General features: G+C 58.7%; 178 protein-coding genes, 3 tRNA genes and 1 other RNA gene (1 of these 182 only partly in view). 103 read left to right on the forward strand and 79 right to left on the reverse strand.

The features are described 5' to 3' along the window. The 8 genes from N645_RS0114825 to N645_RS0114860 all read left to right on the forward strand — a co-directional run. A protein-coding gene (locus N645_RS0114825; RefSeq protein WP_024462298.1) for a hydroxymethylglutaryl-CoA lyase crosses the window boundary here: on the forward strand, positions 1 to 422 show its 3' portion. It extends 478 nt beyond the left edge of the window; the window shows 422 of its 900 coding nt (coding positions 479–900); the start codon falls outside the window, past its left edge; the stop codon is at positions 420 to 422. 57 nt (positions 423 to 479) lie between these two features. Next, positions 480 to 2432 carry an acetoacetate--CoA ligase gene (locus N645_RS0114830; RefSeq protein WP_024462299.1) on the forward strand — a complete coding sequence of 651 codons (1953 nt, stop codon included), beginning with the start codon at positions 480 to 482 and terminating at the stop codon, positions 2430 to 2432. Beyond that, positions 2425 to 3606 carry an acetyl-CoA C-acetyltransferase gene (locus tag N645_RS0114835; RefSeq protein WP_024462300.1) on the forward strand — a complete coding sequence of 394 codons (1182 nt, stop codon included), beginning with the start codon at positions 2425 to 2427 and terminating at the stop codon, positions 3604 to 3606. The genes N645_RS0114830 and N645_RS0114835 overlap by 8 nt, the downstream gene beginning before the upstream one ends. Positions 3607 to 3668: 62 nt before the next feature. Beyond that, complete coding sequence (locus tag N645_RS0114840) at positions 3669 to 4670, forward strand: sugar phosphate isomerase/epimerase (RefSeq protein WP_152521728.1); 1002 nt, start codon at positions 3669 to 3671, stop codon at positions 4668 to 4670. Between the two features lie 36 nt (positions 4671 to 4706). Further along, on the forward strand, positions 4707 to 6392 hold the full coding sequence (locus N645_RS0114845) for a GMC oxidoreductase (RefSeq protein WP_024462302.1): 1686 nt from the start codon (positions 4707 to 4709) through the stop codon (positions 6390 to 6392). After that, positions 6392 to 6955: a gluconate 2-dehydrogenase subunit 3 family protein gene (locus N645_RS0114850; protein ID WP_024462303.1), complete on the forward strand. Its 564-nt coding sequence runs from the start codon at positions 6392 to 6394 to the stop codon at positions 6953 to 6955. Before N645_RS0114845 ends, N645_RS0114850 begins: the two co-directional genes overlap by 1 nt. Beyond that, positions 6952 to 8118, forward strand: coding sequence for a Gfo/Idh/MocA family protein (locus tag N645_RS0114855; RefSeq protein WP_024462304.1), 1167 nt, complete (start codon positions 6952 to 6954; stop codon positions 8116 to 8118). The genes N645_RS0114850 and N645_RS0114855 overlap by 4 nt, the downstream gene beginning before the upstream one ends. 64 nt (positions 8119 to 8182) lie before the next feature. Next, a complete protein-coding gene (locus N645_RS0114860) occupies positions 8183 to 9406 on the forward strand; it encodes a nucleoside permease (RefSeq protein ID WP_024462305.1) in 1224 nt (407 codons plus the stop codon). A 675-nt stretch (positions 9407 to 10081) separates the two neighbouring features. On the opposite strand, the gene N645_RS0114865 is transcribed toward N645_RS0114860, so the two are convergent. Then, positions 10082 to 11011, reverse strand: coding sequence for a LysR family transcriptional regulator (locus tag N645_RS0114865; RefSeq protein WP_024462306.1), 930 nt, complete (start codon positions 11009 to 11011; stop codon positions 10082 to 10084). Positions 11012 to 11150: 139 nt separating this feature from the next. Here N645_RS0114865 and N645_RS0114870 point away from each other — a divergent pair, with 139 nt between their 5' ends. Continuing rightward, positions 11151 to 11420, forward strand: coding sequence for a DUF2798 domain-containing protein (locus N645_RS0114870; protein WP_024462307.1), 270 nt, complete (start codon positions 11151 to 11153; stop codon positions 11418 to 11420). Positions 11421 to 11458: 38 nt separating this feature from the next. Here the strand turns inward: N645_RS0114870 and N645_RS0114875 are convergent, their stop codons facing one another. Continuing rightward, positions 11459 to 12385, reverse strand: coding sequence for a LysR family transcriptional regulator (locus N645_RS0114875; RefSeq protein WP_024462308.1), 927 nt, complete (start codon positions 12383 to 12385; stop codon positions 11459 to 11461). Positions 12386 to 12482: 97 nt separating this feature from the next. On the opposite strand from N645_RS0114875, the gene N645_RS0114880 reads away from it, so the two are divergent. From N645_RS0114880 to N645_RS0114890, 3 genes are read left to right on the forward strand one after another with little or no spacing between them, the layout of a single operon-like run. After that, positions 12483 to 12944, forward strand: a complete 462-nt coding sequence (locus N645_RS0114880) for a DoxX family protein (protein WP_152521729.1) — start codon at positions 12483 to 12485, stop codon at positions 12942 to 12944. A 34-nt stretch (positions 12945 to 12978) separates the two neighbouring features. Continuing rightward, the gene (locus tag N645_RS0114885) at positions 12979 to 13800 is read left to right on the forward strand and encodes a class III extradiol ring-cleavage dioxygenase (RefSeq protein ID WP_024462310.1); all 822 of its coding nucleotides are present in this window, start codon (positions 12979 to 12981) and stop codon (positions 13798 to 13800) included. A gap of 52 nt (positions 13801 to 13852) precedes the next feature. Beyond that, positions 13853 to 14863, forward strand: a complete 1011-nt coding sequence (locus tag N645_RS0114890) for a glutathione S-transferase family protein (RefSeq protein WP_024462311.1) — start codon at positions 13853 to 13855, stop codon at positions 14861 to 14863. Positions 14864 to 14899: 36 nt separating this feature from the next. Here the strand turns inward: N645_RS0114890 and N645_RS0114895 are convergent, their stop codons facing one another. Continuing rightward, positions 14900 to 15799 carry a LysR family transcriptional regulator gene (locus N645_RS0114895; protein ID WP_024462312.1) on the reverse strand — a complete coding sequence of 300 codons (900 nt, stop codon included), beginning with the start codon at positions 15797 to 15799 and terminating at the stop codon, positions 14900 to 14902. Positions 15800 to 15960: 161 nt separating this feature from the next. On the opposite strand from N645_RS0114895, the gene N645_RS0114900 reads away from it, so the two are divergent. Beyond that, positions 15961 to 16164 (forward strand): 4-oxalocrotonate tautomerase family protein, encoded by a 204-nt coding sequence (locus tag N645_RS0114900; protein WP_024462313.1) that lies wholly within the window; start codon positions 15961 to 15963, stop codon positions 16162 to 16164. 39 nt (positions 16165 to 16203) lie between these two features. Here N645_RS0114900 and N645_RS0114905 read toward each other — a convergent pair whose 3' ends face one another. After that, on the reverse strand, positions 16204 to 17088 hold the full coding sequence (locus N645_RS0114905) for a LysR family transcriptional regulator (RefSeq protein ID WP_024462314.1): 885 nt from the start codon (positions 17086 to 17088) through the stop codon (positions 16204 to 16206). A gap of 103 nt (positions 17089 to 17191) precedes the next feature. Here N645_RS0114905 and N645_RS0114910 point away from each other — a divergent pair, with 103 nt between their 5' ends. Together N645_RS0114910 and N645_RS0114915 are read left to right on the forward strand one after the other, a co-directional pair. Then, a complete protein-coding gene (locus N645_RS0114910; protein WP_024462315.1) occupies positions 17192 to 17668 on the forward strand; it encodes an SgcJ/EcaC family oxidoreductase in 477 nt (158 codons plus the stop codon). A gap of 107 nt (positions 17669 to 17775) precedes the next feature. After that, positions 17776 to 18501, forward strand: a complete 726-nt coding sequence (locus tag N645_RS0114915; protein WP_024462316.1) for a family 16 glycoside hydrolase — start codon at positions 17776 to 17778, stop codon at positions 18499 to 18501. A gap of 341 nt (positions 18502 to 18842) precedes the next feature. Here the strand turns inward: N645_RS0114915 and N645_RS0114920 are convergent, their stop codons facing one another. Both N645_RS0114920 and N645_RS0114925 read right to left on the reverse strand, forming a co-directional pair. Then, a complete protein-coding gene (locus N645_RS0114920; protein ID WP_152521730.1) occupies positions 18843 to 19211 on the reverse strand; it encodes a hypothetical protein in 369 nt (122 codons plus the stop codon). A 268-nt stretch (positions 19212 to 19479) separates the two neighbouring features. Continuing rightward, entirely contained in the window at positions 19480 to 19824 is a 345-nt protein-coding gene (locus N645_RS0114925) for a hypothetical protein (RefSeq protein ID WP_024462318.1), read from the reverse strand. A 75-nt stretch (positions 19825 to 19899) separates the two neighbouring features. On the opposite strand from N645_RS0114925, the gene N645_RS0114930 reads away from it, so the two are divergent. After that, the gene (locus tag N645_RS0114930) at positions 19900 to 20199 is read left to right on the forward strand and encodes a helix-turn-helix domain-containing protein (RefSeq protein ID WP_238559267.1); all 300 of its coding nucleotides are present in this window, start codon (positions 19900 to 19902) and stop codon (positions 20197 to 20199) included. Positions 20200 to 20278: 79 nt separating this feature from the next. Here N645_RS0114930 and radC read toward each other — a convergent pair whose 3' ends face one another. From radC to N645_RS17245, 5 genes are all read right to left on the reverse strand, one after another. Further along, entirely contained in the window at positions 20279 to 20788 is a 510-nt protein-coding gene (gene radC / locus N645_RS0114935) for a DNA repair protein RadC (protein WP_024462320.1), read from the reverse strand. A gap of 83 nt (positions 20789 to 20871) precedes the next feature. Next, a complete protein-coding gene (locus tag N645_RS17240; protein WP_036161477.1) occupies positions 20872 to 21750 on the reverse strand; it encodes a hypothetical protein in 879 nt (292 codons plus the stop codon). 115 nt (positions 21751 to 21865) lie between these two features. Next, positions 21866 to 22873, reverse strand: coding sequence for a YqaJ viral recombinase family protein (locus tag N645_RS0114945; RefSeq protein WP_024462321.1), 1008 nt, complete (start codon positions 22871 to 22873; stop codon positions 21866 to 21868). 104 nt (positions 22874 to 22977) lie between these two features. Next, positions 22978 to 23937: a DUF932 domain-containing protein gene (locus tag N645_RS0114950; protein WP_024462472.1), complete on the reverse strand. Its 960-nt coding sequence runs from the start codon at positions 23935 to 23937 to the stop codon at positions 22978 to 22980. Positions 23938 to 24039: 102 nt separating this feature from the next. After that, positions 24040 to 24345 (reverse strand): hypothetical protein, encoded by a 306-nt coding sequence (locus tag N645_RS17245; RefSeq protein ID WP_036161478.1) that lies wholly within the window; start codon positions 24343 to 24345, stop codon positions 24040 to 24042. A 192-nt stretch (positions 24346 to 24537) separates the two neighbouring features. Between N645_RS17245 and N645_RS0114960 the strand changes: the two genes are divergently transcribed. The 8 genes from N645_RS0114960 (at position 24538) to N645_RS0114995 (ending at position 43202) form a co-directional block, all read left to right on the forward strand. Next, positions 24538 to 24744 (forward strand): helix-turn-helix domain-containing protein, encoded by a 207-nt coding sequence (locus N645_RS0114960; RefSeq protein ID WP_024462322.1) that lies wholly within the window; start codon positions 24538 to 24540, stop codon positions 24742 to 24744. 2 nt (positions 24745 to 24746) lie between these two features. After that, the gene (gene pglW / locus N645_RS0114965) at positions 24747 to 28922 is read left to right on the forward strand and encodes a BREX system serine/threonine kinase PglW (protein ID WP_024462323.1); all 4176 of its coding nucleotides are present in this window, start codon (positions 24747 to 24749) and stop codon (positions 28920 to 28922) included. 42 nt (positions 28923 to 28964) lie between these two features. Continuing rightward, positions 28965 to 32651 (forward strand): BREX-2 system adenine-specific DNA-methyltransferase PglX, encoded by a 3687-nt coding sequence (gene pglX, locus N645_RS0114970; protein WP_024462324.1) that lies wholly within the window; start codon positions 28965 to 28967, stop codon positions 32649 to 32651. An 18-nt stretch (positions 32652 to 32669) separates the two neighbouring features. Further along, positions 32670 to 36323, forward strand: a complete 3654-nt coding sequence (locus N645_RS0114975) for a hypothetical protein (protein WP_202960803.1) — start codon at positions 32670 to 32672, stop codon at positions 36321 to 36323. A gap of 9 nt (positions 36324 to 36332) precedes the next feature. Further along, a complete protein-coding gene (pglZ, locus tag N645_RS0114980; RefSeq protein ID WP_024462326.1) occupies positions 36333 to 39110 on the forward strand; it encodes a BREX-2 system phosphatase PglZ in 2778 nt (925 codons plus the stop codon). After that, a complete protein-coding gene (brxD, locus tag N645_RS0114985) occupies positions 39107 to 40426 on the forward strand; it encodes a BREX system ATP-binding protein BrxD (RefSeq protein WP_024462327.1) in 1320 nt (439 codons plus the stop codon). The genes pglZ and brxD overlap by 4 nt, the downstream gene beginning before the upstream one ends. Further along, positions 40423 to 42531, forward strand: a complete 2109-nt coding sequence (locus tag N645_RS0114990; protein ID WP_024462328.1) for a DEAD/DEAH box helicase — start codon at positions 40423 to 40425, stop codon at positions 42529 to 42531. The genes brxD and N645_RS0114990 overlap by 4 nt, the downstream gene beginning before the upstream one ends. Before the next feature lie 401 nt (positions 42532 to 42932). Next, positions 42933 to 43202, forward strand: a complete 270-nt coding sequence (locus N645_RS0114995) for a hypothetical protein (RefSeq protein WP_024462329.1) — start codon at positions 42933 to 42935, stop codon at positions 43200 to 43202. A gap of 196 nt (positions 43203 to 43398) precedes the next feature. Here N645_RS0114995 and N645_RS0115000 read toward each other — a convergent pair whose 3' ends face one another. The 11 genes from N645_RS0115000 to atzF all read right to left on the reverse strand — a co-directional run bounded on the left by N645_RS0115000 (position 43399) and on the right by atzF (position 58973). Next, positions 43399 to 44640 carry an integrase domain-containing protein gene (locus N645_RS0115000; RefSeq protein WP_024462330.1) on the reverse strand — a complete coding sequence of 414 codons (1242 nt, stop codon included), beginning with the start codon at positions 44638 to 44640 and terminating at the stop codon, positions 43399 to 43401. Between the two features lie 185 nt (positions 44641 to 44825). Next, positions 44826 to 45183: a transfer-messenger RNA gene (gene ssrA / locus N645_RS17895) on the reverse strand. 183 nt (positions 45184 to 45366) lie between these two features. After that, a complete protein-coding gene (locus tag N645_RS0115005; protein WP_024462331.1) occupies positions 45367 to 46506 on the reverse strand; it encodes an OmpA family protein in 1140 nt (379 codons plus the stop codon). Positions 46507 to 46649: 143 nt separating this feature from the next. Continuing rightward, on the reverse strand, positions 46650 to 47345 hold the full coding sequence (gene urtE / locus N645_RS0115010) for an urea ABC transporter ATP-binding subunit UrtE (protein ID WP_024462332.1): 696 nt from the start codon (positions 47343 to 47345) through the stop codon (positions 46650 to 46652). Between the two features lie 104 nt (positions 47346 to 47449). Then, a complete protein-coding gene (gene urtD / locus N645_RS0115015) occupies positions 47450 to 48274 on the reverse strand; it encodes an urea ABC transporter ATP-binding protein UrtD (protein ID WP_024462333.1) in 825 nt (274 codons plus the stop codon). Beyond that, on the reverse strand, positions 48271 to 49416 hold the full coding sequence (urtC, locus tag N645_RS0115020; protein WP_024462334.1) for an urea ABC transporter permease subunit UrtC: 1146 nt from the start codon (positions 49414 to 49416) through the stop codon (positions 48271 to 48273). Before urtC ends, urtD begins: the two co-directional genes overlap by 4 nt. 34 nt (positions 49417 to 49450) lie before the next feature. Beyond that, complete coding sequence (urtB, locus tag N645_RS0115025; protein WP_024462335.1) at positions 49451 to 51019, reverse strand: urea ABC transporter permease subunit UrtB; 1569 nt, start codon at positions 51017 to 51019, stop codon at positions 49451 to 49453. A gap of 137 nt (positions 51020 to 51156) precedes the next feature. After that, a complete protein-coding gene (gene urtA, locus N645_RS0115030; protein ID WP_024462336.1) occupies positions 51157 to 52467 on the reverse strand; it encodes an urea ABC transporter substrate-binding protein in 1311 nt (436 codons plus the stop codon). A 98-nt stretch (positions 52468 to 52565) separates the two neighbouring features. Further along, positions 52566 to 53267, reverse strand: coding sequence for a GntR family transcriptional regulator (locus N645_RS0115035; protein ID WP_024462337.1), 702 nt, complete (start codon positions 53265 to 53267; stop codon positions 52566 to 52568). A 217-nt stretch (positions 53268 to 53484) separates the two neighbouring features. After that, entirely contained in the window at positions 53485 to 57123 is a 3639-nt protein-coding gene (gene uca / locus N645_RS0115040) for an urea carboxylase (protein ID WP_024462338.1), read from the reverse strand. Between the two features lie 74 nt (positions 57124 to 57197). Then, on the reverse strand, positions 57198 to 58973 hold the full coding sequence (atzF, locus tag N645_RS0115045) for an allophanate hydrolase (RefSeq protein ID WP_024462339.1): 1776 nt from the start codon (positions 58971 to 58973) through the stop codon (positions 57198 to 57200). A gap of 319 nt (positions 58974 to 59292) precedes the next feature. On the opposite strand from atzF, the gene N645_RS0115050 reads away from it, so the two are divergent. The 6 genes from N645_RS0115050 (at position 59293) to glpK (ending at position 67226) form a co-directional block, all read left to right on the forward strand. Further along, the gene (locus N645_RS0115050) at positions 59293 to 60657 is read left to right on the forward strand and encodes a deoxyguanosinetriphosphate triphosphohydrolase (RefSeq protein ID WP_202960804.1); all 1365 of its coding nucleotides are present in this window, start codon (positions 59293 to 59295) and stop codon (positions 60655 to 60657) included. Beyond that, positions 60658 to 61581: a hypothetical protein gene (locus N645_RS0115055; protein WP_024462341.1), complete on the forward strand. Its 924-nt coding sequence runs from the start codon at positions 60658 to 60660 to the stop codon at positions 61579 to 61581. Between the two features lie 7 nt (positions 61582 to 61588). Further along, positions 61589 to 63418, forward strand: a complete 1830-nt coding sequence (locus tag N645_RS0115060; protein WP_024462342.1) for an SLC13 family permease — start codon at positions 61589 to 61591, stop codon at positions 63416 to 63418. Positions 63419 to 63515: 97 nt separating this feature from the next. Next, the gene (locus N645_RS0115065) at positions 63516 to 64355 is read left to right on the forward strand and encodes a CLCA_X family protein (RefSeq protein ID WP_193744994.1); all 840 of its coding nucleotides are present in this window, start codon (positions 63516 to 63518) and stop codon (positions 64353 to 64355) included. A gap of 37 nt (positions 64356 to 64392) precedes the next feature. Beyond that, complete coding sequence (gene gabT / locus N645_RS0115070) at positions 64393 to 65670, forward strand: 4-aminobutyrate--2-oxoglutarate transaminase (protein ID WP_024462344.1); 1278 nt, start codon at positions 64393 to 64395, stop codon at positions 65668 to 65670. Positions 65671 to 65744: 74 nt separating this feature from the next. Further along, the gene (glpK, locus tag N645_RS0115075; protein ID WP_024462345.1) at positions 65745 to 67226 is read left to right on the forward strand and encodes a glycerol kinase GlpK; all 1482 of its coding nucleotides are present in this window, start codon (positions 65745 to 65747) and stop codon (positions 67224 to 67226) included. A gap of 6 nt (positions 67227 to 67232) precedes the next feature. On the opposite strand, the gene N645_RS0115080 is transcribed toward glpK, so the two are convergent. The 4 genes from N645_RS0115080 to N645_RS0115095 all read right to left on the reverse strand — a co-directional run bounded on the left by N645_RS0115080 (position 67233) and on the right by N645_RS0115095 (position 72560). Beyond that, positions 67233 to 67694 (reverse strand): hypothetical protein, encoded by a 462-nt coding sequence (locus N645_RS0115080; RefSeq protein ID WP_024462346.1) that lies wholly within the window; start codon positions 67692 to 67694, stop codon positions 67233 to 67235. Positions 67695 to 67890: 196 nt separating this feature from the next. Beyond that, positions 67891 to 70956, reverse strand: coding sequence for an endo-1,4-beta-xylanase (locus N645_RS17625; RefSeq protein ID WP_024462347.1), 3066 nt, complete (start codon positions 70954 to 70956; stop codon positions 67891 to 67893). Positions 70957 to 71135: 179 nt separating this feature from the next. Continuing rightward, positions 71136 to 72308, reverse strand: coding sequence for an AraC family transcriptional regulator (locus tag N645_RS0115090; protein ID WP_024462348.1), 1173 nt, complete (start codon positions 72306 to 72308; stop codon positions 71136 to 71138). A 60-nt stretch (positions 72309 to 72368) separates the two neighbouring features. After that, positions 72369 to 72560: a hypothetical protein gene (locus N645_RS0115095; RefSeq protein ID WP_024462349.1), complete on the reverse strand. Its 192-nt coding sequence runs from the start codon at positions 72558 to 72560 to the stop codon at positions 72369 to 72371. A 244-nt stretch (positions 72561 to 72804) separates the two neighbouring features. Between N645_RS0115095 and N645_RS0115100 the strand changes: the two genes are divergently transcribed. Then, the gene (locus N645_RS0115100) at positions 72805 to 73188 is read left to right on the forward strand and encodes a PKD domain-containing protein (RefSeq protein WP_081666219.1); all 384 of its coding nucleotides are present in this window, start codon (positions 72805 to 72807) and stop codon (positions 73186 to 73188) included. 35 nt (positions 73189 to 73223) lie between these two features. Here N645_RS0115100 and map read toward each other — a convergent pair whose 3' ends face one another. Both map and N645_RS0115110 read right to left on the reverse strand, forming a co-directional pair. Continuing rightward, positions 73224 to 74015, reverse strand: coding sequence for a type I methionyl aminopeptidase (gene map / locus N645_RS0115105; RefSeq protein WP_024462351.1), 792 nt, complete (start codon positions 74013 to 74015; stop codon positions 73224 to 73226). Further along, entirely contained in the window at positions 74012 to 75196 is a 1185-nt protein-coding gene (locus N645_RS0115110; protein ID WP_024462352.1) for a glycoside hydrolase family 88 protein, read from the reverse strand. Before N645_RS0115110 ends, map begins: the two co-directional genes overlap by 4 nt. A gap of 32 nt (positions 75197 to 75228) precedes the next feature. Here N645_RS0115110 and N645_RS18125 point away from each other — a divergent pair, with 32 nt between their 5' ends. Beyond that, the gene (locus N645_RS18125; RefSeq protein ID WP_152521732.1) at positions 75229 to 75459 is read left to right on the forward strand and encodes a hypothetical protein; all 231 of its coding nucleotides are present in this window, start codon (positions 75229 to 75231) and stop codon (positions 75457 to 75459) included. A 78-nt stretch (positions 75460 to 75537) separates the two neighbouring features. On the opposite strand, the gene N645_RS0115120 is transcribed toward N645_RS18125, so the two are convergent. The 9 genes from N645_RS0115120 to N645_RS0115160 all read right to left on the reverse strand — a co-directional run bounded on the left by N645_RS0115120 (position 75538) and on the right by N645_RS0115160 (position 82993). Then, positions 75538 to 75927: a Dabb family protein gene (locus tag N645_RS0115120; RefSeq protein WP_024462353.1), complete on the reverse strand. Its 390-nt coding sequence runs from the start codon at positions 75925 to 75927 to the stop codon at positions 75538 to 75540. Between the two features lie 109 nt (positions 75928 to 76036). After that, positions 76037 to 77518, reverse strand: a complete 1482-nt coding sequence (locus tag N645_RS0115125; RefSeq protein WP_024462354.1) for an amidohydrolase family protein — start codon at positions 77516 to 77518, stop codon at positions 76037 to 76039. 286 nt (positions 77519 to 77804) lie between these two features. Continuing rightward, a complete protein-coding gene (locus N645_RS17630; RefSeq protein ID WP_024462355.1) occupies positions 77805 to 78971 on the reverse strand; it encodes a lipase family protein in 1167 nt (388 codons plus the stop codon). A 25-nt stretch (positions 78972 to 78996) separates the two neighbouring features. After that, positions 78997 to 79503, reverse strand: a complete 507-nt coding sequence (locus tag N645_RS0115135; RefSeq protein WP_024462356.1) for a DUF6795 domain-containing protein — start codon at positions 79501 to 79503, stop codon at positions 78997 to 78999. 317 nt (positions 79504 to 79820) lie between these two features. Next, positions 79821 to 80138 carry a GGDEF domain-containing protein gene (locus N645_RS18260; RefSeq protein ID WP_024462357.1) on the reverse strand — a complete coding sequence of 106 codons (318 nt, stop codon included), beginning with the start codon at positions 80136 to 80138 and terminating at the stop codon, positions 79821 to 79823. Positions 80139 to 80166: 28 nt separating this feature from the next. Next, positions 80167 to 80385 (reverse strand): hypothetical protein, encoded by a 219-nt coding sequence (locus tag N645_RS18265; RefSeq protein WP_024462358.1) that lies wholly within the window; start codon positions 80383 to 80385, stop codon positions 80167 to 80169. Positions 80386 to 80456: 71 nt separating this feature from the next. Further along, complete coding sequence (locus N645_RS0115150; protein WP_024462359.1) at positions 80457 to 81311, reverse strand: diguanylate cyclase domain-containing protein; 855 nt, start codon at positions 81309 to 81311, stop codon at positions 80457 to 80459. 111 nt (positions 81312 to 81422) lie between these two features. Further along, positions 81423 to 81647 carry a DUF3820 family protein gene (locus N645_RS0115155; RefSeq protein ID WP_238559268.1) on the reverse strand — a complete coding sequence of 75 codons (225 nt, stop codon included), beginning with the start codon at positions 81645 to 81647 and terminating at the stop codon, positions 81423 to 81425. Then, positions 81644 to 82993 (reverse strand): sodium-dependent transporter, encoded by a 1350-nt coding sequence (locus N645_RS0115160; protein WP_024462361.1) that lies wholly within the window; start codon positions 82991 to 82993, stop codon positions 81644 to 81646. The genes N645_RS0115155 and N645_RS0115160 overlap by 4 nt, the downstream gene beginning before the upstream one ends. A 126-nt stretch (positions 82994 to 83119) precedes the next feature. Between N645_RS0115160 and lpdA the strand changes: the two genes are divergently transcribed. Next, complete coding sequence (gene lpdA / locus N645_RS0115165; RefSeq protein ID WP_024462362.1) at positions 83120 to 84541, forward strand: dihydrolipoyl dehydrogenase; 1422 nt, start codon at positions 83120 to 83122, stop codon at positions 84539 to 84541. Positions 84542 to 84623: 82 nt separating this feature from the next. On the opposite strand, the gene N645_RS0115170 is transcribed toward lpdA, so the two are convergent. The 4 genes from N645_RS0115170 to N645_RS0115185 form a co-directional block, all read right to left on the reverse strand. Next, a complete protein-coding gene (locus tag N645_RS0115170; protein ID WP_051174500.1) occupies positions 84624 to 85562 on the reverse strand; it encodes a glycoside hydrolase family 43 protein in 939 nt (312 codons plus the stop codon). 127 nt (positions 85563 to 85689) lie between these two features. Then, positions 85690 to 86898 carry a D-mannonate dehydratase ManD gene (gene manD, locus N645_RS0115175; RefSeq protein WP_024462364.1) on the reverse strand — a complete coding sequence of 403 codons (1209 nt, stop codon included), beginning with the start codon at positions 86896 to 86898 and terminating at the stop codon, positions 85690 to 85692. A gap of 35 nt (positions 86899 to 86933) precedes the next feature. Continuing rightward, positions 86934 to 89807 (reverse strand): glycosyl hydrolase 115 family protein, encoded by a 2874-nt coding sequence (locus tag N645_RS0115180; protein ID WP_036161969.1) that lies wholly within the window; start codon positions 89805 to 89807, stop codon positions 86934 to 86936. 290 nt (positions 89808 to 90097) lie between these two features. Continuing rightward, positions 90098 to 90835: an NUDIX domain-containing protein gene (locus N645_RS0115185; RefSeq protein ID WP_024462366.1), complete on the reverse strand. Its 738-nt coding sequence runs from the start codon at positions 90833 to 90835 to the stop codon at positions 90098 to 90100. Between the two features lie 405 nt (positions 90836 to 91240). Between N645_RS0115185 and N645_RS0115190 the strand changes: the two genes are divergently transcribed. From N645_RS0115190 to N645_RS0115215, 6 genes are all read left to right on the forward strand, one after another. Next, positions 91241 to 94627, forward strand: a complete 3387-nt coding sequence (locus N645_RS0115190; protein ID WP_036161482.1) for a TonB-dependent receptor — start codon at positions 91241 to 91243, stop codon at positions 94625 to 94627. A gap of 90 nt (positions 94628 to 94717) precedes the next feature. After that, on the forward strand, positions 94718 to 96289 hold the full coding sequence (locus tag N645_RS0115195; protein WP_238559270.1) for a tryptophan halogenase family protein: 1572 nt from the start codon (positions 94718 to 94720) through the stop codon (positions 96287 to 96289). Next, entirely contained in the window at positions 96282 to 97724 is a 1443-nt protein-coding gene (locus N645_RS0115200) for a tryptophan 7-halogenase (protein ID WP_024462369.1), read from the forward strand. Before N645_RS0115195 ends, N645_RS0115200 begins: the two co-directional genes overlap by 8 nt. Before the next feature lie 18 nt (positions 97725 to 97742). After that, the gene (locus N645_RS0115205) at positions 97743 to 99257 is read left to right on the forward strand and encodes a tryptophan halogenase family protein (protein WP_202960806.1); all 1515 of its coding nucleotides are present in this window, start codon (positions 97743 to 97745) and stop codon (positions 99255 to 99257) included. 68 nt (positions 99258 to 99325) lie between these two features. Further along, on the forward strand, positions 99326 to 100522 hold the full coding sequence (locus tag N645_RS0115210) for a hypothetical protein (protein WP_024462371.1): 1197 nt from the start codon (positions 99326 to 99328) through the stop codon (positions 100520 to 100522). A 254-nt stretch (positions 100523 to 100776) separates the two neighbouring features. After that, positions 100777 to 102414, forward strand: a complete 1638-nt coding sequence (locus N645_RS0115215) for a glycoside hydrolase (RefSeq protein ID WP_024462372.1) — start codon at positions 100777 to 100779, stop codon at positions 102412 to 102414. 10 nt (positions 102415 to 102424) lie between these two features. Here N645_RS0115215 and N645_RS0115220 read toward each other — a convergent pair whose 3' ends face one another. Next, positions 102425 to 103426, reverse strand: a complete 1002-nt coding sequence (locus tag N645_RS0115220) for a glycoside hydrolase family 43 protein (RefSeq protein ID WP_024462373.1) — start codon at positions 103424 to 103426, stop codon at positions 102425 to 102427. Between the two features lie 99 nt (positions 103427 to 103525). Next, complete coding sequence (locus N645_RS0115225; protein WP_081666223.1) at positions 103526 to 106135, reverse strand: LamG-like jellyroll fold domain-containing protein; 2610 nt, start codon at positions 106133 to 106135, stop codon at positions 103526 to 103528. Between the two features lie 611 nt (positions 106136 to 106746). On the opposite strand from N645_RS0115225, the gene N645_RS0115230 reads away from it, so the two are divergent. After that, on the forward strand, positions 106747 to 109536 hold the full coding sequence (locus tag N645_RS0115230) for a TonB-dependent receptor (protein ID WP_051174479.1): 2790 nt from the start codon (positions 106747 to 106749) through the stop codon (positions 109534 to 109536). A gap of 141 nt (positions 109537 to 109677) precedes the next feature. Here N645_RS0115230 and N645_RS0115235 read toward each other — a convergent pair. Beyond that, positions 109678 to 109764: transfer RNA gene (locus N645_RS0115235), tRNA-Leu, on the reverse strand. Between the two features lie 300 nt (positions 109765 to 110064). On the opposite strand from N645_RS0115235, the gene rnr reads away from it, so the two are divergent. The 9 genes from rnr to N645_RS0115280 all read left to right on the forward strand — a co-directional run bounded on the left by rnr (position 110065) and on the right by N645_RS0115280 (position 123909). Beyond that, complete coding sequence (gene rnr, locus N645_RS0115240; protein ID WP_024462376.1) at positions 110065 to 112623, forward strand: ribonuclease R; 2559 nt, start codon at positions 110065 to 110067, stop codon at positions 112621 to 112623. A 108-nt stretch (positions 112624 to 112731) separates the two neighbouring features. Next, complete coding sequence (gene rlmB / locus N645_RS0115245; protein WP_024462377.1) at positions 112732 to 113475, forward strand: 23S rRNA (guanosine(2251)-2'-O)-methyltransferase RlmB; 744 nt, start codon at positions 112732 to 112734, stop codon at positions 113473 to 113475. 375 nt (positions 113476 to 113850) lie between these two features. Then, a complete protein-coding gene (locus N645_RS0115250) occupies positions 113851 to 115518 on the forward strand; it encodes a ribulokinase (RefSeq protein ID WP_024462378.1) in 1668 nt (555 codons plus the stop codon). Next, the gene (araD, locus tag N645_RS0115255; RefSeq protein ID WP_024462379.1) at positions 115515 to 116207 is read left to right on the forward strand and encodes an L-ribulose-5-phosphate 4-epimerase AraD; all 693 of its coding nucleotides are present in this window, start codon (positions 115515 to 115517) and stop codon (positions 116205 to 116207) included. Before N645_RS0115250 ends, araD begins: the two co-directional genes overlap by 4 nt. Before the next feature lie 40 nt (positions 116208 to 116247). After that, positions 116248 to 117750, forward strand: a complete 1503-nt coding sequence (araA, locus tag N645_RS0115260; RefSeq protein ID WP_024462380.1) for an L-arabinose isomerase — start codon at positions 116248 to 116250, stop codon at positions 117748 to 117750. A gap of 79 nt (positions 117751 to 117829) precedes the next feature. After that, positions 117830 to 119200 (forward strand): MFS transporter, encoded by a 1371-nt coding sequence (locus N645_RS0115265; protein ID WP_024462381.1) that lies wholly within the window; start codon positions 117830 to 117832, stop codon positions 119198 to 119200. Between the two features lie 133 nt (positions 119201 to 119333). Continuing rightward, positions 119334 to 120284, forward strand: a complete 951-nt coding sequence (locus tag N645_RS0115270; RefSeq protein WP_024462382.1) for a family 43 glycosylhydrolase — start codon at positions 119334 to 119336, stop codon at positions 120282 to 120284. 34 nt (positions 120285 to 120318) lie between these two features. Continuing rightward, on the forward strand, positions 120319 to 121353 hold the full coding sequence (locus N645_RS0115275) for an arabinan endo-1,5-alpha-L-arabinosidase (RefSeq protein ID WP_024462383.1): 1035 nt from the start codon (positions 120319 to 120321) through the stop codon (positions 121351 to 121353). A gap of 168 nt (positions 121354 to 121521) precedes the next feature. Continuing rightward, the gene (locus tag N645_RS0115280) at positions 121522 to 123909 is read left to right on the forward strand and encodes a glycoside hydrolase family 127 protein (protein WP_024462384.1); all 2388 of its coding nucleotides are present in this window, start codon (positions 121522 to 121524) and stop codon (positions 123907 to 123909) included. A 190-nt stretch (positions 123910 to 124099) separates the two neighbouring features. Here N645_RS0115280 and N645_RS0115285 read toward each other — a convergent pair whose 3' ends face one another. Beyond that, positions 124100 to 124765, reverse strand: a complete 666-nt coding sequence (locus N645_RS0115285) for an SDR family oxidoreductase (RefSeq protein ID WP_024462385.1) — start codon at positions 124763 to 124765, stop codon at positions 124100 to 124102. A gap of 428 nt (positions 124766 to 125193) precedes the next feature. Here N645_RS0115285 and N645_RS0115290 point away from each other — a divergent pair, with 428 nt between their 5' ends. The 19 genes from N645_RS0115290 (at position 125194) to N645_RS0115380 (ending at position 147494) form a co-directional block, all read left to right on the forward strand. Beyond that, on the forward strand, positions 125194 to 128064 hold the full coding sequence (locus tag N645_RS0115290; RefSeq protein ID WP_024462386.1) for a TonB-dependent receptor: 2871 nt from the start codon (positions 125194 to 125196) through the stop codon (positions 128062 to 128064). A gap of 153 nt (positions 128065 to 128217) precedes the next feature. Further along, positions 128218 to 129270 carry an aldose epimerase family protein gene (locus tag N645_RS17265; protein ID WP_036161484.1) on the forward strand — a complete coding sequence of 351 codons (1053 nt, stop codon included), beginning with the start codon at positions 128218 to 128220 and terminating at the stop codon, positions 129268 to 129270. A 350-nt stretch (positions 129271 to 129620) separates the two neighbouring features. Then, positions 129621 to 132404, forward strand: coding sequence for a TonB-dependent receptor (locus tag N645_RS0115300; protein ID WP_024462387.1), 2784 nt, complete (start codon positions 129621 to 129623; stop codon positions 132402 to 132404). 51 nt (positions 132405 to 132455) lie between these two features. Then, a complete protein-coding gene (locus N645_RS0115305) occupies positions 132456 to 134396 on the forward strand; it encodes a glycoside hydrolase family 97 protein (RefSeq protein WP_024462388.1) in 1941 nt (646 codons plus the stop codon). A 179-nt stretch (positions 134397 to 134575) separates the two neighbouring features. Next, positions 134576 to 136441 carry an RICIN domain-containing protein gene (locus tag N645_RS0115310; protein WP_024462389.1) on the forward strand — a complete coding sequence of 622 codons (1866 nt, stop codon included), beginning with the start codon at positions 134576 to 134578 and terminating at the stop codon, positions 136439 to 136441. 424 nt (positions 136442 to 136865) lie between these two features. Continuing rightward, positions 136866 to 137600, forward strand: a complete 735-nt coding sequence (locus N645_RS0115315) for a FadR/GntR family transcriptional regulator (RefSeq protein ID WP_024462390.1) — start codon at positions 136866 to 136868, stop codon at positions 137598 to 137600. A gap of 91 nt (positions 137601 to 137691) precedes the next feature. Then, on the forward strand, positions 137692 to 138192 hold the full coding sequence (gene nrdR, locus N645_RS0115320) for a transcriptional regulator NrdR (RefSeq protein WP_024462391.1): 501 nt from the start codon (positions 137692 to 137694) through the stop codon (positions 138190 to 138192). Between the two features lie 4 nt (positions 138193 to 138196). Further along, positions 138197 to 139312: a bifunctional diaminohydroxyphosphoribosylaminopyrimidine deaminase/5-amino-6-(5-phosphoribosylamino)uracil reductase RibD gene (gene ribD / locus N645_RS0115325; RefSeq protein WP_024462392.1), complete on the forward strand. Its 1116-nt coding sequence runs from the start codon at positions 138197 to 138199 to the stop codon at positions 139310 to 139312. 138 nt (positions 139313 to 139450) lie between these two features. Beyond that, positions 139451 to 140110 carry a riboflavin synthase gene (locus N645_RS0115330; RefSeq protein ID WP_024462393.1) on the forward strand — a complete coding sequence of 220 codons (660 nt, stop codon included), beginning with the start codon at positions 139451 to 139453 and terminating at the stop codon, positions 140108 to 140110. A 64-nt stretch (positions 140111 to 140174) separates the two neighbouring features. Continuing rightward, on the forward strand, positions 140175 to 141293 hold the full coding sequence (ribBA, locus tag N645_RS0115335) for a bifunctional 3,4-dihydroxy-2-butanone-4-phosphate synthase/GTP cyclohydrolase II (RefSeq protein ID WP_024462394.1): 1119 nt from the start codon (positions 140175 to 140177) through the stop codon (positions 141291 to 141293). 49 nt (positions 141294 to 141342) lie between these two features. Beyond that, positions 141343 to 141813 carry a 6,7-dimethyl-8-ribityllumazine synthase gene (gene ribE, locus N645_RS0115340; RefSeq protein ID WP_024462395.1) on the forward strand — a complete coding sequence of 157 codons (471 nt, stop codon included), beginning with the start codon at positions 141343 to 141345 and terminating at the stop codon, positions 141811 to 141813. Between the two features lie 2 nt (positions 141814 to 141815). Beyond that, entirely contained in the window at positions 141816 to 142262 is a 447-nt protein-coding gene (gene nusB, locus N645_RS0115345; protein ID WP_024462396.1) for a transcription antitermination factor NusB, read from the forward strand. A 107-nt stretch (positions 142263 to 142369) separates the two neighbouring features. Then, complete coding sequence (gene thiL / locus N645_RS0115350; RefSeq protein WP_024462397.1) at positions 142370 to 143338, forward strand: thiamine-phosphate kinase; 969 nt, start codon at positions 142370 to 142372, stop codon at positions 143336 to 143338. Then, positions 143338 to 143823: a phosphatidylglycerophosphatase A gene (locus tag N645_RS0115355; RefSeq protein WP_024462398.1), complete on the forward strand. Its 486-nt coding sequence runs from the start codon at positions 143338 to 143340 to the stop codon at positions 143821 to 143823. Before thiL ends, N645_RS0115355 begins: the two co-directional genes overlap by 1 nt. Before the next feature lie 39 nt (positions 143824 to 143862). Beyond that, a complete protein-coding gene (ribA, locus tag N645_RS0115360; RefSeq protein ID WP_024462399.1) occupies positions 143863 to 144501 on the forward strand; it encodes a GTP cyclohydrolase II in 639 nt (212 codons plus the stop codon). Then, the gene (gene dapB, locus N645_RS0115365) at positions 144498 to 145304 is read left to right on the forward strand and encodes a 4-hydroxy-tetrahydrodipicolinate reductase (protein WP_024462400.1); all 807 of its coding nucleotides are present in this window, start codon (positions 144498 to 144500) and stop codon (positions 145302 to 145304) included. The genes ribA and dapB overlap by 4 nt, the downstream gene beginning before the upstream one ends. A gap of 36 nt (positions 145305 to 145340) precedes the next feature. After that, entirely contained in the window at positions 145341 to 146123 is a 783-nt protein-coding gene (locus N645_RS0115370; RefSeq protein ID WP_024462401.1) for an endonuclease/exonuclease/phosphatase family protein, read from the forward strand. 52 nt (positions 146124 to 146175) lie between these two features. Further along, positions 146176 to 146973 carry a transglutaminase family protein gene (locus N645_RS0115375; RefSeq protein ID WP_024462402.1) on the forward strand — a complete coding sequence of 266 codons (798 nt, stop codon included), beginning with the start codon at positions 146176 to 146178 and terminating at the stop codon, positions 146971 to 146973. A 95-nt stretch (positions 146974 to 147068) separates the two neighbouring features. Further along, entirely contained in the window at positions 147069 to 147494 is a 426-nt protein-coding gene (locus tag N645_RS0115380; protein ID WP_024462403.1) for an MAPEG family protein, read from the forward strand. Here the strand turns inward: N645_RS0115380 and N645_RS0115385 are convergent. The 3 genes from N645_RS0115385 to N645_RS18495 form a co-directional block, all read right to left on the reverse strand. Beyond that, complete coding sequence (locus N645_RS0115385; protein ID WP_024462404.1) at positions 147473 to 148444, reverse strand: calcium/sodium antiporter; 972 nt, start codon at positions 148442 to 148444, stop codon at positions 147473 to 147475. The genes N645_RS0115380 and N645_RS0115385 overlap by 22 nt on opposite strands. Positions 148445 to 148507: 63 nt before the next feature. After that, entirely contained in the window at positions 148508 to 149527 is a 1020-nt protein-coding gene (locus N645_RS0115390) for a GGDEF domain-containing protein (RefSeq protein ID WP_024462405.1), read from the reverse strand. Positions 149528 to 149724: 197 nt separating this feature from the next. Next, positions 149725 to 152100, reverse strand: coding sequence for a family 43 glycosylhydrolase (locus N645_RS18495; protein ID WP_024462406.1), 2376 nt, complete (start codon positions 152098 to 152100; stop codon positions 149725 to 149727). 518 nt (positions 152101 to 152618) lie between these two features. Between N645_RS18495 and carA the strand changes: the two genes are divergently transcribed. The 3 genes from carA (at position 152619) to greA (ending at position 157543) form a co-directional block, all read left to right on the forward strand. Then, a complete protein-coding gene (gene carA / locus N645_RS0115400; protein WP_051174480.1) occupies positions 152619 to 153779 on the forward strand; it encodes a glutamine-hydrolyzing carbamoyl-phosphate synthase small subunit in 1161 nt (386 codons plus the stop codon). Between the two features lie 69 nt (positions 153780 to 153848). Continuing rightward, entirely contained in the window at positions 153849 to 157070 is a 3222-nt protein-coding gene (gene carB / locus N645_RS0115405; protein ID WP_024462408.1) for a carbamoyl-phosphate synthase large subunit, read from the forward strand. Next, positions 157067 to 157543, forward strand: coding sequence for a transcription elongation factor GreA (greA, locus tag N645_RS0115410; RefSeq protein WP_024462409.1), 477 nt, complete (start codon positions 157067 to 157069; stop codon positions 157541 to 157543). The genes carB and greA overlap by 4 nt, the downstream gene beginning before the upstream one ends. Before the next feature lie 93 nt (positions 157544 to 157636). On the opposite strand, the gene N645_RS0115415 is transcribed toward greA, so the two are convergent. Next, complete coding sequence (locus tag N645_RS0115415) at positions 157637 to 157939, reverse strand: YhbY family RNA-binding protein (RefSeq protein ID WP_024462410.1); 303 nt, start codon at positions 157937 to 157939, stop codon at positions 157637 to 157639. Positions 157940 to 158005: 66 nt separating this feature from the next. On the opposite strand from N645_RS0115415, the gene rlmE reads away from it, so the two are divergent. The 10 genes from rlmE to N645_RS0115465 all read left to right on the forward strand — a co-directional run bounded on the left by rlmE (position 158006) and on the right by N645_RS0115465 (position 169832). Continuing rightward, on the forward strand, positions 158006 to 158626 hold the full coding sequence (gene rlmE / locus N645_RS0115420) for a 23S rRNA (uridine(2552)-2'-O)-methyltransferase RlmE (protein WP_024462411.1): 621 nt from the start codon (positions 158006 to 158008) through the stop codon (positions 158624 to 158626). A gap of 112 nt (positions 158627 to 158738) precedes the next feature. Continuing rightward, positions 158739 to 160673: an ATP-dependent zinc metalloprotease FtsH gene (gene ftsH / locus N645_RS0115425; RefSeq protein ID WP_051174481.1), complete on the forward strand. Its 1935-nt coding sequence runs from the start codon at positions 158739 to 158741 to the stop codon at positions 160671 to 160673. 117 nt (positions 160674 to 160790) lie between these two features. Beyond that, a complete protein-coding gene (gene folP, locus N645_RS0115430) occupies positions 160791 to 161657 on the forward strand; it encodes a dihydropteroate synthase (protein WP_024462413.1) in 867 nt (288 codons plus the stop codon). A 33-nt stretch (positions 161658 to 161690) separates the two neighbouring features. Beyond that, entirely contained in the window at positions 161691 to 163028 is a 1338-nt protein-coding gene (gene glmM, locus N645_RS0115435) for a phosphoglucosamine mutase (RefSeq protein ID WP_024462414.1), read from the forward strand. A gap of 93 nt (positions 163029 to 163121) precedes the next feature. Continuing rightward, positions 163122 to 163922, forward strand: a complete 801-nt coding sequence (gene tpiA / locus N645_RS0115440) for a triose-phosphate isomerase (RefSeq protein ID WP_024462415.1) — start codon at positions 163122 to 163124, stop codon at positions 163920 to 163922. A 62-nt stretch (positions 163923 to 163984) separates the two neighbouring features. Continuing rightward, positions 163985 to 164347 carry a preprotein translocase subunit SecG gene (secG, locus tag N645_RS0115445; protein WP_024462416.1) on the forward strand — a complete coding sequence of 121 codons (363 nt, stop codon included), beginning with the start codon at positions 163985 to 163987 and terminating at the stop codon, positions 164345 to 164347. 182 nt (positions 164348 to 164529) lie between these two features. After that, positions 164530 to 164614, forward strand: a tRNA-Leu gene (locus N645_RS0115450). Between the two features lie 367 nt (positions 164615 to 164981). Then, positions 164982 to 165545 (forward strand): LemA family protein, encoded by a 564-nt coding sequence (locus tag N645_RS0115455; protein ID WP_024462417.1) that lies wholly within the window; start codon positions 164982 to 164984, stop codon positions 165543 to 165545. After that, a complete protein-coding gene (locus N645_RS0115460; protein ID WP_024462418.1) occupies positions 165542 to 167281 on the forward strand; it encodes a DUF2207 domain-containing protein in 1740 nt (579 codons plus the stop codon). The genes N645_RS0115455 and N645_RS0115460 overlap by 4 nt, the downstream gene beginning before the upstream one ends. A 52-nt stretch (positions 167282 to 167333) precedes the next feature. Continuing rightward, on the forward strand, positions 167334 to 169832 hold the full coding sequence (locus N645_RS0115465; RefSeq protein ID WP_024462419.1) for an acetate--CoA ligase family protein: 2499 nt from the start codon (positions 167334 to 167336) through the stop codon (positions 169830 to 169832). Here N645_RS0115465 and N645_RS0115470 read toward each other — a convergent pair. After that, positions 169810 to 170766, reverse strand: a complete 957-nt coding sequence (locus tag N645_RS0115470) for a histone deacetylase family protein (protein WP_024462420.1) — start codon at positions 170764 to 170766, stop codon at positions 169810 to 169812. The two genes, N645_RS0115465 and N645_RS0115470, sit on opposite strands and share 23 nt — an antisense overlap. Before the next feature lie 309 nt (positions 170767 to 171075). Here N645_RS0115470 and N645_RS0115480 point away from each other — a divergent pair, with 309 nt between their 5' ends. Next, positions 171076 to 172395, forward strand: coding sequence for a GGDEF domain-containing protein (locus tag N645_RS0115480; RefSeq protein ID WP_024462422.1), 1320 nt, complete (start codon positions 171076 to 171078; stop codon positions 172393 to 172395). A gap of 5 nt (positions 172396 to 172400) precedes the next feature. Here the strand turns inward: N645_RS0115480 and N645_RS0115485 are convergent, their stop codons facing one another. Together N645_RS0115485 and N645_RS0115490 are read right to left on the reverse strand one after the other, a co-directional pair. After that, the gene (locus N645_RS0115485; RefSeq protein WP_024462423.1) at positions 172401 to 172880 is read right to left on the reverse strand and encodes a DUF6231 family protein; all 480 of its coding nucleotides are present in this window, start codon (positions 172878 to 172880) and stop codon (positions 172401 to 172403) included. Between the two features lie 75 nt (positions 172881 to 172955). Next, complete coding sequence (locus tag N645_RS0115490) at positions 172956 to 173690, reverse strand: DUF1499 domain-containing protein (RefSeq protein ID WP_024462424.1); 735 nt, start codon at positions 173688 to 173690, stop codon at positions 172956 to 172958. 104 nt (positions 173691 to 173794) lie between these two features. Here N645_RS0115490 and N645_RS0115495 point away from each other — a divergent pair, with 104 nt between their 5' ends. Further along, positions 173795 to 174511: a DUF6445 family protein gene (locus N645_RS0115495; protein WP_024462425.1), complete on the forward strand. Its 717-nt coding sequence runs from the start codon at positions 173795 to 173797 to the stop codon at positions 174509 to 174511. A gap of 104 nt (positions 174512 to 174615) precedes the next feature. On the opposite strand, the gene N645_RS0115500 is transcribed toward N645_RS0115495, so the two are convergent. Next, the gene (locus N645_RS0115500) at positions 174616 to 176148 is read right to left on the reverse strand and encodes an alpha-N-arabinofuranosidase (RefSeq protein ID WP_024462426.1); all 1533 of its coding nucleotides are present in this window, start codon (positions 176146 to 176148) and stop codon (positions 174616 to 174618) included. Positions 176149 to 176294: 146 nt separating this feature from the next. Next, positions 176295 to 177074, reverse strand: a complete 780-nt coding sequence (locus N645_RS17635; protein ID WP_024462427.1) for a 4'-phosphopantetheinyl transferase superfamily protein — start codon at positions 177072 to 177074, stop codon at positions 176295 to 176297. 139 nt (positions 177075 to 177213) lie between these two features. On the opposite strand from N645_RS17635, the gene N645_RS0115510 reads away from it, so the two are divergent. Genes N645_RS0115510 through N645_RS0115520 form a run of 3 tightly spaced genes read left to right on the forward strand, consistent with a single transcriptional unit; the run spans position 177214 to position 179692 of the window. Continuing rightward, the gene (locus tag N645_RS0115510; RefSeq protein ID WP_036161491.1) at positions 177214 to 178326 is read left to right on the forward strand and encodes an S-(hydroxymethyl)glutathione dehydrogenase/class III alcohol dehydrogenase; all 1113 of its coding nucleotides are present in this window, start codon (positions 177214 to 177216) and stop codon (positions 178324 to 178326) included. Between the two features lie 10 nt (positions 178327 to 178336). After that, positions 178337 to 179176, forward strand: coding sequence for an S-formylglutathione hydrolase (gene fghA / locus N645_RS0115515; protein ID WP_024462429.1), 840 nt, complete (start codon positions 178337 to 178339; stop codon positions 179174 to 179176). A 21-nt stretch (positions 179177 to 179197) separates the two neighbouring features. Continuing rightward, positions 179198 to 179692 carry a YgjV family protein gene (locus N645_RS0115520; RefSeq protein ID WP_036162001.1) on the forward strand — a complete coding sequence of 165 codons (495 nt, stop codon included), beginning with the start codon at positions 179198 to 179200 and terminating at the stop codon, positions 179690 to 179692. 15 nt (positions 179693 to 179707) lie between these two features. Here the strand turns inward: N645_RS0115520 and N645_RS0115525 are convergent, their stop codons facing one another. From N645_RS0115525 to N645_RS0115545, 5 genes are all read right to left on the reverse strand, one after another. After that, positions 179708 to 181567, reverse strand: coding sequence for a DUF3413 domain-containing protein (locus tag N645_RS0115525; protein ID WP_036161493.1), 1860 nt, complete (start codon positions 181565 to 181567; stop codon positions 179708 to 179710). A gap of 200 nt (positions 181568 to 181767) precedes the next feature. Next, positions 181768 to 183183 (reverse strand): efflux transporter outer membrane subunit, encoded by a 1416-nt coding sequence (locus tag N645_RS0115530; RefSeq protein ID WP_024462432.1) that lies wholly within the window; start codon positions 183181 to 183183, stop codon positions 181768 to 181770. After that, positions 183176 to 186313, reverse strand: coding sequence for an efflux RND transporter permease subunit (locus tag N645_RS0115535; RefSeq protein ID WP_024462433.1), 3138 nt, complete (start codon positions 186311 to 186313; stop codon positions 183176 to 183178). Before N645_RS0115535 ends, N645_RS0115530 begins: the two co-directional genes overlap by 8 nt. 3 nt (positions 186314 to 186316) lie before the next feature. Beyond that, complete coding sequence (locus tag N645_RS0115540; protein WP_202960808.1) at positions 186317 to 187477, reverse strand: efflux RND transporter periplasmic adaptor subunit; 1161 nt, start codon at positions 187475 to 187477, stop codon at positions 186317 to 186319. A 70-nt stretch (positions 187478 to 187547) separates the two neighbouring features. Next, complete coding sequence (locus tag N645_RS0115545) at positions 187548 to 188162, reverse strand: TetR/AcrR family transcriptional regulator (RefSeq protein WP_024462435.1); 615 nt, start codon at positions 188160 to 188162, stop codon at positions 187548 to 187550. 383 nt (positions 188163 to 188545) lie between these two features. Here N645_RS0115545 and N645_RS0115550 point away from each other — a divergent pair, with 383 nt between their 5' ends. After that, complete coding sequence (locus N645_RS0115550; protein WP_024462436.1) at positions 188546 to 188821, forward strand: hypothetical protein; 276 nt, start codon at positions 188546 to 188548, stop codon at positions 188819 to 188821. Between the two features lie 631 nt (positions 188822 to 189452). Here N645_RS0115550 and N645_RS0115555 read toward each other — a convergent pair. After that, positions 189453 to 189529 (reverse strand) — tRNA-Ile (locus N645_RS0115555). Between the two features lie 194 nt (positions 189530 to 189723). On the opposite strand from N645_RS0115555, the gene N645_RS0115560 reads away from it, so the two are divergent. The 4 genes from N645_RS0115560 to N645_RS0115575 all read left to right on the forward strand — a co-directional run bounded on the left by N645_RS0115560 (position 189724) and on the right by N645_RS0115575 (position 194272). Continuing rightward, positions 189724 to 190602, forward strand: coding sequence for a DUF3014 domain-containing protein (locus tag N645_RS0115560; RefSeq protein WP_036162003.1), 879 nt, complete (start codon positions 189724 to 189726; stop codon positions 190600 to 190602). A 227-nt stretch (positions 190603 to 190829) separates the two neighbouring features. Further along, positions 190830 to 191729, forward strand: coding sequence for an N-acetylglucosamine kinase (gene nagK / locus N645_RS0115565; RefSeq protein WP_024462438.1), 900 nt, complete (start codon positions 190830 to 190832; stop codon positions 191727 to 191729). Positions 191730 to 191767: 38 nt separating this feature from the next. Next, positions 191768 to 193108 carry a sugar MFS transporter gene (locus tag N645_RS0115570; RefSeq protein ID WP_369755732.1) on the forward strand — a complete coding sequence of 447 codons (1341 nt, stop codon included), beginning with the start codon at positions 191768 to 191770 and terminating at the stop codon, positions 193106 to 193108. 72 nt (positions 193109 to 193180) lie between these two features. Further along, the gene (locus N645_RS0115575; RefSeq protein WP_024462440.1) at positions 193181 to 194272 is read left to right on the forward strand and encodes an acyltransferase family protein; all 1092 of its coding nucleotides are present in this window, start codon (positions 193181 to 193183) and stop codon (positions 194270 to 194272) included. 78 nt (positions 194273 to 194350) lie between these two features. Here N645_RS0115575 and N645_RS0115580 read toward each other — a convergent pair whose 3' ends face one another. Further along, positions 194351 to 195322 carry a DUF4382 domain-containing protein gene (locus N645_RS0115580; protein WP_024462441.1) on the reverse strand — a complete coding sequence of 324 codons (972 nt, stop codon included), beginning with the start codon at positions 195320 to 195322 and terminating at the stop codon, positions 194351 to 194353. A gap of 210 nt (positions 195323 to 195532) precedes the next feature. Between N645_RS0115580 and N645_RS0115585 the strand changes: the two genes are divergently transcribed. Both N645_RS0115585 and N645_RS0115590 read left to right on the forward strand, forming a co-directional pair. After that, positions 195533 to 196420, forward strand: coding sequence for a DUF6502 family protein (locus N645_RS0115585; protein WP_024462442.1), 888 nt, complete (start codon positions 195533 to 195535; stop codon positions 196418 to 196420). Further along, positions 196417 to 197910, forward strand: a complete 1494-nt coding sequence (locus N645_RS0115590) for a DUF5666 domain-containing protein (RefSeq protein ID WP_024462443.1) — start codon at positions 196417 to 196419, stop codon at positions 197908 to 197910. Before N645_RS0115585 ends, N645_RS0115590 begins: the two co-directional genes overlap by 4 nt. Here N645_RS0115590 and nagA read toward each other — a convergent pair whose 3' ends face one another. The 7 genes from nagA to N645_RS17640 all read right to left on the reverse strand — a co-directional run bounded on the left by nagA (position 197911) and on the right by N645_RS17640 (position 204922). Next, complete coding sequence (gene nagA / locus N645_RS0115595; protein WP_024462444.1) at positions 197911 to 199053, reverse strand: N-acetylglucosamine-6-phosphate deacetylase; 1143 nt, start codon at positions 199051 to 199053, stop codon at positions 197911 to 197913. Between the two features lie 54 nt (positions 199054 to 199107). Beyond that, positions 199108 to 200154 carry an SIS domain-containing protein gene (locus N645_RS0115600; protein WP_024462445.1) on the reverse strand — a complete coding sequence of 349 codons (1047 nt, stop codon included), beginning with the start codon at positions 200152 to 200154 and terminating at the stop codon, positions 199108 to 199110. 161 nt (positions 200155 to 200315) lie between these two features. Next, positions 200316 to 201356, reverse strand: coding sequence for a LacI family DNA-binding transcriptional regulator (locus N645_RS0115605; protein ID WP_024462446.1), 1041 nt, complete (start codon positions 201354 to 201356; stop codon positions 200316 to 200318). A gap of 108 nt (positions 201357 to 201464) precedes the next feature. Next, the gene (locus N645_RS0115610; protein ID WP_024462447.1) at positions 201465 to 202754 is read right to left on the reverse strand and encodes an ATP-binding protein; all 1290 of its coding nucleotides are present in this window, start codon (positions 202752 to 202754) and stop codon (positions 201465 to 201467) included. Between the two features lie 27 nt (positions 202755 to 202781). Then, complete coding sequence (locus N645_RS0115615; RefSeq protein ID WP_024462448.1) at positions 202782 to 203480, reverse strand: winged helix-turn-helix domain-containing protein; 699 nt, start codon at positions 203478 to 203480, stop codon at positions 202782 to 202784. Between the two features lie 31 nt (positions 203481 to 203511). Continuing rightward, the gene (locus N645_RS0115620; protein ID WP_024462449.1) at positions 203512 to 203889 is read right to left on the reverse strand and encodes a DUF3019 domain-containing protein; all 378 of its coding nucleotides are present in this window, start codon (positions 203887 to 203889) and stop codon (positions 203512 to 203514) included. Positions 203890 to 203929: 40 nt separating this feature from the next. After that, positions 203930 to 204922 (reverse strand): MipA/OmpV family protein, encoded by a 993-nt coding sequence (locus N645_RS17640; protein WP_024462450.1) that lies wholly within the window; start codon positions 204920 to 204922, stop codon positions 203930 to 203932. Between the two features lie 294 nt (positions 204923 to 205216). On the opposite strand from N645_RS17640, the gene N645_RS0115630 reads away from it, so the two are divergent. From N645_RS0115630 to N645_RS0115640, 3 genes are all read left to right on the forward strand, one after another. Further along, positions 205217 to 207301, forward strand: a complete 2085-nt coding sequence (locus N645_RS0115630) for a beta-propeller domain-containing protein (RefSeq protein WP_024462451.1) — start codon at positions 205217 to 205219, stop codon at positions 207299 to 207301. A 16-nt stretch (positions 207302 to 207317) separates the two neighbouring features. Beyond that, the gene (locus tag N645_RS0115635; protein ID WP_024462452.1) at positions 207318 to 207767 is read left to right on the forward strand and encodes a DUF6174 domain-containing protein; all 450 of its coding nucleotides are present in this window, start codon (positions 207318 to 207320) and stop codon (positions 207765 to 207767) included. 171 nt (positions 207768 to 207938) lie between these two features. After that, entirely contained in the window at positions 207939 to 209063 is a 1125-nt protein-coding gene (locus N645_RS0115640; protein ID WP_024462453.1) for a hypothetical protein, read from the forward strand. Positions 209064 to 209171: 108 nt separating this feature from the next. On the opposite strand, the gene N645_RS0115645 is transcribed toward N645_RS0115640, so the two are convergent. The 3 genes from N645_RS0115645 to N645_RS0115655 all read right to left on the reverse strand — a co-directional run bounded on the left by N645_RS0115645 (position 209172) and on the right by N645_RS0115655 (position 214860). After that, positions 209172 to 211511, reverse strand: coding sequence for a TonB-dependent receptor (locus N645_RS0115645; protein ID WP_238559272.1), 2340 nt, complete (start codon positions 211509 to 211511; stop codon positions 209172 to 209174). Between the two features lie 356 nt (positions 211512 to 211867). Then, entirely contained in the window at positions 211868 to 212524 is a 657-nt protein-coding gene (gene pgmB / locus N645_RS0115650; RefSeq protein ID WP_024462455.1) for a beta-phosphoglucomutase, read from the reverse strand. Then, positions 212521 to 214860 carry a glycoside hydrolase family 65 protein gene (locus tag N645_RS0115655; protein WP_024462456.1) on the reverse strand — a complete coding sequence of 780 codons (2340 nt, stop codon included), beginning with the start codon at positions 214858 to 214860 and terminating at the stop codon, positions 212521 to 212523. Before N645_RS0115655 ends, pgmB begins: the two co-directional genes overlap by 4 nt. Positions 214861 to 215129: 269 nt before the next feature. Between N645_RS0115655 and N645_RS0115660 the strand changes: the two genes are divergently transcribed. Then, on the forward strand, positions 215130 to 216368 hold the full coding sequence (locus N645_RS0115660) for a sugar MFS transporter (protein WP_024462457.1): 1239 nt from the start codon (positions 215130 to 215132) through the stop codon (positions 216366 to 216368). A 102-nt stretch (positions 216369 to 216470) separates the two neighbouring features. Further along, a complete protein-coding gene (locus N645_RS0115665; RefSeq protein ID WP_024462458.1) occupies positions 216471 to 217487 on the forward strand; it encodes a LacI family DNA-binding transcriptional regulator in 1017 nt (338 codons plus the stop codon). Between the two features lie 101 nt (positions 217488 to 217588). On the opposite strand, the gene pal is transcribed toward N645_RS0115665, so the two are convergent. The 6 genes from pal to N645_RS0115695 form a co-directional block, all read right to left on the reverse strand. Then, the gene (gene pal / locus N645_RS0115670) at positions 217589 to 218062 is read right to left on the reverse strand and encodes a peptidoglycan-associated lipoprotein Pal (protein WP_024462459.1); all 474 of its coding nucleotides are present in this window, start codon (positions 218060 to 218062) and stop codon (positions 217589 to 217591) included. Between the two features lie 255 nt (positions 218063 to 218317). Beyond that, the gene (hemL, locus tag N645_RS0115675; protein WP_024462460.1) at positions 218318 to 219598 is read right to left on the reverse strand and encodes a glutamate-1-semialdehyde 2,1-aminomutase; all 1281 of its coding nucleotides are present in this window, start codon (positions 219596 to 219598) and stop codon (positions 218318 to 218320) included. After that, a complete protein-coding gene (gene thiE, locus N645_RS0115680) occupies positions 219595 to 220230 on the reverse strand; it encodes a thiamine phosphate synthase (RefSeq protein ID WP_024462461.1) in 636 nt (211 codons plus the stop codon). Before thiE ends, hemL begins: the two co-directional genes overlap by 4 nt. A gap of 84 nt (positions 220231 to 220314) precedes the next feature. Beyond that, complete coding sequence (locus tag N645_RS0115685; protein ID WP_051174483.1) at positions 220315 to 221148, reverse strand: hydroxymethylpyrimidine/phosphomethylpyrimidine kinase; 834 nt, start codon at positions 221146 to 221148, stop codon at positions 220315 to 220317. A 34-nt stretch (positions 221149 to 221182) separates the two neighbouring features. Then, complete coding sequence (gene hemJ, locus N645_RS0115690; protein ID WP_024462463.1) at positions 221183 to 221608, reverse strand: protoporphyrinogen oxidase HemJ; 426 nt, start codon at positions 221606 to 221608, stop codon at positions 221183 to 221185. A gap of 47 nt (positions 221609 to 221655) precedes the next feature. Beyond that, entirely contained in the window at positions 221656 to 223428 is a 1773-nt protein-coding gene (locus N645_RS0115695) for a chloride channel protein (protein WP_024462464.1), read from the reverse strand. A gap of 122 nt (positions 223429 to 223550) precedes the next feature. Between N645_RS0115695 and argC the strand changes: the two genes are divergently transcribed. From argC to erpA, 4 genes are read left to right on the forward strand one after another with little or no spacing between them, the layout of a single operon-like run. Continuing rightward, the gene (gene argC / locus N645_RS0115700) at positions 223551 to 224597 is read left to right on the forward strand and encodes an N-acetyl-gamma-glutamyl-phosphate reductase (protein WP_024462465.1); all 1047 of its coding nucleotides are present in this window, start codon (positions 223551 to 223553) and stop codon (positions 224595 to 224597) included. A 46-nt stretch (positions 224598 to 224643) separates the two neighbouring features. Next, the gene (locus N645_RS0115705) at positions 224644 to 225384 is read left to right on the forward strand and encodes a DUF6776 family protein (protein ID WP_024462466.1); all 741 of its coding nucleotides are present in this window, start codon (positions 224644 to 224646) and stop codon (positions 225382 to 225384) included. Between the two features lie 39 nt (positions 225385 to 225423). After that, positions 225424 to 225840, forward strand: a complete 417-nt coding sequence (locus N645_RS0115710; RefSeq protein ID WP_024462467.1) for a polymer-forming cytoskeletal protein — start codon at positions 225424 to 225426, stop codon at positions 225838 to 225840. Positions 225841 to 225896: 56 nt separating this feature from the next. Continuing rightward, on the forward strand, positions 225897 to 226253 hold the full coding sequence (erpA, locus tag N645_RS0115715; protein WP_024462468.1) for an iron-sulfur cluster insertion protein ErpA: 357 nt from the start codon (positions 225897 to 225899) through the stop codon (positions 226251 to 226253). On the opposite strand, the gene N645_RS0115720 is transcribed toward erpA, so the two are convergent. Both N645_RS0115720 and N645_RS0115725 read right to left on the reverse strand, forming a co-directional pair. Then, positions 226246 to 227397, reverse strand: coding sequence for an anhydro-N-acetylmuramic acid kinase (locus N645_RS0115720; protein WP_024462469.1), 1152 nt, complete (start codon positions 227395 to 227397; stop codon positions 226246 to 226248). The two genes, erpA and N645_RS0115720, sit on opposite strands and share 8 nt — an antisense overlap. Continuing rightward, on the reverse strand, positions 227397 to 228770 hold the full coding sequence (locus N645_RS0115725) for a peptidoglycan DD-metalloendopeptidase family protein (protein ID WP_238559274.1): 1374 nt from the start codon (positions 228768 to 228770) through the stop codon (positions 227397 to 227399). The genes N645_RS0115720 and N645_RS0115725 overlap by 1 nt, the downstream gene beginning before the upstream one ends. A 256-nt stretch (positions 228771 to 229026) precedes the next feature. Between N645_RS0115725 and tyrS the strand changes: the two genes are divergently transcribed. Continuing rightward, positions 229027 to 230334: a tyrosine--tRNA ligase gene (tyrS, locus tag N645_RS0115730; protein WP_024462471.1), complete on the forward strand. Its 1308-nt coding sequence runs from the start codon at positions 229027 to 229029 to the stop codon at positions 230332 to 230334. The last annotated feature ends 56 nt before the right edge of the window (positions 230335 to 230390 follow it).

Genomic DNA, 230390 nt, shown 5'->3' on the forward strand with positions numbered 1-230390 from the left:
CTGAATTGAGCCGGCGACTGGTGGAGACTGGCTGTTACGAAGTCTCGCTGGGGGACACCATCGGTGTGGCGACGCCTCCCGTAGTAGCCGACGTTCTCGATCAGGTATTCAGTGTTGTGAAGGTATCCAAAGTCGCTGTTCATTTTCATGACACCTACGGATACGCCCTGGCGAACGTCTTTCAGGCGCTGCAGCATGGCGTGTCGGTAGTGGATTCCGCTATTGCCGGACTGGGCGGTTGCCCTTATGCCCGGGGTGCATCAGGCAACCTCTGCACGGAAGACCTGGTGCACTTTCTTCAAGATCTCGGCATAAATACCGGACTGGATCTCGATGGTCTCATGGCGACAGGAAATTGGGTGTCGGAACAGCTCGGGCGACGCAGCCTGGCAAAAGTTTCGGCGGCACGTGCCCGAGAGTGATTTTATTTAATCGACACGATCACGATTAAAGTGTGATGTTTTTACGGATTCGACCTTATGCAAGAGCTGCTCTACACTCCTTCCGCCGGTGCTCGTTCATCGAGTCAGCTTGCTGAGTTCTCGCAGATAATAAGCGAGCACACAGGTTTGAGATTTTCCTCGTATCAGGCGTTACAGGCCTGGTCGGTTTCAAACCTGGAAACTTTCTGGCGCTTGTTTTGGGGTTATGCCGACCTTCAGGGGGAACCCGGAAACACGGTGTTGCGAAGCGAGCAAATGCCGGGAGCCCAGTGGTTTCCCGAAGCGAGGCTGAACTTCACCGAGAGCCTTTTGGCGCGTGGGCGGGATGAAGATACCGCGTTGATCTGTTGTTCCGAGTCCAGACCTGAGCAGCGTTATTCTTACCGCGAGCTGCGACAGTCCGTGACGCGAGTGTCGGGCTACCTGTGGCACCAAGTCGGTACCCGACCCGGAGATCGGGTAGCCGGGTATATAGGCAACACCCCCGAGGCAGTGATCATGATGCTGGCGGCCGCCCGTATCGGTGCCGTTTGGTCTGCGGTTTCTTTGGATTTCGGATTGGATGGTGCATTGGACCGCTTGGGGCAGGTAGAACCCAAAGTGGTTCTGGTGGGCAATGGTTACCGCTATGCGGGCAAAAGCTTCAGTCGAGCAGAAACCGTGGCTCAGTTGAGAGCGGCCATGCCGGATGTTCAAGCCTGGGTCGCTGCTGACACCTTGGGTGAGGGAACCGAGCGTAAGGCCGAGTTGCCGAGTTGCTTCGAGTGGGAAACATTGATCAGTGAGCCCTGGCCTGAGGTGGCGGCTGAACGCTTTGGCTTTGACCATCCGCTTTACATACTCTTTTCCTCCGGCACTACCGGGCAGCCCAAGTGCATTGTCCATGGCAGCGGTGGCACCTTGATCCAGCACGCCAAAGAAATGCTGTTGCATGCCGACGTTCGCTGCGACTCCACTCTGTTCTATTTCACCACCACCAGTTGGATGATGTGGAACTGGCTGGTGTCCGGGTTGTTTACCGGTGCGGCGGTGGTGCTTTACGAGGGCAGCCCGACTTACCCGGATGAGGGTATGTTGTGGCGTATGGCCCAAAAGCTGGGAGTCACCCATTTTGGCACCAGCGCCAAGTACCTCAGCGCCTGCCGCAAAGTCAATTTGACGTTTGCGCCCAATGCTTTGCCCGAACTGAGCGTGATCCTCTCCACCGGTTCCCCGCTATCACCGGATGATTTTGATTGGGTTTACGCGCAGGTAAAAGGCGATGTGTTGTTGCAGTCCATCTCCGGGGGTACCGATATCGTTTCCTGTTTCGTCGGTGGCAACCCCTGGAGTCCGGTGAAGAGAGGCCGAATACAGGGGGCAAATCTTGGTATGGACGTCCAGGCTTGGGATGAGCAGGGGCAAAGGGTTTGGAACCAGCGTGGAGAGATGGTCTGTACTCAACCGACCCCCTCCATGCCTTTGTATTTTTTGAATGACCCGGATGGCAGCCGATACCGAAGCGCTTATTTCGAGCGTTACCCCGGCGTCTGGAGTCAGGGCGACTTTATTGAGTTTGATCAAGACGGGCAGGCGGTGATTCATGGACGGAGCGATACCACCCTCAACCCCGGAGGGGTGCGCATTGGGACCGCTGAAATCTATCGAGTGGTGGAATCTTTCCCCGAACTGCTGGACTCATTGGTGGTGGGCCGACCGGTAGAGGACGACATCTCGATTGTGCTGTTTGTAAAACTGCCTGCCGGGCAACTGCTGGACGATGCTCTCAAGCAGAGCCTGAAGCGGAAAATCCGCGAAAAAAATACCCCTCGCCATGTACCGGGGGACATCATTCAGGTACCGGACATCCCCTATACCCATTCCGGGAAAAAAGTGGAATTGGCGGTGTCGCACATTCTGCGGGGAGAGTCAGCGGGTAATTTGTCTTCATTGGCCAACCCGTCCTGTCTTGATTTTTATCGGGAGCTGAAGGAGTACAAACATGAATGAAGCGGTGATTGTGGCAGCAACCCGCACGGCCGTTGGATCCTTTCGGGGGGCGCTTTCGGAGTTGTCTGCCGTCGCCCTGGGTGCCCGCGTCATTGAAACGATCCTGACAAAGACAGGGCTGGATCCCGCTACTGTTGATGAAGTTATTCTGGGGCAGGTGTTAACCGCCGGGCAGGGGCAAAACGTGGCCAGGCAAGCCGCTATTCACGGTGGCCTGCCGGTCTCGGCGCCGGCGTTTACTGTCAACAAAGTGTGCGGCTCGGGCCTAAAGTCGGTTCAGTTGGCGGCCCAGGCTGTGCGAGCGGGGGACGCTTCGGCTGTTCTCGCCGGGGGCATGGAAAGTATGAGCAATGCGCCCCACGTCTTACTTCAGATGCGATCGGGAATCGCTCTGGGGCACGGTCAATTACTGGACAGCGTGGTTCACGACGGCCTTTGGGATGCGTTTGAAAACTACCACATGGGGGTGACTGCGGAAAACCTGGCTCAGCGTTACTCCATTACGCGGGAACAGCAGGATGAGTACGCCGTGCGTTCTCATGAGCGCGCCCGAGCCGCCCTTAACGCCGGTTACTTCGCGGATGAAATCACCCCAGTGACCGTCACCAGCAAAAAAGCGGGTGCGCGTACCATTGATACGGACGAGCAACCCAGAGAGACCTCTGTGGAAGCGCTGGCCCGTCTCCGCCCAGTATTTCGCGAAGAGGGAGGTACCGTAACGGCGGGGAACGCTTCCAGCCTCAACGACGGTGCCGCCCTGGTCATGGTGGTGAGTCGGGCGTTTGCTCAAGAACAAGGCCTGCCGGTTCTGGCTCGGGTAGTGGCTTCGGCCGCTACCGGAGTTGAGCCGGCGACTATGGGGCTCGGCCCGGTCAGTGCGACCCGGCAATGCTTGAATAAGGCCGGCTGGACGCTCTCGGACCTCGACCTGATTGAAGCCAACGAAGCTTTCGCCGCCCAGGTGCTCGCCGTGAATCATGAGTTGCAGTGGGATCAGACGCGGGTAAATGTTAACGGCGGGGCGATTGCGCTGGGTCATCCTATTGGAGCCTCGGGCTGTCGCTTACTGGTGTCCTTGCTGCATGAAATGCAGCGGCGGGAGGTGCACCGGGGGCTGGTCACGCTCTGCGTCGGAGGTGGACAGGGAGTGGCCATGGCTTTGGAGAGGCCGTGATTAAAACGAATGCGGCCATGATACTGACTGACACACAATCAACTTGTTAACACTAATATCTTTTGGAGTTCGATATGCCTGTATTAGCGAATATTGTTCGGCTCGATTTCTGTCGGGGCATTCTGAAGCCGGTTGCGATGGTGGTTACCACCGCGCTGCTCATGTCATCCAGCGTTGGAGCCCTGGCCGAAGAACCCGACTACGAAGGTGTCTCCATACAGCTGTGGTCGGTCAAAGAAGAGGTGACGGCCGATGTGCGGGGAACCCTAAAATCCTTGGCGGGTATGGGCTTTGATGGCGTCGAGCTTGCCGGTGATCTCGGCGATTTCGCCAATGACCCGGAAGGGTTCAAAGCCTATCTGGATAAATTGGGAATGACGATCAGCGCCGCGCATGTGGGAGTTGATCAGTTCAGTGAGGAGAACTTTGACAAAACTATTAAGTTCTACCAGGCGCTGGATGTTGATCAGTTGATTGTTCCCATGGACGCACGTGCTTGGGACCCGGAGCAGATTGATAGCCTGGTCGCCGACCTGAACCGCATAGCTGAGTCGCTCGAACCCTATGACATGCAGACCGGTTACCATAATCACCACCGGGAATTTGATACCTACAAAGACAGCACCTTCTTTGACTACATCGCTCGAAACACGCCTGACAATGTCCTGTTGCAAGTTGATGTTGGCTGGGCCTACTTTGCCGGCCAGGATCCTGCCGAGATACTGACCCGTTATCGGGATCGTATCAAAACAGTACACTTCAAGGCCCAGATGACCCGCTATGCGGATATCCGTCAGCAGGCCGAAGAGGCCGCCAAGGAACACCCCTTCGGCGAATTCGGCGTTATCTTCCAGCACAATCAGGCCGCCGCCGACAACCACGAAACCATTCAGCCGTTAATTGGACAAGACCGGCTGGACTGGCCTTCCATTATCAACGCGCTGGACAGTGCGGAAGAGCCGGTCTGGTTTGTTGTGGAGCAAGAGATCTATCCGAAGAACATGGACCCAATGACCGCAGTAGAAACTTCGATGAACGGCTTGAAAGCCGAGCTTTCACAGTAGCGAGTATTGCAATAATAACCAGAGTGAGAAGTACCCATGGCAGATAATCATTACGATGCAATTGTGGTCGGTTCCGGCATCAGCGGCGGCTGGGCGGCGAAAGAGCTGACCGAAAAAGGCCTGAAAGTGTTGCTCCTGGAGCGCGGACGGAATATTGAACATGTAAAGGACTACCAGAACGCCACCAAGGAGGTGTGGGATTACCCCCATCGCAACAAACCGACTCAGGAGATGATCGAGAAGCACCCGGTTCTGAGTCGGGACTATCCGTTGAATGAAGCCACCTACGGTATGTGGGCGGACGAGCAGAAAAACCCTTATGTCGAAGAAAAACGCTTCGACTGGTATCGGGGCTATCACGTCGGTGGCCGCTCTCTGCTTTGGGGGCGTCAAACCTATCGCCATGGCCCGATGGATTTTGAAGCCAATGCCCGCGAAGGTGTCGCGGTCGACTGGCCCATCCGCTATGACGACATCGCCCCCTGGTACGACTATGTTGAACGGTTCGCCGGTATTGCCGGCACTCGTGATGGGCTGGATGTCCTCCCGGACGGCCAATTCCTCCCTCCCATCCCGCTGAACTGTGTGGAGAAAGATGTCGCCAAGCGTCTCGAGAAGGCCTACGGAGGTACCCGGCACATGATTCACAGCCGGGTGGCCAATATCACCAAACCCATGCCGGAGCAGGGCCGGGTCAACTGTCAGTACCGCAACAAATGCTGGCTGGGCTGCCCCTTTGGTGCCTACTTCAGTACCCAGTCCTCTACGCTTCCAGCAGCCATGAAAACCGGCAACCTGACCCTGCGCCCCTTCTCGTTGGTGAAAGAAATCATCTACGACAAGGACAAAAAGCGGGCCAAGGGTGTGGAGGTGATCGACACCGAAAACAACCAGACCTACGAGTACACCGCTGATGTGGTGTTCCTGAACGCCTCCACCTTCAACTCCACCTGGATTCTGATGAACTCCGCGCGAGACGTCTGGGACGGCGGTCTGGGCAGCAGCTCCGGCGAGCTGGGCCACAACGTGATGGATCACCACTTTCGGGTGGGCGCTGGCGGCATGGTGGAGGGCTTCGAAGATAAATACTACTTCGGTCGCCGCCCGGCCGGGTTCTATGTCCCCCGTTTCCGCAATGTCGGCAATGATAAGCGTGATTACCTGCGCGGTTTCGGTTACCAGGGCTCCGCCAGCCGTCAAGGTTGGGACCGGAACATTGCCGAGCTTGACGTGGGCGCGGGCCTGAAAGACGCGCTTAGCGAGCCCGGTGCCTGGTCCATCGGGATGATCGGGTTTGGTGAAATCCTTCCCTATCACGACAACCGCATCTCGCTCAATCACGAGGTAACCGATGCCTGGGGCCTGCCGGTGCTGGCCATGAACGTCGAGATCAAGGACAACGAGAAAAAGATGCGCAAGGACATGATCAACGATGCCGTTGAGATGCTGGAAACCGCTGGCCTGAAGCATGTCCAGCCCTTCGACTGGGGTTATGCCCCGGGGCAGGGCATTCACGAAATGGGCACGGCACGTATGGGCCGCGATCCGAAAACCAGCGTGCTCAATGCCCACAACCAGGTGTGGGATGCGCCCAACGTCTATGTCACCGACGGCGCCTGCATGACCTCCGGCTCCTGCGTGAATCCGTCGCTGACCTATATGGCGCTGACCGCTCGGGCGGTGGACCACGCGGTGAATGAACTGAAGAAGGGGAACCTGTAATGAATCGACGCGAACTCCTCAAACTGATAACCGCCGCCACCGGTACCGCCATGATCGGCGCGACCGGCACGCTTGCCGGGTGCGTCAACGAAGCCTCCAAGGCCGCTCCACTGACGTTTACCGAGCAGGATCGAGTGCTGCTGGATGAAGTGGCCGGAACCATCATTCCGAAGACGGACACTCCGGGGGCAAAGGAGGCCGAAGTGGGCCACTTTATGACGGTGTTTGTGCGCGATTGTTACACCCCGGCGCAACAAAAAGTCTTCCACCAAGGTCTGCCCCAGCTCAAGGCCCGCGCGGAGCAGGCGTATGGCGCCGAGTTTGGGGTACTGAGCCAGGCGCAGAAGCTGGAATTAGTCCGGGCGCTGGATGGTGAGGCCAAACAGGTGGCCGCCGCCGGTGAGGAGACGCATTACTTTACCATGCTCAAGCAGTTGACCCTGTTCGGCTTCTTTACTTCAGAAGTGGGCGGAACCCAGGTACTACGCTATATGGCGATTCCGGGTCGTTACGATGGTTGCATGCCTTATGAGGAAGGTGATCGGGCCTGGGCGACCACATGAGTAAAAGCGATTTCAAAAGAGTACGAATGGGCATGGTGGGCGGCGGCGTCGGTGCTTTTATGGGCGCGGTGCACCGCAGTGCGTCGGCCCTGGATGGCCAGTTTGAAATGGTATGCGGCGCCTTTAATAGAGACGCCAGCAAGAACGTTCAAACGGGCCAGTCTTTGGGCATTCCTGAACAGCGGGTGTATGACTCCTGGCGGCAGCTGATCTATGGCGAAGCCAACCTTCCGCCCAATGAGCGTATGGAAGTTCTCGTCATCGTGACGCCCAACCACCTGCACGCGAACATCAGTGAGGCGGCTATCAATGCGGGCTTCCACGTGTTCTGCGAGAAGCCCGCGTCGATCACACTGGCTGAGGCGCAGAAGGTGGCCCAGGCGCTGGAAACGTCCGACCGCCTCTATGGTCTCGCTCACACATATCTCGGGTACCCCATGGTGTGGCAGGCTCGCGAAATGGTCCTTGCCGGGGATCTGGGGCGGCTAAGGAAGATCTACGTGGAGTATCCCCAGGGCTGGATGAGTGAACGTCAGGAAGCCGAGGGAGACCAGCAAGCCGCTTGGCGTTCGGACCCCGCCCGGGCCGGCGTCAGTGGCTGTATGGCGGACATCGGCACCCACGCTTTCGGCATGGCCGAATTCGTCAGTGGCCAGAGGATCACCGAGCTCTGTGGTGAATTGCGTGCGCACCTGCCCGGGCGGCGTCTGGACGATGACGGAGTTGCGCTGTTTCATACCAGCGAAGATGCCAGCGGGGTGCTCATGGCCAGCCAGGTCTGCGTCGGCGAAGAAAATGCACTGAAAATCCGTCTGTACGGGGACAAGGGCGGTCTGGAGTGGCACCAAATGGAGCCAAATAGCCTGCTGCACCGGCGTTTGGGAGAGCCCCCGCGAATGCTTCGTGCGGGTATCGACCAGCCAAGGCTATACCCCGCTGCCCGTGACCGTTGCCGTCTACCCGGCGGGCACCCGGAGGGGTATCTGGAAGCCATGGGGAATCTTTATCAGAGTTTCGCTTGTGCCGTGCGTCAGGGCATGTGCGGCTCCGCCCCGGGTGTGCCGGGTATCGCGGAGGGCCTGCGCGGCATGGCCTTTATCGAAACCATTGTCGAGAGTCAGAAAAGCGACCGGAAGTGGTTGCCGATTCCAGACGTAGGTTGATCCGCCTTGAGGTTTTGTCCCATTTAACAACAACCTGAAAATATTAAGGACCAAAGGTCAGACTATGGTTAAAACACGACTAAGCATCATGATGTTTCTTCAGTTCTTTATCTGGGGAGGCTGGTTCGTCACTTTAGGGACTTTTTTGGCCAACAATCTTGACGCCACTGGCGGCCAGTCTGCAATGGCCTTCGCCACCCAGTCCTGGGGCGCCATAGTCGCGCCGTTTATCATTGGGCTGGTGGCCGATCGCTACTTCAATGCCGAGCGAATCCTTGGCGTGTTGCATCTGGTTGGTGCTTTTCTTATGTACCAGTTGTACCTGGCACAGGAGTTTTCCACGTTCTATCCCTTTGTGCTGGTTTACATGATTCTTTTCATGCCGACTCTGGCACTGGTCAATTCGGTATCTTTTCGTCAAATGGATGATCCGTCACGCGAGTTCGCCAGGATCCGGGTATGGGGCACTATCGGTTGGGTCGTCGCCGGCCTGATGATCAGCTACGCTTTCTCTTGGGACTCTCAAACCGGTATTTCCGACGGAATGCTACGCAACACTTTCCTGATGTGTTCCATGGCTTCTGTGGTGCTGGGGGTTTTCAGCTTTACTCTCCCCCGGACGCCGCCGGCGATTGATCGCGGAGAGAAATTGAAGATGCGCGAAGTCCTGGGGTTGGATGCACTGGCGCTGCTAAAGGACCGGAATTTTGCTGTATTCTTCGTCTCCTCTATTCTGATCTGCATTCCTTTGGCCTTTTACTACCAGAACGCCAACCCGTTTTTGACCGAAATTGACGTGGAAAATGCCACTGCCAAAATGACCATAGGCCAGGTGTCCGAAGTGCTGTTCATGCTTCTTCTTCCGGTTTTCCTGAAGCGTTTCGGGATAAAACTGACACTGCTTATCGGTATGCTGGCCTGGGTGATCCGGTATGTTCTGTTCGCATACGGCAATGCCGACGATCTCGTTTTCATGCTGATTGTGGGTATTGCCCTGCACGGTATCTGTTACGACTTTTTCTTCGTGTCCGGACAGATCTACACAGATTCCAAAGCGGGCCACCGGTTCAAGAGCTCGGCTCAGGGGATGATTACTTTGGCCACCTATGGGGTAGGAATGCTTATTGGGTTCTGGGCATCCGGTATGATCACAGATCATTATGTTAATGCTGATGCATCGCGTGATTGGAGCAGTATTTGGCTCTTTCCATCGATTTTTGCGTTAGCGGTTATGGTGGCTTTCGTTGTGTTCTTTCGTAGTGAAAAGATAGAAGATCCAAGTAGCTAGTTTTGCTTCCGATAGGATATAAAGCTACCAGTAGCATGAATGCTCCGATTTTCGTACAGTGTACGTATTGTTTGACGGAGCCAAGGCTGTTTATAAAGTTTTGATCGGTGGCGCATGTTTTAGTACTTAGGCATAAAAAAATATAGCCTCTGACTGTGCATCTCCGGCAATCGCCGGAGATGCAGTTATTTTCAGATCAACCCCCGCTCCGAAAAACTAACCCTCATTACTCCTAATCACCGTATGATCAAACACTCGAAGATCTACCAGTGAAGGGGCTCTTTCAGTCGCTCGGTCAGTTGAGCGATTCAGAAAACGCCTGGAGGACCTTAATCCTCGGCTATTCACCTTTCCACTTAGGTTGGGCTTCTTCAACTTGAACGGGTAGCGCCTCCACCACAATGACAGCGGGAAACTGGTTTACGCTCAACGCTGGTACATTGAAAGGATCACGCCGCACTGCTCGGTTATCCGGGGAGTTTGGGCGAAGAGTCCTTGGCGGATATCATTGTTGCCACTTGGCACGCAGGAACAGACGATGCAGAGGCTAAGTATGCTCGTAAGCAGGTATGATGCCTTCATGTTCCATACACTAGAAATTCTGAGTCGCCTAAGATACCTGCTTTCTTTCTATCCTACGAGAAGTGAAATTGCTCCGGGTAGGAATAGCTCTGATTACGGGCGCCACTGTGATGGCAGTGTCGCTAACAAATAGTCCATAAACGCCCTGACCTTGGGCGTCAGTTCGTAGCGGTCGCGCACGCAAATGTAGAAATCGAGCGGATCGATAAGTGCCGACTGTGCCTCTTTCTCTCCTTCTTGCGCCACAAACAGTTCCTCTAACTCTCCGCTGACGAGGTAGGGCTCAGCAACAAACGCTGCTAGTCTTGTGATCCCACCACCGGCAACCGCCAGGCGGGCAAGCACATCAATATCATCGCTAATGAGGGTGGCGTGAACCTCAGCGTCGAACCGCTCGCCATTTCGAATGAAGCCCCAGCGCAGGAATCTGCCATCAACGGGGTACCGGAAAACCAGGCAGTCATGATCTCGCAACTGCTCCGGGTCGGTTGGTCGTCCAGCCCTCTCCAAATACGCTGGCGAGGCACAGAACTTTGACGGAACCACGGCGAGCTTCCGCGCCACCAGCCCCTCCTCGAGTTGCTGTTGTATGCGAATACTGATGTCGATGGACTCACTGACGTGATCAACACTGCGGTCGGTCGCTACCAACTCCACGGCAATTCGTGGGTAGCGCTTCGTGAACCCAGGAATGAGCGGAGCCAGCACATGCCGAGCGAAGGCCGCTGAGGAGGCTATGCACAGTCGCCCCTGGGGCTGTGCGTTTAGCGCAGAAACGGCTTGCCCCGCCAACTCAACGTCTCGCACCACCGGTCTGACTTTTTCGTAGTAAGTGGTGCCGCTGTCCGTCAGTGCCAGGCGACGAGTGGTGCGGGTCAGTAGCCTCGTATTCAACTGCGTTTCAAGTCGCGCTATGTTCTGGCTCGCAGCGGCAGGACTGATGCCCAGGGCACGGGCGGCGGCCGCAATGCTCCCGGCCTCCACCGCTTTCACGAAGGTTTCTATTCCGCGCAGAGTATCCATAAGTACATCCGATCAATAGATTTATTATTAGTAAGTTTAGCTTACGAGTCTCGAGAGCGTAAACCGTCTACCGGTCAACCTATTCGGTGCGTACAGTGCCTCAATCACGAAATATGAATACGAGCCAGCAGAGGTGAACATGAAAAACGACGATCGTGGCATCGGCCAAAGGTTAAAGCTGCATCCCCGGTTTACTGTCGTGGCATTCAGCTTCTATATGGCCAGCATCATGGCCTTCCTGATGTGTCTCATCATTACAGCGGCAAACCGGGGAGTAGGCCCGGACTTTTTCGAGCAGGCTTTTCAGGCCTACAAACTCGCTATGCCGAGCGCATTCTTATGTGTACTGCTAGTGCGACCAGTGGTGGCCTTTCTCGTGAAGCTGACGGTACAGCAGGTTCGGCTATAGCAGAGCGAAGACTTGAAGAGAGTGGGGCGCGCCACCTCCTACGGCACGTCGGATAACTCCGTCCGCACAAACTCCCTGAAGACGCGCACGCGGGCGGGCGCATCGCGTCCACCGAGACTGATCGCATAGAGCGTGCCTTTGGAGACGCTCCACTCAGGCAGTACCGGTAACAGCGAGCCCGACGCAAGGGAGGCCTTTGCGACCAGGCTTGGAATCGGTCCAATGCCCCCTCCGGCGAGCACCAGTCGGAGCACACTGGCGTAATCGCTGGTGCGGATGGCGGGATGAGCGACGACCTGGGCCGAGCGCCCCCGTTTGTCGGACAGCGGTAGGTGTGCTGCCCCTGGGAATTCCCGCGATACCACCAAAGCGTGCTCGGCAAGTGTTGAGGGCACCTCCGGGCCGCCTCCATGGGCCTCCAGGTAGTCCGGCGCAGCGTATAAACCGATGTGGAAGTCCGCTATTTTCGACGCCCGATAGCCCATATCGGGCAGGCCCTCGACGCTGGCCCTCAGCGCGAGGTCGACCCGATTGGCGGCCAGGTCGAGGGAGGAGTCGGTCAGCAAAAGCTCCACGTTAATCTGCGGGTGCAGCTGGCGAAATTTCACCACGAGCCTGGGAAGGACATCCATGCCCAGATCGATTGGGGCGGTCACGCGCAGGTGTCCGCTGAGCACCTCTTGTGACTGGCGTGCCCCCTCGGCGGCATCGTCCATCCACCGTAGCGCCTCCCGGGCCTTGGTATAGAAGGCGATCCCCTCCTCGGTCGGCGAGACGGCCCGAGGGGTGCGGGCCAGCAATGTGGCGCCCAGGCGTGCCTCCAGGCGCGAGAGTCGCCGGCTGATGCTTCCTTTGGTTTCCTCCAGTTGCCGAGCCGCCGCTGATACCGTGCCGAACTCCACCACGGCACAAAAGGCCCGCACATCGTCGATGGCGCCCCCTAAGGTTTCCGTTTTATCAACCATGAGTTCCAATCCAGCCATCTTACGTTAAAGAGGAAACTACCTCATTATGGCCCCTGTTCCAAGACAACGAATCACCACTGACCCATTCAGGAGCTTTATGATGAGCACTACCACCGATAAACACATTCCCTCAACATCGATTGTCGGCAAGGCCAGTGCGCTGGCCTACCCACTGGTACGGATAACGACCGGCCTATTTCTCATGCCGCACGGCGCGCAAAAGCTCTTTGGCTGGTTCGGTGGCCACGGGCTATCCGGCACCGGCGCGTTTTTTGGCGAGACGCTTGGCATGCAGCCGGGCATTCTGTTCGCCCTGTTGGCTGGACTGGTCGAGTTCTTCGGTGGCCTGGCGCTGGTGCTCGGCTTGCTGACCCGTCCTGCGGCGGCCGCCGTTGCCGGTCTGCTGGCGGTGGCGCTCACTGTGCACTGGTCGAACGGCTTTTTCTGGACCAATGGGGGCGTCGAATACCCGCTCATGTGGCTCCTGCTCGCGGTAGCGCTTCTGCTGCGCGGTGGTGGTGAGTACTCACTGGACCGCCATTTCGGATTTCGGTTTTAGATTGTCCATCAGATAACATCGGGGGATTCCGCCCATGACCACGCAACAATTGCCCACACTCTTTGTACCACACGGTGCCGGCCCCTGTTTCTTTATGGACTGGGAGCCTGCCGATACCTGGTCAAGAATGGCCGCTTGGCTGCGCAGTATCCCCGAGCTGATTGGCGAGAAGCCGAAGGCTCTGTTGGTGATCTCCGGGCACTGGGATGCGCCGCAGTTCACCGTGAACGCCCAGGCGGCGCCACCGCTTCTGTACGACTACTCTGGCTTTCCGCCCCACACGTTTGAGTTGGCGTATCCGGCACCGGGCTCCCCCGAGCTCGCGGCCGAGGTGCGGGCATTGCTCGACACCGCCGGTATCGCCAACGGGGCGGAACAGGCCCGAGGGTTGGATCATGGGGTCTTCATTCCCATGAAAGTGGCCTTCCCGGCGGCCGATCTGCCCGTCATCCAGCTCTCGCTCAAGCGTGGTCTGAACCCTGCGGAGCATCTGGCTCTGGGCCGGGCACTGGCACCCTTGCGTCACAGCGGGGTGCTGATCATCGGCAGTGGCATGAGCTACCACAACATGCGCCGCTTCAGCTTTGACGATGCCGCGCTGGATCCGGACTCGGTCCGTTTTGATGAGTGGTTGGCGGAGACGGTCGAATTGCCGGCGAACATACGCGAGCAGCGCCTGACGGAATGGGCCGCCGCCCCCGGTGGACGCGCCTCGCATCCGCGCGAGGAACACCTTCTGCCCTTACATGTTGTCGCCGGTGCCGCCGGCGAAGACGCAGGCCAGCGAGTGTTTCAGGATCGTGTGATCGGCAGCATGCAGTCCGGGTTCATGTTCGGCGGTTGGCCACGACGTTAGTTCTGAGAGCCACGAGATTAAAGCCACGACATTGATGATTGAGGAGAGCGTTATGCCAGGACTTTTGAACGGACAATGGATGAAAGGGGACGTCGCCGACGGGGAAATCAGAGGCGGGGCGTTTGAGCGGGAACCCACAAAATTTCGCCATTGGCTTACCGCCGATGGCGAGCCAGGCCCTGAGGGGCAACTGGCACTGCCGGCCGAGGCGGGCCGGTATCAGCTTTTCGTCTCCTATTTTTGCCCCTGGGCCTCACGGGCCCTGATGTTTCGCAAACTGAAAGGCCTGGAGGGTCTCATCTCCCTGTCCGTGGCCGAGCCCTTTATCGGCGAAGACGGCTGGATTTATGCTGATGGCGTGGACGCCGGGCCGAAGCTCGGGCGTATCCACTATCATCACCAGCTCTATACGGCCACTGATCCGCACTACACCGGCAAGGTCTCGGTGCCGGTCCTGTGGGACCGACAGGAAGGCCGGATCGTGAATAATGAGTCCGCCGATATCATCCGCATTTTCAATGAGTCGTTCGATCACCTCACCGGCAACGCCCTGGATTTTTATCCCACGGCGCTTCGCGGCGAGATCGACCGTTGGAATGCGTTCATTTATGACAAGGTCAACAACGGCGTTTACCGCGCCGGCTTCGCCAAATCCCAAGCCAATTACGAAACAGCGGTGGAGGCACTGTTCGAGACTCTGGACCGGCTGGAATCGCGGCTGGGCGAAAGCCGCTACATCGCGGGAGAGTACCTCACCGAAGCCGACTGGCGCCTGTTCGTAACCCTGGTGCGGTTCGATGCCGCCTACTATGGTGCCTTCAAGTGTAACCTGCGCCGTTTGGTGGACTATCCGCGCCTGTCTAACTATGTGCGCGAGCTCTACCAATGGCCCGGTATTCGGGAGACCGTCAACCTTGAGCACATAAAGCGGGGGTACTACGCCATTAAGGCTATCAACCCAATCCTCATTGTTCCTCGCGGGCCGATTCTGGATTTTGAGGCACCTCACGACCGGGGCCGCCTTGCCGGTAAGGGTATCTGGAGCCGACACCAAGGACGGTAACTGTTCGCGAGGGTAGTTGAAGACGGGCTATGGGGGTTAACGCCAGACCGGTTTTTGAAACGAGTCCACAAGGAAGTCGATCAAGCGCCGTAACTTCAACGGTAAGTGTTTGCGCGAGGTGTAGATGACATAGATGCCGAGCTCGACCGTCTCGTGATCCGGCAAGAGCTGTATCAATCTTCCCTGGCGCAGGGCGTCATACACCAGAAAGTCGGGCTGCATGACGATGCCCTGGTCTTGCAAAGCGGCAGCGACGCAAGTATCCCCACTGTTGGCGTGCAGCCTTGGCCTGGTTTTGACGATCTCCGTTTTCCCGTCCGGGCGGATGAACTCCCACTCGTCCCTTGAAGACCAGTAGGTATAGGAGATGACGTTATGCTCGGCCAGGTCTTGTGGGCTACTCGGCGTGCCTTGTTGCTGCAGATAGCCGGGGGAGGCGCATAACACCATTCGGCTCGATGCGAGCTTTCGTGCGATCAAGGTGGGGTGGGGCGATCGGGCAATTCGCACCGCCAGGTCAAACCCGTCTTCGACCAGATCCACCGTGCGATCCGAAAGCGTCACCTCCATGGATACCTTGGGATGCTGTTGCAAGAAGCTGCCCCACAGGGGCGCCAAATGCGTTATCCCAAAGGTGACCGGGGCGCTCACGCGCAACAGCCCGGAAGGCTGCCCGCTGCGCAGATTCAATTCCGACTCCGCCTCTTCGACCCCATGGAGCAAGTCATTACAGCGGGTGTAGAACAGCTGGCCCTCATCGGTCAGTGAAAGCCTGCGCGTTGTTCTATGAAGTAGCCGCACCGCCAGGCGCTGCTCCAAATCGGTGATCTGCCGTGAAACGGACGCTTTCGAGGTGTTTAGAGCGTTGGCGGCGCTGATGAAGCTGCCATTCTCTACCACCGCGACAAAGGTCTGCATTTCCTGAAATCTATCCATTGTTTCGCAACGTTCTCTTTTACATTGTCTCGCATTTCGGAACAAACAGTTCGTCAAAGCCATGTTTATCCCGATCGACTAAAAAAGTAAAGTGACTTTGGTGTTTCCCGCACCATCACCATTTCCCGTTCTGTATATCAACACTATTAAAGGAGAGGTTTATGCCAGTCGTTCGTGTTACGTGGTTTGAGGGTAAGGATGCAAACGCCAAAAAAGCGGTTGCAAAAGAAATCACCGAAAGCATTGTCAAGAACACCCAGACAGATCCGAATTACATCTATGTCATCTTTGAGGACGTCGCACAATCTAACTGGGCGGGTGCTGGAAACCTGTTCGGGGAAGAGGGTGAGGGTCTGAAGGAGTAGCTGATGGGGTAATACGCCAGGCGGTCTGCCTCCATCACATCAACCGCCAAACGCCTCCAGCGCAAAATCCACAAAGCTTCTAAGCTTTGGTGTCATTCGACGGTCCGGCGTATAGACAAGGTGTAACGGTCGGGTAGGCGGAGCATAGTCCGGAAGGAGCTGGACCAGCCGACCGGCGTCCAGTTCAGGTTGCACCAGCTCCATGGGTTGCAGTAACAGCCCCAGGCCGGCCCGAGCGGCGGCGAGCAGCGCTTCACCGCTGTCGACCATCAGCCGACCGGATATTGGCACCGTTATGGGGCCATTGGGCCCGTTAAAGGTCCACTTTTTGCGCAAGGCATTCAATGAGAAACCAAGGCACTCGTGATCGGTCAGATCCTGGGGGCTGTGGATGGGAGCGTGCTGCCGAAGATAATCAGGAGAGGCGCACAATACCAATCGGTAAGGGGCTAGCGGGCGAGCCACCAGCCCGCTGTCCTCCAATTCTCCCACCCGAAAAACGGCGTCAAATCCCTCGTCGATGACATCCACGAAGCGATTCGACAAGGTCAGATCCAGGGATACGTCAGGATAGGCACGCAGATAATCCGGGAGCTTGAGGGACAGGGCATGTATGCCGAAGGTGACCGGCGCATTGATGCGCAGCTTGCCCCGTGGGGTAATCTGGGTTTCGGCGGCCAGTCCCTCGGCCTGCGCCACTTCCTCCAGAATGATCTTGGCCCGCTCGTAGAACTGGGCGCCTATCTCGGTGAGATGTTGGCGCCGAGTGGTGCGGCTGAGTAGCTTGACTCCTAAATGCTCCTCCAGGGCCTGAACCTGCTTGCCCACCAACTGGGGGGACATCTCCATGGCATCGGCCGTGGCGGAAAACGAGCCGGTTTCAACGGCTTTTACAAATACCGACATGCCTTGAAGCTTGTCCATTAAAAACAATCCGTTTGGAGTGAATGAAGAAAATGCCTATTTATCGTATATCGTTTCTAATTGTACAGTGACTCTAATGATGAACAAAACCAACGGAGGTTTTATGACGATCATTCGCAATGTCTGCGTTTCAATTTCTCTTATCCTACTGGTGACTCCTTTTCTGGCCCATGCGGATGCTCGCGAAGATCATCGGTCCATCCAGGAGACCTTAAGTCGTTATGAGTCCGCGCTCAACGCGGCAAATGCCGGTGAGATCGCACAGCTGTACACCGCCGATGGCGTTATGATGGCTCCTGATGCGCCCACCGCTGTAGGCCGTGAAGCCATTCAGGCCGCGTATAGCGGGCTTGGACAAGCGTTGTCGTTCAACTTGGCATTTACGGTTGATGAAATAGAGCTCATTGACGACGAGACAGCACTTTTACGCAGCCATTCCAACGGGACGGTGATGGTCAATGGTGGTGGACAAGCTGCCAACGAGGCCGCCTTTAAGGAGTTGTTTGTTCTCGAAAAGCAAGATGACGGAAAATGGAAATTCACCCATTACAGCTTCTCTTCCTCGCCTTTGGGGGAGTGATTGGGATGTAAAAGTCAGTCGACCGGACCGCGCGGGAATCACGCCGCATGAGTCCGGCTCACGTACATTGTACTTCCATATTGTTTAGCCACAGAGTGAGTCAACTTATGAAATACCGTTTAATTGGATTGGTGTTGGGTGTCATCGCCTCCTCCGGAGTTTTTGCGGCAGGCACCATTGAATGGGAAGGCCGGGAGTTTGAGGCCAGGAATGTCAAAGCCAGCGTTGTGGAACTCAAGGGGGAGCAGGTGCTGCGGGTCGAGCGCGATCTTGAGGCGCTTCCTTTTGATGTCGAGCGCCTCGGGGAAACCGTTGACGAGCCTCACTACATGAGGTTGAAAGACGTGGCGTTTACCGATGTGACCTTTGAAGTGAAAATGCTGGCACGCGTCTTACAGCCATCGCCTTTCGCCGGCTCCCAGGGGTTTATCGGCGTCTACTTCCGTGCGGCGGAAGACGACTCGGCCTTTGACTCCATCTATCTTCGCCCCAATGCCGGGCGCTCGGACAATCAGCGCGTACGAAACCACACCGTGCAGTACTTCGCATACCCCGATTACAAGTTTGATAAACTCCGTGATATGGCTCCCGGTCTCTATGAAACCTGGGCGGATGTCGGCATGGATGAATGGATTACTATGAGGGTCCACGTCAAAGGCGATACCGCCAGGGCGTTTATCAATGATGCGAAATACCCTTCGTTTATTGTCGATGATCTGCTGGGTTCCTCAAAGTCCGGGGGCGTAGGTCTTTACGTGGACATCGGCACGGAAGGTTATTTTAAGGATTTCAAGATTATTTCATCGTCCAGCCCCGAAGCCGGAGGGGTTTAATCATGAAGCGCTTGAGCTGTTATCGGTCAACTCCGATTGATTAGGCGTTTACGGAAATTAATTTCTCAAATTCTCCTGTCACGAAAGGAAAAAAATTAAAATCCTAGTAAGTCATTGGTATACCAGCAAGTGCTGGTATACCAATACTCTAAATAGACCCTCGTTCCGAAAAACTCACCACTCCCAGTTATTCTGCGTAGATGCTCTGATACTCATGATGTCTGGGGAGAGGCATTCGCAGGCATTATTCTGGCTATTTGGAGTGCAGGAGCAGAGGCGCCCGCTTTCGGCGCCGCCTTGAGTGTCAGGGAGACTACCGAGTTTCTCACCTTATCTACACGCTACTGGTCGTAAACCTCGACGTAAATTCCACCGTCATCGGTGGGTGTGGCAACGTATTGAACGCTAACCGGGCCGTACGACTGATCATCTTTCTTAAAGTAGATGCTGTAGTTGGCCGCGCAGCCCACCGCGCCGGTGTCTTCATCCGAAGCGACTTTACGAATGGCCTCGTAGGTATAAACGCGACCCGCGTGTACTTCTTGGATGTACTCATCGGTAGCTCCCCACTTCATCCCTTTGGCGTCAGCCTCGGAAATGATACTGGAGAGCGTGGAAGTAACGCCTTCATCTGAACAACCGATCTCTGAAGAGCAGCCAACAACAAAGAACATGGCGAGCAGTACAATAAACAATGACTTAAATTTCATGAGAGTATTCTCCGGGCTGATAATTGTGTGCTTATTTGGGGTTAGTTTGTGACCCTTTTTCTGATGAAGTTCTTTTTGCATCAGCGCGAGTCAGGTAATGTGGAATTCACAGATCGGAAGCATGACGAACCCATCGTTAGGCTTTTGACTTGACGAACGCTGGCTCCCCGGGTTCTAGCGACTGTGATATCCGAGAAGATGATATTTCGAAATGAAAGTTTGTTGATGGCTTCAAATACCCTCCTTGGCTACGGGGCTTCTCCTCCGGCTAGTCTTTTTTGCAATTTACTTCAAGCGAGCTGGATACAAAGTTCTTGGCGAGTTCATAGTCTGGATTAAAGGTGGCGAGGTTATGCACCCCTATTGCAGCGGCTGAAAGTAATCCTCCAAAAACGGTGGGGGAGACTGGGATGGCAGCGGCGCCCACGCTTGCTGCTCTGCCTTTGGTATATACGCGACACCGCATTTTGCGGCGCTCTATCTCCGTTTCGACCTTTTCCGCGGCCCTGGTCATGGATTTGATCTGAATGATGGTGAACGATTTCCGGTCAGCTAAAAGCTGATCCAGCTTCTCATCAGAGAGTTCGTTTAGAGTAAAAACATCGGTATCCACAGCGTTTCCTCAAGTTGTATTCAATGCTGGTTGTCATTGCCACGGGCGAGACTGGGCACCGTGGGATCGGTGGGAATGACGCCGCTTGTCCCTAAATTGGGTACACGAGGGATTGTCCCTATTATCGGGCCAATGATCAAGTCCATTCGAAGCGATGACGGGGCGAGGCTGGTCGCGTGGCTGCAAGAGCAGCGTGAAAGCCAAAACCTGACGATGAGGCAGCTGGCCATAGAGCTGGGCGTCCCGCACTCCTTTATCGGGAAGGTAGAGCAGCGAGAGCGACGGTTGGATGTTGTCGAGTTCGTGAGCTATTGCGAAGCTTTGAATGTATCGCCCGTTGAAGGGCTGAAGGCGGTATGGCCCGAATTCAAATGATAGTCTTCACGCGCGACAGTACAGAAGCCTGTGCGGGGCAAGGCTGACGCACCCAGCACTCGCCAAGTCCGTCACTGACTCAGATCAACCCCCGCTCCGCAAAACTCACCACCTCATCACTCCCAATAACCATATGGTCAATCACCCGCACATCCACCAACTGCAGGGCTTCCTTCAGCCGCTCAGTTAGCCGCCGGTCGGCGGTGCTGGGCTCAGGGTTACCACTGGGGTGGTTATGAACCAGTAGCACGGCAGCGGCGTTGTGGCTCAGCGCCGTCTTCACCACTTCGCGGGGATGGACGGAGGCGCCGTCGATGGTGCCGTAGAACAGCTTGGCGATGTCCAGCACGCCGTGGCGGTTATCCATCAGTACCATGCCGAACACTTCGCGGTCTTCCTTGCCAAAGGCCACCCGCAGGTAGCTGCGAGCCAGGTCGGGGCTGACCAGGTAGTTACTGCGCAGAAAGCGCTCCTGCAGGATCACTTCCGCCCAGTCCAGCACCAGTGCTTCAGATAGGCCTTGGTGTTTGTCGGCTTTGTGGGCAGGCGGGTAGAACGGTAGGGTATCCGGGGTTGTTGTCTCATTCATCAGAATGTCCTCGCATAGGGGGCCCCCGGCAGCGAATGGACGCCGCCGGTGTATGAGTGGCCCGGTCAGGGGAGAGAAAGGGGTTATTGCGCTTTGGCACGCTGTTCGAGCTTGTCGGCCAGGGAGAGTGGTTGCGCGGTGTTAGCCGGTGGCTTCGTGGTGGCGTCCGGGTAGAACTCCTCCAGAATCACCGGCGTTTCATCCTCGTCGTCTTCAAAGGCCGAGTTCGCCAAGGCTGACCGCGCCGCTTCATCGAGTGCGTCCTGGTCGTAACCCGACGCCTGTCGCTGTTCAGCGATCTCTCGGGCCTGGGTGATCGCCGCCTCCAGGGTCAGGCCCTCACGGATACCGAGATCCACATAGAAGATCGGTGTCCGGTGGCTCTGGGTGGTGCTTTTACCGCGTAGCCGAAGCTCCAGCGGCAGGCAGGCCAGCAGTCCGCCCGAGACGGCCTGGAAATACCTCAGCCGAGCCATCAGGGTGCGGATGCTGTTGAACCCGGTGGTGCGGAAGATGAAGGTACCCAGAGGGTCGTGATCGCCCACCAATACATTCAGCCGCCCGTAGGGCTTGCACTGGCCAGAGGCGAACTGGCAATGCGCGGGAGATGGGCAGGGCAACTGCTCCATGCCTTCCTCGTGGCGACGCCGACACTGGTCGCCGTCCCCGGCGCAGACTGGCCGACCGGTACTTCGATCAAACAGGGTGTACTCGGCCCGGAAGTTCAGGTCGGGATCGCTAAAGGGGAGGGTGACCGGAATCGTCCGCAGCTTGCCCGTCTCGGTCTGGTCCCGCAGCTCAGCATCCAGTGGATGGAGCAACCATCCCTCTGGGCTCTGCACCTGGGTGGTTAAGGTGAATTGGTCGTCTTTCTCCGGCAGGCGCATACCGTTCTTCTCAGTCACGCGCCCGATACTGATCCGGCCAATGACCGGCGGGGTAATCGCAAGGCCTTTAATCATGGCGGTATCCTCATAACGTTAAATAAGGGCGAGCCGCCGCACGTCTCACCCAAGGGAGTGGATAAAGAAGGAGTTGATAGAAGGGAGTCGTAGATCTGAGCGCGATCACGCCCGCTCAGTCAGTTGAGCGAACCAGAAAGCGCCGACTACCGGGGCGAGTGGTGTTGTACTCGTTCATCAGCTCCGGCAGGTCCCGTATCAGGGCATCGGTATTCAAGGCTTTGCTGTCCTTGCTCCGCTTCCAGGAAATCGAACCTCGCGCAAAGGTCGCTCGGGTTGCCTCGCTCATGGCCTGTTGCAGGGTTTGCTTGAGGAGTTCCTCCTGCTGAGTCAGGGTTTTGAGCTTTTGACGGGCCGTCACCAGCTGATCGAACACGTTGCAAAGATGCGGGTCATGGGTGAAGTCCACTGTCTCGCCGTCGTCCTGGGGATACAGGTACCGCAGGGCCGCGCCGGCGGACTCGGACCCATCCGCTGGGGGTGGGGTGTCGGTTTCCACGTAGTCCCAGAATTTGCGCTCCAGCTCAATCAACCGGGCAATCAGCGCATCGTCCCGCTCAATGCGGTGCACCTGAATCTCCTGGCCACAGAGCAGCACACAGACATCGGCGGCGGCTTTGCCGGTGACCGCCAACTGGTGCTGAACCTGGCACTGCACGTACTCTGGTACACCATCGCGCCACAGCCGCGCCCCAAACTCCCCGGCAGTTTTGCATTCGAGTATCTGAACATCGGATGCGCCGACCACCGAGTAGTCCAGGTTGGCCAGCATCCAGGCTTTGTCTTTATCGGGGTGCTGCAAGACGGCGTTCACCCGACGCACCTTGTTGCCCGTGCGCTTGGTGTAGTGGGTGGCCACAATCGGTTCGAGAATATGGCCCCAGTACATGGGGGAGCCATCATCGTCAGGATCGACCGAGGGGAGCTGATCCTCCCGGCCGGTTTTGATCATCCACAGCTCAAGCTGGGATTGGTAAGGGTTCAGGCCCACGGCGGCGGCCGCATCACTGGCGCCAATGCCGGTCTGGCGAACCTTGAGCCAATCGTTCCGGCTAAGATCCTTGGTGGAAACCAGCCGCAGGGCGGGCCGTTGCTTGGGTGAGGTAATACGGGGTGCTTTCATAATCGTGTCTCCCAAACGCACAAAAGCCCCAGCCACGCGTGTCGGTGGCTGGGGCTTCTATGAGGTTTGACGGTAAGTAAAGAAGGAAGAGTGGAGCCGTGGGCTCAGGCGACCATCAGCAGGGCCTGGTTCAGAGCCCGGCCTTTGAGCGCCGCGCCCTGGCCGAACCAGGCGGAGTCCAGTCGGTTGTCCTGGCTGCGTGCCCGGCGCTCATGGTCTACGAACTGGGTGACGGCATTGAGCAGACCATAGGCGGTGCCTCTGGAGGAGGCGAGATCCGCCCCCAGACCCTGGCCGTCATACAACGCCTGTACGCGAGCCATATTGCGCTCGGTGCCCTTGCTGATGGAGGCTGTATCTGGGTCGCCCATCACCCGCAGCAGGAAGTGGCGCACCTCACTGTCCTTAACGGAGCGGTTGCTCAAGTGCTTCATCCGGTACATGAACTCATCCCACGCGGAGACGGTAATGCCCAGCGACCGCTTGACCGCCTCGGCATCAAACACCGAGCGGTGGGGCACCTTCACTGCGCCCGCGCCGCTACCCAATGCCACGGCCAGGGTGTTGTTACACACCACCCGCACACTGGTGAACTGCGCGGTGGTGGCCATGGTGCCGTCACAGGCGGTGGCCAGCAGCACATAGGCCTTGGTGGTGTCCTTGCCCTTGAGCGTGGTGGACTGTCCGGTGCGGGCCAGGGCCCAGAGCTTGCGCCCGCCTTTGAGCGCGCCCGCCGTCTCCAGCTCGAAGCCGGAGCGTTCTGTCAGATCCCGGTAGAACTCCAGGATCTCCCGAGGCTGCACCACCTTGTAGCGGCTGCCCACCACGGACAGTGGGTCGTGGGTGTCCGAGCGATACAGCACCTTGTGATCGTCGAAGGGCTTGATCTCGCCCAGGTACTCACGCTGCCCGGCGATAAAGCGCACCGGGGACTCCTGAATCTCCCAGTCCATACCGGCCTGAATGACCCAGTCATCAATGGGGAGGCCCGAATCCAATTGACGGCCGAGGCCGTGCCACGGGGTCTGGCCGACATAGGCCATGTTTTCAACGAGGTGTGCCATAGTGGTTCTCCTACGGAATAAAGGGCCCAGACCGACAAGGCCTGAGCAAATTTTGATCAGTGGGGTGGTGCCCGAACGGGCGAAGGGGTAGTTAGGAGGGAGCTAAAACCGGTGCTCGCAGCCCAGGCAGCGGTAGGCCTGGAACACCTCTTCATCAAGCTTGTCGCCGAGCTTGACGCCGACGGCGCAGCCCGAGAGCCCGCCCACAATGGCGCCGAGCACCGCGCCCGAGGCGGCACCCGCCGGGCCCGCGATCGCGCCGACGGTGTAGCCCAATCGGGCGCCACTGGTAGCACTAATGGCTCCACTGATAGCGCCAGCAGTAGTGCCAACGGTGCCACCGACTTTGCGGCCATAGCGGCTGGGAATAATGCGGTGGGAATTACAACGAGGGCATGCGGTGTGCATAGCCGTATCTCCTATATCAACCAGGGTTTACCGGCGTGCTGGGGCCGGGGTCATGGGGGTGATATAGGTTTGAAAAGTTTTTGAGTCTCCGTGACAGCGATTTGGCACTAATTGGGTGGCGGTTAATTTGACATTTAATAACGCTGCCCTATATTGTCCCCCATTGTACTCTTTTGACACGAGGCTCAGCGGGTGACAGGTGACGTAATCACGCTTAAAGAAGTGGCGGAATTCCTCAAAGTTCATGAGCGGACTGTCTATCGGCTCGCCGCTAGAGGAGAGATCCCAGCCTTTAAGGTGGCCAACAGTTGGCGTTTTCGGCGCCAGGACATTGAGCGCTGGATCGACCAGCAAACACACTCAGCGGCACCAATGGGCAATGGAGATCGGCAGGAGTGATCATGGAAAAGCTTTGGAAGCAAATAACCCCCTCGGAATACTCCTGGGAGCGCGAAGCGCTGGACTTCGTACGCCAACACTTACCGGACCATGACCCCTATCGCGCTTGGGCAAATTTCGAATTTATCGCCCAAGACGGCTCCATCAATGAAGTGGATTTGCTAGTGCTGACCTCCAAAGGGTTATTCATGGTGGAGATTAAGTCCCATCCCGGAGCCATAGGCGGAGACGCCGCCACCTGGGTGTGGGAAAAGCCTAATGGGGGTCAAAAAGTATTTGACAACCCAAGAATACTGGCGGACCGAAAAACCAAAAAGCTAGCATCACTGCTCAAGGTTCAGAACGCCACCAAGCGGAGCAAAGAGCGCTTCCCTTTTATCAGCACTTTGGTATTTCTCTCGGCGGAGAACCTGGTCAATCGACTGGATGGACCCGCCTCTATCAACGTGTGCACACGCAAAAACCTGATGCACGAGCTCAAGTACACGGACGAAACTTGGACCCACCGCCCCATCAACCGGCCCACTGCGAAAATGGTGAGTCGCGCCTTGGAAGAAGCAGGCATAAAAGAGTCGGTTCGACATAAGCGGGTAGGGCTCTACGAGCTCACAGAACTGCTGGATGAGGCCGATCATTATCAGGACTGGTTGGCACGCCATACAGACCTCGGCGTGCCCCGCAAAGTGCGCATTTATCTGGTGCGAGACAAAAGCGAGGAAGAGGCGAACCGACTACGCCAAGCTGCCCAGCGAGAATTTAGGCTGCTAGAGGGCATTGAACACCCCGGCATCCTCAAAGCGAAAGACTATCAGCAGCACGACCATGGTCCTGCGCTCGTATACGAATACGATCCAGAGGCGTACCGGCTTGATCACTTGTTGCGCCACCTCAGTGGTGCAGCCAGGTTGGATATGGGACAAGCCATTTCACTATTGCGTCAGATCGCTGAAGCGGTCCAGTACGCCCACGGCCAACGGCTATACCACCGTGCTCTAAGCCCGCAGAATATCTACGTCTCTACCAAAGTCGGCGGGGCGTATCATGTCAAGGTGGCGAACTGGTCGATGGCGGCTCGTGTCTACGAGTCCGAAACCCAGCAAGTGAGCACCCTCAGCCACTTGACGACCATGATTAAAGAAGAGGCTGGCCCTTACGTCGCGCTGGAGGCACACACTCGAAGCGACGATCCCGTGCAGGCCGATGTCTTTTCTTTGGGAACCATTGCCTACCATTTGTTCACCGGTACAAAACCAGCGGAAAACGAGATCGAACTTCAAGACAAATTGAGCCGAGGCAAAGGGCTGCAGGTTACCGATGAAATCAACGGCGCCAGCAGTGCCCTCCAGGACTTGGTTCAGTACGCCAGCCATCCTGACCCGACCAGCCGGATGGACTCAGTTGACGAGTTTCTGGGCTACCTCGAGCTTCTCGAAGATGAACTGACAACGCCCAACAATCAGCACACCGGCGACCCCACTCAGGCCCGTGAAGGTCAAGTGCTAGAGGGCGGTATCACGATTAATAAGCGTTTGGGTAAAGGCGCCTGTTCGGTCGTTTTCTTGGTCGACTATCAGGGGCAGGAGCGTGTCCTAAAGCTCGCATCCAGCCCTGACCATAACGAACGGCTATGGCAAGAAGGGGAAACACTATCCAGCCTACGCCACCAGGCTGTTATTGCCTACTACAAAACCGTCGAGATTTCCGGCCACACCGGGCTGCTGATTGACTACGCCGATCGCGGGTCGCTCACGCAACAGCTGCGCAAGCAGGGCCCCGTGCAATTGGAACTGCTGGAGCGTTTTGGCGATGACCTGCTCAGCGCCATGGTTCATTTGGAAGAAAAAGGTATCTTCCACCGCGATATCAAACCCGAGAACCTGGGCTTGATTACCCAGGGCAGCCAGCGCCATCTGGTGTTGTTCGACTTCTCGTTGTCCAACGCCGGTACCGATAATATCACCGCCGGTACTCTGGCCTATATGGACCCGTTTATTCGCGATCAAGGGCGCCGCCGCTGGGATGATTTTGCCGAGCGCTTTTCAGCGGCACTGACGCTCCATGAAATGGCAGCCGGCACGCTGCCGGGCTGGACCGAAGAGTCGGGTATGCCGACAGTGATAGAAGGCAGCCTCGCGGTCGATCGGCAGCTGTTCGATCCAGACATCCGGGACGCCATGATGTTGTTTTTCGAAAAAGCACTGGCGCGTAATGTAAAAGAACGCTTTGCCTCCGCCGAAGACATGCTGCGGGCATGGAGGCACGTGTTTGCCGATGCACGCAAAGACCTTCATCGAACAACGCGACACACAGAGCAAACCTGCCCTGTCGAAGAGGCCGGTCTAGACACTCAAATTGGCTTGTTACCGCTGACGGCTCCGGCGCTCAATACCCTAAGCCGCCGAAATATCAATACCGTGGCAGACCTGATTAAAGTCCGCCGGTACGACGTACGCGTATGGGCCGGTGTGGGCAATGAAACCCGCAAAGAGCTGTCCGATGTTATCGGTCGCCTCCAGGCCCGCCTGCATACGGCCCAGCAAACTCGTCAACTGGCGCAGCGGGGCCAGTCCAATACCAGTGTCGATCGTCTGTTCAGCCAGGTTATGCCCGTCGCCACCAAAAGCACAGACCCCGATCGTCAACGGTTTCTAAACGAATACCTGGGGCGCCTGGAAGGTGAATCAGTGGCGGGCCCCCAGGCTGTCCATTGGCCGACAACCCTGAGCATCAGTACCGAAACCGGACTACCAACCAGTGACGTTCGCGCCCTGCAGGAGCGAGTGCTGGCTCAGTGGAGTAAGAACAAAAACATCACCGAACTACGCGACGAGGTGGCCGACATCCTGGCGGACAACGGCGGTGTCATTACAGCGCTGGAGCTTGGCGAGGCGCTGCTAGTGCGCCGGGGTTCCGTGCAGGAAAGCCCTCTGCGCGAACGCTGGGCGCAGGCCGTAGCCCGCGTGGCAGTGGATACCGAGCTCAGCAAGCAGGAGTCGCGTTGGTCTTTACGTCGCATTGGCCGCCGCCTGGTGTTGGCAGATAACACCCAAGGAGCTGGAGAGGAACTGGCCGACTATGCCGAAACCCTGGGCCAATTGGCCGATGACTGCGCTCGGCAGCAGCCGCTCCTGTCGCCCATTCGTACCCTGGAGAAAATTCGCTCAGTACCGGCACCGGAGTCCTCCAAAGGCCTCAGCAATGCGCGTCTATTGCGTCTGGCAGCGGCGGCCTCTCAGTCAGCGGCGTTGTCCAGTCGAGCGGAGTTTTACCCTATCGACATGAAAGCCGAACTGGCACTGGAGCTCGCCCAAGGCGCTCTATTGGGCAGCAGAGCTCTGACCGTCAAGGAAATCCAGAACCGGGTAGCGGGCCGCTACCCCGCTGCGGAGCCACTCCCCGGCCGCCCGCGCCTGGATGATTTGGTCCAGGGCCTGGGCATGGGCTTTGAGTGGGACCCGGAATACCAGCAGCGCGATGCCCTCAATGGTGTTGCCGGTACTCGCGGCGCTTACTGCCTGCCTACCCCCGCTTATACCAGCCTCACCCGGCGCACTATGACGCAGGTGGGGCACACCCAGCTGGGAAAGGCGCCCAGTGTCAGCGCACAAGAGGTAGCGCAGCTCAGCCAGTTAATCGGCAATACCATCGACTCTGCCCGGTTTTTGGCGCTTACGGCGCGCACTCGCGACTGGAGCGCAGCTCAACAAAAACTCTGCGATGACTTCAACCTTAAACCGGTCAGTTTTGATGAATTGTTGCTTCGGCACCTGCACACGCTAATGGAAGGGATGCGCACTCCCCCAAAATGGAGCGTGGTACTGAAGGCCGATGCCGCCGAGCGCAGCTCCCAAGACTGGCGTCGCCTGCAACAGCTGGTTCAGCGAGTGCTGCCAGCCATGGCAGAAGAGATCAAGCAAGCCGATCAGCCGGTGTTGCTCACTGAGGCGGGCCTCATTGGGCGCTATGAGCTGGTTAACACCTGGTTGAATGAGCTGCGTCAGCACCTGGTCAACAGCGGCAACGCTCGGGCGTTGATCCTGCTCATTGCCGTGGATGTCCAGCAGGACGGCGCGAATATCGATGGCGTGACCGTGCCACGCGGTACTGGCAGCAGCGAGTGGGCCAGCATTCCAAGCGTGTGGCTTAAGCAAACTGAGTCGCACACTCAAGTGCTTTAAGACACCGTAACCACCCGTATTCTGAAAACAATAGGAACACCTGTGATTTACCCCAAAGAGCTACTGAGTGACCTGCAGCGTCTACTGCCCAAAATCGAAGACGATATCCTGGCCTACAGCGAGAACCACCCGGAGCTGGGCCAGCGCCTGCAAACCGAGTACGGCAACGCTCGAGAGGCGGGTCGTACCGCCGAGCACTTTGTCGCCTGGCGCGAAGCACAAATCACCCAGGCCGCCGTCGCCTGGGTACTGACCTGTGTATTCGTCCGCTTTCTGGAAGACAACCAACTGCTTGACGAGCCGATGATCGCCGGGCCGGTCGCGCGTGACGATGGTAGCCAGCCCCTGCAGCACGCCAAAGAGCGCATCACGGCTTACTTTAATGAGAACCCTACCCACGCCGAGCGGGAGTACTTATTCAGCCTGTTTGAGCAGCTGGAGCGGTACCCGGTGATTGCCGAGCTGCTGGACCACACCCACAACCCCCTCTGGCAAATACCGGTATCGGCCGACGGCGCCAAACGCTTGATCGACTTCTACCAGCGCATTGATCCGGAAACGGGCCAGCTGGTGCACGACTTTACCGACCCACATTGGGATACTCGCTTTCTGGGCGACCTCTATCAGGACCTGTCCGAATCCGTTCGCAAACGCTACGCTCTCCTACAAACCCCAGAGTTTGTTGAGAGCTTTATTCTCGACTACACCCTGGAAAAAGCCATCGATACCTTCGGCTTGCCGGAAGTCAAACTGATTGACCCCACGTGCGGTTCCGGCCACTTTTTACTGACGACTTTTGAGCGAGTGTTCACTGCCTGGGTCAAGCGCGAACCGGCGACCAATGCGCGGGCACTGGCGCAGCGAGCCCTGGATGTTGTGCACGGAGTAGATATAAACCCTTACGCCGTCGCCGTCTGCCGCTTCCGGTTATTAATTGCCGCCATGAAAGCGGCGGAATCTACAAAAATCAAAAACGCCCCGGATTTCCACTTTAACCTCGCTTGCGGGGATTCCCTGTTGCACGGCCCTCGTTTCGAATGGGAGGGGCAAGGCTTGCAGCAGGATATGATCAATGAAGATTCAATCAAACATGTGTTAGAGGTAGAAGATAAGGAAAAACTAAGCAAGATTCTGGGGAGGCAATACCATGTGGTGGTGGGGAATCCCCCATATATCACGGTCAAAGACAAGGCACTTAATGAAGCCTATCGAAGCAAGTACCCAACTTGCCATAGGCAGTATTCGCTAGCGGTTCCGTTCACAGAACGGTTTTTTGACTTGACGCTTGCTGATAAAGGAAATCGGCCTGCGGGTTACATGGGTATGATCACAGCTAACAGCTTTATGAAAAGGGAGTTCGGTAAAAAACTAATTGAGAAATTTCTCCCTAAGAAATATATATCGCACATTTTGGATACTTCCGGCGCCTACATTCCGGGACACGGAACGCCTACGGTGATAGTGTTCGCGCGCAATAGATCCTCGGCTGATGGAAAGCTGAATGCGATTCTAGGGGTGAAAGGGGAACCGGTAACTCCCTCTGTCCCATCAGAAGGAAAGGTGTGGAGCGCTATCAAGCGATACATAGATAAACCCATTGACGACAACGAATTCGTGACGTCTTTATTTCAAGACCAAAGCCGATATCACTCTCATCCTTGGGTGCTAGGAGGAGGAGGAGCTTCAGAGCTGAAGGTAGAGATTGAGCGTGTTTCACCGTACACCTTGGAGAACTTTGTGGACCTTCCTATTGGCAGGGCTGTACGGATTGCGGAGGAAGATATATATATGTTCTCAAGTTCCAGAATGCGGAATCTTGAGGCTAACAAGGATGAGTTCAGAAGATTTGTTATAGGAGATCAAGTTCGCGATTGGGGCGAATGGCTCGATACTTGGGTGTGGTACCCGTACGCTATGTCGTCTGAAGTGTCGCCAGTTTTGGACTATCTGTGGTCTTGGAGGACTACCTTAGCCAACAGGAAAACTTTTCAGGGCGTGATGAAAGACGCTGGGTTGCGGTGGTTTGATTACATGCAACACACAGCGTCAGCATATAAGACAAGATTGTCAATCACATTTGCTGAAGTCTCCACACATAACCACTTCTCCCTTGATCGCGGAGGGAAGGTTTTCAAACAGACAGCGCCGGTTATAAAGTTACCCGCTGGTAAGTCCGAAGAGGAACACCTTTTCATACTTGGAGTTTTAAATAGCTCTGTTTCATGCTTTTGGATGAAGCAAGTTTTTCACAATAAAGGGGACTCGACGGATAGTAATGGTGCGCGTGTGACAGGTGACCCGGCGTTTGATACATATCAGTTTTCCGGCACTGGGCTCCGAAGTTTGCCAATCGCAAACAGTGCCGACTCCCGTATCGTTAGGTATGCCAAAAAGTTGGATGAGCTTGCACAAAAAATTGGCGCATTGGATCCAGAAAATGCTCTGCTTGAGGTTTCCGTTACTAGCGTTGATGAAGAGGTTTCGAGGATCCGTGAAGAAAGTCGTGATGCAGTAAGAACTTCGATTGCTGTGCAAGAGGAGCTAGATTGGTATTGCTATGCGTGGTATGGGTTGACACCCCTTAGGCTGACTTATCCGGGAAACCTACCGCCAGTTAACGTGGGCGAAAGAGCTTTTGAGATTTTTCTGGCAAGGAAAATGGCCGAAGGCATTGTTGACACCACTTGGTTCGATCGGCATGGGGTTGACCCTAAAACAGAGCTACCTGAAAGCTGGCCGGCTGATTACAAAAAATTGGTTGCGAAGCGAATCGACTTCATTGCTAATTCGAGAGAGATTGCTTTAATTGAAAGGCCGGAGTGTAAGCGCCGCTGGCACCGTAAAAGCTGGATGACTAAGCAAGCGAAGGCAGTTTCTGAGCGAATATTAGCTTGCGTCGAAATGAAGTGTATGCAGTCAAGAAGTCTCGTCACTGTTGCTCAAGTGGCAGATGACGTCGCAGTCCAAAGAGAAATAGAAAAGTTCTCAAGTTTACACTTTGGGGGAAATATTGTTGATTTTCAGGCGGTTGTTTCGGAACTGGTTTCTCAGGAGGAGGTTCCCCAGGCAGCTGCACTGCGCTTGAAGCCGGCAGCCGTAAAGAAGTTTCGCGCCTGGCAGGAAACCTGGGAAATGCAGCGCAGAGAGGATGCCATTGATGCAGAGTTTGGAGTGGCAGAGCCTTTGAGTGAAGCGGATGCGGAGGATGAAGAAAAACGTTCCGCGTACGAACGCGCCAAACAACAGGCAGAAGCGAAGAAGGCCCGCGAGGTGGGCGCCATTGCGGTGCCGCCGAAATACGCGAAAGGGGACTTCCGCAAGGGTAGCTACTGGACCTTGCGCGGCAAGTTGGATGTCCCCAAAGAGCGCTTCTTCAGTCTGCCGGGTTGTGAAAAGTCCGGCGATGCGACGTTGGTGATTGGATGGGCGGGCATGGACCACCTGCAGAGGGCTCAAGCCATTGCCGCCTGGTATATGGAGCGTAAAGACAGCGATGGGTGGGAGGCAGACCAGCTGATGCCCATGCTGGTCGCTCTGGATGAGCTGATTCCCTGGCTCAAGCAGTGGCACAACGAGTTGGACCCCGAGTACGGCCAGCGCATGGGTGATTTTTACGAAGGCTTCTTATTAGAGGAGTTGCGTACGCTGGGAGTGGCGAAACAGCAGCTTGAGCAGTGGCAGCCTCCGGCCGCCACGCGTGGCCGAAGGGCCGCCGCGAGACATCAGTAAAGGATAAGCGACATGACTTTGTTAAAAGACCTGATAGATATTCCGGAAAAAGTTCAACGCGGGGACTTTGTGCTGAACCTCTCCAATGGTTTGGAAGGGGAGGCCGTTCAGCAGACCTTGAGTCAGTACGTGGTGACCCCGCAACTGGCCAAGTCGTTTGAAGATGCTCTCAGTTTTATCAAAAGCACGGTCGTGGGCGGGCAGAATCGCCAAAAAGGGGCCTACCTGCACGGTAGTTTCGGTAGCGGTAAATCCCACTTTATGGCGGTGTTGCACTTGTTGTTGCAGGGAAACACGCAGGCCCGAGCCATCAATGAACTGGCTCCGTCGGTTGCCAAGCACGATGAGTGGATGCAAAGCCACAATATCCTGCTGGTGCCGTATCACATGATCGGTGCAACCAGTATCGAGGCCGGCATTCTGGGCGGTTATGCCGCCTACATCAAAAAACGGCATCCAGAGGCGCCCACACCGGGGTTTTATCAAAGTGATCGACTGTTTGAAGATGCGGCAAGCCTGCGCCAACGCTTGGGCGACGATGCCTTTTTCAAAGCGCTGAACGAGCAAAGCTCGGGTGCCGGTGACGATGATGGTTGGGGCGATTTGGCCGCCGGCTGGGACGCCATTAGCTTTGATGCCGTTCTACTGGGCCACAGTAGTGCAGAGGACAAAGATCGTCTGGTGGGTGACCTGGTCAGCACCTTTTACAGCTCAGTACAAGAGATGGCTAACTCCCAGGCGGGCGGCTACGTCCATTTCGACGAGGGCCTGCGAGTGATGACGCAGCACGCCAAAGCCCTGGGCTACGACGGCATCGTGCTGTTTTTGGACGAACTTATTCTCTGGCTGGCCAGTCATATTGCCGACCAGCAATTTATAACCAATAACATTCAAAAGGTCGTGAAGCTGGTAGAGCCCAGCGAGCCCAGAGCCCTGCCGGTCGCCAGTTTTATTGCCCGTCAGCGGGATTTACGTGAGTTTATCAGTGACCAGCAATACACCGGCTCGGATCAGGAGGCGCTGAGCGATTCACTCAAGTACTGGGACGGCCGTTTCCACACCATTACGTTGGAGGACCGCAACCTGCCGGTCATTGCAGAGAAGCGCCTGTTAAAGCCGGTGAATGAGGCCGCGCGTGCGGAGATTCAGCAAGCCTTTGACTCGATGGATAAAGGCATGCGCGAGGAGGTGCAGGATATCCTGCTGACCAGCTCGGGCGACCGCGATATGTTCCGCAGTCTTTACCCTTTTAGTCCGGCTCTGGTACAAGCCCTGGTCGCGCTCTCGTCAGCGCTGCAGCGTGAACGCACGGCGCTTAAGGTCATGCTGATGCTACTAGTGGATCAGCGAGAGTCTCTGGAGCTGGGCGGTGTGATTCCCGTGGGGGACCTGTACGACGTAATCGCCTCAGAGGCAGAGCCCTTTTCTGAGACCATGCGCCACCACTTTGACAACGCTAAGCAGTTGTTCGAGCGCAAGCTGCTCCCCTTGGTCGAAAGTGACCACAACTTGAGCTACGAGGCCTTTGCCGCGTTGCCAGTCAGCGACCCCAAGAGGCGCGCCTTTCAGAACGACCTGCGACTATTGAAAACGTTGTTGCTGTCTGCGCTGGTGCCCGAGGTAGAGAGCCTGAAGCAATTAACGGGCAATAAGCTGGCGGCCCTGAATCACGGCACCATCAAGTCACCCATCCCAGGCCAAGAGGCTAAAGCCGTTCTTGCCAAGTGCCAAAAATGGGCGGGTCAAGTCGGGGAAATCAAGCTCAGCGAGGATCAGAACCCTATTGTGGCGCTGCAGCTCTCCGGTGTGGATACGGAGAGTATTCTGGAACAAGCAAAGATTAACGATACCGATGGCGCGCGTCGCAAACTGATCAAGGAGATGGTATTCGATGCCTTTGGCATCCGCGAAGAGAACGATCTGTTTCTCGAACATCGCGTTCGCTGGCGCGGAACCCTTCGCAGTGTGGAAGTGACCTTTCAGAATATCCGGGAGATCACCGATTTAAGCCTGTTTGAAGCGAGGGGAGAAAGCTGGAAAGTGATTATCGACTTTCCGTTTGACTCCCCCGGCCATGGACCAGCGGACGATCGGGCCAGGGTTCAGGATTTTCTGGGCCGCTACAGCGGCACCCGCACCCTTTGCTGGCTGCCGAATTTCTTTAGTCAGGCGGCTCAGAAAGACCTGGGGGTTTTGGTTCGTCTGGAATATATCTTGAAGACGGATGACCGATTTAGCTCTTACAGCAAACATCTGAGCCCAGTGGATCGAAACCAGGCCAAAACCCTGCTGGACAACCAGCGCAGCCAGTTACGACAGCGTCTCAAAGACTGCCTCTTTGGTGCCTATGGCGGCCGGGAGATTGTGGATGGCTCCTTGGATGCGACGTTGGCGATTGATGAGCAAGTGATGTCACTGCAAACGGGCTTTGAACCCCGCCTGCCTCATGGTGCTACTCTCGGCCAAGCCTTCGAGCAACTGTTGGATCAGGCCTTTCGTTTTCAGTATCCAGATCATCCAGAGTTTGATTGTGATGTGAAGTTGACCGAGCTGGGCAAGCTGTTACCGGAGTTGCGCCGAGCGGTGCATGCCAGTAATGGTCGCATCGATGTGGATAGCCCTGTAAGGCCACTGATGCGGGGTATTGCTCAGCCGTTGGGGTTGGGTGAAATGCATGAGCGTCACTTTATTTTCAAAGACGATTGGCCCAAGGCCATGGCTCGAGGTCTGGCTCAAGATGACAAGCAAGGGGAGTCGGTCACGGTAGAGCGTCTAAGGGGGACTATGGATATCCCCAATCCGAGAGGCTTGCCAGAAGAGGTCCAGAACCTGCTGATTATGGTGTTCGCCGAGCATGGGCAATACGCATTCATGTTCCACGGCAACGAGTATGACGTGACACTCAAAGACATGCCCGATAACCTCGTGCTCATTAAGCAGGCGCTCGCGGAGCCGGAGGTTTGGAAGGCCGGTTGCGATAATGCCGGGGCAATTTTCGGGTTGAGCCCCAACCCGCTGCGCACAGCTAATCATCAGAACACCCTGGTAAAAGATGTTCATGAAGAAGTTCGTAGGTCGCTCCCTGAGTGCGAGTTGCTGGTAGATACGCTTAAGGACGTGTCCAGCCGGTTGCGACTGGGTAATGATATCGATCGATTAAAAACGGCCGAGTATGCCCTCGTTTTGCTGAAGAAGCTGTATAAAACGGAAGGTGCAGACCTGCTCGAGCTATTGGCCCAAGCTCAGCCCCCAACGTCGCTTCAGGCCGTTGGTAAATCTATACGCAGCGCTCGCAGCGTCGCGCAAGCACTGCGTGACAACAACTGGGAGCTGCTGACAACCGTCTGGCAGCAGGGCGGAGATGGTGCCAAGGAGATCAAGCAAAAGGTTGCCAGCACCTTGTCAGACGATGAGCTGGTATCGGATATGGCAGCAACCCTGAGAAAAGCTCAGCAGGATGCTACTCGATTGATCAGTCAACAAGCCAGTTCCCCGACAGAGGATAGGACTAAGCCTGGGGTGCCGGGCCGCAGGGTGGTGAAATCCGACAACCGCTCAGGTCTGACCCGCTCGCAATTGCAGGTCGTCCTCCGTGAGCTTGAGGCGGAGCTGAGCGACGATGTGACCGTGGATATCAGTTATGTTATCCGCCAACCCGCTAGCGAGGAGTAATGTCGAGTGATGACTAGCGCGGAAGCAGCGTCCTACGAGCCACCGAGGCCGATACTGACCCAGCTGCAGGCAATTTTTTCTCACCACCCGGACGCGGACCGCATTGCCTTTTTTTGGTCTGAGGCGCATGAGTGGGCCCAGGTCGATACGCAGGTAAATGACTTACCGGTGCGGGTGATCCAGTGCCCGTCAGAACTAGCGCTGCGTGAGGCCTTGGTGCAGACAGACAACAGCGCTCGATTGGTGTTATTAACGCGGCTGGACCAGTCTCGGTTGGGTAAAGATGTCCTGGCTCGGCTCTGGCGCTGCGAGCCACAGCGTATTAGCCCGTGGCGCAATTTACAGCAATTGATCCGGGTCAATGAAATTGATCCTCGGCTAACCCGAAATAAGGAAGGCCGATGGATGGCAGAAGCGTTGCTGGACTGCCATGATCGATATCGCGACCAAATAAACTTTGGTGAAGTTCTAGACTTGGAAACCGCTTGGCTCGCTCTGGCTAAGGGATACCTGGATTTCGATGAGCCCTCGGTCGATATGCAGGCCCTCTTTAAATGGTCGACAGAGGCTAATGTCGAACGGCAAGTGGCCGATCTGCCGGAAGATGTAAAAGCCCATTTAGACGATTGGCTTAGGCCGGTTTTGCCTCAATTGTCTGATTTGGTAAAGACATTATTCCTGAACGGGCAGGCTCATAAGCTTCTCGCCGTAGGCGTCGCTTGCTCCGTGATGTATGGAGAACACTTGGCGTCCGGCGAGACGATGGATCTCGGGGAAGTACACTCGGGGAGAGGGCGGTTTATTGAGCGATACTTGGGCGGCGTTAACATACGGAGCAGGGCCCTCGCTGAGTTTGGCGATCTGGCTTTACAGTGCGTCAGCTCTCTCTTGCGAGACGGGGAGATACGAGCAGTCGCCCCTAGCCTGGATGCCGCTGAACAAATTCTGGCAAGCCTGGGTTTTGGTGAGGTCTTGTCTCTCTCCCCGGCATTGCCTGGCGGTTTCAATCAGCGCCTTTCGCGCTACGCGGAAGCGCTATTTGCTTCACTTGAGGGCGGCGATCTGGCATGGGCTGAGCGATGCTACCGGGATTTGCAGGCTCATTGGCTGGTGGTGCGTCCTGACCGAGAGGCCCAGCTTCGACGAGCAGAAATGGCTCTGCGTCTCAGCCGTTGGTTGAGGCAGGTAGCGCCGACGGAATCGGTCAGTGTGGGTCAACTGCTTGATGATTATCTGCGCGATGGCAGTTTTGTCGACTGGGCTCGCAGCCGTTTGTGGGAAGGTGATAGTCACGAGGCGCTCAATCGTGCCTATAAAGCGATTGTCGATAAGGTCGCAGCGCAGCGAGAACGCTTGAACAAAACCTTCGCGCGTTACTTGCCTGAACTGGCAAAGTGCAAGCAGATGCCCGACCATCAAACCCCAGTAGAGACGGCCTTGACGAATGTGTTGGTGCCGGTTGCGACCGATAAACCTGTACTACTGCTGGTGCTGGATGGAATGAGTGCCGCTGTTTACAGGGAGCTTCAAGAAGCACTTTCACACCACGGTTGGATTGAAGTTCGATCCAGTAGTGACGCTCCAGAGCCGTGTTTGGTGACGGCTTTCCCAACCGTGACCGAGGTCAGCCGCTGCTCATTGCTTTCTGGCACCTTGGCTTCAGGGGATGCCAGCTCGGAGAAAAAGGCCTTTACGAACCACCCTCTGCTTAAGAAGGTGGCATCTTCCCGCTTTCCTCCGGTATTGCTTCACAAGCAGGATATTCAAGAATCCGGGGGACGATCGTTAGCCGCAGCCAGTAGGGCACTCATTGCAAGCACGGAGCACCGCGTCGTCGGCGCGGTAATTAACGCCATCGACGATCAGTTGTCGAGCAGCGGGCAAATTTCAATCGAATGGGGTATGGACGCCATACCTATTCTGCGTCAGGTGCTTGAGGCAGCGAGAGAGGCTGGTCGTGCGGTCGTGGTAACCAGCGACCATGGCCATGTGTCAGACCATGACTCAGAGTACGTGGCCAGCGACTCAGAGGGGGGCGAGCGATATCGCTTGGGAGGCGAAGTTGGACCGTCGGAGGTCAAATTGAGTGGTCCTCGCGTCGTCACCAAAGATAATGGCGTTGTTTTACCTTGGTCAGAGCGGTCTCGGTACACCAAATCACGCAATAATGGCTATCACGGTGGTGGGAGTTTGCAAGAGGTAACGATTCCGTTAGGCGTGTACCAAAGCGCAACCGATCCCGACCGGCTAACCGGCTGGTTTGAGCAGCTTGTGTTCAGACCCGTTTGGTGGGATGCGCAGGAGAGCGCTCTTTTGCATGAGTCTGCCAGCGTGTATTCACTGAGTCGAAAATCCAGCCAATCACCCAAGCAGGCGAAACGCCAGGCGGTAGATGAACGGACGGAAGACCTTTTTGAAAAGGAGGATGCCCCTGATAGTTCCGCACAAGTACCAGCGGAAGAACCCTCCACATCGAACGCACCTGAATGGGTGAATCAGCTTATCGACTCAGCCATTTACCAAGGCGTCCGAAGCAAATCCGCGCGAATCCCTGTTACGGATGATCAAGTGAGTCGCTTTCTGACACTTCTTGACCGGAAACAAGGTTCAGTAATGGACTCTGTTGTGGCCGCCGAACTGAAAATACCTCCGATTCGGATGCGGGGCTTTTTGTCGGCCGTTCAGAAGCTTTTGAACTTGGATGGTTACCCTATTCTAAGTGTTCTCAGAGACAGCGGAACCATAAAGCTGGATATTGAAACCTTGAAAAGGCAATTTGAGCTATGAGCATTAGCCACCAGAGACGCCGTGACATCGTTGACGCCTTGCGTCGGGGGACAGTACCTCAATATGGCCTGGATGCGCTAGCCGTTGGCTTACAGCACCTGGAGAAGGCATTTGATGAAGAGCTCACCAAAGCAGCGGGCGGCGCAGGGGTGTTTAAAGCGGTACGAGGTGAGTACGGTAGCGGTAAAACCTTTGTCAGCCGCTGGCTACGGGAAAGAGCGCACAGCCAGGGTTTTGCCTGCGCAGAAGTGCAAGTGTCCGAGACAGAGACACCCTTACACCGCTTGGAGACGGTGTATCGTCGACTAATGGAACGGCTGACTACACCCGAATCGCCCAGCGGTGCATTTCGTAATGTCGTGGAGGCGTGGTTCTTTACCCTAGAAGATGATGTTCTGTCACAGCAGGATATCGATCCCAATGATGAGGCGGCGCTCGTCGCCGCGACTGATGCATTGATGGAGAAACGCCTGGGCGAAGTGGTGCGCTCAGCGCCAGCCTTCTCCCTGACCTTACGAGCTTACCGCAGGGCATTGCTTGAGGGGCGCGAAGACATCGCGGACGGGCTGCTGGCCTGGATGGGCGGTCAGCCCAACATTTCCGCCTCAGTAAAACGCTATGCGAATATTAAAGGGGATATCGATCATTTCGGCGCGCTGAGCTTTCTTCAGGGCGTTCTGACCATTCTAAAAGATTCAGGGCACCCTGGCCTGTTACTGGTTCTTGATGAGGTAGAAACCCTGCAGCGTATGCGGTCAGACGTTAGGGATAAAAGCCTTAATGCGTTGAGGCAGCTTATGGACGAAATCGACAATGGGCGCTTTCCGGGCCTTTATCTGTTGATCACAGGTACAACAGCATTTTTTGATGGTCCCATGGGCGTGCAGCGACTGCCACCGCTTGCCCAGCGGCTGGCAGTGGATTTTGCTACCGATGCCAGGTTTGATAATCCAAGGGCCGTTCAGGTGAGATTGAAGGGTTTTGACAAGGAGGCACTTAAGGAAGTTGGGATCAAAGTTCGAGATCTTTATGCGGCCGGTACTGATAACTCCGAAAGAGTTCGAGAGGTGGTGAACGCTGACTATATAGCTCTTCTCGCGGAGCAGGTGACGGGTAATCTTGGTGGAAAGGTGGGTGTTGCACCTCGCATTTTTCTAAAAAAATTAGTGGGTGAAGTGCTGGACCGGGTAGATCAGTTCGACGACTTCCGTCCGCGTGAACACTATGCATTGACGATATCGGAGACTGAGCTAACGCGCTCAGAGCGAGCGTCTCGCGGCGCGAAAAGCGTGGACGATATCGATTTAGAGCTATGAGCCACTTCGATCAGCTACATCCAGCGCTTCAACATCATATTGTCAACAGCCTGGGTTGGCCCGGCCTCAGACCGCTCCAAGAAGCGGCGATACCGCCGCTGATTCGTGGTGAACACGCGATACTGTTGGCGCCGACTGCGGGGGGCAAGACAGAGGCCGCGTGCTTCCCAGTTTTCTCACGCATGTTGAGTGAAAGATGGAACGGCCTCAGTGTGCTGTATATCTGCCCAATCAAAGCGCTCCTCAACAACTTGGAATCCCGTCTCGAGTACTATGGTAGCTTATTGGGACGGCGAGTTGCTGTATGGCACGGGGACGTCAGCCCATCAAGAAAGGCAAAAATCTTAGCCGATCCGCCGGATATTCTGCTGACCACGCCAGAGTCCCTGGAGGCAATCCTAGTATCTTCCCGAATGGATCATCGACGCTTTTTCGGACATTTAAAGAGTGTCGTAATCGACGAAATTCATGCCTTCGCCGGTGACGACAGAGGCTGGCATCTGCTTGCCGTGTTGGAGCGACTAAGTGTCATAGCGGGAAGTGAGCTGCAGAGGCTCGGTCTTTCCGCGACGGTAGGGAATACTGATGAGCTATGTGGCTGGCTGGCGGGTTCTTGCCAGAAACCGAGGTCGGTCATTAATCCTTATGCTGATGCGACTCAAGAGACGGATGTTCAGGTGGACTGGGTGGGCTCACTTCAGAACGCTGCGACTGTTGTTAGCCGATTGCACCGGGGTGAGAAGCGGTTGGTGTTCGTCGATAGCCGCTCCAGGGTAGAGCAGTTGGCTGCCGAGCTGAGAGCTCGACAGGTGACTACCTTCGTGTCTCATAGTAGCTTGAGCTTGGAGGAGAGGAGGGCCGCAGAAGCCGCCTTTGCGGAGGGCAATGACTGCGTAATCGTTGCTACCAGCACCTTGGAGCTAGGCATCGATGTAGGTGACCTGGACAGAGTGATACAGTTGGACTCACCGTCCACCGTGTCCTCCTTTCTGCAGCGAATTGGCCGCACTGGCCGAAGGTCCGGGAGTATTAGAAATTGCCTGTTTTTGGCCACAACTGAAAGTGCATTTCTACAGACTCTAGCTGTACTGAGTTTATGGCAGCGGGGTTATGTAGAGCCCGTCACGCCACCGCGCAGTCCACTTCATATTTACGCACAGCAGATAATGGCACTTATCCTTCAGGAGCAAGGAATCATCGCTGAAGACATTGATCGGTGGCTTGGTAAGATGCCAGGGTTCGCGGAGCTTGATTCTAGAGAACGCGAGGGTTTGCTAAACAGTATGCTTGAGACTGGCATTTTGCATTCAGACTGCGGGGTCCTAGGGATCGGTCAGAGAGGTGAGCGAACCTTCGGTGCAAAACACTTTATGGAGTTGGTGTCCGTCTTTACGGCTCCGCCTATGGTGAAGGTGTTCTACGGTCGGCAAGAGTTGGGCGAAGTGCATGAGATAACCTTTGCCGTTGGAGAAGAGGGACCAGCGTTACTGACTCTGGCTGGGCGAAATTGGGCGACGACTTACGTGGATTGGCCGAGACGCAAAGCGTATGTTGAACCAACGGAGATCAAAGGACGGTCACAATGGTTAAGTGCTGGTAGGCCACTCGGCTACAGTGTGGCTAGAGAGATTGCCGCTGTACTATCTGAAGAGGTGAAGCTCGAAGGCCTATCTAAGCGGTCTGACCAACTATTGTCCGATTTTCGAGATGAGTTCGATTGGTTGGAGCCAGGGAAAGTGGTAATAACCATTCAGGATGACAATTTAACGCTATGGACTTTTTCAGGGGCGTTGCTTAACGCAGCTATCGCGAACCATCTCCAGGGTGACGCCAAGAAAGTGAGGTTCGATAATATCGCTGTGACCGCCAGCGGAGTGTATGACGTTTCAGGTATGACAAGAAGCCTGCGAGATATGTTTTCAAGCGAGTCTAGTCAACTTCAAGTACCCCTAGATTCCGATTTTATTCAGGAGCTAAAGTTTTCAGAGTGTCTGCCACAAAAATATATCGATAACGAGATTGCTCGCCGTTATGACTGTTCATCTAGCCTTAGTGAGCTGATAAGGAATAAACTGGAAGTGGTTCATTTTGCTGCATTGGGTTAGCAAGTCCTCCATTCGCAAGATTGGTAGCATTTTAAATGCCTTCTAAACGGTGTGAGACAAAGCCGACTATCAATGGCTATCTATTTTGACCCATCCTCACGTGGGTCAAAATAGATAGCCATTGATAGTAACCCTTTACCCCTCGGTTTTTTGACAGCTCTCTACAGGTCCTGGTAGAGTTTCTATTAAGCGTTTCTGCGATCTGCGTTTGCGTGTACCCAGATTTCCAATACCTCTGAATCTGGATCGTTCACCTTCGGTCATCTGTGTACACCTCATCATGCGATTTCCGTTGATCGGGAGAACTCCGAACTATGTATTTGGCTTTCCTTCAAAGGACATTGCACTTATTGTCCGAAGCGTCAAGTACGTAAAATTCACCAGCAATCAGAGAAAACACGATGCCTAAAATACCTCCCCAAGAAGAGTATGAAAACAATGAACAAGCCGTCTACGATCAGTTCAACGGGTTGATTCAACAGGGTGTGGAGCCGTCATTCACGATGGAGATCACGGCTGATGACATGGGTATCAGTGATACCACAGAAGATGGCATGAGGGATATCGGTACCCGGATGCATGCTCGGCTTCAGCGTGCCGGTAAGGTACGCTCTAAGCTCATATCGTACGATGACTTCTCCTTCACTCTCAAAATCACACCAATGCCGTGACAGCATAAGCCAGCCCCACGGGGCCGGCTGCTGGTGCTGACAAACTAAACTGATCAAGAAATACGTAATCTTTTCCGGTGTGCTCTGCTCGCCTAGGGGCGACGCTGCCGAACTTGACCTGACAGATACCATCGGGAAAAGCGGCAACTGTCAGAGCAAGTTTGGACTACTACAAATCATTGCGGTTTTTGTTCGCCTATCCATTCACTACCTTTAGAGAAGGAGTTCGGCTGGCCGAGAGTGAGCCTTGCGAGGCCTTTTCAATCTGGCGGCTCCACACCGCCATGAGTTCCCTTCTAGTTTCCAGGTAATCCGCCCGGTTGTAGTCGCCCCGCACGCTGCTATCAACGTGAGCCAGGCACACCTCAATGAGCTCCGGGTCCTGCCGCATTTCATTCAGTACGGTGCTGGCCAGTGCCCTTAATCCGTGGCTGACAAGCTTACCCCCGTAGCCCATGCGCTTAAGCGCCATATTGGCGGTTTGACTATTGGTGTGGGTTCGTGGGTTGCGGTCAGATGGAAACAGGTGCTCCCGGTGCCCACTAATTGGTTTTAATGCTTCCAGCAGCGCCAGGCTTTGCTCTGTCAGTGGCACTATGTGCTCCTTCCGCTTTTTCATCCGCTCTGCAGGTATTGTCCATAACTGCTTCTCGAAATCGATTTCATCCCAGCGGGCGCCAGCCGCTTCCGACGGGCGGGTCATGGTATGCAGCTGCCATTCGATCAGCAGGCGAGTGACTCGCTTAATGCTGGCGTTGGCGATAGTTTGCACCAGCTCCGGCAACTCGTCCGGCTTGATGGTGGGCATATTCTTCTTCTTGGGTTTTAGGAAAGCCTCCCTTATGCCGCTGAGCGGGTTGGTTGGTAAGTATCCACTATTTGTGGCGTGGGTCATGATTTCGTTTAGCCGCTGGCACAGGCGCTTGACGGTTTCGAGGCTGCCTTTGGCTTCAATAGGGCGTAGGACGTCAATCACTTGGGGGGCGCTAACGTCGGTAATCGGTGTGTGGGCCAGCTTGGGGAAAATGTGGATCTCCAGTGACTTCCAGGAGTCGGCTGCATGGTCGGCGGTTACACGGGACTTCTTCAGCTCAATCCACTCTTCGGCGACCTTGCGCAAGGTGTTGCTGGTCTCCAGCTTCCTTTGCAGTGCTTCTTTGTCTCGGTGCGCTTTGGGGTCGATACCCTGGGCAACGAGCGCGCGGCTTTCTTTGGTTTTTTCGCGAGCTTGGGCAAGGCTGATCTCGGGGTAACTACCCAGCCCCATGTTGACTCGTTTCTTGGAGATGGGGTGTCGGTAGTTGAAGTTCCACAGGCGTGAGCCGTTGGTGCGCACGCGCAGTTGAAGGCCACCCCCATCGGACAGGACGTAGTCTTTGTCTCGAGGCTTGGCGGCGGCGACCTGCTTGGCCTTCAGGGTGGTGGTGTAGGTGCTCATTGGGTATTCCAGACTGCCATTTGGTATTCCAAAATATAGCATTGGGCGCCATGGAATACCACTTGGAATACCTGGGGTGTCGGTTGTTGCTGGATCTTATCGGACGTTAATGGACTGAAAAACCACGTAACTGCTTGATTTTAGGCACAAAAAAAGACGTCCTAGGACGTCTTTAGATGTGGTGATGGTGGAGCCGGGGGGAGTTGAACCCCCGTCCGCCGGTACTCCGCTCTTGGCTCTACATGCTTAGTTTCCGTTTATTGATTTAGCCTCTTACAGCCCAACGGGCAGGACGTAAGACGCGATCCTGTTTAGGTTTTAACGGATCCGCCACAGGCGAACTTCACCGCGATCCAGTTCTATTTGACAGTCAATAACGCGGTACTGGCACCTTGCTATTGACCGCTAGCAGGTTCTTAGGCTGCTAGAGCGTAGTTGTCGTCGTTGGCAACTATTAAGTTGCAGCTTTGGATTAACGTGATTGGCTGCCATCACGACATGCACCTTGAGTTTCGTCACCGGCGTCGAATCCAAATCGGCCCCTTAAAGGGGAATTTGGTCGCGTCGGGCAGAGTGCCAGTCAAGCTGGCCGAACTCGAACCCTGCGATTCATGGGACTACCGGAAAAGCCGGAAGTTCCAGAATTGGGAGCATTGTAGGGCCGTGTGAGGGGTAACGCAAGGTCGCATTACCCCCAAGACGGCCGCTGTCGCCTTCTTTCCTGAATCAGTCTCTGGTTTCGGTGCGGGTCACATCGGCGCTGATCTCCGCAACGACGCGGCGGTTCTGCTCGCGGCCGCTGGCGGTGTCGTTATCGGCGATGGGGCGCTCCTCCCCATAACCAACCGCCTCTACCCGGTCTGCGGGCAAGCCAAAGCGCTCAATCAGCACGTCACGGACCGCGTCGGCGCGGCGCTGGGACAGTTGCTGGTTGTAGGCGGCGGCGCCGCTGCTGTCGGTGTGGCCCTCGACGGTGACCCGGGTCTGGTCGAACTGGCGCATAAAGTCGGCGACCTGCTGCACTTCGGGCATGAACTGCTCCCGAACCTCGGCGCTGTTGGTCTCAAACTGCACCTGCATTTCGATGGAGACCGACTCGGTCAGCTCAACCGGACAGCCCTGATCGTCCACCCGGTATTGGCGGGCGGTATCGGGGCAGTTGTCCCGGTGGTCCGGCACGCCGTCGCGGTCACTATCCAGGGCGCAGCCGCGGGCATCGACGCGGACCCCTTCGGGCGTATCGGGGCACTGGTCCCGGTTATCGGCTACCCCGTCGTTGTCGCTATCCTGTGGCGTGGTTGGGGCGGGCTCGGTTGACCGTACGGGTCGGTCGTCGTAACCGAACAGGAAGCTCAGGCCGGTGCTGATGGCGAAGTCGGTGTGTTCGGCGTCCAGGTTGTTGAACAAGCGCATATCGGTGCGCCACAACCAGCGTTTGGACAGTTGGTATTTGACCCCGACACCGGCATTGATCAGGGTGTCGTTCTGGGCTCGGGCCAGGGTGGGGCCGGACAGCTCCTGGTCGCCAACGCCAAAGGCGAAATAGGGACGAGCGCGCTGGTTTCGATCGGCCAGGTGATAGAGCGCGTCGAGGCGGTACTGTTCGCCATCGATGTCCACACCGGTTTCACTCTGCTCGGTGTCGAATTGCGAGGCCATCAATTCCAGGCCCCAGCGTTCGCCGAGGTTCATTCCCAGGCCAAGCTGATAGTGACCGGTGTCTTCCAGCGGGGTGTCAAATACCGTGCGCCCCAGGCCACCATGGAGTTCAAAGGTGGGGTGGTGCAGGTCGTGGTCGTCGGCGTGGGAAAGGGGTGTGGCCGCGAGGGCCAGTGCTGTAAGCGGGATTCCAAATTTAAGTGCCATTAATGTCTCTCCTGAGTGATTCCGTGGCAATTGATACCTGCTAAGTGTAGCAGGCTTGAGCAACAGTCCGTGTATGGGGGTGAAACAATGTGATTCAAGTCACCCCCTTTCTCAGGGTCGGTTGATGACGGCCCGAGGCATGGTCATACGCTCAAATACTTCTGTACCAGATGGTCGTCCAGAGCGGCAATCGCGCCAGAGGCCTGAGTGTGGCCTTTTTCCATGATAAAAAAGTCATCGGCCACCTTGCGGGCGAACGGCAGTTTCTGTTCAACCAGCAATACGGTGAGCCCCATTTCCCGATTGAGTTTGCCAATCACGTTACCGATATCGCGCACGATGTTTGGCTGAATGCCCTCGGTGGGCTCGTCCAGCAGCAGAACTTTCGGGTCCAGCACCAGGGCTCGACCGATGGCCAGTTGCTGTTGCTGGCCGCCGGACAGGTCGCCCCCTCGGCGGTGGCGCATGTCGAGCAGTACCGGAAACAACTCGTAGATGTGATCGGGGACTTTGGTCTGACCGTCGCCCCGCGCGCCGAGAGAGATTTTGAGGTTTTCCTCGACGGTCAGCTGCGGAAATATTTCCCGGCCCTGAGGTACGTAGCCGATGCCGGCCCGGGCGCGGGCTTCGGTGGAAAGTTTGCTGATGTTTTTGCCATTGAGCCGGATGCTGCCTTCGGCAATGGGCAGCAGGCCGGTGATGCATTTGAGCAGTGTGGTTTTGCCCACGCCGTTGCGGCCGAGCAGGCAGCCGCAGGTGCCTTCGCGGACTTCCAGGGACAGGTCCCAGAGGATGTGGCTTTGGCCGTAGTATTGGTTGATGGTTTCGATGGTTAGCACGGGGGTCTCCAATTTCAATTGGTGGATGACGCGCACGTTGTGCGCTTATCCACCCTACTTAATAGGTAGGGTGGATAAGGGCCGTCAGGCCCGTCATCCGCCATTTATTCGCCTAGGTATACTTCGATGACTTTTGGGTTGTTCTGCACCTGGTCCATGGTGCCTTCGGCCAATACCGAGCCCTGGTGCAACACCGTGACCTGGCGGGCGATCGAGCGTACAAAGGCCATGTCGTGTTCCACCACGATCACCGAGTGATCGCCGGCGAGGGAGGTCAGCAGCTCGGCGGTGCGCTCGGTCTCCTCGCCGGTCATTCCGGCGACAGGTTCATCCACCAGCAACACCCGGGGGCTCTGCATCAGCAGCATGCCGATTTCCAGCCATTGTTTTTGACCGTGGGAGAGTAGGCCGGCGGGGCGCTGAACCTCTGACAATAAACCGATCTGGCGAACCACTGAGTCAATCCGGTCCGTCTGCTCCGCCGAGAGTGATTGGGTCAACGTGAACCAGACCCGCTTGTCGGCGGCGGTGGCGAGCTCCAGGTTTTCGTATACCGTCAACGCTTCGAAAATGGTCGGCTTTTGAAACTTCCGACCGATGCCGCCCCGGGCAATCTGATGCTCGGACAGGTTCAACAGATCAATCTGTTGTCCAAAATACACACTGCCCTCATCGGGCCGGGTTTTACCGGTAATCACATCCATCATCGTCGTTTTACCGGCGCCATTGGGGCCGATGATGCAGCGCAGCTCGCCATCGTCCACATACAGGTTCAGATTGTTCAGCGCCTTGAAGCCGTCAAAGCTGACCGTCACGCCTTCAACGTACAGAATTGGACCGTGACTGGTATCCAGGGGTTTACCAAAGTTCGGATCCCGTTTGGGCAGCGCCCGCTGGCTGAACTGATGGGCCTGTTTGATCAGGTTCATGGAGCCTCCTTGGGTTCAGTCGGTTGGTCCGCATCGGTCTGGGACTTGCCCTTGTGGCTTTTGCGCTTGAGGCGATCAAACAGACCCACCAGGCCCTTGGGCAGAATCAAGGTGACAATCACAAACAGGGCGCCGAGCACAAACAGCCAGCTCTCCGGTGACCAGGTGGTAAACAGGGTTTTGGCGTAGTTCACGGAGAAGGCACCAACAATGGCACCGTAGAGCGTCCCGCGACCGCCGGTCGCCACCCAGACCACCAGCTCGATGGAGTTCAGGGGTGAGAATTCACCGGGATTGATGATGCCCACCTGGGGCACGTACAGGGCGCCCGCGATGCCGGCGAGCATGGCGGAAAACACAAACAGCCAGAGTTTGTAGGCTTCCACTTTATACCCGCAAAAACGGGTTCGACTTTCGGCGTCGCGAATGGAAACAATTACCCGCCCCATTCGAGAGGTGACAATATAGCGGCAGGCCAGGTAGCCGAGGGTGAGCATAACGGCCGAGGCGATAAACAGGCTGTTGCGGGTGCCTTTGTCAGTGATGGAAAATCCCAGGATGTCCTTGAAGTCCGTCAGACCGTTGTTGCCCCCAAAGCCCATCTCGTTGCGGAAGAACGCCAGCATCAGCGCGTAGGTGAGCGCCTGGGTGATGATCGCAAAGTAGACCCCGGTCACCCGTGAACGAAACGCGAGCCAGCCAAACACCAGGGCCAGCAGGCCGGGCACCACCAGTACCATCAGCGCGGCGAACCAGAACATATCGAAACCGAGCCAGTACCAGGGCAGGCTGTCCCAGTTCAGAAATACCATGAAGTCCGGCAGGTCGGGATTGCCGTACTGGCCCCGATCACCAATCTGACGCATCAGGTACATGCCCATGGCGTAGCCGCCCAGGGCGAAAAAGGCACCGTGCCCGAGGGACAGGATGCCGGCGTAACCCCAGATCAGGTCCACCGACAGGGCCAGTAGTGCAAAGCACAGAAACTTGCCGATCAGGGTGACCAGGTAAGTCGAAACATGGAAGGGCGAACTCTCCGGCACCAGCATATTGCAGACCGGAACGATCACCGCCATCAGGGCTACCAGCCCCAATACCAGCATGCCGCCCCGATCACTGAGTAGTAAACGTTGTGTCAACATAAGCGTCTCTCGAAACCTTTCAGCAGGGCAGGGGTTATTCCGCTGCCCGTCCTTTTTGAGGGAACAGGCCTTTGGGGCGTTTCTGAATGAACAGAATCAGCATCACCAATACCAGCACTTTGGCCAGCACCGCGCCCGCCCAGGGCTCCATGAATTTGTTGAGTACGCCCAGCCCCATGGCGCCCACCAGGGTGCCCCAGAGGTTGCCCACACCACCGAACACCACCACCATGAATGAATCGATGATGTAGGCCTGGCCGAGGTTGGGGCCGACATTGGTCAGCTGCGACAGGGCGACACCGGCCACGCCCGCCACGCCCGAGCCGAGGCCGAAGGTCATGGCGTCGACCCAACTGGCTCGCACTCCCACCGCGCGCGCCATGGGGCGGTTCTGGGATACCGCGCGCACTTTGAGGCCCAGCGAGGTGCGTTTGAGAATGGCCATAAGCATGAAGAACACGATCAGGCCAAAGGCGAGAATGTACAGGCGGTTGTAGGTGAGCGAGAGCGCCGGGTTGATGACCATCGAGCCGCTCATCCAGTCAGGTAATGTCACGCTACGGTTCAGCGGCGAAAAAATGGTGCGAGCCGCTTGTTGAAGAATCAGGCTGATACCGAAGGTGGCCAACAGGGTTTCCAGGGGGCGGCCGTACAGAAAGCGGATCACCCCTCGTTCAATGGCAATGCCCACCAGTCCGGCGACCAGGAAGGCCGCGGGGACGGCCATGGCCAGGCTCCAGGCAATCTGTCCCGGGAACATCTGTTGAATCACCCAGGTGGTGTAGGCACCGATCATCATCAGCTCGCCATGGGCCATATTGATCACGCCCATTACCCCGAAAGTGATGGCCAGACCAATGGCGGCGAGTAACAGGACCGAGCCCAGGCTCAAGCCGAAGAAAATGCTTTCGACGAATTGGTAGAATTCGAGTTTGGTCTGGATAGAGGCCAGTGCTTCTCCGGCGGCGTCCTGCACGGCGGGCGCCGGGTCGTCATCGCGCAGACGGCGCAGTTCGTTGCGGGCTTCGCCCACCAGTGAGCCACGCAGCGATTGGATGGCGGACAGGCGAACTCGCTCGTTGTCGCTCTTGAGGTCGTAAAGAGAGAGAGCGGTTTCAATGGTTTCATTTACCAAGCGCGTCTCTTCGATGTCGCTGCGAGCTTGCAATAGTTCGATGTTGTTTTCGTCGATGCCTTCTTTGATCATCCGTTGTACCGCTTCGTAGCGGGTCTGGGTATCTTCGGAATCGAGGTTTAGGCGCGCGAGTATGTTGCGAATCTGGGTGCGCATCCGCGTTGTGACGGGAATGCGTTTAGTGTCGATCGCGGCGCCCAGGCTTGCTCCGGTAAGTGCGTTCTCCAGGCTGCCATCGGGCCGTTCAATCAGAATGCGGCTTTCGTTTTCGTCATCGCTGTACAGGTTCCCTTCCAGCAGGGCCGTCAGTACGATCGGAACTCTCGGGTGAGCGACTTGCGCCAGGGCGTCAATGGCGTCGTCCCGTTGCATCAGGCTGGCCCGGGCGACCGCTCGGGTCTGTTCGGCCAGGGCGTTCTCCTCTTGAGCGGGCGCCGGCGTTGCAATGCACAGCAACAGTGGCAGCAAAAAATGCAGTAACCGTTGCCCAACGTGGGTCCTTGGTTGACCAGTGGTAATCATAACAGCGTGCTCTTATTGCCAGAATGGGTGCACCGCCCGGGCTGCGCCGGGCGGTGGTGCTTCTTGTGGCCTGTCGTTCTGGTTTATTCCGCGGCTGGCGCGGCGCCCAGGCACTGTTTGGTTTTGGTGTTGTAGTTGCCGCAGTTGACCGGGTCGGTCCAGTCGGCAATCAGGTCCTTGCTTCCTTCGAGGTAGTCGGACCAGGCATCACCGGGCACGAGGTCTTCGGTTTGCCATACGGTCAGGAACTGTCCGTTATCCTGAATCTCACCAATGTGAACCGGCTTTTCGATGTGATGGTTGGGCAGCATTTCACTGATGCCGCCGGTCAGGTTGGGGACCTTTACACCCACCATGGCATCGATCACAGCGTCGGTGTCGGTAGTACCCGCTTTCTCGACCGCTTTCACCCACATGTTGAAGCCGATGTAATGCGCCTCCATCGGGTCATTGGTGACGCGTTCTTCACTACCGATAAAGTCGTGCCATTTTTCAATGAACGCTTCGTTCTGATCGGTATCGACGCTCATGAAATAGTTCCACGCGGCCAGGTGGCCGACCAGAGGCTTGGTGTCGATACCGGACAGCTCCTCTTCGCCCACGGAGAAAGCGACCACCGGGATGTCTTCCGCCGATACCCCTTGGTTGCCCAGTTCGCGATAGAACGGCACGTTGGCGTCCCCGTTGATGGTGGATACCACAGCCGTCGGTTTGCCCTGGCTGCCGAAGCGTTTGATGTCCGACACAATGTTCTGCCAATCGGAATGACCGAACGGGGTGTAGTTGATCATGATGTCTTCGTCGGAAACGCCATTGGCTTTCAGGTAGGCTTCCAGAATCTTGTTGGTGGTCCGGGGGTACACATAGTCGGTGCCGGCCAGTACCCAGCGTTTGATGCCCACTTCATTCATCAGGTAGTTCACGGCGGGAATCGCCTGTTGGTTGGGCGCCGCGCCAGTGTAGAACACATTGCGCGAAGACTCTTCACCCTCGTACTGCACCGGGTAGAAAAGAATACCGTTGAGCTCTTCAATCACCGGAAGAACCGATTTACGGGAAACCGATGTCCAGCAGCCGAAAATGGCATCGACTTCTTCCTGGGTGATCAGCTCGCGGGTTTTCTCCGCAAACAGTGGCCAGTCGGAGGCTGGGTCGACAACCACCGCCTCCAGCTGCTTGCCAAGCAGGCCGCCCTTCTTGTTCTGTTCTTCGATCAGCATCAGCATGGTGTCTTTCAACGTGGTTTCCGAAATGGCCATGGTGCCTGACAGGGAGTGCAGAACCCCTACCTTGATGGTGTCTTCCTCCTGGGCGTGGGTCGTGAGACCCGTCAGGGCCATACTGCAGGCGACCGCCAGGGTGCCAATGGGTTTGAGTAGTTCAGCTAGCTTCATGAGTCATTCTCCATTGATGTCGGTTTTACGGTGTATTGCTGGGTAAACATCCTGTTGTGGGTACAGTGGCGTACTTTCTCCTGAAATCGGGTTGTCGGTCAGGGGCTGGAGGTCTTCGGTAACTGATGCCCCTGACGGGCTTCGTGCAACATGTGCAGCGTGATTTTTCTGACTTCGGCCTGACTTTCCTCAATGTGCGTTTTCAGCAGGCGTTGGGCTTCGTCCGAGCGGCGCTTGATGATGGTGCGCAGAATCTTTGCGTGTTCCTGATAGGTCGCCTCAATCCGTGGCCGCTGGGTGAAATCGATGCGCCGGATAATGCGCAGCCGTTCGGTAATGTTGTGATGGACCCGGGCCATCTCTTCGTTGCCGCAAGCCTCCACCAGATGAACGTGAAAGCGTTCATCCATCAGGCTCACCGTGGGCCCGTCGTCCAGTCGGTCGCTGACCGGCACCAGCCAGAATTCCTTGAGTGCGTCCAGGTCCGGGGTTCCCTCCATTTCGCAGAGCTTTCTCACTGCGGCCTGTTCAAGCACGATCCGTAACTCGTACAGCTGATCGAACTTTTCAAAATCGAACGGCTTGACCTGCCAGCCCGCGCGAAACATCACATCGACAAAACCCTCTCTCTGCAGAAGCGTCAGGGCTTCACGCACGGGGGTTCGACTGGCGGACATGCGTTGGGCGATTTCGCTTTCGGTAAAGCGGTCTCCGGGCAGCAGCACGAAATCAAAAATTTCCTGCTTGAGGGCGCTGTAGACCCGCTCGGTCAAACTTGGGCGATCCGATTTTTGATTCACTGCTGTCCGCCTTGAATATGATCATGTATGCAAGATGGTATTCAGCAGGAACTGTGCCAAACTCGAAATCTGGTGGTGAAATCCGGTAAGTGACTGAGAAAACAACAGGTTTTATGGAGAGTAAAAAAAGGAGCGCTCTGAGGCGCTCCCGGGTGTGCACTTAAATGATGCGTGCAATACGTCATTTGCCTCATGTTCGCCCCGAGGTCGACGGTAATTATTCTTCGAGCACCATCAGGATGTCGCCGGCATTGACCGGTTTTCCGGGGGCGCAATGCACGGCACTGACGGTGGCTTTGCGGTCGGCGTAGATGGAGAATTCCATTTTCATGGCCTCCACGATCAGCAACGGCTGGTCCGGCTCCACCGATTGCCCCGGCTCCACCAGTAGCTTCCAGATATTGCCACTGATGTCGGCGGTCACGGCATGACCGTCCACATCGTTCGGGTCAATGGCGGGGCCAGCCTGCAGAGCGGCTTCCACCTGTTTTTCTTCATCGGCCTGCCAGAGTGCGACCTCTTCTGTAAACGCCGCCTGCTGTTTTTGCTGAAACGCAGCGATGCTCTCAGCGTTCTCTTCCAGAAAGCGTTCGTGCTCGGCAATATCGAACCAGGTGTCCTCTATGTCGATGCTCAGACGACCTTCGCGAAAGGCTTCGCGCTGCTCGGTGAGTTCGGCTTCGGTGACCGGGTAGTAGCGCACCTGATCAAAAAAACGCAGTAACCAGGGCTCACCATGGATAAATACCGGGCTTTTCAGAAACTTGTTCCAGATAGGTAGCGTCCGACCCACGAGCTGATAGCCGCCGGGAGAGTCCATACCGTAGATACACATGTAGACACCGCCGATACCGACCGTACCTTCGGCGGTGTAAGTGCGGGCCGGATTGTACTTGGACGTCAGCAGTCGGTGACGGGGATCAATGGGCACGGCGCAGGGGGCGCTAAGGTAAACGTCTCCCAGCCCCAGTACCAGGTAGCTGGCATTGAACAGAACCTCGCGCACCTGATCGATGGATTCCAGTCCGTTGATCCGGCGCATGAACTCGGTGTTGCTGGGCAGCCAGGGCGCGGTATCACGCACGGATTGCCGATATTTGGCTACCGCTTCGAGCGTTGCCGAATCCTCGAACGCCATCGGCAGGTTAATGATGCGACTGGGCACGCGCATCTGGTCCACGGGGGGCAGCTGTTCTTCGATCGCCAGCAGCTGTGTCACCAGCTCACGCTGATGCAGAACCCGGCTGTCGTAATTAACCTGTAAAGAGCGAACGCCGGGCGAAAGTTCAATAATGCCCTCAATGGGTTTTTCCTTGAGGGCTTCCATCATGGCGTGTACCCGCAGCCGGAAACGCAGGTCCATGACCAGCGGGCCGTATTCCATCAGAATGTATTTATCACCTGCCTGACGGTAAACCACTTCGGGGCGCCCTTGGGCGGCCGGTAGGGCGGCAAGAATGCAGGGAGAGAGCGAGTGGTCCGGTACGGGAATAGTGAAATCACCCACCGGTTCAGGCTCGGACAGTTCGGCGATTGCTTTGTCCTGTGCGTTTTCCATGGCCAGCGCTTCATCAAAGCTCAATTGTTTGAAGCGAAGCTTGTCCCCGGGCTTCACCTGGCCGACTTTCCACAGCTCCGCCTTGGCAATGGTCACCGGGCAGACAAAGCCGCCCAGGCTTGGGCCGTCTTTGGTCAGAATGACCGGCATATCGCCGGTGAAGTTGATGGAGCCGACGGCGTATTCCGTGTCGTGAATGTTGGACGGGTGCAAGCCCGCTTCTCCGCCGTCACTGCGGGTCCAGCTCGGCTTGGGGCCATTGAGCCGGATGCCCAGGCGGTTGGAGTTGTAGTGCACTTCCCAGGCGGTGTTGAAGAACATCTCAATGGACTCTTCCTTGAAAAAGTCCGGGGCACCGTGGGGTCCATAAAGCACGCCGATGTGCCATTCGCGCGGACCCTCGTCGGATTCCTGGGCGTACTCGGGAATCAGTGCGGTGGGGCAGGGTTGGGGTGAATGGGTGGGCGCTGCCGTGGTGCAAGCGGGTAGCGCCGGGTCGCTCACCCGTAACATGTCCGTCGCGCGCAGAACGCGCCCGGCGTGGCCGCCAAACTGACCCAGTGCGAAGGTCGAGCGACTGCCCAGATATTCGGGCACATCAAAGCCGTTGCGCACCGCGAGGTAAGTCCGGCAGCCGTTGACGGCTTTGCCGACTTCCAATACCTGGCCGGCTTTTACTCCGACCGGCTGCCAGAACTCTACGGCTTCGCCGTCGAGCGTCGCCGGTGTGCGGCCACCGGTCAGGGCGATGACGGTATCGGTATGAAAGCGCAGGGTGGGGCCGACAATCGTAAACTCCAATCCGGCGCTGTGCTCGTGGTTGCCCACAATGCGATTGGCCAGACGGAAGGCGTAGTCGTCCATGGGTCCGGAAGGGGGCACGCCGATGCCCCAGTAGCCGACCCGACCGGGGTAATCCTGAATGCTGGTGTAGGTGCCTGGCTGCATGACCTCCACCACCGGCGGCTGGTACTCGAAGCTGGCCAGTTTGTTGGTGGCCACATCGCCGGAGGCAAAGAAGTCCGACGCCACGATCTGGCGCAGATAATCCAGGTTGGTGGCGATGCCGGCCATGCGGGTTTCGTTCAGTGCCGCCACCATGTTGGCGATGGCTTCGGCCCGGTCGTTACCGGTGACGATGATCTTGGCGATCATCGGGTCGTAATGGGGTGACACATCGGTACCGGTGGATACCCAGGTGTCGATACGGGCGTTCTCGGGAAAGTGAACGTCGGTGAGGGTGCCGGGGGAGGGCTGAAAATCCCGTACTGCATCTTCGGCGTAGACGCGCACTTCAATGGCCGCGCCTTTGGGGTCGATTGCCTGGTTCAGGTCGGGGGCATCACCTGCGGCGGTGCGGATCATCCATTCGACCAGGTCCACGCCGGTGCAGGCTTCGGTAATCGGGTGCTCCACCTGTAGGCGGGTATTCACTTCCAGAAAATAGAAATCATCCCGCACCGGATCGTAGATGTATTCCACGGTGCCGGCCGAGCGGTAATTCACCGCTTTGCCCAGACTCACCGAAGCGGCCATCAGTTTTTCCCGGGTGGCGGCGGGCAGACTGGGCGCGGGGGTTTCTTCCACCACCTTCTGGTTGCGACGCTGCAGTGAGCAGTCCCGCTCTCCAAGTGCGAGCACACTGCCTTTTCCGTCACCAAAAATCTGTACTTCCACATGACGGGCGTTGTCGACAAAGCGTTCCAGGAAAACGCCGCTGTCACTGAAGAAGTTCTGGCCCTGGCGTTTCACACTGTCGAACGCCTCAATGAGTGTGGCCTCATTATCGCAGCGGGTCAGGCCGATACCACCGCCGCCGGCAGTGCTTTTGAGCATGACCGGATAACCAATGCGCTCGGCGGCGGTTTTTGCCTCCTCCAGCGAGTCGAGCAGCCCCGTACCCGGAGTCAGTGGCACCCCGGCTTGCTCGGCAATTTCCCGTGAGGTGTGTTTCAGCCCGAATTCGCGAATCTGCTGGGGTGTGGGACCACAGAAGGCGATACCGGCGGCTTCGCACTGTTCGCAGAAGTCCGTATTCTCTGACAGAAACCCGTAACCCGGAATGATCGCCTGGGCACCGGTTTCTTTGGCGGCCGCCAGAATTTTATCCACCTTGAGATAACTGTCGGCGGCACTTTCACCGCCCAGAGCGATGGCCACATCGGCCGCATCCACATGGGCACTGTTGCGGTCGGCATCGGAGTAAACGGCGACGGATTTGATGCCCATGGTTTTCAGGGTATGGGCGATGCGAACCGCGATTTCCCCGCGGTTGGCGATCAGGACGGTGTGAAACATGTGTGTTCTCCGTGTATCAGCGTATGGGTTCGGGGCGGATAGGGCGTTGCTCGGATGGCGCGTTCAATGTGGCTTCAACTTCGGGACTCAATGAACGCGCGCCAGCCGCCCAGTTCGGTAATGTCCTGGGCGCCTTTCACGGCGGCGCTTTCGCAGATGAATCCCTTGACCTCGCGTCCGTCGTCGAGCGTCAGGGTTCCGATGCCCAAAGGTGCGGGTACCAGCGCCACAAAACTGCCGAACTGGTCGACCGGGATATCCCACAACTCAACAATGATGCTTGCGCCCTCATCGGCCCGGATCAGACCCGGTTTGGGCGGGGTGGTGTCCGGTAGTGCGTACAGTCGATAGGTGGGTGCGGTATGGGTGCGTTCTACCAACCGGGCGTGACGCTCGGTGAGCTGATGATTCAGCGGCATACCGCTCAGGTGCGCGCCGACGACGGCCAGGCGAACGTGATCCTGCGGCGCTTTTGAAGGCGCGGTGGGAGCGGGTGATTGCAGGTCGGTTGCGCCCCGCTTCCAGGGCGCAATGGCTTCCCAGTGACGACCAAAATCCGTGAGGGCCCGGTCCTGCCAAGCGGGGGCAACAAGGGTGATTCCAAAGGGTAAACCGTCGGCGCGAATACCGGCGGGCAGGGCCAGCGCACTGCAGTCGGCCAGGTTCACAAAATTGGTCCAGGTGCCGAGCTGACTGTTCACGCCGACCGGGTCGGCCTCGACCTGAGCGATGGTGGGCAGGCGCGGTGCCGTGGGCACCAGTAGTGCATCGACCTCGGCCATGGCGGTCTGGATGGCACGCGCCAGATCGGCCCGGGCGTACTCCGCCCGATAGGCATCGGTGGCGGAAAAGTTCTGTGCCTGTTCAATGATGCCGCGCACCACCGGGTTCATCTCCTCGGCGTGCTCTGCCATGAATTCTGCGATGGCCGCATGGCGCTCGGCGACCCAGGGGCCGCCGTAGAGTAATTGCGCCAGCGTCTGCATGGGGGTGAAGTCCATGGGCACCAGCTCCACACCGTCCGCCTGTAATGTTTTCAGGCTGGCTTCCCAGGCACGTTGGGCCTCGGAATCGCCAAACCAGTCGTGTCGATCGGGTACCCCAAAGCGGGGTTTGCTTGACCAGTGGCGGGCCGGGTGCGGCGGCTGGCGGGAATAACCATCGGCGGGGTCGAAACCTTCCAGTGCCGAGGCCACCGTATCGGCATCATCCACCGTCAACGCAAACACCGACACGCAGTCGAGGCTTTTACAGGCGGGCACCACGCCCTGAATACTGAACCGGCCCTTGGTGGGTTTCAGTCCGACAATGTTGTTGAACCCGGCGGGCACGCGCCCTGAGCCGGCGGTGTCGGTGCCCAGGCTGAAAGGCACCAGTCCGCGTGCGACGGCCACGGCCGAGCCCGAGCTGGAACCGCCGGACACATAGTCGGGGTTGAAACTGTTGGGTACGACGCCGTAAGGCGACCGGGTGCCCACCAGTCCGGTGGCAAACTGGTCCAGGTTGGTTTTGGCCAGAACAATGGCGCCCGCCGCTTTGAGCCGGGCCACGGTGGTGGCGTCCTGTTTGGCGGTGTAGGAATACGAAGGGCAGGCTGCCGTGGTGGGTAATCCCGCCACATCGATGTTGTCTTTGACCACAAAGGGTATGCCGAACAGGGGCTGTTCGCTGGGGGAGGTCAGGGTCGCGATCTGAGCATCCAGCTCGGCTTGCGAGACAATATGAATCCAGACGGGGTCATCGGCCGACAGCGTATCGCGCAGCTCGCCAAGGGTGGTTTTGGGGTCCAGTTGCGCTTTGCCATAGGCGTACTGCCATTCGCTCAACGTCCAGCCGGTGGGTAACGTCATCGGGGGTCCTCATCGTTAATCGCCAATCTTGTATGCAAGATGGTATTCAGCAGAAACTGTGCCAGCGTTTGACCGGCGTTTAGCTCGGTCCCTAAATCGCTTTAGAATCAGTGGCTTAATGACGGTTGGGTGCTGCCGGAGCCGAGGGTGTTGCACCGGTAGAAGCGCGTTGGGTGCGCCCTGGTTGGGCAGCTTGGAGGATGGCTGGGCAATGCTGGTGCATCGCTCGGCCTGTCGGACGGGGCGGTTTGGTTTGTGCCGCGCCAGACACATGGGGTACATTGCGGAAGAATCGGGCCAAGGGTACAGAGGACCTGCTATGGCAATGAATTGGGAGCAACTGTTGTGTGCCGAGCGGCTCGGGCAGCGCCCGGCCAAAAGCGAAGAAGGGCGTTCACCCTTTTATTCGGATCACGACAAAATCGTTTTCTCCGGCGCGTTTCGGCGGCTCGCCCGCAAAACCCAGGTGCATCCGCTGGCGGCCAATGACCATGTGCACAATCGCCTGACGCACAGTCTGGAGGTGGCTTGTGTAGGGCGCACGTTGGGCATGCGTGTGGGCAACGCCCTGCAGGCCCGGGGTGAATTGCCGGAACCCCTGCTCCCCACCGACATTGGCGATATCGTCCAGTCGAGTTGTCTTGCCCACGATATCGGTAACCCGCCGTTCGGCCACACCGGCGAAGAGGCCATTCGCAACTGGTTTCAAAAAGAAGGGCGCGTTTACCTGGAGGGGTTGACCGAAGCAGAGCGAGATGATGTTCGACTGTTTGAGGGCAATGCTCAGAGTCTGCGAGTGCTGACCACCCTGGAGTACTACCAATACGAAGAAGGCATGCGCCTCACCTACGCGACCCTGGGCGCTTCCATCAAATACCCCTGGACGGCGACGCCCAGTGTCCAGAACCAACGCCCCAAAAATAACAAGTACGGAATCTTCCAGACTGAACTGGACTACTTTCACGAAATCGCTCAGCGCACCGGTCTGTTGCCGATCGGCGAGCACTGGTATTGCCGGCACCCCTTGGTGTACCTGATGGAGGCGGCGGACGACTTCTGTTACGGCATTCTGGACCTGGAGGACGGTCTGGAGATGGGCATTCTCAGTTGGCCGGAAATCTATGACATTCTGCGCCGTGTGATTCCTCCAGTGCAGATTCCCGAACTGGAACGCAATCTCAATAAGGTGGATGACGGACGCAAGCCGGCGATCTTGCGCGGCAAGGTGATTGAAGCCCTGATTGACTCCGGCACCGACGCCTTCATGGCGCATCGTGCAGATTTTCTGGCCGGAACCGTGAAGGGGGATCTGATTTCGCTGTGCGATGACAATGTCCGTACCGCCGTGCAGGCCGCCAAGGATCTGGCCAAACAGCGCATTTTCAACCACGCCAAACGGGTCGAGTTGGAAATCGGTGCCTACAACACCATCGGCACCCTGTTGAGCACCCTGTGCGGGGCCGTTGATGCCCTGCTGGGTGATCCGGATCAGGTCACCTACAAAGACAATCGGGTGCTGGCGCTGATGGGCGACAACAACTTTCACCCCTCGGTGTTCGCCCGGGAAGGGCGTTATAAATACCAGGCCCTGATGGCCGTGATCGACTACATCAGTGGCATGACCGACAACTATGCCACCAACCTGGCCAAGCAATTCAATGGCATGGGCGAGGTCCGCTACTGAATGCAGCGCCTGAAGGAGCATCGCGACTGGCTGTTGATTCCCGTACTGATTGCCAGCCCGCTGTTTTTTTTCGGCGGGCCGGACTGGCTCTCCGCGCCAGTCATCCGGGAAGCCTGGGAACAGGGGCACTGGGTGTTCTTCGCCTGCCTGATGTTCTGGTGGCAGGGGCGCTGGCCGCTGCGGGCGCCCCATCAATGGCTGGCATTGACCTTGGTGGTCGTGGTGCTGAGCGCCCTGATCGAGGGCCTGCAGACTCTGGTGGATCGGCAGGCGAGTTGGCTGGATATTCTCCTGAACGTGGTCGGTACCTGGATGGGGCTGTTCTGGGGCCAGCCGGCGACCCGCTGGGTCTGGTCCGGTCGGGTTATCGCCACGGTGTTGGTGCTCTGGCAATTGCAGTCGGTGCTGGTGCTTGGCCTGGCCGAGTACCGGCAGCAGCGCCAGTTTCCGGTTCTCAGTGATTTTGAATCCCGCTGGGATGTGCCTTTCTGGGAGGGCGATGTACAACGTGTCCGCCAACCCGTGGCCCAGGGGGAGTACAGCCTGGCGGTGCGACTGATCAGTACCGATAAGAATCCCTACGCGGGCACACATCTGAGCCGACTGGTGGATGATTGGCGTGGTTATCAGGCACTAAGTCTGTCCATTTTCAACCCCGGCGATGACTCACTGCGCATGACGCTGCGGATCAACGACGCCACCCACGACCGCAATGAGGGACTGTTTTCGGATCGGTACAACGGCCGGCTGGAGGTCGCTTCCGGCTGGAACCACTACCGCATTCCGCTGGAGGACATTGCCACGGCGCCAGAAACGCGCAGGATGAATCTGGCGCGGATGATCCGTCTGCTAATCTTTACCTCAGGGGTGACCGAACCCCGCTGGATCTATCTCGATAACCTGCGCCTGGAGCCCACGGAGTAGCGTCTCAATGACCCTGGATCAAACGCTGATTCTCTCAATCCTGGCCGCCAGTATTGGCCTGTTCCTGTGGGGACGCTGGCGGCACGACATGGTGGCTCTGGCGGCGTTGCTGGCCTGTGTGTTCACCGGGTTGATTCCGGGGCAGGACGCGTTTGCCGGCTTTGGCCACGGTGCGGTGATTACGGTCGCCTGTGTTCTGGTTCTGAGCCGTGGATTGCAGTCCACCGGTGCCATTGATGTGCTTGCCCAAAAGCTCCTGCCCAAAAATGCGGGCCTGGCCATTGGCGCCGCCATGCTGACAGCCCTGGGCGCGTTTCTGTCTGCCTTCATGAATAATGTCGGGGCGCTCGCGCTATTGATGCCGGTAGCAATTCAACTGGCTCGCAAGCAGGAGGTTCCCCCTGGCGTGGTACTGATGCCGCTGGCGTTCGGCACCATATTGGGGGGTATGACCACCCTGATCGGGACACCCCCCAACCTGATTGTGTCCGGCTTCCGTGCAGACCTTGCGGGGGAGCCGTTCCGCATGTTCGATTACAGCCCGGTCGGGGCCCTGGTCGCCCTGACCGGGGTGGTGTTTATTACCGTCATCGGCTGGCGGTTGGTGCCCCGGCGCGAGCCGGCCGGTGCCGAAAGTTTTGACACCGGCCATTATCTCACCGAAGTGCGGGTGACCGAAAAGAACAAGGTTGTTGGTAAACCGTTGCGCGAGGCCGAAGATCTGCTCGACAACGATGAAGCACAGATCGTCGGGCTGGTACGCAATGACCTGAGAGTCCAGGCGCCCAATCCGGCCCGCGTGCTGCGGGCCGGGGATATCCTGGTTCTCGAGGCGGAGCCGGAGGCGCTGTCGGCGGTGCTCTCCAGCCTGGGCCTGGCGCTGGAAGAGGACGTCGAGACCGAGTCAGACGATGACGCAGAGCAAGCCTCAGCGACGACGTCCGACGACGAAGAGAGTGAGAAAGAGTCGGGGGATGACAGTGGCAGTGCTCTCCAGGAATGGGCCGCACTGCCCGGTTCAACGTTGCTCGGGCGCAGTGCCAGCGACATCCGGCTGCGGACCCGCTTTGGCATCAACCTGTTGGCCGTTTCCCGTCAGGGCAAGCGCTCGGTCAAGCGCCTGCGCTCCATTCGGGTCAGGGCCGGGGACGTGTTGTTGCTGCAGGGCTCAAGCGATGCGATCAGTGCCTTTGGCAGGGAATTTGGTTGTATTCCGTTGGCCGAACGCTCCATTGGTGTTCCCGATAAAGGCAAGGCCGCCCTGGGGGTGAGCATCATGGGGCTGGCCATTCTGGCCGCGGCCATTGGCTGGGTGCCCGCGGCAGTGGCGTTTGCCGCCGGGGTGCTCGGCTTTATGGTCAGTGGGGTACTGCCGATGCGCTCGATGTACGAAGCCATCGACTGGCCGGTGATTGTGTTGCTGGCCGCCATGATTCCGGTTGCCGGGGTCATGGCCTCGACCGGCGCGGCGGATTTACTGGCACAACTGCTGCTGGAAAATGTCGCCGGCGGCAATGCCATCGTGGCGGTGGTGCTGTTGATGGTCATCACCATGACCCTGTCCGATTTCATGAACAATGCGGCCACGGCGGCAGTCATGTGCCAGATCGCGATCAGCAGTGCCGCCGTGCTCAGCGTCAACCCCGATACCCTGCTGATGGCAGTGGCAATCGGTGCCTCCTGCTCCTTTCTCACGCCCATCGGACATCAAAACAACACCCTGATTCTCGGGCCGGGTGGTTTCCGCTTCGGGGATTATTGGCGGCTGGGCCTCCCCATGGAAATCATTGTGGTACTGGTGGGCACGCCGCTGCTGCTCTGGGTATGGCCCCTGTAGGCGCTGTGTCTCCCGTGGTAGTCAATCCGCTGCCGGGGTGGCGTTCACGGTCCTAAATGTCCATACTGGCCACCTGTTTCGCAGTATCACAAGGTTTATGGCATCTCCTCACGGGCGTGACACCCAATCCCCGACCGGCTCTGGCCTCATTCATCGCCGCTTCCATCGCCGGGGTCCGTCGCAGGAGGCTGGGGGCGCACGCCCCGCCGCCCCCTCCTTTCTGGATATTCGTCGCCGGTTCGCTTTTCGTGCCATCAGTATCGGCCGTTGGGTTACCGAAGCGGAGAAACAGCGCGCTGCCGGGCTGTTTTACGACGCTCTGTGCGATTTGATGGCTATACTCAAAGGACCGGAAGCGCTGATTTCGCTGCGTGGCACCCTGGCGTTGCAGTACGGGCAGGGCGGTCAGAGGGGCGTGGCGGCTCACTATGAGCCCGCGACCCACACCTTTGCCCTGGCCAAGAACGCCGGGCCGGGTAGCATTGCCCACGAATGGTTTCACGCCTTTGATCACTATATCTGCGACAAGGCGTTTGCGCCGGTTCCGGGTGCGAGCTTCGGGTCCAAGGCCTGGCTGGGGAATGCCGCCGGGCTCAGTCATCCGTTGAACGACCGGTTGCGTAACTGTTACCACTCTGTGCTATTGAATGAAGCCGGCACCGCTCCCAGCGAGCTGTTCGAGTGCTCTGCCGAGCAGGACAAGCGACTGGGAACGGTGTATTACGCGCTGCCCGAAGAGCTTTGTGCCCGGGCGTTTGAGGCCTACGTGCAGGACGCACCGATCAAAAACAGCTTCCTGGTCATGGGCACCCGGCAGACCGATGAGGCCCGGCTGGGGCTTTACCCACAGGGCCAGCAACGCGCGCGGGTAAACGCCGCGTTTCAGGACTATTTCACCCATCTTGGGCAGGCGCTCTACCGGTCTGCCGAGGCATAACATCACGCGCTGACCCAGCGCCAAAGGAGACGGAAACGTGAACAACAAATCGCTGAATGAACTGAAAGAACGCTATGTGGCGGCCGGCGCGGCCAGCCCCAACCCGAACTTCGCCGACCATGCACTGAATGCGGAACTGTGGGATGCCGATGGCAAACGCTTTATCGACTTTGCGGGCGGTATCGGTGTACTCAACATCGGCCACCGCCACCCGGCTGTGGTGGATGCGGTCAAAGGCCAGTTGGACAAGCTGATGCACACCTGTCAGACCGTGATGCCATATGAAGGTTACGTGAACGTCGCGCAGAAGCTGAGCGAGCACACCCCGGTACGGGGCCACGCCAAAGTGATGCTGGCCAACTCCGGCGCCGAAGCGCTGGAAAACGCCGTCAAAATTGCCCGGGCCGCCACCGGCCGCACCAACGTGATCTGCTTTGACGGTGGCTACCACGGCCGCACCTTCATGACCATGGCCATGAACGGCAAGGTCAACCCCTATCAGGGCGACTTCGGCCCCATGCCGGGCATGGTATTCCGCGCACCTTTCCCGGTGCCGTACCACGGCATGAGCGAAGAACAGGCGCTGCGTGGCCTGGAAATGACCCTGAAAACCGATTCCAGCCCCCAGCATACCGCGGCCATTTTTATCGAACCGGTACTCGGCGAAGGCGGTTTCTATGCCGCGCCGCCAAGCTTCCTCAAGGCCATCCGCAAAATCTGTGATGAGCACGGCATCCTGATGGTGGTGGATGAAGTGCAGAGCGGCTTTGGTCGCACCGGCAAACTGTTTGCGATCGAACACAGCGGCGTGGAGCCGGACATGATGACCATGGCCAAGAGCATGGCCGATGGCATGCCCATTTCCGCTGTGGTCGGTACGGACACCATCATGGACAGCTCCGGCCCCAACTCCCTCGGCGGCACCTACACCGGTAACCCTCTGGCCTGCGCCGCGGTAATGGCGGTGTTCGATGTCTTTGAAAAAGAAGACATCCTGGGTAAAAGCCAGCGGTTGGGCGACACCCTCGCCGCCCGTTTCGCACAGTGGGAGCAGAAGTTCCCGAACGTGGACAACGGCCGCAACCTGGGCGCCATGGCCGCGTTCGAGCTGGTGGACAGCAAAGAGAGCCGCAAGCCCCGTCCGGACCTGGCGGCGGAGCTGCTGAAGAAGACCAAGGAGAAGGGCCTGATTCTGCTCAGCTGCGGTATGCACGGCAATGCCATCCGCTTCCTGATGCCGGTCACCATTGAAGATGAGGTGCTGGAAGAAGGTCTGGCTATTGTGGAATCGGCACTGGCGGAGCTCTCTGCCTAAAGACCGGGGTTTTCTCCAAACCCCCGCTCCCGGGGTGCTATGCTTAGTGCACTTGCATAGACCCGGGAGCGACTATGTCTGATCTGATCCTCGCCATTGACCAGGGCACCACCAGCAGCCGTGCCATTGTGTTCGCCCCGGATGGGCGCATGGTGGCCAAGGCCCAGCAGGAATTTTCCCAGCACTTCCCCGACGACGGTTGGGTGGAGCACAATCCGGAAGAAATCTGGAAGGTCACCACTCAGGTCTGCCGCGACGCGCTCGACCAACTCTCCGACGACCAGCGCGTGCTGGGCATTGGCATCACCAATCAGCGGGAAACTACCGTGGTGTGGGATAAAACCACGGGGACGCCCACTTACCCGGCCATTGTCTGGCAGGACCGGCGTACCGCTGATCACTGTCGCAGGCTCGCCCGCGATGGGCTGGAGGATGACACCCGAGCACGCACCGGGCTGCTACTTGATCCCTATTTCTCCGCCACCAAAATCGCCTGGATTCTGGACAACGTGGAAGATGCCCGCGCCAAAGCCGAGCGCGGTGACCTGTTGTTCGGCACCATGGATACCTGGCTGATCTGGAAGTTTACCGGCGGCAAAGTCCACGCTACCGATGCCACCAACGCCTCCCGTACCCTGCTCTACAACATCAACGACCAGTGTTGGGACCCGGTGCTGTTGGAGCGGTTCGGCATTCCCGAGGCCATGTTGCCCGAGGTGCTCGATTGCGCCGCCGACTTCGGAACCGCGCTGGAGGGGCTCGATGGGATCGAGCTGCCCATTGCCGGGGTGGCAGGCGACCAACAGGCGGCGGTGGTCGGCCAGGCCTGCTTCGAGCCGGGGATGATCAAGAGCACCTACGGTACCGGCTGTTTTGCCCTGATGAACATTGGCGAGACCCCGCGCCTGTCCCAACATCGGCTGCTGACCACTATCGCCTACCGGTTTGACGGCAAGCCCGTATACGCGCTGGAAGGCGCGATTTTTGTGGCGGGGGCGGCCGTGCAGTGGCTGCGGGACAAGCTGGGTATTATCAAAAGCGCCGAGGAAACTGAAGCCCTGGCGGAGAGCCTGAGCTCCAACCGGGGTGTGTATCTGGTGCCGGCCTTCACCGGACTGGGGGCGCCGCACTGGGAGCCGGACGCCCGCGCACTGATTTGTGGCCTCACCCGCGACAGTGGCCGCGCCGAGCTGGCACGCGCGGCACTGGAAGCGGTGTGTTATCAGACTCGGGATCTGTTCAAAGCCATGGAAGAGGATGCCGGTGAGCGGCCCGAAACCCTGCGGGTGGACGGCGGCATGGTGGCCAATAACTGGCTGCTACAGGCCTTGGCTGACATTGTGCACGTACCGGTGGAACGTCCGGACATCATTGAAACCACGGCGCTCGGGGCCGCTCGTCTGGCCGGGTTACAGCTCGGCCTGTTCGGGGATCTGAACGACCTGGCTCAGCACTGGAGCCTGGACCGACGCTGCGAACCCCAGTTGGGTGATCAGGAGCGCGATGCGATGCTCAAAGGCTGGGAGGTCGCCATCGAGCGCGCGCGGAACGGGTGAGTCGGCTCAGGACGTGCGAAGTGCCGCCACCTGCTTGCGGGTGTCCATCGGAAGGCGAGCGATAGTGGCCCGCAACCACAGAAAACTTGGGAACTGGAAGTAGCCCAGCAGGTATTGGCCGGATTGCTTCAGCCCCTTCTGTGCCTGGATCAGTCGCTCTTGCTGCTCTTTGGCTTCGCCTTTGTTGCGCAGCCGAATGATTTTTACCGCCTGGGTCACAAAACGGTTTTTCTGCTGACGGGCCCATTCACTGCGCACCACCAGCTCGTCCGCTTCATTGATCAAGTCCAGGTGCAGCTTGAGTTTGCCGGTCATTTTGTCCAGCGGCTTGAGGTCATCGGTTTCCAGGTAGCGTTGCACGCTGGCAATCGCATTACACACATTCCGGGAGTCCCGGCTTCGGTAGAGGCTGGCGGTTACCACCACGCCCAGAAAGGCGCCGATCAAAAACGCAAAGAGTGTTCCCATGGTCGATACCCTCGGTGGTCAAATACATCACGGTCAACGACCTCGGAGTGTGCACTGGAAGTGGCCTTGAAACTGCGTCAAAATACACACCTTGCGCATTTCCCACGGGAAAAATTCGAAAACTGTTACTCAGTTCAAAGTCCGGGTGAGAAGCTATGCGCCCTGAGAGTCCCTTCCCGGGGCGATGGTGGTGAGGTCAGCGACCCAGGTAGTCCATAAGCCAGGTCATGGCCGGGCGGGGCGTGCCGTTATCGTAAATCAGGCCGCTGCCTTCGACCCAGGTGCGATCGACCACATAGCCCCACAAAGTGATGCCGACCACCGAGGGATGGTTGTAGAACAGAGGGAACTGCTCCTGCATGATCTGCAGCTGCGCCTGATCACTGGTTTCCGCGATGTCGTATTCGGAAATGTAAATCGGCAAGCCCAGATCGGCCACGCGGTTCAGGTTGGCTTCCAAATCACTCAAGGACCAGCTTTCCAGTCCGTGCGCCTGCAATCCCAGGGCGTCCACCACACCAGCTTCCGCCGCGGGGCGGGCCATCTCGATGAACTCGGCATTGTTCCAGCTCAACACGTTGTAGTCGTTCAGGATCAGAATGGAGTCCGGGCAATACTGCCGCGCGAGTTCAAACACCCGGATGATCCAGTCACTGCCAAAGGCGCGCTCCGCGTAACCGGCCGGGGCGTGTCCGGGGGTGGACTCGTTGACCACGTCGATCATCGCGGTCTCCGGGTAGCGCTGGCAGTAGTCGCGAATCCACTCCTCGATTTCTTCCGCCTGTTCGGCCGGGCTCAGTGAGTCGATCCAACTGGGGTACTGACTACCCCACACCAGCGTGTGGGCCTTGAAGGGGATGCCGTTCTGCTGGGCGTACTGGTAAGCCTGATCCTGGCCACTCCAGTTGTACACATCGCGGGAGGTTTCTACCGAGCCCCATTTGCCCTCGTTCTCCGGAGTGATCTGGTCCCAGTACTGTACAAAGTCTGAGCGGACGTTGCCGGAGGTTGTGATATTGCCGACGAAAAAGTCGTGGTCGATCACACCCCCGTTACCACCATCCTGAGTCTCACCGATGACCGAGAAATCATCGGCGTAGTAGCTGACCGCCCCATCATCGGACTCGATAATGAAATGCTCAAAGGGCGTCCCGCTTTGAGTGTAGGTGCCGCTGAGCTCGACCCAGCCGGAGGCGGAACCGGTCGCTTCGGCGACCCGGCTATACTCCTCGTAGGTGGAAGAATCTGAATCGTCCTCCCGCTTGGCGGTGAGATAAAGTGTCGCGTCGGCGGCACCCGCAGCCAGCTTCACCCAGACAGATACGTCATACTCGGCGCCATTGCTCAGCGCCGACGGCGAGAACGTCAAGCCGTGCCAGGTGTCGCTACGGTTGCTGATCAGCGCACTGGCGGAGCCGCTGCGGGACTGGTCCGTGCTGCGGCTCAGGTCCCCGGCTGTGGTGGACCAGTTGCTCAGGCCTGATTCTACTCCGCCGTTGCTGGCGAGGTTGTCGCCATTTTGGCTCGATGTGCTGCTCGACTCGCTGGCACTGGAAGATTGGCTGCTGGAAGAGGACGATGTGGGCGGCGGATTGGTGCGGTCCGCACAGAAGCCGATGCTGGCATCGCTCTGGCCGGGCTGCAGGGTGTTGTTCCAGCCTGCGCCGGAGACATTGAGCAAGTCGCCATTTTGGCTCCAGGTACCGTTCCACAGGTTGGTGATGCTGCCCTCGGTCTCGATGCTCAGGCTCCACTCCACCGGTGCGCTGGTGTTGTTGGTGACTGTCAGCGCTGCGCAGTAGCCTCCACCCCAGTCGTTGGTGATCTCGATGCTGCCGGCCACATTGCTGTCATTGTTCCCATCGGAGGAACTGCTTTGGGAGCTGCTGGAGCTGTCGCTGCTGGACGAACCATTGCCGGAGCCGCCGGTGAATCGGTACCAGTTCAGGTTGTGGCCGGCTGTGGAGCGCAGGTACACATCGTGCACGCCGGTCACTTCCGTGAAATCAACCGACTGGGTTTGCCAGTTCTGCCAGCCGCCGGTGTTACTCACCTGCAAGGTGGCGATGGGTTGACTGTTGATATCATCAAGCAGAATTTCCAAGCTGGAGTCGATATTGGCCGCCACTCGGGCGTCCAATCCGGTGGCGCCGGGGCCAAAATCAACGCCGGTTATTTTCACCCAATCACCCGGCCCCATTTCCAGGTTGAGAGTCCCTTCGCTGGCTGGAGCGGTTTCAATGCCGTTTTCGTTGTCAAAGGTCTCCGCCTGATTGATAGCGAAAGCGTCGACGTATTTCAGTTGTGGTACACCGCCAGGCCCGGCATTGACCGGCTGCATGGAGCCGTCGCCGCCAAAGGACAGTAAGTCGACGTTGATGGAGCGTTGGTAAGTGCTGTCGCCGCGCTCATTGGAGACCGCGCGATTGTGGTAGAACATGTACCACTGCCCTTCAAACTCCACGGCTGACTGGTGGTTATTGTTGTTATTGTTTTCCCAGGGATTGGGCAGTACCGTGCCGCGATGGACAAAGCCGGTGGTGGGGTTGTCGCTGGTCATATAATCAATGGCCAGCCCGCCAGCGGTATCGGTGGAGTAGGTGAGATAATAGGTGCCGTTGCGCTTGTTCATCGACAGCGCTTCAAAGAAATTCGGGGCATCAATGCTGATCGCCGATCCACTGGTGCTGATCATGTCGTTGTTCAGCCGAATCACCCGGGCATTACCCGGACCACCGCCGCCAAAGTACAGATAGGCTTGACCGTCATCGTCGATAAATACGCCGGGGTCGAACACCCAGTCGACGTTGCCGTTGGGGGTGTTTCGGTCCACCAGTGGGCCCCCGATCGGGTCGGTGTAAGGCCCTTCGGGGTTGTCGGCCACCGCGACACCAATGGCGTTGGCGCCGTCGGGGAAATAGAGGTAATACCGGCCGTTGCGCTCAATAAAATCCGGCGCGTAGGCAAGGTTTGCCCAAGATGTATCCGTGCGCGAGTTCCAGATGATGCCGTGATCCTGCCAGTTCACCATGTCGTCGGAGGAGAACAGATAGTAATCCACCAACTGACTGTAGTCGGACTGATCGTCCTGGTCGTGGGTGACGACCACGTACACGCGCCCATCAATCACCCGCGCCGCCGGGTCGGCCGTGTAAACGTGGGAGACCAGCGGGTTATCACCGTGGCTGATCAGTGGTGTCATCAGAAGACACAGGGGAATAAACAGCCGCAGCCAATGGCCTGCGTTCGCTAAGTGGTTCATGATTAGCCTCACTATGGTTATTCTTGAAAAGGATTGTCCGGAGCAGAGCCCGGACCGAAAGCATAGGAAGGCAAACACGCGGAAACTGGCACAATCCCGCAATTTTGTGAGAGGTTGCAGTAATTAACAGAATTCCTTTCAATTTTGAAAGGAAACATCCGCCATGAAGAGAGGTGAGACTAGTCCGGCTGTTCTTCGGGATTCTTTGGGCGACACAGGCTCTGAAAGGTTTTGGGTGGGCAGCCGTACTCTTCTTTGAACAACTTGTTGAAATAGGAGACGTTGTTATAACCCACGCAGTACGCCACCTGGGAAATGTTGGCGCCAGAGTTTTCGGATAACAGGCGTGCCGCTTCGGTCAAACGCAGCCGCTTCAGGTAAGCGGTAAAGGTCAGGCCCAACTCTTCTTTCAGAATTTCGTTGACCTTGGTGCGGTTGATGCCAAGCGTCGCGGCGGTGGAGTCCAGTGTCAGCTCGGAGTTGGCGTACTCCGTGGCGATATGGCGCAGAAGGGCGCTTTTGTCTTTGTCTTTCTGGGGTTCGATGGACAACTTCTTGTAGGCAATCAGAGGTTGATCCCGCTTTATTTTTTCTTTCAGTACGGCGGTTTTTACCGAAATGTACGCGCGCGTTACCCACGCGAGGAAGAGCGCCCACAGGGTCAGGCTGACGCCCACACTGGCGTATAGATAACCGGGCCGGCTGCCAATCAGGTTCAGCTCGTCGATGCGGACCTGGGACAGGACATCGACAGGACTTTGTAGGGAGTTGATGAATGCCAGACCCATGGTTTTGTCCTGGCGGTAACCTCGCTCGCTCAGTTCAAGACCATAGCGATCCAGCCACCAGTCAGGCGTGATCAGCTCTTTCAGTTCCAGGGTAACGACTTCCCAGCGGTTATCGCAGGAAAATGCGGTGGACGAGACTCGTCGGGTATCTTGGTGAAGCGGATCGGTGACCTGGTCGTCATAGCTGAACAGCGCAAATAACAAGACGTTACGCGGTGCGCACAAGACCCGGAACGAGATGCTGTGATAACCGGTCAGATCCACCATGTGATGGGCCTGCTCCGGCTTGATGAAGTACAGGGAGAAATGGGTGTACGGAAATGACTCCTCAGGATCCAGCATAAACTCGTAGTCAAGTGTGCCAGCCTTACTCTTGATCGATAGCCAGGTGTCTCCGGTGGGGTTGCGGGGTTCTATCGCCGGTGCCCACAGGTACCCGTCGTCATCGGCTGGGAAGAGTGAGGTATTCAGTTGCGACTTGGCATAGCCGCTATAGATGATTGTCGCAGTGGCCGCCAGCAGTACCAGAAAGGCTGCCATGGATCGCCGGTAAAACGTCAGCATGGTCGAGTCATTTTATGAGTTTTTGGTCGAATCTGGTCTATTGTACTATAAGTTATCGGTCTATTGCTCGTCCTCGATCATCTCCCGCTGACGGCGGTACTCCTCATACTCTCCGGTAATCTGGGACAGGCAGCGCTCCCGTTGCCCGCTCGGCATCTGATTGCACTCGTTGATCTGCCCCTGGCGAATACCGTCATACACACCGCGCTCGGTGAAGGTGCAGCCTGCAAGGCCCAGCGCAAGCAGGGTCATCCCGGCGATCTTGAAAAGTCTGATGGATATCACAAAGCATTTCCTCTCGGTCTGTTTGTTGCTGGATAAAACTCACCGATTTTTCACCCGTATTGTGCACAATTTATTGGTAGAGCGCATAAGGTGATGGTTCCGCACAATTTCTGTGGAGCTCATCACGATATTACCCCGTGTTTTTAACTAGCATTGACGAAGCTGCCGTGCGTTTTGGCTTGCCCGTCACGTTCCTCAGGAGGAATGCACCATGCCAATAATAGTCCGCTTGTGCCTTTGCCTGTTGGCTGCCCCCGCCCTGGTCTACGCCGGATCGCCCCAAAGTGACGTAAGCCTGTCGGGCGATCAATTTGATTGCCTGATCAATCCGGCCGTCAGCGGGCTGGTGTCGTGTTTGCCGCCCGAAGATCATACCGCTCAAGGCTACCGCTGGGATATGGGCGATGGCGCTGTGTATACCAGCGATGGCACCGAGCCCTATATCTACCACACTTACAGTAAGCCCGGTGAGTATACCGTGACGCTGACGATCAACCGAGGCCAAACCAGCGCCCATTCGGAGACTGTGCTGTCCATACCGGAGCCGCTGGACGACGATATTTCACGTCAGCTGGCCAGAGGCCACCTCCGGTAAACGGGTCAGATCAGTGACACCTATATCGTGCCTGGCTAATGGGTAGCCTGGGGTTGAATTCGTTCTTCGTCCCTCAGCGTTAACACCTCATACCCATCGGCCGTCACCGCGATCGTATGCTCCCACTGGGCGGATAATTTCTTATCCGCCGTTACCACGGTCCAGCCATCGCGTTTGGTTTTCACTTTCGCCTTGCCCTGATTGATCATGGGCTCAATAGTGAATGTCATGCCTTCCTTCAAAGCCAGGCCTTTGCCGGGCACACCAAAATGCAGTACCTGTGGGCCTTCATGCATTTCCTGGCCGATACCATGGCCGCAGTAGTCTCGGACCACGGAATATCCCTTGTCCCGTGCATGCTGTTGAATGGCATGGCCAATATCACCCAGTGTCGCACCAGGCTTGACCGCCTGAATGCCTTTCCACATGGCCTGGTAGGTTTCATCCACCAGCCGTCTGGCGATGGGAGAGACGTCGCCAATCAGGTACATCTTGCTGGAATCCGCGATATAGCCGTTCTTCTCCAGCGTGATATCGACGTTGACGATATCCCCGGCTTTCAGCTTGTGTGTCTCCGAGGGCATGCCATGGCAAACGACCTGATTCACCGATGTATTGAGCACATACGGAAAGCCGTACTGGCCTTTACTGGCCGGCCGGGCATTCAGCTTATCCACAATAAACGCTTCGGCCAGGTCGTTGATCTCCATGGTGGAGAGCCCTTCTTTGATCAGCGGGTCAAGATGGGCAAACACGGACGCCAGCAGGCGCCCGGATTCGCGCATCAGGGCGAGTTCCTCTGCGGACTTGATGTGAACATCACTCACGGGCGAGCCCTTTCAGTTTCATCTTGGTTGGCATTCTGCACCAATCGATACATCTCAGAGGCGGCCAACAGAAAGGCGCCCACGCCAAAGTTGGCAGTGGATTCGGCGTCGACAACCTGGCCGGGAATGGCTCGCTCACCAATGGGTTGGATATAGCCGATCATGCCGCTCTCTTGTAGCGCGGTCTCGGTCAAGTACCGCCATGCGTTCAACGCGACAGGCAAGTAAGTATTTCGATCGAGTAGGCCATTGTTTATGCCCCACAGGTAGCCGTAGGTAAAAAAGGCCGTGCCGCTGGTTTCATACCCGGGAGCGTGCTCCGGGTCGAGCAGGCTGCGCGTCCAGTAGCCACCGGGCTGCTGCGCATCGGCCAGGGTGGCGGCCATTTTCTGATAATCCGCCAGATATTCATCCCGATGCCTATGGTCCTCGGGCAGGTCCGCCAGCACCTTGGCCAAGCCGGCAAAGACCCAGCCGTCGCCTCGTGCCCAGAAGTCCTTTTGGCCATTCAGACTTTTATGCTCAGGGTAAACGTATTTGGCATCGCGAAAGAACAGGCCGGTTTCTTCGTCGTACATGATGCGTTTGGCATAGGAGTAGTATTCGTGAAGCTTCTCCAGATAGAGTTCGTCCCCCGTTACCTGGTAGAGCTTGGTCATGACCGGCATCACCATATAAAGGCCGTCGGCCCACCACCAGTAGTCATCCGCATCGGTGGCCATCTGGTATTCCATGACCTCGATCGCGCGCGCAATCTTTTCGCGATCTCCGGTGATTTCATAAAGGTCGATGTAGGTCTGAAAGCAGATCTGCCAATCACCAAATAGCACAAACTCGTCGGTTTCCCCGTAGCTGTATTTCCACTCTGAAGGCTGGTTTGATTTCGCGCCCATCCACTCGTTCTGCTCGCCCCAGCGCAGCGAATAATCAAGGTAGTCCTGATTGCCCGTCACGAAATAGGCTTCCATGTTGCCAGTGTGGTAAGCCGCGTGTTCCCAGAAAGCCCAGCCGGGGTCCGGATGCTCTGACTGCCAGTAATCATTGGCACGGGTAAGCTGTTCCAGTACGACCTCGGTGTCCGGCAGAACATGAGTAAGACGGTCGTCGTGAGTTGTACAGGCGTTCAGGAGGAGCAGTGCAGCAAGCGCAATAAGAAAATTGCGAAGAGGATAAAAGTTCATGCGATATCCATTCTGGTTGATCAGTGGTTGTAATGTCTGATTATATTGATTACGCTCATCTTAATTGTATTACAAAAAGGACGCAAATAATGATTGGTACACCTGGTGCGCTCGCCATCGTCGCTCTGTTGATTAAGTTGGGTTTAATTGTAGGGCTTGCTGTTGCCGTAGTAATGGCAGTGCGAGCTTTACGCAAAAGCGCTCGTGAGCAGGCGAGAATTGCGGATCAGCTAGAGGAAATCCAGCGCGAACTGAAGAGATAGCTACCTCCCTTCAGGTTCGCGGCTTGAATAACGCTACGCTGGCGCTTGAAGATGTTCTTTGGCAAAGGTAATAATTATTCACTCTTTGATTGAATAATCAATCACAAATACATCCTCAAGAATGTCGAGTTCTTCCATCAGCGACACGAATTTTTTGTGTTCCGGGTGTGGCAGGTACTCGTCTCTGGCTTCTGCGTCGTCGAAGGTGACAACATAAACGTGGGTAAATCCTTTGTTCAAGCCTTCCGGGCTGTTATTGACGCCGTCTTCATAGGAGACGATTCCGGGGATTTTATTTTGTAACGCACGGAAGGCGCTGGTTACCTGATGGATATCGCTCTCGGCTGCCCCTTCTTTATATTTGAAGGCAACAATATGCCGCACTGGGTCCTCGGCGGCATGAGCTGTGCTCACTGCGGCGAGCATGGAGAAAATGGCGAAAGCGAGGAATCGGACGTTCTTTTTCATGGTGTTGACCTTTTTGTTGGGGGCATCATGTCTGGCAAGACCTAAGGTAGATCTGCCAATTTATCATATAAATTAATGATGACATCCCAGGCGAAGCCGCGCAAGCCCATCAGGTGGCCCGGCCACCACTCCACCGCATCAGGTTCAGAAATTCGCGACGCGTCTTGGGACCATTGGTGCGGTAGTGGGGATCCGGGTGCTCGCGGTAGTGGGCTCGGGCCAGAGAGATGTTGTCTTTGCCGACCAACTGGCGAATCAGCGACTCGTCAATCTCATAGGGTACCAGGGCATTGAGGCCAAAGATCTTGCGCTTGATCTCCGGTGTCAGCCCCTGGTAGCCGTGTTTTTCCCGTACTGCTTCGGCAATCTGGAAGGTACGGAACGCCTGAATCTGGTCCTGGGGCGAGCCGTACCAGATAGAGTCGGTGCCCCAGAGCACATTGTCTTCCCCCAGGTATTTGATCAACTTGCCGAGCGTATGCGCGGCGGAGTCGGGGTCGCGCATCAGAAACCGCCAGGTGGAGCCCAGTTCAGCGTAGACGTTGGAGTGTCTGCCAAGGTCGTTCTCGACCACCGTCTTGATCAAGGAGTCGACGCCTTCGTTCCGGCCGGGATCATAGGGCCCCTCGGCCTGCCCGGGCACAAACCCAGAGTGATAGACCAGAAACTTCAGATCGGGATAGCGCTTGGCGACCCGACCAATGTCGTCGCAGAGGGAGTGCTCATAGGACTGGGGTCCGAAAGGAATGCCCTTGTGAATGACGATGATTTTCACGCCCAGTTTGCGCGCTTTCTCCAGAAAGGGAATACCGGTGTCGTCATCATCCAGCCAGTAGCCCTTGCCGTCCGGTCCCCACTGGGTATAGGTCTTCCAGGCCACCACGCCGAATTCTTCCTTCAGCCGGTCCATGTCCTCCAGGTCACCGTCCTGATTCGGATTGACCCGTCCGTGCAGAAACAGGCGGTGACGGTTGTCTTTCATCTGATTGACAATCGATCGCGCGGCGGACGCTTCCTCAATGGTGAGTGGCTCCTCGTCCCGCTTTGAGGGCACAAAGGAAAGCACCATCAGGTCGGTGTCGGAATCCATGAACACATCCTGGATAAACGCATCCGGGCCCAGGCACTGCAGATAAGAGCGGTCCTCCTTGCCGGTGGCCAGGGCGCAGCCGGCCTGCTCCATGCCGGACAGCGGCCGGGCATCCTCCGGTATCTTGTCCAGCCAGGCCCCGGTGGGATTCACGAAATGGCCCTGTACGTCGAAGATGAATTCATCCCCCTCCAATGCATCGGCGGCGGCATCCTTATCTAGTCCGGCCTCAGAGGCCAGGGAATAGAAACCCGCCCCACGCCCGGCCGCCGCCTGAACCGCATTGAACGCCAACAGGGTGGTTGCCGCGCCGCAGGCGGACACCAGCAGCTCACGCCGGCTGACACCCAATCGGTGCGCGTTGGCAGAAGCCGCTTCGTGCGCCATGCGATTGGCCAGCTTGCTCGTCTTATCCAGCGGGATGGGCACATACTCTCCATTACTGGTGCTGTCCAGCTTGATGGGCAGGCGCGTGCCCTCGGGATCGTGAACAAATTTCATGGTTGGCTCCTGATTTCAGGAATTAGGAACAACTTGCCCGTGGTGGGGCCGGAAGGAACGGGGGGTAACTAGAAGGTATAGACGGGCGGAGAGCGGTTTTCAAGCGGATGGGCTGAAGAAGGAAATAGGTGCCATGCAGACGATGAAACTGTAAGCGTCGCGGCGGGAGATTGCTAAAGATTCAAAGTTCATCCAAGGGCCGGAGCCGGCCCTTGGATATGGAAGCGATTAAAGCGAATGAGTATTCTGAATTGCAACTACGGCGAGTAGTGCTGCACGGCTTCTGTTATCGCGGACCGGTGATTTGTCTAATCGCTTGCTGAGCATGGTAAGTTATTCGCTCAATTAAACGAATTAGCACTTTTCGCATGAATGCTTGGGTTAGTTCCTTGGTGGTTTCAATTACAGGCATACCCAGAACACGCATGATTTTTTTCAACAAGCGGACTACCCAGAAGCTGACATCCTTTGACGTATCTGCACCGGTTTTAAGAGCCCAGGCAATTTTGTCTGCGAGAGAATGCAAACCAATAAATGTGGCTTGCGCAACTACCAGTCCTCCCAGTAAAACTTTGCGTAATACCCAGATAGTAGCGGCGTTCAACCAATCCCATATGGTTGGATCGGCGGCGTTGGGTTGATGGTCAGAACGGAGCCATTGCTCAATGATATGATCAATCTGAAACGGCGCTAGAGGTCCCTGGAGCGACGCCCACGTGGATTCTTTTACCGCGTTCCGATAACCCTTGATATCATGGGCCTCAGCGGAAACAATGCTTTGGGATGAGTAGAGTTGGTATCCAGTATCGGAAACCGGCGTATGGGTATAGGGAAAGACCGGAATCATGGGGACCGGGTCAGTTTTGTGGTACACCCGATAGATATTTTGCTCCTTGAGCCGGATTCCCGCTTTTCTGGCGAACCAGAAACCACCGACGCGCGGAGCACCGTAGGAGTACAGTGTGACTTTTCTTCCATAGTTTTTCTTGGCCCAGTCTGCGGCTAAGTTGGCGACCGCACCGCCAAGGCTATGCCCGAGAATATGGATGGTGGTCTTAGACGTTACGTTTTGGTGTAGAAATTGTCGAATATCACCAAGAAGGCTCCGAAATATCTGATTGAAACCAATATGCACAGGTAACCCGGTTTGGGAGAATTCAAGCCCGATCCGGGAATTGCTGATCCAGTCCGCACTTTTGTTGGCGTTGGTGGAGCCTCTGAAGATCAGAAAGACGTCTTCTTTGAACCGACCGCTGCCTTTGGCGCAGACGGCGAAGGCGTCTTTGGCCGCCCTGATGAACCTACCGCCTACGTTGGCATTCATGGACGTCTTACGTTCGGCGTCGATGGAAAATAGAGGGTCATTCAGTAGTGCGCCCACAGTCAGCTCGTCCTGAACCAGATAGACCCGAGTAGCGAGATTTGAAGACTCAAACGGTGTTAGGGTAGGCATTAGTCATTCCTTTGATTTAAATGAATTAGTTCCAGTGGCACAACGTATAAAGCAATCCGTCTTCCAGCTCCATAGTGGCAGGTTCACCGGTTAATTCGCAGTGGAGGGCTTCCGGCTTCTTGCCCAGTTCACCATAGAGCTCCCGATGAGCTGTTCCCAAGGACCAAATAACGGTTTCTTCCCCTTGGAAGCGAACGGTGATCTTCTGGTGAATCACAAAACGGGAAAGTGGCGAAATTCTGACTTCATCCTCCCTGACGGGTAACAGGAAATGCCCAGACTTGTCGGTCTCGACCGTACGGGTTTCGCCGTTTTCGTCTTTCCAGCGTAGAAACTGCTCGACCTGAGCGCCTGCGGCGGGCGTCCCGTGGTGAGTAATGATGCCTTCAACTGGGGAGGCAACAACGATATTCTGTTTTTCGCCAAACAATGACATAGCAAATCCTTTTTTAGAAAGCATAAGTGGGGCTGCCGCTAGTGTCGACACTAGCGCCAAACCAATAGCAATCAATTTGATAGGGGAGGCGTGCACAGTGACACTCCGTGTTCAGTAGTTATATCCGTCGCAATAAAGAAATATCTTAACAACCCTCTAATTTGGCTTCTGTGAACCAATTAACAGTGTGCTGAGCAATGGTCATAGCAACAGTAGCAGGCATATTGCCTTGATGGTGGCGCGGTATTCAGAACTACCTGGTGTGTGCGAGATCCTTGTCGCAAGAGGATACGAAAGCGGTGTCGTATGGGGGGCACAATAGAAGCACCCGTATTCCTGCATCGGCCGGGTTCTTGCTGTCCCCAGCCCAGAAGTCGACTGGACGAACGTATTCCAGTTTTTTGTGCGCCATCTTAACTCAACATCACGACCTGATTTCTACCATCGCGCTTACCGACATAGAGCATGTTGTCCGCCCGGGTAATCAGCGCATCCAGATCATCGTCGGCGTTGGCGACCGCTATACCAATGGTGACGCTCAGTCGAAGATCGCTCATTTCTCCGTCGAGTATCAGCGCGGCGACATTCTCCTTCAACCGCTCTGCCACGGCTTGCGCATTGATTGAATCAGTGTTTGGCAGCGCCACTACAAATTCCTCGCCTCCGAAGCGGCCAATGATGTCGGTGGGGCGCAATGAGTGCCGACAAACGTCGGCGACTTTGGTCAACACCCGATCACCGCAGGTGTGCCCCCAGGTATCATTTGATCAACAGTAAATAATACTCTCGGGTCAGTCCCAGCAGGTTGTAGTCGCTGATGCCAAACATGGCAAAGATGGCGGATGCCACAATCAGCGCGAGACGTGATTCAAACCGGACTCTCTCCTCGATCGAGTCACGGTACTGTGTTTCGTTACTGGAGTCGAAAAACTGTCCCGTGAGCCAGTGTATGTCATTGTGTTTATGGTGTTGTGACAATGGTCTGATGTCCCCGGTTGTGATCCCGATTCGTGTTATGCGTTGCCTACAGTGTAGCTCGTCCGCGAGGGTTAGTTACGTCGCCGTTTCAGCCGGTACATACTGTCATCCGCATGGCTCAATAGGGTGTCGGCGTCCTCGCCGTCCCCAGGATAGCAGGCTACGCCGATACTGCAGGACGGCGTTTTGATATTGCCGAATTCGGCACCCAGGGGCGCGGTCACGGCGGCGATGATTTCCTCCACCTTGTCGTAAACGGCTTCCACCGACTGGATGTCCGTCAATAGCACCGTGAATTCGTCGCCACCCATCCGGGCCACCGTGTCCGTCTCTCGAACGCAACCTTTCAGCCGTTCGGCAACCATACAGAGCACCCGGTCACCCATGGCATGGCCATGGGTATCATTGATGTGCTTGAAGTCATTGAGGTCCAGAAACAGCAACGCCAGGCGGCTCTGGTGACGATGGGCTGAGCGCAGGGCCGACTCGAGGCGATCACGGAACAGCAGTCGGTTGGTTAGCCCGGTCAAAGGGTCGTGATGGGCGAGGAAGCGCAGTTTCTCCTCGGCCTGCCTCAGAGCCGTCACGTCCCGCGCCACACCGATCCGCACACCGTCCTCTTCGGATAAACGGGCAGACCAGAGAATGTACACAACAGTGCCATCTTTGTGAACGTAACGGTTACAGAAGTCGTTGTGGGGCTGACCGTCGATGACTCGGGCAATGGACGCTCGCGTGGCTTCCAGGTCATCCGGGTGCACATAGTCGGTGATTGGTGTACCCACCAGCTCGTCGGCACGATATCCCAGCAGTGCCTCACAGGCATCGGTTACAAAAACGATCCGGTCGTCCAGATCGACGACGAACACAGCGTCCAATAACAGATTGGTCAGCTTGGGGAAAAGTGCCTTCAGATCAACGGGCATAGTTCAGATGCATCTGGCGATTCATATAGGTCAGATATTGGCAGGCCTTGTTAATAGTTGTATGGCAAGTTGCCCACATAATGCCTGTTATACAGGATTCAACGCCAAACGTCATCGCCGCACCAACTCCTGCAACATCCCCTCTAGTCCATTCACCTTCACCTCATACATCAACGCCAGCTGCCGCCCCAACTTACTGTTGGGAAACCCCTGCCCATGAAACCACACCAGATAGGGTTCCGGCAGTTCCAGCAGCTTGCGCCCCTGGTATTTACCAAAGGGCATGGTCTGGTTGACGGCGTCGAGCAGGTCTTGTGGATTCAGGTCAGGGTTCATCGCAAGGTCTGTATAAAGGCCAGAAGTATCAGCAGTGGGCAGATGATGCGCACGTAAAAGGGCCAGATTTTCCAGAACAGGCTGTACTCGATGTCCTGGTGGCCGGCTTTGAGTTCGTTGAGCAGGTGGTTGCGGTGCATGATCCAGCCGACGAACAGGCACAGGGCGATGCCCAGCAGCGGTTGGCTGTATTCGGTGGTGAGCGAGACGGTGGCGTCGAACAGAGTGCTCATGTTGGCGATGATCAACGCGCTTATGACGAAGATGAGGGCACCGATGCTCCAGGCGGCGCCGGTGCGCTTCAGGCGGGTGCGTTCGGTGACCACCGAGACCGGTGCTTCGAGCATGGAAATGGACGACGTGAGGGCGGCGATGCTCATCAGAGCAAAGAAGGCGATGCTCAGCCAGAGGCCGGCGCCGCCCATGTTGGCGAACAGGCTGGGCAGCACCTGAAAAATCAGGCCGGGGCCGGCGAGCAGTTCGCCGTTATCGCCGTAGATGGCGATACCCTGATGTTGGGCGACGTACATGGCGGGCAGAATCAGCAGCCCGGCGGTGAAGGCGATGCTGATGTCCAGCAGGGTGACCGCGGCGCCCATGCGCGGCAGGCTGTCGTCTTTGCGCAGGTAGGAGCCGTAGATCAGCATGGTGCCGACGCCCAGCGAGAGCGAGAAGAACGCCTGGCCCATGGCGCTGAGCAGCAGGCCGGGGTCCGCCAGTTGGCGGAAGTCGGGGATCAGGTAGGTTTTCAGGCCATCGGCGGCGCCGGGTTGCACCAGAACGTAGAGGATCAACCCGAGCAGAATGATAAACAGCAGGGGCATCAGGCGGGTGGACCAGGCTTCGATGCCATCTTCCACGCCCTTGGCGATGATGGCCACGGTAAAGACCGTAAAAATGCCGCACACCAGCAGGTTGCGGACCAGGCTATCGCCGCCCAGCCACTGTTCTGCGCCGCTCCAACCGATCAGGTGCGCCACGGGTTTGCCGAACTCCGCCAGCATCCACCCGGCGACGATGGCGTAAAAGCTCAGAATCAGCCCGGCAATCAGCACGCCATAGTAGCCCACGGCGCGGCCGAGACGCTTGGTGAGGGGGCGCTCGCCGAGTTGGTCCAGGGCGGTGACGATATTGGCGCGGGCGTGTCGGCCGATCACCAATTCGGCCATCAGGGCCGGGTAGGCGAGCAGGAAGGCGAGTACGAGGTAGGCCAGCACAAAGGCGCCCCCGCCGTTGCTGGCAGCCTGGGTGGGAAAACCCCAGATGTTGCCCAGCCCCACCGCGGAGCCGGAGGCGGCCATCAGAAAGCCGATTTTGGAGGAAAATTGTCCGCGGGGTTCGCTCATGCCGTGGCCTTTGTCCTGGGCGCGTTTATGGTTGTTTCTGGCTGTCGGGGGCCAGTTTATTGGCTTTTGGGTCCAGAGTCATTAGTATCAGGGGCTGCATCGAACCGACAACAGGAGACAGTTCCCGTGGCAGACACTCTGAAGACACAGGTTTTGGTATTGGGTGGCGGCGTAGGCGGCTACTCGGCGGCCTTCCGGGCGGCGGATTTGGGGTTGGACGCGGTCCTGGTGGAACGCTACCCCAGCCTGGGCGGCGTGTGCCTGAATGTGGGCTGTATTCCCTCCAAGGCGATGTTGCACGTCGCCCAGGTGATCAATGAGGGTACCCACGGCAAGGACATCGGCGTGACCTTCTCCAAGCCCAAGATCGATCTGGATGAGATCCGCAAGTTTAAAGAAGGCGTGGTGGGTAAACTCACCCAGGGCGTGGCCGGTATGGCCAAGCAGCGCAAGGTACAGGTGGTGCAGGGCGTGGGCGAGTTTGTAAGCGACCACAAACTGAAAGTCACCCACGATGGCAAGACCACTGAGGTGGAGTTTGAGAATGCGATCATCGCCGCGGGCTCCCAGCCGGTGAAGCTGCCCTTCATTCCCCATGACGACCCGCGGGTGTGGGACTCCACCGACGCGCTGGAGCTGCCCGAGGTGCCCAAAAAGCTGCTGGTGGTCGGTGGCGGCATTATCGGTCTGGAAATGGCAACGGTGTACAAAGCCCTCGGCAGTACCGTGGATGTGGTGGAGTTCGCCGATCAGCTGATTCCGGCGGCGGACAAAGACCTGATGCAGGTGTACAGCAAGTACAACAAGGACAACTTCAATGTGATGCTGTCCACCAAGGTTGCCGATGTGAAGGCCAACAAGACGGCCCTGAAGGTGAGCTTTGAGGGCAAGAACGCGCCGGGTAAGGACCAGAACTACGATGCCATTCTGGTGGCGGTGGGCCGCGCGCCCAACGGCAAGAAAATCGGCGCCGACAAGGCGGGTGTCGAGGTGGATGAGCGCGGCTTTATCCACACCAACGAGAAGCTGCAGACCAATGTGCCGCACATTTACGCCATTGGCGACATCATTGGCCAGCCGATGCTGGCGCATAAGGCCAGCCACGAGGGCCATGCCGCCGCCGAGGTGATTGCCGGCCACCATATTGTGGAGCCGCGCTGCATTCCCTCCATTGCCTATACCGATCCGGAAGTGGCCTGGGTAGGCCTGACCGAGAAAGAGGCGAAGGAGCAGGGCGTCGAGTATCGCACGGCGGTGTTCCCCTGGGCGGCCAGTGGTCGGGCCCTGGGTGCGGGTCGCAGCGAGGGCAAAACCAAGCTGATTTACCGCAAGGAAAACGATCAGCTGTTGGGGGCCGGTATTGTCGGCTTGAATGCCGGGGAGTTGCTGGGTGAGTTGAGCCTGGCGTTGGAGTTCGGCGCCTCGGCGGAAGATCTGGCGATGACGGTGCACGCGCATCCGACCTTGCACGAGACGGTGGGCCTGGCCGGGGAGTTGGCGGCCGGGACGATTACCGATTTGCCGAATCCGTTGGCGAAGAAGAAGTAGGTCGGATTAGGCCGCAGGCCGTAATCCGACGCTGGGTGCGGGATGTCGGGTTACGCGCTGCGCGCTAACCCGACCTACGAGACTACTTCTCAAACGCACTCACGGTCTGGATGCTGCCGTCTTCGTTGTGAATCAACTCGGCCATCTTGATGTTGCGCAGGTGCGTCTCACCGCCCGAGATCTCACAGTCGTGGTAGAACAGGTAGTACTTCCCGTCCTTTTCCAGCACTGAGTGGTGGTTGGTCCAGCCCAATACCGGCTCCAGCATGATGCCCTTGTAGGTGAAGGGGCCGTAGGGGCTGTCACCCGTGGCATAGGCGATGCAGTGAGTGTCGCCGGTGCTGTAGGAGAAGTAGTAGGTGTCCTTGAATTTGTGTACCCAAGGGCCTTCAAAATAGCGCCGGGCGTTGTCGCCGGTTTTCAGCGGTTCGCCGTTCTCATCCAGCAGCAGAATATCCCGTGGCTCCTCGTCGAACTCGAGCATGTCGTCGCGCAGCTTGGCGACTTTCGGGCACAGGGCCGGCTCGTCGTCGGCGGGGTACTGGTCCTGCTGGCTGAAGGTGCCGTTGACCCAGCGCTGCAACTGGCCGCCCCAGATGCCGCCCCAGTACAGGTAGTAGTCGTCACCGTCTTTGTACACGGCGGGGTCGATACTGAAGCTGCCTTTGATGGCTTCGGGCTGCGGCTCAAAGGGGCCTTCCGGACGATCGCCCACGGCAACACCCAGGCGGAACACATCGTCCGGATCTTTGGCCGGGAAGTAGAAGTAGTACTTGCCATCCTTCTCGGTGCAGTCCGGCGCCCACATCTGACGGGCCGCCCAGGGCACATCGTCCACCGACAGGGCCAGCCCATGATCGGTTACTTCGCCGAAGGGCTTATCCATGGAGAACACATGGTAGTCCGCCATGCAGAAATGTGAGCCGTCATCATTGAACGGCACCCCGCCCTCCACATCGTGAGACGGGTAGATGTAGATTTTTCCCTCGAACACATGGGCCGACGGGTCAGCGGTGTACATGTGCGTCACCAATGGCGCCGAGGAGAACTTCTGCTGAGATTTGGGGTTGGTGTCGGTCACGTGATATCTCTCTTTTTGGTCAATCATCTATTGAGTCAAACGTTGAACGGAACGGCGCCAGGCTGAGTTACCAGTGCCACAGCGTTCCGTCTTCCAGTCGGTTAACGGGGAGGCTGGCCCGTTTGTAGGGGTACTTCGCCGCCTCGGCTTCGTCGATGTCCACACCGTGGCCGGGGACCTCTCCCGGTGTGAAAAAGCCGTCTTCGAACTGGTAGGCGCGGGTGAACACAGACTCCATCAGCTCGCTGTGGGGCATGTGCTCCTGCACGCCGAAATTGGGTACCCAGTAATCGAAGTGCAGGGCCGCGCCCATGCACACCGGGGACAGATCGGTCGCACCGTGGCTGCCGGTGCGCACGCCCCAGAGGCTGGCAAAGTCGGCAATGCGGCGCATCTGGGTAATACCGCCGGCGTGCACCACGCTGGTGCGAATGTAATCAATCAGCTGATTCTGGATCAGCTCGCGGCAATCGTGAATGCTGTTGAAGATTTCGCCCACCGCCAGAGGGGTGGTGGTGTGCTGGCGGATTAGCTTGAACACGTCCTGATTCTCTGCCGGTACCGCGTCTTCCAGCCAGAACAGGTGGTAGGGCTCCAGCTCTTTGCCCAGGCGAGCGGCTTCGATCGGCGTCAGACGGTGGTGCACGTCGTGCAACAGGTGCAGGTCCGGGCCGAATTCGCGGCGGATTTCTTCAAACACCCGGGGAATGAAGTTCAGGTACTTGTGCGTGGACCAGCTCTCTTCCGAGGGCAGGTCGGCATCGGCGGGCTCGTAGGCCTTGCCGCCCTTGGGCACACCGTAAATCTTGTCGATGCCGGGAATGCCGCACTGCACGCGAATCGCCTGATAGCCCTGCTTTCGGGCCTTTTCCACGGCGGCCAGCGTCGCTTCAAGGTCCTCGCCATTGGCGTGGGTGTAAGTCATGATGCGGTCGCGGCTGCGGCCACCCAGGAGCTGATACAGCGGCATATTGGCCGCTTTGGCTTTGATGTCCCACAGGGCGACGTCCACACCCGCCAGCGCCGTCATGCCCACGGGGCCGCGACGCCAGTAGGGGCCGCGATAGACAAACTGCCAGATGTCTTCAATGCGCTGGGCATCGCGGCCGATCAGGGCGGGTAGCACGTAGTCTTCCAGGTAGGAGACCACGGATTTCTCCCGGCCGTTCAGGGTCGCATCGCCAATGCCGTAGAGGCCGTCTTCGGTCGTGATTTTCACTGTCACGAAGTTGCGGCCCGGGCACGTCAGTATGACTTTGGCGTCGGTAATCTTCATAGTGTCATGCTCATTCGTTGTCGTCCTTTGCGCGCTTAGCGGCGCTCGCTCTGCGGTGGCCCCAGATAGCTGGGTTTCAGGCCACCGGTATCAATCATCAACTTCTGCAGCGTGACCGCCGGATCGACCCGATAGATCCGAAGGGTGTGCAGGCCCGGCTCGCGGATCGTGTGGGTGCTCACCGAGCGACGCACACCGTCACTGACGGCGGTTTCCCAGGCTTCGCTGCTCAGGTCTTCCAGGATATCCACGACCTGGGGTTCAGCGTCATCAAAGGCGATGGCATAGCGCAGGCCGCGCCCCGGTACCAGGTTCAGGCTGGGGGCAAACAGCCCGTGTACGTCAAATTCACCGGTGCTGAAGAAGTAAATGTCGTACTCAACATAAGGGCTTTCGGCCGGATCTTCAAACTCTGTGTCCGAAATCGGGAAAGTGCTGATCGACGATTGGGTGCGCCCGTGCTGCGGAATCACCTCCCAGCGGTGTCCACTCCGGTCCTGTTTACGGTGGAAATTTCCGGCTTCAATGCTGACGTAGCCATTGGCTTCCACGAAGCCTTTCACCTGTCTGGCCACGCGGGGGGCGGGTTTGAAGGTTTCCACCTGCACGCGGGCACCGCCCCAGCCGGTGCCCTTCACAAATACGTGCCCCTGGTGGGAGCCGGCCGGTGCCCGATCCCAGTCGATACTGACCTCCAGGGTGACCAACTCGTTCACTGTGCCGTCGCGCTGGCTGACCTGAATCCACTCGTCACTGGGTTCGGCGCTGAAGTCGAACGGTGCGGTGCCTTTGTTGAACACCTCAATCCGGTGGCTCTTCGCGCCATAGGGGCTGAAGGTGGGCAGCGTGTAGGCGCCGGGTACCGGCCAGGCCTTCTCCATGCCTTCCACGGCCACGCCCATGTCGGGTTTGCTGTGGGGCTGATAGTCGTAAATCAGCGGCGCGGTGTTCTCCGGCGGGTTGTTCCAGTGGGTGTAACCAATGCGCGGCTGGGACATCATATGATTCCACTTACCGTCACTGATCTCGCTGTGGAAGTGATCCTCCAGCTCGGCGTCGTGGCGGAAACGCTCCCGGGCCCGTTCCCCGTAGTCATTGGCGTTGGCCCGACCCTGCTCGGCAAACAACTGGTTGCGCGCCTGGTCGATATACATGCGGGTAACGTTGGCGCTGGCGCGCACCAGGTGGCGCACCAACTGATCAAAGGCATCGCGCCGAGCCTCTGGCAACTGCGCATAAATGGCGTTGGCCTGCTCGGTCAGCGCGGCCAGCTCCTGCTCGATACGTTCGGCTTCGCGATAGTTCAACAGGCTGTAGGTGTCGGCACTCTGTTGCTCGGGTTTGCGACGGCCATTGTGCCGGGTGTAGCCAGTCACCAGTTCGGCAATGGGCTCGGCGAACTCGGCGCCGAATTCCCGCTCGGCCCACAGGCGCCCAAATTCCGGCAGGCGCTCGCGATTCCAGTACTCCGGATCCCAGGCCATGCGCAGGAAAAATTCGATCGGGTATTCCATGGGCTTGATGTCGCCCACGTTGACGATCCAGATGCGGTCGGCCTCGTATTCCCAGGCCAGGTTCATCTGTTCCCAGACTTTGGCGATAGGAGTCACGTTGATCCAGCGATAGGAGCGGGGCCCGCCGACGTAATCGAAGTGGTAGTACACACCGGCACCGCCGCTGCGGTCGCGCTCTTCCGGGGTCGGGAGGCGGCGGATGTTGCCCCAGTTATCGTCCGCCCACAGCAGGGTGACGTCGTCGGGTACGCGCATGCCTTTTTCGTAGAAGTCCTGCACCTCTTTATAGAGTGTCCAGACCTGGGGCACGTCTTCGATGGGGCGATCGTCAAACACGTTTTGCAGAATCTCACGCTGGTCGTCGACAATACGCTCCAGCAGTTCGATATTCTGGCCTTCACTCATGGGGGTGTCGGCCTGGCCGCGCATGCCCAGGGTGTAGACGCTTTCGTAGGGTTTGTTGCGCTCGGCGCCGTCCACCCAGAACTCGTACAGGTTGTCCGGGTTGGTGGAGTATTCCCAGGGACCTTCGCCGTAACGGTTCCACTCTTTGTCGGCGCGCATCATCGGCTCGTGATGGGAGGTGCTCATCACAATGCCGTACTCGTCCGCCAGAATCATGTTCTGTTCATCGTCGTCGGCAAAGGCGTTGTTCCACATGGCGGGCCAGAGGAAGTTGCCTTTCAGGCGCAGAATCAGCTCGAACACGTGTTCGTAGAAGTCGTGGTTATAGTCGCCGTAGTTTTCCTGTACCCAACTGGTCAGGGCGGGGGCTTCATCATTGATGAAGATGCCCCGGTACTTCACCTTGGGCTGGTCCTGCAGGTTCAGATGACCATCGATGTAAAGGTGGTCGTGTTGCTGTGCGGGTACATCGGCGAACCAGTACCAGGGAGACACCCCGATTTCCTCGGACACATCGTAGGTGCCGTAGATGGCGCCACGCTTATTGGCGCCGACAATCACCAGCGCCTTGTCCAGGCCGGGCAGGGGGTTTTCCACCACTTCCATATGGTAGGCATCCCACTCGCCCTCAATAGGGGAGACATCCAGCTTACCGGCCTCAACCAGCTGTTGAATCAGGAAGCTGCCGCTGAGGGTACCGATGATCACCCCATGGCTGCCGAGCCCTTCGGTGCTGCGCACAATCTGGGGCTGCTTTCCCGTCACCCGCTGGATGTCGGCTTGAAGATCGCGCACCGCGCGGCGAACGCCGGGATCATCATTGGGATCGACGTAGAGATTGGCGATGTGTTCCTTGCCGACCAGGCTCAGGGCGCCGGCCGACGGGCTGTGGCTGACGTAGTCCGGGCCTTCCAGTGCGAGAGTCGGTGCAGCGGTCCCGGCCAGTAAACCTGAGACAAGTGCGCCTGTCAGTAGGCGGGAAAACGGCATAGTAGGAAACACCCGTTGGTCAATGCGGATGAACCGCATATTATCTTCTAGTCAAACAAACAATAAGATTAAAGGACTGAGCAATGGATTACAAGGGGGAGGAAAAAATCTTCAAGGGTGAAAACTCGGGGAAAGCTTTTGGGGCTGGAAGTGGCAGATGCCTGGCACTCCGGAACGTCGGATCGATTCACCCTACATAACGCTTGGTGCCGTATTTGACATAGGGAGGATCGGTCCGACGTCTCGGAGGCCTCGGACCGTCACCCACCGATGCCCGGGATTCGGGGTTATCAAAACTCGAACGAGAACCCTTTGTCGGTCAGGCGCTCATAGGCCGCCGAATCAAACCGGTACAGGTTTGCCGCCCGGTGCGGTACGCCCTTCTGCTTTTCGTTGCACGGCGCCAGCAGGTTCATCTTCATCATTTTGCGGCGGAAGTTGGGCTTGTCCAGCTTGACGTCCAGGATGGCCTCGTACAGCTCCTGCAGTTGCAGCAGGGTGAACTTCTCCGGCAGCAGGTTGAAGCCGATGGGCTCGTGGCAGACCTTGTGGCGCAGGAAGTTCAGGCCGTGATCGACGATCTCGGAGTGGTCGTAAATCAACTCGGGCAGGTCTTTGGCATCGAACCACATGGCGTCGGACGTGTTCCGGCCGGCCACCAGGGTGTAGTTCTCGGCGCTTACCAGGGCGTAGTAGGCAATAGTGACCACTCGCTCGTTGGGGAAGCGGTCCACCCGACCGAAGGTTTTCAACTGTTCCAGGTAGAGGTCGCGCACCCCGGTCAGCTCTTCCAGCAGGCGGGCGGCCGCGTCGCGCAGATTCTCATTCTGTTTGATAAACCCACCGGGAAGTGCCCACTTGCCTTTACCTGGGCCCACATTGTGCTTGACCAGCATGATTTTGAGCTGGCCGTGATCCAGGCCGAAAATCAGGTTGTCGATGGAAAGCCCCGGCAGAACGTTGTCCGGCTCGTTCAGGGGTTCGACTCGGCTGTGTGGTCGCGTAGTAGATGGATTGTTGTTGGCCACAGTACACATCCCGATTGGTGGTTAGTAAATAGTAGTAATTTTGCGCAAATCTTCCTGAAACCTTCTAGGAACGGTCCGCTATCCGCTCAGAACCGGAGGGGGTAGCGGGTGCCGCGATTATAGCGATGCAAGGCATAAAGGTCGAGTGTTGGTCCATATTGTATGACAAAACGGCGTATCAGGCAGTATTCAAGGCTGATAGACAGGTCTCATAAAGGGAGGTTACAGATGCCACATTTTCGTCTAATTTACTATTTGACTATTAGTTGAACATGGTGCACTATCGATATAGTGGTCTGAATGACTATTACAGAATAATCAGGTAAGTGTTTGCAGGCAGTTGAGTTCCTCTGGGCGCGCTGCCGGTCGATACTGTGTTACATAATAACAACGGGGTAAAGCGCTATGGTTTATCGCGACAACGTTAAGAAAGGCATCACCTTCAAAAAGTCGATGCTTGCCATGTGTGTTATGGCAATGGGTTCACCCTCTTTGGCGCAAAACGCGTCTGAAGAGTCTCCTCTCCTAGAAGAAATCGTCGTCAGCGGCGTTCGCCAGAACCTGGAAAACGCCCAGGACATCAAACGCAACGCAGACACTTTTGTCGATGCCATTTCCGCAGAAGACATCGGCTCACTGCCTGACCGCAGCGTGCTCGAAGCCATGCAGCGTATGCCCGGCGTATCGATCGAGCGCTTCCAGGCCCCGGATGACCCGGATCACTTCGGTGTTGAAGGCAGTGGCGCGGTAATCCGCGGTATGAGTGCCACCCGAAGCGAGTTCAACGGTCGTGACTCCTTTACCGCCAACTCCGGTCGTGGCCTGAACTTCCAGGACGTGCCGCCGGAGCTGATGGCCGGTGTCGACCTGTACAAAAACCAGTCCGCCGACATGATTGAAGGTGGTATTGGTGGTACGGTCAGTCTGAAAACCCGTAAACCCTTCGATCAGGATGGCCAGATGATCGCCTTTACCGGCGATGTCTCCTATGGCGATATGGCCGAAGAGGCTTCCCCCACGGTATCCGCGCTGTACAGCAACCGCTGGATGACTGAGGACCTGGGTGAGTTCGGCCTTCTGGTGAACGCTTCCTACTCCGAGCTGATCGGTACATCCCACGGTATCCAGAGTGATGCCTTCGTGAAATACCAGGCAGCCACCCTGGGAGCGCCCGAGAGCGTTGCCATGGACGATGGCCAGGTGTGGATGACCAACGGTTCGAACTTCTTCACCAAAGAAGATGACCGGGTCCGTCAGGGCTTTGCCGCTGCCGTTCAGTGGGCCAGCCCCGATGAAACTCTGGAGGCGACCGCCGAGTTCCTGCGCTCTGACGCCCGTCTGAGCTGGAAAGAGAATGCCGTTAAATACCAGGGTGGCTACGGTGAAGAGAATGACGATGGCACCGTGAGCGAGAGCCGTCGTGCCCGTCCGTACCCTGGCACCGAGTTTGCGTTCGACAGCGACAGCATCTTTGAGTCCGGTTATATCACCGACGGTGGTGGCTGGCGCGGCGGTGAAGGCCGTGTGCCCCGCGGCTGGGAAGGTGAAGGCGATGCGCCGGAAGGCTATGCCACCACCAACGACTACTTCGGTCAGAAGTTCCAGGCCGATACCCGCTACAAAGACACCCGCACCATCGTGGACGATCTGAGCTTCAACGTGAAGTGGACTCCGAGCGACGCGTGGGAATTTGAGGGTGATTTACAGTTTGTCGATGCCACCACCGAAGATGACGACCTGCAGGTTGCTAGCGGCCTGTACGCGCTGCAGAACTTCAGCCTGCTGGGTGATACGCCTCGCCTGGCCATTGTTGAACCCTGGGATGGTCGTCGCGACGCCAATCCTGAGTGGTACGACACCGATTTCCCGGGCTTCTCCAACGATCCGGCAGGCGACAGCAATTACTTCCAGGATCTGGATTCCTATTGGCTGCGTTCGGCCATGGACCATTACGAGCGCTCCGAGGGTGAATCTCGGGCAGCCCGCTTCGACATGACTCACTACCTCGATAACGGCGATTTCTTCCGCTCCGTCAAAGCCGGTGTGCGCTATGCCGAGCGTAACCAGATCGTTCGTAGCACCTCCTATAACTGGGGTCACATCGGTGCCGAATGGGCGCCCAACGGTGGCGAAGGTGCGCTGTGGCTGTCCGAGCTGGATCCGGAAATTCGCGATGACTTTGAATATGTCGACTGGTCCGACTTCCACCGTGGTGACGTGGTGGATATCCCCGGCGGCGGCTTCATTTTCCCCACCGAGCAGTTGTTGAAAGACGTCATTGCCGGTCGTACTCTGCCCCAGAACAACCCCGGTGCCGAGGGTGTATGGGAACCGTATGCCACTCGCGATGAAGTGATTCCGGGCACCTATTTCGCTCCGGCAGAAGTCTATGACACCACCGAAACCAACAAAGCGGCTTATGTTCGGCTGGACTTCGGTTCCGATGCGTCTGCTGTGCGCTACAGCGGTAACATCGGTCTGCGCTATGTTGAGCTGACCCGCGATGCGGCCGGTTCGGTGCAGTTCCCTGACCTGATTGGTCAGCCGTATCCGGATGGTGCGCCAACCGATCTGACCGACCGCGGCGCCATCCGCAAGTGGGCGGAAGATCAGGTGGGACCGTTCGATCCGGCGCTGTTTGAGTCGGAACAGGACTGGCTGGATGAAGTCAACACTCTGCTGTCCTACTCCCGCGATGCCAACAACTGGTTGAGCGATACCGAGAAAGCCTTCGGTAACGACTACGACGAAAACGAGCTGGGTGAAACCGCTGAATGGGACGGTGTACTGCCAAGCTTCAACTTGAAGGTTGAGCTGACCGACGATCTGATCAGCCGTTTTGCCGTGTCCAAGGCCATTGCGCTGCCGGATATGTCGGAAGTGCGTAACCAGGCTGTATTGGGCGCCCGTGGCTTGAACACCACCCGTGTGCCGATCGACGAAGACGCCCCGGTTGAACCCGGACCCGAAGACAGCGGTACCGACATCCTGTCGGTCGGCGATGTCGTCTGGACCGGTAACGGTGGTAACCCGGCGCTGCAGCCCATGGAATCCATTCAGTGGGATGCCTCTCTGGAGTGGTACTTCGCACCGGTCGGTTCGTTGACCGCCAGTATCTTCTATAAAGATCTCAAGAACTTCTTTATCGAAGGTGCGCTGCCGAGAACCTTCACCAACCCGAGTACCGGAACGACTCAGACGGTTGAGTTCACCACCACCCGCAACGGTGAGGAAGGTAAGCTGCAGGGTATCGAGCTGGCTTACCAGCAGTTCTACGACATGCTGCCAGAACCGTTTGATGGCTTTGGTATCCAGGCGAACTATACCTACATCGACTCCGAAGGTATTCCGAACTTCTCTGGCAGCGGTATCGCCACCGAAGCGGACCCGGAAGATAACCCGACGCCGCAGCCTGGTCTGGAAGCATTCGATCCGGCGGCCTTGTCTGGTCTTCCCCTGCGTGGCCAGTCTGAGCACACCGCCAACCTCGTAGCGATGTATGAGAAGGGCGATTGGTCGGCGCGCCTGGCTTACAACTGGCGCTCCAAGTATCTGGTGACCACTCGTGACGTGATCAGTGGCCAGCCGATCTGGAACAACGACGCGGGCTTCCTGGATGGGTCGGTGACTTACCAGCTGACCGATGAAATCTCCATCGGCCTGCAGGGTACCAACCTGGCCAACACCCAGACGGAAACCCTGATGACACTGGATGGTGAAGGTCGCGAGACCGGCCGCTCCTGGTTCGTCAATGACCGTCGTGTGGCTCTGACCGTGAAAGCCGTGTTCTAAACACACGGCTGGACCCGGGCCAAGAAAGGCGCAACCTTAATCGGTTGCGCCTTTTTTTATGGTTTGCTCAGGCTCTGCTGAGTCGGGATAATGCCGGTATTGAATAATAATCGCAGTGAGGCAATCAGCATGACGGTAGGGCCCCAGCGTATTGTCATCGTGGGCGGCGGGACGGCGGGCTGGATGAGCGCGGCGGCATTGGCACGGTTGCTACCCTCCCGGGTAAGCCTGCAACTGATTGAGTCCGAGCAGATCGGCACCGTCGGTGTCGGTGAGGCTACGATTCCACACATCCGCTATTTCAACGCGTTGTTGGGCATTGATGAGCGCGAGTTCATTCACGCGACTCAGGCGACCTACAAGCTGGCCATTGAATTTGTTGGCTGGGGACGCGAGACCAGCCGTTATCTGCATCCCTTCAGTGCGTTTGGCGGTGATATCGACGGCATCGACTTCCATCATTACTGGTTGCGCACCCGGGATGAGTGGCCCGAGCTTAACCTGGATGCATTTTCTCTGGCGGCACAGGCCGCCCGGCTCGGCCGTTTTGCGCCGCCGCCCGAGCACTCTGAATTCGGCTATGGTTATGCGTTCCACCTGGATGCTTCCCGCTACGCAGGGTATCTGCGTGCGTATGCGGAGCAGCGTGGTGTTACCCGCACCGAAGGTCGGATACAGTCGGTTATTCCGCGCGAGTCTGATGGTGGTGTTGCGGCGCTCACCCTGGAGTCCGGAGAGCGCATCGAGGGCGATCTGTTTATTGACTGCTCCGGCTTTCGTTCGCTGTTACTGGGGCAGACACTGGGTGTGCCATTCAACAGCTGGAAGCACTGGCTCCCCTGTGACCGGGCCGTGGCGATCGCCAGTGGTGCGCTTTCAGAGCCGCCATCGTTCACGCGCTCGACGGCTACCACCACCGGGTGGCAATGGCGTATCCCTTTGCAAGAGCGGACCGGTAATGGCCAGGTATACGACAGTCGGTCCATCAGTGACGATGAGGCTTGCGCCCAATTGATTGGCTCGCTCAATGGCGCACCTCAGAGCGACCCCAACCTGATTCGCTTTGAGGCGGGGGCGAGGGCGCGCAGTTGGGATAAAAACGTCATTGCCATTGGGCTATCCAGCGGCTTTCTGGAACCGTTGGAGTCCACCAGTATCTACCTGATTCAAATGGCCATTTTCAAACTGGTGGAATTCTTCCCCAATGGCGAAAGTGGCGCGGTGGGGCGCGAGGCGTTCAACCGCTGGATGAGTCTGGAGTATGAGCGGGTTCGGGACTTCATCATTCTGCACTATCACCTCAATCAACGCGAAGACTCGGAATTCTGGCAGGACTGTGCCCACATGTCGGTACCCGAGGGGCTGCAGCGCAAAATCGCCCTGTTCAAGGAGTCCGCGACAATCGAGTTTTACGATCAGGGATTGTTTGCGCCCCCCAGTTGGCTCGCCGTTTATCTGGGGCAGGGACTGAATCCCGAGGCGATTGACCCTCGGGTCGCCCAGCAACCGGTTGCCTCGCTCAAGGGGCCGCTGGAGCAGTTGGCGAACCACCTGAATCGCACTGCCCAGGCCCTGCCTCTGCATCGGGAGGTGCTGGCTCGTGGAGGTGCGGCACCCAGTGCGGCGGCTCCCATGAGTCTGTACGGAGGCCGCTATGGATAAGGCCAACCTGGAGCACCTTGTGGTCGTGGGTAACGGACTGGTCGCCGCCGGGACGGTGGTGACACTGGCACGGTTTCTCTCCCGCTATGGCGCTCGTGTGACCTGGATTCGCACGGGCGAAGACGATGTTTCACCCGTGGAAGTCGCTCAGCCGCCTTTTCTGGAGTGGCTGGCGATGGTCGGGGTGCCGGAACGGGACCTGATGGTTCGCGCCCAGGGACTGTTTTCTCTCGGAGTCTTGGGCCAGGGGACCAAGGGCGAATTCTTCATGCCCTATGGCCGCCATGGAATCCCGGCCGCGCCGGCCAGTTTCGAGCATGAGTTTTTCCGGGCCTACGCCCCGAACGAGCAGGCCCGTTTTAATGAGCATTTCTTGGCTACCCAGGCGGCGCGACGGGGGCGGTTTGATTTCCCGGTCAATGATCCTCGCTCGGTCAAATCCACGTTGCGCTACGGGATGAACCTCGACAAAGGCGCAATGCGAACGCTGTTGGCCGAGTATGCGGATTCTCTGGGCGTGTCTGCGGTACGCTGCACCCGGTTGAGCGTCGAAGCGGATCCGCAGTTCGGCATTCAGCGTTTACGCCTGGATGATGACGAGTCGTTGCAGGGCGATTTTTACCTGGACGCGACGGGCGACGAGGCGTTACTGATTGGGCAGGGTTTGGGCGTGCCTCTGGAGGAGGCGCCCGCGTTGTGGTCGCACCAGTGGGTGGGCCGGGGTGGCCCATCGTTGGACTGGATGCCCTACAGCACGCTCACTCAACAGGACTGGGGCTGGCAACGCGCGGCAGATACTCAGCAAAGCGGGGTCGTGGAGCAATGGGTATCGCCGGGTGAGGCTGCCGAGCAAGCCACGGCAAAAATGCAATCCCAAGACTGCGATTGGGTGAAATATCCGCTGCAGTGGGGGCAGCGCGAAACGCCCTGGCGGCATAACTGCCTGGCCCTGGGCCGGGCGGCGGGACAGCCCGGGGAACTGCTCTGTTCGGAGTGGCATCGTGCCTGTCAGTCACTCCTGCTATGGCTCGAGCTGTTGCCGGATGTGGCCGGCCGGCCCGCGCTTCGTAGCGAATTCAATCGACGGGACCGGGCGCTGTTTGAAAGCTGGCGGGAACTGCACGAATTGCTGATCCTCGCTGATGACCCCCGATCAGAGGCGGTGACCGAATCGCTGCGCTGGCGCCTTCAGGTGTTTGAATCCTTTGGCCGGCTCTGGCACCGGGATCAGGAGCCCCTGCCGGATGAAACCCAGTTGGCATTGCTGATCGGGCTGGGCTGGTGTTCCGCCTCGGCGGACAATCTGCTTGCGGAGGCGTCGCCGGACGACTTGCGGCGCAAGCATCAACGTATCTATGACACACTGGTGTCGGCTGCCGAACGCATGCCGACCCTGAAACAGGTGATTCAACACCACTGCCCGGCAGTGGTGTGATTGACAGAGGTAATGACGATGGACAACCGTGTTCGTAAAGTGATGATCGTCGGTGGTGGCACCGCCGGCTGGATGGCCGCAGCGGCAATGGCCAAGGTTCTGAAGAACCAGTACTGCGACATCCAATTGGTGGAGTCGGACTCGATCGGCACGGTCGGCGTAGGGGAAGCGACCATCCCCCAGATTCAGCTGTTCAACCAGATGCTCGGCCTGGATGAGAATGAATTCATCCGACGCACCCAGGGAACCTTCAAGTTGGGGATTCAGTTCGTCAACTGGGGGCACATTGGCGAGCGTTATCTTCATGCGTTTGGTGAAGTCGGCAAGGATATGGAGGGCGTGCAGTTTTACCACTACTGGCTAAAACTGTTCCAGGCCGGCGAAGCCCCCAATATCGACGCCTACACGCTGAACTGTCAGGCGGTCGAACAGGGGCGGTTCATGCGTCCGGTGGATGCGGGGAATTCGCCCTTATCCCGCATTGCCTATGCATTTCACTTTGATGCGGCCCGCTACGCGATGTTCCTGCGAGACTATGCCATGGAACGCGGAGTGCGTCGTCGGGAAGGCAAAATCGAGCGGGTATCGCTCCGTCCGGATGACGGGTTTATCGAATCAATTACCCTGGATGACGGTGAAACCCTGGAAGCCGATCTGTTTATCGATTGCTCCGGCTTCAGGGGGCTGCTGATCGAGCAGGCACTGAAAACAGGCTACGAGGAGTGGTCGCGCTGGCTGCCCTGCGATCGCGCGGTGGCCGTCCCATGCGCTAAAGTGGCGGAGCCGGTGCCCTATACTCGCTCCACCGCTCATTCGGCGGGCTGGCAGTGGCGAATTCCCCTGCAGCATCGCACCGGCAACGGCCATGTTTATTGCAGTCAATTTATCAGTGACGATGAAGCGGCGGATACCCTGTTGAAGAACCTGGATGGTGAGCCGCTGGCGGATCCGAAGTTCATTCGCTTCACCACCGGAAAACGCTTGAAATTCTGGAATAAAAACTGTGTGGCACTGGGGCTGGCCAGTGGTTTTATGGAGCCGTTGGAGTCCACCAGCATTCATCTGGTGCAGTCCGGGATCGCCAAATTGATGAGCCTGTTTCCAAACCGGAATTTTGATCAGGAAGATATCGACGAATACAACCGCCAAGTGGATTTCGAATATACCCGCATCCGGGACTTCCTGATCGCCCACTATCACGTAACCCAGCGCAACGACTCCGAGTTCTGGAATTACTGTCGGACCATGGATGTACCCGATACCCTGAAACAGAAAATGAATCACTATCGGAAAAACGGTCGCATCTTCCGCACCAATGAAGAACTGTTCAACGAGACCAGTTGGCTGGAGGTGATGCACGGTCAGGGCCTGAAGGCGGAAGGCTACCACCCGATTGTGGATACTCTGTCGAAAGATGAAATTGCCCGACGCCTGGAGAGTATTCGCAATGTGATCAACAAATCCGTGGAATACATGCCCATGCACTCGGAATTTATCGCCAAACACTGCGCAGCGCCCGCCAACACCGAGTAGGTCGGATTCGCCCCGCAGGGGCGTAATCCGACAACTTTTAATCTCACCAATAACAGCAAAAGGCCATCATGAAATCCCTCGCTCCCCTTTCCATATTATTTGTCACTCTATTGGGCCCGGCGGCCCACGCCCAATTCGTCGATCACTTTGAGGGCAATGAAATACACCCCGACTGGCAGTACTTCACCGGCGACGGTGACGCGCGCCTGAACTTTGTCCCGCTCGACGGCCATGCACGCATGGAAATCGATGCCACCGATGATCAGCACAACGTCTGGTGGTCCATCATCAAACGCAATGTCGCACCGCATCTGGATATGGAGAAACTCGCCAGCCCCGACTACGAGCTGCGCATTGAGGCGCGTATCCGCGTCAGTGATGCGCCGCGGCGGGTGAACTTCATGATCAATACCCAACGCACCACGGATTTTCATCAACACCTGCGGGAATACGACATTCCCAATACCACCGAGTGGCACACCATCAGCATGACTACTGAAGGGCTGGATGCCGTGCCGGGCGACGACCTGAATGTCCAGCTCAGCGCCACTGATTGGGGGCCCGGCAAGTACCATGTGGACGTGGACTACTACCGTGCCGACGTAGTGCGGGCGGCCGATGCCGAGGCGGATGTGGGAGAACCGCTGGTGTACCATCCGCCCATCCGGACACTGGATACCTTCACCCAGCACCGCCCCGCCGCTCACGACGTTGTCCTGAACCGCGATTATCCGATGGTCAACTTTGATGGTTGGCATACAGAGGAGAAGGAAGCGAAAGTCCCCGTCTCGACGGTCAGCGCAAACCAGTGGTTGCTGTTACGCTGGGATCTGTCGGCACTGAAGAGCGCTGATGCCGACGGGACGGGCGTATTGGAGCTCACCACCCAGTCGGTACACAAGGGAGGGAACTACGTCGCCGCCTATGAGGAAGATCTGGGCGTGGAGTTCGATAAAATCCGGGTGTTCGAAGTCATGGGCGGCCCGAAGCAATGGGATCAGAAAGAACTCACCTTCCAGGGGTTCGTGCGCGGAGAGCCGTTGGAAACCCTGGTCAACGGCCAGATGGTGTTTGACGTAGAGCCGGCCGCGGAGCGCGGAGGAAAAACCCACATAACCCTGTCACGACCAGTCATGCAGCGTCTGCTGGATGGCACCACCAAAGGGCTGCTGATCCGTCCGCTCGGCGCTTTGGAGGCCACCTTCTACGACAGTCAGGCGGAAGACCCGAAACTAGCCCCCACCTTGTACTTCAATCTGCAGTAAGTACTGACGGCGCATTGTCGGATTACGCCCCTGCGGGGCTAATCCGACCTACTCGTAGAATGAAAACCACCCAGCAGCCCAGTAGGTCGGATTAGGCCAGAGGCCGTAATCCGACAAGTCACAAAACTCAATGTCGTCTTCAACCGTTTGGTGCTAATTGAGTTTTGAGGCATCAGCCCTCTAGGTCCTGAGTGATTGGCATATCCTCCCACTCTAAGTAGTATGGCAATATTTGGCGGCTCAGAGATCTCCTTATGAAGACCTGTTTACTGGTGGTTGGTGTGCTCGCAAGCAGTGTGCTCGGAGCGCTAGCAGATAACACAACAGTTGAAAATAGTAGCGTCATCGACCTGACGGTAGATTTCAGTCGCGAATATCAAACGATAGAACATTTTGGCGCTTCTGATGCGTGGTCTATAAACCCCACGATCAAGCAGTGGTTGCAACGCGACGACCATGCCAGTATCGATCGGCTCGCTGACCTGCTTTTCTCGACCTCGGAGGGCATCGGCTTATCCGCATGGCGGTTCAACATTGGGGCGGGAAGTACCGAGCAAGGTGTTGAAAGTCAAATACCGGACCCGTTGCGAAGAGCGGAGCTACTGATTCCGGCACCGGGATCCAAAGTCGACTCCACCAAGCAAGCGGGCCAAGTGCATTTCTTGAGAGAAGCGCGCGAGCGTGGGGTATCCGATTTTGTAGCCTTCGTGAACAGCCCTCCGGTCTGGGCCACCAAGAACGGACTGGCCCATCCCGGAGGTCCAGAAAGTCGCCTTGAGGTGGGCTCCACTAATCTTAAACTGGAGGAGGTCAATAGCTTCTCGGCTTTTTTGGTCGAGGTTCTTGCGTACCTGCGCGGTGCGGAAGTGGGTGTTCCGGTCAATTACATCAGCCCGGTCAATGAGCCCACTTGGGAGTGGGAGGGCCAGACGCAGGAAGCGAACCGATACAACATGGATGACTTAAAGACGGTTTACATCAGTTTGCATGAGGCGCTGAAACAGTCGGGCTTGGATCAAGCGGTCAAAATCGACGGGGCGGAAGTGGTGGAGTATGCCGCGGCCCTGAGCGATGAAGTTAAAGTCCGCTTCGACGGTTCAGCGTATACCGGTGGAATGAACAACAGCGGCGAGGGCCTGTACCGGAACTATATCCACGAGCTGCTCGGTGACCCGAAGATGAGCGCGGCCCTGGGAAGCCATTTGTCAATGCATGGGTATTTTTCCGATGCCTGGGAAAATCGGATGGGAAAGCTGAGGGATATGACCTGGGAGAACCTGCAGGCGGCCTCTCCTGGTGCGAAGGTCTGGATGAGCGAGTTCTGCATACTCGGTGACACTGGTGATGTGAGGTCCTTCGGCGGCAGTGGCTTCGATGTGGATGATATGGATTACGCGCTGCATGTGGGCAAGGTGATTCACCGTGACCTGACGCGCCTGAACGCTTCGGCATGGCACTGGTGGCTGGCATTAACCCCGTATGATTATAAAGATGGCCTGCTGAAAATCGACAAAAGCCTGGATAGCGATTCGCTACAGACATCCAAGGTCATGTGGACGCTGGGGAACTACAGCCGCTTTATACGCCCGGGTTATCGCCGGGTGGCTCTGCCCGGCGTCGACGATCTGGACGGTGTGTTGGCGTCCGCCTATAAAAGCGGGGATGAAGAGCAGATTGTCATCGTGGCCATCAATGCCGGTGACAATAGCCAAAGTGTGAAGCTCGCGGTGGATAATTTGCCGGACGGCAGGGGCCTTGGCCCCTATACCGTCCATATAACGAATGCTGAAAGGGCACTTCAGGAGTCCGGTTCGGCCGAAACGTCGTACACCATTCCAGCACGCAGCACGGTCACTCTGGTGGCCCCCATTATTGAGGGTACCACCTTGTAACTGGCCTGATTCATTGCCCGACCGTAAAGTCCTTGTTTTTCTCGGCGGTCTGGAGCCGGTTATACTCGCTTTCGGTCAGGGTGAGCACGGAGCCGTGACGGACCGGGTGAAAGGGGAACGTCATATTGTTGCCATCCTCGAAATTGCCACTACTTAAGTCATCAGTCTGGAATTCCTGGTAGCCCTTGCCCTGGCTGTAAAAGTCCAGAAGGAGATTCCATTGAGCGGGCTGGCCGGCTTCGGAAGGTTCGGTCACAAAGGCCGTTGGGCCCTCATAGCCTTGTAGGGCGCTGAGCGAAAAGCCCTCAACAGTGCGCCAGTCTGTCATCAGGTGCTTGCTGCGCTCCATGGTGATGTTCTTCTGGGCTTCGTCTTTGCTGAAACGGTAGTAGATCCCATCCTCGTTGATAATGGTGGTGTCGATAACCGTGTGGGGCTTCTCTATGTAGATAAAGGGGTCGCTGAAATTCTTGAAGTCTTCGGTATGGGCGGCCCAAATACGGTGCTTGGCGAAGTTGTCATCCGAGGTTTTGGAGGCCCAGAATACCATGTACCGGTCGTTCTCCTCATCGTAAACCGCTTCGGGAGCCCAGGTGCACCCGGCGTTGTCCGGGGCGACCTTGACGAGGCGGGGTTCGGACCAGTCAACTAGATTGTCCGACTCCCAAACCACAATCGACTGACTGGCATTGGTCTGAGCCCGGCCCCAGTCGGGGTTGAGATGAATCGACAGGTCAGTGGCGATAAGATAGAAGGTGTCATCTTCGGGTGAGCGGATGATGTAGGGATCGCGTACACCCTTTTCCCCCACGGTGCTGACGAGGACCGGATTCTCGCCGTTGAGGGCGTTCCAGTCTCTGCCGTTTTCGCTGGTCATGAAGTAGACCTGTTCGGTCATGGGAGTGCTTTCGCCTCGAAAAGTGACAAAGAGGTATCCGCCAATATCCTCGTCGCTTGAGCAGGCGGCGGTTCCGAGGCAAAGAGCCAATGCGATAAAAAGATACTTTTTCATGTTACTACCTGGAGTTTTGTGCTGAGGAAAGTAAAAAATCCCCGAAGGCCACGACGGCTACGGGGATTGCGATTGTGTACCTAACTAGGCCGGTTCAAGTTATTGTGGTGTTACTACAACGTCTTCAATATAGAAGTGTTCGCCACCATCAATGGAGGATCCGGAAAACCGGATCTTGAAGCTAGAGGCCATGAACTCAGATGCCGTAATGGTTGTTTGGTAGTAATGCCAGGTTTGTTCCGGAGCGGTGTTACCCAGTTCTACATGGTCCACCCAAGTGCTGCCGTTGAAGATTTTAAGGGTGACGTTATCATTGGCGTCGATGTTGTGGTCGCGATACCAGAACTGGATATGTATTGACGTTTTACCCGAAGCGTCAACGTCTATGGAGGTCAGCTCGCCAGCGTTCATACCAGCATGCGCAGAGGATGAGCCTGACACCCACTCAGAAGAGTCAATCTCCCAACCGTTCGCGCTGGCCCAATTGCTGAAATCACTCTCAAAACTGTCTTCAAGTGACGCAGTGGCAGAGTTTCCCGCTGCATACAGGTCAGCCACTTCCGTTTTCTCCAGCGCGTAATCATAGAGTCTGAAGTCATCGATAACACCGCTGAATAGGGGGTCCGGCCACTGGCTGTTGCCGATGTAGTTCCGCTGTTCGCCACCCCCGCTGAACAGGTCGGAGGGGTTCGCGAAGATGTGACCGGCAACCTGTGGCTCGCCATCAACATACAGCATGGCCGTATTGCCGCGAAGCGTGACGGCAACATGCACCCACTGATTGGTCGGCAGAGCGGCGGTTACCAGACTTTCCTCCTCGGTATTGCCTTCGGTGGTGATGGCGAAGCTCATCATGCCGGCACTGTTTGACGGGGTCAGAAACATATAGGTGCCGGTATCAATGCCGAAGTCGAAGATGCGTTGCCAGGCACTGCCGCCATCCCAGAAAACCCAGGTGGCAAGGGTAATATCATCGCTGTTGGCGACGTCCGAGGGCAGCTCTAGGTAGTCATCGGAGCCATCCAGTTCAATCGCCTGCCCAACCTGGCCGGAGGTGTAGGTGGGCGATCCGTAGGGCGTTGCGTTGTTGTTGGTGGTGCTGTCGTTCACGTCGTTCTCGAACTGATATTGGGCGACTAGTGAACCAGGGTTGGCCGGCTCAGCCGAGACAAAAGACCACTGTTGGTTCTGACTTCCCGTATAACTCCATTGGTGGACGTTGTCGCTGGCGGAGTCCGCTTCCATATACAGGTTGCTGTGTCCGTTGTGCAGATAGAAATAGCCATCACCCGTGGGCTCGATCCACCAGTGTTGGAGGACGTTGTCGCCCGCCCCCCATTGGCGAACATTTCCTCCCTCGGCGGTCGACCAATCGGCGACTTCGGCGGTGATGCCGCTGTTGACATTGACCAGGCCATGATAACCATCCCGGTTGCGATAGATATCCCACTTCTGGTGCGCGGCATCCGCGTCGGTGGCGGTGCGAATGTTGTCGCCGTCAGTGGTGCCGGACGCTTCGACTTCGAGCACCTTTCCTGTCGCGCGGTTGATGATTTTCCAGCGATAGCCGTCGAGGGCCGGAATATCCGGTGAGACATTAATATTGAAATAGCCACCCTGTTGATCCAGCCAAGTGGGCATCATGAATTCTCGAACCGGGCCAACGCCGTTGAAGTAAAGGTCCTGGTCACTGGAAATGAAACGATAGGAGTGCTTTGGCCCGTGGCGTTCAAAGCTGCCGGCAAAGCCGTAGACCTTGCCGTCGGGAGCCCGGTAAACGCCGGCGGCCGAGGAGTTACCCCGGTTCTCCGCATAACCCAGGCGGGACCCTTGCACGGCGTTGACGAGCACACCGCGTGAACGATAGGCCGCCCCCCACCAGATGCCACCCTGCAGACCGTACTCGGCGCCCATCAGAACCTCGGCCATGCTGTGAAGCTCGGGGTTATAGGCGATGTCCCCCTGATTTTGTACATACTGGATGAAGTTGATGTAGTCGTCGGCACTGCCGGCCAGCTGGTGAAGCGTGCCGTGAGTGGTTGGCCCCGAGACGGGGTCGTACCAGGTCTGGGCGGCGCAACTGCAGAGGGTGCTAGCTGCGTGGTGTTCGGTGCCCTGAAAGTTAGGGCTGTCCACGGCGAGCGCCATGATTTCGGAGAGGGTCTGGGTTGTGCCCATTCCGTCCCAGTAGTCAGGCTCGTTGAATATTTCCAGGGCATGGATGGGCTCGCCGATGTACTCCTGCGTAGCTTCCATCAGCGCCATCCATCGATCTGGAATGGCATTGCCATTGGCGTCCAGGTACCAACTGTCCGTACCGGCACCGGTGGCTGGGGTCAGCGCGATGGGCTTATTCCCGGCCCCCGCGTCGGCCGCGATCGTCAACTGCTCATCGATTCGAGACTTGGAGTTTGGCCCGATGTCGCCATTCGAGTCCAGAGGTTCGTCCATGAAGAAGTTCACGCGAACCACATCCGTTTCGTCATGGCCCATATGGTAGACCGTCTGCCGGACGTTATCGGCGCTCGGCCAAGCGGTGTCTACGCCCCAGTGGGTCATTGATTTGGTCTGGCCCATGCTGTCGTAGTCAAAAATCACGTCTTGAGCACAGACGGCAAAACTGGTCAGCCCAAGGAACGCCGAAACCAGTGCACAGACTGTTGTAATGAGGGGTGTTACTGCTTTTTTCCCCAGAGTCCTGTTATTCATAATTATGCCTCTTCAGGTTATAGCAATTGCGATGCGGTCTTAAGGATGGGTTAGTGCTTTATCTGGCACCCTCCTTCAATATGTCTTACTAATAATATATTAATAAGATATGTTAGAAAGTAGCAGATGCATAGGAAGAATCAAGCAAATTCCTTGGCGTTGGGCCACCAAACTGAGTAAGTAGGTGTGTTGAAAACGCTATGATGGCGGTTTAGGCGACAGATATTGATGGCTATAGATACTTAATTATCAGCGTTGGTTTTTATTGGAATAAAAATAAACCTTAATATTCAAATATAATATAAATTAGAGTTGTCGATTAGGTTGTCCGTGGGACGGTTCTGTGGCGAGCAACGAGCTTGTCATCAGATATAACGTATTGATAATAAAGTATATATTTGGATATTCCTGTCGAATTTTGGATGGGCGCCCGCATGATTTAACCCCAAATCTTGCCATGAAACTGCGGAGCTTCGAACCTTATCTTGAAAAGTGGCGCCCAATATTTCTGCTGTAAATTATTTGTAGGATAATTCCTGGATATATATACTATAAATAGCACCAGTGATGTGCTGACACTTCGAATAAACATAACTTAGATGGAGAAGGCAATGCGCTACGTTTCACGTTCAGCAGCAACAGTATTCAAAATCACACCGCTGGCACTCGCCGTTGCATTCGTGCCCGCCTACGCTCAAGACGACCAGCAGGATGAGGTTGCTAGCGGAGCAATGCCTCTAGAGGAGGTGGTCGTCAGCGGTATTCGGCAAAGCCTGCAGAAGGCGCAGGATATCAAGATGAACTCTGATGGGATGGTCGATGCCATCATTGCCGAAGATATCGGTAAATTGCCTGATAGTACCGCCGCTGAAAGCATTGCACGGATTCCGGGGGTTCAGGTTACGCGCTTCAATGATGAAGCGAACAGCGTTCTTATTCGCGGTTTACCAGACGTTACCACGACCTATAACGGTCGAGAGTTCTTTACAGCCGAGCTGCGTCGCTCTCAACTACAGGACTTTCCCGCACAAGCACTGGCGGCGATCGAGGTGTATAAGTCCGGTACGGCCGACCAGATCGAGCCGGGTCTGGCAGGGCTTGTCAATGTACGAACCCGTCGCCCTTTTGATTTCGAAGGTCAGAAAATTGCTGGCGGCATTCATTACGGTTACAACGACCAGAGTGAAAAATCCGCTCCCAGCGGTAACGTTCTCTATTCCAACCGGTGGGAAACGGGGCTGGGTGAAGTCGGTTTCCTGGGTAACATCACTTACGCTGAGTCCGAGTATTACAACGGTGCGCGCTACAACGCCACCTGGTTCCCCACGGCAGCACCGAACTGGAATATTGAAGAGCCCCATAGCGAGGGAGGCTTCATACTGCCCGCTCAAGTTGGTTTTTACAATGCATCGGGTAAACGCTCACGCCCCTCAGCAAACATGGCGATCCAGTGGCAGCCGAGTGAGGATCTGGAGGTTTACTTTGACGGTATTTACCAGGGTTTTCGTGGCGAAGGTATGGCGGATAACTTCTGGTTTCCGACGACCGACTTTGATTGGCTGAATGGCACTGGCGATGTCAGCTTGTCCAATCTGACCTTTGTTGAAGGCACGGATCAGATGCAAGTGGCGAGTGTGACCAAAAGCGGCGGTCTGCCTCCACAAAGTTTCCGCTCCACCAATGAAAACCAAACCGATACCTATCAGTTCGCAATCGGTGCTGAGTGGGATAATGGACCCATGAATGTCGTTACCGATCTGGCGTATACGGACAGCCGATACAGCGATGAGGCTTGGAGTCTCGATATGGGGCTAGCCTATTCGCCGACCGTCAATGCGAACTTCATCGGAGACGAAGGTGGCGCCAACTTCAGTACGCCCTGGGACCCAACGACCATGGAGGATTATGAGTTCCGTGGTTACTATGAAAGCCTTTATGATGTGGCAGGGGAAAGTATCCAGTGGCGCACAGATTTCACATTTGATACAGGCTTGCAGTGGCTACACACCGTGGAAACGGGTTTCCGCTACAACGACCGTGACGCGAGTAAGAAGCAGGGGAGCAGGTACGCCTTTCTTTGGGATTTGCACATTCCCATGACCGATCCGCGCCTCGATTTTCTGGATATGGAACTGTCCCATGACCCGTTCCGAGGCAACTCCCAAAGCTTTACCCAATATTTGGTGCCGTCGCGCGAAAGCATCAAAGACAACCACGAACAGCTCGCTGCTTTTGCATTGGAAAACCAGCCGCTGGGCTGGGATGCATGGCGCACCCCGGAGTGGGAGACGCCTCAGATCCAGTTGGACCCTGCTCAAGATTGGAAAGCCAATGAGAAAAGTTACGCGGCCTACCTTCAGGGGAAGTTTTACTTTGAGCTCGGTACAATTCCCGTTGATGCATTTGCCGGTTTCCGGGTAGTCCAGACCGACTCCTACAACCGCGGTATATCACAGGTAACATTTGATGGCGAAACCACCCAGGAAGAGCGCATCAAAGAAAATAGCTATGTTGATGTTTTCCCGAACGCCAGTGTGCGTGTCCGGTTTACCGATGAATTGCAGTTACGCGCCGGTTTCACTCAAACCAGTACCAAACCGAACTTTGGCGACCTGAACCCTGCGCTCAACATCACCCAGCTGCGCTCGGGTGGTATCGAAGATCCGAACGCCCCGGAAACTGACTATGACGCTGAAGGTGGCGGTGGGAATCCAGACCTGGAGCCTTTGACCTCCGATAACTACGATATCAGCCTAGAGTACTACTTCTCCGATACCGGTTATCTGAGTGCGGCCGTCTTCTATCGTGACCTGGAAGGCTTTATCCAGTGGTATACCCGCTTCGTTGAAGACGAGCAGTACGGCACCATACGCCTCAATCGTCCCGAAAATGCCGGCGAAGGCAAGATCGAGGGCCTGGAGATGAGCGCGTCCACGTTCTTGGATTTCGACAATATGCCGGAATTCCTGCATCCGTTCGGCTTGTCGGTCAACGCGACTCGACTGGAAGGCGAAAACCGCACACCTGAGGAGGATGGAACCTTTGGGGAGTTTCGGCCGATACCGGGCTTGTCCAGGTGGACCTATAACGCGTCTGTCTTTTACGAAAGGGACCGCTTCCAGGCCCGCCTGTCCTATAACCTGCGTGAAAGTTGGGTAAACTCGTACGGTCAGACAACTCCGGGAGGTGGTTTCGTGGGCAACAAGACTCATGACCGAGATCGTCTCGACTTTTCCATGAGTTACGATATTTCCGATAACTTTGGAGTGTGGGTTGACGTTGCCAACATTACTGCGAACCCGTTCCGGAACTATACGGTTACGCCGGAAGGCTATGAGTACATGCAGGATGTCCGAGACGAAGGCCGCTACTACGGTGTCGGTGTGAGGTTCGACTTCTAAGTCTGAACAGCTCCCTGCGGGGCATTGTTGGGCCTGGTGGCTTGCCGCCAGGCCTTTTTTGCGTGGTGAGCGGAGAACTAGAGGACCTTGGTCCTCGAGTGGGCATAAAAAAACCGAGCCATTCGGCTCGGTTCTTTAAGATGGTGCCCAGGAGAGGACTTGAACCTCCACGACCGTAAGGTCACTAGCACCTGAAGCTAGCGTGTCTACCAATTTCACCACCTGGGCAGGTGATTCGCTCGGCGTGTCATCAGCCGAGGACGCGCACTATAATGTCAGATATGGGCCTTGTCAACGGTTCGGATGTCAGGAAATTAAATTTTTTTGGGCTAAACTGAACTCATCCATGGGTTTATGGGCCTAACTGGCCTATAATGTCGGCAAACAGTCAACCAATTGCCCCCAAAAGGGCTCTTTCTGCGCCTACCTCGGCCTTGAAACCTCTCAGGCTTCCGTCCATATCATCCGTAGGCGACTTACTATTGGCCCTCATAAGGGGCATTCATTTTCCGTTACAGGATATCCGTTTTGAGCAAAGAGAAACACCCGAAGCACGACCCCTACGCTGAGCGAGAAGCACAGAAATACGATAACCCCGTGCCCAGCCGCGAATTCATTCTGCAATTGCTGGAAGACGCCCCGGGCCCGGTGACCCACCCCGAAGTCTGCGAGATGCTCGATCTTCGCGACGAAGACCAGGTTGAGGCCGTACGCCGGCGCCTGATCGCCATGGCCCGCGACGGGCAGCTGGTCAGCAACCGCCGCGGCGCCTTCGCCCGGCTGGACAAAATTGATGTGATCCGTGGCCGCGTCCAGGGTCATAAAGATGGCTACGGCTTTGTGATTCCCGCCAAGGGCGGCAATGACCTCTATTTACACAACCGTCAGATGCGCCGGGTGTTCGATGGCGACGAAGTACTGGTCCGTGTCACTGGCTCCTATCGGGGCAAGGATGAGGCTGCGATTGTTGAAGTCCTCTCCCGCAACACGGAACAGCTGGCAGGTCGCCTCTTTCGCGAGGACGGGGTGCAGTTCGTTTCGCCGGAAAATCAGCGAATTACCCACGACATTCTGATTCCGCCCGGCGCCGAAGGTGATGCCAAGTCCGGTCAGATCGTGGTGGTGGCCATTACCCAGCAGCCGGATAAGAAACGCCCGGCGACCGGTAAGGTCATCCAGGTGCTGGGTGACCATATGGCACCCGGGATGGAGATCGAACTGGCCATCCAGTCTCACGGCATTCCCAGCGAATGGCCCGCCGAGGCGCTGAGCGAAGCCGAAGCGCTGTCCGACTCCGTGCAGGAAAAAGACAAGCAACACCGGGTCGACATTCGCCACCTGCCGTTTGTCACCATTGATGGCGCCGACGCCCGGGACTTTGACGACGCGGTGCTGTGTGAGAAGCGAAAAGGCGGCGGCTGGCGTCTGTCCGTCGCGATTGCCGATGTGTCCCATTACGTTCCGTGCAGCAGCGCGCTGGATGTTGAGGGGCGCAAGCGTGGCAACTCGGTGTATTTCCCGGACTATGTGGTGCCCATGCTGCCAGAGGCCATCTCCAACGGCCTGTGCTCCCTGAACCCGAAGGTCGACCGCCTGTGCATGGTGTGCGAGATGAATCTTGACGCCGAGGGGAAGATCACCAGCTACAAGTTCTTCGAAGGCGTCATGTACTCCCATGCGCGGCTGACCTACGACCAGGTGTGGGACATTCTTCAGGCCGATGGCGATGATGAGCATCCGCTGCGCCAGGAGTTCAAGGAGGTGCTGCCGCAACTGCACAGCCTGCATAAGCTCTACAAGGTCCTGCGCAAGGCTCGGGATGAGCGCGGTGCCATCGACTTTGAAACCGTTGAAACCCAGATCGTCTTCAACGAAGACCGCAAAATCGACCGGATTGTCCCGGTTCAGCGCAACGATGCGCACAAGTTGATCGAAGAGTGCATGCTGTGCGCCAACGTGTGCACCGCGCGCTTCCTGGAGAAGCACCAGATCACCTGCCTGTACCGGGTGCACCAGGGGCCGACCGAAGAGAAGCTCGCCAACTTGCGCGAGTTTCTGGGCGAGCTGGGCCTTGGTCTCGGTGGCGGCGCGGACCCGAGTTCGGCCGATTTCCAGGCACTGATGCAACAGATTCAGGGCCGCTCGGACAGCCATCTGATTCAGATGGTGATGCTGCGCACCCTGCGCCAGGCGGTCTATCAGGTGGACAACGAAGGCCACTTCGGCCTCGGCTTCGATGCCTACACCCACTTTACCTCGCCGATCCGTCGCTACCCGGACCTGCTGGTGCACCGGGCCATCCGGTCCGTCATCCGCAGCGACCGCCAGACCGCCAATGTCGCGCGGGTCGAGGGCGCCAAGCCGCTGTCCCGCAAGGAGATCTACCCCTATGAAACCGGGGATGTGGTCGCTCTGGGCGAGCACTGCTCAATGACCGAGCGGCGTGCGGACGAGGCCACCCGGGATGTGGCCAGTTGGCTCAAGTGCGAATTCCTGCAGGATCATGTCGGCGAGGTGTTCGACGGCGTAGTGGCCTCGGTGGTCGGTTTTGGCCTGTTTGTCGAGCTGAAGGATCTGTACGTCGAAGGGCTGGTCCATATCACAGCACTGCCGCACGACTACTACCGGTTCGAGCCCGCCCAGCACCGCCTGGTGGGTGATCGCACCCGCAAGGTGTTCAGCCTGGGCGATGAGCTCCGGGTGCGAGTGGTGCAGGTCGATCTGGATAGTCGCAAAATTGATTTTGAAATGGAGTCGGTTACCGCGACCCGTCGGGGCAAGGGCAAAACCAATGCCCGTCCTCCCGTCGCTGACGGGCGGGATGCCGCCCCCAAAAAGTCGGGCAAGGGCAAAGGCCGTGGCCGCTCGCGGGGTGGCAACGACGAGCGTGGCCCGTCCCGTTCATCCAAACGAGGTTCATCCGGACAACGTCATGGTAAACAGGAAAGTCAGAAAACTGCGCATTCGAAGAAAGCTGGAACAGTTCGATCGGAGAAAGCGACTCAACCGACTGAGAGCCGGTCTCTACTTGCGTCGGCGGCAGCTGGCTTTAAAAAAGCGCTGGCTAAGTTTACGAAGAAGAGATAACCACTGGTTTGAAAACCTGTGCAGCCTTCGCCAGAGGGCGTTGAGTCGGGCCGGCGGCAGTAATGACCGGCCCGGTGATTGATCGAAGATTCAGAGCCGGAACCATCTGTGAGTAAGAGTGAAATTGTCTTTGGCCTGCACTCGGTGCAGGCGCTGTTGAAAAGTGCCCCGCAGCGGGTGTTGCAGCTGTACTGTCTGCAAGGGCGCGGCGACCAACGTCTGCAGAAAATCCTGAAACTGGCCGAGGCGCAAGGCGTGTCGGTTCAGCCGATGGGGCGGGGCAAGCTGGATGCCCTGGCCGAAGGTGAAAACCACCAGGGCATAGTGGCGAACTGTCGGCCCGGGCAGGTCCACGATGAAGGCTTTCTGTTTCAGCGGTTAAGCGAGCTGGACCACCCGCCGCTGCTGCTGGTGCTCGATGGTGTGACGGACCCGCATAACCTGGGGGCCTGCATGCGTACCGCCGAAGCGGCCGGGGTGGATGCAGTGATCGCGCCCAAAGACAAGTCTGCCGGCCTCAACCCGGTGGCCCGCAAAGTGGCCTGTGGTGCGGCGGAGGTTTTACCTTTTGTGCCGGTGACCAATCTGGCCCGCACCCTCAAAAAACTCCAGGAGTCCGGCATCTGGCTGGTGGGCGCGGCGGGCGAGGCGAGTGCGTCTGTCTATCAGAGTGATCTGAAGGGCCCGATCGCACTGATCATGGGGGCCGAGGGGGAGGGGCTGCGTCGCCTGACCCGGGAAACCTGCGATTTTCTGATCAATATTCCCATGGCGGGCACAGTCAGCAGTCTGAACGTCTCGGTCGCCACCGGGGTCTGTCTGTTTGAGGCGGTGCGCCAGAGGGCTCGGTAGCGATCTGCCACTTTTTGGTCATATGATTTTTAAGACTATAAGGCGCCTATTTAGGCGCCTTTTTCGTTTTATAGGGCCAAAAATCTTGAAAACAACAATTTTAGACGGGGCTACTACCGGTTTTTGGCTTGATGTTGCGCGTCTACGGCCTTATATTATATTACTTATAAAGTCATTCCTCGGTCGAGTGAGTAGGGCGCTCACAGGGTGCCGCGTGGTGTTGGTCGTTCCCTGGTCGGGTGGCTGCAATGCCAGCATCTTGGTCGCCAGAGCCCACGAAAAACATTGACAGAAACACGGTTTCGCATATTATAATACAAAACAGATTGGTAACTGATGCACACTCCTGTGCTGCAAATAAAAGGTAATGGTTCTATGACGTCTTATGCACTGGGCCTGGATTATGGCTCCGACTCGGTTCGCGCACTGTTGGTGGACACCGCCAATGGACAGGAAGTTGCCACCACCGTGGTGCCTTACAAGCGCTGGAACCAGGGGCTTTACTCCGAACCGGCCAAAAACCAGTTCCGCCAGCACCCGCTGGACTATCTGGAAGGGGTTGAGCAAGCCGTACAGGGCCTTTGGGAAGAGGCGCCGGCCGGCGCGGCGCAGCAGGTAGTGGGTATCAGCTTTGATACAACCGGTTCCACACCGGTCCCGGTGGACAGCGAAGGCGTCGCGCTGGCGCTGAAGCCTGAGTTCGCCGAAAACCCGAACGCCATGTTCGTGCTGTGGAAAGACCACACTGCGATCAAAGAAGCCCAGGCCATTACCGCAGCGGACGAAAAGTCCGAGCCCAATTACCTCAAGTATGAAGGTGGTATCTACTCCTCCGAATGGTTCTGGGCCAAGGCCTGGCACGTCATGAAAGCAGATCCCGCCGTCGCCGAGGCCGCGTACAGCTGGGTCGAGCACTGTGACTGGATGCCGGCGATACTGACCGGCACCACCCATCCGAGCAAATTCCGCGCGGGTCGCTGCGCGGCGGGTCACAAAGTAATGTGGCATGAAAGCTGGGGTGGCTATCCGCCCAACGACTTCTTTACCGGGCTCGACCCGGTGCTCGACGGGCTGCGCGATCGCCTGCCCGCCGAGACCTTTACCTCCGCCGAAACCGTGGGCCCGCTGACCCAGGAGTGGGCGGATAAGCTGGGCCTGCCCGCCGGTATTCCCGTTGGCTTCGGCGCTTTCGACTGTCATATGGGCGCGGTGGCTGCCAACGTCAAACCCGGTGTGCTGACCAAGGTGATGGGGACCTCCACCTGTGATATCACCGTCGCCACCTATGAAGACATTGGCGATAAATGTATCCGCGGTATCTGTGGTCAGGTGGACGGCTCGGTGATCCCGGGTCTGGTAGGCTTGGAAGCCGGTCAATCCGCCTTCGGTGATCTCTATGCCTGGTTCCGCAACCTGGTCAACTGGCCGGTACAGACGCTGCTGGCGAATAGCAACTCTCTTGATGAGGCCACGCGCACAAAGCTCGCCGAAGAGATCGAAGACAAAACCCTTGCCGCTCTGGGCGAGGCTGCCAGTCAGATTCCCGTCGGCGAAACGGGCATTACCGCGCTGGACTGGGTCAACGGCCGCCGCACCCCGGATGCCGACCAGACTCTGACCATGGCCATCGCCGGCTTGAAAATGGGCAGCGAGGCTCCGCAGATTTTCCGTTCCCTGGTGGAGGCCACCGCCTTTGGTGCTCGCGCCATTATTGAGCGCTTCAAGTCCGAAGGTGTGGCGATCAACTCTGTGGTGGTGATCGGCGGTATCTCCAAAAAATCCGACTTCATCATGCAGGTCTGTTCGGATGTCTGGAACTGCCAGATCGACGTACTGGAAAGCGAGCAGAGCTGCGCTCTGGGCGCCGCCATTTTTGCCTCCACCATTGCCGGTGTTCATCCGGATGTGGCCGCGGCCCAGAAGGTGATGGCTTCGCCCGTGTGCAAGAGCTACACGCCGAACGCCGATAACGCCGCCGTTTATGATCGTTTGTACCAGAATTACCAGGCGCTGGGCGCCTTTGTGGAAGGAGAGCGCAAATGAGCTACCGCGAACTGAAAGAGCAGGTATTCGAAGCCAATATGGAGCTGCACCACCGCAAGCTGGTGGTGTACACCTGGGGCAACGTATCGCAGATCGATCGTGACAAGGGCGTGGTTGCCATCAAGCCCAGCGGTGTGGCGTATGAAGATATGAAAGTGGACGACATTGTTGTGGTCGACCTCGACAACAATGTCGTGGAAGGCAAGATGCGTCCTTCCTCGGACACCAAAACCCACACCCATCTGTATCGGCACTTCGAGAGCGTAGGTGGCGTGACACACACCCACTCCACCTACGCTACCGCCTGGGCGCAGGCCCAGCAGCCGATTCCGTGCTATGGCACCACCCACGCCGACTACGCCTACGGCGATATTCCGGTGACCGCGGTGATGAGCGATGAGCAGATCAAACGCGACTACGAAGAAGAAACCGGCGTACAGATTACCGACTGTTTCAAAGATCGCAGCCCGGTGGAAACCCCCATGTGCATCATTGCCGGCCACGCGCCCTTCACCTGGGGTAAAGACGCGGCCCAGTCGGTGTATCACGCGGTGGTTCTGGAAGAGATGGCCAAAATGGCCTACCTCACCCGCACTTTGCGCCCCGATGTGCAGCCGCTCAAGCAGGCCATCATCGACAAACACTACCTGCGTAAGCACGGCAAAAACGCTTACTACGGTCAGAATTGATTAACCCTTTTCGGCAACTGCCTTATTCAGGATTACAGCTATGAAAATTTACGGTGATAAAGAAATCTGGTTCGTCACGGGTTCCCAGCACCTCTACGGCCCCAAAGTATTGGAGCAGGTCGCGGCGAACAGCCAGCAAATTGCCGACGGGTTGACCGGCTCGGACAAGATTTCCGCCAAAATTGTCGCCCAGCCGACGGTCAAATCTCCGGACGAAATTCTGGAAGTCTGTCAGCGCGCGAATAACGACAGCAACTGCGTCGGTCTTATTCTGTGGATGCACACTTTCTCTCCGGCCAAGATGTGGATTGCGGGCCTGAAGGCGCTGAACAAGCCCTATATGCATCTGCATACCCAGTTCAACGCCGAGTTGCCCTGGGCCGAAATCAACATGGATTACATGAATCTGCACCAGAGCGCCCACGGTGACCGCGAGTTTGGTTACATCGGCACCCGTCTGCGTCAGGATCGCCGCGTGGTGGTCGGTCACTGGCAGCAGGACCGCGTTCAGCAGGAGATCGACGACTGGCTGCGCGTCGCCATGGGCTGGGCCGAGTCCCAGACTCTGAAAGTGGCCCGCTTTGGCGACAACATGCGTCAGGTGGCGGTGACCGAAGGTGACAAGGTGGCGGCCCAGATTCACTTCGGCTACGAAGTACACGCATTTGGTTTGGGTGATCTGGCCGAGGTCGTTGACGCGGTCAGCGATGAAGACGCCAACGCCCTGGTCGATGAGTACCTGCAGACTTACGAAGTGGCGGACGAGGTGCTGAAAGACGAGCACCAGATGGCCATGATCAAAAACGAAGCGCGCCTGGAAATCGGCATGGAGCGTTTTCTGGAAAAAGGCGGCTTCAAGGCCTTTACCAACAACTTTGAAAACCTGACCGGTCTGACCGGCCTGCCCGGTATGGCCACCCAGCGCCTGATGGCCAAAGGCTACGGCTACGGCGGCGAAGGTGACTGGAAAACCGCGGCCATGACCCGGATCGTAAAAGTGATCAGCCAGGGCAAAGAAGGTGGCACTTCCTTTATGGAAGATTACACCTACAACCTGGGCACGCGGGATCAGGTGCTGGGCGCCCACATGCTGGAAATCTGCCCGACCATCGCCGCGCAGAAACCGCGCCTGGAAGTGGCCCTGCACACCATCGGGATTCGCAAGGACATCGCTCGCCTCAAGTTTACCGGCAAGCCTGGCCCGGCCATGAACATCACCACCGTGGACCTGGGTACCCGTTTCCGTATCGTAGTCAACGAGCTGGATACCGTGGCCCCGCCAGCGGACCTGCCCAAGCTGCCGGTCGCCTCGGCCCTGTGGGAGCCTCGCCCGAACCTGGGTATCGCCGGCGCCGCCTGGATTCATGCCGGTGGTGCTCACCACAGCGTGTACAGCCAGGGCGTGACCACCGAGCAGATCATCGACTTCGCCGAAATGGCCGGCGTTGAAGCGGTCGTGATCGACAACGACACCAAAGTGCGCACCTTCAAAGACGAACTGCGCCAGAACGCCGCTTACTACCACCTCAAGCAGGGCGTATAAACGGCGCAACAATCGGCGGGGCCTTCGGGTGCCCGCCGTTTTTGTATCTGACACCACCTGACAATAAGAGCCCAAGCGAATGAAAACCCAGAAACTGACGGTATTGGAGAAAGTGGGTTTTGGCAGCGGTGATACCGCGGTCAACCTGGTGATCTCCTCCATGTTCCTCATCGTGGCCTATTTCTATACCGATATCTTCGGATTGAAGCCGTCGCATATGGGGATTCTGTTCCTGGTGGCTCGACTGGTGGATGCCTTTACCGACCCATTGATGGGCATGATCACCGACAAGGTGGACACCCGTTGGGGGCGTTACCGTCCGTACTTTTTATTCCTGTCTGTGCCCTTCGGTCTGTCCATCTTCCTGATGTTCACCACGCCGGACTGGAGTTACAACGCCAAGCTGGTGTGGGCTTACGCCACTTACATTCTGGTGACGGTGATGTTCACCTCCGTGACTATTCCCTATATCTCCCTGATTGGCGTATTGACGGCGGACCCGAAAGAGCGCCTGTCGGCGAACGGCTATCGTCTGTTTCTGGCCAAAGTGGCCGCGTTTCTGGTCACCATTATTGTGCCGATCATGGCGGAAGCCTGGGGCGATGGTGACCTGGCGGTAGGTTATCAAGCCTCCATGGGGCTGATGGGGATTCTCGGTACTCTGTTGTTCCTGTTCTGTTTCTTTACCACCACCGAGCGGGTGAAGCATGAGGTGCAGGACAAGACCTTCGGTGAACAGCTCAAGATTCTTCTGAAAAACGACCAGTGGTTGGTGCTGTGCGCGGTGTGCTTTACCGGCACTCTGGGCTATGTGATCCGCAGCTCCGTGGCCGCCTATTACGCCAAGTATTACCTGGGCGCCGATGCCAAAATGCTCTCCGCCTTCATGACCACCGGGGTCACTGGGGCGCTGTTGGCCATGATCGCTTCCACCTGGATTACCAAACGCTACTGCAAAATCCAGCTGTTCCGCTGGACCCAGTTGGCCGTTGGGGTATTGAGCGTAATCATGTTCTTCGCGGTTCAGCCCGGAGATATCTGGCTGGCATTCATTCTCTACTTCCTGATTTCCTTCGTGGTCGACCTGCACGCGCCGGTATTCTGGAGCGCGATTGCGGAGTCCGTGGACTACGGTCAGGCGAAAACCGGCAAGCGTGTATCGGGCCTGGCGTTCGGTGGCATCAGCTTTTTCCAGAAGGCCGGCATGGGCGCCGCCGGCTTTATCGTCGGCCTGCTGCTGACCTATTTCAACTATGAAGCGAACGTGGAGCAGAGCGCGTTCACCTTGACGGGTATCGCACTAATGCTCTCCGTCATCCCGGGCCTGTTCCACGCCATCATGGGTGGCCTGATGTTCAAGTACAAAATTACCGACAAATTCTATGAAAAAATGAAGCGGGACAGCCTGGCGGATTCCGCCCTGGCCGAAGCGGATCCGAATATTTCATAGACAGGTTACGGCGGATGCGCCAGGGCGGGTTACGGCGGATGCGGCCTTCGGCCTTATCCGCCCTACGCCAACTGCGGCATCCGCCACAACTTAATGAATACCATGTTGCCATGACAACACCCTGGAGAGAACAATGACCGAACTGCTCATCCCCCTGATCGAACAACGCGCCGATCCCTACATCCACAAACACACCGACGGCTATTATTACTTCACCGCCTCGGTACCGGCCTACGACCGGTTGGAACTGCGCCGCGCCAAAACCATTGCCGAGCTGCCCGACGCGGAGCGTGTGGCCGTGTGGCACAAGCCGGATACAGGCCCGTTCAGCGAACTGATCTGGGCACCGGAAATTCATTTCAATCAGGGGGCCTGGTACATTTACTTTGCAGCGGCACCGACCCGGGAAATTAAAGACGGGCTGTTCCAGCACCGGATGTATGTGGTCAGCACCGACGCCGCTAACCCCCTCGAAGGAGAATGGACCGAACCCAAGCAGATCGATACCGGCATGGATACCTTCTGTCTGGATGCCACAACGTTTACCCATAAAGACCAGCTCTACTACGTCTGGGCACAAAAGCAGAATGGCATTCCGGGTAACTCCAATCTGTATATCGCCCCGATGGATACCCCCGATGCTATCGCCGGTGAGCCGGTACTGTTGACCATCCCCGAGCTGGAATGGGAAACCCGTGGCTTTATGGTCAACGAAGGGCCGGCCGTGCTGATTCGCAATGGCCGCATCTTCATTACCTACTCCGGTAGTGCCACCGACGAAAATTATTGCATGGGCATTATCTGGGCGGATCAAGACGCCGATCTGCTGGATCCGAAAAGCTGGACCAAATCCCAGAAGCCGGTATTCCAGAGCGATATGGACAATGCGATTTACGGCCCGGGCCATAACAGCTTTACCGTCGCCGAAGACGGTAAGACCGATATGCTGGTGTACCACGCCCGGACCTACACCGAAATCGAAGGGGACCCGCTGTGGAATCCGGATCGTCATACGTTCATCAAACCCATCAAATACGATGCAGACGGCTTCCCGGTATTTGGCAAACCCTCCATGTTGGACTGACCACCAACCGACTTACGGACCATGAGGTAACACCATGAACGTTAAACACTGGTTAAAAGGCATTGTTGTGTCGCTGGCGGCACTGAGCGCCGTGGGGTGTCAGGCCCAGAAGCAGGTCAGTATTCATGACCCGGTTATGGCAAAAGAGGGCGATCAGTACTACCTGTTCAGTACCGGCCCCGGTATCACCATTTACAACTCCGAGGACATGGTGAACTGGGAGCGTCAGGGGCGTGCTTTTGAAGGCGAGCCCGACTGGGCCAGAGAGGTGGCACCGGAGTTTAATGGCCACTTGTGGGCGCCGGACATCATCTATAACGAAGACACGGAGCAGTGGTACCTGTACTACTCCGTCTCCGCCTTCGGGAAGAACACCTCCGGTATGGGTGTCACTACCACCAAGACCCTAAACCCCGAGTCGGACGATTACGGCTGGGAAGACCAGGGCCTGGTGTTGCAGTCGGTACCCAACCGGGACATGTGGAACGCCATTGACCCCAACGTCATCGTGGATGAAAAGGGTGATGCCTGGTTCAGCTTCGGCTCCTTCTGGGGCGGCATGAAAATGTTCAAACTGAATGAAGATTGGACGGCACCGGCCGAGCCACAGGAGTGGTACACCATTTCCAAGCGCGATCGCTCCATTCTGGTGGATGACACCCAGGCGGGCCCGGCCCGAATTGAAGGGCCGTTTATTTTCAAAAAGGGCGACTACTATTATCAGTTCGTCTCCTGGGGCCTGTGTTGCCGCGGTGCTGATAGCACCTACCATATGGTGGTCGGGCGTTCGGAAAACGTGACCGGCCCTTACCTGGATAAAACCGGTAAACCGATGAACGAAGGCGGCGGCACCATCATTCTGAAGGGCAATGACGACTGGTATGGTTTGGGCCATAACAGTGCCTACACCTTCGAAGGTAAAGACTACCTGGTATTTCACGCCTATGAAGCCGCAGACGAAGGCCTGCAGAAACTGAAGATCGCCGAAATCGAGTGGACCGAAGATGGTTGGCCCGAAATCGATCCGGCGGTATTGAATGAATACCAGAGCGTGTTGATCGAAGAGTAGCGCGTGTGGCGATAACGGCGGCATGCTCCGCATGCCGCCGTATTTTGCGTAGGGCGGATAAGCGAAGCGCATCCGCCGGAACCGAACCCTGCGCATCCGCCGTAACCCAACTCTCCGCATCTTCCGTCACCTCCCCGAAAAACACCAGACCAACGACTGGCAACCACCATGAGAAAACTCCTCCCCACACTATTCGCCGCCACCCTGATCGCAGGCTGCACCCAAACCACCGATCGGGCCGAACCGCAACAAACCGGCGTCGACACCTTCCCGCTCACCCAGGTCCGCCTGCTCGACGGCAGCCCTTTCAAGCGCGCCGAACAGACCAACCTGCGGTACGTTTACGCGATGGACCCGGACCGACTGCTCGCGCCCTACCTGCGCGAAGCGGGGCTGGAGCCGAAAAAAAGCACCTACGGCAACTGGGAAGGCTCCGGGCTGGATGGTCACATAGGTGGTCACTACCTGACGTCGTTGGCGCTAGCCTACTCATCCACGGGCGATGGTGAAGCCCTGCGTCGCCTGGATTATATGCTGGACGAACTGCAGCGCGCGCAAGACGCCAATGGCAATGGCTATCTCGGTGGGGTGCCGGGCAGTAAAGCGCTGTGGGAAGAGATCGAGCAGGGCGAGATTGACGCCGATCTGTTCGCACTGAATGGCAAGTGGGTGCCCTGGTACAACGTGCACAAGGTCTACGCCGGCTTGCGCGATGCGTATTTGATTGCGGGCCGCGAACAGGCGTTGGACATGCTGATTGAGCTGTCGGACTGGACCATCGATCTGGTGGATGGCCTGAGCGACGAGCAGATTCAGGCCATGTTGCGCAGTGAACACGGCGGCATGAATGAGGTGTTTGCCGACCTGGCGGACATTACCGGTGAGGAAAAATACTTGCGCCTGGCCAAACAGTTCTCTCATGAGCAGATTCTGGACCCGCTGCTGCAGCAACAGGATGAACTGAATGGCCTGCACGCCAACACCCAGATTCCAAAAGTGGTGGGCTACCAGCGCGTCGCGGAAGTATCGGGCGACCCGGAATGGTCTGAGGCGGCGGATTACTTCTGGCGCACGGTGGTGTACGAGCGCTCCGTGGCCATTGGCGGCAACAGCGTGCGTGAGCACTTCCACCCGACCGATGATTTCAGCTCCATGGTCAGCGACCGGGAAGGGCCGGAAACCTGTAATACCTACAACATGCTCAAGCTTTCCAAGCTGCTGTACGACGATGCCGCCGAGCTGGAATACATCGACTACTACGAGCGGGCACTGTACAACCACATCCTGTCCAGTCAGCACCCGGATCATGGCGGCCTGGTGTATTTCACGCCGATGCGTCCGGGGCACTACCGGATGTACTCTCAACCGGAACAGGCCATGTGGTGCTGTGTCGGTTCGGGGATTGAAAACCACTTCAAATACGGCGAACTGATTTACGCCCACAACGATCGGGATCTTTACGTCAATCTGTTCATCCCGTCCCGTCTGACCTGGGAGCAGGCCGGTATCACCCTGGCCCAGGAAACCGCCTTTCCTGACACCGACGTGACCGAGCTGACGTTGGAAAAAGGCAAGGGCCGCTTTGCCCTGAAGCTGCGTTACCCTGTATGGGTTGAGCCTGGTGCGCTAGAGGTGTCCATCAATGGTGAAAGCGTAGCGACCAGTGCCTCGCCGGGTGAGTATGTCAGCATCGAGCGGAACTGGCAGTCGGGTGATAAAGTCCAGGTTACACTGCCCATGACCACCCGACTGGAACAGCTGCCGGACGGTTCGGATTATTACGCCGTGCTTCATGGCCCCATCGTGTTGGCCGCCAAAACCGATGTGATTCAGAATGAGCAACTGAACTTCCTCAGCGATGACAGCCGTATGGGACATATCGCCGATGGCGCTCTCTGCCCACCCGAGGCGACACCGGTGATGGTTAGCGAGCCAGAGGCGTTTCTGGAACAGTTGTCGCCGGTACCGGGTCAGCCGATGACCTTCCGTGCCAGCGCCGGACTGGACGTGGCCGACCAGGACAGCGTGGATCTGATACCCTTCTATCGCGTGCACGACAGCCGCTACACCATCTACTGGCCCCAGGCCAATGGTGACCAGAGCGAAGCGCGGATGAAAGCCGAGCGGGAGCGCCTGGCGTTGGACGCACTGACCATTGATGCGGTGGCTCCGGGAGAGCAGCAGCCGGAATCGGATCACTTCTTCAAAGGTGAAGATACCGAGGCAGGAGTTCATCTCGGACGCCACTGGCGCCACGCATCCGGTTGGTTCAGCTACGAGCTGCGCGATCCCCAGCGCCAGGCCAAGTTCTTGCGCATCACCTACTTCGGTGGCGACGCCGGTCGGTCGTTCGATATTCTGATCAATGGCCAGACATTGGCCGAGGTGACCTTACCGGAAGGGAAGGGCGCCGACTTCTATCACGTGGATTACGAGCTGCCTGTGGAGTGGGTACGTGAAGCCGAAGAAGGCGTATTGACCCTCAAATTCGAAGCCAAGCCCGGCTCCATAGCCGGCGGCATCTACGGCGTCCGCCTGCTGAGGGATAAGCCTTGAAGGCTTCGGTAACGGCGGATGCGCCTTCCCAAGGTATGCGTAGGGCGGATAAGCGCGAAGCGCGCATCCGCCGTTACCACGCCCCGAATCGCCCAAACAGCGCAGGGCGGATCGGTCCGACACATCGGAGGCCAACGGCTGCATCCGCCGTTACCCACCCATGCATCCACCGTTCTAAACCCGAGCGAACCTACCAAGGCAACACCTGCCCATTCGAATGCCAAAAGGTCCCGGTGTTATCGAGAGTCAGTTCATCAATCCGCTGCACCAACCGCTGGGCCGCCTCATCCGGCGTGATGTCTCCGTGACCACCAATCATCTCGGTACCCACCAAACCGGGGTGCAAGATGGCCACCGCCACCTCCTGTTTCTTCAGATCTTCCGCCAGCGACTTGCCCGCCGCGTTTAACGCCGCCTTGGACATCCGATAGCCGTAGCGACCGCCGCTGGTATTGTCCGCGATGGACCCCATCCGGCTGGTGATCAGTGCGACCTTGCCGCACTTGGCCAACTGCTTGTGCAGGGCATCGGTCACCAAAAGCGGAGCCAGCGCATTGGTTTCGAACTGGTCCCGGATGCTGTCAACGTTCAAACGCCCCAACTGTTCGTCCCGCAGGATGCCGGCGTTGTTGATCAAAAGGTCGATCGATACCCCTTCAAGGGCCGCCACCAACGTCTCGACGCCTTTGGGATCGGTCACATCCACCCCGTCGATAATGGTAGCCCCGCTGTTGGCAAGGGCATCCGAAGCCTGGCGACAGGCGGCGTACACCTTGTCCCCCCGGGCAATAAACCGTTTCACAAAGGACAGGCCAATACCGCGGTTGGCGCCGGTGATTACCACAGTCTTGCTCATTGGGAGAACCTCCGTTTTTTGAGTGAGAAATGAAGGGATGGGGGGTAAATGCCGGGTTTCAACCCCGAGGAGGGAGGTTGATGGTTCTATTTAACATATATATAGGAAGGCCGGATGCCGAAATGGCGACCTGGAGGGATAGGTTTGAGCGGACGTGCCCCGAAAGCCTACTTAAATTATCATATATATTATGATGAAATATGCGTTATATGGGGTCCGAGAATAAACTATTAGTGGTATATCAAAAGTATTTGCCTTAAACGCCCCAAAATAGAGCGATAAATGTATGATAAAAGGGTTGCTAGGCTTATTGTCATACGATAGTATTGTTTTGCTCCGTTATTAAAAATAACCAGTACTTGGGAGCGAGCCGGACCATATCGGCAGTTCTCAGGTGCGACTATGAAACCCGCAGGAGAGTTGCAATTATGTTTAAGCGTTCCCTACTAAGTCGCAGTATCGCTGCGTCCATCGCCCTGGCTGGCCTGCCCATGCTGGCTCAAGCCCAAGACACTCAAGACGAACCTCTGCTTGAAGAAGTCGTTGTTACTGGTATTCGTGCAAGCTTGAACAAAGCCATTGATATCAAGCGCGAATCCATGGATGTCATGGACTCCATCGTGGCAGAAGATATCGGTAAGCTGCCGGATAACAACGTGGTTGAGTCTCTCCAGCGTGTGGCCGGTGTTCAGGTTACGGATCGTGCCGGTGGTGAAACCAACGTGGTCAGTATCCGCGGTCTTACTGATGTGAGCACCACGGTAAACGGTCGTACCATCTTCACAGCTTCTGGCCGCGCTGTTGCGCTGGCGGATATCCCCTCTACTCTGGTTTCACGAGTTGATGTGGTCAAGAACCGTTCAGCAGAAACCTACGAAAACGGTATTGCTGGCCAGATTGACGTGCACACCTTCCGTCCGTTTGATTTCGACGGCTCTCGCGTATCGGTTTCTGCACGGGGCATTTACTTGGAAGAAGCTGAAGAAGTGAACCCGACCATCAGTGCGCTTTTCAGCGATCGGTGGGACACCGCAGCGGGGGAGTTTGGTGCACTTGTTAACGTGTCCTATAGTGAAACCAAATATCGTGACCAGTCCACTACGCCGGGCGCTCAAATACCATTTATTGCCCAAGGTCGAGATCTTCCAGATGACCCAAACATCCTTGATGCGAACGGTAATGTTGTAGATCAGCGTTATGTAGATCTACAGCGTATTTTTCCGACTCGTCCTGGCGTTCAGGAAAATCCAATTTGGACCGCTGGTCTGGAGAATGGCTTGCCGACCGCGCAGGGGTCAACATTGGATATAAACGGTGATCCTGCAGAGTACTACATTTCTCGTGACGCGATGTTCATGTCGGACGTCACCGGCGAGCGTGAACGCCCCGCCGCCAATGTGTCTTTTCAGTTCGCGCCAAATGACCGTAGCGAGTACATCTTTGAAGCGTTCTACAATGGTTACCGTAACGAAGGTTTCAACTCATTAAACTTTGCCTTTGTAGATTGGTGGGGCAGCCTTGGTGGGTTGAGCGATGACGTGACTGATACCTTTGAGCTTTATGAAGGAACCAACGTCATCAAAGAGCGTACCATTCGTGATGGTTTCACTTTTGGTAGCGGCGACTACTCAACCGGAAAAACGGATTCTTATGTTTATGCTTTGGGCGGCGACTGGGAGCTTACCGATAAACTCAACCTGAAGTCTGAACTGGTGTATCAGGACAGTGAGTTTGAGTCCAGCTTCATTGCGATGCGCAGCACCAACGTTCGCTATGAAACCTACGCCAACTTCAGCAACAACCCGAGCATTGAATTCCGGGACAACCCGGCCACTCCGGATGTCGATGAAGGTGATCAAAGTGACATTTCCCAGTACGCCATGGCTGAAATGTACGATAGTGGAACGCGTAACGAAGGGTCAGCGGTTACCTTTACCGCCGATGCCGAGTACTTCACTGACGGTGCGTTCTTCAAGAAGATCGACTTCGGCATCCGTCACGATGTTCGCGATGCCACCGAGTATGCACGTACTCAGGACGCTGCACCTTGTGATGTCGTAAACACCACTGGCGATGCGGCTAACTGCCAGTTCTCCACTTATGAAGATGATGGCATTGCGTACATCAACAGTGGCTTTATGGATGCGCTGGATGTGCCCCGTACCTGGGCTGTGGTTGATGGCCCTTACCTGAAGGCAAATCGTGATTACTTCACTGGCCTTTACGGTCTGGATGCCAATGATCCGCTGCTGGAAGAGTTTGCCATCGAGGAGACCAACACCGCACTTTACGTCGATGCGGAGTTTGAGACCGAAATCGCTGGTAAGCGTCTCGATGGTCAGGTCGGCCTCCGTTACGTTGATGTGACCACCGATACCGTCTTTACCGATCAGGTGGACTTCTCTGAAACCGAGGGTAGCACAGATACCCAGGAGCTTCTTAGCTTCCTGTCTCTGCGCTACAATCTTACTGATGAGCTGATCGCGCGCTTTAACTACGGTGAAACGCTGCGTATGCCCGGATTTGGGGACCTGAATCCGACCATCAACTACTTCGACGATATCACCAACATTGGCTATGGTACTGCGAGTGGCGGTAACGCCGATCTTCAGCCGACTACTTCCCAGAACTATGACTTGTCGCTGGAGTGGTACTTCGGTGATGCCAGCAATGCCTACGTAACTCTGTTCCAGCGCGACATCGAAGGTCTGGTTGTTGGTTTCCGTAACCGAGTGAACCGCCAGATTGAAGGTTATGAAACAGATACTTTCATTCTGTCTCAGCCGGATAATGCGTCAGATGGTGAGCTGTCAGGTGTGGAAATCGGGTTCAACTACTTCCCCGAGAACCTCGAAGGCTACTGGGACGGTCTGGGTGTCCAGTCCAGTTTCACCTTCCTGGATTCGGAGCAGGTTAACCCGGTCACCAATAGCGCAGGTGAAGTGACTGCCTACGAAAAAGGCCCGATGTTTGGTGTGTCTGACACCTCCTACAGTGTGGCGGTGGCGTACGAGCGCGATACCTTTGACGCCCGTCTGGCTTATGTATGGCGAGAAGACTTCCTCAACAACAATGAGGCTGCTCTGTTTGCCAACCCGCTGGGCGTGTACCGCGACCCGCAGAGCTCTCTGGACTTCCAGTTCAGCTACAACGTGTCTGATGAGTTCATCGTGACCTTCGATGCGACCAACCTGACCGAAGAGGTCTATCAGAGCCGTTACGGTAACAGTGATCTGCATACCTTCGGTAACTGGCAGATCAGCCGCACCTTCGCCCTGGGCGCTCGCTACTCCTTCTAAGGAGCGCAAGCAACCATCAAGGTTGCGTACGTTCAAACCGAACTTGGCCAACCCTCCGGGGTTGGCCTTTTTTGTGTCTGGCCTCGCGGCCGTCTGCTGTTATACCATTCACCTTTGACCGCCGACTTTTACCCATTCAGAGGAATCTGATCTATGCCCGTTCAATCCGCCCCGTTCGGAAGTCTTCCCGATGGCCGTGAGGTCACTCAATTCATTTTGCGCAATAGCAAGGGGATGGAAGTCCGCCTGATCAACTACGGCGGCATCATTACCCACCTGTTCGCGCCGGACCGGGACGGCAACGTGGCCGACGTGGTTATGGGGTTTGATGAACTTGGCCCTTATCTGACGGATTCCCCGTATTTCGGGGCGCTGATTGGCCGCTTTGGCAACCGTATCGCGGGCGGCCGCTTTGAGTTGGACGGCGTTGAGTATCGCCTGGATCAGAACGATGGTGAGAACCATCTGCATGGCGGGGTTGAGGGTTTTGACAAAAAACTCTGGGATGCCGAACCGTTCGAAGATGACCGTGGTGCCGGCGTCCGCCTGAGCCTGGTCAGTCCCGATGGCGATCAGGGGTATCCGGGCAACTTGTCCGTCACCGTGGAGTATTGGCTGACCGATGACAATCAATTGATTACCGACTATCGCGCTACCACGGACAAGGCGACCCCGGTCAACCTGACTCAGCACAGCTATTTCAACCTGGCGGGGCAGGGCAACGTGCGCGACCATCAGCTTACCCTGAACGCGTCAAAGTACACCCCAGTCAGTGACAAATTGATACCGGAAGGGCCTTTGGTTGAGGTGGCCGGTACGGCCTTCGACTTCCGTAAGCCCAAAGCCATTGGGGCGGAGATTGACGCGGATGACATTCAGCTCAAGCGCGCCAACGGTGGCTATGATCATAATTTTGTCGTCGACCGTCAGGGTGAGCAGGGTGAGGTGCTTGCCGCGCGGGCCGAAGAGCCGGTTTCTGGACGTGTGTTGGAGGTCTGGACGGAAGAGCCGTGTTTCCAGCTGTACACCGGCAATTTTCTCGACGGTTCGGTGGAAGGGAAAGGCCAAAAACAGATTCGTCACGGCGCCTTCTGCGTCGAACCGCAGCACTTTCCTGACTCGCCCAATCAGGATCGTTTCCCGTCCACGATTGTGCGTCCTGGGGACACCTACCACACCCGGATGAGCTTCCGCTTCAGCCACTAAGTCGAGAGCGTTGAGTTTGGGTGCCAGCTAACGGGTGGCACCCCTTTCTTCGCGCCATTCATCATTCAATTATAATATTTATTGTATTTGTCGAAAAAGTACTATTTTTCTGCGATAAGATACAAGACGGCCACCCCTCCTCCCCCTAATGTAGCCTACAGCGATGGATCAGAGTTCGCGTAGGTTGACGAGCGCTTCTCTAGTCTTTGATCTCTCGCCGATTGTGATGTCGCCCAGTTCGGCATTGCCGGGCCGGACGGTTAAGTGTTCCGCGCCAAACGGACCACGCGGATCGTCCGGACCTAGCGTTTAATAATCCAAATAAACACAATGCTTAGGAGAGTCCCAATATGATAGCGAAAAAAACCATTCTCAGTAGCACCATTGCCACAATACTGTTTGCCGGAGCCCAGGCTTCCGCTCAGTCGGCTTCGCAGGAAGCCGGTATGGAGGAGGTGCTGGTCACCGGTATTCGTTCCAGTCTTCAGCAGGCGATGGATATCAAGCGAGACTCGGATGCCATGGTGGATTCCATTGCCTCGGAGAGCCTGGGTAAATTCCCGGATACCAACATTGCCGAATCCCTTCAGCGAATTACCGGCGTTTCTATCGATCGAAGTGGCGGGGAAGGGCAGAGCGTCACGGTGCGTGGTTTTGGTCCGCAATTCAATACGGTATTGCTCAACGGTCGTCGACAGGTATCCGACACTGGGGCGAGGTCGTTCAACTTCGACAATCTGCCCGCCGAGCTGGTTTCGCGGGTGGATGTCTACAAAAGCGCTCAGGCGCGTCTGCAGTCCGGCGGCATTGGCTCCACCATTGTGATGCACACGCCGCGCCCGCTGGATATCGGTAGCTTCAAAGCTGTGGGTTCGGCCAAGATGCTGCATGAGGATCTGTCCGGTGAGAGCACCCCCGAGCTGTTCGGCATGGTAAGCAACACCTTTGCGGACGGGCGTATGGGGGCACTGTTATCGGTAACCTACGAGGAGCGGAAGAATCGTATTGAACGTTTCCTTACCGACGGCATTCTTACCGCGCCGCGCGATGGTCTGACGTTGATTGCCGATGATCTGGCGGACCAGGGCTACTCGGCGGATGACCAGTTCTTTATTCCCCAGGTTCTGAATATCAGCCCCATTGATGAGCAGCGTGAGCGCATCAACATCAACAGTACGTTTCAGTTCCAGGCGACTGACGATCTGACCTTTACGCTGGACGCCATGTTCAACGACTTTGACGTACAGACTCAGTCCAACACTCTGACGTTCTTTGTGACGCCTTCCATTATTACGGACGCCACGTTCGATGAAAATCGTACGGCGACAACGTTTACGCAAAACCAGAATGCGGCGACCGATTTCACTATGGCCGAGCGTAGCCGGCCGTCCGAGTCCCAGGCGTTTGGTTTTAACGCCGATTGGGATTTGGCGCCGGGCTGGAATGTGGCGTTTGATACCAGCTATTCCAAAGCGGAATCCGGCGGAGCTGGCGGCACCAATGTGGGTGTGATTGGCTTCCGGGATGACGGTTTTACGCTCAGTTATGATGAGAATGGTATGCCGTCCTATAGCGGCGTGACGGACGCCCAGATCAATGATACGAGTTTGTCTAAAGCCCACTTTTTCATGCGCGGTATTGGTGGCGGACCGCTGGGCGGTGCGGCGGATATCGAGCACGACCTGTTTGAACAACGGGTGGACTTTGAGTGGCAGGCCGACTTTGAGCACCTGAAAACCGTCACCTTCGGTGCCCATTATTCCGATGAGTCGGAGAGCACGACCAGTCGGACGTCCGACAACGCGTGTATTTATTGTGGTTATCAGACGGATGTGCCCGACGACCTGTTGGCCATAGCCGCTGAGGGTGGCAACTATATGGATGGCGACATTGATGTCCCCGCCACTTGGCAAACCGCCGACCTGGATGCCCTCATCTCCTGGCTGGAAACCCCGGAGGCGGCGGCTGCAAGAGACGAGGCAGCCGGTCTTGAGCCCGGCACTACCCAGGCGGCGCTGGACGAGAGTAATGGCTATGCACTGGTGTTGCAGTCCAGTTCAACGGAAATCGATGAGACGGTAATGTCGGTCTATGCCAACCTCAATTTTCAGGGTGACCTGGGTGACATGCCCTGGAGCTTGAATGCGGGTGTGCGCTACGTGGAAACGGAGACTACGCCGTTTGGCATTTCCGCGCCTTTACTCGATCTTCGCGAAATCCCCAGTGACCCCACCGCCTATGACGTGGTGGATGGCAATGAGCAGGTGGTTAGCGCCAATAACACCTATGATCATTTTCTGCCGACATTGGACTACCGTTTGAACCTGAACGACGATATGGTCATTCGCTTTGCCGCGTCGCAAACGCTGACTCGCCCGCCGTTCGGGGCTCTGTCTCCGCGCACCACCATCGGTACCGCACGTCCAGGCAACCTGCAGGCGAGTAGTGGTAATCCGAATCTCGAGCCCTACGCGTCGGACAATCTGGATCTGGCCTATGAGTGGTATTACCAGGAGAGCGGCTACCTGACGGTGGGGTTGTTCCAGAAGCAGGTTGAAAATTTCCTGGTCAACACCGTTCTGCGGCAGGAGTTTGAAATTCAGGATCAGGATAATCTGTTTGACGGTAATCCGGTGTTTGAAGTAAGTACTCAGGATAATCTGGAAGATGCTACCGTTGACGGGGTTGAGCTGGGTTTCCAGCACACCTTTGATTATCTGTCAGGTGCCTGGAGCGGTTTTGGTTTTACCGCCAACGCGACCCTTGTGGATAGCGACGCTGAGCTCGACACCGGTGATATCAGCCAGACCTTCGCGCTCGAAGGGCTGGGTGACTCCTACAATATCGTCGGCTTTTACGAGCGGGGCAACTTTGAAGCCCGCCTGGCGTGGAATCAGCGCGACCGCTTCCTGCAAACGGCGGTCGGTTTCGGGGGCGAGCCTACCTATGTCGAAGACTATGAGCAGATCGACGCGCGGGTAAGCTATAGTCTGAGCGACAGCCTGTCGGTATTTTTCGAAGGGGTAAATATTACCGACGAGAAGTATCAGAAAGTAGGGCGTTACGACAACCAGATTCTGTTGCGAGAGCAAACCGGCCCCCGTTATACCGTGGGGGTACGAGCGGAGTTTTAATGCTGGCTGGCCGGGGTAGCCCCGGCCTTTTTTCATATTGGGAGTAGCAACATGAACAAATCCGTTTTGAGTCTGGCCATGCTGGCCCTTTGTCTGGGGGCTTGCTCAAATACTGGCAGCGGCCCAGGCAGTAACGTTGTATTGAGCAGTCCGGACGGTAGCGTCCGGGTCAGTGTTTCGCTGAACGCCCAGGGGGCGGCGGAATACCAGGTTTTTCATGACGAGCGAGCCGTGCTCGAGCCGTCGGATCTGGGCATCCGTTTACAGAGCGCTGCTTTTGAACAAGGTCTGTCTCTGACGAGCGCATCCGAGCCGGCACTGGTGGAAGACCACTATGAAATGCACCAGGGCAAACAGCTCGACATTCACTATCAGGCCAACGAGCAGACGCTGCGTTTTGCCAACGCCGAGGGTGAGCCCCTGGTGATTCGTCTGCGCGCCTCCGATGACGGCGTGGCCTTTCGCTACGAATTTCCCGGTGAGGGCGCCAAGCGTTTTGAGCGGGAAATCACCTCGTTCGATTTTCCTGCGTCGGCCAAAGCCTGGATGCAGCGCATGCAGGTGGTCAACACCGGCTTCGAAGGCACCAACCCGGCGTACGAAGAACATTACGAAATGGAAATACCGGTAGGCACCGAGTCTCCCACGGAAGCCGGCTGGGTTTTCCCCGCCCTGTTTCACAGCAATGGCGACTGGGTGTTGCTGAGTGAAGTCGGGATGCAGAGCAATTTTCACGCCTCCCGCCTTCAGCCAGAGTCACCGGAAGGGGAATACCGAATTGGCCTGCCGATGGAAGGGGAGGTGTTCAGCGGGGGCGAGCGACTCGCCCATGACATCGGCGCCTTTCACTCGCCCTGGCGCACCATTACGGTCGGTAGCCTGGCCGATATTACCGCCTCCACCATGGGCACCGATCTGGCCGAGCCCTCGGTGATTGCAGACGCCGACTTTGTCGAGCCGGGGATGGCCAGTTGGAGCTGGGGGCTACTCAAAGATGAGTCGATCACCTACGACATTCAGAAATGGTATATCGACTACGCGGCTGACATGGGCTGGGAATACACCCTGGTGGATGTGAACTGGGACCAGAACATCGGCTACGAGCGCATGCAGCAGCTGGTGGACTATGCCGCGTCCAAAGAGGTGGGGTTGATTCTCTGGTACAACTCCGCCGGAGACTGGAATACCGCGCCCTACACCCCGCGCGATAAGCTGTTGACCCGGGAATCCCGGCGCGCGGAGTTCGCCCGCCTGCAGGCAATGGGTGTACGTGGTGTCAAAGTGGACTTCTTCCCCGGCGACGGTCAGTCCGCCATAGCCTACTATCGGGACCTGCTGCAGGATGCCGCCGACTTTGAGCTGATGGTCAACCATCACGGCTCCACTCTGCCGCGTGGCATTCAACGGACTTTCCCGAACATGATGACCATGGAGTCGGTACACGGCATGGAGATGGTGACTTTCTTTCAGGAAACCGCCGATAAAGAACCCAGCCACGCGGCCATGCTGCCCTTTGCCCGCAACGTGTTTGACCCAATGGACTATACGCCCACGGCCTTCAACCATCTGCACAACCCTGAGGTGACCCGCAAGAGCCGAAACGGCATGCAATTGGCGATGCCGGTGGTCTTCGTATCGGGACAGACTCACATCGTGGAAACGCCGGACGGCATGGCGAAGGTGCCCGAGTATGTCAGGGCGTTTTTGCGTGATCTTCCCGTGGTGTGGGACGAGTCCCGCCTGCTGACGGGCTATCCGGGTAAGCATGCGGTTTTTGCCCGGCGCTCTGGCGAGCGTTGGTATATTGCCGGTCTCAACGGCGAGAGCGAGCCGAAGTCTCTGGAATTGGACCTGTCCTTTGTCGGCGATGCGGAAGGCACCTTGATCACGGACGGGAGCGAACCCCGTTCCTTTGAGCAGCGTACCGTGGAAGCCGGCCCGCTGGAGCTGACCCTGGCGCCCGCCGGTGGGTTCGTGGCGGTTTTTGAGTAGGTTTTTTCCGTCATTGGTAGTATAAATTATTATAGTATAAACTGTGTGCTTCATCCCGCCCGGCACTGCCGGGCCGGGTTGGCAGGAGAGAGCCGGCGCTGGTGTACCCCGTCACTAATACCGGTCCGTCAAATAAGAGGTGCACAATGAAACACGTTATTACTGGTTGGAGCCGATCGATGGCTCTGATCGCTCTGGCACTGGCCACTCTGGCCGGCTGCGCCACTCAGGGCGACTCCAATTCATCTTCCACCGCCGAGCGCGATGGAACCTTTACCAACCCGCTGTTCCCCAACGGCGCGGACCCCTGGCTGGAATACTGGGACGGTAACTACTACCTGACCACCACCACCTGGACCGCTGAGTTGGTGATGCGCAAGTCGCCGACCCTGGCGGGCCTGGCGGATGCAACCCCGGTCAACATCTGGTCCGATACCGACCCCAAACGCAACGCCAACTTCTGGGCGTTTGAGTTCCATCGCCTGAAGGGCCCCAACGGCTATCGCTGGTACGTCATGTACACCGCCGGTCAGGACGGTACACTGGATCACCAGCACCTGAATGTGCTCGAGAGCGTGGGGGATGATCCCATGGGCCCTTACGAGTACAAGGCGCCGATCATGCCCGATCAATGGAACATCGATGGCACTTACCTCAAGCACGACGGCAAGCTGTACCTGCTGTACTCCCAGTGGCACGGTGACCAGCAGTTGAACCTGATCACCGAAATGGAAAACCCCTGGACCCTGAAGGAAGGTTCCCCCAAGACCGTTATTACCCGCCCCGAGCTGGACTGGGAAATCAGCGGCCGTAAGGTGACCGAGGCGGCGCAGATTCTTCAGCGCAATGGCCGTACCTTCATGATCTATTCCGCCAGCTACTGCAATACCCCGGACTACAAGCTGGGTATGCTCGAGTTGGTAGGAGATAACCCCCTCAACGCGGATCACTGGAAGCAGTATCCGGAGCCCGTGTTCCAGCGCGGCAATGGCGTCTACGGCCCCGGTCACAACGGCTTCTTCCCCTCGCCGGACGGCACCGAAGACTGGCTGGTTTATCACGGTAATTCCTCCGTTGAGCACGGTTGCAGCTCCACTCGCTCCCTGCGCGCCCAGAAGTTCACCTGGAACGAGGATGGCACCCCGAATTTTGGAGAGCCCATTCCCGAAGGTCAGCCGGTGCAGCGCCCCTCGGGTGAAAACGGCCCGCTGGTGACCCGTATTCAGGGGCAGCATTTCCAGATCGTCAATGCCACCACCGACCTGTGCCTGGATATCGCCACCGCACCAGAAGACAACCGCACCCGCCAGGCCGCCTGTAACCCCAACAACGGTCAGTGGGTCATTGACCCGGTCACCGATGGGTATTTCCGCATCGCCAACAACCACGACAGCAAGTTTCTGGAAGTGGAAAACTGCAGCACCGGCGACAACGCTCGGGTACAGCAGGCCGCCTGGCGCAACAACGCCTGCCAGGAATGGAGCCTTGAGACGGGTGATGGTGGCCACAGCGTGATCACCAACCGGGCCACTGGCAAGCCGCTGGCGGTCGCCGGCTGTTCGGCCAATGAAAACCAGTCGGTTCTGCAGCAGAACGATGACAGTGTCTGCAAGCAGTGGCGCCTGCAGCCGATGAACGAAGTGGCCATCATCAGTGAGCAGAGCGGTCGTGTGGTCAGCGTCGCCGGTGAAGATGCCAACGTCGAGCAGCATGCCTGGACCTATGGCGACCATCAGAAATGGCGGTTCAAACCCACCGATTCCGGTTACTTTGAGCTGAGCCCGAGCAGTGCCGATGATCAGTGTCTGGCGGTGACTGACGAAGCGGTCGTTCCCGGTGCCAATCTGGAAGTGGATGAGTGCGGCTCCAAAACCAGCCAGTGGGGCATCAAGTTCCTCGAGGGTGGTGCAGTCAGCCTGGTGAACCGCTATACCACTGAGGTGGTGGATGTGGCCAACTGTGGTCTGGCCGATGGTACCAATCTGGCCATCGGCCCCGACCTGGAAAACCGCTGCCAGCGTTTCCATCTGCGCACAGCGAATTGATCCACTGATGGCACCGCGCAGCGGTGCCAAGCCCTCCTGTAGGTCTGATTAGGCCAAGGGGTTGCAATTCTTTCATATTGTACTATAATACCAACTATCCAAAGGCGAGCGGGAAATTGGGCCCGTTTACCGGAGCGACGGTAATCTCTCCTCCAACGACGTTACCGGGGTTCATTTGGATTCTCCTTAAGGCTTGGAAATCGCTGAAGTTGACAGGCAGTTCAGTGGTTTCGTGTCTCTCACTCGATGTTGGTTGATATCGAGGTCTCCCTCGCCTCTGTACCGAAAGGTCCAGAGGCTTTTTTTATGGAAGAAAAATCTTTCATAATGTAGTATTATCTGATAATCCCTTTATTGAACTTTGTTGACTAACACGCTACCTTTGCAGGCTTAACGTCAAACCTTAATAACATGGATTCCTGCTATGGCCGTATTTGAACGCAACTTCAACCTTTCCCAGCGAATGACGCAGGAGCTGGGCAAGGCTATCGTGTGCGGTGTTTACCCCAAGGATGAAAGCCTGCCGACCGAGGCGGAGCTGTGTGAGCAGTTTGGCGTGAGCCGCACGGCGGTGCGCGAGGCGGTCAAAATGCTCTCGGCCAAGGGGTTGATCTCCAGCCGCCCACGACAGGGCATCCGGATTCTGCCCGAGCAGGAGTGGAACATCTTTGATTCGGACCTGCTGCGCTGGTCTCTGGAAGGTAACCCGTCGCTGCGGGTACTGCGCGAGTTTCTCCAGATGCGCATTGCCATCGAGCCGGAAGCGGCGTCGTTGGCGGCCCGGTTTGCCGACGATGCGGCCATCGATGCGATCGGCGAGGCGCTCGAAGGGATGCGTGATGCCAAGACCAAACCGGAAGAGGGGCTTCAGGCGGACATCAATTTTCACGTCAGTATTCTGTTTGCCAGCAAGAACCGCTTCTATATTCGCCTGCGGGATTTCATTCAGACCGCACTGAACGTCAGTATTCGCCACACCAACGTGATCAAGGGCGACCAGGACGCGATCATCGATGACCACGCAAAGGTCTATAACGCCATCCGCAATCGCAATCCGGAGCGGGCCAAGGCGGCCATGCTGCTGCTGATTGACGAGGCGCTGACCTTCATTGAGGAAGAGCTGGCCGAGGCCGGCGAAACCATTCCCGCGCCGCGCTGAGCGAGGCCGCTCCTACACGACCAATTCTGGGGCGTTAGTGGCAAACTGTGCTAAGATGCGCGCAGTTTGAGAATCCACGAGGCCCCGTGCCATGCACTGTCCTTTCTGCGGCGCTGAAGATACCAAAGTTGTCGATTCCCGCCTGGTGGCCGAAGGCGATCAGGTTCGTCGGCGCCGGCAATGCCTGTCCTGCAATGAGCGGTTTACTACCTACGAGGTGGCCGAGCTGGTGATGCCCCGCATCATCAAGCAGGACGGTACCCGTGAGCCTTTTGATGAAGCCAAACTTCGGGCCGGCCTGCTGCGGGCACTGGAGAAGCGCCCGGTGAGCATCGAATCGATCGAGTCGGCCATCAACCAGATCAAGCACTTTCTCCAGGCCACCGGCGAGCGCGAAGTTCCCTCGCTGAAGGTGGGGGAAAAAGTCATGGAAGAGCTGCGCAAGCTCGACGAAGTGGCCTATGTGCGCTTCGCCTCCGTATACCGTCGCTTCAAGGACCTCAACGAATTCCGCGAGGAAATCGATCGCCTGGAGCGTCACGAGCCTGAGTTCCAGGAGCCAAAGGCCCACGAACCTCAAGACAAAGTTTAACCGCATGCCCCTATCGGACCTCGACAGCCAGATGATGGCGCGCGCTCTGCGTTTGGCTGAGCGCGGCCTGTACACCACCACGCCCAATCCGCGGGTGGGCTGTGTAATCGCCCTCAAGGGTGAACCAATCGCCGAGGGTTGGCACCAGCGGGCGGGCGAGGCCCACGCCGAAGTCAATGCTCTGGCGGACGCCGGTGCACGGGCGCAGGGGGCAACGGCTTATGTCACCCTGGAGCCCTGCAACCACACGGGTCGCACCGGCCCCTGCAGTCAGGCGCTGATCGATGCGGGTATCACCCGGGTGGTTTTCGGGATGGAGGACCCCAACCCGAAAGTCGCCGGAGAGGGACTGGAGCGGCTGCGTGCCGCCGGTGTTGAGGTGGACGGTCCGCTGCTGGAAGAGGAGATCCGGGCGCTGAATCCGGGCTTTATCAAGCGCATGGAGCGCGGTCTGCCCTGGGTGCGCTGCAAATTGGCCATGAGCCTGGATGGTCGCACCGCCATGGCCAGTGGCGAAAGCAAGTGGGTGACCGGCCGCCGGGCCCGGGAAGACGTGCAGCGCCTGCGCGCCCGCAGTTGCGCGATCATCAGCGGCATCGATACCGTGCTGATGGATCAGGCCGCCCTGACCGTGCGTGCGGACGAATTGAAGCTGGATGACGCGGCGGCCATTGCCGAACGCCAACCGCTGCGGGTGGTCCTCGACTCCCGGGGCCGGATGACCCCCGATGCCCCGCTGCTGCAGCATCCGGGGCCGGTACTGCTGGTTCACGGTGGTGCAGCCGCCGATACCGGTTGGCCGGCGCAGGTGGAAACCCTCGAGCTGTCGGGCCGCGACGGGCGTATTGACCTGACTGCGCTCCTGCGCGAGCTGGCCCGTCGGGAGTACAACGAAGTATTGGTGGAGTCCGGGGCGACCCTGGCGGGTGCGTTTCTGGGGCAGGGGCTGCTCGATGAGATGATCGTCTATTTGGCACCCAAGCTGCTCGGCAGCAACGCCCGGCCCTTGTTCCAGTTGCCCTTGGATTCCATGGCGGCCCAGTTGCCGCTGAAAATTCACGACATCCGGGCCGTGGGCCACGATTGGCGCATTACCGCCAGCCCGGATCCGGAGGGTTGATGGGTGGTTTACGGCGGATGCGGGTCAATACCGCTGCGCTCGGCCCCTACACGACCCGCCGTGGTATGCGTAGGGCGGATAAGCGAAGCGCATCCGCCGTTACCAACCGTGAAGCTGTTCAAAGCTGAGAAGCAAACTATGTTTACGGGAATTATCGAAGCCAAAGGCCGCGTCGCCCGCCTCGAACCCAAAGGCGGCGACCTGCGCCTGTTGATCGAAACCGGCGATCTGCCCCTGGCGGACGTCCAGTTGGGCGACTCCATTGCCACCAACGGCGTCTGTCTGACCGTGGTGGACCTGCCGGGCAACGGCTACTGGGCGGATGTATCCGGGGAAACCCTGGCATACACCACCATTGGCCAGTGGGCCACCGGCCAGCCGGTGAATCTGGAGAAGGCCCTGACCCCCACCACGCGCCTGGGTGGGCACATCGTCAGCGGCCACGTCGATGGCGTCGGGGAGGTGGTCGAACGCCACGGGGATGCCCGCTCCGAGCGCTTTCGCATCAAGGCGCCGGACAACCTGGCCAAATACATTGCCCATAAGGGATCGATCACCGTGGACGGTACCAGCCTCACGGTGAACAAGGTCGAGGGGGCGGAGTTCGAGTTGAATATCGTCCCGCACACCCTCAAATGGACCATCATGGACAGCTACCAGCCCGGCACCCGGGTCAACCTGGAGGTGGATGTGCTGGCACGCTACCTGGAACGGCTATTATTGGGAGAGAAGGCCGCCAACACGAGCGGCGGTGTCACTCTGGATTTTCTCGCCGAGCACGGCTTCACCGGCCGTTGAATGGCAGACGCCGGGCCGATGGCCCGGCTACTGATTGAAGGTACCTCTTTTAACGAAGGTCATTATGGAACTGAACACGCCGGAAGAACTGATTGACGACCTGCGTCACGGCAAGATGATCATCCTGATGGATGACGAAGATCGCGAAAATGAAGGCGACCTGATCATGGTAGCCGACCAGGTGCGGGCGGAGGACATCAACTTCATGTCCACCCACGCCCGGGGCCTGATCTGCCTGACCCTGACGCCGGAGCGCTGCCAGCAACTGGGCCTGCCCCTGATGGTGTCGGACAATCAGGCCCGCTATTCCACCAACTTCACCGTTTCCATTGAGGCGGCGGAGGGGGTCACGACCGGCATTTCGGCGGCGGATCGGGCCCGCACCGTGCGGGTGGCGGTCAGCGCCGACGCCAAGCCCCGGGACATCGTTCAACCCGGGCATATTTTCCCGATCATGGCCCAGCCCGGTGGTGTGATGAGCCGTGCCGGGCATACCGAAGCCGGCTGCGATCTGGCCCGCCTGGCGGGTTTCGAGCCGGCGGCGGTGATTGTCGAAATCATGAATGCCGATGGCTCCATGGCCCGCCGCCCGGACCTGGAAGCCTTTGCCCAGACACACAACCTGAAAATCGGTACCATAGCGGACCTGATTCACTACCGCTCGGTAAAGGAAAAAACCGTCGAGTGCATCAACCGTCGCCAGGTGGACACCGAGTACGGCCCCTTTGAGCTGCGCACCTATCGCGATCTGGCCCGGGGCGACCTGCATTTTGTCATGCTCAAAGGGCATGTCGATCCGGCGGAGCCCACCTTGGTGCGGGTGCATGTGATGGACGTGGCGAAGGACCTGATTGGTCTCAAGCGTCCCGGCGATGCCGGCAAACACTCCTGGAATTACCGCGATGCGCTGAAAACCATCAGCGAGGCCGGGCAGGGTGTGCTGGTGCTGATCTGCCACGACGAAAGCACCACTCAGGTGGAAGAAAGTATCGACTGGATGCTCTCCGGTAAACAGCCGGTGCGCAGTCCGGATCAGGTGTACAAACAGGTGGGTACCGGCTCCCAGATTCTGCGGGATTTGGGGGTGCGCAAAATGCGCCTGATGTCGGCGCCCATGCGCTTCACCGCCCTGTCCGGGTTTGACCTGGAAATTGTTGAACATCTCGAGCCGGGCAGCCAGTAGGGCAGCCGGGCCGGAACACGATCAATCGATTGAAGAAAGAGAATCCTCTATGAGTCAGATCAAGGTTATTGAAGGCGATTTCGCCGCAAGCGAAGGCCGCTACGCATTGTTGGTCAGCCGCTGGAACAGTTTTGTGGTCGAAAGCCTGAAAGAGGGCGCGCTGGACACCCTGCGTCGCCACGGCATCAAGGACGATCAGGTCACCATCTACTACGCCCCCGGCGCGTTTGAGTTCCCGTTGGCCGCCCAGCGCATTGCCGCCAAGGGTGAGTTCGACGCGATCATTGCCCTGGGTGCGGTCATTCGCGGTGGTACGCCGCACTTCGATTACGTCGCCGGCGAATGCACCAAGGGCCTGGCTCAGGTATCCCTGAACGCCAATGTTCCGATCACCTTCGGGGTGCTGACTGTCGATACCATCGAGCAGGCGATTGAGCGCTCCGGCACCAAAGCGGGCAACAAGGGCGTGGAAGCCGCCACGACCGCGCTGGAAATGGTTTCACTGCTGGGAAGAATCTGATCATGGCCGATAGCAAAGCCCCCACACCGGCCGCTCGCCGCAAAGCGCGCCACTACGCCATGCAGGGTCTGTATCAGTGGCAGATGGCCGGCGCGAACCTCAATGCCATCGAGGCGGAGTTTCGCACTGACAACGACATGACCAACGTCGATGTCGACTACTTCCACGAGCTGCTGCACGGTGTGCCGCAGTTTCTGGGCGAAGTGGAAGCGGTATTTACGCCGCACCTGCAGGAGCGCAGCTCCGACGAGCTGGACCCGGTCACCCAGGCCCTGCTTCGCCTGGCCTGCTACGAGTTCAAATACCGGATTGATGTGCCCTATAAAGTGGTCATCAACGAAGCGGTATCCCTGGCGAAAAAGTTCGGCGCGGCAGAGAGCCACAAGTTCATCAACGGCGTGCTCGACAAGGCCGCCAACGATATCCGGGCCATCGAAAAACGCGCCTAATAATTGAGCTCGCGCCAAAGCTTGGTGTAGGGGCAGAGCGCAGCGAACAAGCTGCGCATCCGCCGTTACCAAACCCACTCCCAACCACTCCCAAACCGACTCAAACCATGGGTGAATTCGAACTGATCCGCCACTACTTCCAACAACACAGCGCCGAATCCACCCCGGCGTCGGTGCTGTTGGGCGTGGGCGACGATGCCGCCTTGCTGCAACCCCCGGCGGGAGAAGCGCTGTCGGTCTCGGTCGATACCCTGGTCAGCGGCGTTCACTTTCCGGACGATGCGCCCGCGGAGGAAATCGCCCAGCGGGCCCTGCGGGTCAACCTCAGCGACCTGGCGGCCATGGGGGCGACGCCGCTCTGGTTTACCCTGGCGCTGACCCTCCCCGAGGCCTCCGATGACTGGCTGCGGGATTTCAGCCGCGGCCTGTTCGAAGTGGCCGAGGCTTATGGTATTTCTCTGGTCGGCGGCGATACCACCAAGGGGCCGCTGACCATTACCGTTCAGGTGATGGGCTCGGTAGCGCCGGGGCTGGCCCTGCGTCGGGACGGCGCCAGTGCCGGGGATTATGTGCTGGTCACCCACACGCTGGGAGACTCTGCCGCGGGCCTGGCGAGCCTGCAAGGGCGTCTGGAAAAGGCGGTCAGTGAGGATGTCAGCGCCTACTTGCAGGAGCGCTACTGGCGGCCCACGCCCCGGCTGGAAGCCGCCGCGCAACTCGCGGGTATCGCCAGTGCCGCGCTGGATATCTCCGATGGCCTGCTGGCCGATCTGGGGCATATCTGCGCGGCCAGCGACCTGAGCGCCGAACTCTTTATCGAAGAGCTGCCCCTGTCACCGGCGCTGCAAAATGCCACCAGCCAGGATCAGGCTCGCCAGTGGGCCCTGACCGGCGGCGATGATTACGAGCTGTGCTTCACGGTACCGGAGAGCCGGATGCCCGAACTGGGCGCCCTGATCGGCACCGGTGCCCTGCAGGCCACCGTAGTGGGTCGCCTTGGAACCGGTAGCGGCGTACACTGCACGCTGCACGGCGAACCCTACGATTCACAACAAAGCGGCTATACCCATTTCTGATGTCCAAGCCTGAATACCCCAGCGTCGCCACCGTCCTGCGCAACCCGGACCACCTGTTTGCCTTTGGTTTTGGCAGTGGCCTGCTGCGTCCGGCCTCCGGTACCTTCGGCACAGTGGCGGCCATTCCCATCTTCTGGTTGATTCAGGACCTGTCCGTACCCATCTATTCACTGTGGCTGATCGTGACCTTCGCCCTGGGCGTTTATTGGTGCGACCGCAGCTCCAAGGCGCTGGGGGTGCACGACCACGGTGGTATCGTCTGGGATGAAATGGTCGGCTACTGGCTCACCATGTTCCTGGCGCCGGCCGGCTGGTTGTGGATGCTGCTCGGCTTCGTCCTGTTCCGGATCTTTGATGTGATCAAACCCTGGCCCATCAACTGGCTGGATCGCCGGGTACACGGCGGCTTTGGCATCATGATCGATGATGTGCTCGCGGCGGTGTATGCCTGGATCATCCTGCAGACCGTGGCTTACTTTATATAGAATGGCGGGCGTCAGCCCACCCGCTCAAGAGGCAATTGCGTGACCATACGCTTCGTAGAATCTTCCAAACTGCCGACCCCCTGGGGCATGTTCACCATGCACGGCTTCTCCGACGATGGAGCGGACAAGGAGCACCTGGTGCTCACCATGGGCGATGTCAGTAACGGCGAACCGGTACTCGCCCGGGTGCACTCCGAGTGCCTGACCGGCGATGCGCTGTTCAGCATGCGCTGCGACTGTGGCCCCCAACTGCAGGCCGCCATGCACAAAATCGCCCTGGAAGGGCGCGGAGTGATTTTCTACCTGCGCCAGGAAGGCCGCGGCATCGGCCTGCTCAACAAAATCCGCGCCTACCACCTGCAGGACTGCGGCGCCGATACCGTGGAAGCCAACGAACGCCTGGGTTTTGGCGCCGACATGCGCGACTACAGCATCCTTAAGCCCATGCTGGAGCACCTGAACATCAAGTCACTCAAACTGATGACCAACAACCCGCGCAAGGTCAAAGCCCTGCGGGAAATGGGCATCACCGTGACGGAACGCATTTCCCACCAGACCGGGCGCAACCCCCACAACGCCCGCTACCTGGAAACCAAGCGAGGCAAGCTCGGCCATCTGTTCGAAGAGGGCGACGATAGCTGGACCTCCCAGGAACCACCACCCGAGGAAAATTCATGACCATCAAAATCGCCATCAGCGGCGCCTCTGGCCGCATGGGTAAAGCCCTGATCGAAGCCGTCAGCGCCAATGACGACACCCAACTGAGCGCCGCCATCGAACGTCCCGAAAGCACACTTATCGGCGCCGACGCCGGCGAGCTGGCCGGCATCGGCAAACTGGGCGTTGCCCTCAGCGGCGATCTGGCGGCGGTGATCGACCAGTTTGACGTTCTGATTGACTTCAGCGCCCCCACCGCCACTTTGAACAACGCCAAACTCTGTGCCGAACACGGCAAAGGCCTGGTCATCGGCACCACCGGTTTTACCGACGAGCAGAAAGCCGAACTGGAAGCGCGGGCCAAAAGCACGGCGCTGTGCATCGCTGCCAACTACAGCACCGGCGTCAACCTGTGCCTGAAGCTGCTCGACATGGCCGCCCGTGTGATGGGGGACGATGTCGATGTGGAAATCTACGAGGCGCACCACCGCCACAAGGTCGACGCCCCCTCGGGCACGGCCCTGCGGATGGGCGAAGTCGTCGCCAACGCCCTGGGTCGTGACCTGAGCGAAACCGCCGTGTACGGCCGCGAAGGCCAGACCGGCGCCCGGGATCGCGATACCATCGGCTTTGCCACCGTGCGCGGCGGCGATGTGGTGGGCGATCATACCGTGATGTTCATGGCCGATGGCGAGCGCGTGGAAATCACCCACAAGGCCTCCAGCCGTCAGTCCTTTGCCCGGGGCGCCGTGCGTGCGGCATTGTGGTTGGCGCAGCAAAAGCCCGGACTGTATGACATGCAGGACGTGCTGGATCTGCACTAAGCTTACGATCATGGACGCGGCGCGCGAGGCCCATCAATGAGTTGCACCCTGCGCATTCTGACGGTGAATACCCACAAGGGTTTCAGCCTGTTCAACCGGCGGTTCATTCTGCCGGAGCTGCGCGAGGCCGTGCGCTCGGTGGGGGCGGACATCGTTTTTCTGCAGGAAGTTCTCGGGGCCCATGAAGGCTGGTCGCGCCGCCTGGGGCATCGTTGGCCCGACGCGGCGCAGTACGAATTTCTGGCCGATACCATCTGGCAGGACTTCGCCTACGGGCGCAACGCCGTCTACCCCAAGGGGCACCACGGCAATGCGCTGCTCAGCAAATACCCCATAACCCAGTGGGATAACCACGATATTTCCCTGAACCGGTTCGAGCAGCGCGGCATTCTGCAGTGCACGCTGGATCTGGTTTCCGAGCCCAAGCCACTGCATGCTATCTGTGTGCACCTGAACCTTCGCGAGCACCATCGCCAGCGTCAGTTGCGTCGGCTGTGTGAACTGGTCAACCGCATACCGGAAGATGAGCCAGTAGTGGTCGCGGGAGACTTCAACGATTGGCGCGGCCGCGCGCAGCGCCTGCTGGCCGAGCAGGCCGGGCTGCGCGAGGTGTTCACCCATGAGTACGGCCGGCCGGCCCGCTCCTTCCCGGCCGCCTGGCCGATGCTGCGCCTGGACCGAATCTATGTGCGCTCCGCGCGAGGGCATGCGCCGGTGGTGTTACCCCGCAAACCCTGGTCCGGATTGTCGGATCACAAGCCACTACTGGCGGAAATTGAGTTAGAGTGGGAGGATGGTCACTACCGGACGACACCCTGAGGGTGCAATGTCCGCGCGTTGACCCCAAACCCTCAAACCAGGGAGTTTCCCCATGTGGCTGCGAGCCGGTTGTGAAATCCAGTTCGATGAAAGTGAGCCCGCACCGTTTATCCTGATGCTGCGCCCGCGCAGCGGCCGACGCCAGTGGGTCGCCCGCGAATCCTACACGCTGATTCCCAGTGTGCCGGTGGAAGAGTATACCGACCCCTACGGCAACCTCTGTCAGCGACTGATCTCGCCGCCCGGTAAGTTCGTCATCCGCACCTCAGCCGACGTGTTGGCTGATGATACGATTGATGTCGCACCCGGCGCCCCTTTCGTGGAAGTGCAGAATCTGCCCAATGAAGTGCTGACTTATTTGTTGCCCAGTCGCTACTGCGAGTCCGATCAGTTTATCCAGATGGGGCGGGAGATTGTCGGCGATGCGATTCCCGGTTATGACCAGGTGGCGCGTATCGAGCAGTGGATTCGCGACCAGTTCATCTATAACGAGGCCGCCCCGCACTTTCAGCTCTCCGCTGCGGACTTCAACCAGATGAGCGAGGGGGTGTGTCGGGACTTCGCGCACTTGGGCATCGCCCTGTGTCGCGGCCTGTGCATTCCGGCGCGTATGGTGGTGGGTTACCTGCATAAACTCGAACCCATGGACTTCCACGCCTGGTTCGAGGCCTACGTGGGCGGGCGCTGGTATACCTTTGATCCGACCCAGAGCGAGCCGCGCGGTGGTCGGGTCACGGTGGCCTATGGTCGGGATGCGGCGGATGTGGCGATTTTCAGCCAGTTCGGCCCGGCGCTTTACCCCACCCGGATGAACGTCCACGTGGAGCAGCTACCCGGACCACCGGAATAGGTGCAGAGAAGCCGCTGTATACCGAGAATCAGAGCTTCCATGAATGTTACCTTATTGTGTTGCGCTCACCATCAAACTAACCAGAGGATAGCGTAATGGGTGAAGATTACCAGTTGGCGTATGCGGGACTTGCGGTGGTGTTGATCACACTGCTGGTGCAGATGTTGGTGGCGAGCTACAGCAAGGCACGTCAGCCCGGCGCGGTGCCGGGGAGAATCGATGAGTCGCTCTCGCATCAGTCTTTCGTGTTCCGTGCCCACCGTACCTTCATGAACTCCCTGGAAAACCTGCCCCTGTTTTTCGGCACGGTATTTCTGGCTCTGTTTGCCGGCATGAGCTCAACCTGGGTGGCCGTGACGGTGTGGGTGTTCGCCTTGGCGCGGATTGCCCACATGGTGCTCTACTACGGGCTGGCGACCGAGCGCAATCCCAGCCCGCGCAGTTATTTTTACCTGATCGCTCTGCTGGCCAACATGGTGCTGCTGGTTGGGCTGGTGCTTCAGCTGGCGAATATGGTCTGAATCAGATAGCCGGTATAACCCACGTAGCAAAGCAATAGCAGCCCGCCTTCGATCCGGTTGATGCGCCCCTGGCGACGGAAACCATAGCCGACGACGAACAGGGACAGCGTCAAGGCCGACATGACCAACACATCGCGACTCAGTACCTCCGGGTCCACCACCATGGGGTGAATGGCTCCGGCAATACCCACCACCGCCAGGGTGTTGAACAGGTTCGAGCCAATCACATTGCCCAGCGCCAGGTCGTGCTCGCCCTTGCGTACCGCCACCAGTGATGAGGCCAGCTCGGGAAGCGATGTGCCGATGGCCACAATCGTCAGGCCGATGATCACATCACTTACGCCCAGCGCCTGGGCAATATCGACCGCGCCCCAGACCAGTAAGCGGGAGCTGGCGACCAACAACACCAGGCCAATAAACAACCACATCAAAGAGCGGGGCAGGGGCATGGGGTGAGCCTGCAGCTCCGCATCCACTTCGCCACCGAGGATATCGCCTTTGCCGCGCATACCCTGCCAGATGCTCCAGCCCATGGTGAGGGTAAAGGCCAGCAGCAGAAGGGTGGCGTCCAGCCGACCGATGTGCAGGTCCCATATCAGCCATATGGTCAGAGCGGTAATCAGGGTGAGAAGTGGCAGTTCTTTGCGCAGGATCTGGGAGTGAACGGCGATGGGACTTATCACCGCGGTCAAGCCGAGAATCAGGGCAATATTGGTGATGTTGGAGCCGTAGGCATTACCCAGCGCCAGCCCCGGGCTACCCTGACTCGCCGCCAATGCCGAGACCACCATTTCCGGAGCCGAGGTGCCAAAACCGATGATCACCATACCGATCAACAAGGGCGGCATTCCCAGGTGGCTGGCGGTGGAGACCGCGCCATCCACAAACCGGTCGGCGCTCCACACCAGAATAATCAGGCCGACAACGACGGCAATCAGGGCGAGAATCATGGTAATTCCTTTGGAATAGAGACGGAGCGCGGCATCTTCCAGCCTGCCCGTTGCGCTGTCAAGTCAGGTTTTACCTTCGGGTTGGGTTTGCTCTGATGCTGCACTGGGTTCTCCTGCCACGATGCAGTCCCGACCCTGCTTTTTGGCCTGATAAAGCGCCTCGTCGGCGCGTTCGAACCAATGGTCGACACTTTCTCCGCGTTGCAGTATGGCCGTGCCAAACGAGGCGGTTACGGGGCCGGATGGACTGGTGAGGGTTTTGCGCAGCACCGACTGGACATGCTCGACGGCCGCTTGAAGCCCATTTGGTGTTGCCCCGGACATCAGAATCACAAACTCTTCGCCACCAAAGCGGAACAGCTGGTCCGAACGCCGGGTATTGAAGGCCAGGACGCCGACGAAATCCACCAGAATGCGATCTCCGGTGTGGTGACCGTGGGTGTCGTTGACCCGCTTGAAGTGATCCAGGTCGGCCAACACCAGACCGTATTCGGTGCCCAGGCGTTCGTGCTCAGACACGGCGCGGGCCAGCGCTTCATCCAGGGCACGACGGTTGCTGACCCCCGTGAGCGGGTCGAGTAGTGCCAGATGCTTCAGACGGTTGCGCTGGTGCTCGCTTCGGCGGGCAAAAACATAGGTGCAAGCGCACACCACCAATAAGGTGACCGAAAAGGACCATACCTGCTGACTGGAGCTGAAGGCGCTGCCTTCGAGGATCAGCAGTGCCAGGGCTCCAAGCGGCAGAAGCGCGGCAATCAGCGGGCGGGTGAGCATGAAACTGCAGATCAGGGCCGGGTAAAGCCAGAACAGTCCCACTTCGCCGGCCGTCAGGGATATGGCGATGGCGCCACCGGTGCAGGGGAACAGGGCGAGAAAGAGTCCGGTGCAGGCGGTTTTGTGTGTGCGCCAGGCGTACAGGGTGGCGCCGACAATGGCTCCGAGAATGCCCAGATCGATCAGGCCGATCCAGTACTCTCCGCGAAGAAACCGCCAGATGGCAAAGGGTGTGATGCCAACGATCGCACAGGCGTTCATCAGGGTGATGACCGAGAGATGAAAATCGTTGCGTAGCCGATAAAGCATGACGGTCTCGTGTTGGCCAATTGTGCGTCGTGGCTCGGAGCTGACAATGAGCCCATAGTGCCCCAGCAAGGTGCACGCCGACAAGTATTATGGCGCATTAATCATCTTGTTGTGACTGAGAGCTGCCGGGAGGTTGTATCGGGGAGACAGGCGGTTGTAGTCCGGGCGACCACGAAGGTGGTCGCCCGGTTGAAGGGTTACGGCGTTTGGCTCAACTCCATTACCTCAGCGGCGGACAGGGGCTTTTCGTACACCCGCAGCTCATCCATGGCGCCCTCGTAGGGCAGGTCCCACCAGTTCACACCCAGGCTGAAGATGCCGGTGCCCTCGGAGAAGACGTGCGGGAAACCGGCGCCGGAGAAGCGCTCCTCACCATTGATGTAAATCGACAGAGCGCCTTCGTCCACCACCCAGGCCACGTGGCTCCAGGCGTCCTGGGGAATGTTCATGCCGGTACCCGCGTCATACCAGAGAGTGCCTGACCAGAGCATGGTGTGACCGTTCACGAAACCGTGCCCCATGGGCAGGAAGCTGATCCAGCTGTCCGGATTCCGGGCGCCGAAGAAGGTGGTGCTGAAGGCGTTAAGGGCGCTGGGGTTCAGCCAGAAGCTGACCGAATATCGATGGCTGGCGATCAACCCGCCAGGTAGCCGCACACCTGACTGACCATCGAAGTAGGCGGCCTCGGCGCTGACCCCCGACACAAAATCAATCTGGCCACCGGCCCAATCGATACGGGCGCCGCTGACCTGACCGGGCGCCTGTTGCCCTGTGGTGTCGTTCAGGTTGCCGTCGAAGCTGTAGTGCGCCAGCAGGCCGTCGGGCGCCTGTTCACGCACGGTCACCGGGTACTCACGGCTCTGTGTCTCGCCGTCGTAGTGCACCGTGGCGCGTAAGGTGACCACCTGATCGCCCAGGCCATGCTCCGGGCGATTGACCTGGCCGTCAGTCGCGATCCACTGAGGCGCCGAGGATGCCCATTCGATGGTGGCATTGCGGGTCGCGCTCACCGGCAGGTCGATATCATTTTGCAGCGGGATTGAGCTGAACTCGATATCGTCGAGAATGGCTTGCAGTACCGCCTCGGTCGGGCGATCCGGCAGGCGGCTGCCCCACAGTGTGAGCCCGGCGTCGGATAGCGCACTGAAGGTCAGATCGAAACGCTCGGCGGTTTCATTCCACTGGTAGGACAGTACGCCCTCATAATCGCCGTCGCTCAGCTCGACCGAAATGCGATCGTTGCCACCAAACCACCAGCGGCCTTCGATATCGCCCTGAATGCGGCCGTTGTTGGTGAGGGTGGCGAACCGGGAGGTCTCGATGTCGGCGGTGATGGTCTTGTCTTTCAGGATCACTTTGTAGTCACCCACCACGTCGGGGCGTTTGACCTTGCGCTGGCCCGGTTGCGCTTGGGGTGCTTTGTCGGCGTAGCGATAGGGCGCGGCGACCGGCCAGTCGGCGTCGTTCATCAGCAGCTCATTCACCCGGATGTTGTGGCGCTCTCCGGTTCCCGGGAAGCGGCTGTGGGAAATCAGGAAGTACTGCCCGGTGGCGTCATCGTAATAGGCGGAGTTGTGGCCGGGGGAGACGTAGCCCGTTCCCAAGCCTTCGCCGTCCTCGCCCAGTTCTCGGGTGAATAAATGGTTGCCCAGAATTTTCATGGCATAGGGTTCGATGCTGGCATCGTCAAATAGCGGCAGGGCCGGGTCTGATTTTACTTCGGCCATATTATTGCCCTGAGCATCGAAGTAGGGACCGTCGGGCTGGCGCGAGCGTGCGACGCGTACGTTATAGCCGCCGTCGGCGCTCAGGCCACCAAAGGAGGTGAACAGATAGTAGTACTGGGTCTCCGGGCTGTAGAGGATGTAGGGGGCTTCGATCCGGCTGTGGTTGCCGCCCATCAGGTGCTTGCCGTAGCCCTGGCCCGGCAGTGGAAAGCCGGTTTCCGGGTCCATCTCGAAGATGAATAGGCCACCCGAGTAGGAGCCGTAGACCATCCAGAGTTTGCCTTCGGCGTCAAAGAAGGCATCGGGGTCGACCACATTGGGGTGAATGCGGGCGTCATAAATGGTGCCGTCCTCGCTGGGCTGGCCCCACATGCCCGAGCGCAGAAAAATGCCCTCGTTGCGGTAAGGCCCCTCAATTTCGTCGGCCACCGCAACCCCCATGGCGGAGCGGGGCGAGTCACCCCGGCTGGCGTTGTAGTACATGTAAAAGCGGCCATCCTCAAGCTGGATGACATCCGCCGCCCAGAGCGTGTCGGTCTGGGCCCATTCGAAGGTTTCCCGCAGCTCGGTCTGGACGTCATCAAACAACGGGTTGGCAGCGTTGGCGCCGTCGGCGACCTGCTGCCATTGCATCAGGTCATCGGATTTGGCCGCGGCCAGGTGGGAGCCGAACACGTAGTAGGTGTCATCGACTTTGATGACCGAAGGGTCGTGGACGGTGGCCTCTGCGAACTCGGGGGATGCCCATTCATGGTCCGTAGCGGGGGCCGCGTGAGTGGTCGCCGCTCCGGCGGCGAGCAGCAGGGCCGCAGCCCCGATGAGACCGGGTAGGTCCTTGGTAGACATGGCTTTTACCTCGTTATTTGTCTTATTCATGGGTTCGAATATTGAACCAGACGTTTGGTTTGGCGACATTATTGTATGATGATATGGCGTAATAATAAAATGTCGATATATCTGACAAAATCATCATGAAAACTCAGAATCAAGTAAAATCAAAGGGTTATGAAATATGAGGTGGCTCGAGGCTTTATTAAGTGACAGACTGATTTGCCATAAAAAGTCATACAATTTATAACCAAAGGATTTGATGCTCCCGGTGGGCGGCAATCGGACATTTCCATTGGACAGCACCCGCCGCCTCGCGTAAAATTGTCGGCGAAATTACACTTGGCCCAAATGCCGGTCAGCAGGATTGTATGAAGCGAGATGAGGCTGGTGTTTCATCTCGCTTTTTTGCACCCCGTGACCGGGCTTTCACTCGCGCGCAGTCCGTCTAGCATTCGCTGATCTTCGCACCCCTCGGGTCGTGCGGCTGCCTCGCTGAGCCTGTGAAAAGTCCGGTTACATGACGGCACGCCATCATGCTTGAGGAGGTTGACTTGACTACTGGGGCATCCACACCCGCTGTGCTTGTACTTGAAGACGGCAGTATTTTTCGCGGTACCGCCATTGGTGCCGAGGGCCTGTCGGTGGGCGAGGTGGTGTTCAATACCTCCATGACCGGCTATCAGGAAATCCTGACCGATCCCTCCTACGCCCGTCAGATCGTGACGCTGACCTACCCCCATATCGGCAACACCGGCGTCAATGCCGAGGACGCCGAGTGCGATCGAAGCTGGGCCGCCGGCCTGGTGATTCGGGACCTCCCCTTCCTGGCCAGCAACTTCCGCTCCGAGCAGTCCCTGCCCGAGTACCTGAAAGCCCAGAACATCATCGGCATCGCCGATATCGATACCCGTCGCCTGACCCGGCTGCTGCGCGACAAGGGCGCCCAGAACGGCTGCATCATGGCGGGCGAAATCGACGAGGACAAGGCGGTGGCGGAAGCCAAGGGGTTTGCCGGCCTGAAAGGTATGGATCTGGCCAAGGTGGTCAGCGTGAAGGAACCTTATACCTGGAGCGAGGGCACCTGGTCCTTGGGCAAAGGGCATCAGGTCCCCGAGGGTGAACGGCCCTATAAAGTGGTGGCCTATGATTACGGGGTCAAGCGCAATATTCTGCGTATGCTGGTGGATCGCGGCTGTGACCTCACCGTGGTGCCGGCTGAAACACCCGCCGCCGAGGTGCTGGCGATGAACCCCGACGGCGTCTTCCTGGCCAACGGCCCCGGCGACCCGGAGCCCTGCACCTACGCCATCGAAGCGATTAAAGAGATTGTTGAAACCGGCCTGCCGGTCTTTGGTATCTGCCTGGGGCACCAGTTGCTGGCCCTGGCCTCTGGCGCCAAAACACTGAAGATGAAGTTCGGTCACCACGGCGGCAACCACCCGGTGCAGGACCTGGAGACCGGACGGGTGATGATCACTGCCCAGAACCACGGTTTTGCCGCCGATGAGGCGAGCCTGCCGGACAATCTGAAGGCCACTCACCGGTCACTGTTCGACGGCTCCCTACAGGGCATTCACCGCACGGACAAGCCCGCCTTCAGCTTTCAGGGGCATCCGGAAGCCAGTCCCGGTCCGCACGACGCCGACGGCCTGTTCGACCACTTTATTGATTTGATGAAAGACGCGAAACGTTGATGGGTTGCCGCCTGCGGGCGGCCTCCGCGCAACGTCACCCTTCAACCGATTTCGCAGAGCGAGAAGATCATGCCAAAACGTACCGACATCAACAGCATTCTGATCCTGGGCGCGGGCCCGATCGTCATCGGCCAGGCCTGTGAGTTTGACTACTCCGGCGCCCAGGCCTGTAAGGCCCTGCGCGAAGAGGGTTACCGGGTGATACTGGTGAACTCCAACCCGGCCACCATCATGACCGACCCGGCAATGGCCGACGCCACCTACATCGAGCCCATTGAGTGGCGCACGGTGGAGCAGATCATCGAGAAGGAAAAGCCGGATGTGGTGCTGCCCACCATGGGTGGCCAGACCGCGCTCAATTGTGCCTTGGATCTGGCCAAACACGGCGTGCTGGAAAAGCACGGCGTCGAGCTGATCGGCGCCAACGAAGACGCCATCAATATGGCGGAAGACCGGGATCTGTTTGATCAGGCCATGAAGCGCATCGGTCTGGAGTGCGCCCGCGCCAAGATCGTCCACTCCATGGATGAAGCCCTGGAAGTGCCCAAAGAGTTCGGTTTCCCCTGCATCATCCGTCCGTCTTTCACCATGGGTGGCTCCGGTGGTGGTATTGCGTACAACTGGGAAGAGTTCGAGGAAATCTGTACCCGCGGCCTGGACCTGTCACCGGTCAATGAGCTGTTGATCGATGAATCCCTGCTCGGCTGGAAAGAGTACGAGATGGAGGTGGTTCGGGACAAAAGCGACAACTGCATCATTGTCTGCTCCATCGAGAACTTCGACCCCATGGGTGTGCACACCGGTGACTCCATCACCGTGGCCCCGGCCCAGACCCTGACCGACAAGGAATATCAGATCATGCGGAACGCCTCCCTGGCGGTACTGCGTGAGATCGGGGTAGAAACCGGCGGCTCCAATGTGCAGTTCGCGGTCAATCCGGACGATGGCCGGATGGTGGTGATCGAGATGAACCCCCGGGTATCCCGATCTTCCGCGCTGGCTTCCAAGGCGACCGGTTTTCCGATCGCCAAGATCGCGGCGAAGCTGGCGGTGGGTTACACCCTGGATGAACTGCAGAATGAAATTACCGGCGGTGCTACTCCGGCCTCGTTCGAGCCGACCATCGATTACGTGGTCACCAAAATTCCGCGCTTCACCTTTGAGAAGTTCGGCGACGCCGATGCCCGCCTGACCACCCAGATGAAATCCGTGGGTGAGGTGATGGCCATTGGCCGGACCTTCCAGGAATCCCTGCAGAAAGCCCTGCGCGGTCTGGAAGTCGGTTCTGCCGGTTTCGAATCCAAGGTGGACCTGAAGGATAACGATACTCCGGCGCGTCTGCGTCGTGAGCTGAACACCCCCGGGGCCGAACGCATCTGGTATCTCGGCGATGCCTTCCGTTTGGGAATGAGTGTCGAGGAAGCCTTCGAGGCGTCGAAAATTGATCCCTGGTTCCTGGTTCAGGTGAAAGACCTGATCGACAGTGAGCAGGCGCTGGACGGAAAAACCGTACAGGACCTGAACGCCGAGCTGCTGTTCCGCCTCAAGCGCAAAGGGTTCTCGGACAAGCGCCTGGCCAAACTGCTCGGCACCAGCGAGCAGGCGGTGCGTCAGCATCGTCACCAGTTGAACATCCGCCCGGCGTTCAAGCGGGTGGACACTTGTGCCGCCGAGTTCGCCACTTCCACCGCTTACATGTACTCCACGTACGAAGAAGAGTGTGAAGCCAACCCGAGCGACAAGGACAAGATTCTGGTCATCGGCGGCGGTCCTAACCGCATCGGTCAGGGCATCGAATTCGATTACTGCTGTGTACACGCCGCCTTCGCCATGCGCGATGAGGGCTACGAGACCATCATGGTCAACTGTAACCCGGAAACCGTGTCCACCGATTACGACACCTCCGATCGCCTGTTCTTCGAGCCGGTGACCCTGGAAGACGTGCTGGAAATCGTGCACAAAGAAAAACCCAAAGGCGTGATTGTGCAGTTCGGTGGTCAGACGCCGCTGAAGCTGGCCCGCGCCCTGGAAGCCGAAGGTGTGCCGATCATCGGTACCACCCCGGATGCCATCGACCGCGCCGAGGACCGTGAGCGCTTCCAGCAGATGATCAACAAGTTGGGCCTCAAGCAGCCGCCCAACGCCATCGTGCGTTCGTTTGAAGAGGCGCTACAGGCCGCCAAAGAAGTGGGCTACCCGCTGGTGGTACGCCCGTCCTATGTGCTGGGCGGTCGGGCCATGGAAATTGTCTATAAGGAAGACGAGCTGCGCGGCTATATGAATACCGCGGTAGAGGTTTCCGAAGACGCGCCGGTACTGCTGGACCACTTCCTGAGTGCCGCGATTGAAGTGGATGTCGATGCGGTCTGCGACGGTGAGCAGGTCGTCATCGGCGGGATCATGCAGCACATTGAGCAGTGTGGTGTTCACTCCGGTGATTCGGCCTGCTCTCTGCCGCCTTATTCACTACCGAAAGACGTGCAGAACCTGATGCGCGAGCAGATCAAGGCCATGGCTCTGGAGCTGGGTGTGATCGGTTTGATGAACACCCAGTTGGCTTACCAGGATGGCGAGATTTATGTGATTGAGGTGAACCCGCGGGCCTCGCGCACCGTGCCGTTTGTGTCCAAGTGCATTGGCGTGTCCCTGGCCAAAGTGGCAGCCCGGTGCCAGGCGGGCATCAGCCTGAAAGAGCAGGGCTTCACCCAGGAAATCGTGCCGGATTACTACAGCGTGAAAGAAGCGGTGTTCCCGTTCAACAAATTCCCGGCGGTGGACCCGATCCTGGGGCCAGAAATGAAATCGACCGGTGAAGTGATGGGGGTGGGCGACACCTTCGGTGAAGCCTTTGCCAAGGCCCAGCTCGGCGCCGGCAGCAAGCTGCCCACCACGGGCACGGCGTTTATCAGTGTACGCGATGTCGACAAGCCCGGCGTGGTCGTGGTCGGTAAGGAACTGAACAGTCTCGGATTCAAACTGGTGGCCACTCGTGGCACAGCCGCCGTCCTCAAAGAGGCTGGTCTCGAAGTAGATGTAGTCAACAAGGTGGCCGAGGGTCGTCCGCATATTGTGGATATGATCAAGAACAGTCAGATCAACCTGATTGTGAATACCACAGAAGGGCGGCAGGCGACCCGCGACTCGGCCTCGATTCGTCGCAGTGCGGAAAATCATCGGGTGTACTACACCACCACCCTGGCCGCCGGCGAGGCGGTGTGTATGGCACTGCGGTTTGGTCAATTTACACAAGTGCGGCGCCTGCAGGAGCTGCACGGGAGGATCGGTGCATGAGCAAGGTGCCCATGACAGTGGAAGGCGCAGAAGCTCTGCGCGAAGAGTTAAATGACCTGAAGAAAGTCCAGCGCCCGCGCATCAGCCAGGCGATTGCCGAGGCGCGCGAGCACGGTGATCTGAAAGAGAATGCCGAGTACCACGCCGCGCGGGAGCAGCAGAGCTTCTGCGAAGGCCGGATTCAGGAAATCGAAGGCAAGTTGGCCAATGCCCAGGTCATCGACGTCAAGACGATTCCGCCCAGCGGCAAGGTGATTTTCGGCACCACCGTGACCATCATCAACTGCGAGACCGAGCAGGAAGTAACCTATCGAATCGTGGGCGATGACGAGGCGGATGTGAAAGCCAACAAAATCTCCATCAATTCACCCATCGCCCGGGCCTTGATCGGCAAGGAAGAGGGGGATGTGGTCGAGGTGAAAACCCCCGGCGGTGAAGTCGAGTACGAAATCGACAAGGTGGAGCATATTTAGGTTGGGGTAACGGCGGATGCGCGCCTTACGGCGCTTATCCGCCCTACGCAAACTACTGTGCTATCCGGCGTAATCCAACCCCGACGCGACTACCTACCGCAACAAATTCGACAATTTCGGGTTCGGCTTCGGATTGGCCCGGTACAACAACGCCATCTTGCCCACCTGCTGAACCAGCTCCACGCCGTGCATGGCGGCCAGCTCATCGAGGAGTACCTTGCGGTCGTCCCGCTCGGCCACGGCAATCTTGACCTTGATCAGCTCATGATCATCCAACGCCCGGTTCAGCTCGGCGCGGACCCCGTCGCTCAGGCCGTTGTCGCCCAGGGTGACAATTGGCTTCAGGTTGTGCCCCAGGGCACGGAATTGTTTCTTGCGGTCGGCGCTTAGCGGCATGACAATACCTTCAAATCGTTTGGGTGAAAAAGCCTCTCATTGTAACGCATCTCCCCCGGAATCATCATGGCCAGATCCAAAAGCAGCAACCGTTGGCTGGACGAGCACTTCAGCGACCCTTACGTCAAACAGTCCCAGAAGGACGGCTATCGCTCCCGCGCCAGCTATAAGCTGATCGAGCTGGACAAGAAGGACAAACTGTTCAAGCCCGGCATGAGCGTGGTCGACCTGGGGTCGGCGCCGGGTGGTTGGTCTCAGGTGGCCGCCGATCGGGTGGGCGACAAGGGCATGGTGCTGGCGTCGGACATTCTGCCCATGGACAGCATTGCCGGGGTCGCGTTTATCCAGGGTGACTTTACCGAGGAAGCGGTGCTGGAGCAGCTGCTGGCCGCGCTCGGTGGGCAGAAGGCGGACCTTGTAATCTCCGATATGGCCCCCAACATGAGTGGGATGAATGCCGTTGACCAGCCCGCCGCCATCTATCTGGTGGAGCTGGCACTGGATATGGCCCGGCAGGTGTTGAAACCTGGCGGGCATTTTGTTGCCAAAGTGTTCCACGGCGAGGGCTTTGACCCCCTGCTGCAGGACACGCGCGACGCCTTTACCAAGGTGGCAGTGCGCAAACCCGACGCCTCCCGGGCCCGCTCCCGGGAGGTGTATCTGGTCGCCCGGGGCTTCAAAGGTTGAGGCCACGGCTGATCTATTGCCTCATAGGGTGCGTTTATTGGTATTGATGCGCTTATGGGCTCTATACTGTCACTGATTTGTTGTACAAAACGAGGGTATCTCCTTGAACGACATGACCAAAAATCTCATCCTGTGGCTGATCATCGCCGCCGTGCTGTTCACGGTGTTCCAGGGGTTCAATCAGCCCGCCAGTAGCGAGACCCTCAGCTACTCGGACTTCGTGCGCTCGGTCAAGAGCGAGCAGGTCCGGGAAGTCACCTTGCAGGGCCTGAAGGTCCAGGGCACCTATTCTGACGGCAGCACCTTCCAGACCACGCTGCCCCAGATTGGCGACCCCAAACTGATGGACGACCTGCTGAACTCCAACGTGACGGTGCGTAACAAGGAGCCGGAGCGCCCCAGCCTGTGGCATCAGCTGTTAGTGGCCAGTTTCCCGATTCTGATCATCATTGCCGTATTCCTGTTCTTCATGCGCCAGATGCAAGGGGGCATGGGGGGCGGCAAAGGCGGCCCCATGAGCTTTGGCAAAAGTAAAGCCAAGCTGCTCGGCGAAGACCAGGTCAAAACCACCTTTTCCGATGTGGCCGGGGTGGATGAGGCCAAAGAAGAGGTCAGCGAGCTGGTGGAATACCTGCGCGATCCCTCCAAATTCCAGCGCCTGGGTGGCCAGATCCCCCGGGGTGTACTGATGGCGGGCCCGCCCGGTACCGGTAAGACGCTGCTGGCCAAGGCCATTGCCGGTGAGGCAAAAGTGCCTTTCTTCTCGATTTCCGGTTCGGATTTCGTCGAAATGTTCGTCGGTGTGGGTGCGTCCCGGGTCCGCGACATGTTCGACCAGGCCAAGAAGCAGGCGCCCTGCATCATCTTTATTGATGAGATTGATGCCGTGGGTCGTCATCGTGGCGGTGGCCACGGCGGTGGTCACGACGAGCGCGAACAGACTCTGAACCAGTTGCTGGTGGAAATGGACGGTTTTGAAGGCAATGAAGGCGTGATCGTCATCGCCGCCACCAACCGTCCGGACGTGCTCGACAAGGCACTTCTGCGCCCGGGCCGTTTCGACCGCCAGGTGGTCGTCGGCCTGCCGGATATCCGCGGCCGCGAGCAGATCCTGAAAGTGCATATGCGCAAAGTCCCCATCGATGAGCGTGTCGAGGCCAATGTGATTGCCCGCGGTACCCCCGGTTTCTCCGGTGCGGACCTGGCCAACCTGGTGAACGAGGCGGCCCTGTTCGCCGCCCGTGGCAATAAGCGCCTGGTGACCATGGAGGAGTTCGAGAAAGCGCGTGACAAGATCATGATGGGCGCCGAGCGTCGCTCCATGGTGATGAGCGAGAAAGAAAAGGAAAACACCGCCTACCACGAAGCGGGCCATGCCATTGTGGGCAAGATCGTGCCCGAGCATGATCCCATCCACAAAGTGACCATTATTCCCCGCGGTCGGGCCCTGGGTGTCACCCAGTTCCTGCCCGAGGGGGACAAGTACAGCATGAGCCGCCGGGCCATTGAGTCCAGCATCTGCACCCTGTTTGGTGGCCGGATTGCCGAAGATATGACCCTGGGCGCCGAAGGTATTACCACCGGTGCGTCCAACGATATTGAGCGGGCCACCGAGCTGGCGCGCAATATGGTGACCAAGTGGGGTCTGTCGGAAAAGCTCGGTCCTCTGCACTACGGTGAGGACGAAGGCATGATGCCGGGCACTGGCTCGGCCAATTACTCCGGCGAAACCTCCAAGATGATTGACCAGGAAGTCCGCCGGATCATTGATGAGTGCTACAAGCGCGCCGAGCAGATTCTGCATGACAACCGGGATATCCTGGAGGCGATGAAAGACGCGCTGATGGAGTATGAGACCATCGACTCCGAGCAGGTCGACGACCTGATGGCTCGCCGCAAGGTGCGTCCGCCGCGCGACTGGCACGACGATGATTTCAATGGCCACCTCAAAGGCAAGGGCGGCGAAGCCGATGGCAAGTCAGACGGCAAAGGCGCCGAGGGTGAAGGCAAAGACAAGCCCATCGGCGGTCCCGCCGAGGACCACTGACCGCTCCCGGCGGCATTGAGTCATCAGTCTGTTATAATCCCCGGCCATTGCGCCGGGGATTTGTTTTTCCCGCCCGTTCAATACCCAGTATCGCCCAACCAGTTGGAATCATCGCCCATGCGTTTTGGCGCTCACAGTCTGGACCTGTCCCGACCCCGTCTGATGGGGGTTCTCAATACCACGCCGGACTCCTTCTCTGATGGTGGAAGTTACTATCAGGCGGGCCACCTGTCGCTGGACCTGGCCCGAAGGCGGGCCCAGCAGATGCTGGACGAAGGCGCCGAGATCATCGACATAGGCGGGGAATCGACCCGCCCGGGGTCAACGCCGGTCAGTGAGCAGGAAGAGCTGGACCGGGTGATCCCGGTGGTGGAAGCGGTGGCCGGTGAACTGGGCGCCCTGGTGTCGGTCGATACCAGTAGCCCGGCGGTCATTCGTGAATCGGCTCGAGCGGGTGCCGGGCTGATCAACGATGTGCGCGCATTGCAGCGCGAAGGCGCTCTGGCCGCCGCCGCCGACACGGGGCTTCCGGTGTGCCTGATGCATATGCAGGGCACCCCCGAGACCATGCAGGAGCGGCCCCAATACCAGGACCCGGTGGAAGAGGTTAAAGACTTTCTACTCCAGCGGGTATCCGCCTGTAAGGCCGCCGGAATCGGCGCCGAGCGGATTCTGCTCGATCCGGGGTTTGGCTTCGGGAAAACCCTTGAGCACAATCTGGCGCTGCTGCGCCGCCTCGGTGAATTCCAGGCCTTGGGGTACCCGGTGTTGGTGGGAATGTCCCGCAAATCCATGCTGGGGCACCTTCTGGGGCGCGACGTCAGTGAGCGCTTACCAGGCAGTCTGGCTCTGGCGATGGCCGCCGCTCAGCGCGGTGCCGGTATTATCCGGGTGCACGATGTGGCACCCACTCATGATGTTCTGGCAGTCCTGGCGGCGCTTTCGACCGATACGTCAGCCGCCGACTCGCCGTCTACTCATTAATCAGTAAAGCATTTGAGCGGGAGCAAGGATCCTATGGCGCGACAGTATTTTGGTACCGACGGTATTCGTGGGCAGGTCGGCGAGCCTCCCATCACGCCCGACTTCATGCTCAAGCTGGGTTGGGCCGCCGGTCGGGTACTGGTGGACCGCTTCTCCGGCCCGAACATGATTCTGATTGGCAAGGACACCCGGATCTCGGGCTATATGTTTGAATCCGCCCTGCAGGCGGGGTTGATCAATGCCGGCGTGGATGTCGGTCTGCTCGGTCCCATGCCCACCCCGGGTATTGCCTACCTGACCCGGACCTTTCAGGCCCAGGCCGGCATCGTGATCAGTGCCTCCCACAACGCCTATACCGATAATGGCATCAAGTTCTTTAGTGGCAACGGCACCAAGTTGCCGGACGATGTCGAGCTGGCCATTGAGGAGCAGTTGAATCAGCCCATGACCACGGCCGAACGGCTGGGCAAGGCCCGTCGAATCGAAGATGCCTCGGGCCGCTACATCGAATTCTGCAAGGGCACCATGCCTTGGGGTTTCAGTCTGCAGGGGCTGCAGATTGTGGTGGACTGCGCCAATGGCGCCACCTACCACATTGCCCCCAGCGTCTTCAGCGAGCTGGGGGCCAAGGTGATTCCGGTCGCCACGGACCCCAATGGCACCAACATCAATCGCGGGTGTGGCTCCACCAAAACCGACCTGCTCAAAGAAAAAGTCATGGAGCTGGGAGCGGATCTCGGTATTGCCTTTGATGGCGATGGCGACCGGGTAATGTTCGTGGATCACCGGGGCGAGATTGTCGACGGCGACGAATTGCTCTACATCATCGCCGACTACCAGCACCGCTATAGCGGCGGCTGCGATGGCGTGGCCGGCACCCTGATGAGCAACTTCGGGCTCGAGTTGGGCCTGAAGAAAATTGGCGTGCCTTTCGAGCGGGCCAAGGTGGGGGACCGTTACGTAATTGAAAAGATGCGTCAGAACGGCTGGACGTTGGGCGGTGAATCCTCGGGGCATATCGTCTGCAGCAACGTCACCACGACCGGAGACGGGATTATTTCCGCCCTGCAAGTGTTGTTAGCGCTTACTACCATGGGCGAGTCACTGAATAAGATCAAAAAAGGCATGCATAAAATGCCTCAGACCATGATCAACGTGCACCGCTCGCGGCAGATCGACCTGGATCAGGACTCCACCATCCAGGCGGCGGTCGCCAGTGTCGAGGACGAACTGGCCGGCACCGGCCGGGTGCTGCTGCGCCCCTCCGGTACCGAGCCGGTGGTACGGGTTATGGTAGAAGGGGAAGACAAAGCAAAGGTCAAGGAACTGTGCCAGGAACTGGCCGCTACGGTAGAAAAGGCTCTCAACTAGAAGAGCCGCTACACTGAAAAAGAGAGCAACACGAGACCCATCAACCAACATGAGAGAAAAGCGGGGTCAGAGCGCGATTTGGGATTGTATGTTATGCCCAACTTCGCTAACATTGGCGCCCGCTTTAAGGGGGACCCCTTGAGCGAGAGACACAGCCGCCAACGCCTGGTCGTTGGCAACTGGAAAATGAATGGCAGTCTGGCCGAAAACGCCTCACTGCTGAACGGTATTACCGCCCAGTGGCAGGGTGCGGAAAATGTAGAAACGGCTCTCTGCCCGCCCTACGTTTACCTCAGCCAAGCCGCTGAAGCGCTGTCCGGAAGCCCCGTTGAACTGGGGGCACAGACGGTCAGCGAATACGCCAACGGTGCGTACACCGGTGAAGTGTCCGGTACCATGCTGGCTGATCTGGGATGCCGCTACGTGATCGTGGGTCACAATGAGCGGCGCCGGATGCAGGGTGAAACCAGCGACCAGGTCGCGGAAAAGTTTCACGCGGCTCAGCAAGCGGGCCTGATTCCCATTCTCTGTGTCGGAGAGTCCGAACAAGAGCGGGACGCCGGCATGGCGCTGGAAACCATCGGTCACCAATTGCTGACCGTGGTCAAGCGTGTCGGACTTGAGGCGTTTGCGCGTGCGGTGGTGGCCTACGAGCCGGTATGGGCGGTAGGCACCGGGAAAACCGCCAGTCCCGAACAGGCGGAAGAAGTGCACCGCTTTATTCGCGCCGAGTTGGGCGAGCTGGGGCCCAAAACGCAGATTTTGTACGGAGGCAGTGTCAAGCCGGGTAATGCCGAACAACTGTTCGCACTGCCGGACATTGACGGAGCCTTACTCGGAGGCGCTTCCCTGAACGCCGACGATTTTGTCGCCATTTGCAGAGCCGCCGCCTGAGGGCGGGGCTTTGAAGCAGCGTATCGAATACGCCACGTTTTAAAGAGTAGAGACGAAACACCATGGAAACACTCGTTCTCGTTGTACACATTCTGACCGCCTTGGCCATTATCGCCCTGATCCTGCTCCAGCAGGGCAAGGGCGCGGTTGCCGGCGCCTCTTTCGGTTCCGGCGCCTCCCAGACCGTGTTCGGCAGTCAGGGCAGCGGTGGCTTTTTCACCCGCATGACCGGCATCTGCGCCGTCGTTTTCTTCGCCACCAGCTTTGGCCTGGCCATCATCGCCAAAAACAAGGCCGGCGTCGGTATCGACAGCGACATTCCCGCAGCGGTAGAACAGTCCGCCCCGGCCGCGCAAGACTCTGAAGTCCCGGCCGTGGAAGAAGAAAGCAGCGCGGACGAGGTTCCAGAAGTACCGGCTGAGTAATCAGCCGTTTAGAAAGCAGTTAGTTTGACCCCTTATATGCCCAAGTGGTGGAAGGGGTAGACGACGTACAGGGATGTGCTAGTGTCGCGGTAGGCAGGAAGCCGGGAGCGACCACGCGTAGCGTGTCGGGAATCTGGCACGGACTAGGCAAAGAAAAATGCAGTTAGTTTGACCCCTTATATGCCCAAGTGGTGGAATTGGTAGACACGCTATCTTGAGGGGGTAGTGGCGCAAGCCGTGCCGGTTCAAGTCCGGCCTTGGGCACCATACTGAAGAAGGTCCTACGCGAAAGCGTAGGACCTTTTTTTATGTGTGCCAGTCCGGACCAAGGTCCGGCGTGGGCTCGGCGCTTCCTTGCGCCTCGGTCCTTCGGACCAGCTTCGCTGCCCTAATTTGTTCCGGACAAATTAGTGGGCACTATATAGATAGAGGAAGACTCTCAGCTACGCGGAGGGCTTTCTTTGGTGCTTGGTTCGCGTAGGGTGGATAAGGCCGAAGGCCGCATCCACCGTTGCCATCTCCACCCTATCTCCCATGTCCTGACCAAACGACGTAAGTCCCAACGATCAGGTATAGTAATACCCAGTCCCGCCCCATCGACGGGATGCTATGGAAGGTTATAAAGGATAACGCTATGTCTGATTTCCTCTGGCCGGGATTGATCCTGGCCGCTGTCCTGATCTGGGTGGTGTGGTGTTTTAACCTCCTGGTGCGTCTGCGCAATCAGGTGCGTACCGCCTGGAGCGATATTGATGTGCAGCTGGCGCGCCGCCATGATCTTATTCCCCAATTGGTGCGCACCGTTCAGGCCTACACTGATCACGAACGGAGTCTTTTGACCGCCGTGACCGAGCTGCGAGCGAGGGCTGTCGAGAGCCAGCATCCAGGTCAGCTCGCCGCCCTTGAGAACGAGTTGGAGCAGTCGCTGTCTCGCCTTTTCATTCTCCAGGAAAGCTATCCGGACCTGAAAGCCGATGGCAACTTCAGTCAGTTGCAGCGCGACCTGGTGGAGACCGAGAATCTTCTGCAGTATGCACGGCGGTTTTACAACGGTGCGGTGCGTGCCCTCAATGATCGGGTGCTACAGTTTCCGGACCTTCTGATTGCGCGAGTAGCGGGCTTTTCAACGGCTGAGTTTTTCAGCGCAGCAGAGGATCAACGTGACGTGGTTTCGGTGAACAGGGAGGGAATGAAATGAAAGCGTTCTTGAATGGTCTGTTACTCGCTTTTTTCCTGGCGTTAGGCGTACTTCCGGCGTCAGCGCAGGAGCGGATTCTGAGTTTTCATTCAGACATCGTGGTCGAGGCCGACGGCACGCTTGATGTGACCGAGACCATCGAAGTGCGGGCCGAGGGCCGAAATATTCGCCGCGGCATCTATCGGGATTTTCCAACCCGCTATCGGGACCGTCGCGGTGACCGTGTCGTCGTCGGGTTTGAAGTGGTCAGTGTCACCCGCGACGGGAAACCCGAGCCCTGGTTTACCGAAGACCGGGCGAACGGTATTCGAATCAATACCGGCGATGACAGTTTCCTGCCGGCACCGCTCACCACCACCTACCGCATTCGCTATCGCACCAACCGGCAATTGGGGTTCTTCGAGCAGCACGACGAGCTTTACTGGAATGTGACCGGCACAGGATGGATGTTTGACATTGAGTCGGCCTCGGCTCGGGTGCAGTTGCCCAAGCCGGTGCCGGCCAGTCAATTGCAGTTGGATGTTTATACCGGCCCGCAGGGCAGTCGGGCCCAGCTCGCCCAAGCCGAGGTGACTGAACCGGGCGTGGTGCGTTTTGCCACCACTCAGCCGCTGGGTGTGCGAGAGGGGCTGACCATTGTGGTGGGTTTTCCAAAAGGTCTGGTGGAAGAACCCTCCGCGGGGCAGACGGTCATCTGGTTTCTGACCGACAACCGGGCGCAGTTGCTCCTGATCATCGGGCTGCTGGCGGTGTTCGGTTACTATTTTCATCACTGGCGCCGAGAGGGACGTGATCCTCAGACGGGTCCGGTGTTTGCGCGCTATTTCCCGCCCGAGGATTTCTCGCCCGGCGGTTTGCGTTACCTGGCCAAGGCGCGCTATGACGATCGATGTTTCGCGGCGGATTTGGTGCACTTGTCCGTGAAGGGCTTGGTTGCCATTCACCGTGACAAAAAGTGGCTCTCTGATGACTGGCGGCTGCAAAAACTCAGTGACGCGAACGACGTGGAACTCGCCCCAGCCGAGCGCACCCTGTTTTCCCGGTTGTTCGTGGACGCAGACGAATTGGCGCTTGAGCAGGCGAATCACACCATTTTGGGTGACGCGAAACGCCAACATCAGCGAGCGCTCAAGCAGCGCTTCAAGCCCCGCTATTTTGTCGACAACGTGGGGATTACCGTCAAAGGCGCGCTTGCTTCTGTGGCGTTGGGAGCGGTGGCGTTTTGGTTGGTGGGCAATCTGGCCTCTCTGACGTTCTGGGCGCTGCTGTCGGTGGTGATTCTTCTCAATGGCGTGTTCGCCAACCTGATGCGCCGCCCCACTCGGGAGGGGCGTAAGCTGCTGGACCACATCGAAGGTCTGAAACTGTACCTGTCGGTGGCCTCCAGAGATGAAATCGCGGGCCTGGAGCACCGCAACGCGGATGAGCCGCCACTCAACGCCGAGCGTTACGAAAGCCTTCTGCCGTTTGCATTGGCCCTGGGGGTTGAAGAGGCCTGGACCGGTCAGTTCATCAAAGCGGTGGGTATGGAGGCCGCCACCAGTGCGGCGCACGCTATGCATTGGTATCACGGTCCGCTTGGCCGTGGTGGCTTGGCGAGTCTGGGCAGTGATCTGGGCAAGTCGCTCAGCTCACAGATTGCCTCCGCGTCCGCTGCTCCTGGTACCAGCTCAGGGGGCGGTGGTGGCGGTTTCTCCGGTGGTGGAGGTGGCGGCGGAGGTGGCGGCGGCCGCTAGCCGTTAGCGCCGGAGATCGCTAAGATCAAGTTTTAGGTCTACCGGAGCCCCCATGAGTCTCAAGCAGATCGATCAGTTGCTGAATCCGCGCTCGGTGGCGGTCATCGGTGCGTCCAACAAGCCGAATCGTCCGGGCAATGCCGTGATGCGTAATCTGCTGCAAGGCAACTTTGCCGGGCCGATCATGCCGGTGACGCCCAAGTACCAGGCGGTCAACGGGGTGTTGGCCTACGGCTCGATCGAGGCGCTGCCGGAGGTGCCGGATCTGGCGATCATCTGTACCCGGGCGGCGCGGGTACCGGCGTTGATTCAGCAGTTGGGCAAGAAGGGCACGCGCAGCGTGATTGTGATTGCCGCCGGACTGGATGAGGTGCATACCGCCCAGGGCACCAGCCTGCAGGAACAGATGCTGGCGATTGCCCGACATTGGGGGGTGCGGCTGTTGGGGCCCAATTGTCTGGGGTTGTTTGTACCCGCCATCGGGCTGAACGCCAGCTATGCCCACACTCATGCGCTGCCGGGCAAGGTGGCCTTTGTGTCCCAGTCCTCCGGGGTGTGCGTCACCATTCTCGATTGGGCGCGCCGGCGGCGCATCGGTTTCTCCCACTTTGTTGCTCTGGGCGATGGGGCGGACATCGACTTTGATGAGTTGATCGATTACCTCGGGCGCGACCCCAAGACCCGGGCCATTCTCCTGTATATCGATTCCATCCGCGATGGGCGGGCCTTTCTGTCGGCGGCCCGGGCCGCCGCAGCGGGCAAGCCGATTCTCCTGATCAAGGCCGGGAATGCCCGCGAGGTGTCGGATGCAGTCAGCCGCTTGCCGGCCGAACAGCGCGGTTCCGACCGGGTGTATGATGCGGCCTTCCGGCGCGCGGGGATGCTGCGGGTGCAGGATCTGAGGGACCTGTTTGCCGCGGTGGAAACCCTCGCTTATGGCCGGGAGCTCACCAGTGAGCGGTTGGTGATTCTGGGTAACGGCAATGGTCCTGCCGCCATGGCGGCGGATGCGCTGATTGAGCGCGGTGGGCACCTGGTGACCTTCAGCGAGCAGACCGAGCAGACGCTGGCCCGGTTGGTGCCTCGCGGTGGGCGTGCCCGCAACCCGGTCAACTTGCTGGGCGATGCCCCGCCGGAACTCTATCGGGAGGTGCTCTCGGTGATTCTGGCCAGCGGTGAGGCAGACAACATTCTGGTGATGCATGCGCCTTCGGCGCTGCACGTTGGTGAAGTCTATGCCGAGGCGGTGTTGCATGCCTATGAGGCACACGCCGGGCGCAAGCCCAACCTGCTGGTGAACTGGATGGGCGAGGAAGCCGCTTATCCGGCCCGGGAGCGGTTTGCCCAGGCGGGTATCGCCTCCTTTCGCACACCTGAAGGCGCCGTGGCGGCCTTTATGTATCGGGTTCAATACCGGCGCAACCAGAAGCTGCTGTCGGAAACCCCGGACTCGGTCAGCGAGCTGATTCCCCACCACCCGCTATCGGTGCGCGCACTCATCGAGCGGGCGCTGGCGTCACCGCGGTTCGAGCTGTCCGCTCCGGAGGCGGCCGAGATGGTGGCGGCTTACGGTATTCGCACCCGGAATCCGGACGCTGAGGACAGCGCCCAAGAGGTGTATCAGGATGGCGTTGCGCTGCGCATTCAGGTGCGGGTCGACCCGGTATTCGGGCCGGTCATCGCCCTGGGAGAAGCGGGAGGCACTGCCGACTGGCTGTCTAACGCCGTGGTGGCTCTGCCGCCTCTGAATATGGCCCTGGCCCGCTACCTGGTGATTCAGGCCCTGGCCGAGGGCAAGATCCGCGAGCGCCATCAACCGCTGGAGCGCCACTCGCTCTGCTTGCTGTTGAGTCAAGTCAGTCAGCTGGTGGTCGACAATCCCGAGCTGGTCAGCCTTGATCTGCAACCGGTGATGATGCGGCAGGGCGTCTACACCGCGCTGGAGGTCTCGGCCCGTCTTGCCCCGGCCGAGCAGGCTCGTCCCATGGCCATCCGGCCTTATCCCAAAGAACTGGAGGCGCGAGTGACCCTGAAGGATGGTCGCTCGGTGTTGCTGCGTCCGATCCGGCCGGAAGATGAAGCCCGTCAACAGGCCTTCGATCACGCCCTGAGCCGGGAGGACCGTTACAACCGCTATTTTGGCGAGGTGTCCGAGTTTTCTCACGAGCAGATGGCCCGTGTGACCCAGATCGACTACGACCGGGAGATGGTGTTCATCGCCACCGAGCGCGACGAGCGGGGTGAGGAAGTCACTCTGGGGATGGTCCAGGCCCAGATGGACCCGGACAACCACGAAGGTGAGTTCAGCATTGCCATTCGCAGTGATCTCAAAGGCTGCGGGCTGGGGCGCTTGCTGCTGGGCAAGATGCTGGCGCACTGCCGAGACCAGGGGACCCGTCACCTGGTGGGCTGGACGCTCCCCCAGAATCGGGGCATGGCCAGTCTGGCTCGAAGCCTGGGGTTTCGGGTGAAGTACGACCCAGACGAAGAGGTCATCGACATGCGGATCGATTTACAGGCCGCGGACGCTACAGCTTCGCCAGCGCCTTGATGTGGGCCACGGCGCTGCGTCCCAGGGCTGACAGCGCATAGCCCCCCTCCAGAGTGGAGACAATGCCCCGACAGTGCTCGTCGGGGCGATCGCTCTCCCGGCTCTGATCCACCAGGGTCCGCAGTTGCTCGGTCACCCACTGGTAATCCCGATCGGTCAGGCTGATGGAGGACATATCGTCCTCCTCATGGGCGTCAAAACCGGCCGAGATCAGCAAGAGCTGCGGACGAAAACGCTTCAGTGCGGGCAGCCAGCGCTCGGTGATGGCCGCCCGAAACTCCTCACTGCGGCAGGTGGCGGGCAGAGGCACATTGACGATGTGATCGCGCTTAACGTCAATGGGGGTGCCGGGGTAGAAGGGGTGCTGAAAGCTGGAACAGAATAAGACCCGGGGCTCATCGTAGAACATGGTCTGAGTGCCATTGCCGTGGTGGACGTCGAAATCGGCGATGGCGACCCGTTGCAGTCCGTGCTGCGCCAGCGCGTGGGCGGCGGCGATGGCAACATTGTTGTACAGGCAGAAACCCATGGCCCGATCCGGCTCGGCGTGGTGGCCCGGCGGGCGCACGTTGCAGAAGACCGCATCGGTCTCCCCCTCCATCACCAGGTCCACACCATAGGCGGCGGCTCCGGCGGCATGCCGGGCGGCCTCCAGAGTGTCGCGACTAAGGTAGACATCGGTGTCGAAGGGCAGAATCTGATCCTCTCCCAGGGTTCGGGCCGCCTCGGCCAGACGGTCCAGATATTCCGCCTCATGGACCCGCAGCAGTTGCTCCCGGGTGACTGCCGGCGCCTGCTTGTGCAGCAGCAGCCCGTCCAGGCCGCTGGTCAAGAGGCGATTGTTGATGGCATCCAGACGTTCGGGGCACTCCGGGTGGCCGTCGGGCATCCGGTGTCGATGGCAGCTCGGGTGGGAGAGGATGGTCGCCAGCATGGATTGCCTCCGGGTTGGGCACCCATGCGGTGCCGAAACGATGACCGCCGTCCGCGCGAGGGATCCGGAAGTGAGCGGTACGGCGCGGTCCAGCGGCTTTGATCCTAAAGCAGTTGATCTCACCGAGTCCAGCCCGGCCTTGATCAAAGTCACAAAAGTTGAAATTGACGACATCGTAGGGGAGCATCTTGCGATGAAAACCGCTACCCTAGAGGTGTCAAAAAACTGCTTGTAAAGTGGTCAACAAAACGGCTATGGTTAATATGACTATATGTCGATCGGTCTACAATAACAAATAATGGTTTGAATATGACGTCTACTGCTGCCAATAGCTTCAAAAACCGTTTCTTCCGGGTGGAGACGGGACTGGCGCTGCTGATCCTGCTGACGGTGGTCGCAATAGTGGCCGAGCGGCCCATTCTGGAAACCGGACTGGCGCTGGACGGTAGCGACGGAACCGTAGCCCACTACAGTGACGCCGCCGAGGGTGGCGATAGCCACTCAGACGTCATCGATCCCGCCGCCATGAGCTGGGAGTGCGAACTGGTCGACAGTGGTCGGTACATGTTCTGTGGTTTTGAGCTGATTTTGGACGAAGAGCGTCAAGATGGTCTGGATCTGCGTCAGTACGATCAGATCCGGTTCTGGATGGACTATGAGGGGCCGACCGAAACCATCCGCATGTACCTGAGAAACTACGATCCGCGCTATAGCAAACGCTACGTTAATGACAGCACGAAGTACAATCAGATCGAGTTTGATGCCGATCTGGCCAAAGGCGGCGCCTGGTTGGAATTTTCCATGGCGGATTTCTTTGTCGCCAACTGGTGGTTTCAGCGCTACCGTATTTCCCCGGATATGGCCCATCCGCAGTTCGACAACATCGTGGTGATCGAGGTACAGACCGGCTCTACCGGGATTCCTGGTGAGCACCGATTCACTCTGTCCCGCATCGAGCTGACGGGCCAGGTCATTTCCACCGAGCAGTGGTACCAGATTCTTGTGGCGGTCTGGCTGATGGCCGCACTGGCCTTTCTGGCGGTGCGCACCTGGCGGCTCAAACAGGAGTTGAGCTTGCGGCATGCCCGCGAACAGGAATTGCTGCAGGTCAATCAATTGCTGGATAGTCGCAGTCGAGCTCTGGAGGATAAAGCGAAAACGGACCCATTGACCGGGGCGTTCAACCGTCAGGGTATTGAAGAGGCGATTGCCCTGGGGTTGGTGGAGCGGCGCGAGGGTAAGCCCCTGTCGCTGATCATGGTGGACGTCGATCGCTTCAAACCGATAAATGATCATTACGGGCACGCGGTGGGCGATCAGGTGCTGACCGGGCTCTCTTCCCTGGTCAAACACAATATCCGTGGGACCGATCTCTTTGCCCGCTGGGGTGGTGAAGAGTTTGTGTTGGTCTGTCGCGATACCGAGCTGCGTGAAGCCGCCGGGTTGGCGGAAAAACTGCGGGCCCTGTTGGCGGAGGAAGAGTTCGAGCAGGTAGGGCGAATCACCGCCAGCTTCGGGGTCGCCACCTTACGCCAGGGCGAAACGCTGGATGAGATTTTCAATCGGGTGGATCAGGCGTTGTACAAAGCCAAAGAGTTTGGTCGCAACCGTGTGGAAGTATCCTGGTAGTTGGGTTACCACCAGGCTTTACCCCACATTTCCGGGTTGGCCCAGAAGCGCGGGTTGTTCCAATCCCGCTTGTGATTGTAATTGCTGATGTTATAGGTGTAGAGCGTCTGGCCTTGCCCCTCTTCCTCGATGCGGGCCTGGCGTCGGAAGCCCAGACCGATGAAATCGGTGAGGCTCCAGCCGGCACCGTCAGTGACCAGAACGCCAATCTGCCGGGTGCCGTAGTTGCGCAACTGACCGATGAGGGTTTGGCCGGCCGGGTGGCTCAGGTGTTCAAGGCTGTCGGTGACCAGGGCCAGGTCCTGAGTGCGGGGCAGGCTGAGGCCCTGTTCGGTATCGGCGGCATCCAGACAGGTCAGCTGACACTGGCCGTGGGTATCCTGCCAGCGCTGGGCAATGGCCTGAGCCTGCTCGCCAACGGCGACGATGGAGTCGGGCTCGCAGGCGTCAACGAGGGCGGCAATGGCTTGCGTGCTGGTCTTCATAGCGATGCGGCCTCGGGTCTATTGTGCGGTGTCGGATTGCACCCCGTGCGCTCCAATGCGTCGGACCGATCCGACCTATTGGAGCTCTTCCTGCAATTCTTCCATGAACAGCTCAATGCGTCGGGCGTTGGCGCCGACGTCGCTGCGGCCCAGGCGGGATTTGCTGCGGACGTCGACCCGGCTGCCGTTTTCATGGGGCTGAATACGGATTACCACGTCGTCTTTGAAGCCGAACCAGAGCGTGGTGTCGGTGGCTTCCACCCGGGCGCTGCCATCGTCGAGCTGTTCGGCGTCGGCCAGATCCCAGGCCTGACCTTCCACAACCGCTTGGGCCGCGTCGAACACGTCAGCCACGGGCTGCTCGACGATCAGGGGTTGCAGCTCAGGGTAGGCCTCACGTTGTTGTTTGGCCGTTTCCTCGCCAGCGTATTCCGCCGGGTTGGGGGCGTTTTTCCGCAAGGGCAGTATCGCCACAAACGCCGGCGGGTTGTCGAGGTCGGTGGTGATGTCGTGAATCGGGGGCACTGACTGGGCGGTCTGCCACTGGCTGAACGGCAGGTAAAAGCTGAACAGCCCCACCACGGCGGAAATCGCCAGGGCTGAGGTGAATCGTCCTTCGGGCTTCCGCCAGATCGCGTAGCCGATGATCAGCGGCACGCTGGCAATACCCACATAGGCACCCCAGCGCAGCAGGGTAAACGCCTGCCCGAGATCCAGCCAGCCATTGCGAAAGCTCGGGCCGGCGATAAACACCAGAAAAAGCGCCGCAAAGCCGCTTGAGAGTGCCACGATACCGAGTAGTTTTTTCATAGAACCGCCTTGTTGTAAGAGGTGTTGTCCGGATCAAAGACCACGTAAACTGTTCCGGTAAATACGGAGAGCCCCTATTTTCGATCACAAAGCGGATGGCGTCTATGGCTGTGTCCCCGGAACCCTCAGTACAGTTTAACCCCGAAGCCCGGATCAGAGTGGACCAGGTGGGTGCAGAGCGTCAACCCGTGGTCTGCATTGATGATTTTCTGTTGGGCGCCGGGGCGCTTCGCGAGGACGCGGTGGCGAAAAAGGGCTTCGACAACAACACCGGTTTTTACCCCGGCCTGCGCGCTGCGGCGCCGGGTAGCTACTATCAGGCATTGCAGAACAGCCTGCCGGGGCTGATTGAGCGCGTGTTCGGCATCCACTCCGGGCAGATTGCCAGCGTCGAGTGCTCCTACTCTCTGGTGACCACCCGGCCGGATGATTTGCACCCGGTGCAGCGTATCCCGCACTTTGATTCCAATCGGCCCACCGAGCTGGCCATGATTCATTTTCTGTGTGGCCCGGAGTTGGGCGGTACGTCGTTTTACCGCCACCGCGATACCGGTTTTGAATATGTGGACGCGGGCCGTCGGGAGTCTTTTCTGGGGGCGCTGGAAGCGGATGCCAAAGCCGGGCGTTTGCCACCACCGGGTTATATCAACGGCGATACCGATCAGTTCGAGCGCATTGCGTCTTATGAGGCGGCGTTCAACCGGCTACTGTTGTACCGGTGCACGAGTCTGCATTCGGGGAATATTGCGGCGGGGTCCGATTTTGACACCGACCCCGCGAAGGGCCGGTTGTCGATCAATACGTTTTTGTTGAATGGGTAACGGCGGATGCGCCTTCGGCTTATCCGCCCTACGGCCGAGCGCAGCGGTATAAATGCGCGTAGGGCGGATAAGCGCAGCGCATCCGCCGTCACCCAAGTCTGACGTTACAGCTCCAGGGTCACCAACGACTTCGCCGGCATCTCCACAATCAACTTACCTTTCTCTACCCGGGCGCCGTCAAAGCTGACCGGTACCAGGTTGTCGGGGTTGTCGAAGGTATTGTGGGCGTTCATCGCCTCGGCGGTCAGAATCCGGCCGGACTTCACGGCACTCACATCCATCCCTTTCAGATCGATCTCAATGGTGCGAGCCTCATGGGGGTCAATGTTGGTCAGGCTGATGTGGGTGCGGCCGTCTTTATCCCGCGACGCGGTGGCGCTCAGCGCCGGGAGGCTGTCCCCCTCGTAACGGTACTTGCCTTTGTTCAGCTTGATCGGCAGAGCCACCGCATCCCGATGTACCTTGTACATGTCGAACACATGGTAGGTCGGGGTCAGCAGCATTTTCTCACCATCGGTCAGAATCATCGCCTGCAGGACGTTCACGGTCTGGGCGATGTTGGCCATCTTCACCCGGTCCAGGTGCTGGTGGAAAATATCCAGCGTTACTGAGGCGGTCAGCGCGTCGCGCAGGGTGTTCTGCTGGTACAGGAAACCCGGGATGGAGCCTTCTTCCTGCTCGTGCCAGGTACCCCATTCGCCCACGATCAGCCACACACGCTTCTCGGGGTCGTGCTTGTCCATCATCTTCTTGTGACCGGTGATGATCTCGTCCATTTCGATGGCGCGGTCCATCAGCTCGAACCAGTCGCTCTCGTCAAAGTTGACGGCCTCCCCTTTCTTGGTGGTCCAGGAGCCCTGGATGGTGTAGTGGTGCAGGTCCAGCCCGTCGATCATATCGCCGGCGCGCTCCATGACCACATCGGTCCAGTTGTAGTCGGCCCCGGCGGCGCCAGCGGCGATGCGGAAGGGCTTTACGTTTTCATAGGGGTGCAGGAAGGTGGCAAAGCGCCGGTAGAGGTCGGCGTAATACTCGGGGCGCATGTTGCCGCCGCAACCCCAGCTTTCATTGCCCACGCCCCAGTATTCGACGTTCCAGGGTTCGGCGCGGCCATTCTCGGCGCGCAGCTTGGACATGGGGCTCTCGCCCGGGTGGTTGACGTACTGCCACCAGTTGGCCATGTCTTCCACGGTGCCGCTACCGACATTGCCCACCACGATGGGGTCGGTTTCCAGCTCGGCCACCAGTTCCATGAACTCGTGGGTGCCCACGGAGTTGTCTTCGGTCACCCCGCCCCAGAGGTTGTTCACCACCGAGGGACGCTGCTCTTTCGGGCCGATACCGTCCTGCCAGAAGTAGTAGTCGGCGAAGCAGCCGCCGGGCCAGCGCAGGTTGGGAATACCCAGGTCTTTCAGGGCATCGATCACATCATCGCGGATGATGTAGTCGCCGTTTTCATCCTGCTTCCAGAGGCCATCGTAGATGCCCCGGCCCAAGTGTTCGGCGAAGTGGCCGTAGATGTGTTTGCTGATGATGCCCGCGCTTTCGTCGGTATCGACAGACATTTTATGGGTGCTGGCGGCAACCGCTGGCATGGCCAGGGTGGCAGACAACAGGAAAGAGCTCAGGAGTTTCATAGGCTATCCCTTGGGCTATTGGTTATGGTCAGAGGGTTATAGTCAATCTGTAATAAAGTATCATACGACAAAAGGCCTTGGCGAGTCTTTACGGTCCTTTACACCCGGAGTCGCCCCCGGAATTCCGGGGCGTCGGGTTTTGTGTTTTACTGAATCTGTATCTGGTGGCCGATGCACTCCAGTGGCTCGACATGACTGCCGGGAATGAGCTTGTAGAAGTGGGTCGATGCGTCCTGGGCCCGGTGTTGCTTCAGGGCGAGGGACAGACAGTAATCATCGTCCAGTTCATAGTGGTGGAACTGCCAGTCGTGGGGGTCATCCTCCAGGCTGTCGTCAAATTCCGCTGTAATCAGGCCGTTGTTGTCGATGTGAAAGCGGGCCTTGTCCAGACCGTGGGCGATACCCAGCCCCCGGGCTTTCAGGTACGCCTCCTTGAGAGTCCAGAGCCGAAAGAAGTGCTCGCTTTGCCGGGGCTCGGGGAGGTTGGCCAGTTCCTCGGCCTCGGGTGCGGAAAAGAACCGCTCAGCCAGCTCGGTCAGGGGCTTCTGATGATGCCGAAGCTGCAGGTCCACACCAATCAGGTTGTCGACCGTAATCCCAATGGCCAGCCAGTCGCCACTGTGGCTGAGGTTGAAGCTCAGCTCGGACATGGGCGAATCGTCGCTCAGCCGGGGTTTACCGCGCTCACTGCGCTCAAATCGCCAGCGCTTGGGCGGAACACTGTCCGAGTATTGCGAGAGGCTGCTGCGCAACCCCGCACGGGTAATCAGTTGTTCGTCCCGCAGCTCGGGTCGGGAGTAGTGCGTCAGGCCGTCGAGCTCGTCCTCGCTCAACCACTGCTCAAAGGTGTCCCGCCGCTCATCCAGGTGAAGGCTGCGCTGGTCGATCAGCCAGAGGTGGACAATGTTGTGGGGCTGCAGAATCATAGACTCAATCCGTGGGTGGGTTACCTGTTAACGTTATAGGAGCCTAACACGGCAATAGCAACCGTTACCGGGGATAGAGCGTAATCCCCCGGGTAAAAATACCCAGTAATACCCCGAATCATCCATTTTGGAGGAAAGCATGATCAAATCTCGCGCTGCCGTGGCCTGGGGCCCCGGTAAACCACTGACCATTGAAGAAGTCGACGTGATGCCGCCCAAGGCCGGCGAAGTTCTGGTGCGGGTGGTCGCCTCCGGGGTGTGCCACACCGATGCGTTTACCCTCTCTGGGGAAGACCCGGAGGGCAACTGGCCGGCCATCCTGGGCCACGAAGGCGGCGGCATTGTGGAGCAGGTTGGTGAGGGCGTGACTGGCATCGCGGTGGGCGATCATGTCATTCCGCTCTACACTCCGGAGTGCGGGGAGTGCAAATTCTGCAAATCCGGAAAAACCAACCTGTGCGGCAAAATCCGGGCAACCCAGGGTAAAGGGGTCATGCCCGACGGCACCTCCCGGTTCTACAAAGACGGCCAGCCGATCCATCATTATATGGGGTGCTCGACCTTTTCCGAATACACCGTGCTGCCGGAAATTTCCCTGGCCAAGGTCAACAAGGAAGCCCCGCTGGAAGAGGTGTGTCTGCTCGGCTGCGGCGTGACCACCGGCATGGGCGCGGTGCTCAATACCGCCAAGGTGGAGCCGGATTCGACGGTGGCGATTTTTGGTCTCGGCGGCATTGGCCTGTCGGCCATCATCGGCTCGACCATGGCCAAGGCTGGGCGGATCATCGCCATCGATATCAACGAGCGGAAGTTCGAGCTGGCGAAAAAACTCGGTGCCACCGACTGCATTAACCCGAAAGAGTACGATAAGCCCATTCAGGAAGTGATTATTGATCTGACCGACGGCGGTGTGGATTACTCGTTCGAGTGTATCGGCAATGTGAACGTCATGCGCTCGGCGCTGGAGTGCTGCCACAAGGGCTGGGGTGAGTCGGTGATTATCGGGGTCGCCGGTGCCGGTCAGGAAATCAGTACCCGGCCGTTCCAGTTGGTCACCGGCCGGGTATGGCGCGGCTCCGCCTTTGGTGGTGTCAAAGGTCGCAGCGAGTTGCCGGGTATTGTCGAACAGTACATGCGCGGCGATTTCAAGCTGGATGACTTCATCACCCACACAATGCCGTTGGAAAAAATCAACGACGCCTTTGATCTGATGCACAAGGGCGAAAGCATCCGCAGCGTCATTCACTTTTAAGGAGCTTGATATGACATTGGAGCGGCTCAGTAGCAACAAGAGTTTCGGCGGTTGGAACCAGCAATACAGCCACGCCTCCGAGGTGCTCAGCTGCACCATGCGCTTTGCGATCTTTCTGCCGCCCCAGGCCGAGGAGCGCAAGGTGCCGGTGGTGTATTGGCTGTCGGGTTTGACCTGTACCGATGAAAACTTTATGCACAAAGCCGGCGCCCAGCGGGTCGCGGCCGAGCTGGGGGTGGCGATCGTCGCCCCCGACACCAGCCCTCGTGGCGAGGACGTGCCGGACGACCCCGAGGGCAGCTACGACTTCGGGTTGGGCGCGGGTTTTTATGTCAATGCCACCCAGGCGCCCTGGAAAACGCACTACCAGATGTACGACTACGTGGTGCACGAGTTGCCGCAGCTGATCGAGCGTGAGTTTCCGGTCACGGACCAGCGCGCTATCAGCGGTCACTCCATGGGGGGCCACGGCGCGCTGGTGGTGGGGCTGCGTAACCCCGAGCGGTATAGCTCCATCTCCGCCTTTGCCCCGATCAGCAGTCCGATCAATTGTCCCTGGGGACAGAAAGCCCTGGGGCGGTATTTGGGCGACGACGAGTCGACCTGGCGTGAATACGATGCAAGCGAGCTACTCAAAGACAGAGGCTGTGCGCTGCCCCTGTTGGTGGATCAGGGGGATGCGGACAACTTCCTGGCAGAGCAGTTGAAACCCGAAGCCTTGGAGGACGCTGCGGACGAAGCGGGCGCTCCGCTTACGATGCGGATGCAGCCGGGCTACGATCATAGCTACTTCTTCATTGCCAGCTTTATTGAAGATCACCTGCGCTTTCATGCACAGCTGTTTGATTAAGGTGCCAGGCCCTTGGGTGATGTGATCTATACGGTTGGCCAACTGCTTGGGTTGGTCAGCTATGGTTTGGGCGTCTACTGTTTTTTTCAGAAAGATGATCGCAAGCTGAAAGTGTTCATGTTTGTGCTGCAGTTCAATAACTGCCTGCACTTTGCGCTGATCGGCGCGCCAACGGCGGTATTGAGCTCATTTTTGTCGGTGGTGCGCACCGGGCTGTCTCTGAAAACCAGCTCCCGGCTGGTCGCTTGGCTGTTTATCGCCGTCAGTGTGGCGCTGGGATGGTGGCTGGTCGAAAAACCACTGGACTGGCTACCGGTGATTGGCGCCTGCATCGGCACCTACGCGCTGTTCTGCCTGACCGGTATTCAGATGCGCCTGGCCTTCCTGGTGGGCGCCTGTTTCTGGTTGGCAAACAACATCGCGGTCGGCTCGATTGGGGGCACCCTGCTGGAAGTGACGCTGATCAGTGTCAATTCCAGCACCATCATCCGCTTGTGGTTGGCGAAACGTCGGTAGCTCAGGAGTCGTGGTTCAAGGGTAAAACCGGGACTGCTCCTTCAGCGCGCGTTTGATCAGCTCCATCGGTAAGGGAGCATCGTCTATCGGCTCCAACTGAGTGCTCAGCATTTCCATTCCGCCCGACGGGTAACTCACCAGCTGGAGCTCCTCGGTCAGAAAGGCCGCGTTCATGTAACTGTGCGCGATACTCCACTTTTTGTGGTGAGGGGTATAGAGATGTTCACCGCTCGAATAGCTCTCGGTCGCACTTTCGGAACACCCGAGCACGTCGGTCAGTAGGGTGGGCGTGAGGTCGAAGTGCTCGGTCCGGTGTTCAACGACACTGGGCGCCTTGCCGGGCCAATGGATGACCAGTGGAACCTGGAGCTGATAGCGTGAAAAATTGCTGCCGTGACCCCAATAGTTCATCCCGTTGTCGTTAAATTCCTGACCATGATCCGAGGTGATGATAACGAGGGTGTCTTCCATTAGCTGGCGTTTTGACAGGTCGGCCAGAACCCGATGAATCTGGTCGTCGACAAAACGTACCGTGGTTTTGTAGACGTTGAAATAGGGTTCAGGGTCGAACTCATCGTCCAGCGCCAATTGATTTACGGACTCCCAGTAAGGTTCGATACGCGGGTAATCGGGCGGGACCTGATAGGAGTGCGGCGCATCGTAGAACAGGAACCCGAAAAAGGGTGAGCTGTTGTCATGGGACGAACGCCTGGCGAGAAAATTCAGCCAGTCTTGAGTGATCTGTTGATCGCGCTGCCAGGAGGTGTCCCCCGGTGTTTTCAGACGGAGTTCTTTAATGGATGAAAACACATTGCGGTCGAAGGCCGGGCTCACCAGCGTGGCCGAGCTCAGTATTTGGGATTGGTACCCGAGGGACTGCATGCGTTGAATCAATACCGGCGGCACCTGGTGGGCGGAAAACGCGTCCCAGTAGCTGGCCGGTAACCCGTAAAACAGGGTGAATATGCCCGGCTTGGTGGCGTTGCCATTGCTGTAGTGATCAGTGAATACCTGTGCCGACTCCGCAAAGCGGGTGGTGTTGGGCATCCAGCGCGGATCCAGCATATCCCAGCGCAGGGAGTCCACGGCAATAACCAGGATGTTGGGGAGCTGCTCGGGTGTCGTGCACTGGAGCGCTGCCGTTGGATAGTTCAGGGCACCCTGGCCATCGGGTGCACTCATTTGCTCGACCACCGAGGCTTCCCGTACGGCTTGAGGGTCAACCCAACCGTGGCGGGCAAAAAAGCGCTTGGCGGTAGCCGCGTGATAAAGCGGCAAGTGGCGCGCGACTCGGGTGATGCGATGATCGTAGTGGGCATCCGCCCAGGCATTCCAGCCGTGAGCCAGCAGCTGGCTGGTTACCAGTATGGCGAGAGGCACCCATAGATAGCGACGTGGCGTCAAAATCCAAAAGCGTCGAGCCAGACTCCATTGCAACAAAGCGAGCGCGACAATGGCGATGCCGCCCACCGCCCAGGTCTGCCAGGAAAATGAAAATATTTCGGTGCCACCGCCAACAATCAGTTCGAACACAAAACCCGACAGGTGAAAACGGAATTGGTGGTAAACCACGGTGTCGAGCAGCAGCAAAGCAACGCCAGCGGTGCCGATGATGATGGCCGTCGGACGCAATAATGACTGCGGCAGAATCAGTGTCAGCATGAGCAGCGGTAAACCAAACAGCCAGGCCAACAGGGAAAACTGGGCAATCATCGCCAGGGCGATGTAGAGTCCGGTGGCGGTGTCCGTCACGGTCATCCACGGCAGATAACGAAAACCGATCAGCAACGCAATCAGGCTGTTGGCGACAATAAACCAGCCCGCCCATCGGACGCGTTCGCGCAACGGACGGCGGTATCGGAAGAGGGATGGCACGTAAAGCTCCTTGCAGTATGTGGCGGTTTTCTTCAGGTGGGTCGTTTACAATTCAATCTAACAGAAAGCGCAGAATGTGATCGTAAAAAAGTGTATGGGGTTACGGCGGATGCGTGCTTCGCACTTATCCGCCCTACGCAACCTGCCGTGCCACCCGTAGGGCGGATAAGTGCGAAGCACGCATCCGCCGTTACCCAGCGTTAACCTTGCGACATACTCCAACCGCCCCCCATCGCTTTAAACAACGTCGCCGTCGCCGCCAGCCGGTCACTCATTGCCTGACTCAGCGCCAACTCCGCGTCGAGCAAACCGCGCTGTGCGTCCAGTAACTCATAAAAGCCGATACTCCCGGCGTCGTATTGCAACTCCGCCAGCTCAAGCGTTTCCTCGATCGCTTCGGCCTGGCGACGCACCGCCTCGACACGACGGTCGGAGGTTTGATAAAGGACTAATGCATCCCGGGCGTCACGAAAGCCATTGGTAATTGCCAACTGGTATTGCGCTTCGGCCTGGGCAAGTTGCGCCTCGGCGCTTTCGATCCGAGAACGGGTGCGACCAAAATCAAACAGCGGGCCGGCGAGGTTGGCGCCCACACTCCACATTTCCGCGGGCGCGGTGAACAGGTTGTCGCTGTCGAGCGCTACGCTGCCGCCCAACGCCTGGAGGTTGAGACTGGGAAAACGTTGGGCTTTGGCCACACCCACGCGGGCATTGGCCGCCACCAGGGCCTCTTCCGCCGCGCGAATATCCGGGCGACGTTGCAGCAACTCTGAGGGCAATACCGCCGGTACGCTGTCGGGCAACTCGATCTCGGTCAACTTGGCGTCGCCGAAATCCAGTTCACTCAACAACTCCCTGGGGGTGTACCCCACCAACATGGCCAGGGCGCTGCGCAACTCGTGTACGCGTTGCTCCTGCTGTGGCAGGCGGGCGCGGGTACTTTCCAGCGAGGCGCGCGCCTGGCGAATGCTCAGTGGGTTGCTCGCGCCACTTTCATAGCGCACTTCTTCCAAAACGAGTGTTTCCTCGCGCGTTCCCAGTGTTTCCCGGGTGATCGCCAGTTGCTGCTCGGCGGCGCGCAGGTTGAAGTAGGTGGTGACCACGTCGGTGATCAGGTTCAGGCGTACCGCTTCGGTGCCAAACACCGATTGCGCCAGCAGTGCGCTGGCCGCTTCGCGCTCGCGCGCCAGACGGCCCCAGAGGTCCAGCTCATAACTGAGCACACCGTTTACCGAGAACTGGTTGCGGATCTGGCCGCCGCCCAATTCGGGCGGCATGACGGCGGTCGAGCCCTGCTCCCGAGTGGCGTCGGCCTGGGCGTTGAGTGACGGCCAGCGATTGGCTTTGCTGAAGCCAAGTTCCGCGCGGGCCTGTTCGATCCTTTGGAGTTGCACTTGCAGCTCCAGGTTATCGTCCAAAGCGCGCTCGACCAGCGCATTCAGCGTGGCGTCGTCGAAGCGGGTCCACCACTGTTGCCAGTCGCCGGTGTCTTGCCCGAGCAACTCGTGCTCGGGCCACTGATCGGGCAGGTCCGGTGTCTGGGCCTGATAATCCGGGCCCAGGGCGCAGCCGCTGAGCAGAGCGATGGCGGCGGCCAATGAGGTGAATTTAAGCATTGTGCTCACCTCCGTTACGTTGTTTGCGGTTTTCATTCCAGGTCACCAGATCTTCCAATACTTTGTACGTCAGCGGTACGAACAGCAGCGCCAGCGAACTGGCCAGCACCATCCCGCCGACCACGACGGTACCGATCTCCTGGCGACTCGCGGCACCGGCACCGGTGGCGAAGACCAGGGGCAGCGAACCGATGATAAAGGTCGCGGCGGTCATGATGATGGCGCGGAAACGCTGCCGGGCGGCGGTCATGGCCGCTTCGGTGGAGCTCATGCCTTCACGGCGGTTCTGCGCGGCGAACTCGACAATCAGAATGGCGTTCTTCGCCGCCAGACCGATCAGCACCAGCAGGCCCACCTGGAAGTAAATGTCATTCGGGTAGCCGCGCAGCAGCGATGACAGTGCCGCCCCAAGAACCCCAAAGGGAATGGCGGTGGCCACGGCAATCGGCAGCGTCAGACGCTCGTACTGTGCGGCGAGAATCAGAAACACCATCAACAGCGCCATACCGAAGGCGGCGGTACCGGAACCGGCGGCGGCATCCAACTGGTAGGCCTCGCCGGTCCAGCCGATCTGAATGTTGGCGGTCTGACCGATGTCGTTCACCACCGCTTCCAGAGCGGTCTTGGCCTGGCCGGTGGTAAAGCCCGGCGCCGGGTCGGCCATCAGTTTGGCCGCCGGATAGATGTTGAATCGGTTGATGATGTCCGCCCCGGCGGTGCGCTCCAGTGTGACCAGTGAGCTCAGCGGAATCCGCTCGCCACTGTTAGAGCGCACGTAAATATGACGCAGGTCGTCGGCCTGGTTGCGGTACTCGCCCTCGGCCTGCATATTCACCCGCCACAGACGCCCCTGATAAGAGAAGTCGTTAATGTAGGAGGAGCCCATGGTCGCCTGCAGGGTGCTGAACACTTCGTTTACCGGCACGCCCATGGCCCGGGCTTTCTCCCGATCCACTTCGGCGTGGAAGCGCGGAATGCTGGTATCGAGCGTGCTGCGGGCGTTGGTCAGCTCCGGACGCGCATTGGCGGCAGCGATGACTTGTTGGGCCAGTTCGTTGATGCGTTTCGGATCGGAACTGTCCCGCACCTGCAGATAGCCTTCGACACCGCCGGTCAGCGATAGCCCCTGAATCGGCGGCGGGGTAAAGGCGATCACATTCGCTTCCTGAATACCCATGCCCATGCCGATCACCTTGCCGGCGATGTCGGAAGCGGCCTGGCCTTCCCCTTCCCGCTCATCCCAGGGAGCCAGGTTGATAAAGCCCGCCATGGCATTGCTGCGCAGGGAGCCCGCGACAATGTCGAAGCCGGCGAAGGAGGTGAACTCGTTCACTTCGTCCAGTGCAATCAGTTGTTTGGCCAAACGGTCCCGAACCTCTTCGGTGCGTCCGAGTGCGGAAGCCGGCGGCAGGTGAGCCACAGCGAGTGCCACGCCCTGGTCTTCCTGGGGCACCAGGCCCGAAGGCAGGCGGCTGATGGAGAACACCGTCAGAGCACAGAACACGGCCAGGAGGCCCAGCCCAACAATCCAATGCTTCACCAGCTTGCCCACCAGGTTGACGAAACCGTTGGTCAGGCGCTCAAAAGCGCTGTTGAAAATCTGGAAGGGTTTGCTGACATCGTGGGGCTCTTTATCCAGCAGCAGGGCGCACATGGCTGGCGTCAAGGTCAGCGCCACGACACCGGATACCACCACCGAGACCGCAATGGTCACCGCAAACTGTCGATACAGTTCACCACTGAGGCCGCCCAGGAAGGCCACCGGTGCGAACACCGCCACCAGTACCAGCGTGGACGAGATCACCGCTCCGGAAACCTGCTTCATGGTTTCGATGGAGGCATCGCGGGCTTTCATGCCCTGCTCGACAATCAAGCGCTCGACGTTTTCCATCACGATAATGGCGTTGTCCACCACGATCCCGATGGCCAGCACCAACCCGAACAGGGTCAACATATTTACCGAGAAACCCATCGCCTGCATGCCGGCGAAGGTGCCGATCAGTGAGACCGGAATGGCCGCCACGGGAATCAGGGTGGCGCGAATGTGCTGCAGGAACAGGAAGGTCACCAGGACCACCAGCACCACCGCGATCAGCAGCGTCAGGATCACCTCGTCGACCGATACCTGGACAAACTCCGTGGTGTCGTAGGGCACTTTGTAAGCCATGCCGGCGGGGAAGTTGTCAGCAATGTTTTCCAGGGCGGTGTGCACCCGCGCGGCGGTTTCCAGAGAGTTGGCGCCCGGTTGCAGGTAAATGCCCATGGGCACCGCCGCCTCACCGTTGTAAGTGGCGGAAAAGTCGTACCGCTCAGAGCCGAGTTCCACGCGCGCCACATCTTTCAGGCGCAGGCTGGCGCCCTGGCTGTCGGTGCGCAGTGCAATCTGTTCAAACTCCTCCGGTTCCACTAACTGGCCACGGGTTGAAACACTGAAGGTAAAGGCCTGATCCTCCGGGGAGGGTTCCGCCCCGATCCGTCCCGCCGCATACTGCGCGTTCTGATCCCGAATGGCGTTGGCGACCTCGGCGGTGGTCAGGTCGTATTCCGCCAGTTTGGCCGGGTCCAGCCAGATGCGCATGGAATAGTCCTGGGCACCAAACAGCGAAGCGTCGCCCACCCCCTCGAGGCGAACCAGTTCGTCCAGAACGTTCAGCAGCGCATAGTTACTGATGTCCAGCGTGCTCTGGCTGCCGTCCGGGGAGTGCAGCACCGCCACCATCAGGATGTTGGTCGAGCGCGATTCCACCCGCACACCCAGGTCTCGCACGATCTGGGGCAGGCGCGGCGTGGCGGCTTGTACCCGGTTGTTGACGTTGATCGCCGCCTGGTCCGGATCCGTGCCCATGGCAAAGGAAATGGACACCTGCAGGGTGCCGGCATCGGTGCTGGTGGACTCCATGTAAATCATGTCGTCCACACCGTTGATTTCCTGCTCCAGCGGGGCCGCGACCGATTCGGCCAAGACCTCGGCGCTGGCGCCGGGGTAGGTGGCGCTCACCACGACCTGGGGCGGAACCACGTTCGGATACTGCTCAACCGGGAGCACTCGCAGAGACACAATCCCCGCGATGATAATGATGATCGAAATGACCGACGCAAAAATCGGCCGGTCAATAAAGAAGCGCAACATCAATTAACCCTCCTGGTCGCTGGCGTTTTGGTCGGCGTTGGTGACTTGCACGGCGGCGCCGTCACTCAGTGCTACCTGACCATTGATCACCAGTTGGCTGCCGGCTTCGAGTCCCTCAAGGATGAGTTGGCGCCCATCGATTACCGGGCCCAGCTTTACGGCCTGGGCGGCGGCGGTGTTGTCTTCACCGATGGTGAACACTTGAGGGCCTTCCGGGCCCTGGCCCACGGCGGTGGGGTCCACCAGGATGGCGTTGTCGTAGTCCGCCAGAGCCAGGCGAATGCGCACAAACTGGCCGGGAATCAGCTCGCTGTCCGGGTTGGGGAAAACCGCGCGCATCTGCACGCTACCGGTCATCGGGTCGATACGACGATCGGCGAAATCCACTTGACCGGCGCGGGCATACTCACTGCCGTCGGGCAGCACCAGGCGGGCCTCTCGCTCGGAGTCGTCGTCCCGGAGCGCTTCACGGGCGACGCGCTGGGCGGTGGCGTCTTCCTCGGGCAGGGCGAAATAAATGTGCACCGGGTCGTGCTGAACGATATGGGTCAGAACGGTGCCGGCCTCTACCAGGTTGCCCTCGGTGAGCGCTTCCATACTGGTCAGGCCGGACACCGGCGCTTCCACCCGCGAGTAGCGCAACTGGCGACGGGCATTGCTCAGGGCGGACTCGGCCGCCTCCAGTCGAGCATTGGCGGCGCGGCTGTCGGCGCGGGCCTGATCGCGCTCGCGCTCACTGACCGCATTGCGCTCGAACAGACCTTTCACCCGCTCCCATTCGCGCTCGGCACGCAGTTGCTGAGCCTCGGCACTGGCCAGCTCGGCTTCGGCGGCTTTTACCGCGTCCTGATAGGTGTCGGGCTCGATCTGAAACAGCGTCTGCCCGGCTTCCACCGCCGTGCCTTCATCGTAATTGCGCGACTCCAGAATGCCGGACACCCGGGCGCGCACGCTCACTTCGGTGGCGCCGTGTACCCGGCCCGGGTACTCCACCTGATGTTGCGCGGCTTGCGCCTGCACTTCGGTGGTGGTCACCGGTGACGGTGGCCGCTCCTGCTGACCGCCCTGCTCGGAGCTACAGGCACTGACCAGCAGGGCAAGCGCGGAAAGGGCCAGGCCCCGGCGCAGTAATCCGGCGGACGGACGGGAAGTGGGGTACATCATGGTAATAAGCTCCGTTTGATAACAGCGTTAAACACAAAAAAGTAAAATGGGGGGGCACCAATAGCGGCGATCAGTGCTTGAGAATGCCGTGCAGGTAAATATCGAAAATCCGGTCAAAGCGCTCACTGAGCGGTCGGCGGGGCAGGGGGGTGTGGCTGAGCACCACCGCTCCGTGCATCATGTCCCCGCACACCTCCATCCACTCCTGGGCGTCGATATCGCGCACCGGGTGGCGCTCGGCGATGCGCTCGAACATGGCGACCCAGTCCTCACGCCCGGCGAGCATGTAGGAGAAGTACAGGGAGTTCTGGCATTCGGTGCGAAATTCCGCCCGTTCCTGGATAAACAGCTCAATCAGGTCCGGGTTCTTCTCGAAGTACAGCAGGTAGGCGCGCATGCCTTCGCGCAGCTGCTCCAGCGGATCCTCGGGCTGCTCGCGAGCGTGCTCAATGGAGGCCTTGAGGGTCTCCAGATTAAAGCGCAGGGCCTCGGTAAACAGCGCCTCCTTGGTGGGGAAGTAACGGTAGACCGTACCTTTCCCGACCCCGGCGGCATCCGCCACGGCCTGCATATCCGCCACCTGGTAGCCCCGCTCGGCAAAAATACGGGTGGCCACGGTCAGAATTTCTTCGCGCCGCTGCTCGGCGGATTTGTGCACGCGCTTGGGCTTTTCCGGGTCGGTCATAGGGCACTCACAAATGGGACGGACTGGTCAGTCCGTTAATGATACGAGCCAGCACGAATCCAGATCAATCAAAGGAGTGTCAATAAACGTTAAGTCAGGGAGGGAGAGAGTGGTGGGCCCAGCAGGGTGTAGCCGGGCGTTCGGGCGCAGATTTGGTGTTTCCGGCGGATCCGGCGAGGTGGCTTCTATCGGACAAATGGCTGTGTCGACCATTCAAGGCGCTTGAGTGCGCGGTTTGAGGTCTTATTGGCTCCTAAACAAAACAGAAGCGAATGAGGAGCGACTAAGTGCGCTGAAGTAACTGCTCAAGATAATTGCACTGGTGTGTATTACGGGTAAGACTGTGTTTAATCTTGAGTCCACAGTATTGGCTGAGGTTTTTCATGGAGTTTCACAAATCATATTCGTTTTGGATTGTTCTTGTCAGCCTTGTGGTAGCTTTAATTGGAGTCATTACGAGTGATGAAGACTGGATCTTCAGAGCGGTTGCGCTGGTAGGGATTCCTTTGTCGGTAGCTGAGATTTGTAAATTTTTCCAAGGGAAAGATATGTATATTACAGGTGTCGTCGCCCACCCAGATGAAAAGTTATACAGATTCGTTGCACTTTTTTTCAACGCAGTCTTACTGTTTGGAGTGTTGTTAGTGTTATATCAGTAATTACCCAACACCGGGCTCCGTTAACTCGGCCTAGTCCGCCTCACCAGCGGTCGATCCCTAGACCTTGTGAGTGATTGGCGGTAGCTGCTTCCTGCCCATGTCAACACCCGTCTATTCTTTCCGCGGTTGAGGGTGTGAGGGCGAAGCTCAGGCAGGAGATAGAGAGCAGCCAACCTAGCTCTCGGGAGGCTCCCACAGGGGATACTTGGCGGTTGGTAGCGAATGAGGCGGCTTCAACGTCCACAAACGTAACCTCTCAACCAGCGCTGTCAGGGAGCTTTTCTTCCGTGATGTGCAGCGAGAATTGGAGGGGCGCCAGCGGCACAGACCGAGACTGTCTCGAGTGCGCAACTCATTTATACGCCAACTTAATGTCGGTTAGAGGTTAATCGGGGGCGCCTGCTGGCGCTTGTGAGGGAGAGGCTTAACCCAACGCGATCGGTTGGTTGCGGTGGCCCTATGGGGGCTCCGGCGGAGGAATAAAGGCTGTAGCCCGCGCCAGCACTGGCTTCGGGTCGTAGTGTAGTGTGTTTTTCGGGGTGGCCAAAATAGCTGTACTAGTACACCATAGTTTGGCCAAAGTGGCCAAGTTATGGTGTCAAGAACAAGGATCAGCACTCCCGTAAGGGAGTGGTGGGCCCAGCAGGACTTGAACCTGCGACCAATCGATTATGAGTCGACTGCTCTAACCAACTGAGCTATGGGCCCGAAAGGGAGGCGGGCATTATAAAGACAAGGGGCGAGTGTGACCAGCCCAAAGCGGGTCGTTTGATCTGCTTGTAGAGCCGGGACGGATACTGTGCTACAAATAAAGAAGACGAATGAACTGGCGGCGGTATCCTCCAGTCCAAGAACGGACCGCGCAGGTGCAGCCTGCGGGCATTAACCAGAAAGGTGGGAATATGGCGAACGATGAGCATTCAACACCGGAAGCACAGCCGGGTAATCGAAAGCCCACCGCGACTATCGCCCTGGTCGTTATTGTCGTGGTGGTGATTGTGGCTCTGAGCCTGTACTTGTTTGGTCGGGAAGATGAGCCGGAACCGACACCGGAGCCGGCCCCTCCGGTTCAGCAGCCCGAGCCGGAGCCTGAGCCAGCGCCCGAACCGGAACCTGAGTCGGCGCCTGAACCCGAGCCGGAACCTGAGCCCGAGCCGGAACCGCTGCCGGAGCTGGATCAGAGCGATGAGCCAGCGCTCAATGAGCTGGAAGAAGCCACCGGCAATGACGACGTCGAGCGTCTGCTGGTCAACGAAGAGTTGATCCGCAAGGTGGTACGTGCCGCGGCGGCCGCCCGTGATGGCAAAGTGGTGCATGAATATCGCCCGGTGGTATCGCCACCGCCGCCCCTGGCCGTGGCGAAGGTCGGTGAAGCCCGTACCGACGCCGAGCAGGAATATCGACTGCTGGAAGAGAACTTTCAGCGCTATGATGCCTACGTTGCGCTCTTGACCGAGAGCGACCCAGAGCAGGTGGCAGGCTGGTATCAGCGCTACCGCCCCTTGCTGGAGGAGGCGTTTGATGAGCATGGCGTCAATAATGGAACCTTCCACGAGGTCGTGCTCAACACCATCGATGAGCTGTTGGAGGCGCCGGAGCCCCCCGGCGACATTCGTCTGCACCGGCCCAAAGTCTTCTACGAGTACCGGGACCCCGAGCTGGAAGCGCTGACGGACTTGCAGAAGTTGATGATTCGCATGGGGCCGGAGCATCACCGGGCCGTCAAACAGGCTCTGCGGGCCCTGCGCGATGAACTGGAGGCGCTGCCGGAGTCTGAGTGACCGGCTGGGCATGTTGGAAGAGCGGACCGGGCCGATGTCGCATCGGCCCGGTTTTTTTGTGGTCAGGGAAGGCAAAAAATTTGTTTGACAACGTTGTCCCGAGCAATTACAGTGAGTCTTCCAGTATTGTTCGCTGGAACTCTCTCTCACCTCTTGCGGGGTCGGCGGCGAAGCCCGCCCCCGCTTTTTTCAGCGGTGGGTTGTGATACAGAATAAGAGGTTGTTTTATGGTCAGTGCCCCAACCAATGAGCACTACTTTCTGGGAATTGATGGTGGCGGCAGCAAGTGCAAAGCCAGCATAGCGGACGCCAGTGGGCGGGTCCTTGGCAGTGCTCTGGCGGGGCCGGCCAACCCCCTGCACGGCGTTGAGCAGACGTTGCAATCCATCGAGAGTGCGGCGCGCCGCGCGCTGAGCGATGCTGGCCTGCCGACTGAAACCCTCGGCCGTCTGGTGGCGGGCGCGGGGCTGGCGGGGGTGAATCTGCCCAGTCTATATCGGGTCATCAGTGATTGGCCCCACCCCTTTGCGGCGCTTCATCTGACCACGGATTTGCGTATTGCCCTGCTCGGTGCTCATCAGCAAGACGAGGGGGCGGTCATCGTCACCGGGACCGGTTCTTGCGGTTATGTCCGCACCGCCGGCGTGGATCACCTGTTGGGTGGGCACGGCTTTCCCTATGGCGATCAGGGAAGTGGCGCCTGGATGGGGCTGGAAGCGATCAAGGCGGTCCTGCTGGCGTCCGATGATCTCGGGCCAAAAACCCAGTTGATCGAGAGTGTGGCGGAGCTGCTGCAGGCGCGGGGCCTGGCGATTGTCGAGCGGATGTCCGGCAAACCATCCAGTGACTACGCCCGCCTGGCGCCGCTGGTGTTTGATGCCGCCGAGGCCGACGATCCGGTGGCGCTGGATATTCTTCGCAGCGGCGCGCACTACATCAGCGCCATGGCGCGCAAGCTGCTGGCGTATCAGCCGCCGCGGCTGTCACTGATCGGGGGGATGGCCGAGCGTCTGGAGACCTGGCTGGATCGGGATGTGGCCGAGCAATTATCCCGCCCCCTCGGGCCACCGGAAGCGGGAGCGCTGTTGTTCGCGCGCCAGCAGAACACCCTGGCCGACACCGCCTGAACGCCATCAACACAATACGATAACAATTCTGAACGTCGATTCGCGAGGCTGCTATGACCACTGACACCACTGCCCGGGCTCCGGCCACTTCCAGTGCCCTCATTCCGATGACCATTATCGGGGTGCTGTTTTTCGTGTTTGGCTTTGTCACCTGGCTGAACGGCGCACTGATTCCCTTTCTGAAAATCGTCTGTGAGCTCAATGAGTTTCAGGCGCTGTTTGTCACCTTTGCGTTTTATATCGCCTATACCGTCATGGCGCTGCCCGCCGCGTTGGTATTGCGCCGCACCGGGTACAAGACCGGGATGGTCATCGGGTTGGCGGTGATGGCGGTGGGCTCGCTGGTGTTCATTCCCGCCGCCCAGTCCAGTCACTATGCCGTGTTTTTGTTGGCGCTGTTTATTCTGGGCACCGGGTTGACCTTGCTGCAGACGGCCGCCAATCCCTACATTGTGTGTATTGGGCCGCGCGAGAGTGCCGCCATGCGGATGAGCATCATGGGGCTGTTGAACAAGGCTGCCGGTGTGGTGGCTCCGGTGGTGTTTACGCTCTGGGTACTGACCGGCATGGACCAGTTCGACGAGGATGTGCTGTTGGCGTTGAGTGCCGAGGCGCGTGCGGAACGCTTGGCGGAGCTCTCGAATCGCCTCGTGGTGCCCTATCTGTATATGGCCGGAGCGCTGCTGGCCTTGATGCTGTTTGTGCAGTTCTCATCCCTGCCGGAGTTGAACGTCGACGCCGAAAGTGACGATGAGGCCGGCGATAAGTTGGGCATCCTCAATCATCCCCAGGCGATTCTGGGTGCGATCGCGCTGTTCATGTACGTCGGGGTGGAAGTGATCGCCGGCGATACGATCGGGCTCTATGGGCGGCGAATGGATGTGGCCCACTTCGGTTCACTGACGGCCTATACCATGACGTTTATGGTCATCGGGTATGTGGTCGGCGTGCTGTGCATTCCCCGTTTTCTGAGTCAGGCCAGGGCGCTGGCCGGGTCCGCCATTTTCGGGGTGCTGTTTACCGTGGGAGTGTTGACCGGTTCTGGCGATAGCGATTGGATTGCCTCGGTGTTGTTCGGTTGGCTTGGGATTCCCACGGTACCCAACACGGTCATGTTCCTGGCGCTGCTGGGGCTGGCCAATGCCTTGTGCTGGCCGGCGATCTGGCCCCTGTCGCTGGCGGATCTGGGTAAGTACACCAGTGTCGGCTCGGCGCTGTTGATCATGGGGATTGCCGGCGGTGCGGTGATCCCGCTTCTGTACGGCCATTTTGCGGAAAGCACCAGCAATCAGGCGGCCTACTGGGTCATGCTCCCCTGCTACGCCTACATTCTGTTTTATGCCCTGAAAGGGCACAAGCTGCGCCGCTGGAAATCCTGAGCGGCGCTTCCTCCTCTCCTCTGCTTGGCCGGTTCGCACTGTCGCGACCGGTCACTTTTTTGAGGTGTCTCTATGTCTGAAACTTCTGCCCATCGACGTTTCCTTGCCCTGGATGTCATGCGCGGGCTGACTCTCGCACTGATGATTCTGGTCAACACGCCCGGCTCCTGGAATGCGGTGTACGCACCGTTACTGCATGCCGACTGGCACGGTGCCACGCCCACGGATTACATCTTTCCCTTCTTTCTTTTTATCGTCGGTTCGGCCCTGTTTTTCTCGAGCCGTTCGCGTACCGCGCAGCCGGTGTCGGCGCGGTTGCTGAATATTGTGCGCCGCAGTGCCCTGATTTTTCTGATCGGTGTGTTGCTCAACGCGTTTCCGTTTACGGAAGGTGTGGCGACGCTGCGCATTCCGGGCGTGCTGCAACGAATCGCGCTCGCGTACCTGTTGGCCGCACCGATTGCCCTGTTTGTGCCGGGGTTGTGGCGGGCCGTGATCATGGCGGTCCTCTTGCTCGGTTATTGGGCGTTATTGCAGTTGGGGGATGATCCCTACAGCCTGCAGGGCTCGGTGGTGCGTCAGTTTGATCTGTGGGTATTCAGCGCGGAGCATATCTGGCAGGGCAAGGGGCTGGCGTTTGATCCGGAAGGCCTGTTGTCGACGCTGCCCTCGGTGGTTACGGCGCTGCTTGGCTTTGAGGCGACGCGCATTCTGGTGCTGGGTGCCTCGCGCTGGCGCAGTCTTGGGTTACTCGCTCTGGGCGGAGTGGTTCTGGTGTTGCTGGGCCTGGTCTGGCATCCGTGGTTTCCGATCAACAAATATCTGTGGACCAGCTCATTCGTGTTGCTGACCGGGGGCGCCGCGCTGCTGGTGTTGGTTGCCCTGGTGTTGCTGGAGTCATGGCCAGCGGTAAAGCCCGTATATCGGGGGTTCGCCATGCTGGGTAAGAACCCGCTGTTTATCTATGTGTTGTCGATCGTCCTGGCAAAAACCCTGTACCTGATTCCGGTGGGGGAGGGGTCGGCTTATCAGTGGTTGTATGCTTCCCTGGCGCAATGGTTCAGCCCCACCAATGCGTCGCTGTTGTTTGCCCTCCTGTTTGTCGCCGTGCACTGGCTGGTCGCCTGGTGGCTTGAGCGCAAGCGCATCGTCATTTCCATTTAAAACGGGCACGCAAAAAAAAAGCCGCGAACCCCCAGAGTGTGGTTCGCGGCGCAAGCGGCGCGTCAGGCCAAAAAAACGTCAGGCGTCAGTCTGTTCTTCAGTCTGCTCTTCGGTGGTTTCGTCTTCTGCCTGGTCGATGGTGAAGTTCACCTCGGTGGTGGTATCGGCTTCAACGGTGGCGTTGGCGGTACCGAAGAACACCAGTTCATCGACGGATTCCGGATCGTCATCAACGGCACCGCAGGTGTAGGCCAGGGTGTAATCACCTTCGGACACAAAGCCGACTTCATAGCGGTATTCACCGTCCACATCAGACACCAGAGCGGTCGTCAGCGGGTCGGTTTCGGCACCGGATACATCGGTGGGGGTGACATCGGCACCGGAGTACACGTAGACCGAGCCGGTCTGGTTGGCGGGATCGGCGCACTGATCGACCAGTACCTCGGCGTCGACCTGTCCGGCAATGGTGCCCACGGCGGCGTTGTCAATCAGGCGCAGCGCCGGCTTGAGGAAGGCGCCCGCCTGGCCGCCCGGCATGACTACCGATTTGCGCAGGTCAAAGTCAATGGTGAAGTTGGCGGTACCGCCGGCAACCACAGTGAAACCGCTGACCAGTTTCAGGCCGGTCTGGCTGCCACTGGGAACCCGCAGCTCCGGCATGGTGCCATCATCCAGCTCAATGTAAGAGTCCAGCACGCCATCGTGCTCGGCATTCACCGCCAGGCGGATCCACTCGTAGTCGCCAGCGGGCACGGTTTCATCAGTCAGTAGTGACTCGGAAGCAGAGCCCTGAAGAGACAGCAGATCGATGCTCTTGGGTTCATCGAAGGTGAATTCCAGCGCTTCGCCGTCGGCAGGTTTCAGGGAGACGCCGGAAAATTCCACCACCACCTGGGCGGCGCTGTCGATGGGGGCGTCGGTCACGTTCAGGCTCAGGCGGCCTTCGTTGCTGCCGGCACTGTTGTCGTTGGAGCTGCCACCGCAAGCCACCAGGGTGGCCAGGGATGCGGCGAGCGCCAATTGCAGTGGACGTTTTTTGAACTGTGTCATCGATATCACCTCGTCAGGGTTGATGGAATCAAAGCGTCAAGGCTGATCCGGGGAGTGCCAGACAGGCCCCAAAAAGGAAACGCTCTGTTGCTCTGCGTCTCACCCGGATCGTCTCTGATGCCGTTTTTTGACACTATAGTCCCAAAAGTGGATTATTCAATGTGATTCTTATCACATTTTTTGAATGTTTTTTGACGCTATAATCCCAACATGAGCGATAGAACCCAAAAAGCCCTGATTCGGGCGCTTTATCGAATGCTGCGTCCGATGGTGCGGTTGCTGTTGCGCCATGGGGTGTCTTATCGCCTGTTCGCGGATATCGCCCGCCATGTGTATGTCGATACCGCCCGGGAGGACTTCGCGATCCCGGGGCGCAAACAGAGCCTGTCACGCATGGCGGTATTGACGGGCATCAATCGTAAGGACATCGCCAAGCTCCAGGAACGCTCCCATCCCCTGTCCGATGCCCCCGCCGAACAACCGACGCCCGCTGCCCGGGTTATCACCGGCTGGCTGAATGACGTACGCTTCCACACCCCGGCCGGCGAGCCGGCGATGCTTCCGGTCGAGCACGAAGACAGTGGGCCGAGCTTTACGGCGCTGGTGCGTGAATACAGTCGCGATGTCCCCGTGCGGGCCCTGCTGGACGAGCTCGAGCGCATCGAGGCGGTGCGGCGGACCGGCGAGGGCGTGTCGCTGTTGGCGCGAGGCTATATCCCCCTGGAAGACATGCAGGAAAATATCCGGATTTTTGGGACCGCGGCGGCAGATTTGATGGGCACCATGGATCACAATATTGCGAAACAGGCACCGGGGCCGTTTATCCAGCGCACGGTCTCCTACGTCAACATCCCGGAGGAACTGCTTGAGCGCATTCGCGAGCGCAGTGCCCGGGAGGGGCAGGCCTTTCTGCTCCAGGTGAATGATTGGCTGGCTGAGTGTGATCGAGACCAGTCCCCGGAGCTTGCGGGCTCCGGCCAGGTACGGGCCGGCATAGGCCTTTACTATTTTGAGCAACGAAATGACGAGCGTTCATTTCCGGGTACCGGGGTCATCTCCGGCGAGGAAAATGCGACGCCCAGCGAGGATGATGCATGAAGCGGCTTGGTGTGGTCAGTGCAACACTGGGAGCCCTGATGATGGCGGGGTGCCTGAGCGACAGTTCGTCCGTGGCGGGGATTGAGGGCACCGGCAGTCCGGCCACCGTCAGCGGCAGTGTGACTGCCTACGGCAGCGTCTACGTCAACGGTCTGCATATCGAGATCGATACCGCCGACATCTCCGTGGACGGTCAGCCGGCCGGGGTCGATGACATCACCCTGGGCATGGTGGTGGATGTCGAGCTTGACCAGTTGCAGGGGCAGGATGCGGTTGCCGCAGCGGTCCGCTATAACCGCACCCTGCGCGGTCCGGTGGACGCTCTGGTATCAAGCAGCGATGTCCGGCGTGAAATTCAGATTCTCGGGCAGACTGTGGTGGTATATGACGATGTGCGCTTCGATGGCATTGCCTTTGACGCGCTGGAGCCTGGGGCCTACCTCGAGGTGAGTGGTCTGGTGGCCGCCGAGGGGCAGTGGCGGGCGACCAAAGTCGCCAGTGCCGATCGGGGCCCGTTGACCGCTCAGGGCCGGGTCGACTCCTGGCGAGCGGATCAGCAGCGCTTCCAGCTGGGTGAGCAGTCGGTGGACGTCTCGCAGGCTCAGGTCAGTGGCGATCTGGCTGAGGGGGACACGGTAGTCGTGCGCGGCGGCGAGCGGCGCGGCGAACTCTGGTATCCGGATCGCATTGAGTTGATCGAGCCGGCCAGACCTCAGGAGGGAGGACAGCGGTTCCAGGAAGGGGTCATTGAGCGGTTCGTCTCACGGGAGGCCTTCGAGGTGAACGGTATCCCGGTGGATGCCAGCGAGGCCCGAGGGCTGTCGGACCAAGTCGAGCTCGGAGACGGCGTTCGGGTGATGGTGAGCGGCACCCTGCGCAATGACAGCCTGGTCGCCGAGCGGTTACAAGTGTTGCGCCCTGGAATCAACCGGATCCGCGCCAGGGTGGATGCGATCGATCCGGACCGCGGAGCGGTCGTGTTACTCGGCGGTCAGTATCAGCTGACGGACCTGACCGCGTTTGAAAATCCGGCCGGTCGCGGCAACCCCCGTGAGGGCGTCAACCTGAACAGCCTGCGGGTCGGAGAGTGGTTGGAGCTCTACGCCTACTATGAGGGCGAGTCCCGGGTGGTCACGCGAGTCCAGCGGCAACCGGGCTATGTTGATACCGTCGCCCTGTCTGGCCCCGTAACCGCGATCGATCGGGATAACCGGTGGCTGACCGTGCTCGGGGTGACCGTGGCCGTTGCCGGGGCCGACGGTGAGGCGCTGTTCGATGAGCTGGCGCTGGGCGATTCGGTGTCGGTGACCGGGAATGCGTCGGGCTCCCATGTGACCGCGAGGTCGTTGAGTCGCCGCGATGTGCCGGAGGATGTGCGGGGCTGTCCTCCGCCGCTGCCCGGTCAGTGCGCTGCGGCGACGGGGCCGTCGACTGCGACACAGTCGACTTTGGGGCAGGCCGACGCGGAGCTGCTGCAGTTCCGGTTCTGATCAGAACTGCTGAGCCGCCCCGTCAATCCAACTCTGTTTGACTCGCAGCTGGTCGTCGACGGCCAGCAGGCTGGCCCGGCACCCCGGTGCCAGCCGTCCCAACTCCCGATCCAGTCCGAGCATCTGCGCCGGGTAGAGACTCGCCATCCGCAGGGCTTCCTCCAGCGGCTGTTCCAGCTGCGCCACGGTATTGCGCACTGCGCTGAGCATATCCAGATCCGAGCCTGCCAGGGTGCCATCGGCGGTGGCGCAGCGGCCGTTGTCGGCGTGAATGGTCTCGCCCTTGAGGGTGAACTGCTTGTGCTGAGCGCCGACCGTCGGCATGGCATCGGTGACCAGCACCATTTTGCCCCGACGCTTGGCGGCAAGCGCCACTTTGAGCGTGGCGGCGTGCACGTGATAGCCATCGACGATCAGGCCACACCAACTGTCGGGATCCTCCAGCGCGGCGCCCACCACGCCGGGTTCCCGGCTGGTCATCGGGGTCATGGCGTTGAACAGGTGCGTGAAGCTGCGTACCCCGGCGGCCAGGGCGGTGCGAGTCTGCTCGTAGTCGGCGGCGGTATGCCCGGCCGCCACCATGACTCCCCGCTGACTCAAGTCGCGAATCAACTCCGGTGTGGTGCGCTCCGGGGCCAGGGTGACCAGGGTAAACCCGTTATCCAGTGAGCTCAGCAGGTCCACGGCTTCGGGGGTCAGGCGGCGGAACTTGCTCTCGTCGTGAACCCCCTTGCGGGCCGGATTCAGAAAGGGGCCCTCCAGGTGAATACCCAGTACCCCGGGCACACCTTCGGCAATGGCCTGATGGACCGCCGCAATGGCCCGGGCCACGATGTTCAGATCATCACTGATCAGGGTCGGCAGAAAGCCGGTGGTGCCGAACCGCCGGTGGGCGGCGCCAATGGTGCGCAGGGTGTCGATGGTGGGGGCATCGTTGAACAGGGCTCCGCCGCCACCGTTGACCTGGGTATCAATCAGGCCGGGAATCAGTCGGGTTCCGTGCAGGTCTTCCACCCGGTAGTCGGTCGGAACCTGATCCTCGGCGACCAGCCCCTTGATGAGGCCGCCGTCGAGCAGCAGGGCCCGGTGCTCCAGCCACTCATCACCGGTAAATATCGGAGCGCGGATCAATGCCTGCTTCATGTCGGGTCTCTCCTGGGCTTACCTTGTGCGCTTGGTGTCACACCCTGCGCTGCGTTAGACGGTTTCGGTTACTTTGTTCAGGTGCGGCGGTTCATCGGGATGATACCCGCGCGCGATGGCCAGTGCATTGGCCATGCGGTAGAAACTCTGGATCGCCAGGATGGGGGCAATCACCGGGTGAGCCTCGGGGACCACCGGCAGTGTGTCGGCAAGGTCCGCCTCGCCGGCCACCAGAACCCGGGCGCCGCGCTGGCGAAACTCCTGAACCAGTGATTCGGTGCTCTCGCGGGTCTCGTCCTGCTGGGCGAAGACCAGCACCGGAAAGTTTTCGCCCACAATGGCCATGGGGCCGTGCCGGACTTCGGCGGCGCTGAAGGCCTCGGCGTGCAGGCCACAGGTTTCCTTGAGCTTCAGGGCGGCTTCCTGGGCAATGCCAAAGCCGAGCCCCCGCCCGATCACAAACAGGTTGTGCACGGGGGTCAGCGCCTTCACGGCATCGGACCAGTCGAACGACCAGGCCCGAGCAAGCGCCTCGGGCAGTTGGCGCAGCTCCGTGCGCAGTGCCTCGCTGTCCGCCCACTCGGTGACCAGGTGAAGGAGGGCCGAGAGGCTGGCGATATAGGATTTGGTGGCAGCGACACTCAGCTCCTGACCGGCCTGCAGAGGCAGTACCAGGTCGGCCATCTGCGCCAGGGGGGAGTCGGCGACGTTGACCAACGCCAGAGTCAGCGCTCCGGCGGCCTTGGCGCGCTCGACATTGGCGAGCAGGTCCGGGCTTTTCCCGGACTGGGAAATGGCGATGTACAGCACGCCGTCCAGTTGCTGCGGGCGCTGATATACCGATCCGACCGAGGGTGCGGCGGAGCAGGTGATCAGGCCGAGCTGGGTTTCGATCAGGTATTTGGCAAAGGTGGCCGCATGGTCCGAGCTGCCCCGGGCGCAGGTGACCACGGCGCGGGGGCGGTAGGCGCGCAGACGCTCGGCGGCGGCCTTGACCCGAGAGGTGTTGTCGCTGAGCTGGTGACTGACCACGGCCGCGGCTTCGCCGGCCTCGCGGTGCATCAGAGTCTGGTCCGGAGCGGGTAATGAGGCGGTGTTCATGGAAACTCCTGTCTTGATCCCGGCATGGGTCCCGGTAATCCGGTAAGCCATCACGGGATGAATGATGCGTAGTAGATGGTGCCGTTAGACAACGTTGTCTTTTGGGCTATTCTGCACGCCTCGAGGAGGAAAGTAAAGCGGTTTGCCTGGGGTGGCCGGCGTCAGGGGGACGCCGGGGTGCGAGACGGGGGCGGACAGGTGGAGTCACGCACCACCAACTGGGGGTAAAACCCTTCGCTGTCGGTGGGTTTGTCGCCCTTGCGGTGGCGGATCTGATGGACCAACAGCTCCGCGGCCGTGCGGGCGATATCCGCATTGGGCTGACGGGCCGTGGTGAGGTTAGGCCAGGCCTGGCGCGAGAAGGGGCTGTCTTCAAAGCCCACGATGGACAGGTCCCTGGGTACATCCACGCCCGCCAGACGGGCCGCGAACAGGGTGCCCGCGGCAATTTCATCGTTACAGGCAAATACCGCGGTGGGCCTCGGGGTCAGGGCCAGCAGTTGCCGGGTCCGCTTGACCCCGGATTCGAAGGCGTATTCACCCTCGATGATCAGCCGGGGATCGGCGTCAATCTGGTTTTCCTTCAGGGCCTGCTGGTAGCCCGCGAGACGTTCGACACTGGATTTGTGCGCCTCTTCCCCGCCCAGAAACGCAATGTGTCTGTGCCCCAGGTCGATCAGGTACTGGGTGATGTTGTAGGCCGCCGTGCGGTCATCCACAAACACGCAGGGTGAAAGGGTGTCTGGCGGCTGGCTTCCCGACAGTATCCGCACAAAGCGGATGTTGCGCTCGGTCAGAGCTTCCAGAACCTCGGGCATCTCGGACATGGGGGGAGTGAGCACCAGCCCACCGACGCGGCTGCGATCCACCATGCCAAAAATTTCCTCCAGCAGCTCCGGCGACTTGGCGTCGCAGGGGTGGATCACCAACTCGTAATCCTGGCGGCGGCACTCATCGAGAATACCGCGCTGCATTTCGATCACATAGTTGCTGTTGGGGTTGTCGTAGATGAAGCCGATGGAGGAGGCGGCGCCGCGCAGTACCCGCGCCGACAGGTTGGGCTGGTAGTTCAGCTCCTTGATGGCCTTCCATACCTTGTCCTGAAGCTCCTGGCCGACCGTGCTTTCCCGGTTGATAACCCGGGAGACGGTTTTAAAGGATACGCCGGCGCGCTTGGCAACGTCTTTGATGGTTGGCTTCATTACCACAGAAATCCGCTTGGCTGGGTGGAGACGGCCGCCGTGGGCGGCCAAAGCCGGGCACTATATCATATCCGACAATGGCTTGATCCCGGCCCGCCCATGGCGTTGTTACGCTCCGCCTTGAGGGGCCGTAGGCCAGTGAAGCGTGAAGCGGGCACCGCCGGTGGTGGCGGTATCCACCCGTACGGTGCCGTGGTGCCACTGCATCACCCGGTGCACAATGGCGAGCCCGAGTCCGAACCCGGCACTGTGCAGCTCCGGGGCATCGCGCAGGCGGACAAAGGACTCGAAGATCCGCTCCCGCTCCTCCTCGGGAATGCCCGGGCCGTCGTCCTCCACCTGAACTTCGGTGCCATCGGCGGCCGTGGTCAGGGTGATGTCGACCCGCTCGCGGGCGTAGCGCAGGGCGTTCTGTAGCAGGTTGTGCAGGGCGCGCTCCATCAGCGGCCAGTCGCAGGTCACGGCGGGGGGATGGGGTGCCGTGTGCAGGTAGAGGCGTGGCGGATGCTCCAGGTGCCCACTGAGGCGCTGCCACAGGTCCTGCAGCAGGCCGGGCATGTCGCCCGGAGTAAGGTGCAGGCTGGGCTGTTGCTCGAATCGGGCGTAGTGCAGCAGTTGATTGACCAACTGGTCCATCTCCGTCACATCCGCTTTCAGGCTCTGCAGGCGGTTGCGCAGCGTCTGGGGGTCGCTGTTGGTATCGGCCATCTCCAGGGCGAACTTCATGCGCGCCAGGGGCGTGCGCAGCTCGTGGGAGACCGCGTGAGTCATTTCCCGCTGGGAGCGCAGCAGGTCGCGAATGCGTCGGGCCATCTGGTTGAACGCCTGGGCCAGGCGTTGCGCGGCGGAATGCCCCTGCAGCTCCATCACGGCGGTTTCAGGGTTGCGCCCGAGGGCCTCGGCCTGTTGTTCCAGACGGTTCAGGTCCCGGGTCAGGGGCCAGAGCCAGAAGAACACCACGGCCGCCAGGGCGCCGTAGAAGAGCAGCGCCAGCAGGGCTTCGAAGCGTCGGGAAGCATCGGGGGTGACTTCCCCGATGATGATGACCTGGGGGTGTTCGGCGAGCTTGCGGTAGTGGTAGAGGTTGCCATTGGCGTCCTCGAACGATAGCGACTCTCCGGCTTGAAGGCGCTGCTTGATCGCCTCCCCGGAAATATCGGACAGCGGCACCAGGCGGACATCGGTCTGTCCCTCCTGTGCCAGCCGGTGCACGAGGCTGCGGGTCTGGTCGAGCGGTCGGCCTGTGCTGCTGTGTTGCAGCACCTCGGCGAGAACCGCGCCCGGCGCCTGGGTCGGGTGTTCGGCCTGGTAGGCGCTCCAGAGTTGATCCAGGGCCCACCCCAACCCCAGGGTTGCCAGCACGATGAGCAGGTAAAGCGACAGAAAGGCTCTTTTCATGTCATGTCCGCCGCCGGTTCAGGCCGTTCACTCCGCTTCCCAGGCGTCGGCGATAAACAGATAGCCCCGGCCCCAGATGGTTTTGATGCGGGCCGGGTTGTCCGGGTTGTCCCCGAGCTTTTTGCGCAACTGGGAGACGCGCACATCAATGGTCCGGTCCATGCCATCATAGGGCCGTCCATAAAGCTCCCGGAACAGAAAGTCCCGACCCACCACGTCCCCGGCGCGCTGGGCGAGCAGCCACAGCAGGTCGAATTCGTGACTGGAGAGCTTGATGGGGGCGCCTTCGAGCTCGACACTGCGGGAGCCACTGTGCACTTCCAGGGTGCCAAAGCTCAGGGTCTGTGGGGTGCTCGGAATGCCGGGTTCGATGCGCCGTAGCAGCGCCCGGATCCGGGCGAGAAGAATCCGCGGCTCGGCAGGTTTGATCACATAGTCATCGGCGCCGAATTCCAGACCGAGAATCTGGTCGGCATCTTCGTTGCGCGCGGTGAGCATCATGATCGGGCCGGTGAACGCCGGGCGCAGTTCCCGACACAGGGTCAGGCCGTCTTTGCCGGGCAGCATGATGTCCAGAATCAGCAGGTCCGGTTGCAGTTGACGGACCCGCTCCGGGACCCGGTCTCCGCGATCTTCCACCGCCACCTCAAAGCCGTTGTCGGTCAGGTAGTCCCGCACCAGGGCGGCAAGGCGGTGATCGTCTTCGGCCAATAGAATCTGTTGCATGGGTGTCCGGTTCATCTGTTATTGGAAAGCGTCAGAAAAAATTCCAGGGCTTGCGTCGGCGAGAGCGGAACTCGGTGTACTCGCGGATCACTTCGAACAGTCGGCTGGCGAGCAACTGGTTGTCCCGCTCGGCGCGTAGCTGGAAGGTCAGGCTCTGTTCGGTGCGTGCCTCGTAGTGGTATTCGCCCTGGTCTTTTTCCTGCCAGCAGGCCAGGGGCTGCTCGCTCTGATCGACGAACAGACACAGGGCGTCGGGATAGTCACTGTGCCAGCGAATGTCGACTCGTTGCTCGCACAGCACCTGATTTTCCGCCAGAGCGCAGATGCTCGGTTTCAGTTCCAGCGCGCTGTCCGCCGCGCTGGCGCCGGCCACACACCAACCCGCCAGGATCCACAGGGATTGGCGCATGGGTCTGTTATGGGTACTGCCACACCTCAGTTGCCCGAGTTTAAAAATGGTATACGCCCCCGACGAAGATTTGCATCACCTCATTCTGGTCAGTCAGGGGGCTGTGGCGAACCGCTTTGCTCAGCTGCTCGTACTGAACGCTGGCCAGCCAACGCCATTGTTCATTGACCGGTCGGTTCCAGCTCAGCCGCACAAAGGGTGCCGTGCCGCTACCGGGGCGGTAGGCGGGACGGGCACCACTCGATTCCCCCTGGGTGACGCCGTAATAGTATTCCATCACCTCGGCGCTTTTCCAGCTGAATCCGAGACTGACTCCCAATTGATTGGCGTTCCGGCGGGTTCCGGTGCTGACTGCAAACCGGAGCTCTTTGCCATCGTGCACACCACTGACATCGGACAGCGCCTGGAGCTGCCACTGAAACCGGCCGAAGTCACCGGAGGTTTCCACTCCGGCCAGGGCGGCGATATTCCGGTCCCGGAGCGGGGGCGGTGATACCTGCGTGGGTTCGGGGTTGGCCGGGGCTGGGCTTTCCTGTTCCCGCTGATCCTCCTGCGGGCCCTCGAACGCGTCCTCATCGGCGACCGCCGGGGGGGCGGTGGGCGCATCGGGCGCCGGGCTGAAGTTGGCGCCCAAGGTGTTCAATCCGCCCTGGAGAAAAAAACGGCCCCAGTCGTCCTCAAAGAAGTACAGGCCATCACCGCTGGGGGTGATCAACAGGTTCACCATCCAGTCCCGCCGATCGACCAGGGTGTAGCCCAGGTCCAGGTTGTCAAAGAAGAATCGCTTGCCGTAATAGGTGACCTGGGGAATCAGCACCAGAGGCACATCATCGGCGCCGGCGATCGGGTTGGTGCGCAGTCCGGCGCCCAGCGCCAGCTTGATGTCCCAGGTGCCGGTCGCGACACAGCGGGCACTGCTGTGCTCGCAGTGCCCCGTGTCGTCGTCCGCCAGGCTGGGCGACGCCAGACTCGCCGCCAGCAGCAGTGCCGCCAGAGGGCAGGCGCGGACCAGGATGTCAGTTAAACGCGTCATCAGATCGATACTACTCTCATTTCGGGGGGTGAGTTTATCACCGAAGGTGCACGCATGACCTTCGGGCAGAGCTGTCGAGTCTTCAGTGTGCCTGTTGCACCGGGAAAAAGCCGTCATGCCTTTGTGAGAGTGTGTAAAAACCTGTAAGCCTTGGCGCTCTTCGTCCCGCAGTCCCCCGCAGGGTTACACAAAATTACACTCTTTCGCAGTTGCGCTACAGAAACCGGCCGCCCGTGGGGCTAGAGTGAAGGGATGATGCCATAAACCCCACGACTTTTTTGAGGATGGATTCGCATGAACATTCGTTCAATGACTTTGTGCGCTTTGGTCGCCAGCCCGATGCTGCTGGTGGCTTGCGGTGGTTCAAACGGCGATGGAGAGGGCCCGGGCCGATACGATACCGATTACCGACAACTCCGCTGGGCTGATCCCGACCTGGAGCCTCTGACCAATGAGCACTCACCGGAAGCCGTGTCGCAGTTCGTGCGCAACGGGTTGCGCCTGCAGGTGAGCGGCGGTGACGATGATATGGTCGAAGAGGGCGGCGTGGCGATGCCCGATGTGTCGGACAACGCCGCAGAGGGTAGCGACGATTATTCCCGTACCAACGTGCACGTCGAGGGCGTGGATGAGGCGGACCGGTTGAAGTATGACGGCCGTTACCTCTTTGTTGCCGAGTCGCCCCAGTACAGCTATCACCGGTTTGCCGAGAGCGTGGCGCTGGATGAGGCGGCCGGTGATGACGGGTCAGTCCCGGAGCCGCCGCCGGTTCAGGCGCTGCGCATCTATGAGACGGACCCGGAGCAGGGCAGCGCCACTCCTATCATGCGCTACAAGCTCGAGCGGGACGCCGACTCGCCCCTGGTGCTGTCCCAGCTTTATACCCTGGAAGACGGTGATGCCACCGAAGCGGTCGTGGCCCTCAGTGACAGCCGTTATTACTACGGCGGCTGGGGCTGGATGGGCATGCCGGAGATTGCGTTGCAGGAGGGGCATACCCGGGTCGAGCTGGTGGACGTCCAGTCGCCGGAGAACCCCTCGATCCGCTGGTCCCTGGAAGTGGAGGGGACGCTGCTCAATAGTCGGAAGATCGGCGATGTGCTGTACCTGGTGTCCCGCAGCAGCCCATACATTGAGGGGCTGGAACCCTATGCGGGTACCGACGAGGCGCGCCAGAACAACGAACGCTTGATCAGCTCCACCCCGATGTCTGATCTGCTGCCCGGCTATCGCGTGGATGAGGCGCCGGAGCAACCGCTGGTGAGTGAAGGGGACTGCTATCTGCCAGAAACATTGAACCCCGATGAAGGTTTCGCCGACATAGTGACCGTGAGCGCCTTCAATCTGCGGGAGCAACGGCTGGTGAGCGCGGTCTGCGTGAACGCGCATTTGAGCGGGCTGTACATGTCACTGGACAGCCTGTATCTGGGAACCCGTGCCGGACTATGGCAGGAGGAGAAAACCGGGCTGCACAAGTTTGCCATTGCCGGGGGCGATATCCGCTATCGGGGCACCGGGCTGGTACCGGGCCAACTGAACTGGTCAGACCCCTCTTTCAGCATGGACGAGGCAGAGGGTTACCTGCGGGTGGTGACCACCGTGTGGAAGGACTGGAGCGACCCGGAGCACTTTCTGCATGTGCTGAAAGAAGCGTCTGATTCCGACAGTCGCACCCTGGACGTGGTGGCAAGGCTGCCCAATGACGCCCAGCCGGCGCCGATCGGCAAGCCGGGGGAGGATATCTACTCCGTTCGTTTCTTGGGAGACCGGGCCTATATCGTCACCTTTGAACGCATCGACCCGCTGTATGTGCTGGATGTCTCAGATAATGAAAACCCCTCGGTGCTCGGGGAACTGGAGATTCCGGGTGTGTCCAATTACCTGCACCCCGTGGGTGAGGGATACCTGGTGTCCGTGGGCCAGGAAGCCGATGAAAACGGCGGTTTCGGCGGGGTGAAAGTTGAACTGTTTGATGTGCGCGATGACCTGAACCCGGTCAGCGTCGAGGCCGTTGAGTTGGGTGGCTCCGGGAGTTGGAGCGAGGCGTTGACCGACCTGCGGGCGTTCAATTTCCTCCCGGTCGGCACGGATCAGTTACGCTTTACCGTTCCGGTGACCCGCCGCGACGGTTACCGCTGGCTGGATTCCGGACTGTTTTTGTTTGAGGTCAACGAGCTGACCGGTACCCAGGCCACGCTGGAGACTCGGGAACCCTTGATCGTGGAGTCGGCGACCGGCTCTGGTTATGAGTATCCCATGGGGGGCGGCAGTGACCGCAGCCGGATGCATGGTGATACCGTGTACTACCTGCACGGCAATGACATCTGGGCGCGCGACTGGGATGAGCCGGAGTCGCTAGAAGGGCCTTTCAGTTTCTGACACAGGGGAGTGATGCATGATGCACAAAGTGATGATTTCCATGAACATTGCGTCCAACGGCCAGGCTCGGGAGCCAGAGGCGCTGTTGGAGCTCCGGCGTCGCGTCCGGGATGTGAGTGCCAGCCCGGAAGAGGCGCTCCACACACACTGGCAGCTCTGGCAGATGAGCGGGTTCGATGCCTATCAATTCACGCTCAGCCGATGCGGCTCGGTAGGATGCAACGACATCCGGGTCAGAGTGGCGGCCGGCGCGGTTGTGTCGGCGCATGAGCTGGGCACCGGCAAGGCCTGTTCGACCGCCGAGGTGGGCACCGTGGATGATTATTTCCGCTGGATCGAGGCGGAGCTGTACCGCAAACCCCGGACACCTCAGGCGGTCTATCACCCGCTGTATGGCTACCCCCTGAGCTTTTCCCTGCAGACGGCCCACGACAGCCGGCGGGCATTGGAGCGTCAACTGGCCTAGCGCAATCACCTCAGACAACCGGGGTCGGCGAGGGACCGGTTTAGCCGATGACCCGGGCAGAGGTTGTGTACTGGGCGAACATTTTCTCCGCTAAACTGTCTTAGTACCGGTACACTGAAATGCAGATCCGGGCTTCCTCCGAATCTGACGGTGATTGCGAGAGGTGTCTCGATGCGCATACCTTGGGCCCCTGCGGCCTTTGTTCTGCTGCTCGGCGCCTGCAGCCACATGGAGCCCCTGCCTGAGTGGGTGCAGGCGCCTTCCTCCCGGGACCTTGATCAGGTCCTTTCCGGCGAACTGTTGTTCGACGAGCCGCCCGCCGATAACGAATTGCCTCACTATGACCTGATGACGCTCTCGCCCATGATGCGGGTGGTGGCGGAAGAGGTGGCGCTGCAATATCGCCACCCGGATCAACGGGCGGAGGCGCTGCACCGGGCGCTGCTGTCCTCTCCGATGGCCGGTGGGCTGGGCATGCGCTATACCGCACTGAATACCACCACCGCAGCGCGCGCCTTTGAGCGGCGTGAAGTGAACTGTCTCAGCTTCACCCTGATGTATGTGGCCATGGCCAGGCACATCGGCCTGAAGGCCGAGGTCAACGACGTACAGGTGCCGCCGGTGTGGGACTTACGGGATGGCGAGTCCTTCCTCCTGTTCCGCCACGTGAATGCCAAGGTCATGCTGCCCCGTGGTGAGGAACTGGTGATCGACCTGGAAATGGAGCGCTACAGCCCGGTGTTCGAGCAGCAAGTGATCGGTGACCGGCTGGTGGCCGCGCAGTTTTACAATAACCTGGGGATGGAGCGGGTGGCCGCCGGCGACCGACGCCAGGGCTTTCTGCACCTGCGCAGAGCCTTGCAACTGGACGACCGGCAGAGTTACCTCTGGAACAACCTGGGAACCCTGTACAAGCGCATGGGCGTGCACGATGCCGCCGAGGTGGCCTACCGGCAAGGCCTGACACTGGCGCCGGGAGACCTATCCCTGATGAGCAATCTCGCCAGCCTGTACGAGACCGAGGGTGAGATAGAAAAGGCCGCGTATTTCCTGCAGCGGGTGCGCAAGCATCGCAACAGTAACCCCTATTATCTGTATTCATTGGCTCGCGAGCAGCTTGCCAATGGCGATCTTGCCCAGGCCGAGCGATATCTGGAACAGGCGATTGCGCGCCAGGCCGAGGAGCCGAGGTTCTACTCCCTGGCAGCGGAGATTTACGACCAGCGGGCCTTGCCTGAAAAAGCGGAATTGATGCGGCGCAAGGCGGAAAGCCGGAGGGAGGAGGTCTATCTGTAAGCCGGAAAACCGCAGTTCAATAGGGTGCCATAAAAAAGGGGACTGGCGCGAAGCGCACAGTCCCCGAAGCGATAGACACTGGCTAAGGTCTATGCAGGAGGTTACCTGTCAGAACTGATAGCCGATGGAGAACTTCACGTTGCGTGGCAGAATGTACCGGCCGTTGGCCGATACCCCAGCGGCCCGCGGGTCGCCCTCGGTCAGCGCTTCTTCATCGGTGAGGTTATCCACCGCCAGTTGGAACTCCAGATTCTCGACATTCACAATCACACCGAGATCGAACTTCTCGTAGCTGGGCAGCTTGTTGATGTTGCCGTTGTCGCTGTAGCGGTCGCCGATGATGCTGGCGGTACCGTAGACCACAGCATCCACACCGTTGGCGAAGGACAGGTTGTAGCTCGGTGACAGGCGGATCTGGGAGTCCGGCTGGCGCTGGACGCTGTTGCCGGCATCGTCACCGCTCTTGATCTCGGTGTCCTGCAAGGTGGCGTTCAGGGTCAGTTCGAACTCACCGAAGTAGAGGTTACCGTCCAGTTCCACACCCATGGCTTCGGTTTCCAGGCGATCGAAATCATTCAGCGCCACGTTGCCGAACGGCTGCCCTTTGGTTTCGTTCATGAAGCCGGTGGCGTACAGAGAGTAATTGGCCTGGGACAGCTTGTAGCCCAGTTCGTACTGCTGGACATCAATGATCAGATCCGAGCCATTCTGGAAGTCACCGCGGAAGTCACGATAGGCGTCGAAGTCCGGGAATTTCACCCCGTCGTTGATGCGCACAAATACGCCCGAATTTTCGGTCAGTGCCCAGTTGGCGGCGGCGGTGTAGGTCACCTTGTCTTCTTCGGTGTCCAGGGTCAGATCCGCAATACCGTCTCGGGCGCCATCGTCTACCGAGTAGGTGGTTTCGCGGGTCACTACGCGCACACCGGCATCAAGGGTGAGATCGCCAAGGTAGGTTTCCCCTGCCATGTAGAAGGCGTTTTCGCGGGCGTCACCGATGGCGTCCACATCGTACTTGAATCCGCAGGTGGTCTGGTCAAAGTCCTGGCAGGCATCGTCCACGCTGTCCGGGCTGATCATCTCACCATTCTGGCCGAGCTCGTAGTACTTGGAGTTACCGATGGACCAGATCTCATCGACTTCCCAGGTAGAGGCGTAGTAGCCCAGGGTCAACTTGTAGTCGTCCCACTGCTTGGCAAGACTCAGGTCGTTGCTGAACGCTTCGATGTCTTTTTCCACCACCCAGGGACCGAACCGCTGGACCAGGGTGTTGGCGGCCACTTCGTCACCCGTGATGGTGGTGCCGGCCAGTCCGCCATTGAGGCTGCCCATGGTTACCGCCGCACCGTCCGGCACGAAACCGTAGGTATCGGCATCACCCTTGGTGAGCCCGAAGCGGTCGGTGAAGGTCCAGCCGTTGGCCAGGTCCAGCTCGATCGAGCCGCCGGTCACGCTGCCGTCCCAGCCGCGCCCTTTACCCATGTCGCGCATTTCGAAGGTGGTTTCAGTGCCACCCATGCCGTCGCTGCCGCTGTAGGGCACCAGCACATTGCGGTTGGCGGGGCCGACCTGCGTGTAGCTGGCGTCAATCCCGGTGGGGTTGCCGTCGCTGTCCTGCAGTGCCACCGGCAGGTACCAGGTGCCGTGATCATCGGTCGCGCGGTGGAACAGGTTGATCTTGCCGTTATCGAGTCGCTTGGTGAGGTTGATGGTGAACTGGTTGCCTTCCTCGGCATCGAACCCGGCTTCACGGATACCTTCGGAGGAGCTCACATAACCGCCGATCATGTAGTAGAGGTCGTCGCTCAGCTCGCCGCTGACCATGCCGTCCACCCGCTGCAAGCCGAAATCGGAGGTGGAGTACTTCAGCACACCCTCGGTATCCGGGCCGCCCTCTTTCAGAATGAAGTTGGTGGTCAGACCGACCTGGCCGTTGGAGTAAACCGGGTTGGGACCGCCGCGCAGGCCTTCCATGCGCTCGATGGTTTCATCCACGCGGAAGATCGTGGAGTTTTCCAGAAAGGAGAGGGTGGGCGGTGGGTAAACGGCCAGGCCGTTGACGGCAACGGTGACAAAATCGGCATCACCGCCACTCGGGAAACCGCGAACGAAAATGTTTGCCCCGGACACGCCGCCGGAGCTCTCAACCCAGACGCCGGGGACCGTTTTCAGCAGGTCGGCGGTACTGGAGGGGGCCTTGCGCTTGATGTCTTCGGCACTGACGGTGGAAATGGCAAAGCTGGCGTCCAGCTTGCGCATGGCGGCACCCCCGGGCGTACCGGTGACCACCACTTCTTCAATGGGGCCCATGGCGGGTTGCTGCTCGGCTTCCTGGGCCTGGGCCGGAACGGCCAGCGCCAGCGCGGCCATTGAACCAAGCCACAGTACCGGGCGGCGTGAGTGCTTCAGGGCGTTGAGTGTTCGGGCCAGAGGCTTCTGGGTCATCATGGCATTTCTCCTCCCCGCGATGCGGGTCATTATTGTTGGACGTATTGTTGGTCGTTGTTGAGCACAGCTGGGCCGGTCGCTGTTGGACGGTCCGATATTTTTTGTCTCTCTCGGTGTTGCCTGTTTTGTTCTCTCCATGGGGTACCTCTTTTGGAAGCGCCCGGCTCGGGGCGCTTGAGGGGTATTCCGCCGCGCTCGATTTTTAGCTTAGTTCAGCTAACTCCGTATTGCAATCGATTGCAAATTATTTTTACAAACGATTTCATAATAACTGGGGGATCCCTATATAACGTCTGATTCTGATACCGGTTACGGTTTTTGGCGCCAATTCGGGGCCGGGTTTCGGGCTCCGCCGCTCAGCGGCGGGCCTCAAAGCACGAATCCGGACGGAAGTCGGCCAAGCTCGGGACGCACTGGTCGGCTTCCACCAGTACTCTGCTATCGCCAATGCCAACGGCGTACATGCCGGCCCGCTTGATGGCGGTAACACCCGCCGCGGCATCTTCAATGCCCACACACAGGGCCGGTTCAACACCCAATCCCCGAGCCGCCAGGGTAAAAATCTCCGGGTCGGGTTTGGGGTGTTTCACCCGCGCGGCATCGGCAATGTAATCAAAGCGGTGGGCGATGCCGAGTCCGTCAATCACCGCCCGGGCGTTTTTACTGGCGGAGGCCAGCGCCATTGGAATGTTCCACTCGGCCAATTGATCCAGGAGCTGCGCCGCCCCCGGTAACAGGTCCGCCGGGGTCAATTGAGTGACCAGTTGTTGGTAGCGCTGGTTTTTGCGGTCCGCCAGGGCGAGCTTTTCGTCCTCCCGATATGGGCGGGAAGCGCCCTCCAGAACAATCTCGAGCGATGCCATCCGATCCACGCCCTTGAGTCGCTCATCGGCGTCGGTCGGCAAGCGAAACCCCTCTTCTTCGGCCAGTTGCTGCCAGGCGGCCAAATGAAGGCGGGCGGTATCGGCAATTACACCATCCAAGTCAAATATAGCAGCTCGGTAAGCGGTCATCGGGTGGGACTCCTCAGTGGGGCGGCGGCAGGCGCCTGGTCTTGCTCCAGGGCAATGGTGTGCTCGCCATGTTGAAGGGTGATGGGGGCGCCTTCGAGCAGTTGATAGTGCGCCTGGGAGGCATCGACGCTGACCTCAATCAGCCGGCCCTGAACCCGCACCTTGAATCGGTAGTGGCTCAGGCCCTTGGGTAAGGTGGGGTTGAACATCAACTGATGATGTTGCAACCGCATGCCACCGAAACCCTGCACGAGGCACAACCAGGTACCCCCCATGCAGGCGGTATGAATGCCGTGCTGGGTGTTGCGGTGGTGATTGTCCAAATCCATGCGCGCCACCTGTTCGAAGTAGTGGCGGGCCTTGTCCGGGTAGCCCACCTCATTGGCCAGAATGCTGTGCATGCAGGCGGACAGGGTGGAGTCGTGGGTGGTGATGGGTTCGTAAAAGTCGAAATCCCGTTTTTTCTGATCCCGGCTGAATTGGTCGCTGAGCAGGAACAGCGCGAGCACCGTGTCCGCCTGTTTGCAGACCTGGTGACGGTAGATGGTCAGCGGGTGGTAGTGCAGCAGCAGCGGGTAGTGGTCCGCGGGCGTGTGCTCAAAGTCCCAGCGGGGTTTGTCGAGGAAACTGTCGTCCTGCAGGTGGATGCCCTGGCTTTCGTCATAGGGCAGATACATGCGCTCCGCCGCCTGCGCCCAGTCGGCCACCTCCCGCTCATCCAGTGCCATGGCCCGGTACAGCTCCCTGGCTTTTGCGGGCGCCCGGTCCTTCAGCCACTGGTACAGCTCGACCGCATAGCGCAGATGGGCCTGCGCCATGGCGTTGGTGAAGAAGTTGTTGTTCACCAGGGCGGTGTATTCGTCCGGCCCAGTGACTTCGTTGATGCAGAACTGATTGCCCCGATGGCCATTGTAGTGCCCGATGGCGGGCCACAGCCGGGCGCTCTCCAGAACCACTTCGGCGCCGGCCTCAATCAGAAAGTCATCGTCCCCGGTGGCTTCGTGGTACTGCTTGACCGCGTAGGCGACATCGGCGTTGATATGAAACTGGGCCGTACCCGCCGGGTAATAGGCGGAGCACTCTTCCCCGCCTATGGTTCGCCAGGGGAACAAGGCGCCTTTGGGAATGGCCAGCTCCCGCGCCCGGGCGCGGGCGGCATCCAGAATGCTGTGTCGATAGAGCAACAGGTTGCGCGCCAGCTGCGGCTGGGTATAAAGAAAAAAGGGCAGGATATAGATTTCACTGTCCCAGAAGTAATGGCCGTCGTAGCCGTGGCCGGTGAGGCCCTTGGCGGCGATATTGGTGCCGGGGTCTCGCCCCAGAGACTGGAACAGGTGGAACAGATTGAAGCGAAGCCCCTGTTGCAAAGCGGGATCTCCGCCCACCTCGATATCCGAGCTCGCCCAGAAGGCATCCATGGCGGCGCGCTGATCCCGGGCATAGTCGTCAAACGACCGCTGCTCGCACCGGGCCAACAGGTCATTGAGGTCTGGCGCTTCGTCGCCGCCATGGCCGTAAACGACGTACTTGGTGAGCACCAGGGGCGCCTCGGGGGTCAACGTCACCTGGTATCGACAGGTGGCCCGGAAGTCGTCGGTGTCGTGTGTCGGCGCGCTCACGCTCGCTCCTTCCAGGCGGTGGCCGGCGGCGCTGCTCAGCGTGAAACCGCTGCTTTTCAGATGGTGGCTCAGGGTCAGCCGTCCGTCCTGTGCGGTCTGGATGCGGGGCTCCAGGTCTTCGATATTGACCCCGGCGCCGACCCTGGGGTCATCGCTGTCCGCGGAGGCGGCGGGGGTGGCGTCCAGGCTCGAGGTCACGCCCAGTTCGCCGGTATCGGACTCCAGCGACAGCCGATACTCCATGACGACCAACTGTCGCTCGGTCAGGGACACCAGGCGGCGGCTGGCCAACCGGAGAATCTGGCCACTCGGGGCGCGCCAGCGCCACTGACGACTGACCAGACCGTTATCCAGCTCCAGCTCGCGCTGGTGCTCAAGAAGTTCACCCTCACTGAAATCGACGGCAACGCCATCCAGTGTAAGGCCCAGCTCGTGGGGAAGGGCAGCGGCGGCAATCCGTTGGTTGTTTTTGGCGTAGCCATAGGCCTGCTCGCCGTAGGTGATGGGCTCTGAGTAGTAGACGCCGTTCAGGTAGCACCCGGATTCGGCGGTGCCGGCGGCGAATCCTTCATCGAAGGTGCCGCGCAGGCCAACATACCCGTTGCCCAACGCAAACAGGGTGGCGTTTAATCCGTAATCATCGGCGTGAAAGCCGGTTTCGGTGATACGCCAGGGGTTGAGGCCGTAGCGATCCGATGCGCGAGAGCTGTGTTGCATGGCTGTCGTTACCCGTTATCGATAGAGTGAACCAAAGTGGTCTGTCGGGCCGCGGTGACGGCGGCGGTGATCCGGACGAGACCTTTTAGGGCAAGTTTAGCATTCTTGCAATCGATTGCAATTGGTTATTTTGCTGCTATTATTGGGTGAACAGGGCAACAGGTGCCATCGCCGGTGCCGGGTGTGCTGTCTATCGGGGGCCGAACCCCTGGGGTTTCGGCTCAGGTCCACGCAGGCGTCTTGCGGGGCGCATTCGAAGGTTCATAACAATGAATAAACGCCTGATTATTCTGGTACTGATGCTCAACTACTTTCTGTTCGGTCTGTTGCTGAACAGTGTCGGAGTGGTGATCCTGCAATCCATCAACAGCTTTGGCGTCACCAAGGAGAGCGCGGCGCTGCTGGAAGGGTTCAAGGATATTCCCATTGCAGTGGTGTCCTTTCTGGTCGCGTCCTTTCTGCCACGGCTGGGATACCGGCGTGCGATGATGATCGGCTTGGGGGTGGTATTGCTGGCCTGTCTGTCGATGCCGATTCTGAGCAGTTTCTGGGCCACCAAAATGTTGTTTCTGGCGATCGGCTCGTCGTTTGCGCTGATCAAGGTGTCGGTCTATGCCAGTATCGGGATCCTGGCGCCGGAAAAGCAGGCCCATGCGAGCCTGATGAACGCCATCGAGGGGGTGTTCATGCTGGGGGTGTTGTCCGGCTATTGGGTGTTCAGCTTCTTCATTGACTCGGATCGTCCCGAGAGTATGAACTGGCTCAATACCTATTGGTGGCTGGCGGGCATCTGTGGGTTCAACCTGGTGGTGATGGCCTTCATCCGCTTTGGTGAAGACAAGGTGCAGCCGGCCGCGGCCAACTTTGGTCAGGACTTTCTGGCGATGCTGAAGCTGACCGCCCGCCCCCTGGTGTACATTTTCGTGGCATCGGTCTTTCTGTACGTCCTGATCGAGCAGGGCATTGGCACCTGGTTGCCGACGTTCAACAATCAGGTGCTCAACCTGCCCAGCGCCATCAGCGTGCAGGTGACCAGCATTTTTGCGCTGTGCCTGGCCATCGGGCGACTGGGGGCGGGTGTGCTGCTGCGCGGTATCAACTGGTATGTGTTGCTCAGCGTCTGCGTGGTCGCCATGGGCCTGTTGGTGATTCTGACCTTGCCGCTGTCCTACAACGTGACGGTGGAACCGGATGTGGGCTGGCTCAACCTCCCGCTGGCCGCGTATATTTTTCCGCTGATCGGTCTGTTCATGGCGCCGATCTATCCGGCGCTGAGCTCGGTGGTGTTGAGCTCCCTGCCGCTGCATCAGCAATCGTCCATGGCAGGCTTGATCATCATTTTTTCGGCCCTGGGTGGAACGACCGGGTCGATGTTGACGGGCATTGTGTTTGGCCAGTTTACCGGACAGGTCGCGTTTTATATGGCACTGGTACCCATGGCTCTGATTCTGATTCTGCTCCGGGGCTTGAAGCGTGAAACCGACCGGGCCGACGCGCTGGAAGGGTAATCGCGGCTATACAAGTATCTGACCGGTACTTTAAGATGGTCCGGATGACAATCGTGCGGGGTGGGCCCGTCAGCCCACCTGTCGCTTGACCGGAAAATGACCATGTCCCGACGAAAACCTCAGGAACCTGTATCCATCGCAGACATCGCCCGCCGAGCGGGGGTGTCGGAGTCAACGGTATCCCGTGCCCTGAACAATAACCCCGCGGTGAATATCAAAACCCGCGAAAAGGTTCAGGCGCTCGCCCGGGAAATGAATTACAAGGTCAATACCGGCGCCCGGAATCTGCGCCTGCAGCGCAGCCATACCATTGCTCTGGTGATCAACGCCGAGAGCGTGGACGGGCAGACGTTCTCTGACCCGTTCATGATGGATATGATCGGTGCTATTGCGGATGAACTGAACGAGCATCAATACAGCCTGCTGTTCTCGAGCAATGCGGTATCACCGGAGGACTGGCATGCGCACCTGCTTGGCTCCCGTCGCGCCGACGGCATCATCGTGATCGGTCAGGGGCGTGATGATGCGCCGCTACGCCAGTTGCAGAAGGAAGGGGATGCGATTGTCGTCTGGGGCGCGCGCGAACCCGAAGCGAATTACTGCATCGTCGGCAGTGATAACTACATGGGGGGGCAGTTGGCCAGTCGTCACCTGATAGGGCGCGGTTGCCGGCGGATGTTATTTCTCGGAGATGTGGCGCACCCGGAAATCCAGGGGCGTTTTCAGGGGTACTTTGATGCGCTGACCGAGGCCGGACTGTCGTCCCAGGAGCACCATGTCCAGGCGGCGTTTTCCATTGAGTCCGGGTATCAGCATGTGGTTGAGTTGTTGGAGGAAGGGCTCGATTTCGATGGGATTTTTGCCGCCAGCGACAATATCGCAATGGGCGCGATCAAGGCGCTGCAGGAGAAAGGTATCCGGGTGCCCGATGACGTTGCGGTAGTGGGGTTTGATGATATCCCCATCGCCCCCTATTTCAATCCGCCTCTGACGACCGTGCGCCAGGATATTCATCGGGGCGGGAAACTGCTGGTCCAGAAAGTGATGGCGTTGGTGAAGGGGCAACCGGTGACGTCCGAAGTCTTGAAGACCGAGCTGGTGGTGCGCGCGTCGTCCTGACCGCTGAAGGTTATCCAGTGGGTATTACATCCCTGCAGTGTTTCCATCAAAAAAAAACGGCGCCGATAAGGCGCCGTTTTTTCGTCCGTTGAGTGAGCGACTTACTTCAGCTCAACACGACGGTTCTGTTCCCAAGCGCTTTCATTGCTACCCTGAACGGCTGGGCGCTCTTCACCATAGCTGACGGTTTCGATGCGGCTGGCCGGTACGCCCTGAAGAACCAGGAAGTCACGAACGGCTTTGGCGCGACGCTCGCCCAGACCCATGTTGTACTCGCGTGAACCACGCTCATCCGCATGACCTTCCAGACGAACACGGTCGCCACTTTCTTTCAGGCGCTCGGCGTGAGCTACCAGAGTGGCGCGCGCGTCGGGCTTCAGAGTGGACTTGTCGAAATCAAAGTAAAAAGTGGTGTCCAGCTCGGGCTCGGGTTCCGGTTGGGGCTCCGGTTCGGGCTCCGGCTCGGTGACGGTGGGTTCTTCAACAGGCTCTTCCTGGGTGGAAGTGGAGCTACAGCCCACGAGCAGACCTGTGGTGGCGATCAGAATCAGAAAGCTTTTCAAAAGATTGTTCATCGTTCTCTCCCAATTTGGTGAACAGAGTTACATTCCGTAAAGAGTGTCGGTGAAACGAATAGAGTCCGTGACAACACGTTCGTTCCCTACATCGATTCCTGAAACAGCGAGCAGGCCAATCGCGCTAAGCCCAGTGCCACAAGGATTGAGGAACCTGCGTCAAGATTAAGCGCTCCACGCGCCTTAGGCAAGTCCTGGCACCAAAAATTGTGGCATGGTTAACTCTTCAAAGCCTCTGGCGGGGTTTTTTTCACCCTACAGGCGGGCAAAAACCCGGCGAGCGGCACTGAGTGTCTGCTCAATATCATCCTCGGAGTGGGCCGCCGACATGAAGCCTGCCTCGTAGGAGGCGGGGGCCAGGTAGACGCCTTCTTCGAGCATGCCGTGATAGAAACGGTTGAATCGTTCCGTGTCGCAACTCATCACCTGATCGTAGCGGGTCACCTCCGGCGCATCGGTGAAGAAAAAGCCGAACATGCTGCCCCGATGGTTGGTTGTGAAGGGGATGCCGGCCTCGTCTGCGACCGCCTGCATGCCGCGGGTCAGTTGCTCGGTGCGTTCGGTGATTTGTGCATAAAGCCCCTCCTGCTCCAGAGCGCGTAAGGTGGCGACGCCTGCGGCGGTGGCTAGAGGGTTGCCCGACAGGGTGCCGGCCTGATAGACCGGTCCGGTCGGCGCTACCATTTCCATGATGTCTCGCCGACCGCCGAAGGCACCGACGGGCAGGCCGCCGCCAATCACTTTGCCCAGGGTGATGAGATCGGCCTTGACGTCAAACAGCCCCTGAGCGCCCTTGGGCCCCACTCTGAAACCGGTCATGACCTCGTCGAAGATCAGCACCGCGCCGGACTCATCGCAGACCTCGCGCAGGGTTTCCAGAAAGCCCGGTACCGGGGGAATGCAATTCATGTTGCCGGCCACGGGCTCGACAATGATGCAGGCGATTTCGCCACCGAGCTCGCGGAATACCTCGCGGACCTGCTCCGGATCGTTGTAGGTCAGGGTCATGGTGTGTTCGGCCAGCGCGCTCGGGACGCCCGGGGAGCTCGGGACGCCGAAGGTGAGGGCGCCGGAGCCGGCCTTGATCAGCAGTGAGTCGGAGTGGCCGTGGTAGCAGCCCTCGAACTTGACGATCTTGTCCCGACCAGTGAAGGCACGGGCCAGTCGAATGGCGCTCATGGTCGCTTCGGTACCGGAGTTGACCAGGCGCACCATGTCCATATTGGGAACGCGCTCACACAGCAGGTCGGCCAGCTCCGTCTCCCGGGCGGTCGGCGCGCCGAAGCTCAGTCCGTGGCGGGCCGCGTCGATGACGGCATCGGTAACCGGGGGGTAGCTGTGGCCCAGAATCATCGGCCCCCAGGACTGTACATAATCAATATAGCGCTGGCCGTCCGCGTCCCAGAAGTAGGCCCCTTCGGCCCGCTCGACGAACCGGGGCGTGCCTCCGACGGCCTTGAAGGCGCGCACCGGAGAGTTGACCCCTCCGGGGATGTGTTTCTGGGCCAGTCTGAACAGCTCTTCGGATCGACTCATAATGCGGTTTCCTCTCTACAGCAGGGTAGGGTTAGATAGGTGCGCGCCCGGCGTTCTATATCCGGTGCGCTGAACAGGTCGTGGCTGACCGCCAGCCAGTCGGCGCCCGCTGCCAGCAGTGCGGCGCCGTTTTCCAGAGTGATGCCTCCAATGGCCACAATAGGCAGGCCAACCGCCGCGCGCGCCCGGGTCAGTAAGTCGGCGGGCGCGGGCGGGGCATCGGGTTTGGTTCGGGACGGGAAAAATCGCCCGAACGCCACGTAGCTGGCGCCGGCGCGCTTGGCGTGCTGCGCCAATGCGATGGAGTCGTGGCAGGTGACGCCGATGATCGCCCTGGAGCCTAAACGTTGCCGGGCTTCGGCGGGATCACCGTCGGTTTGACCGAGGTGCACTCCGTCCGCCTGTACCCTGAGGGCCAGCGCGGGGTCATCATTGATGATCAGACGGGCGCCGTGCTCCAGACACAGGGCGCGCAGTGCAGTGGCCTCCCGGAGGCGCCGGGCCTGATCGCCGGATTTATCCCGATATTGCAGCCATCGAACCCCGCCGCGCAACGCCGCTTCGGCGGCCGGGAGCAGTCGCTCCGCCAGGGCGGCGGTATCGGCAATAGCGTACAGGGGGTGCAAGGGCATAACGGCTCCACAGCGTGAGCGGAGCAGTTTACCGGCAAATGGCGTCGGGGCAAAATGGCGACGTGCCAGGGCGCGCGCCGGTGCTCAACAGCCGCCGCCGGGCCCCCGATTGCCGCTCTGATTGCGGTCGGCCCAGAACAGTCGATTGGGAATGCTGTGTCCCATCCCGAGGCGCCGGCTGGCGGCGAGCGCGTGCCAGGTGAAATTCTGGCCCTGCTCCACCGCATCCAGCAGCCGCAAGCCGTGGGCGAGATAAGCGCTGATACTGGCCGAGAGCGTGGCGCCACCACCATGGCTCAAAACGTTCAGACGCTCCCAGCGGTATTCCCGCACGAGTCCCTTTTTGTTGTACAGCCGGTTTTCGTGGTGGGTCTGGGTCCGGCGGGAGCCGGTAATCAGGGTGTACTCCCCGCCATACTCCAGGATTTCCTGCGCGCAGGCGTCCAGGGTGTCGCCCTGCTGGGCGAGTTCGTAGGCTTCCACCAGGTCCGGGGTGGCCAGGGTGCTCAAAGGCAGCAGCAGGCTTTTGGTTGCGTCCCGGAGCGCCTCGGCCTCGGCTGCGGGGCCGTCGCCCAACTGGGTGACGGGTTCCAGTACCACGGGCAGATGAGGGTAGTCTTGCAGAATGGTGTGAATGGCTTCGACATGGCTGACCTGGCCGAGGAAGCCCAGCTTGACCGCCTTGACCGGCAGGTCCTCCAGAACCGCTCTGACCTGCTCAATCAGAAAGCTGGTGGGAATGCTCCGAATGTCCTTCACATCCCGGGTGTCCCGCGCACAGAGCGCGGTTATGACGGAAGTGCAATGGCAGCCGAGGCTGGCGCAGGTTTCGATGTCTGCCTGGATGCCGGTGCAGCCGGAGGGGTCGTGGCTGGCCAGTGCCAGCACGATCGGCACCTGCTCATCTATCGGCGTCATACGGGTCCTCCTGGTACAGGCCCCCGCCCGACATTCAGTGCAATGGCTTGACCACAGCGAGGATCACAATGCCGATCAGCAGGAGCACGGGAAACTCATTGAACCAGCGAAAGAACACATGGCCACGCTGGCAGCGGTCATCCCGGAACTGCTTGATGAACTGACCGCAGATAAAATGATAGACCACCAGAACCGCAACGAGTGTCATTTTTATCCAATACCAGAGGCTGTGGGCATAATAATCCCAGTTGCCGCTGCTGAGCCACAGCCCTAAAGCCACGGTAGCAATCAGGCTGGGCGTGCCAATGCCCCGATACAGCTTGCGCTCCATGATCTTGAAGCGATCGCGACTGATCTGGTCGGTGCTCATGGCGTGGTAGACAAACAGTCGCGGCAGATAGAACAGCGCCGCAAACCAGCAGATGATGGCGATCAGGTGAAAAGCTTTGACCCAGAGCATAGTGCGTTCCGTTGTCGGTTGGTGATCGGTAGCTCAATGTCCGGCTTTTACAGCCGGTAATAAGACTCCAGTTGCTCCCGGGTGACCAGCCCGGTGATGCCGCCGCCGGGGGCCGGAATGTACAGGGCATCCACCTGGGACTGGTTGAGAGCCTGCCAGGCCTCATACAGGTTGGCCAGGGGCGAGATGGCGATCATCTCCACCCGTCTGCCCGGAATGGCCAGAAGGTCCAGATATTCGCCTGCCTCGGGTTCGTCCGCCGTGGGCGCCGTGTCCGTGTCGGCTTCCAGTGTTTCCAGGTGCTGAGCCAGCGAGGCCGGCTCGAGCAACAGGTTCTTGTCGGGGAGAACAATCCACTCGGGCTTTTGCTTCAGCAGCTCACGTGCCTCGCGTCGGGTGATCTCTCTCTGGGCCAGACTGAAGCGACGATGCATCAGGCTGCGCACGCCGGTACGGCTCAGCAGTTGCTGCATCAGCTTGGGACGATTGCTTTTGCCCTCCTGCTCCAGCAGGGTGGCAAAGAGCCCGTCGCAGCGAAACAGCCAGCGGGTGGACAGACTGGCCACCACGACCACCAGCATCCCGGGAAACAGGATGCCGGGATTGTAAGTCAGTTCCAGTATGGCAATGATCGCGGCCAGGGGCGCGTTGATGACCGCCGCCATCATGGCGCTCATCCCGACAATGGCGTAAACCCCAGGTTCGCTGACCGTGACCGGGAGCATGGCGGCAAAATACCCAGCGGCTCCGCCGAGGCAGGCGCCCATGACCAGCGAGGGGCCGATGACGCCGCCGGGTACCCCCAGGCCGAGCACCAGAGCGGTGATTACCAGCTTGGCGATCAGGACCAGGGCAAGGGAGGGGCCGATCAGCTCCCCGGTGAGTGCGCCGTCAATGGTGTCGTAGCCCATGCCCATCACCTCGGGAATCCACAGGCCTCCCAGGCCGGCAACCAGCCCGGCGAGTGGAATCCGAAGCCACAGGGGCCAGCGGCTGGTGTGGCGGGCGCAGCCGCTGTGCAGTTTGATATAAGTGGCAGCGGCCAGGGCAATAATGACCCCCATGGCCGCCATGATGGGCAGTTCACTGAGGTGGCCGGTCAGCTGCTGGCCATCCATGAAGACAATATCGGGCCCGAAAGCCAGTTGGGTCAATGTGGTCCCGGCAACGGCCGCCAGAATGACCGGGATAAAGCCGGCGATGGTGTACTCCATGAGAACCACCTCCATGGCGAATATGACTCCCGCCATCGGAGTATTGAACGAGGCGGCGATGGCGGCGGCCACGCCGCAAGCCACCAGGGGGCGCAGGCTGTTGTTTGGCAGGTGCAGCCACTGACCCAGCTTGCTGGCGCTGGCCGCGCCCAGATGCACAGCGGGGCCCTCCCGCCCGGCGGAGTGACCACTCAGCAGGGCCAGGGCACCGCCGATGAACTGAACCCCGGCGTTGCGAAACGACAGATACCCCTGATGGTTGTGCAGCCGGTCAAGCACATGTCCCACGCCGGTGGCTCGGGAGGGTGCCCTGACTGCATAAAGCAGGGCCAGAAGTCCAAGGGCGCCGGCCAGGGGGAGCAGAAAGCGGAACAGGGCGGGAAGGCCTTCGAAATTTTCGCCGTGGCCTGGTAGCAGGTGCCCAAGGCTACCTTCCACCAGCAGGCGAAATCCGATGATCACCGAGCCGGCGAGAATGCCGCTGGCCAGCCCCAGCAAGGTCAACTGGGGCAGCGCGTCGACATGAGCCAGACGGTTGCGCCAGCGCTCGGCCGCCTGTCGGCGGCGTTGGCGAAGGCGCTCAAAGGGCGGTGGCTCGGTGGGCATCAGACTCCTCAGGTGTCGGGCGACTTTCGATTTGGCGTTAAGGTCCGTATTATAGGCCGTTTAAACCCCGGGGAGCCAAGCGGTATCCTGAATGGGCGTATGGGCAGAAGAGAGGTTGACGAGTGATTAACGTAGGTATTGTAGGCGGTACCGGCTATACCGGAGTTGAGCTGCTGCGCTTGCTGGTCAAGCACCCTGAAGTAACGGTAGCGGTGATTACCTCCCGTGCCGAGGCCGGGATTGCGGTGGCCGATCTCTATCCGAATCTGCGCGGGCATACGGATCTGCGTTTTTCCGAGCCGGACGTCAAGCGTCTGGGCGAGTGCGACGTGGTTTTTTTCGCCACGCCTCACGGGGTGGCCCAGAACCTAATGCCCGCACTGCTGGAAACCAATACCCGAGTGGTGGACCTGTCGGCGGACTTCCGTCTGCGGGATACCGAGCGCTGGGGCCAGTGGTACGGTCAGGCTCACGGCTGCCCGGAATTGGTGGCCGAGGCGGTGTATGGCCTGCCAGAGGTGAATCGTGACGCCATCCGTCAGGCTCGCCTGGTGGCCTGCCCGGGCTGCTATCCCACTGCGGCCCAACTGGGGTTTCTGCCCCTCCTGGAGCAGGGGTTGGTGGCCACCGACAACTTGATCGTCAGTGCCGCCAGCGGCGCTACCGGTGCGGGGCGTCAGGCCAAGGTGGATACGCTCTTGACCGAGGTCAGTGACAGCTTCAAGGCCTACGCCGCCGGAGGCCATCGCCATCTGCCGGAGATCGAACAGGGACTTCACGACATCCAGGGCGGCCGTGGCGAACCGGCTCGCGTGACCTTCGTGCCGCACCTGCTGCCGATGATCCGGGGCATTCACGCCACGCTGTACAGCCGAGCTTTGTCACCGGATCAGCTGCCGGATCTGCAGGCCCTGTACGAGCAGCGCTTTGCCAATGAGCCCTTTGTCGATGTGATGCCCGCCGGCGAGCACCCGCAAACCCGCTCGGTGAAAGGGTCCAATGTATGCCGTATTTCCGTTTTTCGCCCCCAGGATCGTGATACCCTCGTCGTCCTTTCGGTGATCGATAACCTGACCAAGGGGGCATCGGGGCAGGCGGTCCAGAATATGAATATTATGTTTGGCTTTGAGGAAACACTGGGGCTGGATCTGGTAGCGCTGCTGCCCTGATCGCCCGTTATTCCAACGAGTTTTCTCCAGAGTGGATTGACGTTCTATGGCGCAAGTAAAAGGCAGCAAGCAGTATCGCATGGTCGTGGTTCCCTACCGGCCGGTGAGGCGGGTGCTTCTGGCGCTGGTGCTTTTGCTGCTCGTGGGTCTGGCGGTGGCCGGGAGCTTTTACGGCGGCCATCACCTGGGGGTGACCCAGCAGGCTGATGCGGTTGCCGAGCGCAACCGCTTGCGCAAAGAAGTCGCCAGCCTGACCCGTGAGGCCGAACAGTTGCGCCAACAGGTGGCCAATCTGCGCCTGGGGTCAGAGGTGGATCAGCAGGCCAGCGAAGAAATGCGCAACCAGGTCATCGCACTCAAGGAAGAAATAACGGCACTGGAGGAGGACATCACCTTCTACCGCGGACTGATGTCGCCCAGTGCCAACAACAGCGGGTTGACCATCGGGTCGCTCAACGTGCTGGCGACGGGTATACCACGGCAGTTCGAGTACAAGCTGGTGGTTCAGCAGTTGGCGACAGACCACCAGGTGCTCAGTGGCTATCTGAATTTCAATATTGTTGGGCGACGTAACGAGACTATGGAGACCCTGTCGCTCCATCTGCTCTCCGATCAGGTTGAGTCGGAGGATATTCGCCTCCGGTTCCGGTATTTTCAGAACATTGAAGGCCGACTGACGCTTCCGGAGGGGTTCGAGCCGGAACGTATCGAGTTGGTTGCACGATCGACCGGGCGTGACCCGGAAACCGTTGAAAAGAAATTCGGCTGGTTGGTGCAGGAGCTTTAACTTAATAGGTCGTTTATGTGGGGTAAAAAAGGCAACGCTATGGCATTTTCAAACAATCACACTCTGATTTCGCGCGGTACCAAGGTTGTCGGCGACCTGCACTTTACTGGTGATCTGCAGATCGAAGGTACGGTCGAGGGTAATATCATCGCCGACAGCGGCAATGACGCCAAGTTGGTGGTCGCCGAGAAGGGCTCGGTCCAAGGGGAAATCCGGGTGCCCATGGTTATCATCAATGGCAATGTGACCGGCAATGTATTTTCCAGCAAACACGTTGAGCTCGCCGCCAAGGCGGTTGTGGAAGGCAATGTACACTACCAGTTGATCGAAATGATCAAAGGGGCGCAGGTCAACGGCAGCCTGGTCTACAGCGGGGCTGCCGGCACCAAGAAACTGTCTGGCCCGGAATCGGCGGATGAGCCCGAGGCTGACGTGAAAGCGGTCGCCAATACTTGACTAAAACGCTCAGGTAAAGCGTATAATGCGTGAATGAGTCACGATTGGAGTCTTTGATGTCTGCGCCAGAAGTATTTGTTCCCGGTGCCGTGCTGGAGGTAAGTCCCAGCGCTGTCGCCAAAGTGCGAAGCCTCGTGGAGGAGGAGGGCAACCCTGACCTCAAGCTCCGCGTTTACATTACCGGGGGTGGTTGCTCCGGTTTTCAGTACGGCTTTGCCTTTGACGAAGTGGCCGCAGAGGACGATGCGGTGGTTGAGCAAGAGGGCGTCAAAGTGCTGGTCGATGCCATGAGCTACCCCTATCTGATGGGTGCCAGGGTGGATTACCGTGAGGATCTGCAGGGGGCGAAGTTCGTGGTTGAAAACCCCAATGCGGCCAGCACCTGTGGCTGCGGGTCTTCGTTCTCTATCTGATATCGGCTGACGGCCGCCCCGGATAGACCGCGCCCAGTACCTGGGGGCTGTCTGCGCCAGTGACCGAGGGGAGGTTGCCGCTGAGCCCTCTCAGGTTCTGCCGGGCAAGCCACGCAAACGCCACGCCTTCCACCCAGTCCGGAGATAGCCCCAATGCGCTGGTGTCCGAGATCACACAATCGGGCAGCAGCGCTTTCAGCGCCTCCTGCAGGCGTCGGTTATGGGCGCCACCACCGCACAGATAAACCTCTCGACGAGCGTTCCCGGCGGAAAGTCCGTCAATGCTGGCCGCAATCCCCTGGGCGGTAAGCATCAGCAGCGTTGCCTGAACGTCTTCGGCCCGGATCGGCCCGGGCATCCCTTCCAGACAGTCATCCAGCCATCCCAGATGGAAGGTCTCCGGCCCTGTGCTTTTGGGTGGAGGTAGCCGAAAATAGGGGTGCTCCAGCAAACGTGACAGCAGCGTTCCCTGAATCTGTCCCTGGGCCGCCCATTGCCCGCCCTCATCAAACGCTTTGCCAAGGCTGCTCTGAATCCAGGCGTCCATCAGATTGTTGCCGGGCCCGGTGTCAAACCCGAGCACGGTCCCGTGGGCGGGCAGCCATGTCAGGTTGGCAACGCCTCCGACATTGACGATGGCGCGGTCCGCCTCTGGGGTATGAAACAGTGTCTGATGCAGCGCCGGCACCAACGGAGCGCCCTGGCCCCCGGCCGCCATGTCCCGGCGCCGAAAGTCGGCAACGGTGGTAATGCCTGTCAAATGGGCAATGAGGTTGGGGTCCGCGACCTGCAGGGTGAAGGCGTTCGAGGCGGTGGTGCCCTCTGGCGGGCGGTGCCTCAGGGTCTGGCCATGGCTTCCGATGGCGGAGACCCGGGTCGGGTCAATACCGGTCTGAGAGAGCAGTTCAAGTGCCGCTTGGGCAAATGCCCGTCCCAACTGTTGATCCAGAGCGCCCATGCGGTCAATTTCGCTATCGCCGGGCTGGGCCAGTTCGTGAATCGCGGCCCGGGTGTCAGGGGGGAGTGGTGAACTATGGTGAGCCAGCAGCTTCAGGGGTGGCTGGCTGAAATCCACCAGCACCGCATCAATGGCGTCGGCGCTGGTGCCGGACATCAGGCCGATGTAGAGCTCGGCGTCCGCCATCAGTTCACGCGTAGTTCGTTGCCGACGCTGGCCAGCTGGGTCTCGCGATGGTATTGCTCCAGCTCGGCCATGATTGGCTGGACCTGGGATTTGAAGCGCGCGAGTTCTGACGAGGGAACAGACTCTGCCTGAGGCAGCTCGACCGTAACCGGATTGCGTACCGAGCCGTTGACGTAGAATTCGTAGTGCAGATGGGGGCCGGTGGCCAGGCCGGTAGAGCCGACGTAGCCGATGATCTGCCCCTGTTTTACCCGAACGCCCGAACGGATATTGCGGTGGAAGGCGTTCAGGTGTGCATAAAGGGTTTCGTAAGTCTGACCGTGTTGAATGATCACCGTATTGCCATAGCCACCCTTGCGGCCTGCCAGCCTGATGCGGCCGTCACCGGACGCCTTGACGGGCGTACCCCGGGGGGCGGCATAGTCGGTACCTTTATGGGCCCGAATGGTGTTGAGTACTGGGTGGCGCCGGTTTGGATTGAAAGGTGAGCTGATGCGCGTGAACTCAACCGGCGTACGCAAAAACGCCCGGCGCATGCTCCGGCCTTCGGGCGTGAAGTAATTCGCGTCGCCTTCGGCACTGACGTAACGCACCGCCCGGAAGGTCTTGCCCCGGTTGGTGAACTCGGCGGCGAGAATGGGGCCGTTGCCGATCTTCTCCCCGTCGAGGAAATGCTCCTCGAACAGGACGCTGAAGGTGTCGCCGCGGCGGATGTCCAGGATGAAGTCGATATCCCAACCAAAAATGCCGGCCAGCTCCATGGTCAGGTTGTCCGTCATTCCCGCCCGTTGACCGGCGAGAAACAGGGAGCTGTCAATGGTGGCGCGCCGGTAGGCAATCTGTACATCCGGAGTGCGTTCAAGCTCTTCGGAAGCGAAAGCGTCGTCTTGACGAGCGAAGCGAAGGCTCCGCAGTTGGTCGCGCTGATAAACCAGCTCTTCCAGCTCGCCCTCGGGGGTCAGGCCAAAGGTGATTTCGTTGCCCGGCATGATCCGGCGCAGGGCCCGGGCTTCGGGTGCCTGATCGATCAGCTCATAGAGGTCCCGGTCACTCAGACCGGCCCGCTTGAACAGTACGGACAGGCTGTCGCCGGACTTAACGGTGAAGGTGGTGTAAGTGAGCGTCTCGGGTTCTGGCTCGGGCTCAGGTGCCTGAGGCTGGGGGCTGTTTTCCGCCGCCTCAAACGGTGGCTGGGCCTCCAGAGAGGTCGGCTCAAGCTCGAGGACCTGACCCGTGTCCGGCAGTTTCAGCGCAATAGGCTGGCTTTGCCGCGAAGAGCTGGTGCCCTCCGAGGATGAGAAGGCCAAAAGCAGGGAAAGCCCCAATACCAGTGAGCCGGCGGCAATCACGTGCCCCCGTGGGTATTGGCGCAAAAGGGCCGCTATCGGCTTTTTGTTCGTGTTTTCAGAGGGTTCCATGGAAAACTTAAACCCGTTATGCAAGTGTGGCTGTTAGCATCAGTTATAACAGAAAACCGGTGTAATAGCACCCAGTAAAGTGATGAGCCGTTCCCGGTTCAGCCAAAATACGGCCCGCGCCCTTGTTTTTGTGCACGGATTCGGTATCTTGACAGCCCTTTTTCGGTGGCCCTCGGGGCCTGTCCTGTTCAAACATTCAGAGATGGTAGCAATGGCAGCAGTCGATCCCGGTTTGCTTCAAGACCTCCAGAGTCGCGGTTTGGTTTCCCAGACGTCGGGAGGAGACGCCCTCAAGGAGTATCTGGCAGGCGGCAGTCGGACCCTATATAGCGGCTTTGACCCCACGGCGGACAGCCTGCACATAGGCCACTTGGTGCCATTGCTGGCTCTGAAGCGTTTTCAGCGCGCGGGCCACAAGCCGATTGCCCTGGTCGGAGGCGCGACCGGCCTGGTGGGAGACCCAAGCTTCAAGGCCCAGGAGCGCAAGCTGAATACACCGGATGTGGTGGCTCAGTGGGCGGACAAGCTCAAGGGGCAGGTGAGCCGGTTTATCGACTTTGATTGCGGCGAGATCTCGGCCGAAGTGGTGAATAACCTCGACTGGGTGGGTCAGATGAGTGTGCTCGACTTCCTTCGGGATGTGGGTAAGCACTTTGCGGTCAACAATATGATCTCCAAAGAGTCGGTGCGCCAGCGCATCGAGCGGGAAGGGGAGGGGATCTCTTTTACCGAGTTCACCTATATGTTGCTTCAGTCCCTGGACTTTGCAGAGCTCTATCATCGGTACAACTGTACCCTGCAGATAGGGGGCAGCGACCAGTGGGGCAATATCACGGGCGGGATCGATCTCACGCGGCGTCTATATAGTGGCCAGGTCTACGGTCTGACCATGCCGCTTGTGACCAAAGCCGATGGCACCAAGTTCGGCAAGACCGAAAGTGGCACGATCTGGCTGGATCCCGCCAAGACGTCTCCTTATGCCTTCTATCAATTCTGGCTGGGAACGGCGGATGCGGACGTCTACAAGTTCCTGCGCTACTTTACCTTCCTGTCTCTGGAGGATATCGAGCGCATTGAGAATGAGGATCGGGAGCGCCAGGGGCGTCCTGAGGCTCAGCGCGTTCTGGCCGAAGAGATGACGGCCCTTATTCACGGGGACGAAGGGCTTGAGGCCGCTCGCCGAATTACCCAGGCGCTGTTCAGTCACGACCTGGGTTCTCTGGGCGAGGCGGATCTGGAGCAGCTGAAGCTGGATGGTCTGCCGTTCTCGGTATTGAGTCGCGCGGCCCTGGCGGATGAACCGCTGACCCAGTTGCTGGTTGACGCGGGTATGGCGACCTCGGGCAAGCAGGTGAAAGATGCGCTCGGTCGCAATGCGGTGGTCATCAATGGCCGGGAGTGTGGTGCCGACGATAACCTCAATACCTCGGCGTGCTTTGCGGAAGACGCGGCCATGTTTGGTCGCTTCTATATGTGCCGTCTGGGTAAGAAGAAATACCACCTGTTTGAGGTCCGTTAAGGCCCCCTCCGGGGTGTGCGAAAAAACTTTCAAAAAGTACTTGCGCGCCCCGGATC

It is taken from the genome of Marinimicrobium sp. LS-A18 (assembly GCF_000463525.1).
GTDB lineage: Bacteria > Pseudomonadota > Gammaproteobacteria > Pseudomonadales > Cellvibrionaceae > Marinimicrobium > Marinimicrobium koreense.

Coding starts and splice junctions, on each gene's coding strand:
- N645_RS0114830 (WP_024462299.1), top strand. CDS start 480: ATGCAAGAGCTGCTCTACACTCCTTCCGCCGGTGCTCGTTCATCGAGT.
- N645_RS0114835 (WP_024462300.1), top strand. CDS start 2,425: ATGAATGAAGCGGTGATTGTGGCAGCAACCCGCACGGCCGTTGGATCC.
- N645_RS0114845 (WP_024462302.1), top strand. CDS start 4,707: ATGGCAGATAATCATTACGATGCAATTGTGGTCGGTTCCGGCATCAGC.
- N645_RS0114850 (WP_024462303.1), top strand. CDS start 6,392: ATGAATCGACGCGAACTCCTCAAACTGATAACCGCCGCCACCGGTACC.
- N645_RS0114855 (WP_024462304.1), top strand. CDS start 6,952: ATGAGTAAAAGCGATTTCAAAAGAGTACGAATGGGCATGGTGGGCGGC.
- N645_RS0114860 (WP_024462305.1), top strand. CDS start 8,183: ATGGTTAAAACACGACTAAGCATCATGATGTTTCTTCAGTTCTTTATC.
- N645_RS0114865 (WP_024462306.1), bottom strand. CDS start 11,011: ATGGATACTCTGCGCGGAATAGAAACCTTCGTGAAAGCGGTGGAGGCC.
- N645_RS0114870 (WP_024462307.1), top strand. CDS start 11,151: ATGAAAAACGACGATCGTGGCATCGGCCAAAGGTTAAAGCTGCATCCC.
- N645_RS0114875 (WP_024462308.1), bottom strand. CDS start 12,385: ATGGTTGATAAAACGGAAACCTTAGGGGGCGCCATCGACGATGTGCGG.
- N645_RS0114880 (WP_152521729.1), top strand. CDS start 12,483: ATGATGAGCACTACCACCGATAAACACATTCCCTCAACATCGATTGTC.
- N645_RS0114885 (WP_024462310.1), top strand. CDS start 12,979: ATGACCACGCAACAATTGCCCACACTCTTTGTACCACACGGTGCCGGC.
- N645_RS0114890 (WP_024462311.1), top strand. CDS start 13,853: ATGCCAGGACTTTTGAACGGACAATGGATGAAAGGGGACGTCGCCGAC.
- N645_RS0114895 (WP_024462312.1), bottom strand. CDS start 15,799: ATGGATAGATTTCAGGAAATGCAGACCTTTGTCGCGGTGGTAGAGAAT.
- N645_RS0114900 (WP_024462313.1), top strand. CDS start 15,961: ATGCCAGTCGTTCGTGTTACGTGGTTTGAGGGTAAGGATGCAAACGCC.
- N645_RS0114905 (WP_024462314.1), bottom strand. CDS start 17,088: ATGGACAAGCTTCAAGGCATGTCGGTATTTGTAAAAGCCGTTGAAACC.
- N645_RS0114910 (WP_024462315.1), top strand. CDS start 17,192: ATGACGATCATTCGCAATGTCTGCGTTTCAATTTCTCTTATCCTACTG.
- N645_RS0114915 (WP_024462316.1), top strand. CDS start 17,776: ATGAAATACCGTTTAATTGGATTGGTGTTGGGTGTCATCGCCTCCTCC.
- N645_RS0114920 (WP_152521730.1), bottom strand. CDS start 19,211: ATGAAATTTAAGTCATTGTTTATTGTACTGCTCGCCATGTTCTTTGTT.
- N645_RS0114930 (WP_238559267.1), top strand. CDS start 19,900: ATGACGCCGCTTGTCCCTAAATTGGGTACACGAGGGATTGTCCCTATT.
- radC (WP_024462320.1), bottom strand. CDS start 20,788: ATGAATGAGACAACAACCCCGGATACCCTACCGTTCTACCCGCCTGCC.
- N645_RS17240 (WP_036161477.1), bottom strand. CDS start 21,750: ATGATTAAAGGCCTTGCGATTACCCCGCCGGTCATTGGCCGGATCAGT.
- N645_RS0114945 (WP_024462321.1), bottom strand. CDS start 22,873: ATGAAAGCACCCCGTATTACCTCACCCAAGCAACGGCCCGCCCTGCGG.
- N645_RS0114950 (WP_024462472.1), bottom strand. CDS start 23,937: ATGGCACACCTCGTTGAAAACATGGCCTATGTCGGCCAGACCCCGTGG.
- N645_RS17245 (WP_036161478.1), bottom strand. CDS start 24,345: ATGCACACCGCATGCCCTCGTTGTAATTCCCACCGCATTATTCCCAGC.
- pglW (WP_024462323.1), top strand. CDS start 24,747: ATGGAAAAGCTTTGGAAGCAAATAACCCCCTCGGAATACTCCTGGGAG.
- pglZ (WP_024462326.1), top strand. CDS start 36,333: ATGACTAGCGCGGAAGCAGCGTCCTACGAGCCACCGAGGCCGATACTG.
- brxD (WP_024462327.1), top strand. CDS start 39,107: ATGAGCATTAGCCACCAGAGACGCCGTGACATCGTTGACGCCTTGCGT.
- N645_RS0114990 (WP_024462328.1), top strand. CDS start 40,423: ATGAGCCACTTCGATCAGCTACATCCAGCGCTTCAACATCATATTGTC.
- N645_RS0114995 (WP_024462329.1), top strand. CDS start 42,933: ATGCCTAAAATACCTCCCCAAGAAGAGTATGAAAACAATGAACAAGCC.
- N645_RS0115000 (WP_024462330.1), bottom strand. CDS start 44,640: ATGAGCACCTACACCACCACCCTGAAGGCCAAGCAGGTCGCCGCCGCC.
- N645_RS0115005 (WP_024462331.1), bottom strand. CDS start 46,506: ATGGCACTTAAATTTGGAATCCCGCTTACAGCACTGGCCCTCGCGGCC.
- urtD (WP_024462333.1), bottom strand. CDS start 48,274: ATGAACCTGATCAAACAGGCCCATCAGTTCAGCCAGCGGGCGCTGCCC.
- urtC (WP_024462334.1), bottom strand. CDS start 49,416: ATGTTGACACAACGTTTACTACTCAGTGATCGGGGCGGCATGCTGGTA.
- urtA (WP_024462336.1), bottom strand. CDS start 52,467: ATGAAGCTAGCTGAACTACTCAAACCCATTGGCACCCTGGCGGTCGCC.
- uca (WP_024462338.1), bottom strand. CDS start 57,123: ATGTTTCACACCGTCCTGATCGCCAACCGCGGGGAAATCGCGGTTCGC.
- atzF (WP_024462339.1), bottom strand. CDS start 58,973: ATGACGTTACCCACCGGCTGGACGTTGAGCGAATGGCAGTACGCCTAT.
- N645_RS0115050 (WP_202960804.1), top strand. CDS start 59,293: ATGGCAATGAATTGGGAGCAACTGTTGTGTGCCGAGCGGCTCGGGCAG.
- N645_RS0115055 (WP_024462341.1), top strand. CDS start 60,658: ATGCAGCGCCTGAAGGAGCATCGCGACTGGCTGTTGATTCCCGTACTG.
- N645_RS0115060 (WP_024462342.1), top strand. CDS start 61,589: ATGACCCTGGATCAAACGCTGATTCTCTCAATCCTGGCCGCCAGTATT.
- N645_RS0115065 (WP_193744994.1), top strand. CDS start 63,516: ATGGCATCTCCTCACGGGCGTGACACCCAATCCCCGACCGGCTCTGGC.
- glpK (WP_024462345.1), top strand. CDS start 65,745: ATGTCTGATCTGATCCTCGCCATTGACCAGGGCACCACCAGCAGCCGT.
- N645_RS0115080 (WP_024462346.1), bottom strand. CDS start 67,694: ATGGGAACACTCTTTGCGTTTTTGATCGGCGCCTTTCTGGGCGTGGTG.
- N645_RS17625 (WP_024462347.1), bottom strand. CDS start 70,956: ATGAACCACTTAGCGAACGCAGGCCATTGGCTGCGGCTGTTTATTCCC.
- N645_RS0115090 (WP_024462348.1), bottom strand. CDS start 72,308: ATGCTGACGTTTTACCGGCGATCCATGGCAGCCTTTCTGGTACTGCTG.
- N645_RS0115095 (WP_024462349.1), bottom strand. CDS start 72,560: ATGACCCTGCTTGCGCTGGGCCTTGCAGGCTGCACCTTCACCGAGCGC.
- N645_RS0115100 (WP_081666219.1), top strand. CDS start 72,805: ATGCCAATAATAGTCCGCTTGTGCCTTTGCCTGTTGGCTGCCCCCGCC.
- N645_RS0115110 (WP_024462352.1), bottom strand. CDS start 75,196: ATGAACTTTTATCCTCTTCGCAATTTTCTTATTGCGCTTGCTGCACTG.
- N645_RS18125 (WP_152521732.1), top strand. CDS start 75,229: ATGTCTGATTATATTGATTACGCTCATCTTAATTGTATTACAAAAAGG.
- N645_RS0115120 (WP_024462353.1), bottom strand. CDS start 75,927: ATGAAAAAGAACGTCCGATTCCTCGCTTTCGCCATTTTCTCCATGCTC.
- N645_RS0115125 (WP_024462354.1), bottom strand. CDS start 77,518: ATGAAATTTGTTCACGATCCCGAGGGCACGCGCCTGCCCATCAAGCTG.
- N645_RS17630 (WP_024462355.1), bottom strand. CDS start 78,971: ATGCCTACCCTAACACCGTTTGAGTCTTCAAATCTCGCTACTCGGGTC.
- N645_RS0115150 (WP_024462359.1), bottom strand. CDS start 81,311: ATGCCCGTTGATCTGAAGGCACTTTTCCCCAAGCTGACCAATCTGTTA.
- N645_RS0115155 (WP_238559268.1), bottom strand. CDS start 81,647: ATGAACCCTGACCTGAATCCACAAGACCTGCTCGACGCCGTCAACCAG.
- N645_RS0115160 (WP_024462361.1), bottom strand. CDS start 82,993: ATGAGCGAACCCCGCGGACAATTTTCCTCCAAAATCGGCTTTCTGATG.
- N645_RS0115170 (WP_051174500.1), bottom strand. CDS start 85,562: ATGTACACCGCTGACCCGTCGGCCCATGTGTTCGAGGGAAAAATCTAC.
- manD (WP_024462364.1), bottom strand. CDS start 86,898: ATGAAGATTACCGACGCCAAAGTCATACTGACGTGCCCGGGCCGCAAC.
- N645_RS0115180 (WP_036161969.1), bottom strand. CDS start 89,807: ATGCCGTTTTCCCGCCTACTGACAGGCGCACTTGTCTCAGGTTTACTG.
- N645_RS0115190 (WP_036161482.1), top strand. CDS start 91,241: ATGGTTTATCGCGACAACGTTAAGAAAGGCATCACCTTCAAAAAGTCG.
- N645_RS0115195 (WP_238559270.1), top strand. CDS start 94,718: ATGCCGGTATTGAATAATAATCGCAGTGAGGCAATCAGCATGACGGTA.
- N645_RS0115200 (WP_024462369.1), top strand. CDS start 96,282: ATGGATAAGGCCAACCTGGAGCACCTTGTGGTCGTGGGTAACGGACTG.
- N645_RS0115205 (WP_202960806.1), top strand. CDS start 97,743: ATGGACAACCGTGTTCGTAAAGTGATGATCGTCGGTGGTGGCACCGCC.
- N645_RS0115210 (WP_024462371.1), top strand. CDS start 99,326: ATGAAATCCCTCGCTCCCCTTTCCATATTATTTGTCACTCTATTGGGC.
- N645_RS0115215 (WP_024462372.1), top strand. CDS start 100,777: ATGAAGACCTGTTTACTGGTGGTTGGTGTGCTCGCAAGCAGTGTGCTC.
- N645_RS0115220 (WP_024462373.1), bottom strand. CDS start 103,426: ATGAAAAAGTATCTTTTTATCGCATTGGCTCTTTGCCTCGGAACCGCC.
- N645_RS0115225 (WP_081666223.1), bottom strand. CDS start 106,135: ATGAATAACAGGACTCTGGGGAAAAAAGCAGTAACACCCCTCATTACA.
- N645_RS0115230 (WP_051174479.1), top strand. CDS start 106,747: ATGCGCTACGTTTCACGTTCAGCAGCAACAGTATTCAAAATCACACCG.
- N645_RS0115250 (WP_024462378.1), top strand. CDS start 113,851: ATGACGTCTTATGCACTGGGCCTGGATTATGGCTCCGACTCGGTTCGC.
- araD (WP_024462379.1), top strand. CDS start 115,515: ATGAGCTACCGCGAACTGAAAGAGCAGGTATTCGAAGCCAATATGGAG.
- araA (WP_024462380.1), top strand. CDS start 116,248: ATGAAAATTTACGGTGATAAAGAAATCTGGTTCGTCACGGGTTCCCAG.
- N645_RS0115265 (WP_024462381.1), top strand. CDS start 117,830: ATGAAAACCCAGAAACTGACGGTATTGGAGAAAGTGGGTTTTGGCAGC.
- N645_RS0115270 (WP_024462382.1), top strand. CDS start 119,334: ATGACCGAACTGCTCATCCCCCTGATCGAACAACGCGCCGATCCCTAC.
- N645_RS0115275 (WP_024462383.1), top strand. CDS start 120,319: ATGAACGTTAAACACTGGTTAAAAGGCATTGTTGTGTCGCTGGCGGCA.
- N645_RS0115280 (WP_024462384.1), top strand. CDS start 121,522: ATGAGAAAACTCCTCCCCACACTATTCGCCGCCACCCTGATCGCAGGC.
- N645_RS0115285 (WP_024462385.1), bottom strand. CDS start 124,765: ATGAGCAAGACTGTGGTAATCACCGGCGCCAACCGCGGTATTGGCCTG.
- N645_RS0115290 (WP_024462386.1), top strand. CDS start 125,194: ATGTTTAAGCGTTCCCTACTAAGTCGCAGTATCGCTGCGTCCATCGCC.
- N645_RS17265 (WP_036161484.1), top strand. CDS start 128,218: ATGCCCGTTCAATCCGCCCCGTTCGGAAGTCTTCCCGATGGCCGTGAG.
- N645_RS0115300 (WP_024462387.1), top strand. CDS start 129,621: ATGATAGCGAAAAAAACCATTCTCAGTAGCACCATTGCCACAATACTG.
- N645_RS0115305 (WP_024462388.1), top strand. CDS start 132,456: ATGAACAAATCCGTTTTGAGTCTGGCCATGCTGGCCCTTTGTCTGGGG.
- N645_RS0115310 (WP_024462389.1), top strand. CDS start 134,576: ATGGCTCTGATCGCTCTGGCACTGGCCACTCTGGCCGGCTGCGCCACT.
- N645_RS0115315 (WP_024462390.1), top strand. CDS start 136,866: ATGGCCGTATTTGAACGCAACTTCAACCTTTCCCAGCGAATGACGCAG.
- nrdR (WP_024462391.1), top strand. CDS start 137,692: ATGCACTGTCCTTTCTGCGGCGCTGAAGATACCAAAGTTGTCGATTCC.
- ribD (WP_024462392.1), top strand. CDS start 138,197: ATGCCCCTATCGGACCTCGACAGCCAGATGATGGCGCGCGCTCTGCGT.
- N645_RS0115330 (WP_024462393.1), top strand. CDS start 139,451: ATGTTTACGGGAATTATCGAAGCCAAAGGCCGCGTCGCCCGCCTCGAA.
- ribBA (WP_024462394.1), top strand. CDS start 140,175: ATGGAACTGAACACGCCGGAAGAACTGATTGACGACCTGCGTCACGGC.
- ribE (WP_024462395.1), top strand. CDS start 141,343: ATGAGTCAGATCAAGGTTATTGAAGGCGATTTCGCCGCAAGCGAAGGC.
- nusB (WP_024462396.1), top strand. CDS start 141,816: ATGGCCGATAGCAAAGCCCCCACACCGGCCGCTCGCCGCAAAGCGCGC.
- thiL (WP_024462397.1), top strand. CDS start 142,370: ATGGGTGAATTCGAACTGATCCGCCACTACTTCCAACAACACAGCGCC.
- N645_RS0115355 (WP_024462398.1), top strand. CDS start 143,338: ATGTCCAAGCCTGAATACCCCAGCGTCGCCACCGTCCTGCGCAACCCG.
- dapB (WP_024462400.1), top strand. CDS start 144,498: ATGACCATCAAAATCGCCATCAGCGGCGCCTCTGGCCGCATGGGTAAA.
- N645_RS0115370 (WP_024462401.1), top strand. CDS start 145,341: ATGAGTTGCACCCTGCGCATTCTGACGGTGAATACCCACAAGGGTTTC.
- N645_RS0115375 (WP_024462402.1), top strand. CDS start 146,176: ATGTGGCTGCGAGCCGGTTGTGAAATCCAGTTCGATGAAAGTGAGCCC.
- N645_RS0115380 (WP_024462403.1), top strand. CDS start 147,069: ATGGGTGAAGATTACCAGTTGGCGTATGCGGGACTTGCGGTGGTGTTG.
- N645_RS0115385 (WP_024462404.1), bottom strand. CDS start 148,444: ATGATTCTCGCCCTGATTGCCGTCGTTGTCGGCCTGATTATTCTGGTG.
- N645_RS0115390 (WP_024462405.1), bottom strand. CDS start 149,527: ATGCTTTATCGGCTACGCAACGATTTTCATCTCTCGGTCATCACCCTG.
- N645_RS18495 (WP_024462406.1), bottom strand. CDS start 152,100: ATGTCTACCAAGGACCTACCCGGTCTCATCGGGGCTGCGGCCCTGCTG.
- carA (WP_051174480.1), top strand. CDS start 152,619: ATGCTTGAGGAGGTTGACTTGACTACTGGGGCATCCACACCCGCTGTG.
- carB (WP_024462408.1), top strand. CDS start 153,849: ATGCCAAAACGTACCGACATCAACAGCATTCTGATCCTGGGCGCGGGC.
- greA (WP_024462409.1), top strand. CDS start 157,067: ATGAGCAAGGTGCCCATGACAGTGGAAGGCGCAGAAGCTCTGCGCGAA.
- N645_RS0115415 (WP_024462410.1), bottom strand. CDS start 157,939: ATGCCGCTAAGCGCCGACCGCAAGAAACAATTCCGTGCCCTGGGGCAC.
- rlmE (WP_024462411.1), top strand. CDS start 158,006: ATGGCCAGATCCAAAAGCAGCAACCGTTGGCTGGACGAGCACTTCAGC.
- ftsH (WP_051174481.1), top strand. CDS start 158,739: ATGACCAAAAATCTCATCCTGTGGCTGATCATCGCCGCCGTGCTGTTC.
- folP (WP_024462413.1), top strand. CDS start 160,791: ATGCGTTTTGGCGCTCACAGTCTGGACCTGTCCCGACCCCGTCTGATG.
- glmM (WP_024462414.1), top strand. CDS start 161,691: ATGGCGCGACAGTATTTTGGTACCGACGGTATTCGTGGGCAGGTCGGC.
- tpiA (WP_024462415.1), top strand. CDS start 163,122: ATGCCCAACTTCGCTAACATTGGCGCCCGCTTTAAGGGGGACCCCTTG.
- secG (WP_024462416.1), top strand. CDS start 163,985: ATGGAAACACTCGTTCTCGTTGTACACATTCTGACCGCCTTGGCCATT.
- N645_RS0115455 (WP_024462417.1), top strand. CDS start 164,982: ATGTCTGATTTCCTCTGGCCGGGATTGATCCTGGCCGCTGTCCTGATC.
- N645_RS0115460 (WP_024462418.1), top strand. CDS start 165,542: ATGAAAGCGTTCTTGAATGGTCTGTTACTCGCTTTTTTCCTGGCGTTA.
- N645_RS0115465 (WP_024462419.1), top strand. CDS start 167,334: ATGAGTCTCAAGCAGATCGATCAGTTGCTGAATCCGCGCTCGGTGGCG.
- N645_RS0115470 (WP_024462420.1), bottom strand. CDS start 170,766: ATGCTGGCGACCATCCTCTCCCACCCGAGCTGCCATCGACACCGGATG.
- N645_RS0115480 (WP_024462422.1), top strand. CDS start 171,076: ATGACGTCTACTGCTGCCAATAGCTTCAAAAACCGTTTCTTCCGGGTG.
- N645_RS0115485 (WP_024462423.1), bottom strand. CDS start 172,880: ATGAAGACCAGCACGCAAGCCATTGCCGCCCTCGTTGACGCCTGCGAG.
- N645_RS0115490 (WP_024462424.1), bottom strand. CDS start 173,690: ATGAAAAAACTACTCGGTATCGTGGCACTCTCAAGCGGCTTTGCGGCG.
- N645_RS0115495 (WP_024462425.1), top strand. CDS start 173,795: ATGGCTGTGTCCCCGGAACCCTCAGTACAGTTTAACCCCGAAGCCCGG.
- N645_RS0115500 (WP_024462426.1), bottom strand. CDS start 176,148: ATGAAACTCCTGAGCTCTTTCCTGTTGTCTGCCACCCTGGCCATGCCA.
- N645_RS17635 (WP_024462427.1), bottom strand. CDS start 177,074: ATGATTCTGCAGCCCCACAACATTGTCCACCTCTGGCTGATCGACCAG.
- N645_RS0115510 (WP_036161491.1), top strand. CDS start 177,214: ATGATCAAATCTCGCGCTGCCGTGGCCTGGGGCCCCGGTAAACCACTG.
- fghA (WP_024462429.1), top strand. CDS start 178,337: ATGACATTGGAGCGGCTCAGTAGCAACAAGAGTTTCGGCGGTTGGAAC.
- N645_RS0115530 (WP_024462432.1), bottom strand. CDS start 183,183: ATGCTTAAATTCACCTCATTGGCCGCCGCCATCGCTCTGCTCAGCGGC.
- N645_RS0115535 (WP_024462433.1), bottom strand. CDS start 186,313: ATGTTGCGCTTCTTTATTGACCGGCCGATTTTTGCGTCGGTCATTTCG.
- N645_RS0115540 (WP_202960808.1), bottom strand. CDS start 187,477: ATGATGTACCCCACTTCCCGTCCGTCCGCCGGATTACTGCGCCGGGGC.
- N645_RS0115545 (WP_024462435.1), bottom strand. CDS start 188,162: ATGACCGACCCGGAAAAGCCCAAGCGCGTGCACAAATCCGCCGAGCAG.
- N645_RS0115550 (WP_024462436.1), top strand. CDS start 188,546: ATGGAGTTTCACAAATCATATTCGTTTTGGATTGTTCTTGTCAGCCTT.
- N645_RS0115560 (WP_036162003.1), top strand. CDS start 189,724: ATGGCGAACGATGAGCATTCAACACCGGAAGCACAGCCGGGTAATCGA.
- nagK (WP_024462438.1), top strand. CDS start 190,830: ATGGTCAGTGCCCCAACCAATGAGCACTACTTTCTGGGAATTGATGGT.
- N645_RS0115575 (WP_024462440.1), top strand. CDS start 193,181: ATGTCTGAAACTTCTGCCCATCGACGTTTCCTTGCCCTGGATGTCATG.
- N645_RS0115580 (WP_024462441.1), bottom strand. CDS start 195,322: ATGACACAGTTCAAAAAACGTCCACTGCAATTGGCGCTCGCCGCATCC.
- N645_RS0115585 (WP_024462442.1), top strand. CDS start 195,533: ATGAGCGATAGAACCCAAAAAGCCCTGATTCGGGCGCTTTATCGAATG.
- N645_RS0115590 (WP_024462443.1), top strand. CDS start 196,417: ATGAAGCGGCTTGGTGTGGTCAGTGCAACACTGGGAGCCCTGATGATG.
- nagA (WP_024462444.1), bottom strand. CDS start 199,053: ATGAAGCAGGCATTGATCCGCGCTCCGATATTTACCGGTGATGAGTGG.
- N645_RS0115600 (WP_024462445.1), bottom strand. CDS start 200,154: ATGAACACCGCCTCATTACCCGCTCCGGACCAGACTCTGATGCACCGC.
- N645_RS0115605 (WP_024462446.1), bottom strand. CDS start 201,356: ATGAAGCCAACCATCAAAGACGTTGCCAAGCGCGCCGGCGTATCCTTT.
- N645_RS0115610 (WP_024462447.1), bottom strand. CDS start 202,754: ATGAAAAGAGCCTTTCTGTCGCTTTACCTGCTCATCGTGCTGGCAACC.
- N645_RS0115615 (WP_024462448.1), bottom strand. CDS start 203,480: ATGCAACAGATTCTATTGGCCGAAGACGATCACCGCCTTGCCGCCCTG.
- N645_RS0115620 (WP_024462449.1), bottom strand. CDS start 203,889: ATGCGCCAATCCCTGTGGATCCTGGCGGGTTGGTGTGTGGCCGGCGCC.
- N645_RS17640 (WP_024462450.1), bottom strand. CDS start 204,922: ATGACGCGTTTAACTGACATCCTGGTCCGCGCCTGCCCTCTGGCGGCA.
- N645_RS0115630 (WP_024462451.1), top strand. CDS start 205,217: ATGAACATTCGTTCAATGACTTTGTGCGCTTTGGTCGCCAGCCCGATG.
- N645_RS0115635 (WP_024462452.1), top strand. CDS start 207,318: ATGATGCACAAAGTGATGATTTCCATGAACATTGCGTCCAACGGCCAG.
- N645_RS0115640 (WP_024462453.1), top strand. CDS start 207,939: ATGCGCATACCTTGGGCCCCTGCGGCCTTTGTTCTGCTGCTCGGCGCC.
- N645_RS0115645 (WP_238559272.1), bottom strand. CDS start 211,511: ATGATGACCCAGAAGCCTCTGGCCCGAACACTCAACGCCCTGAAGCAC.
- pgmB (WP_024462455.1), bottom strand. CDS start 212,524: ATGACCGCTTACCGAGCTGCTATATTTGACTTGGATGGTGTAATTGCC.
- N645_RS0115655 (WP_024462456.1), bottom strand. CDS start 214,860: ATGCAACACAGCTCTCGCGCATCGGATCGCTACGGCCTCAACCCCTGG.
- N645_RS0115660 (WP_024462457.1), top strand. CDS start 215,130: ATGAATAAACGCCTGATTATTCTGGTACTGATGCTCAACTACTTTCTG.
- N645_RS0115665 (WP_024462458.1), top strand. CDS start 216,471: ATGTCCCGACGAAAACCTCAGGAACCTGTATCCATCGCAGACATCGCC.
- pal (WP_024462459.1), bottom strand. CDS start 218,062: ATGAACAATCTTTTGAAAAGCTTTCTGATTCTGATCGCCACCACAGGT.
- hemL (WP_024462460.1), bottom strand. CDS start 219,598: ATGAGTCGATCCGAAGAGCTGTTCAGACTGGCCCAGAAACACATCCCC.
- thiE (WP_024462461.1), bottom strand. CDS start 220,230: ATGCCCTTGCACCCCCTGTACGCTATTGCCGATACCGCCGCCCTGGCG.
- N645_RS0115685 (WP_051174483.1), bottom strand. CDS start 221,148: ATGACGCCGATAGATGAGCAGGTGCCGATCGTGCTGGCACTGGCCAGC.
- hemJ (WP_024462463.1), bottom strand. CDS start 221,608: ATGCTCTGGGTCAAAGCTTTTCACCTGATCGCCATCATCTGCTGGTTT.
- N645_RS0115695 (WP_024462464.1), bottom strand. CDS start 223,428: ATGCCCACCGAGCCACCGCCCTTTGAGCGCCTTCGCCAACGCCGCCGA.
- N645_RS0115705 (WP_024462466.1), top strand. CDS start 224,644: ATGGCGCAAGTAAAAGGCAGCAAGCAGTATCGCATGGTCGTGGTTCCC.
- N645_RS0115710 (WP_024462467.1), top strand. CDS start 225,424: ATGGCATTTTCAAACAATCACACTCTGATTTCGCGCGGTACCAAGGTT.
- erpA (WP_024462468.1), top strand. CDS start 225,897: ATGTCTGCGCCAGAAGTATTTGTTCCCGGTGCCGTGCTGGAGGTAAGT.
- N645_RS0115720 (WP_024462469.1), bottom strand. CDS start 227,397: ATGGCGGACGCCGAGCTCTACATCGGCCTGATGTCCGGCACCAGCGCC.
- tyrS (WP_024462471.1), top strand. CDS start 229,027: ATGGCAGCAGTCGATCCCGGTTTGCTTCAAGACCTCCAGAGTCGCGGT.